Annotated in this window: 205 protein-coding genes, 3 rRNA genes, 1 pseudogene and 1 riboswitch (1 of these 210 cut by a window edge); of the genes and pseudogenes, 113 read left to right on the plus strand and 96 right to left on the minus strand. The window is 72.9% G+C overall.

From position 1 onward, the window contains the following. Positions 1-15: 15 nt before the first annotated feature. Together ptsP and SLAV_RS30725 are read right to left on the minus strand one after the other, a co-directional pair. Positions 16-1686, minus strand: a complete 1671-nt coding sequence (ptsP, locus tag SLAV_RS30720; RefSeq protein WP_030240597.1) for a phosphoenolpyruvate--protein phosphotransferase — start codon at positions 1684-1686, stop codon at positions 16-18. Between the two features lie 74 nt (positions 1687-1760). Then, positions 1761-2210 carry a PTS sugar transporter subunit IIA gene (locus SLAV_RS30725; RefSeq protein ID WP_030240595.1) on the minus strand — a complete coding sequence of 150 codons (450 nt, stop codon included), beginning with the start codon at positions 2208-2210 and terminating at the stop codon, positions 1761-1763. Positions 2211-2959: 749 nt separating this feature from the next. On the opposite strand from SLAV_RS30725, the gene SLAV_RS30730 reads away from it, so the two are divergent. From SLAV_RS30730 to SLAV_RS30790, 13 genes are all read left to right on the plus strand, one after another. After that, positions 2960-4484, plus strand: a 16S ribosomal RNA gene (locus tag SLAV_RS30730). Between the two features lie 283 nt (positions 4485-4767). Continuing rightward, positions 4768-7890 (plus strand): 23S ribosomal RNA (locus SLAV_RS30735). A 74-nt stretch (positions 7891-7964) separates the two neighbouring features. Then, positions 7965-8081, plus strand: a 5S ribosomal RNA gene (rrf, locus tag SLAV_RS30740). Together the 16S, 23S and 5S rRNA genes form the textbook arrangement of a ribosomal RNA operon. Before the next feature lie 137 nt (positions 8082-8218). Next, a complete protein-coding gene (gene clsA, locus SLAV_RS30745; protein ID WP_030236572.1) occupies positions 8219-8809 on the plus strand; it encodes a cardiolipin synthase ClsA in 591 nt (196 codons plus the stop codon). A gap of 102 nt (positions 8810-8911) precedes the next feature. Continuing rightward, complete coding sequence (locus SLAV_RS30750; RefSeq protein WP_030236575.1) at positions 8912-11410, plus strand: mannose-1-phosphate guanyltransferase; 2499 nt, start codon at positions 8912-8914, stop codon at positions 11408-11410. Positions 11411-11527: 117 nt separating this feature from the next. Next, complete coding sequence (locus SLAV_RS30755) at positions 11528-12433, plus strand: DUF881 domain-containing protein (RefSeq protein WP_030236579.1); 906 nt, start codon at positions 11528-11530, stop codon at positions 12431-12433. Beyond that, the gene (locus SLAV_RS30760; RefSeq protein WP_030158423.1) at positions 12430-12762 is read left to right on the plus strand and encodes a small basic family protein; all 333 of its coding nucleotides are present in this window, start codon (positions 12430-12432) and stop codon (positions 12760-12762) included. Before SLAV_RS30755 ends, SLAV_RS30760 begins: the two co-directional genes overlap by 4 nt. 5 nt (positions 12763-12767) lie before the next feature. After that, positions 12768-13598, plus strand: a complete 831-nt coding sequence (locus SLAV_RS30765) for a DUF881 domain-containing protein (RefSeq protein WP_030236582.1) — start codon at positions 12768-12770, stop codon at positions 13596-13598. A gap of 82 nt (positions 13599-13680) precedes the next feature. Beyond that, positions 13681-14625, plus strand: a complete 945-nt coding sequence (locus SLAV_RS30770; protein ID WP_199922211.1) for an FHA domain-containing protein — start codon at positions 13681-13683, stop codon at positions 14623-14625. Positions 14626-14669: 44 nt separating this feature from the next. Continuing rightward, a complete protein-coding gene (gene ftsR / locus SLAV_RS30775) occupies positions 14670-15434 on the plus strand; it encodes a transcriptional regulator FtsR (RefSeq protein WP_030236588.1) in 765 nt (254 codons plus the stop codon). Between the two features lie 63 nt (positions 15435-15497). After that, a complete protein-coding gene (locus SLAV_RS30780) occupies positions 15498-15971 on the plus strand; it encodes a bifunctional nuclease family protein (protein WP_007262890.1) in 474 nt (157 codons plus the stop codon). 213 nt (positions 15972-16184) lie between these two features. Beyond that, positions 16185-16823 carry a MerR family transcriptional regulator gene (locus tag SLAV_RS30785; RefSeq protein WP_030236591.1) on the plus strand — a complete coding sequence of 213 codons (639 nt, stop codon included), beginning with the start codon at positions 16185-16187 and terminating at the stop codon, positions 16821-16823. 56 nt (positions 16824-16879) lie between these two features. Continuing rightward, positions 16880-18352, plus strand: coding sequence for a DNA polymerase IV (locus SLAV_RS30790; RefSeq protein WP_078950540.1), 1473 nt, complete (start codon positions 16880-16882; stop codon positions 18350-18352). Here SLAV_RS30790 and SLAV_RS30795 read toward each other — a convergent pair. After that, positions 18349-18705, minus strand: a complete 357-nt coding sequence (locus SLAV_RS30795; RefSeq protein ID WP_030236594.1) for a PRC-barrel domain-containing protein — start codon at positions 18703-18705, stop codon at positions 18349-18351. The two genes, SLAV_RS30790 and SLAV_RS30795, sit on opposite strands and share 4 nt — an antisense overlap. Positions 18706-18825: 120 nt before the next feature. Then, positions 18826-18924, plus strand: a riboswitch (glycine riboswitch). A gap of 197 nt (positions 18925-19121) precedes the next feature. Between SLAV_RS30795 and gcvP the strand changes: the two genes are divergently transcribed. Then, positions 19122-22007: an aminomethyl-transferring glycine dehydrogenase gene (gene gcvP, locus SLAV_RS30800; protein WP_030236596.1), complete on the plus strand. Its 2886-nt coding sequence runs from the start codon at positions 19122-19124 to the stop codon at positions 22005-22007. Positions 22008-22104: 97 nt separating this feature from the next. Here the strand turns inward: gcvP and SLAV_RS30805 are convergent, their stop codons facing one another. Next, positions 22105-22293 carry a DUF5999 family protein gene (locus SLAV_RS30805; RefSeq protein ID WP_030236602.1) on the minus strand — a complete coding sequence of 63 codons (189 nt, stop codon included), beginning with the start codon at positions 22291-22293 and terminating at the stop codon, positions 22105-22107. Between the two features lie 294 nt (positions 22294-22587). After that, positions 22588-23208: a hypothetical protein gene (locus SLAV_RS30810; protein ID WP_030236604.1), complete on the minus strand. Its 621-nt coding sequence runs from the start codon at positions 23206-23208 to the stop codon at positions 22588-22590. Positions 23209-23701: 493 nt separating this feature from the next. Here SLAV_RS30810 and SLAV_RS30815 point away from each other — a divergent pair, with 493 nt between their 5' ends. Further along, positions 23702-25237: a glutamate-cysteine ligase family protein gene (locus tag SLAV_RS30815; protein WP_037688067.1), complete on the plus strand. Its 1536-nt coding sequence runs from the start codon at positions 23702-23704 to the stop codon at positions 25235-25237. A gap of 107 nt (positions 25238-25344) precedes the next feature. Continuing rightward, the gene (locus tag SLAV_RS30820) at positions 25345-26124 is read left to right on the plus strand and encodes a CPBP family intramembrane glutamic endopeptidase (RefSeq protein WP_030236608.1); all 780 of its coding nucleotides are present in this window, start codon (positions 25345-25347) and stop codon (positions 26122-26124) included. Positions 26125-26133: 9 nt separating this feature from the next. On the opposite strand, the gene SLAV_RS30825 is transcribed toward SLAV_RS30820, so the two are convergent. Continuing rightward, entirely contained in the window at positions 26134-26952 is an 819-nt protein-coding gene (locus SLAV_RS30825; RefSeq protein ID WP_030236609.1) for a PhzF family phenazine biosynthesis protein, read from the minus strand. Positions 26953-27185: 233 nt separating this feature from the next. Between SLAV_RS30825 and SLAV_RS30830 the strand changes: the two genes are divergently transcribed. Then, positions 27186-27800 (plus strand): PadR family transcriptional regulator, encoded by a 615-nt coding sequence (locus SLAV_RS30830; RefSeq protein ID WP_078950542.1) that lies wholly within the window; start codon positions 27186-27188, stop codon positions 27798-27800. Between the two features lie 92 nt (positions 27801-27892). Here SLAV_RS30830 and SLAV_RS30835 read toward each other — a convergent pair whose 3' ends face one another. Then, positions 27893-28321: a type II toxin-antitoxin system Rv0910 family toxin gene (locus tag SLAV_RS30835; protein ID WP_030236614.1), complete on the minus strand. Its 429-nt coding sequence runs from the start codon at positions 28319-28321 to the stop codon at positions 27893-27895. A gap of 171 nt (positions 28322-28492) precedes the next feature. On the opposite strand from SLAV_RS30835, the gene SLAV_RS30840 reads away from it, so the two are divergent. Next, entirely contained in the window at positions 28493-29449 is a 957-nt protein-coding gene (locus SLAV_RS30840) for an EamA family transporter (RefSeq protein ID WP_051841271.1), read from the plus strand. 202 nt (positions 29450-29651) lie between these two features. Further along, entirely contained in the window at positions 29652-30695 is a 1044-nt protein-coding gene (locus SLAV_RS30845; protein ID WP_078950543.1) for a DMT family transporter, read from the plus strand. Here the strand turns inward: SLAV_RS30845 and SLAV_RS30850 are convergent. Then, entirely contained in the window at positions 30677-31342 is a 666-nt protein-coding gene (locus tag SLAV_RS30850; protein WP_030236621.1) for a pyridoxamine 5'-phosphate oxidase family protein, read from the minus strand. The two genes, SLAV_RS30845 and SLAV_RS30850, sit on opposite strands and share 19 nt — an antisense overlap. A gap of 37 nt (positions 31343-31379) precedes the next feature. Between SLAV_RS30850 and SLAV_RS30855 the strand changes: the two genes are divergently transcribed. Further along, complete coding sequence (locus SLAV_RS30855) at positions 31380-32711, plus strand: aminotransferase class I/II-fold pyridoxal phosphate-dependent enzyme (protein ID WP_030236622.1); 1332 nt, start codon at positions 31380-31382, stop codon at positions 32709-32711. A gap of 100 nt (positions 32712-32811) precedes the next feature. Here the strand turns inward: SLAV_RS30855 and SLAV_RS30860 are convergent, their stop codons facing one another. Continuing rightward, complete coding sequence (locus SLAV_RS30860; protein WP_030236624.1) at positions 32812-33813, minus strand: DMT family transporter; 1002 nt, start codon at positions 33811-33813, stop codon at positions 32812-32814. Positions 33814-33886: 73 nt separating this feature from the next. On the opposite strand from SLAV_RS30860, the gene SLAV_RS30865 reads away from it, so the two are divergent. After that, positions 33887-34786: a LysR family transcriptional regulator gene (locus SLAV_RS30865; RefSeq protein WP_030236626.1), complete on the plus strand. Its 900-nt coding sequence runs from the start codon at positions 33887-33889 to the stop codon at positions 34784-34786. A 28-nt stretch (positions 34787-34814) separates the two neighbouring features. Here the strand turns inward: SLAV_RS30865 and SLAV_RS30870 are convergent, their stop codons facing one another. Next, positions 34815-35288: a pyridoxamine 5'-phosphate oxidase family protein gene (locus SLAV_RS30870; RefSeq protein ID WP_030236629.1), complete on the minus strand. Its 474-nt coding sequence runs from the start codon at positions 35286-35288 to the stop codon at positions 34815-34817. 76 nt (positions 35289-35364) lie between these two features. Between SLAV_RS30870 and SLAV_RS30875 the strand changes: the two genes are divergently transcribed. From SLAV_RS30875 to SLAV_RS30910, 8 genes are all read left to right on the plus strand, one after another. Continuing rightward, a complete protein-coding gene (locus SLAV_RS30875; protein ID WP_037688072.1) occupies positions 35365-35979 on the plus strand; it encodes a cysteine hydrolase family protein in 615 nt (204 codons plus the stop codon). Between the two features lie 75 nt (positions 35980-36054). Beyond that, positions 36055-36900, plus strand: coding sequence for a HipA family kinase (locus SLAV_RS30880; protein ID WP_030236633.1), 846 nt, complete (start codon positions 36055-36057; stop codon positions 36898-36900). Beyond that, on the plus strand, positions 36897-37280 hold the full coding sequence (locus SLAV_RS30885; protein ID WP_030236635.1) for a DUF3037 domain-containing protein: 384 nt from the start codon (positions 36897-36899) through the stop codon (positions 37278-37280). The genes SLAV_RS30880 and SLAV_RS30885 overlap by 4 nt, the downstream gene beginning before the upstream one ends. A gap of 133 nt (positions 37281-37413) precedes the next feature. Next, positions 37414-38175, plus strand: a complete 762-nt coding sequence (gene fabG, locus SLAV_RS30890; RefSeq protein WP_030236637.1) for a 3-oxoacyl-ACP reductase FabG — start codon at positions 37414-37416, stop codon at positions 38173-38175. A 28-nt stretch (positions 38176-38203) separates the two neighbouring features. Continuing rightward, positions 38204-38965 carry an SDR family oxidoreductase gene (locus SLAV_RS30895; RefSeq protein ID WP_030236640.1) on the plus strand — a complete coding sequence of 254 codons (762 nt, stop codon included), beginning with the start codon at positions 38204-38206 and terminating at the stop codon, positions 38963-38965. A 152-nt stretch (positions 38966-39117) separates the two neighbouring features. Then, the gene (locus SLAV_RS30900) at positions 39118-40701 is read left to right on the plus strand and encodes an ABC transporter substrate-binding protein (protein ID WP_030236643.1); all 1584 of its coding nucleotides are present in this window, start codon (positions 39118-39120) and stop codon (positions 40699-40701) included. A gap of 112 nt (positions 40702-40813) precedes the next feature. Next, positions 40814-41482 (plus strand): uracil-DNA glycosylase, encoded by a 669-nt coding sequence (locus SLAV_RS30905; RefSeq protein WP_030236645.1) that lies wholly within the window; start codon positions 40814-40816, stop codon positions 41480-41482. Between the two features lie 95 nt (positions 41483-41577). Next, positions 41578-42072 (plus strand): hypothetical protein, encoded by a 495-nt coding sequence (locus SLAV_RS30910; protein WP_063760347.1) that lies wholly within the window; start codon positions 41578-41580, stop codon positions 42070-42072. Positions 42073-42156: 84 nt separating this feature from the next. On the opposite strand, the gene SLAV_RS30915 is transcribed toward SLAV_RS30910, so the two are convergent. Next, positions 42157-42705 carry a hypothetical protein gene (locus SLAV_RS30915; RefSeq protein ID WP_063760348.1) on the minus strand — a complete coding sequence of 183 codons (549 nt, stop codon included), beginning with the start codon at positions 42703-42705 and terminating at the stop codon, positions 42157-42159. A gap of 96 nt (positions 42706-42801) precedes the next feature. Next, positions 42802-43323, minus strand: a complete 522-nt coding sequence (locus SLAV_RS30920; protein ID WP_030236652.1) for a DinB family protein — start codon at positions 43321-43323, stop codon at positions 42802-42804. 84 nt (positions 43324-43407) lie between these two features. On the opposite strand from SLAV_RS30920, the gene SLAV_RS30925 reads away from it, so the two are divergent. Further along, the gene (locus SLAV_RS30925) at positions 43408-44319 is read left to right on the plus strand and encodes a Gfo/Idh/MocA family protein (RefSeq protein WP_030236655.1); all 912 of its coding nucleotides are present in this window, start codon (positions 43408-43410) and stop codon (positions 44317-44319) included. On the opposite strand, the gene lnt is transcribed toward SLAV_RS30925, so the two are convergent. The 5 genes from lnt to SLAV_RS30945 form a co-directional block, all read right to left on the minus strand. Beyond that, the gene (lnt, locus tag SLAV_RS30930) at positions 44237-45898 is read right to left on the minus strand and encodes an apolipoprotein N-acyltransferase (RefSeq protein ID WP_030236657.1); all 1662 of its coding nucleotides are present in this window, start codon (positions 45896-45898) and stop codon (positions 44237-44239) included. The two genes, SLAV_RS30925 and lnt, sit on opposite strands and share 83 nt — an antisense overlap. A gap of 42 nt (positions 45899-45940) precedes the next feature. Continuing rightward, positions 45941-46408, minus strand: a complete 468-nt coding sequence (locus tag SLAV_RS30935; RefSeq protein WP_030236659.1) for a nuclear transport factor 2 family protein — start codon at positions 46406-46408, stop codon at positions 45941-45943. A 159-nt stretch (positions 46409-46567) separates the two neighbouring features. Then, a complete protein-coding gene (locus SLAV_RS41615; RefSeq protein ID WP_167456805.1) occupies positions 46568-46744 on the minus strand; it encodes a DUF8839 family protein in 177 nt (58 codons plus the stop codon). A gap of 110 nt (positions 46745-46854) precedes the next feature. Continuing rightward, positions 46855-47733, minus strand: a complete 879-nt coding sequence (locus SLAV_RS30940) for an undecaprenyl-diphosphate phosphatase (protein ID WP_030236662.1) — start codon at positions 47731-47733, stop codon at positions 46855-46857. 48 nt (positions 47734-47781) lie between these two features. Next, positions 47782-48510: a TVP38/TMEM64 family protein gene (locus tag SLAV_RS30945; RefSeq protein ID WP_030236663.1), complete on the minus strand. Its 729-nt coding sequence runs from the start codon at positions 48508-48510 to the stop codon at positions 47782-47784. Positions 48511-48559: 49 nt separating this feature from the next. Between SLAV_RS30945 and SLAV_RS30950 the strand changes: the two genes are divergently transcribed. From SLAV_RS30950 to SLAV_RS30965, 5 genes are all read left to right on the plus strand, one after another. Then, complete coding sequence (locus SLAV_RS30950) at positions 48560-49276, plus strand: DNA alkylation repair protein (protein ID WP_030236666.1); 717 nt, start codon at positions 48560-48562, stop codon at positions 49274-49276. An 87-nt stretch (positions 49277-49363) separates the two neighbouring features. Then, entirely contained in the window at positions 49364-49507 is a 144-nt protein-coding gene (locus SLAV_RS41620) for a hypothetical protein (RefSeq protein ID WP_167456806.1), read from the plus strand. A gap of 89 nt (positions 49508-49596) precedes the next feature. Further along, positions 49597-50775 carry an elongation factor Tu gene (gene tuf, locus SLAV_RS30955; protein WP_030236668.1) on the plus strand — a complete coding sequence of 393 codons (1179 nt, stop codon included), beginning with the start codon at positions 49597-49599 and terminating at the stop codon, positions 50773-50775. 119 nt (positions 50776-50894) lie between these two features. Continuing rightward, a complete protein-coding gene (locus SLAV_RS30960) occupies positions 50895-51752 on the plus strand; it encodes a patatin-like phospholipase family protein (RefSeq protein ID WP_030236670.1) in 858 nt (285 codons plus the stop codon). Between the two features lie 67 nt (positions 51753-51819). After that, positions 51820-52611: a spermidine synthase gene (locus tag SLAV_RS30965; RefSeq protein WP_051841274.1), complete on the plus strand. Its 792-nt coding sequence runs from the start codon at positions 51820-51822 to the stop codon at positions 52609-52611. Positions 52612-52625: 14 nt separating this feature from the next. Here SLAV_RS30965 and SLAV_RS30970 read toward each other — a convergent pair whose 3' ends face one another. Together SLAV_RS30970 and SLAV_RS30975 are read right to left on the minus strand one after the other, a co-directional pair. After that, complete coding sequence (locus SLAV_RS30970) at positions 52626-53960, minus strand: MFS transporter (RefSeq protein ID WP_030236675.1); 1335 nt, start codon at positions 53958-53960, stop codon at positions 52626-52628. A 79-nt stretch (positions 53961-54039) separates the two neighbouring features. After that, complete coding sequence (locus SLAV_RS30975; protein WP_030236678.1) at positions 54040-55089, minus strand: DUF8017 domain-containing protein; 1050 nt, start codon at positions 55087-55089, stop codon at positions 54040-54042. 96 nt (positions 55090-55185) lie between these two features. On the opposite strand from SLAV_RS30975, the gene SLAV_RS30980 reads away from it, so the two are divergent. Both SLAV_RS30980 and SLAV_RS30985 read left to right on the plus strand, forming a co-directional pair. After that, positions 55186-55638 (plus strand): DUF4442 domain-containing protein, encoded by a 453-nt coding sequence (locus tag SLAV_RS30980; RefSeq protein WP_078950544.1) that lies wholly within the window; start codon positions 55186-55188, stop codon positions 55636-55638. Between the two features lie 234 nt (positions 55639-55872). Then, complete coding sequence (locus SLAV_RS30985) at positions 55873-56532, plus strand: DedA family protein (RefSeq protein ID WP_030236683.1); 660 nt, start codon at positions 55873-55875, stop codon at positions 56530-56532. A 45-nt stretch (positions 56533-56577) separates the two neighbouring features. Here the strand turns inward: SLAV_RS30985 and SLAV_RS30990 are convergent, their stop codons facing one another. After that, positions 56578-57132 (minus strand): gamma carbonic anhydrase family protein, encoded by a 555-nt coding sequence (locus SLAV_RS30990; RefSeq protein WP_030236685.1) that lies wholly within the window; start codon positions 57130-57132, stop codon positions 56578-56580. Positions 57133-57264: 132 nt separating this feature from the next. On the opposite strand from SLAV_RS30990, the gene SLAV_RS30995 reads away from it, so the two are divergent. Beyond that, entirely contained in the window at positions 57265-58011 is a 747-nt protein-coding gene (locus SLAV_RS30995) for an acyltransferase (protein WP_030236688.1), read from the plus strand. A gap of 33 nt (positions 58012-58044) precedes the next feature. On the opposite strand, the gene SLAV_RS31000 is transcribed toward SLAV_RS30995, so the two are convergent. Then, complete coding sequence (locus SLAV_RS31000; protein ID WP_030236689.1) at positions 58045-58911, minus strand: DMT family transporter; 867 nt, start codon at positions 58909-58911, stop codon at positions 58045-58047. Between the two features lie 107 nt (positions 58912-59018). On the opposite strand from SLAV_RS31000, the gene SLAV_RS31005 reads away from it, so the two are divergent. After that, entirely contained in the window at positions 59019-59609 is a 591-nt protein-coding gene (locus tag SLAV_RS31005; protein ID WP_030236692.1) for a helix-turn-helix domain-containing protein, read from the plus strand. Positions 59610-59664: 55 nt separating this feature from the next. Here SLAV_RS31005 and SLAV_RS31010 read toward each other — a convergent pair whose 3' ends face one another. Next, positions 59665-60069: a CoA-binding protein gene (locus tag SLAV_RS31010; RefSeq protein ID WP_030236695.1), complete on the minus strand. Its 405-nt coding sequence runs from the start codon at positions 60067-60069 to the stop codon at positions 59665-59667. 88 nt (positions 60070-60157) lie between these two features. Between SLAV_RS31010 and SLAV_RS31015 the strand changes: the two genes are divergently transcribed. Next, positions 60158-60787, plus strand: a complete 630-nt coding sequence (locus tag SLAV_RS31015) for a YigZ family protein (RefSeq protein WP_030236704.1) — start codon at positions 60158-60160, stop codon at positions 60785-60787. A 43-nt stretch (positions 60788-60830) separates the two neighbouring features. Here the strand turns inward: SLAV_RS31015 and SLAV_RS31020 are convergent, their stop codons facing one another. Next, positions 60831-62099 (minus strand): vanadium-dependent haloperoxidase, encoded by a 1269-nt coding sequence (locus tag SLAV_RS31020; protein ID WP_030236707.1) that lies wholly within the window; start codon positions 62097-62099, stop codon positions 60831-60833. A 275-nt stretch (positions 62100-62374) separates the two neighbouring features. Between SLAV_RS31020 and SLAV_RS31025 the strand changes: the two genes are divergently transcribed. Together SLAV_RS31025 and SLAV_RS31030 are read left to right on the plus strand one after the other, a co-directional pair. Then, positions 62375-63559, plus strand: coding sequence for an exonuclease SbcCD subunit D (locus SLAV_RS31025; RefSeq protein WP_030236709.1), 1185 nt, complete (start codon positions 62375-62377; stop codon positions 63557-63559). Next, positions 63556-66567, plus strand: coding sequence for an AAA family ATPase (locus tag SLAV_RS31030; protein WP_030236712.1), 3012 nt, complete (start codon positions 63556-63558; stop codon positions 66565-66567). The genes SLAV_RS31025 and SLAV_RS31030 overlap by 4 nt, the downstream gene beginning before the upstream one ends. On the opposite strand, the gene SLAV_RS31035 is transcribed toward SLAV_RS31030, so the two are convergent. Continuing rightward, a complete protein-coding gene (locus SLAV_RS31035; RefSeq protein ID WP_030236714.1) occupies positions 66557-67003 on the minus strand; it encodes an Lrp/AsnC family transcriptional regulator in 447 nt (148 codons plus the stop codon). The genes SLAV_RS31030 and SLAV_RS31035 overlap by 11 nt on opposite strands. Positions 67004-67097: 94 nt before the next feature. On the opposite strand from SLAV_RS31035, the gene SLAV_RS31040 reads away from it, so the two are divergent. Continuing rightward, the gene (locus SLAV_RS31040) at positions 67098-67670 is read left to right on the plus strand and encodes a rhodanese-like domain-containing protein (RefSeq protein ID WP_030236717.1); all 573 of its coding nucleotides are present in this window, start codon (positions 67098-67100) and stop codon (positions 67668-67670) included. Positions 67671-67780: 110 nt separating this feature from the next. Here the strand turns inward: SLAV_RS31040 and SLAV_RS31045 are convergent, their stop codons facing one another. The 4 genes from SLAV_RS31045 to SLAV_RS31060 all read right to left on the minus strand — a co-directional run bounded on the left by SLAV_RS31045 (position 67781) and on the right by SLAV_RS31060 (position 73954). Then, positions 67781-69490 (minus strand): DUF885 domain-containing protein, encoded by a 1710-nt coding sequence (locus SLAV_RS31045; protein WP_030236720.1) that lies wholly within the window; start codon positions 69488-69490, stop codon positions 67781-67783. Positions 69491-69749: 259 nt separating this feature from the next. Next, complete coding sequence (locus tag SLAV_RS31050; RefSeq protein WP_030236722.1) at positions 69750-71183, minus strand: GNAT family N-acetyltransferase; 1434 nt, start codon at positions 71181-71183, stop codon at positions 69750-69752. A gap of 207 nt (positions 71184-71390) precedes the next feature. Then, positions 71391-72989 carry an alkaline phosphatase D family protein gene (locus SLAV_RS31055; RefSeq protein WP_394298628.1) on the minus strand — a complete coding sequence of 533 codons (1599 nt, stop codon included), beginning with the start codon at positions 72987-72989 and terminating at the stop codon, positions 71391-71393. A 107-nt stretch (positions 72990-73096) separates the two neighbouring features. Beyond that, the gene (locus SLAV_RS31060) at positions 73097-73954 is read right to left on the minus strand and encodes an alpha/beta fold hydrolase (RefSeq protein WP_030236727.1); all 858 of its coding nucleotides are present in this window, start codon (positions 73952-73954) and stop codon (positions 73097-73099) included. Positions 73955-74358: 404 nt separating this feature from the next. Here SLAV_RS31060 and SLAV_RS31065 point away from each other — a divergent pair, with 404 nt between their 5' ends. Next, complete coding sequence (locus tag SLAV_RS31065) at positions 74359-75111, plus strand: GntR family transcriptional regulator (protein ID WP_030236730.1); 753 nt, start codon at positions 74359-74361, stop codon at positions 75109-75111. 17 nt (positions 75112-75128) lie between these two features. Here the strand turns inward: SLAV_RS31065 and SLAV_RS31070 are convergent, their stop codons facing one another. From SLAV_RS31070 to SLAV_RS31085, 4 genes are all read right to left on the minus strand, one after another. Beyond that, positions 75129-76424 (minus strand): MFS transporter, encoded by a 1296-nt coding sequence (locus SLAV_RS31070; RefSeq protein ID WP_078950546.1) that lies wholly within the window; start codon positions 76422-76424, stop codon positions 75129-75131. A 580-nt stretch (positions 76425-77004) separates the two neighbouring features. Then, positions 77005-78159, minus strand: a complete 1155-nt coding sequence (locus SLAV_RS31075; RefSeq protein WP_030236736.1) for an ROK family transcriptional regulator — start codon at positions 78157-78159, stop codon at positions 77005-77007. Positions 78160-78259: 100 nt separating this feature from the next. Continuing rightward, complete coding sequence (locus SLAV_RS31080; RefSeq protein WP_030236739.1) at positions 78260-78910, minus strand: response regulator transcription factor; 651 nt, start codon at positions 78908-78910, stop codon at positions 78260-78262. A 4-nt stretch (positions 78911-78914) separates the two neighbouring features. Next, positions 78915-80090, minus strand: a complete 1176-nt coding sequence (locus SLAV_RS31085; protein ID WP_030236742.1) for a sensor histidine kinase — start codon at positions 80088-80090, stop codon at positions 78915-78917. A gap of 108 nt (positions 80091-80198) precedes the next feature. Between SLAV_RS31085 and SLAV_RS31090 the strand changes: the two genes are divergently transcribed. The 5 genes and pseudogenes from SLAV_RS31090 to cpt all read left to right on the plus strand — a co-directional run bounded on the left by SLAV_RS31090 (position 80199) and on the right by cpt (position 83771). Beyond that, complete coding sequence (locus tag SLAV_RS31090) at positions 80199-81113, plus strand: ATP-binding cassette domain-containing protein (RefSeq protein ID WP_030236745.1); 915 nt, start codon at positions 80199-80201, stop codon at positions 81111-81113. A 21-nt stretch (positions 81114-81134) separates the two neighbouring features. Further along, positions 81135-81887 carry an ABC transporter permease gene (locus tag SLAV_RS31095; RefSeq protein ID WP_030236746.1) on the plus strand — a complete coding sequence of 251 codons (753 nt, stop codon included), beginning with the start codon at positions 81135-81137 and terminating at the stop codon, positions 81885-81887. A gap of 40 nt (positions 81888-81927) precedes the next feature. Further along, the gene (locus SLAV_RS31100; RefSeq protein WP_030236749.1) at positions 81928-82365 is read left to right on the plus strand and encodes a hypothetical protein; all 438 of its coding nucleotides are present in this window, start codon (positions 81928-81930) and stop codon (positions 82363-82365) included. 45 nt (positions 82366-82410) lie between these two features. Beyond that, positions 82411-83165: pseudogene (locus SLAV_RS31105) on the plus strand (IS5 family transposase). A gap of 84 nt (positions 83166-83249) precedes the next feature. Beyond that, positions 83250-83771 carry a chloramphenicol phosphotransferase CPT gene (gene cpt, locus SLAV_RS31110; RefSeq protein ID WP_100660998.1) on the plus strand — a complete coding sequence of 174 codons (522 nt, stop codon included), beginning with the start codon at positions 83250-83252 and terminating at the stop codon, positions 83769-83771. 63 nt (positions 83772-83834) lie between these two features. On the opposite strand, the gene mug is transcribed toward cpt, so the two are convergent. The 5 genes from mug to SLAV_RS31135 all read right to left on the minus strand — a co-directional run bounded on the left by mug (position 83835) and on the right by SLAV_RS31135 (position 89083). Continuing rightward, the gene (mug, locus tag SLAV_RS31115; RefSeq protein WP_100660999.1) at positions 83835-84383 is read right to left on the minus strand and encodes a G/U mismatch-specific DNA glycosylase; all 549 of its coding nucleotides are present in this window, start codon (positions 84381-84383) and stop codon (positions 83835-83837) included. Then, positions 84380-85813 (minus strand): adenylosuccinate lyase, encoded by a 1434-nt coding sequence (gene purB, locus SLAV_RS31120; RefSeq protein WP_100661000.1) that lies wholly within the window; start codon positions 85811-85813, stop codon positions 84380-84382. The genes mug and purB overlap by 4 nt, the downstream gene beginning before the upstream one ends. A 71-nt stretch (positions 85814-85884) precedes the next feature. Next, positions 85885-86667 carry an SGNH/GDSL hydrolase family protein gene (locus tag SLAV_RS31125; protein ID WP_100661001.1) on the minus strand — a complete coding sequence of 261 codons (783 nt, stop codon included), beginning with the start codon at positions 86665-86667 and terminating at the stop codon, positions 85885-85887. A gap of 59 nt (positions 86668-86726) precedes the next feature. Continuing rightward, positions 86727-87746, minus strand: a complete 1020-nt coding sequence (locus SLAV_RS31130) for a hemolysin family protein (protein ID WP_100661002.1) — start codon at positions 87744-87746, stop codon at positions 86727-86729. Beyond that, the gene (locus SLAV_RS31135) at positions 87743-89083 is read right to left on the minus strand and encodes a hemolysin family protein (protein ID WP_100661003.1); all 1341 of its coding nucleotides are present in this window, start codon (positions 89081-89083) and stop codon (positions 87743-87745) included. Before SLAV_RS31135 ends, SLAV_RS31130 begins: the two co-directional genes overlap by 4 nt. A 278-nt stretch (positions 89084-89361) precedes the next feature. On the opposite strand from SLAV_RS31135, the gene SLAV_RS31140 reads away from it, so the two are divergent. Further along, on the plus strand, positions 89362-89790 hold the full coding sequence (locus SLAV_RS31140; RefSeq protein ID WP_100661004.1) for a GNAT family N-acetyltransferase: 429 nt from the start codon (positions 89362-89364) through the stop codon (positions 89788-89790). A gap of 347 nt (positions 89791-90137) precedes the next feature. Here SLAV_RS31140 and SLAV_RS31145 read toward each other — a convergent pair whose 3' ends face one another. Then, complete coding sequence (locus SLAV_RS31145; RefSeq protein ID WP_100661005.1) at positions 90138-91190, minus strand: YncE family protein; 1053 nt, start codon at positions 91188-91190, stop codon at positions 90138-90140. 153 nt (positions 91191-91343) lie between these two features. On the opposite strand from SLAV_RS31145, the gene SLAV_RS31150 reads away from it, so the two are divergent. Further along, the gene (locus SLAV_RS31150; RefSeq protein ID WP_100661006.1) at positions 91344-92276 is read left to right on the plus strand and encodes a LysR family transcriptional regulator; all 933 of its coding nucleotides are present in this window, start codon (positions 91344-91346) and stop codon (positions 92274-92276) included. Here SLAV_RS31150 and SLAV_RS31155 read toward each other — a convergent pair. The 4 genes from SLAV_RS31155 to bioB all read right to left on the minus strand — a co-directional run bounded on the left by SLAV_RS31155 (position 92245) and on the right by bioB (position 96547). Further along, positions 92245-92907, minus strand: coding sequence for a class I SAM-dependent methyltransferase (locus SLAV_RS31155; protein ID WP_244225246.1), 663 nt, complete (start codon positions 92905-92907; stop codon positions 92245-92247). The two genes, SLAV_RS31150 and SLAV_RS31155, sit on opposite strands and share 32 nt — an antisense overlap. A gap of 356 nt (positions 92908-93263) precedes the next feature. Further along, positions 93264-93983 (minus strand): dethiobiotin synthase, encoded by a 720-nt coding sequence (gene bioD / locus SLAV_RS31160; RefSeq protein ID WP_100661007.1) that lies wholly within the window; start codon positions 93981-93983, stop codon positions 93264-93266. 1 nt (position 93984) lies between these two features. After that, a complete protein-coding gene (locus SLAV_RS31165; RefSeq protein WP_100661008.1) occupies positions 93985-95319 on the minus strand; it encodes an adenosylmethionine--8-amino-7-oxononanoate transaminase in 1335 nt (444 codons plus the stop codon). Then, complete coding sequence (bioB, locus tag SLAV_RS31170) at positions 95312-96547, minus strand: biotin synthase BioB (RefSeq protein ID WP_100661009.1); 1236 nt, start codon at positions 96545-96547, stop codon at positions 95312-95314. The genes SLAV_RS31165 and bioB overlap by 8 nt, the downstream gene beginning before the upstream one ends. A 155-nt stretch (positions 96548-96702) precedes the next feature. Between bioB and SLAV_RS31175 the strand changes: the two genes are divergently transcribed. After that, positions 96703-97875, plus strand: a complete 1173-nt coding sequence (locus tag SLAV_RS31175; protein WP_100661010.1) for an 8-amino-7-oxononanoate synthase — start codon at positions 96703-96705, stop codon at positions 97873-97875. A gap of 3 nt (positions 97876-97878) precedes the next feature. Here SLAV_RS31175 and SLAV_RS31180 read toward each other — a convergent pair whose 3' ends face one another. Next, on the minus strand, positions 97879-98118 hold the full coding sequence (locus SLAV_RS31180) for a DUF397 domain-containing protein (protein ID WP_100661011.1): 240 nt from the start codon (positions 98116-98118) through the stop codon (positions 97879-97881). Between the two features lie 13 nt (positions 98119-98131). Next, the gene (locus tag SLAV_RS31185; RefSeq protein WP_100661012.1) at positions 98132-99016 is read right to left on the minus strand and encodes a helix-turn-helix domain-containing protein; all 885 of its coding nucleotides are present in this window, start codon (positions 99014-99016) and stop codon (positions 98132-98134) included. A gap of 197 nt (positions 99017-99213) precedes the next feature. Here SLAV_RS31185 and SLAV_RS31190 point away from each other — a divergent pair, with 197 nt between their 5' ends. The 8 genes from SLAV_RS31190 to SLAV_RS31225 all read left to right on the plus strand — a co-directional run bounded on the left by SLAV_RS31190 (position 99214) and on the right by SLAV_RS31225 (position 106414). Beyond that, positions 99214-99663 (plus strand): ATP-binding protein, encoded by a 450-nt coding sequence (locus SLAV_RS31190; protein ID WP_100661013.1) that lies wholly within the window; start codon positions 99214-99216, stop codon positions 99661-99663. 312 nt (positions 99664-99975) lie between these two features. Then, positions 99976-100278, plus strand: coding sequence for an urease subunit gamma (locus tag SLAV_RS31195; RefSeq protein WP_100661014.1), 303 nt, complete (start codon positions 99976-99978; stop codon positions 100276-100278). Positions 100279-100292: 14 nt separating this feature from the next. Continuing rightward, positions 100293-100604 (plus strand): urease subunit beta, encoded by a 312-nt coding sequence (locus SLAV_RS31200; RefSeq protein WP_100661015.1) that lies wholly within the window; start codon positions 100293-100295, stop codon positions 100602-100604. After that, positions 100597-102318 (plus strand): urease subunit alpha, encoded by a 1722-nt coding sequence (locus SLAV_RS31205; RefSeq protein ID WP_100661016.1) that lies wholly within the window; start codon positions 100597-100599, stop codon positions 102316-102318. The genes SLAV_RS31200 and SLAV_RS31205 overlap by 8 nt, the downstream gene beginning before the upstream one ends. A 43-nt stretch (positions 102319-102361) precedes the next feature. Continuing rightward, the gene (locus SLAV_RS31210; protein WP_100661017.1) at positions 102362-103036 is read left to right on the plus strand and encodes an urease accessory protein UreF; all 675 of its coding nucleotides are present in this window, start codon (positions 102362-102364) and stop codon (positions 103034-103036) included. A gap of 46 nt (positions 103037-103082) precedes the next feature. Beyond that, complete coding sequence (ureG, locus tag SLAV_RS31215) at positions 103083-103769, plus strand: urease accessory protein UreG (protein WP_100661018.1); 687 nt, start codon at positions 103083-103085, stop codon at positions 103767-103769. Next, a complete protein-coding gene (locus tag SLAV_RS31220) occupies positions 103766-104557 on the plus strand; it encodes an urease accessory protein UreD (protein WP_100661019.1) in 792 nt (263 codons plus the stop codon). The genes ureG and SLAV_RS31220 overlap by 4 nt, the downstream gene beginning before the upstream one ends. A gap of 192 nt (positions 104558-104749) precedes the next feature. Continuing rightward, on the plus strand, positions 104750-106414 hold the full coding sequence (locus SLAV_RS31225) for an alpha/beta hydrolase (protein WP_167456807.1): 1665 nt from the start codon (positions 104750-104752) through the stop codon (positions 106412-106414). 40 nt (positions 106415-106454) lie between these two features. Here the strand turns inward: SLAV_RS31225 and SLAV_RS31230 are convergent, their stop codons facing one another. From SLAV_RS31230 to SLAV_RS31250, 6 genes are all read right to left on the minus strand, one after another. Beyond that, positions 106455-107165, minus strand: a complete 711-nt coding sequence (locus tag SLAV_RS31230) for a lysophospholipid acyltransferase family protein (RefSeq protein ID WP_100661020.1) — start codon at positions 107163-107165, stop codon at positions 106455-106457. 65 nt (positions 107166-107230) lie between these two features. Continuing rightward, entirely contained in the window at positions 107231-107389 is a 159-nt protein-coding gene (locus SLAV_RS41625; protein WP_167456808.1) for a hypothetical protein, read from the minus strand. Positions 107390-107421: 32 nt separating this feature from the next. Further along, positions 107422-108396, minus strand: a complete 975-nt coding sequence (locus tag SLAV_RS31235) for a cytochrome c oxidase assembly protein (RefSeq protein ID WP_100661021.1) — start codon at positions 108394-108396, stop codon at positions 107422-107424. Between the two features lie 92 nt (positions 108397-108488). After that, positions 108489-109517 carry a 6-phosphofructokinase gene (locus SLAV_RS31240; protein ID WP_100661022.1) on the minus strand — a complete coding sequence of 343 codons (1029 nt, stop codon included), beginning with the start codon at positions 109515-109517 and terminating at the stop codon, positions 108489-108491. 197 nt (positions 109518-109714) lie between these two features. After that, positions 109715-110443: a type 1 glutamine amidotransferase gene (locus SLAV_RS31245; RefSeq protein ID WP_100661023.1), complete on the minus strand. Its 729-nt coding sequence runs from the start codon at positions 110441-110443 to the stop codon at positions 109715-109717. A 30-nt stretch (positions 110444-110473) separates the two neighbouring features. Beyond that, positions 110474-111712: a MurT ligase domain-containing protein gene (locus SLAV_RS31250; RefSeq protein ID WP_100661024.1), complete on the minus strand. Its 1239-nt coding sequence runs from the start codon at positions 111710-111712 to the stop codon at positions 110474-110476. A gap of 123 nt (positions 111713-111835) precedes the next feature. On the opposite strand from SLAV_RS31250, the gene def reads away from it, so the two are divergent. Then, a complete protein-coding gene (gene def / locus SLAV_RS31255; RefSeq protein WP_100661025.1) occupies positions 111836-112393 on the plus strand; it encodes a peptide deformylase in 558 nt (185 codons plus the stop codon). On the opposite strand, the gene SLAV_RS31260 is transcribed toward def, so the two are convergent. Continuing rightward, a complete protein-coding gene (locus SLAV_RS31260; RefSeq protein WP_100661026.1) occupies positions 112390-113034 on the minus strand; it encodes a TetR/AcrR family transcriptional regulator in 645 nt (214 codons plus the stop codon). The genes def and SLAV_RS31260 overlap by 4 nt on opposite strands. A 196-nt stretch (positions 113035-113230) precedes the next feature. Here SLAV_RS31260 and SLAV_RS31265 point away from each other — a divergent pair, with 196 nt between their 5' ends. Continuing rightward, positions 113231-114460 carry an acyl-CoA dehydrogenase family protein gene (locus SLAV_RS31265; RefSeq protein WP_100661027.1) on the plus strand — a complete coding sequence of 410 codons (1230 nt, stop codon included), beginning with the start codon at positions 113231-113233 and terminating at the stop codon, positions 114458-114460. Positions 114461-114684: 224 nt separating this feature from the next. Here the strand turns inward: SLAV_RS31265 and SLAV_RS31270 are convergent, their stop codons facing one another. Next, positions 114685-115107 (minus strand): SRPBCC family protein, encoded by a 423-nt coding sequence (locus tag SLAV_RS31270; RefSeq protein ID WP_100661325.1) that lies wholly within the window; start codon positions 115105-115107, stop codon positions 114685-114687. Between the two features lie 155 nt (positions 115108-115262). On the opposite strand from SLAV_RS31270, the gene SLAV_RS31275 reads away from it, so the two are divergent. Continuing rightward, entirely contained in the window at positions 115263-115448 is a 186-nt protein-coding gene (locus tag SLAV_RS31275) for a DUF5999 family protein (RefSeq protein ID WP_100661028.1), read from the plus strand. Positions 115449-115591: 143 nt separating this feature from the next. Here the strand turns inward: SLAV_RS31275 and SLAV_RS31280 are convergent, their stop codons facing one another. Then, positions 115592-117541: an ATP-binding protein gene (locus SLAV_RS31280; RefSeq protein WP_272493867.1), complete on the minus strand. Its 1950-nt coding sequence runs from the start codon at positions 117539-117541 to the stop codon at positions 115592-115594. Positions 117542-117785: 244 nt separating this feature from the next. Further along, complete coding sequence (locus SLAV_RS31285) at positions 117786-118754, minus strand: fibronectin type III domain-containing protein (protein WP_244225247.1); 969 nt, start codon at positions 118752-118754, stop codon at positions 117786-117788. A 230-nt stretch (positions 118755-118984) separates the two neighbouring features. On the opposite strand from SLAV_RS31285, the gene SLAV_RS31290 reads away from it, so the two are divergent. The 6 genes from SLAV_RS31290 (at position 118985) to SLAV_RS31315 (ending at position 125797) form a co-directional block, all read left to right on the plus strand. Then, the gene (locus SLAV_RS31290) at positions 118985-120574 is read left to right on the plus strand and encodes an ABC transporter substrate-binding protein (protein ID WP_100661030.1); all 1590 of its coding nucleotides are present in this window, start codon (positions 118985-118987) and stop codon (positions 120572-120574) included. Then, positions 120571-121563 carry an ABC transporter permease gene (locus SLAV_RS31295; RefSeq protein ID WP_100661031.1) on the plus strand — a complete coding sequence of 331 codons (993 nt, stop codon included), beginning with the start codon at positions 120571-120573 and terminating at the stop codon, positions 121561-121563. Before SLAV_RS31290 ends, SLAV_RS31295 begins: the two co-directional genes overlap by 4 nt. Continuing rightward, a complete protein-coding gene (locus tag SLAV_RS31300) occupies positions 121556-122473 on the plus strand; it encodes an ABC transporter permease (protein ID WP_100661032.1) in 918 nt (305 codons plus the stop codon). The genes SLAV_RS31295 and SLAV_RS31300 overlap by 8 nt, the downstream gene beginning before the upstream one ends. Before the next feature lie 77 nt (positions 122474-122550). After that, positions 122551-123447, plus strand: a complete 897-nt coding sequence (locus tag SLAV_RS31305) for an ABC transporter ATP-binding protein (RefSeq protein WP_100661327.1) — start codon at positions 122551-122553, stop codon at positions 123445-123447. Further along, a complete protein-coding gene (locus SLAV_RS31310; protein WP_100661033.1) occupies positions 123440-124099 on the plus strand; it encodes an ABC transporter ATP-binding protein in 660 nt (219 codons plus the stop codon). Before SLAV_RS31305 ends, SLAV_RS31310 begins: the two co-directional genes overlap by 8 nt. A 129-nt stretch (positions 124100-124228) precedes the next feature. After that, complete coding sequence (locus tag SLAV_RS31315) at positions 124229-125797, plus strand: hypothetical protein (RefSeq protein WP_100661034.1); 1569 nt, start codon at positions 124229-124231, stop codon at positions 125795-125797. 42 nt (positions 125798-125839) lie between these two features. On the opposite strand, the gene SLAV_RS31320 is transcribed toward SLAV_RS31315, so the two are convergent. From SLAV_RS31320 to SLAV_RS31330, 3 genes are all read right to left on the minus strand, one after another. Continuing rightward, a complete protein-coding gene (locus SLAV_RS31320; RefSeq protein ID WP_100661035.1) occupies positions 125840-126472 on the minus strand; it encodes a cytochrome b/b6 domain-containing protein in 633 nt (210 codons plus the stop codon). Beyond that, positions 126456-127193 carry a molybdopterin-dependent oxidoreductase gene (locus tag SLAV_RS31325; protein ID WP_208754740.1) on the minus strand — a complete coding sequence of 246 codons (738 nt, stop codon included), beginning with the start codon at positions 127191-127193 and terminating at the stop codon, positions 126456-126458. The genes SLAV_RS31320 and SLAV_RS31325 overlap by 17 nt, the downstream gene beginning before the upstream one ends. A 97-nt stretch (positions 127194-127290) precedes the next feature. Next, positions 127291-128208: an ion transporter gene (locus tag SLAV_RS31330; RefSeq protein WP_100661037.1), complete on the minus strand. Its 918-nt coding sequence runs from the start codon at positions 128206-128208 to the stop codon at positions 127291-127293. A gap of 187 nt (positions 128209-128395) precedes the next feature. On the opposite strand from SLAV_RS31330, the gene SLAV_RS31335 reads away from it, so the two are divergent. Next, positions 128396-129592, plus strand: coding sequence for a sensor histidine kinase (locus tag SLAV_RS31335; RefSeq protein ID WP_100661038.1), 1197 nt, complete (start codon positions 128396-128398; stop codon positions 129590-129592). Next, positions 129589-130272, plus strand: coding sequence for a response regulator (locus tag SLAV_RS31340; protein WP_100661039.1), 684 nt, complete (start codon positions 129589-129591; stop codon positions 130270-130272). Before SLAV_RS31335 ends, SLAV_RS31340 begins: the two co-directional genes overlap by 4 nt. A 22-nt stretch (positions 130273-130294) precedes the next feature. On the opposite strand, the gene SLAV_RS31345 is transcribed toward SLAV_RS31340, so the two are convergent. Further along, the gene (locus SLAV_RS31345; RefSeq protein ID WP_100661040.1) at positions 130295-130894 is read right to left on the minus strand and encodes a DinB family protein; all 600 of its coding nucleotides are present in this window, start codon (positions 130892-130894) and stop codon (positions 130295-130297) included. 94 nt (positions 130895-130988) lie between these two features. After that, positions 130989-131393, minus strand: coding sequence for a DUF5997 family protein (locus tag SLAV_RS31350; RefSeq protein ID WP_100661041.1), 405 nt, complete (start codon positions 131391-131393; stop codon positions 130989-130991). Between the two features lie 58 nt (positions 131394-131451). On the opposite strand from SLAV_RS31350, the gene SLAV_RS31355 reads away from it, so the two are divergent. After that, positions 131452-132270 (plus strand): LysR family substrate-binding domain-containing protein, encoded by an 819-nt coding sequence (locus SLAV_RS31355; RefSeq protein WP_100661042.1) that lies wholly within the window; start codon positions 131452-131454, stop codon positions 132268-132270. A gap of 32 nt (positions 132271-132302) precedes the next feature. Here SLAV_RS31355 and SLAV_RS31360 read toward each other — a convergent pair whose 3' ends face one another. Next, a complete protein-coding gene (locus SLAV_RS31360) occupies positions 132303-132893 on the minus strand; it encodes a hypothetical protein (RefSeq protein WP_100661043.1) in 591 nt (196 codons plus the stop codon). Positions 132894-133191: 298 nt separating this feature from the next. On the opposite strand from SLAV_RS31360, the gene SLAV_RS31365 reads away from it, so the two are divergent. The 6 genes from SLAV_RS31365 (at position 133192) to SLAV_RS31390 (ending at position 140590) form a co-directional block, all read left to right on the plus strand. Continuing rightward, positions 133192-134748: an ABC transporter substrate-binding protein gene (locus SLAV_RS31365; protein WP_100661044.1), complete on the plus strand. Its 1557-nt coding sequence runs from the start codon at positions 133192-133194 to the stop codon at positions 134746-134748. Continuing rightward, positions 134736-135755, plus strand: coding sequence for an ABC transporter permease (locus tag SLAV_RS31370; RefSeq protein WP_244225248.1), 1020 nt, complete (start codon positions 134736-134738; stop codon positions 135753-135755). The genes SLAV_RS31365 and SLAV_RS31370 overlap by 13 nt, the downstream gene beginning before the upstream one ends. Continuing rightward, entirely contained in the window at positions 135752-136663 is a 912-nt protein-coding gene (locus tag SLAV_RS31375; protein WP_391387565.1) for an ABC transporter permease, read from the plus strand. The genes SLAV_RS31370 and SLAV_RS31375 overlap by 4 nt, the downstream gene beginning before the upstream one ends. Then, positions 136660-138147, plus strand: a complete 1488-nt coding sequence (locus SLAV_RS31380) for an ABC transporter ATP-binding protein (protein WP_167456809.1) — start codon at positions 136660-136662, stop codon at positions 138145-138147. Before SLAV_RS31375 ends, SLAV_RS31380 begins: the two co-directional genes overlap by 4 nt. A 234-nt stretch (positions 138148-138381) precedes the next feature. Continuing rightward, a complete protein-coding gene (locus SLAV_RS31385; RefSeq protein ID WP_100661046.1) occupies positions 138382-139050 on the plus strand; it encodes a DedA family protein in 669 nt (222 codons plus the stop codon). A gap of 139 nt (positions 139051-139189) precedes the next feature. Next, positions 139190-140590 (plus strand): NADP-dependent succinic semialdehyde dehydrogenase, encoded by a 1401-nt coding sequence (locus SLAV_RS31390; protein WP_100661047.1) that lies wholly within the window; start codon positions 139190-139192, stop codon positions 140588-140590. On the opposite strand, the gene SLAV_RS31395 is transcribed toward SLAV_RS31390, so the two are convergent. Both SLAV_RS31395 and SLAV_RS31400 read right to left on the minus strand, forming a co-directional pair. Beyond that, on the minus strand, positions 140556-141215 hold the full coding sequence (locus SLAV_RS31395) for a TetR/AcrR family transcriptional regulator (protein WP_100661048.1): 660 nt from the start codon (positions 141213-141215) through the stop codon (positions 140556-140558). The genes SLAV_RS31390 and SLAV_RS31395 overlap by 35 nt on opposite strands. 141 nt (positions 141216-141356) lie before the next feature. Then, positions 141357-143348 (minus strand): galactose-binding domain-containing protein, encoded by a 1992-nt coding sequence (locus SLAV_RS31400; RefSeq protein ID WP_244225294.1) that lies wholly within the window; start codon positions 143346-143348, stop codon positions 141357-141359. Between the two features lie 351 nt (positions 143349-143699). Here SLAV_RS31400 and SLAV_RS31405 point away from each other — a divergent pair, with 351 nt between their 5' ends. Beyond that, the gene (locus SLAV_RS31405) at positions 143700-143963 is read left to right on the plus strand and encodes a hypothetical protein (protein WP_100661050.1); all 264 of its coding nucleotides are present in this window, start codon (positions 143700-143702) and stop codon (positions 143961-143963) included. A gap of 13 nt (positions 143964-143976) precedes the next feature. Here SLAV_RS31405 and SLAV_RS31410 read toward each other — a convergent pair whose 3' ends face one another. From SLAV_RS31410 to SLAV_RS31480, 16 genes are all read right to left on the minus strand, one after another. Then, on the minus strand, positions 143977-144432 hold the full coding sequence (locus SLAV_RS31410; protein WP_100661051.1) for a GNAT family N-acetyltransferase: 456 nt from the start codon (positions 144430-144432) through the stop codon (positions 143977-143979). Positions 144433-144626: 194 nt separating this feature from the next. Then, the gene (hypE, locus tag SLAV_RS31415) at positions 144627-145616 is read right to left on the minus strand and encodes a hydrogenase expression/formation protein HypE (RefSeq protein ID WP_100661329.1); all 990 of its coding nucleotides are present in this window, start codon (positions 145614-145616) and stop codon (positions 144627-144629) included. Positions 145617-145695: 79 nt separating this feature from the next. Next, on the minus strand, positions 145696-146916 hold the full coding sequence (hypD, locus tag SLAV_RS31420; protein WP_100661052.1) for a hydrogenase formation protein HypD: 1221 nt from the start codon (positions 146914-146916) through the stop codon (positions 145696-145698). Beyond that, on the minus strand, positions 146913-147281 hold the full coding sequence (locus SLAV_RS31425; protein ID WP_100661053.1) for a HypC/HybG/HupF family hydrogenase formation chaperone: 369 nt from the start codon (positions 147279-147281) through the stop codon (positions 146913-146915). Before SLAV_RS31425 ends, hypD begins: the two co-directional genes overlap by 4 nt. Then, entirely contained in the window at positions 147250-149613 is a 2364-nt protein-coding gene (gene hypF, locus SLAV_RS31430; RefSeq protein WP_100661054.1) for a carbamoyltransferase HypF, read from the minus strand. Before hypF ends, SLAV_RS31425 begins: the two co-directional genes overlap by 32 nt. Next, positions 149613-150464 (minus strand): hydrogenase nickel incorporation protein HypB, encoded by an 852-nt coding sequence (gene hypB / locus SLAV_RS31435; protein WP_100661055.1) that lies wholly within the window; start codon positions 150462-150464, stop codon positions 149613-149615. Before hypB ends, hypF begins: the two co-directional genes overlap by 1 nt. 3 nt (positions 150465-150467) lie before the next feature. Then, positions 150468-150863: a hydrogenase maturation nickel metallochaperone HypA/HybF gene (locus SLAV_RS31440; RefSeq protein WP_100661056.1), complete on the minus strand. Its 396-nt coding sequence runs from the start codon at positions 150861-150863 to the stop codon at positions 150468-150470. 113 nt (positions 150864-150976) lie between these two features. Further along, positions 150977-151081, minus strand: a complete 105-nt coding sequence (locus SLAV_RS43700) for a DUF6893 family small protein (protein WP_373916542.1) — start codon at positions 151079-151081, stop codon at positions 150977-150979. After that, the gene (locus SLAV_RS31445; RefSeq protein ID WP_100661057.1) at positions 151078-151677 is read right to left on the minus strand and encodes a hydrogenase maturation protease; all 600 of its coding nucleotides are present in this window, start codon (positions 151675-151677) and stop codon (positions 151078-151080) included. Before SLAV_RS31445 ends, SLAV_RS43700 begins: the two co-directional genes overlap by 4 nt. Then, positions 151674-153092: a hypothetical protein gene (locus SLAV_RS31450; RefSeq protein ID WP_100661058.1), complete on the minus strand. Its 1419-nt coding sequence runs from the start codon at positions 153090-153092 to the stop codon at positions 151674-151676. Before SLAV_RS31450 ends, SLAV_RS31445 begins: the two co-directional genes overlap by 4 nt. Then, on the minus strand, positions 153089-153805 hold the full coding sequence (locus SLAV_RS31455; protein WP_100661059.1) for a DUF6084 family protein: 717 nt from the start codon (positions 153803-153805) through the stop codon (positions 153089-153091). The genes SLAV_RS31450 and SLAV_RS31455 overlap by 4 nt, the downstream gene beginning before the upstream one ends. Then, a complete protein-coding gene (locus SLAV_RS31460; RefSeq protein ID WP_244225249.1) occupies positions 153802-154452 on the minus strand; it encodes a DUF5947 family protein in 651 nt (216 codons plus the stop codon). The genes SLAV_RS31455 and SLAV_RS31460 overlap by 4 nt, the downstream gene beginning before the upstream one ends. Then, positions 154449-154970 (minus strand): NifU-related iron-sulfur-binding protein, encoded by a 522-nt coding sequence (locus SLAV_RS31465; RefSeq protein ID WP_100661060.1) that lies wholly within the window; start codon positions 154968-154970, stop codon positions 154449-154451. Before SLAV_RS31465 ends, SLAV_RS31460 begins: the two co-directional genes overlap by 4 nt. Beyond that, positions 154967-156751 carry a nickel-dependent hydrogenase large subunit gene (locus SLAV_RS31470; RefSeq protein WP_100661061.1) on the minus strand — a complete coding sequence of 595 codons (1785 nt, stop codon included), beginning with the start codon at positions 156749-156751 and terminating at the stop codon, positions 154967-154969. Before SLAV_RS31470 ends, SLAV_RS31465 begins: the two co-directional genes overlap by 4 nt. Positions 156752-156818: 67 nt before the next feature. Further along, positions 156819-157877 (minus strand): NADH-quinone oxidoreductase subunit B family protein, encoded by a 1059-nt coding sequence (locus tag SLAV_RS31475; RefSeq protein ID WP_100661062.1) that lies wholly within the window; start codon positions 157875-157877, stop codon positions 156819-156821. A gap of 87 nt (positions 157878-157964) precedes the next feature. Continuing rightward, a complete protein-coding gene (locus SLAV_RS31480) occupies positions 157965-159722 on the minus strand; it encodes an enoyl-CoA hydratase-related protein (RefSeq protein WP_100661063.1) in 1758 nt (585 codons plus the stop codon). Positions 159723-160106: 384 nt separating this feature from the next. Here SLAV_RS31480 and SLAV_RS31485 point away from each other — a divergent pair, with 384 nt between their 5' ends. Beyond that, positions 160107-162038, plus strand: a complete 1932-nt coding sequence (locus tag SLAV_RS31485) for an APC family permease (protein ID WP_100661064.1) — start codon at positions 160107-160109, stop codon at positions 162036-162038. Positions 162039-162091: 53 nt separating this feature from the next. Here the strand turns inward: SLAV_RS31485 and lysA are convergent, their stop codons facing one another. Together lysA and SLAV_RS31495 are read right to left on the minus strand one after the other, a co-directional pair. Then, positions 162092-163459 (minus strand): diaminopimelate decarboxylase, encoded by a 1368-nt coding sequence (lysA, locus tag SLAV_RS31490; RefSeq protein WP_100661331.1) that lies wholly within the window; start codon positions 163457-163459, stop codon positions 162092-162094. 14 nt (positions 163460-163473) lie between these two features. Further along, positions 163474-163830, minus strand: a complete 357-nt coding sequence (locus SLAV_RS31495; protein WP_100661065.1) for an SAV_915 family protein — start codon at positions 163828-163830, stop codon at positions 163474-163476. Positions 163831-164297: 467 nt separating this feature from the next. Here SLAV_RS31495 and SLAV_RS31500 point away from each other — a divergent pair, with 467 nt between their 5' ends. The 10 genes from SLAV_RS31500 (at position 164298) to SLAV_RS41630 (ending at position 180510) form a co-directional block, all read left to right on the plus strand. Continuing rightward, positions 164298-164483: a thiazolylpeptide-type bacteriocin gene (locus tag SLAV_RS31500; protein ID WP_100661066.1), complete on the plus strand. Its 186-nt coding sequence runs from the start codon at positions 164298-164300 to the stop codon at positions 164481-164483. 101 nt (positions 164484-164584) lie between these two features. Further along, a complete protein-coding gene (locus SLAV_RS31505) occupies positions 164585-167326 on the plus strand; it encodes a lantibiotic dehydratase (RefSeq protein ID WP_100661067.1) in 2742 nt (913 codons plus the stop codon). A gap of 32 nt (positions 167327-167358) precedes the next feature. After that, on the plus strand, positions 167359-168552 hold the full coding sequence (locus tag SLAV_RS31510) for a lantibiotic dehydratase C-terminal domain-containing protein (RefSeq protein WP_159038067.1): 1194 nt from the start codon (positions 167359-167361) through the stop codon (positions 168550-168552). Next, positions 168549-170258, plus strand: a complete 1710-nt coding sequence (locus tag SLAV_RS31515; protein ID WP_100661069.1) for a hypothetical protein — start codon at positions 168549-168551, stop codon at positions 170256-170258. Before SLAV_RS31510 ends, SLAV_RS31515 begins: the two co-directional genes overlap by 4 nt. Beyond that, complete coding sequence (locus tag SLAV_RS31520) at positions 170255-172138, plus strand: TOMM precursor leader peptide-binding protein (RefSeq protein WP_167456810.1); 1884 nt, start codon at positions 170255-170257, stop codon at positions 172136-172138. Before SLAV_RS31515 ends, SLAV_RS31520 begins: the two co-directional genes overlap by 4 nt. A 16-nt stretch (positions 172139-172154) precedes the next feature. After that, the gene (locus tag SLAV_RS31525; protein ID WP_100661070.1) at positions 172155-173894 is read left to right on the plus strand and encodes a thiopeptide-type bacteriocin biosynthesis protein; all 1740 of its coding nucleotides are present in this window, start codon (positions 172155-172157) and stop codon (positions 173892-173894) included. Positions 173895-173948: 54 nt separating this feature from the next. Further along, complete coding sequence (locus tag SLAV_RS31530; RefSeq protein ID WP_100661071.1) at positions 173949-175394, plus strand: glyceraldehyde-3-phosphate dehydrogenase; 1446 nt, start codon at positions 173949-173951, stop codon at positions 175392-175394. A gap of 199 nt (positions 175395-175593) precedes the next feature. After that, positions 175594-177399 (plus strand): VanW family protein, encoded by a 1806-nt coding sequence (locus tag SLAV_RS31535; protein WP_100661072.1) that lies wholly within the window; start codon positions 175594-175596, stop codon positions 177397-177399. A gap of 141 nt (positions 177400-177540) precedes the next feature. Beyond that, positions 177541-180243, plus strand: a complete 2703-nt coding sequence (locus SLAV_RS31540; protein WP_244225250.1) for a SpoIIE family protein phosphatase — start codon at positions 177541-177543, stop codon at positions 180241-180243. Positions 180244-180354: 111 nt separating this feature from the next. Further along, positions 180355-180510 carry a DUF6131 family protein gene (locus tag SLAV_RS41630; protein ID WP_167456811.1) on the plus strand — a complete coding sequence of 52 codons (156 nt, stop codon included), beginning with the start codon at positions 180355-180357 and terminating at the stop codon, positions 180508-180510. Here SLAV_RS41630 and SLAV_RS31545 read toward each other — a convergent pair. Then, positions 180501-181256 carry a DUF4118 domain-containing protein gene (locus SLAV_RS31545; RefSeq protein ID WP_100661074.1) on the minus strand — a complete coding sequence of 252 codons (756 nt, stop codon included), beginning with the start codon at positions 181254-181256 and terminating at the stop codon, positions 180501-180503. The genes SLAV_RS41630 and SLAV_RS31545 overlap by 10 nt on opposite strands. 154 nt (positions 181257-181410) lie before the next feature. On the opposite strand from SLAV_RS31545, the gene recQ reads away from it, so the two are divergent. Next, on the plus strand, positions 181411-183408 hold the full coding sequence (gene recQ / locus SLAV_RS31550; RefSeq protein WP_100661075.1) for a DNA helicase RecQ: 1998 nt from the start codon (positions 181411-181413) through the stop codon (positions 183406-183408). Between the two features lie 12 nt (positions 183409-183420). On the opposite strand, the gene SLAV_RS31555 is transcribed toward recQ, so the two are convergent. The 5 genes from SLAV_RS31555 to SLAV_RS31575 form a co-directional block, all read right to left on the minus strand. After that, on the minus strand, positions 183421-184476 hold the full coding sequence (locus SLAV_RS31555; RefSeq protein WP_100661076.1) for an LLM class flavin-dependent oxidoreductase: 1056 nt from the start codon (positions 184474-184476) through the stop codon (positions 183421-183423). Positions 184477-184536: 60 nt separating this feature from the next. Continuing rightward, the gene (locus SLAV_RS31560) at positions 184537-185559 is read right to left on the minus strand and encodes a transporter substrate-binding domain-containing protein (RefSeq protein WP_100661077.1); all 1023 of its coding nucleotides are present in this window, start codon (positions 185557-185559) and stop codon (positions 184537-184539) included. 69 nt (positions 185560-185628) lie between these two features. After that, positions 185629-186420, minus strand: coding sequence for an amino acid ABC transporter ATP-binding protein (locus tag SLAV_RS31565; protein ID WP_100661078.1), 792 nt, complete (start codon positions 186418-186420; stop codon positions 185629-185631). After that, positions 186417-187367 carry an amino acid ABC transporter permease gene (locus SLAV_RS31570; protein WP_244225296.1) on the minus strand — a complete coding sequence of 317 codons (951 nt, stop codon included), beginning with the start codon at positions 187365-187367 and terminating at the stop codon, positions 186417-186419. Before SLAV_RS31570 ends, SLAV_RS31565 begins: the two co-directional genes overlap by 4 nt. A 266-nt stretch (positions 187368-187633) precedes the next feature. Continuing rightward, on the minus strand, positions 187634-188647 hold the full coding sequence (locus tag SLAV_RS31575; RefSeq protein ID WP_100661080.1) for an amino acid ABC transporter permease: 1014 nt from the start codon (positions 188645-188647) through the stop codon (positions 187634-187636). Between the two features lie 630 nt (positions 188648-189277). Here SLAV_RS31575 and SLAV_RS31580 point away from each other — a divergent pair. The 3 genes from SLAV_RS31580 to SLAV_RS31590 are packed head-to-tail and all read left to right on the plus strand — an operon-like array spanning position 189278 to position 192206. Continuing rightward, on the plus strand, positions 189278-190462 hold the full coding sequence (locus SLAV_RS31580; RefSeq protein WP_244225251.1) for an LLM class flavin-dependent oxidoreductase: 1185 nt from the start codon (positions 189278-189280) through the stop codon (positions 190460-190462). Continuing rightward, positions 190459-191430 carry an ABC transporter substrate-binding protein gene (locus SLAV_RS31585; protein ID WP_100661081.1) on the plus strand — a complete coding sequence of 324 codons (972 nt, stop codon included), beginning with the start codon at positions 190459-190461 and terminating at the stop codon, positions 191428-191430. Before SLAV_RS31580 ends, SLAV_RS31585 begins: the two co-directional genes overlap by 4 nt. An 11-nt stretch (positions 191431-191441) precedes the next feature. Continuing rightward, complete coding sequence (locus SLAV_RS31590) at positions 191442-192206, plus strand: amino acid ABC transporter ATP-binding protein (RefSeq protein ID WP_100661082.1); 765 nt, start codon at positions 191442-191444, stop codon at positions 192204-192206. Positions 192207-192234: 28 nt separating this feature from the next. Here SLAV_RS31590 and SLAV_RS31595 read toward each other — a convergent pair whose 3' ends face one another. Next, positions 192235-193149: a DUF5829 family protein gene (locus tag SLAV_RS31595; RefSeq protein WP_100661083.1), complete on the minus strand. Its 915-nt coding sequence runs from the start codon at positions 193147-193149 to the stop codon at positions 192235-192237. Positions 193150-193292: 143 nt separating this feature from the next. Here SLAV_RS31595 and SLAV_RS31600 point away from each other — a divergent pair, with 143 nt between their 5' ends. Beyond that, on the plus strand, positions 193293-194633 hold the full coding sequence (locus SLAV_RS31600; protein WP_100661084.1) for a diacylglycerol/lipid kinase family protein: 1341 nt from the start codon (positions 193293-193295) through the stop codon (positions 194631-194633). A 16-nt stretch (positions 194634-194649) separates the two neighbouring features. Here SLAV_RS31600 and SLAV_RS31605 read toward each other — a convergent pair whose 3' ends face one another. Genes SLAV_RS31605 through SLAV_RS31620 form a run of 4 tightly spaced genes read right to left on the minus strand, consistent with a single transcriptional unit; the run spans position 194650 to position 200471 of the window. Next, on the minus strand, positions 194650-196380 hold the full coding sequence (locus tag SLAV_RS31605) for a SulP family inorganic anion transporter (RefSeq protein ID WP_100661085.1): 1731 nt from the start codon (positions 196378-196380) through the stop codon (positions 194650-194652). Then, complete coding sequence (locus SLAV_RS31610) at positions 196380-199103, minus strand: cation-translocating P-type ATPase (protein WP_100661086.1); 2724 nt, start codon at positions 199101-199103, stop codon at positions 196380-196382. The genes SLAV_RS31605 and SLAV_RS31610 overlap by 1 nt, the downstream gene beginning before the upstream one ends. 45 nt (positions 199104-199148) lie before the next feature. Further along, positions 199149-200159 carry a polyphosphate kinase 2 family protein gene (locus SLAV_RS31615; protein WP_100661087.1) on the minus strand — a complete coding sequence of 337 codons (1011 nt, stop codon included), beginning with the start codon at positions 200157-200159 and terminating at the stop codon, positions 199149-199151. Between the two features lie 3 nt (positions 200160-200162). Then, positions 200163-200471: a three-helix bundle dimerization domain-containing protein gene (locus SLAV_RS31620; RefSeq protein WP_100661088.1), complete on the minus strand. Its 309-nt coding sequence runs from the start codon at positions 200469-200471 to the stop codon at positions 200163-200165. A 207-nt stretch (positions 200472-200678) separates the two neighbouring features. Here SLAV_RS31620 and tsaD point away from each other — a divergent pair, with 207 nt between their 5' ends. Further along, positions 200679-201779, plus strand: coding sequence for a tRNA (adenosine(37)-N6)-threonylcarbamoyltransferase complex transferase subunit TsaD (gene tsaD, locus SLAV_RS31625; RefSeq protein ID WP_100661333.1), 1101 nt, complete (start codon positions 200679-200681; stop codon positions 201777-201779). On the opposite strand, the gene SLAV_RS31630 is transcribed toward tsaD, so the two are convergent. From SLAV_RS31630 to SLAV_RS31640, 3 genes are all read right to left on the minus strand, one after another. Next, positions 201754-202305, minus strand: a complete 552-nt coding sequence (locus SLAV_RS31630; RefSeq protein ID WP_244225252.1) for a protealysin inhibitor emfourin — start codon at positions 202303-202305, stop codon at positions 201754-201756. The two genes, tsaD and SLAV_RS31630, sit on opposite strands and share 26 nt — an antisense overlap. A 241-nt stretch (positions 202306-202546) precedes the next feature. After that, the gene (locus SLAV_RS31635) at positions 202547-203710 is read right to left on the minus strand and encodes an agmatine deiminase family protein (RefSeq protein WP_100661089.1); all 1164 of its coding nucleotides are present in this window, start codon (positions 203708-203710) and stop codon (positions 202547-202549) included. A 177-nt stretch (positions 203711-203887) separates the two neighbouring features. Further along, positions 203888-204490, minus strand: coding sequence for a TetR/AcrR family transcriptional regulator (locus SLAV_RS31640; protein ID WP_244225253.1), 603 nt, complete (start codon positions 204488-204490; stop codon positions 203888-203890). 111 nt (positions 204491-204601) lie between these two features. Here SLAV_RS31640 and SLAV_RS41845 point away from each other — a divergent pair, with 111 nt between their 5' ends. The 9 genes from SLAV_RS41845 to SLAV_RS31685 all read left to right on the plus strand — a co-directional run bounded on the left by SLAV_RS41845 (position 204602) and on the right by SLAV_RS31685 (position 214879). Continuing rightward, positions 204602-206170 carry a serine/threonine-protein kinase gene (locus SLAV_RS41845; RefSeq protein WP_100661091.1) on the plus strand — a complete coding sequence of 523 codons (1569 nt, stop codon included), beginning with the start codon at positions 204602-204604 and terminating at the stop codon, positions 206168-206170. Positions 206171-206288: 118 nt separating this feature from the next. After that, positions 206289-207440 (plus strand): agmatine deiminase family protein, encoded by a 1152-nt coding sequence (locus tag SLAV_RS31650; protein ID WP_100661092.1) that lies wholly within the window; start codon positions 206289-206291, stop codon positions 207438-207440. Between the two features lie 131 nt (positions 207441-207571). Beyond that, complete coding sequence (locus tag SLAV_RS31655; protein WP_100661093.1) at positions 207572-208153, plus strand: TetR/AcrR family transcriptional regulator; 582 nt, start codon at positions 207572-207574, stop codon at positions 208151-208153. A 352-nt stretch (positions 208154-208505) separates the two neighbouring features. Beyond that, positions 208506-209543: an agmatine deiminase family protein gene (locus SLAV_RS31660; protein WP_100661094.1), complete on the plus strand. Its 1038-nt coding sequence runs from the start codon at positions 208506-208508 to the stop codon at positions 209541-209543. An 85-nt stretch (positions 209544-209628) separates the two neighbouring features. Continuing rightward, positions 209629-211299: an ABC transporter substrate-binding protein gene (locus SLAV_RS31665; RefSeq protein WP_100661334.1), complete on the plus strand. Its 1671-nt coding sequence runs from the start codon at positions 209629-209631 to the stop codon at positions 211297-211299. Further along, positions 211296-212255 (plus strand): ABC transporter permease, encoded by a 960-nt coding sequence (locus SLAV_RS31670; protein WP_100661335.1) that lies wholly within the window; start codon positions 211296-211298, stop codon positions 212253-212255. The genes SLAV_RS31665 and SLAV_RS31670 overlap by 4 nt, the downstream gene beginning before the upstream one ends. After that, entirely contained in the window at positions 212252-213106 is an 855-nt protein-coding gene (locus tag SLAV_RS31675) for an ABC transporter permease (protein WP_100661095.1), read from the plus strand. Before SLAV_RS31670 ends, SLAV_RS31675 begins: the two co-directional genes overlap by 4 nt. Then, a complete protein-coding gene (locus SLAV_RS31680) occupies positions 213103-214089 on the plus strand; it encodes an ABC transporter ATP-binding protein (protein WP_100661096.1) in 987 nt (328 codons plus the stop codon). Before SLAV_RS31675 ends, SLAV_RS31680 begins: the two co-directional genes overlap by 4 nt. Continuing rightward, on the plus strand, positions 214082-214879 hold the full coding sequence (locus SLAV_RS31685; protein WP_100661097.1) for an ABC transporter ATP-binding protein: 798 nt from the start codon (positions 214082-214084) through the stop codon (positions 214877-214879). Before SLAV_RS31680 ends, SLAV_RS31685 begins: the two co-directional genes overlap by 8 nt. A 79-nt stretch (positions 214880-214958) precedes the next feature. On the opposite strand, the gene SLAV_RS31690 is transcribed toward SLAV_RS31685, so the two are convergent. Beyond that, positions 214959-215594 (minus strand): TetR/AcrR family transcriptional regulator, encoded by a 636-nt coding sequence (locus tag SLAV_RS31690; protein WP_100661098.1) that lies wholly within the window; start codon positions 215592-215594, stop codon positions 214959-214961. Positions 215595-215752: 158 nt separating this feature from the next. Between SLAV_RS31690 and SLAV_RS31695 the strand changes: the two genes are divergently transcribed. From SLAV_RS31695 to SLAV_RS31710, 4 genes are all read left to right on the plus strand, one after another. After that, positions 215753-216910: an agmatine deiminase family protein gene (locus SLAV_RS31695; RefSeq protein ID WP_100661099.1), complete on the plus strand. Its 1158-nt coding sequence runs from the start codon at positions 215753-215755 to the stop codon at positions 216908-216910. 122 nt (positions 216911-217032) lie between these two features. Continuing rightward, positions 217033-218241, plus strand: a complete 1209-nt coding sequence (locus SLAV_RS31700) for a 4-hydroxybenzoate 3-monooxygenase (RefSeq protein ID WP_244225254.1) — start codon at positions 217033-217035, stop codon at positions 218239-218241. Between the two features lie 38 nt (positions 218242-218279). Further along, a complete protein-coding gene (locus tag SLAV_RS31705) occupies positions 218280-220046 on the plus strand; it encodes a methyltransferase (RefSeq protein ID WP_100661101.1) in 1767 nt (588 codons plus the stop codon). 102 nt (positions 220047-220148) lie between these two features. Further along, on the plus strand, positions 220149-220598 hold the full coding sequence (locus SLAV_RS31710; protein ID WP_244225255.1) for a hypothetical protein: 450 nt from the start codon (positions 220149-220151) through the stop codon (positions 220596-220598). 32 nt (positions 220599-220630) lie between these two features. Here the strand turns inward: SLAV_RS31710 and SLAV_RS31715 are convergent, their stop codons facing one another. Next, a complete protein-coding gene (locus SLAV_RS31715) occupies positions 220631-221647 on the minus strand; it encodes a translation initiation factor 2 (RefSeq protein WP_100661102.1) in 1017 nt (338 codons plus the stop codon). Between the two features lie 132 nt (positions 221648-221779). On the opposite strand from SLAV_RS31715, the gene SLAV_RS31720 reads away from it, so the two are divergent. From SLAV_RS31720 to SLAV_RS31735, 4 genes are all read left to right on the plus strand, one after another. Continuing rightward, positions 221780-226204 carry an NACHT domain-containing protein gene (locus SLAV_RS31720; protein ID WP_100661103.1) on the plus strand — a complete coding sequence of 1475 codons (4425 nt, stop codon included), beginning with the start codon at positions 221780-221782 and terminating at the stop codon, positions 226202-226204. Then, positions 226201-227577 carry an esterase/lipase family protein gene (locus SLAV_RS41180; RefSeq protein WP_100661104.1) on the plus strand — a complete coding sequence of 459 codons (1377 nt, stop codon included), beginning with the start codon at positions 226201-226203 and terminating at the stop codon, positions 227575-227577. Before SLAV_RS31720 ends, SLAV_RS41180 begins: the two co-directional genes overlap by 4 nt. 584 nt (positions 227578-228161) lie before the next feature. Beyond that, positions 228162-228680 carry a hypothetical protein gene (locus SLAV_RS31730; protein ID WP_167456812.1) on the plus strand — a complete coding sequence of 173 codons (519 nt, stop codon included), beginning with the start codon at positions 228162-228164 and terminating at the stop codon, positions 228678-228680. 138 nt (positions 228681-228818) lie between these two features. After that, a protein-coding gene (locus tag SLAV_RS31735) for an FG-GAP-like repeat-containing protein (protein ID WP_100661105.1) crosses the window boundary here: on the plus strand, positions 228819-230686 show its 5' portion. It continues 79 nt past the right edge of the window; 1868 of the gene's 1947 nt are visible here — the first part of the coding sequence; it begins with the start codon at positions 228819-228821; its stop codon lies off the right edge, out of view.

Consider the following 230686-nt stretch of genomic DNA (forward strand, 5'->3'; position numbering starts at 1 on the left):
TCACACACGCCACGGCTACTCGCCGGACAGCACCGCCTGGGCAGCCGCCCGGGCCTCCTCCGCGCTGTCCGTCGCCCGCGCGGCCGCAGCCGCGCGCTCGCACTGCGCGAGCGTGTACTTGGCCAGCGTCGCCCGCACGTAAGGAATGGATGCGGCACCCATGGAGAGGGAGGTGACACCCAGACCCGTCAGCACACAGGCCAGCAGCGGATCGGACGCGGCCTCACCACAGACACCACAGCTCTTGCCCTCCGCCTTGGCGGCCTCGGCCGACATGGCGATCAGGTCGAGCAGCGCCGGCTGCCACGGGTCCTGGAGCCGCGACACCGCACCCACCTGACGGTCGGCGGCGAAGGCGTACTGCGCGAGGTCGTTCGTACCCAGCGACAGGAACTCGACCTCCTGCAGGATCGAACGCGCCCGCAGCGCGGCGGAGGGGATCTCCACCATCGCACCGAACTTCGCCCGCAGACCCGCCTCGCGGCAGGCATCGGCGAAGGCCTTGGCGTCGCGCCGGTCGGCCACCATCGGGGCCATGACCTCCAGGTACACCGGAAGCCCCTCGGCGGCCTTGGCCAGCGCGGTCAGCTGCGTGCGCAGCACCTCCGGGTGGTCCAGCAGGGTGCGCAGACCACGCACGCCCAGCGCCGGGTTCGGCTCGTCGCCCGGCGTCAGGAAGTCCAGCGGCTTGTCGGCGCCGGCGTCCAGCACCCGCACCACCACACGGCCCTCGGGGAAGGCCTCCAGCACCTTGCGGTACGACTCGATCTGCTTCTCCTCGGACGGCGCCTTCTTGCTGTCGTCCAGGAACAGGAACTCGGTGCGGAACAGACCCACACCCTCGGCCCCGGCCTCCACGGCAGCCGGCACGTCCGCCGGACCGCCCACGTTGGCCAGCAGCGGCACCTTGTGACCGTCCGAGGTCGCACCCGGACCGGAGGACGCGGCGAGCGCCGCCTTCCGCTCGGCGGCCGCGGCCTCCAGCTCGGCCCGCTTCTCCGCGGTCGGCTCGACGAACAGGTCACCCGTGCTGCCGTCGACCGCGATGACCGTGCCCTCGGCGATCTCACCGGCACCGGGCAGCGCCACGATCGCCGGCACGCCCAGCGCCCGCGCCAGGATGGCGCTGTGGCTCGTCGGCCCGCCCTCCTCGGTCACGAAACCGAGGACCAGCGCCGGGTCGAGCAGAGCGGTGTCGGCGGGCGCCAGGTCCCGGGCGATCAGCACGTACGGCTCGTCGCTGTCCGGCACGCCCGGCATCGGAACGCCCAGCAGGCGCGCCACGATGCGGTTGCGCACGTCGTCCAGGTCGGCCACCCGCCCGGCCATGTACTCGCCGGCCCCCGCGAGCAGGTCGCGGTAGGAGGCGAACGCGTCGTAGATACCGCGTTCGGCCGTGCTGCCGACGGCGATGCGCCGGTCCACGTCCGCCATCAGCTCGGGGTCCGTGGCGATCATCGCCTGGGCCTCCAGCACGTGCTGAGCCTCGCCACCGGCCAGCTGGCCGCGCGCGATCAGGTCGGCCGACACGGCCTCCACGGCCTGACGGGCGCGCCCCTGTTCGCGCCCTGCCTCGTCCGCGGTGATCTGCTTGGCCGGCGGTTCGAGAACCGCCGTGCCCATGTGCCGCACCTCGCCGATCGCCACACCGTGGCTCACGCCGACGCCTCGCAGCGTTGTCTCCATTTCACCCGTCTCCGATTGAGCGGCGGGCCCAGCCGCCGCGGTGGATGTCCGACTCGCCCGTGCGGGCGGACGCGTCACTGCCAGCTGAAGAGGGCGTCGTCGGCCTTGACGTCCCCGGACTCGACGACGTCGGAGAGGGAGTCGGGGGTCGCTTCGAGCGCCACGACCGGGCAGACCGGAGACTTGCCGGCGGCCTCCACGGCGGCCGGGTTCCAGCGGATGACCGCCTGGCCGCGCGTCACGGTGTCGCCCTTGTTCACGAGCAGCTCGAAGCCCTCGCCGTTGAGCTGGACGGTGTCGATCCCGAGGTGCGTGAGCACACCGTGGCCCTCACCGTCGACCACCACGTACGCGTGCGGGTGCAGAGAGACGATCACACCGTCCACGGGGGCGACCGCCTCGGAGGGCTCGCGCACGGGATCGATAGCGGTGCCCGGTCCCACCATCGCGCCGGAGAACACCGGATCGGGCACTGCCGCGAGTCCGATGGCGTGTCCGGCAAGTGGGGACGTCACGCTGGTCATGGGGGCCTCCCAGGGGTGGAGCTTCGTCGTGTCGCCGTCACTACCTGTCGCGAACGGCGTACTGTCAGAAGGATATGTCACAGGATGTTCGGGTTCGCCCGATGTTGGTCCCGATCCGGCCTGCGTCCTTCGGCACGGAGACTAGTGGACTAGACCGGTGGACTAGACCATACGCGTGAATCGATTTGCCTGGGCACCACGGGGCCTGTACTGTCGTGACTCCCGCCAGGACGTGTCGTGTGAACTTCTCGCGAACAACCGATGGACGGGACTCCTCCTCCAGCAGTGCAACTCCCAATCTCCATCCTTTCCGCATGCCCTTTCGGCAAACGGACAGTGGTCGGAGAGACGGAAATCCACTGCTAGAGTTTGGACCGCCGGAAAGGGAAAGCGCGAAAGCGCAGAACCTCGAAAGCGCCGAGGAAATCGGACACGAAAGAGTCTGATAGAGTCGGAAACGCAAGAACACAGAACGAAAGCCCGGAGGAAAGCCCCAGTAAGTGTTACTGAGGGTGAGTACAAAGGAAGCGTCCGTTCCTTGAGAACTCAACAGCGTGCCAAAAATCAACGCCAGAAGTTGATACCCCGTCCACTTCGGTGGATGAGGTTCCTTTGAAAAAGACCTGTGAGGTCGCCTTCGGGTGATGCTTGCAGGCAACCAAACACAGCGAGGACGTTGTGGCGCGTCGGTCATATTCCGACATGACGTGCCCGCTCAACGTGTGTGTGCACCCGATTACGGGTAAACATTCATGGAGAGTTTGATCCTGGCTCAGGACGAACGCTGGCGGCGTGCTTAACACATGCAAGTCGAACGATGAAGCCCTTCGGGGTGGATTAGTGGCGAACGGGTGAGTAACACGTGGGCAATCTGCCCTTCACTCTGGGACAAGCCCTGGAAACGGGGTCTAATACCGGATACCACTCCTGCCCGCATGGGCGGGGGTTGAAAGCTCCGGCGGTGAAGGATGAGCCCGCGGCCTATCAGCTTGTTGGTGGGGTAATGGCCCACCAAGGCGACGACGGGTAGCCGGCCTGAGAGGGCGACCGGCCACACTGGGACTGAGACACGGCCCAGACTCCTACGGGAGGCAGCAGTGGGGAATATTGCACAATGGGCGAAAGCCTGATGCAGCGACGCCGCGTGAGGGATGACGGCCTTCGGGTTGTAAACCTCTTTCAGCAGGGAAGAAGCGAAAGTGACGGTACCTGCAGAAGAAGCGCCGGCTAACTACGTGCCAGCAGCCGCGGTAATACGTAGGGCGCAAGCGTTGTCCGGAATTATTGGGCGTAAAGAGCTCGTAGGCGGCTTGTCACGTCGGATGTGAAAGCCCGAGGCTTAACCTCGGGTCTGCATTCGATACGGGCTAGCTAGAGTGTGGTAGGGGAGATCGGAATTCCTGGTGTAGCGGTGAAATGCGCAGATATCAGGAGGAACACCGGTGGCGAAGGCGGATCTCTGGGCCATTACTGACGCTGAGGAGCGAAAGCGTGGGGAGCGAACAGGATTAGATACCCTGGTAGTCCACGCCGTAAACGTTGGGAACTAGGTGTTGGCGACATTCCACGTCGTCGGTGCCGCAGCTAACGCATTAAGTTCCCCGCCTGGGGAGTACGGCCGCAAGGCTAAAACTCAAAGGAATTGACGGGGGCCCGCACAAGCGGCGGAGCATGTGGCTTAATTCGACGCAACGCGAAGAACCTTACCAAGGCTTGACATATACCGGAAAGCATTAGAGATAGTGCCCCCCTTGTGGTCGGTATACAGGTGGTGCATGGCTGTCGTCAGCTCGTGTCGTGAGATGTTGGGTTAAGTCCCGCAACGAGCGCAACCCTTGTCCTGTGTTGCCAGCATGCCCTTCGGGGTGATGGGGACTCACAGGAGACCGCCGGGGTCAACTCGGAGGAAGGTGGGGACGACGTCAAGTCATCATGCCCCTTATGTCTTGGGCTGCACACGTGCTACAATGGCCGGTACAATGAGCTGCGATACCGTGAGGTGGAGCGAATCTCAAAAAGCCGGTCTCAGTTCGGATTGGGGTCTGCAACTCGACCCCATGAAGTCGGAGTCGCTAGTAATCGCAGATCAGCATTGCTGCGGTGAATACGTTCCCGGGCCTTGTACACACCGCCCGTCACGTCACGAAAGTCGGTAACACCCGAAGCCGGTGGCCCAACCCGTAAGGGAGGGAGCTGTCGAAGGTGGGACTGGCGATTGGGACGAAGTCGTAACAAGGTAGCCGTACCGGAAGGTGCGGCTGGATCACCTCCTTTCTAAGGAGCATATAGCCGACTGCGATCGAATGAATCGCACGGTTGCTCATGGGTGGAACGTTGATTATTTGGCACGGTTTCCGGATGGAATCACGAGTACTGCTTCGGCGTGGAAAGTGAGTCACTGACGGGGATCGTGCCTGGCACGTTGTTGGGTATCTGAGGGTACGGCCGTAAGGTCTTATCTTCGCGATGCCGGCCCCAGTGAACCTGGTCCTTAGGGATGAGGGTGATGGGTGGCTGGTCGTTGCTTGAGAACTACACAGTGGACGCGAGCATCTGTGGCCAAGTTTTTAAGGGCGCACGGTGGATGCCTTGGCACCAGGAACCGATGAAGGACGTGAGAGGCCGCGATAGGCCCCGGGGAGCTGCCAACTGAGCTTTGATCCGGGGGTGTCCGAATGGGGAAACCCGGCAGTCGTCATGGGCTGTCACCCATGCCTGAACACATAGGGCATGTGGAGGGAACGAGGGGAAGTGAAACATCTCAGTACCCTCAGGAAGAGAAAACAACCGTGATTCCGGGAGTAGTGGCGAGCGAAACCGGATGAGGCCAAACCGTATGCGTGTGATACCCGGCAGGGGTTGCGCATGCGGGGTTGTGGGAATGAGCTTGATCGGTCTGCCGGCCGGTCGGCGAGTCAGAAACCGTTGATGTAGTCGAAGGACATGCGAAAGGTCCGGCGTAGAGGGTAAGACCCCCGTAGACGAAACATCAGCGGCTTGCTTGCTCATCTCCCAAGTAGCACGGGGCCCGAGAAATCCCGTGTGAATCTGGCGGGACCACCCGCTAAGCCTAAATATTCCCTGGTGACCGATAGCGGATAGTACCGTGAGGGAATGGTGAAAAGTACCGCGGGAGCGGAGTGAAATAGTACCTGAAACCGTGTGCCTACAAGCCGTGGGAGCGTCGCTGTATGTGCTTGCACATACAGTCGTGACTGCGTGCCTTTTGAAGAATGAGCCTGCGAGTTAGCGGTGTGTAGCGAGGTTAACCCGTGTGGGGAAGCCGTAGCGAAAGCGAGTCCGAATAGGGCGATTGAGTTGCACGCTCTAGACCCGAAGCGGAGTGATCTAGCCATGGGCAGGTTGAAGCGGAGGTAAGACTTCGTGGAGGACCGAACCCACCAGGGTTGAAAACCTGGGGGATGACCTGTGGTTAGGGGTGAAAGGCCAATCAAACTCCGTGATAGCTGGTTCTCCCCGAAATGCATTTAGGTGCAGCGTCGTGTGTTTCTTGCCGGAGGTAGAGCACTGGATAGGCGATGGGCCCTACCGGGTTACTGACCTTAGCCAAACTCCGAATGCCGGTAAGTGAGAGCACGGCAGTGAGACTGTGGGGGATAAGCTCCATGGTCGAGAGGGAAACAGCCCAGAGCATCGACTAAGGCCCCTAAGCGTACGCTAAGTGGGAAAGGATGTGGAGTCGCAGAGACAACCAGGAGGTTGGCTTAGAAGCAGCCACCCTTGAAAGAGTGCGTAATAGCTCACTGGTCAAGTGATTCCGCGCCGACAATGTAGCGGGGCTCAAGCGTACCGCCGAAGTCGTGTCATTGCAGCAATAGGGCCAACGCCCGCTGTGATGGGTAGGGGAGCGTCGTGTGCCGGGTGAAGCAGCAGCGGAAGCTAGTTGTGGACGGTTCACGAGTGAGAATGCAGGCATGAGTAGCGATACACACGTGAGAAACGTGTGCGCCGATTGACTAAGGGTTCCTGGGTCAAGCTGATCTGCCCAGGGTAAGTCGGGACCTAAGGCGAGGCCGACAGGCGTAGTCGATGGACAACCGGTTGATATTCCGGTACCCGCTTTGAAACGCCCAATATCGAATCAGGCGATGCTAAGTCCGTGAAGCCGTTCCGGACCCTTCGGGGAAAGGAAAGTGGTGGAGCCGACGAACCAGACTTGTAGTAGGTAAGCGATGGGGTGACGCAGGAAGGTAGTCCAGCCCGGGCGGTGGTTGTCCCGGGGTAAGGGTGTAGGCCGAGGGGTAGGCAAATCCGTCCCTCATTAAGGCTGAGACCTGATGCCGAGCCGATTGTGGTGAAGTGGATGATCCTATGCTGTCGAGAAAAGCCTCTAGCGAGTTTCATGGCGGCCCGTACCCTAAACCGACTCAGGTGGTCAGGTAGAGAATACCGAGGCGTTCGGGTGAACTATGGTTAAGGAACTCGGCAAAATGCCCCCGTAACTTCGGGAGAAGGGGGGCCATCACTGGTGATCGGACTTGCTCCGTGAGCTGGGGGTGGCCGCAGAGACCAGCGAGAAGCGACTGTTTACTAAAAACACAGGTCCGTGCGAAGCCGTAAGGCGATGTATACGGACTGACGCCTGCCCGGTGCTGGAACGTTAAGGGGACCGGTTAGTGACCTTTCGGGGTTGCGAAGCTGAGAACTTAAGCGCCAGTAAACGGCGGTGGTAACTATAACCATCCTAAGGTAGCGAAATTCCTTGTCGGGTAAGTTCCGACCTGCACGAATGGCGTAACGACTTCTCGACTGTCTCAACCATAGGCCCGGTGAAATTGCACTACGAGTAAAGATGCTCGTTTCGCGCAGCAGGACGGAAAGACCCCGGGACCTTTACTACAGTTTGATATTGGTGTTCGGTTCGGCTTGTGTAGGATAGGTGGGAGACTTTGAAGCCGTGACGCCAGTCATGGTGGAGTCGCCGTTGAAATACCACTCTGGTCGTGCTGGATGTCTAACCTCGGTCCGTGATCCGGATCAGGGACAGTGTCTGATGGGTAGTTTAACTGGGGCGGTTGCCTCCCAAAGGGTAACGGAGGCGCCCAAAGGTTCCCTCAGCCTGGTTGGCAATCAGGTGTTGAGTGTAAGTGCACAAGGGAGCTTGACTGTGAGACCGACGGGTCGAGCAGGGACGAAAGTCGGGACTAGTGATCCGGCGGTGGCTTGTGGAAGCGCCGTCGCTCAACGGATAAAAGGTACCCCGGGGATAACAGGCTGATCTTCCCCAAGAGTCCATATCGACGGGATGGTTTGGCACCTCGATGTCGGCTCGTCGCATCCTGGGGCTGGAGTCGGTCCCAAGGGTTGGGCTGTTCGCCCATTAAAGCGGTACGCGAGCTGGGTTTAGAACGTCGTGAGACAGTTCGGTCCCTATCCGCTGTGCGCGTAGGAATATTGAGAAGGGCTGTCCCTAGTACGAGAGGACCGGGACGGACGAACCTCTGGTGTGCCAGTTGTCCTGCCAAGGGCATGGCTGGTTGGCTACGTTCGGGAGGGATAACCGCTGAAAGCATCTAAGCGGGAAGCCTGCTTCAAGATGAGTATTCCCACCTCCTTGAGAGGGTAAGGCTCCCAGTAGACGACTGGGTTGATAGGCCAGATGTGGAAGCCCGGTAACGGGTGGAGCTGACTGGTACTAATAGGCCGAGGGCTTGTCCTCAGTTGCTCGCGTCCACTGTGTTAGTTCTGAAGTAACGAACCGTGTCAATGCCCGGTTGGTCAACTTCATAGTGTTTCGGTGGTCATAGCGTTAGGGAAACGCCCGGTTACATTCCGAACCCGGAAGCTAAGCCTTTCAGCGCCGATGGTACTGCAGGGGGGACCCTGTGGGAGAGTAGGACGCCGCCGAACAATCATTGTGGGAAAGCCCCGCACCTTATGGTGCGGGGCTTTTCTGCGTTCAGGGGACGGTCGGTCCGCTCGTGGACTCCTGTAGGGTCAGGGGGCAGCGATTCGACCATTTCTAGCGTCACAGTGGAGGCCCCCGGGTGGAGGTCCAGGAGACTCGGGTTCAGACTGACCGAATTTTCACCATTCCGAACATCCTGAGCATGGCTCGCCTCGCCGGCGTACCCCTGTTCCTCTGGCTGATCCTGGAGGGCTACGACGGGTGGGCGCTGGCCGTCCTCATGTTCAGCGGGATCAGTGACTACCTCGACGGAAAACTCGCGCGGCGCTGGAACCAGATCAGCAATCTGGGGCGTCTGCTGGACCCCGCCGCGGACCGCCTCTACGTCCTGACCACGCTCTTCGGGCTGACCTGGCGCGGGATCCTGCCTCTGTGGCTGACCGGGCTGCTGCTCGCCCGCGAGGCAATGCTGCTGGTCATGGTGTGGATCCTGCGTCGGCACGGCTATCCGCCGCCCCAGGTGAACTTCCTCGGCAAGGCGGCCACCTTCAACCTGATGTACGCCTTCCCCCTGCTGCTGCTGAGCGACGGTACCGGCTGGTTGGCCTGGATGGCGTCCGTTTTCGGATGGGCGTTCGCGGGTTGGGGTACAACGCTCTATTGGTGGGCAGGAATCCTATACGTGGTGCAGGTCCGTCGGCTCGTGAAGGCGGATGCCACGGCCGATTGAGCTCACTCGGCGCCGGTTACTGACGCGGAGGAGTAGCGGAGTCACCGTCCGGGACGGGTGAGGTCGGCCAGACCGTCATCTCTCTAGGAGGACTCTTCCGACATGAAGGCCGTCGTGATGGCCGGTGGCGAAGGTACGCGGCTTCGCCCCATGACCTCAAGCATGCCCAAGCCGCTCCTGCCGGTGGCGAACCGGCCGATCATGGAGCACGTGCTGAGGCTGCTGAAGCGGCATGGACTCAGCGAGACCGTGGTCACCGTTCAGTTCCTGGCGTCACTCGTCAAGAACTATTTCGGTGACGGCGAGGAGCTCGGAATGGAGCTCACCTATGCCAATGAGGAGAAGCCACTCGGCACCGCCGGCAGCGTGAAGAACGCCGAGGAGGCCCTGAAGGACGACACCTTCCTGGTCATCTCCGGCGACGCGCTGACGGACTTCGACCTCACCGATCTCATCAACTTCCACAAGGAGAAGGGCGCACTGGTCACGGTGTGCCTGACCCGGGTGCCGAACCCGCTGGAATTCGGCATCACCATCGTGGACGAGGAGGGCAAGGTCGAGCGCTTCCTCGAAAAGCCGACATGGGGGCAGGTGTTCTCGGACACCATCAACACCGGCATCTACGTGATGGAGCCGGAGATCTTCGACTACGTCGACGCGGACGTCTCCGTCGACTGGTCCGGTGACGTCTTCCCGCAGCTGATGAAGGAAGGCCGGCCGATCTACGGCTACGTGGCCGAGGGCTACTGGGAGGACGTGGGCACGCACGAGAGCTACGTCAAGGCGCAGGCCGACGTACTCGAAGGCAAGGTCCAGGTCGACATGGACGGCTTCGAGATCTCCCCGGGCGTGTGGATCGCCGAAGGGGCCGAGGTGAGCCCGGACGCCGTCCTGCGCGGGCCGCTGTACATCGGGGACTACGCCAAGGTCGAGGCCGGCGTGGAGATCCGCGAGCACACCGTCGTCGGGTCGAACGTGGTCGTCAAGAGCGGGGCCTTCCTCCACAAGGCCGTCGTGCACGACAACGTGTACATCGGGCCGCACAGCAACCTGCGCGGCTGCGTCATCGGCAAGAACACCGACATCATGAGGGCCGCCCGGATCGAGGACGGGGCCGTCATCGGTGACGAGTGCCTGGTGGGCGAGGAATCGATCATCCAGGGCAACGTGCGCGTCTACCCGTTCAAGACCATCGAGGCCGGCGCGTTCGTCAACACCTCGGTGATCTGGGAGTCGCGTGGCCAGGCCCACCTCTTCGGTGCCCGCGGGGTCTCCGGGATCCTGAACGTCGAGATCACCCCGGAACTGGTGGTCAAGCTCGCCGGGGCCTACGCGACGACCCTGAAGAAGGGGGCGATCGTCACCACGGCCCGTGACCACTCCCGCGGCGCGAGGGCGCTCAAGAGGGCCGTGATCTCGGCCCTCCAGGCCAGCGCCATCGACGTGCGCGACCTGGAGAACGTACCGCTGCCGGTCGCCCGGCAGCAGACCGCACGAGGGGCCGCGGGCGGGATCATGATCCGGACCTCTCCCGGGGTGCCGGACTCGGTGGACATCATGTTCCTCGACGAGCGGGGCGCGGACCTCTCGCAGGCGCAGCAGCGCAAGCTGGACCGGGTCTACGCCCGCCAGGAGTACCGGCGAGCCTTCCCCGGCGAGATCGGTGACCTCCAGTTCCCGTCGAGCGTCTTCGACTCGTACACGGGCTCGCTGCTGCGCCGGGTGGACACCACCGGCATCGCGGATGCCGGGCTCAAGGTGGTCGTGGACGCCTCCAACGGCAGCGCCGGGCTCGTGCTGCCCAGCCTGCTGGGCCGGCTCGGGGTGGACGCGCTGACGATCAATCCCGGCCTCGACGAGTCGCGGCCGACCGAGACCGCGGAGTCCCGGCGGGCCGGACTGGTGCGGCTCGGGGAGATCGTGGCCTCGGCGCGGGCGGCCTTCGGCGTGCGCTTCGACCCGGTGGGCGAGCGGATCTCGCTGGTGGACGAGCGCGGACGGATCATCGAGGACGACCGGGCCCTGCTCGTCCTGCTCGACCTGGTGGCCGCCGAGAAGCGCAGCGGCAAGGTCGCGCTGCCGGTGACCACCACACGGGTCGCCGAGCAGGTGGCCGCGTACCACGGCACGCAGGTGGAGTGGACGACGACCTCGCCCGACGATCTGACGCGGGTGGGCCGTGAGGAGACCACGATCTTCGGCGGCGACGGCCGGGGCGGGTTCATCGTTCCGGAGTTCAGCAGCGTCTTCGACGGGTCGGCGGCGTTCGTACAGTTGATCGGACTGGTCGCGCGCACCCAGCTCACCCTGAGCCAGATCGACGCCCGCATCCCGCGGGCGCACGTGCTCAAGCGGGACGTGCCGACGCCGTGGGCGGCCAAGGGGCTCGTCATGCGCCGGGTCGTCGAGGCGGCCGGGGACCGGCAGGTGGACACCACGGACGGCGTGCGCGTCGTGGAGGCCGACGGGCGGTGGGCCCTGGTCCTGCCGGACCCGGCGGAGGCCGTCACCCACCTGTGGGCCGAGGGGCCCGACGACGCGTCCGCGCAGGCCCTGCTGGAGGAGTGGGGCGCGGTCGTGGACGGTGCCGGGGAGCACTGAGCGGCGAGCGGCCCCGTAGGGCGGCCGCGCACGATCGGGGGCGGGGCGGGCACGGGGAGTCACCCGGCCCGGCCCGCCGGACCGCGCATTGGATGTGGGCGGCGGCGACATGCGACGATGTGCGGCATGTCGCAGCCGCCCAACAACCGGAGTCCGGCCACGCCGCCCGCGCGCCCGGACGCGTCCATGTCGCTGCTGACGCACGTGATGGACCACAGCCTCGACGAGGGCTATGCGGAGGCGTCGGCGCGGCGCGAGGCGGACGGCACGGCAGGACTGCCGCGCACCCTCAAGGCCAAGATGGCGCTCGCCGCGGGGCTCGTGCTCGCCGCGATGGTCGTGACCCTCGGTGCGGCCCAGGCGCGGATAGCGGCGCCGGTGCTGGCCAAGGAGCGCCAGGAGCTGATCGACCGGGTCGAGCGGGCCGACGCGCACGCCAACGGCCTGGAGCGGGACATCGAGCGGCTGCGGACCGAGGTCGAGGACCGGCAGGGCGCGGTGCTCAAGCAGCCCGGCGGGGAGCAGGCCCGGTTGCTTGCCCTGCTGTCGGGTGCAACCGAAGTGCACGGTCCCGGCGTCAAGCTGGTGGTGGACGACGCGAAGGGATCTTCGTCGGGCGGCGGTGGCGGCCCGCGGGAGAGCGCCGGTTTCTCGGACACCGGCCGCGTTCGTGACCGGGACATGCAGCGGATCGTCAACGGGCTCTGGCAGGCCGGGGCGGAAGCCGTCTCGATCAACGGACAGCGGCTGACGGCTCTGTCGGCGATCCGGGCGGCCGGTGACGCGATACTGGTCGACAACAGGCCTCTGGTGCCGCCCTACGAGATCCTCGCGGTGGGGGACAAGAAGCGGCTCGGCACCACCTTCCAGGATTCCGTGGACGGCCAGTACCTGCACGTCCTTCAGGAGAGCTACGGGATCCGCTACACCCTGTCCGCCGTGGACGAGGTGAAGCTGCCGGCCGCGTCGAGCCTGACCGTCCGCACAGCCACAGCAGTAGAGCCGAAGAAGGGTGCATCGTGATCGCGGTACTGGGCCTCGTGGCCGGAGTGGTGGTCGGACTTCTGGTCCGGCCCGAAGTGCCGGCCGTGGTGGAGCCTTATCTGCCGATCGCCGTGGTGGCGGCGCTGGACGCGGTGTTCGGCGGCCTGCGCGCGATGCTGGACGGGATCTTCGTCGACAAGGTCTTCGTGGTGTCCTTCCTCTCGAACGTGGTGGTGGCCGCGCTGATCGTCTTCCTCGGCGACAAGCTGGGCGTCGGCTCGCAGCTGTCGACGGGCGTGGTCGTCGTCCTCGGCATCCGGATCTTCTCCAACGCCGCGGCCATCCGCCGGCACGTCTTCCGGGCGTGAGGCCGATGAGCAACGACAACACCCCGCCCGAGGAGCCCCAGGTTCCCGAGCGCCCCCTGGAGGGCGAGGCCGGCGCGCAGCCGCCGCCCGGGCCGGGGCCCGTGGAGCCGCAGCAGAGCGGGCGCCGGCGCCTGGCGGCCGGTCTGTGGCCGCCGCGGGTCACCCGGGCCCAACTGATCGTCGCGCTGCTGCTGTTCGTGCTGGGGCTCGGGCTCGCGATCCAGGTACGGTCCAACAGCGACTCCAGTGCGCCGCTGCGCGGTGCCCGTCAGGAGGACCTCGTACGGATCCTCGACGAGCTGGACGGGCGGACCAAGCGCCTGGAGGACGAGAAGCAGAAGCTGGAGGACCAGCGCAAGGAGCTGGAGAGCAGCTCCAACCAGGCCGAGGAGGCCCGGCGGCAGACGGTGGAGAAGGAGCGCCAACTGGGCATCCTGGCCGGTACCGTGGCTGCTCAGGGGCCGGGGATCACGTTGAAGATCACCGACACCAAGGGTCAGGTGCGCTCCGACCAGCTGCTGGACACCCTCCAGGAGCTGCGGGCGGCCGGGGCCGAGGCGATCCAGATCAACGGCGTGCGCGTCGTCGCGGGCTCGTACTTCTCGGACGAGGGCGGAGGGGTCTCGATCGACGGTAAGAAGATCACACAGCCCTACGAGTTCAGGGTGATCGGCAGACCGCAGGATCTGGAGCCGGCGCTCAACATTCCGGGTGGTGTCGTGCAGACCATGGAGAAGGAGCAGGCCACGGTCGCCGTCACACGGTCGGCGAAGATCGTTGTGGATGCCTTGCGGGCTGCGAAGCAGCCTGACTACGCTCGGTCGTCATCGTCGTGACGCGGGGCGGAACGTGGACAGGCTCACGTGGGCGGATGCCTGCGGGGGGTCGACGCACCGAAGTCGCGGTGCGTGGTGGAAACTGTCTGGTGGTTACGGACGTTGTGAGAATGTCCGGGTCGGCAGGTGTGTGCATGCAGAGTTCGTCCTGCCCCACGGGCGGGTCTGTTTCGGTCAAGGGGAATCGCCCGTGAAGTTGTTTGAGAAGTTGTTCGGCAAGAAGAACCGCGAGGAAAGCGGCGCGGCGCGTCACCGTGCGGGGCACGGTGACGGCGAAGGGCAGGGCGACCGCCCGCTCTTCCGCGACGAGGTGGCGGGCCCGGGTGACATTTCGGGCGCACAGGGTGCGTCGTCTGTTGACCCTGCCGGTTCCGGACGCATAGGTTTCGGTGACCCATCAACCTCAAGTGCGGGTGGAGGGTTTGCCCCCGACCCGTATGCCACCAATGCCTCCGCGGGGCAGCCGCGGCGCGAGGAGCCGTCCATGTCGGCCGAGCAGGTTTGCAGCAGGTGTGGCCACCGCAGCGATGCGGCGAGCCGTTTCTGCTCCAACTGCGGGGCGCCGCTGCGGGCGGGTCTGACGCCGGAGCGTGCTTCGGAGACCACGTCCACCATCTCGATCTCGGGCCTGGAGGCCTACGAGGCCGAGGTGTCGGGACAAGCGCACGTGTCGTCCTCGCTGTCCCCCGAGGCCCAGGCCGCGGTGGAGGCACTGCCCCCCGGTTCCGCCCTGCTGATCGTGCGGCGCGGCCCCAATTCGGGCAGCCGCTTCCTGCTGGACGGCGAACTGACCACGGCCGGCCGGCACCCGCAGAGCGACATCTTCCTGGACGACGTGACCGTCTCCCGGCTGCATGTCGAGTTCCGCAGGGGCCCGGAGGGCGGCTTCACCGTCGCCGACGTGGGCAGCCTGAACGGCACGTACGTCAACCGTGAGCCGATCGACTCGGTCGCCCTGCACAACGGCGACGAGGTCCAGATCGGCAAGTACCGGCTGGTCTTCTACGCGAGCCTGCGGGGCATCTGACCCTTCCCCCGGAGCCGCTCCGGGGGGACCCCAGGGAAGGTCCCATGCTGCGTACCCCGACCGGCGGTGCCCCCAAGAGCGGCACCGCCGGGTCCGCCGGGCGGCTGGTGAGCATCGGAACGGTGCTGACCATGCTGCGTGACGAGTTCCCCGACGTCACGATTTCGAAGATCCGCTTCCTGGAGGCGGAGGGGCTCGTCGAGCCCGAGCGCACACCTTCGGGATACCGCAAGTTCAGCACCGGTGACGTGGAACGGCTGGGCCGGATCCTGCGCCTGCAGCGGGACCACTACCTGCCGCTGAAGGTCATCCGGGAACAGCTCGACGCGCTCGACAGGGGTGAGCAGATCCGCATTCCCGGGCCCACGTCCCACGGAGAGGCGGTGGACCCGGCCGGTCCCGCCGCCCTGTACGGGGAGGTGGGCCGGGAGCGGCCCACCGTGGCCCGGGTGGGCCGGGCCGAGCTGATCGCCGCCGCCGAGGTGGACGAGGTGCAGCTCGTCGAATGGGAGTCGTACGGGCTCATCTCCGAGGTGCCGGACGGGGGGTTCGACGCCGAGACGGTCACCGTGGCCCGCCTGATCGCGGATCTCGGCCGTTTCGGGCTGGAACCCCGCCACCTGCGGGCCATGAAGGCCGCCGCGGACCGGGAGGCCGGTCTGGTGGAGCAGCTCGTGGCACCGTTGCGGCGGCACCGCAACCCACAGACCCGGGCGCACGCCGAGGCCACGATGAAGGAGCTCGCGGGGCTCTCCGTACGGCTCCACGAGGCCCTGGTGCAGACGGCTCTCGGGGTGCGGTTGCACTGATCGGACGGCCCCGGAAGGGGCCCCGACTACCCAAACCTGCCGAGCAGGTCCTAGGGTTGCTGTGTGAACGAGCTCGACGTTGTGGGTGTCCGGGTGGAAATGCCCTCCAACCAACCGATCGTGCTCCTGCGTGAAGTGGGAGGCGACCGGTACCTCCCCATCTGGATCGGTCCTGGGGAGGCGACGGCCATTGCCTTCGCGCAGCAGGGGATGGCCCCTGCCCGGCCGCTGACGCACGACCTGTTCAAGGACGTGCTGGAGGCGGTCGGTGAGGAGCTCACCGAGGTCCGGATCACGGATTTGCGGGAGGGCGTCTTCTACGCGGAACTGGTCTTCGCCAGCGGGGTCGAGGTGAGCGCGCGGCCTTCCGACGCCATAGCGCTGGCCCTGCGCACGGGAACGCCGATCTACGGCAGTGACGGCGTCCTGGACGACGCCGGAATCGCCATTCCCGACGAGCAGGAGGACGAGGTGGAGAAGTTCCGCGAGTTCCTCGACCAGATCTCGCCCGAGGACTTCGGTACCGGCCCGCAGTGAGGGCCGGGGTCGAGAGGGGCGCGGCCGCGGCGAAACGCGGGCCGCGTCGACCACCGGGAACTTTCAGCCCATTCGAGTAGCCTTTCCCCGCAATGGGGTACGGGAAACCACTCTCAGGGTGATTATCACTCGGCGTGCCGAGTGTGGCGATCGTTGACGCACCCCTGGTCACTGCCTACCTTCAAGGTGGCAGGTCAAGGACGGAGGGTCGGCGTGAGGATCACGGGCGACGGTACGACCGGGGGCACCCCCGCACGGAGTGACGGTGGGCCGTATCCGCTGCACGGCGGCGCGCAGGGTTCCGCGCACCGTCAGCCGGCTTCGACGCCGGTCGGACCGGTGAGCGACGCTCCGGCGCCCGAGCAGGTCGGCTACCGGGGACCGACGGCGTGCGCCGCCGCCGGGATCACGTACCGCCAGCTCGACTACTGGGCCCGTACCGGGCTCGTGGAGCCCAGCGTGCGGCCCGCGTACGGGTCGGGCACGCAGCGCCTCTACAGCTTCCGGGACGTGGTCGTCCTCAAGATCGTCAAGCGCTTCCTGGACACCGGGGTGGCGCTGCAGAACATCCGCACCGCCGTCCAGCACCTGCGCGACCGGGGTTTCCACGACCTGGAGCGCATGACGCTGATGAGCGACGGTGCCACCGTCTACGAGTGCACCTCCCCGGACCAGGTGGTGAGCCTGCTCCAGGGCGGGCAGGGCGTCTTCGGCATCGCCGTCGGCGTGGTGTGGCGCGACGTGGAGAACGCGCTGTCGCAGCTGCACGGGGAGCGCGTGGACACCGGGGAGACCCTGGTGGGCCACAACCCCGCCGACGAGCTGGCGGCACGCCGCAACCGGGCCGTCTGAGCGGCGCCGGGACGCCCGCGGCCGCATTGTCAGTGGCGTAGGGCAGCATCGGTGCCGTGAGAGCCGCGCCGACCATCCTGCACCTGGACATGGACGCCTTCTACGCCTCGGTCGAGCAGGCGTCGAAGCCGAGCCTGCGGGGCAAGGCCGTCATCGTCGGCGGGCTCGGGCCGCGCGGTGTGGTGGCCACCGCCTCCTACGAGGCCAGGCGGTTCGGGGTGCACTCGGCGATGCCGACCGCCCAGGCCCGTCGGCTCTGCCCGAACGGCGCCTACCTGATCCCGCGCTTCAGCCTCTACCGGGAGGTCAGCGACCTGGTCATGGGCCTGCTGCGGGAGCTGTCGCCGCTGGTGGAGCCGCTCAGCCTGGACGAGGCCTTCGTCGACCTGGAGGCGGGCGGCACGGCCTTCGACACGGCGAGCGCCCGGGCCACGGGGGAGCGGCTGCGGGCCGACATCGCGGCCGCCACGGGGCTCAGCGGCTCGGTGGGGCTGGCCGGGTCGAAGATGCTGGCCAAGGTGGCCTCCGAGGAGGCCAAGCCGGCCGGGCTGCTGGTGATCGAGCCCGGGACCGAGCGGGAGCTGCTCGCGCCCATGTCGGTGCGGACCCTGCCCGGGGTGGGGCCGGCCACCGGGGAGCACCTGCGGCGGGCCGGGATCACCACGGTGGGGGAGCTGGCCGAGGCCGGCGAGGACGAGCTGGTCCGGATGGTGGGGAAGGCGCACGGCGTCGGGCTGTACCGGATGGCGCTGGGGCTGGACGACCGCCCCGTGGTCGCCGAGCGGGACGCGAAGTCGGTCTCGGTGGAGGACACCTTCGACGTGGACCTGCACGACCGGGTCCGGATCCGCTTCGAGGTGCAGCGGCTCGCGGACCGGTGCGTGGGGCGCCTGCGGGCCTCCGGGCACTCGGGGCGGACCATCGTGCTGAAGGTGCGCCGCTACGACTTCTCCACACTGACCCGTTCGGAGACCCTGCGGGGGCCGACCGACGACCCCTCGGTGGTCCGGGAGGCCGCGGCGCGGCTGCTGGAGGGCGTGGACACCACCGGCGGGGTGCGGCTGCTCGGCGTGGGGGTGACGGGGCTCGCGGACTACACGCAGGAGGACCTCTTCGCCCAGGTGCTCGGCGCCGGGGCGGAGGAGGGCGGAGCGGTCGCGGAGGGCGTCGCGCCGGAGGGCATCGCGCCGGAGGGGGACGTGCCGGACGGGGAGGAAGGGGCGGGGGAGCCGGACGGGGCCGGTGCGGCCGCCGGGACCGCCGGCGTGGCCGCTGCCGCCGGGGGGCCCGTCGCCGAGGCGGGCGGGCCGGAGGCGGCGGCCGGGCGGCACTGGCCGGCGGGGAGCGACGTACGGCACGCCCTGTACGGGCCCGGATGGGTCCAGGGCAGCGGGGTCGGGCGGGTCACCGTACGGTTCGAGCAGCCCGGATCGCCACCCGGGCGGGTGCGCACCTTCCGGCTGGACGATCCCGAACTGGAGTCCTCCGATCCGCTGCCCCTCGTGGGGCCGGCGGAGGGGGCGGTCTAGACCCGCTCGTCGGGCGGCGGCCGGTGGAAGTCGGTCGGCAGGGAGATGTCCAGGCCGTAGTGGTGGTAGAGCTGGAGCTCCTGCTCGGGGGACAGGTGGCGCCCGACCCCGAAATCGGGTGCATCCCTGATCAAGGAACGCTCGAAGGGCACGCGCAGGGTGTCGTCCACCACTTCGCTGGGCTCCAGGGGGACGAAGGCGTCCCGTCCGAAGAGGCCGGTCCGGACGGCGGCCCATTCGGGCACGCCAGTGGCGTCGTCGAGGTAGACCTCGTCCACGGTGCCGATCTTGGCGCCGTTGCGGTCGAACGCCTTGCGGCCGATCAGGCTGCGCGGATCGATGTCGGTCTGCACGGTCCCTCCGTACGGTCGCAGTGGTACAACTCGTGTGTAATGACTACGAAAGTGCATATCTGAAGAGGGGGCCACTCGGGGAGCCTCCAGATCCTCGCTGGTAGGCTGGGTGATGGCTGTTGACCCTGTGCGGGAGAGTCCTCCGAGTGAGCACGACGGAGGCGCCGAAGGAGCAAATCCTCCCCGGAATCTCTCAGGCATACGTACCGCACGTGGTGAGGCCACTCTGGAAAGCAGGGGCGGGTACCGGGCACGCAGTACCGGTTCCTCTCCTCACCGACGGTGAAAGCCGGACCTCAGGGGCGATCCCCACGAGGCCCGGTGAAGCTCTCAGGTTGAGATGACAGAGGGGGAGGCCGTCCGGGTGCCCGCGCCGTGGTGCCCCTCGCAGGTCATACGACCAGGAGGCCTCCGTCATGACCGCCAACCGCATTCCGCTCTCCCAGCTGGAGCGAGGCATCCCCTTCGAGCAGCGTCACATCGGCCCGGATGCCGAGGCGCAGGCGAAGATGCTCGCCCAGGTGGGCTACGGCTCCCTGGACGAGCTCACCGCCGCCGCGGTACCGGATGTGATCAAGACCGCCGAGGCGCTGAACCTGCCCGAGGCGCGTACCGAGGCCGAGGTGCTGGCCGAGCTCCGCTCGCTGGCCGACCGCAACCAGGTGCTGTCGTCGATGATCGGCCTCGGTTACTACGGCACCTTCACGCCCCCGGTCATCCTGCGCAACGTCATGGAGAACCCGGCCTGGTACACGGCGTACACCCCGTACCAGCCCGAGATCTCCCAGGGCCGCCTCGAAGCGCTGCTGAACTTCCAGACCGTCGTCGCCGACCTGACCGGCCTGCCGACCTCCGGTGCCTCCTTGCTCGACGAGGGCACCGCCGCCGCCGAGGCCATGTCCCTGGCCCGCCGCGTGGGCAAGGTCAAGGGCGGTGTCTTCCTGATCGACGCCGACGCGCTGCCGCAGACCATCGCCGTGATCGAGACCCGCGCCGAGCCCATCGGGGTCGAGGTCGTCGTCGCCGACCTGTCCGACGGCATCCCGGCCGAGATCGCCGAGCGCGGCGTCTTCGGCGTGCTGCTCCAGTACCCGGGTGCCTCCGGCGCCGTCCGCGAGATCAAGCCGGTCATCGACCAGGCCCACGGGCTCGGTGCCATCGTCACCGTCTCCGCCGACCTGCTCGCCCTGACCCTGCTCACCTCCCCGGGCGAGCTGGGCGCCGACATCGCCGTCGGCACCACCCAGCGCTTCGGCGTCCCGATGGGCTTCGGCGGCCCGCACGCCGGTTACATGGCCGTCCAGCAGCAGCACGCCCGCTCGCTGCCCGGCCGCCTCGTCGGCGTCTCCGTGGACGCGGACGGCAACAAGGCGTACCGCCTGGCCCTGCAGACCCGCGAGCAGCACATCCGCCGCGAGAAGGCCACCAGCAACATCTGTACCGCCCAGGTGCTGCTCGCCGTCATGGCCGGCATGTACGCGGTCTACCACGGCCCGGACGGCCTGCGCACGATCGCGCGCCGGACCCACCGCTACGCCGCGCTCCTCGCCGCGGGCCTGACGGCCGGCGGGGTCGAGCTGGTGCACGGCTCCTTCTTCGACACCGTCACCGCCCGGGTCCCCGGCAAGGCCGCCGAGGTCGTCGCCGCCGCCCGTGAGGGCGGGGTCAACCTCTTCCAGGTGGACGCCGACCACGTCTCCGTCGCCTGCGACGAGACCACGCTGCGCGCCGACCTCGACGCCGTCTGGGCCGCCTTCGGCGTCAGCGCCGACATCGAGGCCCTGGACGCGACCACCGCCGACACGCTGCCCGAGGGCCTGCTGCGCTCGGACGACTACCTCGGCCACCCGGTCTTCCACCAGCACCGCTCCGAGACCGCGATGCTGCGCTACCTGCGCAAGCTCTCGGACAAGGACTACGCGCTGGACCGCGGCATGATCCCGCTGGGCTCCTGCACCATGAAGCTCAACGCGACCACCGAGATGGAGCCGGTGACCTGGCCCGAGTTCGGCCAGCTGCACCCGTTCGCCCCGGTGGAGCAGGCGGAGGGCTACCTCACGCTCATCACCGAGCTGGAGGAACGTCTCGCCGAGGTCACCGGATACGACAAGGTCTCGATCCAGCCGAACGCGGGCTCCCAGGGCGAGCTCGCCGGCCTGCTGGCCGTGCGCGCCTACCACCGCGCCAACGGCGACGAGGGCCGCACCATCTGCCTCATCCCGTCCTCCGCGCACGGCACCAACGCCGCCAGCGCCGTGATGGCCGGCATGAAGGTCGTCGTCGTCAAGACCGCCGACGACGGCGAGGTGGACGCGGACGACCTGCGCGCCAAGATCGAGCAGTACCGCGACCAGCTGGCGGTCCTGATGATCACCTACCCGTCCACCCACGGTGTGTTCGAGGAGCACGTCGCCGACATCTGCGCCCAGGTGCACGAGGCCGGTGGCCAGGTCTACGTCGACGGTGCCAACCTGAACGCCCTGGTGGGCCTCGCCAAGCCGGGTCACTTCGGCGGCGACGTCTCGCACCTGAACCTGCACAAGACCTTCTGCATCCCGCACGGCGGCGGCGGCCCGGGCGTCGGTCCGGTCGGTGTCCGGGCGCACCTGGCCCCGTTCCTGCCGAACCACCCGCTCCAGCCCAGCGCCGGCCCGGAGACGGGCGTCGGCCCGATCTCGGCCGCGCCGTGGGGTTCGGCCGGCATCCTGCCGATCTCCTGGTCCTACGTACGCCTGATGGGTGGCGAGGGCCTCAAGCGCGCCACCCAGGTGGCGGTGCTCGGCGCGAACTACATCGCCAAGCGCCTGGAGCCGCACTACCCGGTCCTCTACACCGGTCCGGGCAACCTGGTCGCCCACGAGTGCATCATCGACCTGCGCCCGCTGTCGAAGGCGACGGGCGTCAGCGTCGACGACATCGCCAAGCGTCTGATCGACTACGGCTTCCACGCGCCGACGATGTCCTTCCCGGTGGCCGGCACGCTGATGATCGAGCCGACGGAGTCCGAGGACCTGGCCGAGATCGACCGCTTCTGCGACGCGATGATCGCCATCCGCGCCGAGATCGAGCGGGTCGCGGGCGGCGAGTGGCCGGTCGAGGACAACCCGCTGGCCAACGCCCCGCACACCGCGGCGGCCCTGGGCGGCGAGTGGAACCACCCGTACAGCCGTGACGAGGCGGTCTTCCCGGGCGGCGTCACCGCCGCCGAGAAGTACTGGCCGCCGGTGCGCCGGATCGACGGTGCCTTCGGCGACCGCAACCTGGTCTGCTCGTGCCCGCCGCTGGACGAGTACGACAACTGAGTCCCGTGACACGGTGAAGGGGCCGGTCCCGGAGCGTGAGCTCCGGGACCGGCCCCTTCACGTGGTCCTTCCTCGTGCCGGCTCGGTGCAAGGTGGCCTAGGCCACCGCGAGCGGGCGGTGCGGAGCGATGATCTGGCCGTCCGGCAGCAGCTCACCGGTGTCCTCGAAGAGAAGGACCCCGTTGCACAGCAGGCTCCAGCCCTGTTCCGGGTGGTTGGCCACCGGGCGCGCGGCCTCCCGGTCGGCGGACTCTGATGACGGGCAGGCAGGCTGGTGCTGGCACATGGATGCGTTCTTTCGCTGCGGTGTGGTCTGTTCGCTACGGCTCGATGCGTGATTCATGGCCGTCCCCCTGGGTCGTCCCCGCGCATGCGGGGAGGATGTCCTCAGTCTTCCCCCACGACGGCTGCTTCGCAGGTATTTCCCGGCAGCTGTCCTCATGGATTGAGGACGCATCACTCGTGCGGGCGGTTCAAGCCAACTCCCCTGTCATTTCGGATGGTTCGCGGGTGGTCCGGGCGGACTAGGCCGAATGGGCAACCCGGGCCGCCCCGAACAGGCCAACGGCGTGACGGTGCCTCAGGCGGCCGGGGCGGCCAGTGAGGGCGGGACGGGCGGGGCCGACCGGGTGAGCCGGTGGGTCAGCACGGGCAGCAGTTCCGATACGGGGTGGGGCCGGAACGCGGCGATCCCGGGTGGCGCCGGGGCCAGGGGAACCAGCAGGTCCGCGGCGGCGGGCAGGCCGGCCGCGGCGTCGGCGCCGACCGCCCCGTGCAGCCACAGCGTCAGCATGTACAGCTCCGGTACGGACAGCAGCCGGGGCTGGTAGTTCTTGCCGAGCGACTCGGCCTGGCGCAGGGCGCGTTCGGTGGCGGCGACGTAGGGCCCCTCGAAGAAGTGGGAGAAGGCCCACCCGTCCGGGGTCAGCCGGGTGTCGGCCGCGGCGACGAAGCGGTCGCCGCTGCGGATCAGGAACCGCCATCCGGTCAGCCGGGTGCGCGGCGGCCGGCCGCCCGCCGGGCGGCCGGACCCGTCGAGCCGGTCGAGCACGTGCACCGGGAGCGGGAGTTCGGCGGTCACCGGCCCTTGGAGCTGGCGCAGGGACGGAGTGTGCGCCTCGTGGACGGCGGTGGGGGAACCGAGTGCCGCGAGGACGCTGCGCAGGGCGGGCGCGGGAGCCGGGGGAACATGCAGCGGCATGGTGGGTCGCCTCTCACTTGGGAGACCTGTGGTACGGGGGAAGGTGCGGACGGCGCTGTCGCATTCTGGGGTCAGAGGGGGGCTGAGGGGCAATGGCCGCGCGCCAACTCTCTGCCTCGTTTGCGGAGTTTATACGACATGTGTTCACGCGGTGTTTCGGCTACCTGTCCTGGCTATTGCCGACAAGGCGCTTACCGGCCCCGCTGTCATGCTATTCATGCCGGTTGCACGCGAACGGGTCGCGCTGACCTCGGAGGTTACCCGAAGGGCGCTCGGCTGGAAAGCGCCTGTTATCGGGAATCGGCACAGTCGACGCGGAATTTGCATACGGCGAGTTGCCAGGTGAATGTGCCGAAGCGCCCATCTGGCCATACCGGCGCGCGCTCCCCGGCGGACCGCCCGGCGCGGCGTTATCGATCACGGGGATGGGCATCATCGACCGTGACGCGCGCCCGGGTGCACCGTTCCGGGCCACACGAGGAGGGACGCTTCGATGGGGGAGAAGGTCGTGGCAGGAGGATTCGACCTGTCCGATCGGCATCGGTATCGGAGGAAGCTCCACGAGTGCCTGGAGGGACTGGAGCGTCTTCTGGCGGAGAAGAGGTTCGATCGGCCCAAGAACATGATGGGTCTGGAGATCGAGCTGAATCTCGCGGGTGCCGACGGTTTGCCGCGCATGGTGAATGCACAGGTACTGGAGCGGATTGCGAGCCCCGATTTCCAGACCGAACTCGGAATGTTCAATCTGGAGGTGAACGTACTCCCGCACCGTCTCGGCGGCCGGGTATTCGACCAGCTCGCGGAAGAGCTGAGCGCGGGGCTGCACTACGCCCACCGGCAGGCCGCGGAGATCGACGCGGGTGTCGTGATGATCGGCATCCTGCCCACGATCTCGCGGTCCGACCTCGCCCTGGCCAACCTCTCGGCCGTGGACCGCTACTCGCTGCTCAACGAGCAGATCCTGATGATGCGCGGCGAGGACTTCACCCTCGACATCGACGGGGTGGAGCGGCTGACCTGGAGCACCGGGTCGATCGTGCCGGAGGCCGCCTGCACCTCCGTACAGCTGCACCTCCAGGTGACCCCGGCGCGGTTCGCGCACGTGTGGAACGCGGCGCAGGCGGTGACCGCCGTGCAGATAGCCGTGGGCGCCAACTCGCCGTTCCTCTTCGGGCGGGAGCTGTGGCGCGAATCGCGTCCCCCGCTGTTCACCCAGGCCACCGACACCCGGCCCCCGGAGCTCCAGGCGCAGGGGGTGCGGCCGCGCACCTGGTTCGGGGAGCGGTGGGTGGACTCGGCGTACGAACTGTTCGCCGAGAACGTCCGCTTCTTCCCCTCCCTGCTGCCGATCTGCGACGAGGAGGAGCCGCTGCGGGTCCTCGCGGAGGGCGGCGTCCCGAGCCTGCAGGAGCTGGTGCTGCACAACGGCACGGTCTACCGCTGGAACCGCCCCGTCTACGGGGTCGCCGACGGGGTGCCGCACCTGCGCGTGGAGAACCGGGTGCTGCCGGCCGGGCCCACCGTGGCCGACGTCGTCGCCAACGCCGCCTTCTACTACGGGCTCGTACGGACCCTCGCGGACGAGCAGCGCCCCGTGTGGACCCGGATGCCGTTCGCGGAGGCGGAGGCCAACTTCGACGCGGCCTGCCGCTACGGGATCGACGCGCGGATCCGCTGGCCGCGCCGCGGCCGGGCCGGGGGACTGGTGAGCGTGCCCGCGGTGCGCCTGGTGCTGGACGAGCTGCTGCCGATGGCCGCGGCCGGACTGGACGCCTGGGGGATCGAGCCCGCCGACCGGGACCTGTACCTCGGGATCATCGAGGAGCGCTGCCGGCGCCGGGTGAACGGGGCGACCTGGCAGGTGGACACCTACCACCGGGCGCTCGCCGGCGGGCTGGAGCGGGACGCCGCCCTGGCGGCCACCACCCGCCGCTACAGCGAGCTGATGCACAAGGGCGACCCGGTCCACACCTGGCCCGTCGGCCTGGAGGAGCAGGAGGTGGACGCCGCCGGGGCCGTCCGGCGCTGACCGGTGATCCGCTCCGGCACCCGAGGAGGCAGTATGGGGTGGTCGGAACAGGATGACGCGGTGGGTTCGCGGGACGGGAGTCGGGCGTGCGGGCGGAGCCGGAGCCGATGGTCGGGGAACTGCGCGGGGACGGGCGGCGCGGCCTGCTGCGGACCGAGACGCTGCTCGTGCTCGCGCTGTCGCTGGGCGCGAGCGGGGTCTCGGCGCTGATCAGCTTCATCGGTTCGCTGACCAAGCCGGGCGGCCTCAAGGACCAGGCGGCCACGCTGAACGGCTCGTACGCGCCCGGGCGGCCCTGGCTGGACCTGGCCTGGCAGCTGTTCGGGATCGCCTCCGCGCTGGTCCCCGTCCTGCTGGTCGCGCACCTGCTGACCCGCGAGGGCGTGCCGGGGCTGCGCGTCCTGGGCTTCGACCGGACCCGGCCCGGGTGGGACCTGGCCCGGGGCGCGCTGGTCGCCGCCGGGATCGGGAGCGCCGGACTGGCCTTCTACCTGGCGGCGCGGGCCTCCGGCTTCAACCTGACGGTGGTGCCGGAGGCGCTGCCCGACGTGTGGTGGAAGTTCCCGGTGCTGATCCTCTCCGCGGTGCAGAACGCCGTGGTGGAGGAGGTCATCGTGCTGGCCTACCTGCTGCGCAGGCTCGGCCAGCTGGGCTGGTCGCCGATGGCCGCACTGCTCGCCAGCTCCGCCCTGCGCGGCTCGTACCACCTCTACCAGGGCATCGGCGGGTTCATCGGCAACATGGTGATGGGCGTCGTCTTCGTACTGGCCTACCGCCGCTGGGGCCGGGTGGGCCCCCTCGTCGTCGCCCACACGCTGCTCGACGTGGTGGCCTTCGCCGGGTACGCGCTGCTCGCGGGGAAGGTGGGCTGGCTGCCCACCCCGTAGCCGCCGGGCTCACGGGGCGGTGAGCAGCTCGCCGTCGATCACGGTTACCGCGCGGCCGGTCAGCAGGGTCCGCTCGCCCGCGAGGGTGACCCGGACCAGGCCCCGGCGGGCTCCGCCCTGCAGGCCGGTCATCTCGGTGCGGCCCAGCCGGGCCGACCAGAACGGGGCCAGGGCGGTGTGGGCGCTGCCCGTCACCGGGTCCTCGTCGATGCCGTGGACGGGGAAGAAGCCGCGGGAGACGAAGTCGTAGCCGCGGGAGGGGTCCTCGGCCGGGGCGGTGACGATCACGCCGCGGCGGGCGTAGGCGCGCAGCGCCGCGTGGTCGGGCGCGAGTTCCCGCACGGTCCGCTCGTCGGCCAGCTCCACCAGCAGGTCGCCGATGTGGGCGGCCGTGTCGTGGAGCGAGACGATCTCGGCGCCCAGGGCGCGGGCGACCTCGGGGACCGGATCGACCGGGGTCAGCGACGAGGTCGGGAAGTCCATCGTGACCGTGCCGTCCGGGCCCGCCTCGGCCGTGAGGACCCCGCAGCGCGCCTCGAACCGGATGAGGCCCTTGGCCAGGCCGTTCTCGTTCAGTAGGTGGGCGGTCGCGAGCGTGGCGTGCCCGCACATGTCGACCTCGCCGGCCGGGGTGAACCAGCGCAGCGCCCAGTCGGCGTCCCCGCCGGGCGGCAGGGGCCGGACGAACGCGGTCTCGGAGAGGTTGACCTCGGCCGCGACCTGCTGGAGCCAGTCGTCCGTGGGGAAGGGCCCGTCGAGGACGAGGACCCCGGCGGGGTTGCCGTGGAAGGGGCGGTCGGTGAAGGCGTCGACGATTCGGATGCGCATGGACCGACCGTAGGGGGCCCGCGACGGCGCGCACCAAGGCCAATCCGGGACGACTGGCCTTGGTGCGGTAGATCAGTCGGCCGCGCCCGTTCCGCTCGACTGTCGAAGATAGGTTCCGATATATCGTTGACGCATCGCGATGGGTCAGCGATAGTGAAGGAGTCGAAGCGATATCCGCTACGGCAACCGCTACGACAGCGGCTGCGACGAGCGATGACGAAAGGAGCGCAGTGATGCGTTCACGTGGACAGCAGGAGCACGGACACGAGCACGGACGGGGTCACGGCCACTGCGGGCCGGACCGTCGGGAGGAGTTCAGGGGGCTGCGGGCCGCCTTCGGGCCGTTCGGACCGCCCTTCGGCGGCGGGCCCTTCGGTGGCAGGGGCGGCCGGGGAGGGCCCCGGGGACGGGCGCGGCGCGGTGACGTGCGCGCCTCGATCCTGGCGCTCCTCGCCGACCGGCCGATGCACGGCTACGAGATGATCCAGGAGATCGGCGAGCGCAGCGGCGGGGCGTGGAAGCCCAGCCCCGGTTCGGTGTACCCGACCCTCCAACTGCTGGAGGACGAGGGCCTCATCACGAGCGCGAGCGAGGGCGGCAAGAAGCTGTTCACGCTCACCGACGCGGGTCGCACCGAGGCGGAATCGGGTCCGGACGCCCCCTGGGCGGATGCCGGACGCGGCTTCGACTTCGAGGCGATGCACGAGGTCCGCACCGCCGGCGTCGGCCTGATGGAAGCCTTCGGGCAGGTCTTCAAGACCGGCTCGCCCGAGCAGCGGGAGAAGGCCCTCGCGGTCGTCAACGACGCCCGCAAGAAGCTCTACCTGATCCTGGCCGACGAGCACTGAGCCGGACGCCGGATGCCGGACCTCCCGGCACACGCACGGCGCGCCCCGCGAGATCGCTCGCGGGGCGCGCCGTGCGTGTGCCGGGGGCGGGGTCAGGCGACCAGGCCGGCCAGCCTGCGCAGGGATTCGTTCAGGGCGGCGGTCGCGGAGTCCTTGAGCTTGCCCGCCATGAGCGACACGGCGGCGCCCGTGAACTCGCCGTCGATGCGGACCGTGGTGGCGTCGCCGTCCGGGACGAGGGTGTAGCGGGTCAGCACGGCCACGCCCATCGGGCCCTTGCCGGTGATCGCGAGGACGCGCTGGTCCTCCAGTTCCGAGACGGTCCACAGGACCTCGGCGGGGAAGCCCATCATCTTCATGTTCTCGGCGAAGGTGGACCCGATCGCGAGGGTCTCGGGACCGCCCTTCGGGAAGTCGGTGTGGGTCATGCTCCACTGCCCGTACGCGCCCCAGTCGGTGAGCTGGTCCCAGAGCTTCGCGGCGGGCGCCTCGATGCGTGATTCCGCGGTGACTTCAGCCATGCGTCCACCCCTTCTCGTCGGGTTCGTGCGGCGGAAGGTAGTCCCGGCGGACGGAACATTCAATACTGACGACCTGTCAGAAAAGGTGGGTGCCGGACCGGCCGGTACCGACTGCGTCTCAACAGGCGTCACCAGCGTGACGCTCCTGACCGGCCCTGCCATGATGGCCCGATGCAAGCGTCAGGGAAGAACGCCGGACTGGGCCTCGCCCTCGTCTCGGCGTGTGCGTTCGGTGGTTCGGGTGTGGCGGCGAAGCCGCTGATCGAGGCGGGTCTGGACCCGTTGCACGTGGTGTGGCTGAGGGTGGCCGGGGCGGCTCTGGTGCTGTCCCCGCTGGCCTGGCGGCACCGCGCTCTGGTGCGGCGCAAGCCCCTGCTGCTCGCGGGCTTCGGCCTGGTCGCCGTCGCGGGCGTGCAGGCCTTCTACTTCGCCTCCCTGTCGCGGATCCCGGTCGGCGTGGCCCTGCTGCTGGAGTACCTGGGCCCGGCCCTGCTGCTCGGCTGGATCCGGTTCGTCCAGCGCAAGCCGGTGACCCGGGCCGCCGCGGCCGGTGCGGCGGTGGCCGTCGTGGGGCTGGCGTGCGTGGTCCAGATCTGGTCGGGGCTGAGCCTGGACCCGCTCGGGGTGCTCCTGGGGCTGGCCGCCGCCTGCTGCCAGGCCTTCTACTTCGTCTTCGCCGACCAGGGCACCGACGGGGACGACGTGCCCGACCCGATGGGCGTGATCGCGTACGGGATGCTCGTCGGCGCCGTGGTCATGACGGTGCTGGCGCGGCCCTGGGAGATGGACTGGTCCGTGCTCGGCGGGAACGCGCTGCTCGGGGACACCGAGGTGCCCGCCCTGGCCCTGCTGGGCTGGGTGGTGCTGGTCGCCACCGTGTTCGCGTACCTGACCGGGGTGGTCTCGGTGCGCAAGCTCTCCCCGCAGGTGGCGGGTGTGGTGGCCTGCCTGGAGGCGGTCATCGCCACCGTGCTGGCCTGGGTACTGCTGGGCGAACACCTCTCGACCCCGCAGATCGTGGGCGGCGCGCTGGTGCTCGGCGGGGCCTTCATCGCGCAGTCCTCGCGGCCGGCGCCGCCCGTGGCGCCGGATCCGGCCGTGCCGGCCCCCGAGACCGCCAGGGCGTAGGGCCGGGGCCGACTGGCCGGGGGCGGGGAGCCCCCCGTAAGGTGCTGGGCATGCCGTCGACCGTGCTTCCGCCTCCCGCCGCCTAGCGCGGGCGGCCTCCACGCGAACGAGAGACCCGCCCGGGGAGTCCCCGGGCCGGTGAGCGCTGCCCGCGAAGCGATGACCTGCTTCCCTCATCCTTCACGCATGCGCGGAGACACACGTGTCGAACCATTCGCCCGCTGCCGGGCGCAGTCTGCTGTACCTCGTCGTCGCCGGAGTCGCCTGGGGCACCGCCGGGGCGGCGGCCTCCCTCCTCTTCCTGGCCAGTGACCTCGGCCCGGTCGCCCTGTCGTTCTGGCGGTGCGCGGGCGGTCTGGTGGTCCTGCTGGGCGTGCTGGCCGTACGCCGCGCGGTGCGGGCGCGGCGGGCTCCGCGCGCTTCCCGGGCTGCCCGGCCTTCACCCGCCGTGCGGGCCCCGCGCGTCCCGGTGGTCTCGCTGATCGGGACGGGGCTGATGTTCACCCTCTTCCAGGCGGCCTACTTCGCCGCCGTCCGCGACACCGGCCTCGCCGTCGGCACCGTGGTGACCCTAGGGGCGGGGCCCGTGCTGATCGCGCTGGGCGGCCGGTACTGGATGGGCGAGCGGCTGGGCCGGGGCGGAACGGCCGCCGTCGTCGGCGCGCTGACCGGTCTGGCGGTGCTGGTGCTGGGCTCCGGCGGCGGCGAGGTGCGGCCGCTCGGGGTCGGCTGGGCAGTGCTGTCGGCCGCCGGGTACGCGGGGATGACCCTGCGGGCACGGTGGCTGGGGCGGCGCGGGGCCTCCGGGGACCCCCTGGTCACCACCACGTGGTCGGTGGCGGTGGGCACGGTGTGCCTGCTGCCGCTCGCCCTGGTCGAGGGGCTGCTGCCGCACGCCGCCGACTGGGGCCGGGTGTGCTGGCTGCTGGTCTACGTGGCCACGGTGCCCACCGCCCTCGCCTACGCGCTGTACTTCACCGGCGCCGCGTCGGTGCGGGCCGCGACCGTGTCGGTGATCATGCTGATCGAGCCGGTCAGCGCGGCGGCGATCGCCGTCGGGGTGCTCGGCGAGCGGCTCACCGGGGCGGTGGTGCTGGGCACCGTACTGCTGCTCTCGGCGGTGGGCGCGCTGATCGCGGCCGAGGCGCGCGGCCCGCGGGCCGGGTCCGGGGGCGGACCGGTGGCCCGGGGCGGCCCCGGGCCGGTGGCCGGGACCGCCCCGGAGCCTCAGAGCGCGGCGAGGTAGTCAGGAGCCGCCAGGCCGGGGGTCAGGTCGGCGGCCGGGACCGGGGTGCCGTACACCGGCGAGACCGGGACCACGCCCGACCAGAACGGCAGGCCCAGGTCCTCCGCGTCGTCGTTCGGGCCGCCGGTGCGGACCTTCGCGGAGACCTCGGTCAGGTCCAGCCGGATCACCGCGGTCGCGGCGAGCTCCTTGGCGTTGGCCGGGCGGGAGTCGGCCGAGCGGCCCGGGACGACGTGGTCGACGAGGGCGTCCAGGGCCATCCGGCACTCGTCCTCGTCGGTGACCTGGTAGGCGATGCCGTGGACGACCACCGAGCGGTAGTTGACCGAGTGGTGGAAGGCGGACCGGGCCAGCACCAGGCCGTCCACGTGCGTCACCGTCAGGCAGACCGGCAGGCCCGGGTCGGCCTTCCCAGCGGCCAGCAGCGGGCGCGAACCGGTGGACCCGTGGACGTAGAGGGTCTCGCCCACCCGGCCGAAGAGGGTCGGCAGGACCACGGGCGCGCCGTCGCGGACGAACCCGAGGTGGCAGACGTAGGCCTGGTCGAGTATCGAGTGCACCGTCTCGCGGTCGTAGCGCGCCTTGGGGCGGCCGCGGGTCGGGACGGTGCGGTCGGTGGGTTCGTATGCGGTCGGGGCGGCGCTCATGGTGCGGACTCCGTTGTGCTAGTGCATAATGTCGTTTGTGCTAGGAGAGTATCGGATCACAGGCCGCCGCGCATCGGATATCGCGGCGAGCATCGAAACGGGCGTCGGCTCCGGCGCGCTCGTGCCCGGGGCGGTGCTGCCGCCGATGCGGGAACTGGCGGGGGAGCTGGGCGTCAACCCCAACACCGTGGCCGCCGCGTACCGCACCCTGCGCGAACGCGGGGTCATCGAGACGGACGGCCGGCGCGGCAGCCGGGTGCGGGCGCGGCCCGCCACGGCACCGCGCGACTCCCTGCGGACGGCCGTCCCCGAAGGCGTCCGGGACGTCGCGGAGGGCAACCCCGACGTGTCCCTGCTGCCCTCCCTCGACGCGGCGCTGGCCGCCGCCGCCCGCTGGTACGCGCGGACGCCGGCCCTCTACGGCCAGGACCCGGTGCTCCCGGACCTGGCCCGGATCGCGCGGGCCGACCTGGACGCCGACGGGGTCCCGGCCGGACCCGTGGCCGTGACCTCGGGGGCGCTGGACGGCATCGAGCGGGTGCTGGCCGCCCACCTGCGGCCGGGCGACGCGGTCGCGGTCGAGGACCCGGGCTGGGGGGCCATGCTCGACCTCGTCCCCGCGCTCGGGCTGCGGACGCTGCCGATCGCCGTCGACGACGAGGGGCCGGTCCCGGCGGCGGTGGAGCGGGCCCTGGCCGAGGGTGCGCGGGCCGTGGTGGTGACGGCCCGCGCGCAGAACCCGACCGGCGCCGCGGTCGGCGCGGATCGCGCCCGGGAACTGCGGGAGCTGCTGGCCCGGCATCCCGGGGTGCTCGTCATCGACGACGACCACGGGCACGGCATCGTGGACGTGCCCCTGCGCCCGCTGAGCGGGGTGACCCGGCACTGGGCGCTGATCCGCTCCACGGCCAAGGCGTACGGGCCGGACCTGCGGCTCGCGGTGCTCACCGGCGACGCGGTGACCCTCGACCGGGTCCGGGGCCGCCAGCGGCTGGGGCCGGGCTGGGTCAGCCGCCTCCTCCAGCGCACGGTCGTCGAGCTGTGGACCTCCGGCGCCCTCGACAAGGAGGCGGTGGCGCGCTCGTACGGGCTGCGCCGGGACGGGCTGATCGCGGCGCTGGCCGAGCGCGGCGTACGGGCGCACGGGCGCAGCGGGATGAACGTGTGGGTGCCGGTCGCCGACGAGACGGCGGTGGTCACCCGGCTGATGACGGCCGGGTGGGCGGTGACGGCCGGGGCCCGGTTCCGGGTCGAGGCGGGGCCCGGCGTGCGGATCACCGTCTCCGGGCTCTCCCCGGCGGAGGTGGGCCCGCTCGCCGACGCGGTGGCGGCGGCGGTCCGCCCGGCGGCCGGCGGCCGCTCCGACTGAACGGCCGGCCCGTGCCCTCGCGCGGGCGCCGGCGCAACGGATCCGCCCCCGCCGCGGAGTGCGACGGGGGCGGGCGGCCGGTGGCCGGGGTGCCGGGGGCTCAGACGGGCTTGGGCGTGCGGGCGCGGGCCTGGGTGAGCGCTGCGCCCGCCAGGACGACCACGGCGCCGACCGGGGTGTTCCAGTGCAACTGCTCGCCGAGGATCAGGACGCCGGCGGTGGTGGCGATCACCGGGATGAAGTAGGTGACCATCTGCGCGGTGGTCGGGCCGATCTCGGTCACCAGCCCGTACTGCATCTGCAGGGCCATGCCCGTGCCGAGGGCGCCCAGGGCGATCACCGAGAGGGTCGGCCAGAGCGGGAAGCCGGTGGGGGCGGAAGTGAACAGGGCGCTGACGGCGGCCAGTTGCACCGTCGACACCATGAGCTGCGCTCCGGTCAGCGCCACCGGAGAGCCCGGGGTCCCCGCCAGGGTGCGGCGGACGTAGATCCAGCCGATCGGGTAGCAGAGCGAGGCCAGCAGGGCCAGTGCGGTGCCCTTGGCGTCGATGCCCGCGAAGCCCTGCCAGGCGCCGAGGACCGTCAGGACGCCGAGGAAGCCGAGGCCCAGACCGGCGAAGCGGCGGCGGGTGGGGCGGTCCTCGGAGAGGGCGACCAGCGACAGCGCCATGCCCCACAGCGGCGAGGTGGCGTTGCAGATCCCGGCCAGGGTCGAGGAGATGCTCAGCTCGGCGTACGCGAACAGCGAGAAGGGGGCGGTGTTCAGCAGGAGCGCCGCCACCGTGAGGTGGCCCCAGGTGCGCGCTCCCCGCGGCAGTGCCTCGCGCCGTACGAGCAGCACGGCCAGCAGGGCGAGGGCGCCGAACAGGACGCGGCCGAAGGCGACCTGGAAGGGCGCGAACGCCTCGGTGCCCACCTTGACGAAGAGGAAGCTGAAGCCCCAGACGACCGAGAGGAAGGCGAAGCGCAGCCGCCAGTCGAGACCGCCGGTGCCGGTGGCGGCCGCCGTGCCGGACGCCGGGGTGGCCGCCGGGGCGGTGACGGGGGAGGGGGTGGGGGAGGGGCCGGAACGGGGCGGGCGGGAGGGGGCGGGTGCGCTCATGTGCTCACTCTGCTGCGCGGGACCTCGTAGGACAAGCGAGACTTCCTCCGGCTGACCGCGTAGCATCGCTTACATGTTGAACCTGGAGCGCCTGCGCACCCTGGACGCCCTGGCCCGCCACGGCTCGGTCAGCGGCGCGGCCGACGGCCTCCATGTGACCACGTCCGCCGTCTCCCAGCAGATGGCCAAACTGGAGCGGGAGGTCGGCCAGCCCCTGCTGGCCAAGAACGGCCGCGGGGTGCGCCTGACGGATGCCGGGCGGCTGCTCGCCGACCACGCCGCCCGGATCATCTCGCAGGTGGAGCTGGCCCAGGCCGATGTCGAGGCCCAGCGGGGCTGCGCGGTCGGGCAGTTGCGGATCGGGGCCTTCCCCACCGCGATGCGCGGGCTGCTGACCCGGGCGCTCACCGTGCTGCGCGCCGACCACCCGGACCTGCGGGCGATGGTGCGGGAGCGGGAGCCGGAGGAGGCCATGCTCGCCGTGGTGCGCGGGGACCTCGACATGGCGCTGGCCATCGACTGGCACAACAAGCGGATGCCGGTGCCGGCCGAACTGACCCGCATCCACCTGCTGGACGACGCCGTCGACATCGCGGTGCCGCAGTCCCACCCGCTGGCCGGCCGCACGGAGATCTCGCTGGCCGAGTTCGCGGACGACGACTGGATCTCCTGGAACGAGGGCCAGTTCTGCCACGAATGGCTGGTGTTCACCCTGCGCGGCACCGGAGTCGAACCGCGCATCGCGCACATCGCCGAGGAGCACCACACCCAGCTCGCCTTCGTGGAAGCCGGGCTGGGCGTGTGCGTGACGCCCCGGCTGGGCCGCGGGCCCGTGCCGCCGGGCGTGCGGCTGCTGCCGGTGTGCGACTCCGTGCGCCGTCACGTGTACGCGGTCTGGCGCGCGGACGCCGGCCGGCGTCCCTCCATCAGGGCGGCCGTCGCGGCGCTGCAGGAGGCGGCGGCCGCCGTGTAGGACCCCCGGGGGGCTCCGAGGCCGCGGGTCAGATCTTGCGGAAGTCCCAGGAGACGACGGAGTCCGGGGTGAGGCGGATCCACGCGTGGCGGCCGTCGTGCGGCATCTCCTCGATGCCGAAGTTCTTGACGGGGAAGATCCGTTCGGGCTCCGCCAGCTCGGGGCAGGGCTCACCGGTGCGCGGGACCTCGCCCACGAAGACGGCGCTGCCGGACAGTTCGACCCCGCGCAGCTCGTCGTACGACTCGCCGGAGTCCACCACCACCGAGATCCGCGGGTCCTTGCGCAGGTCGGCCCAGCGGCGGCTGCGCGTGATCGAGTACAGCCACAGCGAGGTGCCGTCCCAGGCGAACCACAGGGCCCCCACGTGCGGCCGGCCGTCGGGGGAGACGGTGGCCACCCGGCAGGTGCGCTGCTCGCGGAGGAAGGCGTCCACTTCCTCGTCGGTCATCATGATGCGGCGGCCCCGCCGCTGTGTTCCGGCCCCGAGCGTCTCGTCCATCGTGCCCCTGCCCCTTCACATCTGACTGTGTGTCAGGAATCATGCGGGCTCCGCCGCCACCACGCCAGGGGGAGCCATGCCGGAGTCCGATCCCGCCGCCACCGCGCTGCTCACCGTCGAGTGCCAGAACGGCGTCGTCGGCGAGGAGAGCGCCCTGCCGGAGCTGGCGAAGGAGGCGCGGGACTCCGGGACACTGGAACGGGTGGCCGCCCTCGCCGTCGCCGCGCGCGCGGCCGGCGTACAGGTGCTGCACGCCGTCGCCGAGCGGCGGCCGGACGGACTGGGGGCCAGTACCAACGCGCGGCTCTTCCGGGCCGCCGGGAGACTGCCGGTGCGCCAGCTGACCGGGAGCCGGGCCGTGGAGGTCGCGGCCCCGATCACCGTGACCGAAGGGGACCTGGTGGTCCGGCGGCTGCACGGCCTCTCCCCGATGGCCGGCACCGACCTGGACGCCCTCCTGCGCAACCTCGGCGTCCGCACCCTCGTCGTCACCGGGGTCTCCTCCAACATCGCGATCCCCAACACCGTCTTCGACGCGGTCAACCTCGGGTACCGGGTCGTGGTGCCCGCCGACGCGATCGCCGGGGTGCCCGCCTCCTGCACCGCCGAGGTGATCCGCAACTCCCTCGCACTGGTGGCGGAGATCACCACGACCGAGACCCTGCTCGCCCGGTGGACCCCGGCCCGCTGACGCCCTCCGGCGGCGCCCGGGCCGCCGGCCCGGGCCGTCCGGGTGCGGGGCCGGGCGAATGGATAGCCTGGGGCGATGCTTACAGAAGTGACGGCGACCCGCTATGTCACGCCCCTGCGTGAGGGCGGCTCGCTCCCGGGGATCGTCGAGGCCGACGATCTCGGCACCTACGTCATGAAGTTCACCGGAGCCGGCCAGGGCCGCAAGACCCTGGTCGCCGAAGTCGTGTGCGGGCGCCTCGCCCAGCGGCTGGGCCTGCGGGTCCCGCGGCTGGTGGGGATGCAGCTCGACCCCGTCATCGGGCTCGCCGAGCCCGATCCGGAGGTCCAGGAGCTGCTCAAGGCCAGCGGCGGGCTCAACCTCGGGATGGACTACCTGCCGGGCTCGATCGGCTTCGACCCGCTCGCGTACCAGGCCGACCCGGCCGAGGCGGGTCGCGTGGTCTGGTTCGACGCCCTGATCAACAACGTCGACCGGTCCTGGCGCAACCCCAACATGCTGGTCTGGCACGGCGACCTGTGGCTCATCGACCACGGCGCCACCATGATCTGGCACCACAACTGGCCCACCGCCCGGGCCGCCGCGGCCAAGCCGTACAACGCCTCCGACCACGTCCTGGCCCCCGTCGGCCCGGACATCGCCGCGGCCGCCGCCGAGCTGGCCCCGCTGGTGACCGAGGATTTGCTCACCGAGGTCACCGCCGACGTCCCCGACGAATGGCTGGTTGACGAGCCCGGTTTCGACTCCACCGACGCGGTGCGCCGCGCCTACGTGGAGGCGCTGCTGCCGCGCGCGGCGACGATCCACGAGAGGATCACCATGGAGGCCGAGGTCAGGCCGCGGTCCGGTCCGCCGGGCTGGCTCGCCGAGCGCCTGCCTCCCCAGTCCGACAAGAACGAGCGGAAGAGCGGCGACGAGTGACCGAGCGGGACGTGTTCGAGTACGCGCTGGTGCGCGTGGTGCCCCGGATGGAGCGCGGCGAGTGCTTCAACGCCGGGGTCGTCGTCTACTGCCGGGCGCACGCGTACGTCGCCGCGCGCACCCACCTCGACGAGGCCAAGCTCCTCGCGCTGGACCCGGGGGCCGACGTGGCCGGCGTCCGGGCCGCCCTGCGCGGGGTCGAGGGCCTGTGCGCGGGCGGCGAGCGGGCCGGACAGGCGGCCGGCGACGATCCGGGGCGGCGCTTCCGCTGGCTGATCGCCCCCCGCAGCACGGTGGTCCAGCCCGGTCCGGTCCACACCGGACTGACGGCCGACCCGGAGGCGGAGCTGGAACGCCTCCTCGACCTGCTGGTCCGCTGACGCCGGGATCGGCGGGACGCGCGCCGGGGTGCCGTTGACACGAGGTGTCACGGCTCCTAGCGTCTCCTCAGCTGAAGCTACTAAGCGGTTGCTCACCTTCGGGCGGCCGCTCTCAACGGCGAGGAGATCCAGCATGTCCACCACCGAGCAGCGCGTCGCGATCGTCACCGGGGCGGCCCGGGGCATCGGCGCGGCCACCGCCGTGCGCCTGGCCGCCGAGGGCCGTGCGGTCGCCGTACTCGACCTGGACGAGGCGGCCTGCAAGGACACCGTGGAGGCGATCACCTCCGCCGGCGGCCGGGCCCTGGCGGTCGGCTGCGACGTCTCCGACAGCGCCCAGGTGGAGGCGGCCGTGGAGCGGGTCGCGAGCACGCTCGGCGCCCCGACCATCCTGGTCAACAACGCCGGCGTGCTCCGCGACAACCTGCTCTTCAAGATGAGCGACACCGACTGGGACACCGTCATGAACGTGCACCTGCGGGGCGCTTTCCTGATGGCGCGGGCCTGTCAGAAGTACATGGTGGAGGCCAAGTTCGGCCGCGTCGTGAACCTCTCCAGCAGCTCCGCGCTGGGCAACCGGGGCCAGGCCAACTACGCCGCCGCCAAGGCCGGTCTGCAGGGCTTCACCAAGACCCTGGCCATCGAGCTGGGCAAGTTCGGCGTCACGGCCAACGCGGTCGCCCCCGGTTTCATCGTGACGGAGATGACCGCCCAGACGGCCGCTCGCGTGGGCATGGGCTTCGAGGAGTTCCAGGCCGCCGCCGCCACGCAGATCCCGGTGCAGCGCGTCGGCCGCCCGGACGACATCGCCAACGCCATCGCCTTCTTCACGGGCGAGGCCGCCGGCTTCGTCTCCGGCCAGGTCATGTACGTGGCCGGCGGCCCGCTCAACTGACCCGTCCACGAGAGGCAGGGCGTACGGCATGACGTACAACGGCATCGACAGCGGCAAGGTCGCTCTGATCACCGGCGCGAGCCGGGGCATCGGCTACGGGATCGCCGAGGCGCTGGTCGCCCGGGGCGACCGGGTCTGCATCACCGGGCGCAACGAGGAGTCCCTCAAGGAGGCCGTCGAGAAGCTCGGCGCGGACCGGGTGATCGGCGTGGCCGGGAAGGCCCACGACGAGGCCCACCAGGCCGTCGCCGTGGACCGCGCGATGGAGGCCTTCGGCCGCGTCGACTTCCTGGTGAACAACGCGGGGACCAACCCGGTCTTCGGGCCGATGGCGGACCTCGACCTCGGGGTCGCGCGCAAGGTCTTCGAGACCAACGTGATCTCGGCCCTCGGCTTCGCCCAGCGGACCTGGCACGCCTGGCAGAAGGACAACGGCGGGGCGATCGTGAACATCGCCTCCATCGCCGGCGTCTCCGCCTCGCCCTTCATCGGGGCGTACGGGATGAGCAAGGCGGCCATGATCAACCTCACCCTGCAACTGGCCCACGAGATGGCGCCGCGGGTGCGGGTGAACGCGATCGCCCCGGCGGTGGTCAAGACCAGGTTCGCTCAGGCGCTCTACGAGGGCCGTGAGCAGGAGGCCGCCGCGGCGTACCCGCTCGGCCGGCTGGGGGTCCCGGAGGACATCGGGGGCGCGGCGGCATTCCTCACATCTGCACAAGCGGAATGGGTAACTGGACAAACCCTCGTGGTCGACGGAGGCATGTTCCTCAATGCCGGAGTCCACTGACCGATAAACGGACGCATTTGCCTCCCCGAGGGAGGCAAATGCGTATCTAATATGCACGTAATCGGTCAAGTGCCTCACGAAACCTGCCCATTGGATTTGTGACGTACTGCGGTAGGGTCTGCCGCACCCCTGGCTGATCGAGGAGCGTGCACGTGTTCAACCGGACCAGATGCCTGCAGGTCTCTGCGGCCCTTGCGTCCATATCCCTGCTCGCCGGATGCGGTCTGTTCTCCGACGACAGCGGCGACAAGGCCAAGAGGATCGTCGTCGGCACGACGAGCGCCCCGAGCACCCTCGATCCGGCGGCGGCCTGGGACGGTTCCTGGGAGCTGTACCGGAACGTCTACCAGACCCTCCTGGCGTTCCCCACGGGCAGCACCAAGCCCCAGCCGGACGCCGCCCAGAACTGCGACTTCACCGACACGGCGAACACCGCCTACCGGTGCACGCTGCGCAAGGGGCTGAAGTTCTCCGACGGCGAGCCGCTCGACGCCAAGGCCGTCAAGTACTCCCTGGACCGGATCAGGAAGATCGACTCGAAGGTCGGCCCCAAGGGCCTCTTCAACTCCCTCGACAAGATCGAGACCCCGGACGCGCTGACCGTGGTCTTCCACCTGACCACCCCGGACGCCACCTTCCCCTTCGTCCTCGGCTCGCCGGCCGCCTCGCTGGTCGCGCCCAAGGAGTACCCGGCGGACAAGGTGCGCGAGGACGGCAAGGTCACCGGATCCGGCCCCTACGTCCTCACCTCGTACAAGGCGGGCTCCGAGGCGGTCCTGGGGAGCAACGAGACCTACCAGGGCTTCGCCAACCGCCACAACGACGGCGTCACGATCCGCTACTTCAAGAAGTCCGACGCGATGGTCGCGGCCCTGAAGGCCAAGGAGATCGACGCGACCTACCGAGGCCTCTCGGCCCCCGAGATCAAGGACCTGCAGAGCCCGGCCTCGCACAACGCGGGCGTCCAGGTCGTCGAGAACGTCGGCGCGGAGATCCGCTACCTGGTCCTGAACCCCAAGGACCCGCAGGTCGCCAAGCTCCCCGTGCGCCAGGCCATCGCCCAGATCGTCGACCGCGGCGCGCTGGTCACCAAGGTCTACCAGGGCACCGCCGAACCGCTGTACTCGATGGTCCCCAAGGGGGTCGTCGGCCACAAGACGCCGTTCTACGACCTCTACGGCCAGCCCAGCGTCGACAAGGCCAAGAAGATCCTCAAGGACGGCGGGGTCTCCACTCCGGTCGACCTGACCCTCTGGTACACCTCGGACCGCTACGGCGGCTCCACCGCGGACGAGTTCACCGAACTCAAGCGCCAGTTGGACGAGAGCGGCCTCTTCAAGATCACGCTGCGGAACAAGCCCTGGGTGGAATTCCAGGTCGGCTACAAGAACGGCGAGTACCCGGTCTTCGGCCGCGGCTGGTTCCCCGACTTCCCGGACCCGGACAACTTCATCGCGCCGTTCGTCGGCAAGGAGAACGCGGTCGGCACCCCCTACGAGCCCGCCACGATCGTGAACGAGCTCCTGCCCAATTCCCGCCGCGAGGGCGACCGCTCGGCCGGCGTCAAGGAGTTCGAGCAGGCCCAGCAGATCTTCGCCCAGGACGTCCGCCTGCTGCCCCTGTGGCAGGGCAAGCTCTACGTCGGCGCCCGCGAGGACATCGCCGGCGCGGAGCGGGCCCTGGACCCGCAGACCGCCATGCAGATGTGGGAGCTGTACCGCAAGACCAGCTGGTGACGTCCGCGGGCGGTGCCCGGGTCGCGGCGTTGTCAGTGGTCCCCGGTAGGTTCTGAGCAGTTGCACGAAGCAGTTGCACGAACTTGTACCGGAGGTTGTCGACGTGACCCAGATGCTGCCCGAGTCCTGGCTCCCCGTTCTCGGCGGGGAGCTGGAGCAGCCCTACTTCAAGGAGCTCACCGAGTTCGTCGAGAAGGAACGGGCGAACGGGCCGGTCTACCCGCCCCGCGAGCAGGTCTTCGCGGCCCTGGACGCCACGCCGTTCGACAAGGTGAAGGTCCTGGTCCTCGGACAGGACCCGTACCACGGCGCGGGCCAGGGGCACGGCCTGTGCTTCTCCGTGCAGCCCGGGGTCAAGACCCCGCCCTCGCTGCGCAACATCTACAAGGAGATGAAGGAGGAGCTCGGCCTGCCGGTCCCGGACAACGGGTACCTGATGCCGTGGGCCCGCCAGGGCGTCCTGCTGCTCAACGCGGTGCTCACCGTCCGCGAGGCCGAGCCGAACTCGCACAAGGGCAAGGGCTGGGAGAAGTTCACCGACGCCGTGATCCGCGCGGTGTCCGACCGCCCGGACCCGGTCGTCTTCGTCCTCTGGGGCGCCTACGCCCAGAAGAAGATCCCGCTGATCGACGAGGAGCGGCACGTCATCGTCAAGGGCGCCCACCCCTCGCCGCTGTCGGCGAAGAAGTTCTTCGGCTCCCACCCCTTCACCCAGATCAACGAGGCCGTCGCCGCCCAGGGCCATGAGCCGATCGACTGGCGGATCCCGGACCTGGGCTGACGCCACACCGCGCCTCGGCGCCAGGGGCGCCGCCTCCGGTTAGCTTCGTGACGACCGGACCGGAGCGGGTCCGGCGGAGTGAGCCGGAGGCCGCGTTGAGGGAGCAGCAGGAGGCGTCGGAGGACGCCGTCATGACCCGGATCGGCCAGGCGGTCATCCTGCTGCACGCCGGTGACCGCGAGGAGGCCCGCAACCGGCTCGGCGAGATCTGGTCCGAGATCGGCGAGGAGGGGGACGGCCTCCACCGCTGCACCCTCGCCCACTACCTGGCCGACGCCCAGGACGACCCCGGCGACGAACTGGCCTGGGACCTGAGGGCGCTGACCGCCGCCGAGGGACTCGCGGACCGGCCCCGGGAAGCGGTCCGCGCCTTCTACCCGCAGCTGCACCTCAGCCTCGCCGCCGACTACGTCAAACTCCGCAGGCCCGAGGCGGCCCGGGTACATCTGGCACGGGCCCGCGCGGCCACCGGGGGGCTCTCCGACGACGGGTACGGCAACGGCGTACGGGCCGCCATCGCCCGCCTGGAGCGGCGGCTCGCGACGGAGCCGGGGCAGGGTCCCCGGCCGTTCCCGGAGCAGTCCCCGTAGGCCCCGGGGGGGGCGGGCCGTGAGGCCGGGCCCCCGGGTCCCGCGGTCCCGCCCTGCGGCCCTGCGGCCCGCCCGGGCCGTTCCTCAGCTGTCGTGGACGCCCGCGCAGATGCGGGCCTCCGGGCTGTCCGGGTGCCACCGGCCGTGCCGCCTGCCCAGCGCGCACACGTCGGCCGGCCGGACCGGCAGCTCCCGCATCAGCTCCCGCGGTACCCGGGCGTCCTTCCGCAGGGGGTCCGGACGGCCCCCACGGCGACCCTCGGCGCCCCGGGCGGGCTTGCGGGGCTCCGGGATGTCCGGGACCGGGGGAGCGGCCTCAGCGCCCTCCGCGGCCCCCGATGGTGCCGGCGCGGCCGTGCGCGCCGTGCCCCGGGCCGCGGCCGTCGGGCCCGACGGCCGCCCCGCTCCGCCCGGCACCGCCCCCAGCGCCTCCAGCGCGGGCGCCTGGACGACCACCGGGAGCGCCCCCGGCCCCCCGCGCGGCTCGTACTGGGGCACCGCCCCGGCGGAGGGGGCCGTCGCCGGCCGCCCCGGACCGGGGCCCACGCTCACGCAGCCGGAGACGGTGGAGACGGCGGAGGCGGCACAGGCGGCCCCGAGGAGCAGTTTCGTCGAGGTTCGGGTTGGATGCACCCGCGCAACTCTGCTGTGCGAGGACCCCGTTGTGAAAACCCTGGACCGATATTCACCCCGCACGGGTGACGGGGAGGGGATGTCCGGAGGACAGGCCTACTCGCCCGTGACGCCGTCGATGTGCTCGCGCAGCAGGTCCGCGTGCCCGTTGTGGCGGGCGTACTCCTCGATCATGTGGGTGTAGATCCAGCGCAGGCTGAACACCTCGCCGCGGTGGTGGACGGCGGCGTCCGACACCTCGTCGAGGGAACGGCCCGCGGCCGCCTGGCGCGCCAGCTCCACCTCGGTCCGCCACACGCGCTCGGCGGAGGCCCAGGTGTCGGCAGCGGTGAAGTGGAAGTCGCCGTCCCGGTCCTCCCGGGTGCTGTACAGCTCGGGCAGGTCCTCGCCCAGCGAGATCTCGCGGAACCAGTACCGCTCCACCTCCGCCATGTGCCGTACGAGGCCCATCAGGCTGAGCCCGGAGGGCTTCAGCGGGGTCAGGCGCAACTGCTCCTCCGTCAGCCCGGAGCACTTCCAGGCGAGCGTCTCACGGTGGTAGTCGAGCCACCCGTCCAGCATGTCCCGCTCGCCGGCGGTGGTGGAGGGTTCGGTGCGGTGTGATCCATCGGATGTCATGGCCGTCATCCTGACCGAACACGCCCCCTCCCACCAGGGATTAAGCTGCCGCCATCCCATACGGCACATTTGAGGAGGCACCCGGTGAAGGTCGGCGTCATCGGACTCGGCGACATCGCCCGCAAGGCGTACCTGCCCGTCCTCACCACCCGCCCCGGAGTCGAACTGCACCTGCAGACGCGCACTCCCGCCACGCTGGAGCGGATCGGCGCGGTCCACCACGTCCCGCGCGAACGCCGCCACACCACCCTCGACGCCCTGCTCGCCGAGGGCCTCGACGCCGCGTTCGTGCACGCGCCGACCGCCGTCCACCCCGAGATCGTCGAGGGGCTGCTGCGGGCGGGCGTGCCGACGTACGTGGACAAGCCGCTGGCCTACGCCTACGAGGACTCGCGACGCCTGGTGGAACTGGCCGAGGAGCTCGGGGTCGGCCTCTTCGTCGGCTTCAACCGCCGCTACGCGCCCGGCTACACCCAGTGCGCCGACCACCCGCGCGAGCTGATCATCCTGCAGAAGAACCGGGTCGGGCTCCCCGAGGACCCGCGCACCCTGGTGCTCGACGACTTCATCCACGTCGTCGACACCCTGCGCTTCCTGCTGCCCGGCGAGGCCGACCACATCGACGTGCGGGCCGTGGTGCGCGAGGGGCTGATGCACCAGGTGGTGCTCCAGATGTCCGGCGAGGGCTTCACCGCCCTCGGCATCATGAACCGGCTCTCCGGATCCACCGAGGAGGTCCTGGAGGTCTCCGGACAGGACTCCAAGCGCCAGGTCCTCAACCTCGCCGAGGTCATCGACCACAGGGGCCAGCCCACGCTGCGTCGGCGCGGGGACTGGGTGTCCGTGGCCCGCCAGCGCGGCATCGAGCAGGCCGTGGACGCCTTCCTGGAGGCCGTGGAGGCCGGCAAGGTGCTCAGCGCCCGGGACGCGCTGCTGACCCACGAACTGTGCGAGCGGGTGGTGCTGACGGCTCTGGAGCAGGCCTCCCGGGCCTGACCGCCCGGGCGCCGCGGAGCGCGCAGTACGCCGCCAGCGCGAGGACCGCGGCGCCCCCGGGCCAGTTCCCGAAGCGCACGAAGAGGGTGGTGCCCCGGGCGAGCGGCAGCTCGTACACGGCCGCCGTGCTCGCCGACGTGGACAGGGCCGGGCCGATCCGCCCGCCCGAGGGGCCGTACACGGCGCTGACGCCGGTGAGGGTGGCGTGCACGAAGGGACGGCCGTTCTCGGCCGCGCGCAGCGCCCCCAGGGAGGCGTGCTGGGCCGGAGCCCAGCTGTGCTGGAAGGTGGAGGTGGAGGACTGTGCGACCAGGACCGCCGCACCCATCCGGGTCAGCTCCCGGCTCATGTCGGGGAAGGCCGACTCGAAGCACACCAGCGGGCCGATCCGGGTGCCGTCCGGCAGCCCCATGACCACCGGGGCGGCGCCGCGCACCCGGTCCTCGCCGGCCGCCTTGCCCACCGAGGTGGCCCACCCCAGCACCGCGCGGGCCGGCACGTACTCGCCGAAGGGCACCAGCCGCATCTTGTCGTACCGCTCACCCGTCGGTCCCTGCGGGCCCACCAGCACGGAGCTCTTGTAGATGCCGGGCCGGTCCGAGCGCCGGGCGTCCACATTGACCAGCAGCGGGGCCCCGACCCGCGCGGAGAGGGCGGCCAGCCGCCGGGACAGGTCCGGCCGGGCCGCCAGGTCCGCGCCGACGCTGCTTTCGCCCCACACCACCAGGTCCACCCGCCGCCCCACCAGCGTTCCGGTCAGCCGCTCCTGCGCGTCGAACCGCCGCTGGGCCGCATCGGCCGCCGCCGACGCCGCAGTCGCAGTCGCGGTCGTGCCGGTCGTCCCCGTCGTCCCCGTCGTCCCGGCCGTCGTCGGGCCGGAGGCCCCGTCCGGGCCGTCCCCCATCAGGCCCGGCTGCACCACGGCCACCCGCAGCACGCCGCCCGAGTCCTCCGGGCGCGGCAGCCACAGCCACACCACCCCCGTCAGCACCGCGCACCCCGCCACGGCGGCCACCGCGGGAACCCGCGCGCGGGGTACGGCGACCAGCAGTACCAGGGCGCAGTTCACCGCCACCACCAGCAGGCTCACCAGCCACACCCCGCCCACCGAAGCCAGCCGCAGCGCCGGCGGCACCTGCCACTGACTGGCCCCGAGCAGCCCCCACGGCCCGCCCAGCCCCTGCCAGGACCGGGCCAGCTCCGAGAGCAGCCACCCCGCCGGTACGAGGACCAGCGCGGCCGCCGCCCGCCACCCGTGCGGCGCCCCGCCGAGCAGCTCCCGCACCAGCAGCGCCCAGGGGATCCACAGCACCCCCAGCAGCAGCGCCACCGGCAGCAGGAACACGTGCAGGCTGGGCAGCAGCCAGTGGTGCACCGCCACGATGAACCCGGCGCCCCCGAGCCAGCCCTCCAGGGCGGCCCGCCGCCCGGTGGGAGCGGAGCGCAGCAGCAGCATCCAGGGCACGAGAGCCACGTAGGCGAACCACCAGAGCGCCGGGGCGGGGAAGGCGAGGCAGGGCAGTGCCCCGGCCGCCACCGCCCCGGCCGCACGCCACCACCGGGTCCGCTCCGTGACCAATGCGCACCTCCGCTTCCAGTGTGGGGCCCGGGGCCCCGGCCTTCATTCCGAGAGGCGGCGCCACTTCTCGTGCACGGTGACCCCGCTCAGGCGCCAGCCCTCGGCGGTGCGGGCCAGCTCGAAGGCGTAGCGGCCGGCGGCGACGAAGTTCGGGGCGGTGACCGTCCCGTCGAAGTCCTCGCCCGCCAGCCGCATCGGGTTCAGGAAGTCGGCCCGGACCCGCGCCGTGTCCCCGGGGGAGCCGCCCTCGTCCGCCAGGCGGACCAGCCGGTTGACGATCAGGTGCTGGCGCACCGGGAACAGGGGCATGGTCCGCCGCAGCCAGTCCGCGACCTCCCCGGCGGGCCCTTCGATGCCGCCCGCCGAGCGGTAGTCGGCCCGTCCATCCGGGGTGAACAGGGCGCGGTAGCCGGGCCAGTCCCCGTCGTCGACGGCCGCCGCGTACCCCGAGACCACCTCGTCGATGGCCAGCCGGTCCATTACCGTCGCCAGGTCCACACGCTGCGTCATCGGGACAGTGTGGGGCTGCGGGGCCGCCAGGCCAAGGGGCGTGCGGCCACCGGATGGCCGACGGACCACCGCCCGGGCGGGTTCCCGGAGTCGCTGCGCGCCGGTGATCGGACCCGCGACGTCCGCCGGGCGGTGTCCGGGCGGCTCGGGTGACGGCCGTCAGCGCCCGGGACGCGCCTCCCGCTGCCGGACCACCACCAGGAACGCGTCACTGGCCAGGTCCATCACCACCTCCGCCGGCACGCCCTCGCGCGTCCGCTGCGCGGCGTACTCCTCGGCCGGCCAGCTCCCCCTCGGACTTCCGGCCGGAAATCGTTCCAGTACCACACGGCTCATGGGACACCCCCTGATGCTGTTCCTGTCTCCGGGCACAACGACGCGGAGGCCGCCCGGGAACGTTCCCGGACGGCCTCCGATTCACCGCGAGGGGGTGAGCGGCGCCGGTGCTAGGAGCCCGACTCGCCGGCGTGGGGGCTGAGCACACCCGCGCCGATCAGGGCGAACAGCACGATGCCGAGCAGGATCCGGTAGATCACGAAGGGCATGAAGCTCTTGGTGGAGATGAACTTCATGAACCACGCGATGACGGCGTAGCCGACGAAGAAGGCGATGACCGTGGCGAAGATCGTCGGACCCCACGTGATGTGGCCGGGGCTCTCGATCACGTCCTTGATCTCGAAGGCACCCGAGGCCAGCACGGCCGGGATCGCGAGGAGGAAGGAGTAGCGGGCCGCGGCCTCGCGGGTGAAGCCCAGCAGCAGACCGCCGGAGATGGTCGCGCCGGAGCGGGAGACGCCCGGGATCAGGGCCATCGCCTGGCAGGCGCCGAAGATGAGGCCGTCCTTGACGCCCAGTTCCTTCAGCGTCTTGCGCTGGTGGACGACCCGGTGGCGGCCGCCCTGCTCGTCGCGCGAGGCGAGCCAGTCGGCGAAGCCGAGGATCAGACCCATCACGATCAGGGTGGTGGCGGTCAGCCGCAGGTCACGGGCGGGGCCCTCGATCTGGTCCTTGAACAGCAGGCCCAGCACGCCGATCGGGAGCGATCCGACGATGACCAGCCAGCCCATCTTGGCGTCCTGCTCGGAGCGCAGCGCCTTGGTGAACAGCGAGCGGAACCAGGTGGAGATGATCCGCGCGATGTCCTTGCGGAAGTAGATGAGGACGGCGGCCTCGGTGCCGATCTGGGTGATGGCCGTGAAGGCCGCACCGGGGTCGTGCCAGCCGGCGAACGCCGCGGTCAGCCGCAGATGGGCGCTGGAGGAGATCGGGAGGAACTCCGTAAGCCCCTGGACGAGACCGAGGATTAGGGATTCGAACCAGCTCATGTCGGGGTGCGCTCGTCCTTGTGATCGTCGGGCAGTTCGGGTCCGATGCTAGGGCCCGTGCGGAGCGGCCGTGACCACAGGGGGGTGAACAGCCCGCGGCCGGTGCGCGGGAGCCTCCGAGGCGGGGGGCGCGAGGCGGTGCCGCTTGCGCCAGGCGACCGCGCCGGCGACCACGGCGGACAGCGCGATGAACCCGGACGAGACGAGGAACGCGGGCGATCCGGGCGAGGCCGCACTGGCCCCCGCGATCACGTAGGCGGCGGTGTTGGGGACCGTGCCGAGCGCCGTGGCGAGGAGGAAGGGCAGCCAGCCGCAGCGGGACACCGCCGCGAGGTAGTTGGCCGCGGCGAACGGCACGCCGGGGAAGATCCGCACCGCGAGCACGGACCGGAAACCGTGCCGGTTCAGCTGGCCGTCGGCAGCCAGCAGCCAGCGTCCGCGCAAGTACGGGCGCAACGCCTCCTGCCCCAGGACCCGTCCCAGGCCGAAGGCGACCGCGGCGCCGAGCACCGTCCCGCCCACGGCCGCCACCAGCCCGAACGCGGAACCGAAGACCGCCCCCGCCGCGAGGTTCAGCAGCGGGCGGGGCACGAACGCCGCCGTGCACAGGCCGTACGCAGCCGCGAACAGCAGCACCCCCGCGCCGAGCGGCAGCTCCGGCGGCCAGCCCCGGGACAGCAACCGCTGGGGCTCGTAGAGGACCACGCACGCCCCGGCCGAGACCAGCAGCACGACGAGCAGCGACAGCCGGGTCCACGGCGCGAGGAGGAGGGACATTCCGGGAGACTAACCGAGCCCCGTGACACCGCGCCGTAATGTGGGCCTCATGCGGCCGAACACGCGAAGACCCCCCGGGATCCCGCACAGCCCACTCGCGGACCTCCTCCTGGAACGGCTCACCGCCGCGTACGGGGCCGCCGCGGATCCCGGCCGGGCCGCGCCGATGGCCGCGTACATGAAGGACGTCTCCCCCTTCCTCGGCATCCGGACCCCGGAGCGCCGCGCACTGTCCCGCAGCGTGACGAAGGACACTCCGCCGCCCACGGAGGCCGACTGCGCGGCGCTCGCGCTGCGTTGCTGGGAGCTCGCGCAGCGTGAGTACCGGTACTTCGCGGTGGACTACCTGCGCCGCCACGTCTCCCGCTGCTCCTCCGGCTTCCTGCCCGTGGTGCGGCACCTGCTCGTCACCGGGTCCTGGTGGGACACCGTCGACCTGCTCGCCGCCCACACGGTCGGCCCGCTGGTGGCGGCGGACCCGGCGCTGACCGCCGTGATGGACGCCTGGATCGAGGACGACGACATCTGGCTCGTGCGCACCGCCCTCCTGCACCAGCTCGCGTACAAGTCCGCCACCGACGCCGAGCGGCTGTTCGCGTACTGCCACCGCCGGGCCGGCCACCCGGAGTTCTTCGTCCGCAAGGCCATCGGCTGGGCCCTGCGCGAGTACGCCAAGACGGACCCGGAAGCCGTCCGGACCTTCGTCACGGACCAAAGGGCGCTGCTCGCACCGCTGTCGGTGCGCGAGGCCCTGAAGAACCTGTAGGCCCGGCGGGCCGCTCCGCCGCGAACGGGCGCCCGGCACAAGGAAATTCGTTCGACGCCCCCGGTCCGGTCCGGCAGGATCGGGGACATGTCCCGGTACGCCTTCCCCGCAGCGCCGTCCGCAGTCGCGGACGCGCCGAAGGCTGCCCAGGACTCCTTCCCCGCAGCGGGCTTCCTCGCCGAAGCCTTCGCGGCGGCACCCTTCGCCGCATTCGACGGCGCACGAAGCTGACCCTTCCCGGATCGTCCGGCGGACCCCGCAGGGGGAGGGTCGGCTCGCTCCAGGGGTCCCGTCCACGCTTCGAACACGGGAAAGAAACCATGGCCAAGACGGCCTTCACCCGCACCAAGCCGCACCTCAACATCGGCACCATGGGTCACGTCGACCACGGCAAGACCACCCTCACCGCCGCCATCACCAAGGTCCTCGCCGAGCGCGGCGGCGCCTCCTACGTCCCGTTCGACCGCATCGACCGGGCCCCGGAGGAGGCCCGGCGCGGCATCACCATCAACCTCACGCACGTCGAGTACGAGACCGACACCCGCCACTACGCCCACGTCGACATGCCCGGCCACGCCGACTACATCAAGAACATGGTCACGGGCGCGGCCCAGCTGGACGGGGCGATCCTCGTCGTCTCCGCCCTCGACGGGGTCATGCCGCAGACGGCCGAGCACGTCCTGCTCGCCCGCCAGGTCGGGGTCGACCACATCGTGGTCGCGCTCAACAAGGCCGACGCCGGGGACCCCGAGCTGACCGACCTGGTCGAGCTGGAGGTCCGCGACCTGCTCACCGCGCACGGCTACGGCGGAGACGCCGCTCCGGTCGTACGGGTCTCCGGGCTCGGGGCGCTGGAGGGCGACCCGCGGTGGACCGGCGCGGTGGAGGCGCTGCTCGACGCGGTGGACACGTACGTGCCGATGCCCGTGCGGTACACCGACGCGCCGTTCCTGCTGTCCGTGGAGAACGTCCTCACCATCACCGGCCGCGGCACCGTCGTCACCGGGGCCGTCGAGCGCGGCACCGTCCGCACCGGCGACCGGGTGAGCGTGCTCGGCGGCGACGGCGAGCCGGTCGAGACGGTGGTGACCGGGCTGGAGACCTTCGGGAAGCCGATGGAGTCCGCCGAGGCGGGGGACAACGTCGCCCTGCTGCTGCGCGGAGTGCACCGCGACGGCGTGCGCCGCGGCGACGTGGTCGCCGCGCCCGGCAGCGTGACGCCCGCCCGGCGCTTCACCGCGCAGGTCTACGTGCTCTCCGCCCGCGAGGGCGGACGCAGCACGCCGATCGCCTCCGGCTACCGGCCGCAGTTCTACGTCCGCACCGCCGACGTCGTCGGCGACGTGGACCTGGGCGCGTCCGGTGTGGCCCGGCCCGGGGAGACGGTCACCATGACCGTCGAACTGGGCCGGGACGTCCCACTGGAGTCCGGCCTCGGCTTCGCGATCCGCGAGGGCGGGCGCACGGTCGGCGCGGGCACGGTGACGGCGGTCGGCTGACCGGACCGCCCGGCCCGGTGTGGTGACGGCGCTCGCCCTGCGCCAGACTGCCGTCACCACACGGCGTGCGCACGCGTGCGCACGCGTGCGCACGCCGACGAGAGAGGGGCGGGGCGGCGATGGGCGGCGACACGGCACTGGTGCTCGGCGGCGGAGGGCTCACCGGCATCGGCTGGGAGACCGGGATCCTCTACGGGCTCGCCCGCGCCGGAGTGGACCTCTTCCGCGCCGACCTCGTCGTCGGCACCTCGGCCGGCTCGGTGGTCGGCGCCCAGGTCGCCTCGGGGCTGCTCACCCCGCAGGAGCTGTACGAGCGCCAGCTCGGCGACGCCTCCGGAGAGGCCGCCGCCCGGATCGGCGCGGGCGTCATCGCCCGCTACGCCCTGGCCATGGCCCGCTCGCGCGACGCGGCCGGCTACCGCAGGCGGGTCGGCGCGATGGCGCTCGCCGCCGACACCGCCGACGAGGCGGAACGGCGCGCGGTGCTGGAAGCCCGGCTGGTCTCCCACGAGTGGCCCGAGCGGCGCCTGGTCGTCACCGCCGTCGACGCGCTGAGCGGGGAGCTCGCCGCCTTCGAGCGGGACGGGGACGCGGGGCTGGTGGACGCGGTCTCGGCGAGCTGCGCCGTGCCCGGGGTGTGGCCCCCGGTCACCATCGGCGGGCGCCGGTTCGTCGACGGCGGGGTCCGCTCCGCCACCAACGCCGACCTCGCCGCCGGATACCGCCGCGTGGTGATCATCGCCCCGGTCGCCATGGGCTCCGGAAAGGTCCCCGCCCCGTCCGCACAGGCCGCGCGGCTGCGGGCCGGCGGAGCCCGGGTGCTGCTGATCACCCCGTCGCCCGGGGCCCGCAAGGTCTTCGGGCGCAACGTGCTCGACCCCGCCCGCCGGGACCCGGCCGCACGGGCCGGGCTGGCCCAGGCCGCCGCCCACGCGGAAGCGGCCCGGGAGGTCTGGGAGGGTCCGGCGGGGGCCTGACAATGAGGGGGTGAGCGACGAACAGATCCCGGTGATCCGGGAAGTGGGCCAGGGCACCGCCAAGCTGATGCCGGACGTGGACCGGGAGCGGGCCTGGCTGCTCACCGTGGACGGGGCCCCGCAGTCGTACGTCGACCTCGACGAGCCCGAGCACCTGGAGTTCGAGTACGTACGCCGCCTCGCGCACGTGCTCGACTGTGCGGCCGGGCCGGGGGCCGCCCTGGACCTGCTGCACCTGGGCGGCGGCGCCCTGACCCTGCCGCGCTACGCCGCCGCCTCCCGGCCCGGGTCCCGGCAGACGGTGGTGGAGTTCGACGGCGGCCTGGTGGAACTGGTCGCCGAACACCTGCCGCTGGCCGCCGGGGCGGACGTGAGCGTGCACACCGCCGACGCCCGGAGCTGGCTGGCCCGCGCCCCGGAGCGGAGCGCGGACGTGATCGTCGCCGACGTGTTCGGGGGCTCGCGGGTGCCCGCCCAGCTCACCTCGGTGGAGTACGCGCGGGAGGCGGCCCGGGTGCTGCGGCCCGGGGGGCTGTACGCGGCGAACCTGGCGGACGGGGCGCCCTTCGCCTTCCTGAGGTCCCAGCTGGCGAACTTCGGGGCCGTCTTCGGGGAACTGGCACTGATCGCGGAGCCGGGCGTGCTGCGCGGCCGGCGCTTCGGCAACGCGGTGCTGCTGGCCTCGGACGCCCCCCTTCCGGTGGCCGGCCTCGCCCGGCGGTGCGCCGGGGACGCCTTCCCGGCCCGCGTGGAGCACGGGGAGGCGCTGGCCCGCTTCGTGCGCGGGGCCAGGGCGGTGCCGGACGCCGACGCGGTGGCCTCGCCGGAGCCGCCGGAGGGGGCGTTCAGCCTGGGCTGAGCCCGGCCCGTTCCTCAGGCGACCCCGGCGGCGCTGCCGTGCGCGGCGTCCCGGGCGGTGTCCGGGGTGGCTTCCGGGGCCGCGGGTGCGGGGGAGCGTACCGGCGGGGGCTTGCGGGTCAGCCGGCGGACGTCGGGGACGAACAGCACCGCGGCGGTGCCCAGGACCACCAGTGCCGCGCAGCCCCACAGGGCGGTGGTGCGGCCGAAGGAGGTCTCGGCGGGTCCGGCCAGGGCGGTGGCCAGGGGGAGCATGGAGACCGAGCCGAACCAGTCGTAGGCCGAGACCCGGGAGAACTTCTCCTCCGGTATCTCCTGGTGCATGGTGGTCATCCAGTTCACGCCGAACACCTCGATGGCGGCGCCGCTGACGAACATCACCGCGCACAGCCCCCACACGGGCAGCGGTACGGCCAGCCCCGCCGAGGGCAGCGCCAGCGGGAACACGCACAGGGTGCCGACCAGGAGCAGGCGGCGCGGCTTCCACATCATCATCAGCAGGGCCCCGGCGATGGTGCCCGCGCCGAAGCAGGCCAGGGCCATGCCCCAGGGGGCCGGCCCGCCGAGGCGGTCCCGGGCCACGAGGGGTCCGTAGACCGCCTCGGCGGCACCGACGACGGCGACGACCACGGAGAACTGGAGCACGATGCTCCACAGCCAGGGGCGGGTCCGCACCTCCACCCAGCCCTCGCGCAGGTCGGCCAGCAGGCCGCCGCCCGGAGCCCGTTCGGCGACGTGGCCCACGTCGAGGAAGGCGCGCAGGATTCCGGCGAGCGCGAAGGCCGCCGCGTCCACGGCCAGCACCCAGCCCGGCCCGATCGCCGCGATCAGGGCGCCGCCGAGGGCCGCGCCGCCGATACCGGCGCCGTTCATCGCCATCCGGAAGAGCGCGAAGGCGCGGTTGGAGTGCTCGCCCGAGACGCTGGAGAGGAGCATCCCCTCGGCGGCCGGGTTGAAGAAGGCCGTTCCGGTGCCGCACAGCGCGGTGAGCAGCATCATCTGCCACAGCTGGGGGTCCCCGGTGAGCACGAGGACGGCGAAGGCGGCCTGCGAGAGGCAGTTGAGGGCGTTGGCGGCGACCATCACCCGGTGCCGCGGCAGCCGGTCGGCGAGCGCGCCGCCGACGAGCAGGAACAGGACGAGGGGCAGCGTACGGGCGGCGGCGACGAGGCCGACGTCCCCGCCGGAGCCCCCGGCTTCGAGGACCGCGAAGGCGGCGGCGATGAGCGCACCGTGGCTGCCGAGGTTGGTGATGACGGCGGCGCCGGTCAGCAGGCTGTAGTTGCGGCCGGCCCAGGCGGGGCGGCGGCGCGGCGGGCCGTGGGGGGTGGCGGTCGGCGAAGGGCTCACCCACGGACTATCCCCTGCCCGGGCCGGTACTCCAAACCGATTACGGCTGGAGCGCCGGCCCGGTGCCGGGCCGCGGGGATCAGCTCGCGGTGAGCCGGATGGAGCTGAGGATCTTGTCGTAGACGTCGGCCTGGACCTCGTCCTTCACGCCCGCCGGGCCGACCAGCACGAAGCTGGCGAAGTCACCGACCGCGTTCTTGAAGCCGAAGCCGACCGCCTTGCCGTCGGTGGAGCACTTGTGCTCCTTCTTCACGTTGGGCGCGGTGGCGATCACCATGTGGCCCTTGAGCCCGGAGGAGGTCGTGTACTCCTTGGGGTCGGTCACCTTGACCGTGCCCTTGGGTTCCTTCTGGGCGTAGGCCGCCCAGACCCACGAGCCGGTGTTGTCGGTCGCGACCTGGGCCGTGTCCTTGGCGCCCTGGGCGCCCTTGATGCCGGTGTCGGCCAGCGAGAACTTCTCCAGGCTGCCGTTCTTGTCCGTGTCGACCGTGCACCACTCCCGCTTGAGGCTGGAGGTGCCGGACATGGTGATGACGGGCGAACCGTCCTTCTTGACCTCGTCCTCGAAGAAGATGATCACGCCGGACTCGGGGACCTCCCAGTCCGGGGGCACGTCGTAGGCGGCTCCGTACTTCGTGTTGACGACCACCTTCCAGCCCGGGATCACCGGCTGGGGCGCGCCGCCCGCGCGGGGGTTGCCCGAAGGGGCGGCAGGGCTGGGCGCGACGGGGGCCGACGCGGAGACGGACGCGGCCGGCGGCTTGTCGTCGGCCCGGTCGTCCTTCTTGTCGTCCCGGGTCAGTACGAAGGCCGCGGTGCCGGCCGCCGCCACCACGACCGCCGAGGCCGCGACGATGGCCACGGTCCGGGTGGAGAACTTGCCGCCGCCGGAGGACGGGGGCGGCGGGGCAGCCTGCTGGCCCCACGGCTGGACCGGGGGCGGCGTCTGGTACCCGGCCTGCGGGTACCCGTAGCCGGGCTGCTGCTGTCCGAATCCCGGCTGCTGCTGTCCCGGCTGCTGCGGCTGCTGGTACGGGTTCGGCTGCCCCGGCTGCTGCTGGTACGGGTTCTGTTGCGCGTCCTGAGGGTTGTGTTCGCCCCCGGGCGGCTGCTGCTGTCCTGGCCACATGGCCGGTAACGATAGTGCGCGGGGGTGCGGGGAGCCACGGCCGCCCCCTGACCGGGTCTGGTCAAGCCTGTCTACTCGTGGGTAACATCGCGTTCCATGAGCGCAGACCAGATGAACGTGGGCGAACTGCTCGCCCAGACCGTGCCGATGGCGGGCACCCTCAACCTCGAATTCATCGAGACCACCCCGGAGCGCGCGGTCGTGCGGCTGCCCGACCAGCCGGCCTTCCACAACCACGTCGGCGGCCCGCACGCCGGTGCGATGTTCACCCTCGCCGAGTCCGCGAGCGGCGCCATCGTCCTCGCCGCCTTCGGCGACCAGCTCTCGCGCGCCGTGCCGCTGGCCGTCCGCGCGGAGATCGGCTACAAGAAGCTGGCCAAGGGCGTCGTGACCGCCACCGCCACCCTCGGCCGCCCGGCCGCCGACGTCGTGGCCGAACTCGACGCGGGCGGCCGCCCGGAGTTCCCCGTCACCATCGCCATCCAGCGCGAGGACGAGGCCGTCACCGGCGAGATGACCGTCGTCTGGACCCTGCGCCCCAACGCGTGACGGCCCGACGGGACGCGTGAGGCCCGACGGGCCGTCGGCGCCGGAGCCCCCGGGACGGATGCCGTCCGGCCCGAGGTCTCCCCCCGGCCGCCCGGTTCCGGCCGTCGCGCGGTGTTCGCCGGTCGTTCCTCCTCCGAACCTCCGTCGCGGCCCGGGGCTGTCACGGAGAGCGGATAGGCTGCCCGTTCGGCGTGTCACGGGGGCGCGCCGCCGAGGACTCGGGAGGACGTACCGGTGCACATCCAGGAATGGCTGGAGACGATTCCGGCGATCAGTGTCTACCTCCTGGTGGGCCTGGTCATCGGACTGGAGAGCCTCGGCATCCCGCTGCCCGGGGAGATCATCCTGGTCAGCGCGGCCCTGCTGGCCTCGCAGCACGGACACATCGACCCCGTGGTCCTCGGGGCCTGCGCGGTCGCCGGGGCGATCATCGGCGACTCCATCGGGTACGCGATCGGGCGCCGGGGCGGCAAGCCGCTGCTGGAACGGCTCGGACGGCGCTTCCCCAAGCACTTCGGGCCCGCTCACGTGGCCCTCGCGGAGCGCTCCTTCGACAAGTGGGGCATGTGGGCCGTCTTCTTCGGCCGGTTCGTCGCCCTGCTGCGGATCTTCGCCGGGCCCCTCGCGGGCGTCCTGCGCATGCCGTACTGGCGGTTCCTGATCGCCAACGTCCTCGGCGGCATCCTGTGGGCGGGCGGCACGACCGCCGTCATCTACACCGTAGGCATCGTCGCCGAGCCGTGGCTCAAGCGGTTCTCCTGGCTGGCGCTGGTGGTGGCCCTGCTGATCGGGCTCACCGTGACGCTGGTGCTGCGCTTGCGCATGAAGAAGGCCGCCGCCGAGGTCCACGAGGCGGAGCCGGCGACGGCCGCCGCCGCGACGGCCTCCGACTGAGGCCGGTCCGGGCCCCGCGGGGCCCGGAGCCGGTCAGGCCCGTGCTCAGGCGTCCGGCGTCACCGAGGCGCGGTGCTGCTTGGCCAGCTCCGTGTACATCGCGGCGTTGACCTTGATCCCCTCGCGTTCTTCCTCGGTGAGCTCCCGCCGCACCTTGGCCGGCACGCCCGCGACGAGCGAACCGGGCGGGACCACCATCCCCTGCGGGACCAGCGCCTGCGCCGCGACCAGCGAACCGGCGCCGATGACGGCCCCGTTCAGGACCGTCGCGCCCATCCCGATGAGGCAGTCGTCCTCCACGGTGCAGCCGTGCACGACGGCGTTGTGCCCGATCGAGACGCGCTCGCCGATGGACACCGGGAAGCCGGGGTCCACGTGGAGCGTGCAGTTGTCCTGCACGTTGCTGTCCGCGCCGAGCGTGATCGGGCCGCAGTCGGCGCGCAGCACCGCCGAGTACCAGACGCTCGCGCCGGCGGCCAGGGTGACGTCGCCGACCACGACGGAGGTCGGAGCGGTGAAGGCCGTCGGGTCCACGGACGGGTGCCGGTCGCCGACCCCCGCGATGAGTCCCGCCCGGTCCTGGTTCGGCTGTTGCGTCATGGTCGTTTCCCTCTGCTTCCGGATGCCGCGCTATCGGCACCGTAGGGCACGCGCCGCGGCGGCCCCGCGATGGGGTGAAGATCACAGGAACGTGGCCGGGCGGCGCGGCGCGGGGCGCACTACCGTGGCCGGGTGCCGAAGAACCAGAACACGTTCTCATCGCTGACGGCCCTGCGCCGACGGATCGCCGGCCGCGTGGTGCACGCCGGCTGGCGCTGGATGCAGCAGGCGGGCGCGGTCACCGCACAGCACCCCGGACGGCTGCGCTTCGGCGCGATCGGCGAAGGCACCCGGCTGGCCTTCCCCCAGGGCACCGTCTTCGGGGAGCGCTGGATCCGGCTCGGGGAGCACTGCATCATCGCCGAGCAGGTGACCCTGACCGCCGGGATGATGCCCGACCTCGACCTCGGGTCCGAACCGGTGCTGGTGCTGGGCAACGGCGTGGTGCTCGGACGCGGCAGCCACGTCATCGCCGACACCCGGATCAGCATCGGCGACGACACCTTCTGCGGGCCCGGGGTGTACATCACCTCCACCAACCACAGCTACGACGACCCGCACGAGCCCGTCGGCAAGCAGTGGCCCCGCAGCGCGCCGGTCGAGATCGGACCGGGCTGCTGGCTGGGCACCGGAGCGGTGATCCTCCCCGGGGCCCGGCTGGGCCGCAACGTGGTGGTGGCCGCGGGTTCGGTCGTACGGGGCGAGGTGCCCGACCACGCGGTGGTGGCGGGGGCGCCGGCCCGGATCGTGCGCCGGTGGGAACCCGATACGGGCTGGCAGCCGCCGCTGCGCACCCCGGCCCCGGTGCCGATCCCGGACGGGATGACGCCGGAGCAGCTGCGGGGGCTGGCGCTGCTGGCGGAGGCCGAGCAGGCCTGAGCCGGTCCCGCCCGCCGCGGCCCGGCCCCCCGCTCAGCCCGCGGCGAGCAGGACCGTGCCCGCGAGGGCCAGTCCGGCGCCGGCCGCCTGCACGCTGCGCAGCCGTTCCTTGAGCACGGCGAAGGCGGCGAACGCGGTGACCACCGGGTAGAGCGAGGACAGTACGGCGGCCACGGTGACCGGGCCGTTCTGGGCGGCGATGGAGTAGGTGCCGTTGGCCGCGACGTCCGCCAGGCCGACGAAGGCCAGGGCGGGCAGCAGGCTCCACAGCACGCGCGGTCCGGTGCCGGCCGGCAGGGCCGGGCTGCCGCGCCGGACCTGCGCCCACAGGGCGGCGCCGCCGACGGCCACGTTGGTGACCCGCTGGACGAAGAGGGCCAGGAACAGGCCGGTCAGGGTGGTGGAGGCGTGCGCGATCAGGGCCATGACGGCGCCGAAGCCGAAGGCGGCGAGCAGGGTGAGGACGACGGCCTGCCGCTGTACGGGGGCGCCGCGCAGCTCGGGGCCGCCCGCGAGGACGATGCCGACCACGGCCACGGCGATGCCCGCGAACTGCCCCGGTCCGGGCCGCTCGCCGAGGGCCAGACCCACCCCGACCGGGACCACCACGCCGACGGAGCCGAGCGGGGAGACCACGCCCATCGGGCCGAGGGCCAGCGCCTTGTAGAAGCTGAGCATGGCGGCCGGGCCGACGAGACCGGCGGCCACCGCGAACCACAGCTGCGGTCCGGCCTCCCGCCAGGCGCCGGTGCCGATCACGATCGCCCCGAGCACGGCGACGGCGGCGATCTGCGAGACCACGACCACCGTCAGCGCCGGTATCCGACGGGTCAGCAGCCCGCCGCCGAAGTCGGCGAGGCCCCACAGCACGGCTGTGGCCAGGGCGAACAGGGCGGTCATGGCAGGACCTCGCAGTACAGTGCGGTGAACGGTGGAGTGCAGCATCGAATACACCGCAGGTTAGTTCAGTCTGTTGGACTGTGTCATCCAAAATATTGGACGGAATGGTGTCGGACCTCGAACAGCTCACCCAGGCGCTCGCCCGGAACCTCAAGCGGTGGCGCGGTGAGCGCGGATTCACCCTGGACGCCCTCGCCGCCCGCGCGGGGGTGAGCCGCGGCATGATCATCCAGATCGAGCAGGCCCGTACGAACCCCAGCGTGGGCACCACGGTCAAACTGGCCGACGCCCTCGGGGTCAGCATCACCACCCTCCTCGACCACGAGCGCAGCCCTCAGGTGCGCGTGGTGCAGCCGGGGGAGGGGGTGCGGATGTGGTCCAGCGGGACGGGCAGCGAGGCGCGCATGCTGCTCGGCGACGACCGGCGCGGGCCCGTGGAGATGTGGATCTACCGCCTGGAGGCCGGGGACGGCACGGCCTCCGACCCCCACCCGGCGGGCACCTTCGAGATGCTCCACGTGACGGCCGGGGAACTGACCCTGGAGATCGCCGACGACCGTTACGTGGTCCCGGCGGGCGGGGCGGTCTCCTTCGAGGCGAACCTGCCGCACGCCTACCGCAACGACGGCCCCGGGCCGATGGAGATGACCATGGCCGTTTCGATCCCGCCGGTCCAGGGGGTGACGGGCGCCCACTGAGCACCCGCGGCGGGCCGGGGGGCCCACGCGGGCGCCGAAGGGGCCGACGGACCGGCTAGAGGGCCGGGATCTCGATCGCGGGGCAGCGGTCCATGACCATCTCCAGGCCCGCCCCGCGGGTCCGGGCGAAGGCCTCCTCGTCGACGACGCCCAGCTGGAACCAGACGGCCCCGGCGCCCACCGCCACCGCCTCGTCGGCGACCGCGCCGGCCAGCGCGCTGTTCACGAAGACGTCCACCACGTCCACCGGGAACGGGATCGCCGCCAGCGACGGGTACCCCGGCTCCCCGTGCACCGTCTCCGCCTTCGGGTGGACGGGAACGACCCGCTTCCCGAACCGCTGCAGCACGCGCGCCACCCCGTAGGCCGCCCGGTCCTGGTTGTTGGACAGGCCCACCACGGCCCATGTGTCACCGAGTTCGGTGAGGATCTTGCGAATGGTCGCCGGGTCGCCGTACACGCGCGCCGCCTCCTGCTTGCTCCGGACCGCTCTGCTCTCCCCGCCACAACGAAAGGGACGTCCGTCCGATTCCCCGTAGGGTGGAGCGGTGAAGGCAGACCAGTACGTGACCGTGGCCCGAGAGGGAACGCACGAGTCCGAGATCAACCGATCGCGGTTCCTGTGCTCGCTCGCGCCCGCGGCCACGGAGCAGGAGGCGCAGGAGTTCATCGCGCGCGTCCGCAAGGAGCACCCCGCCGCCACGCACAACTGCTACGCCTACGTGATCGGCGCCGACGCCTCCGTGCAGAAGGCCAGCGACGACGGGGAACCGGGCGGTACCGCCGGAGTGCCCATGCTGCAGATGCTGACCCGGCGCGACATCCGGTACGCGGTGGCCGTGGTCACCCGGTACTACGGCGGCGTGAAGCTCGGCGCCGGCGGGCTCATCCGGGCCTACGGAGGGGTCGTCGGGGAGGCCCTGGACGTCCTCGGGACCGTCACCCGGCACCGCTACCGGCTGGCCACCGTCACCGTCGACCACCAGCGGGCCGGGAAGACCCAGAACGACCTGCGCTCCACGGGGCGGGCGGTGCTGGACGTGCGCTACGGGGAGGCCGTCTCGATCGAGATCGGCCTCCCCGAGGCGGAGGTCGAGGGCTTCCGGGCATGGCTCGCCGACGTCACCGCCGGGACCGCGGGCTTCGAGCTCGGCGGAGAGGCCTACGCGGAGGGCTGACCGGATCCGCCGCGGGCCGGGCCCGGCCCGCGGCGGAGTGCCGTCAGAGCGTGCCGTACAGCCGGTCGGCGTGGCGCAGCGCGTACTGTCCGACGGCCTCGCCGAGGCGGACGCCCGCCTCGTCGGCGCTGCGGCTGTGGATCCCCGCGTACACCCGGGCGTCCACGTTGTCCCGGGTCAGCTGCCGCCACCCGGTGTAGGTGCGCCGCACGCCCGGCGCCGTCGGGCTGGTCAGCCCGAACGGGGCGGTCACCGGCCCGGCGAGGGCGTCCAGCACCGCCTGCGCGGCACCCGCGTACGTGGCGTGGCCGCTCGGGTAGTCGGGGTGGGCCGGGGTCTGGTGCAGCGGGGTCCACGCCGGGTCGGTGCCGATGTCCCCGGTCCGGATCGCGGTGACCGGCCGCCACCGCACGTACGTGTACTTGCTGTCGGAGGTGGCGATCTGGGTGTCGACGGACGCGGCGTGGAACAGCGCGAGCAGCTCCGCCCGCTGGGCGGTCGAGCCGTGCGAGCGGGCCACGGCCACCCGCAGCGGTTCGGTGTAGAGGACCTGCGAGGACGCGTACCAGAAGTTCGCCGTCTCGGTCTGGCGGGGCGTGCGCACGGCGCTGTCGGCGGCCCCGTACGCACGTACCTCGGCGAGGTCGGTCCGGTAGCGGCGGGAGTCCAGCGCGGGCGGCGGGCCCAGCCGGAACTGGTCGGCGCGCTCCAGCAGGAAGGGCTTCGCCAGGCGGTTGCCGTACTGCGCGGCGGGCGCGTACCCGTCGGGCGTCGGCTGCCAGACCCCCGGGGCGGCGGGCGGCACCGGGAACGGCGCGTTCACCGAGGCCGGGTCGAGGCCGTCGCCCGCGCGGGCGGCCAGCACGGCCGCGGCCTGCCGGGCACCCGCCGCCACGCCCCCCTCCTCGGCGGGGCCGTCCGGGATCCGGCCCAGGGTGGCGGCCAGCGCCGCGTCGAGGTCGGCCCGGCGGGACGGGGCGAGGCCGACCAGCACGTCGTGCACCGCGGAGGCGACGGCGGCGTCCTGGAAGCGGCCCCGGGCCGGGCCCGCGGGGGCCTCCCGGGTGGCCCGTGCGGCGGCGATCCAGCCGATCGCCCAGGTGCGGTTGTTGGTGATCTGGGTGGGAGCCGCCGCGGCCGCGACGGTCCGGGCGGTGGTGTCGTACCAGTCGAGCACCACCGATCCCGACCCGGCCTGGAGCGGGGGCGCGGGCGCGGCGGCCGAGGGGACGGCGGCGGTCAGGGCGAGGAGCGCGGCGGAGCCGGCGGCGAGCAGCGCGGGACGGACGCGGACGGGTCGGGTGAGCGGCATGCGGCGAAGCTAGCCAGCGGCCGCGGCGGCGGACAAGTGCGCAAGGCCGTAAGGGGAGTTCGGCCACAGACCTTTCGTGCCGCCGCCATGATCCCGTAACGGGCGGGGGAAGGGGGCGGGGACGGGTTAGCCTGGAGGGTCGGTGCGGGGTCCGTCGGCGAGGCCCCTGCCCGGCCGCGGGCGGGCCGGGTCGGACCGGGTCGGGAGCGGGTCCGGTGCGAACCGGTCGGGCGTGGAGACACGAGGAGAGCAAGCGTGCGGGTCGGAGCGGTCGAGTGAAGTTCCTGCACACCTCCGACTGGCACCTGGGCCGGTCCTTCCACCGCGTGAACCTGCTCGGAGCCCAGGCCGCCTTCGTCGACCACCTCGTCGAGACGGTCCGGGAGCACCGGGTCGACGCCGTCCTCGTCTCCGGGGACGTCTACGACCGGGCCGTGCCCCCGCTGCCCGCCGTCGAGCTCTACGACCGGGCGCTGCACCGGCTCGCCGACCTCGGCGTGCCCACGGTGATGATCTCCGGGAACCACGACTCGGCCCGCCGTCTCGGGGTCGGCGCCGGGCTGATCGGCCGGGCCGGGATCCACCTCAGGACCGACCCGGCCGGCTGCGCCGACCCCGTGGTGCTGGCCGACGTACACGGTGACGTGGCCCTCTACGGGCTGCCGTACCTGGAACCGGCTCTGGTCAAGGACGAGTTCGGCGCGCCGAAGGTGAGCCACGAGGCGGTGCTGGGCGCGGCCATGGACCGGATCCGGGCCGACCTGGCCGACCGGGCCCCCGGCACCCGCTCCGTGGTCCTCGCCCACGCCTTCGTCACCGGCGGGCAGGCCAGCGACAGCGAGCGCGACATCGCCGTCGGCGGGGTCGAGGCCGTGCCCGCGGCCGTCTTCGACGGGATCGACTACGCCGCCCTCGGCCACCTCCACGGCTGCCAGACGATCAACGAACGGGTCCGCTACTCCGGTTCCCCGCTCGCCTACTCCTTCTCCGAGGCCGACCACCGCAAGACCATGTGGCTGGTCGAGCTCGGCCCGGCCGGCGAGGTCACCGCCGAGCGGATCGACACCCCGGTGCCGCGCCCGCTCGCCCGGCTGCGCGGCCGCCTGGAGGACCTCCTGGCCGATCCCGCGCTGGCCGGCCGCGAGGACAGCTGGGTCGAGGCCACCCTCACCGACCCGGTCCGCCCCGAGGACCCCATGGCCCGGCTCGCCACCCGCTTCCCCCACACCCTCAGCCTCGCCTTCGACCCCGAAGGCCGCGAGGAGGACGGCACGGCCTCCTACGCCCAGCGCCTGAGGGGCCGCAGCGACCAGGAGATCGCCGAGGACTTCGTCGCCCACGTGCGCGGCGGGGGCGGCGCCGACGAGGCCGAGCGGGGCGTTCTGCGCGCCGCCTTCGACGAGGTGCGCGTCCAGAGCTCCCGCGAGGACCGGGAACACCGTCAGGAGAGCGCCCGATGAGGCTGCACCGGCTCGAAGTGACCGCCTTCGGGCCCTTCGCCGAACCCCAGCGGATCGACTTCGACGCCCTCTCCGGCGCCGGGATCTTCCTGCTGCACGGACCCACCGGCGCGGGCAAGACCTCCGTCCTGGACGCCGTCTGCTACGCCCTCTACGGATCCGTGCCCGGCTCCCGTCAGGCCCCCGGCACCACCCTGCGCAGCGACCACGCCGCCCCCGGCACCCCCACCGAGGTCACCCTCGAACTCACCGTGGGCGGGCGCCGCCTGGAGATCACCCGGCGCCCCGAGCAGGACCGCCCCAAGAAACGCGGCTCCGGCACCACCAAGGACAAGGCGCAGAGCCTGCTGCGCGAGCACACCGGGGAGGGCTGGACCGGACTCAGCAAGTCCCACCAGGAGATCGGCGAGGAGATCGAACAGCTCCTCGGCATGAGCCGCGAGCAGTTCTGCCAGGTGGTGCTGCTGCCGCAGGGGGAGTTCGCCCAGTTCCTGCGGGCCGGCGCCGAAGCGCGCGGCCGGCTCCTCGGGCGGCTCTTCGACACCCGCCGCTTCGCCGCCGTCGAGACCCTCCTCGCCGAGCGCCGCCGGGCCGCCGAGGCCAAGGTGCGGGCCGGCGACGAGAAGGTGCTCGCCGCCGCCCAGCGGCTCGCCCAGGCCGCCGGGGACTGCGCCGACCTGCGGGCCTGGCCGCTGCCCGCGCACCAGCCGGGCGACCCGGGCCTCGCCGGGGCCGTCCGGGCCTGGGCCGCCGTCGCCCGCTGCTCCGCCCGGGAACGGCTCACCGTCGCCGAGTACACGCTCGCCGCCGTCGAGGGGCGCCACCACGCGGCGCGGCGCGCCGCCGAGGAGGCCCGGGAGCTCGACCGGCTCCAGCGCCGCCACGCCGAGACCGACCGCCGGGCCGCCCTGCTCCGGGCCGCCGGGCCGGAGCGCGAGCGGGTACGGGACCTCCTGGACCGGGCCCGCCGGGGCGCCCTCGTGGCCCCCGCCCTGGAACTGCGCGGAGCCGCCGGCGCGGCCCACCTCACCGCCGCGCACGCCGAGGGCCTCGCCCGGGCCGCCCTCCCGCCGGCCCTCGCCGAAGCCGGCACCGAGCAGCTGGCCGCCGTCGAGCAGCGGCTGCGCGAGGACCTCGGCGCGGCCGGCGCCGCCCAGCGGGCGGAACAGCGCAGTGCCGAGATCGGCCGCGAGCGCGCCACCCTGGAGCGGGAGTCCCGGGACGCCGAGGAGCAGCACCAGGAGTCCGCCGAGTGGCTCGCCCGCTGGGAGGCCACCCGCGGCGCCCTCCAGGAGCGCGTCGACGCCGCGCAGCAGGCCGCCACGCTGGCCGAGCAGCTCGCGGGGCGGCTGGAGCCCGCCCGGATGCAGCTGACCGCCGCCCGGCGGCGGGACGCCCTCGCCGCCGACGCCGAAGCCGTCCGCGGGGAGCTGGTCTCCGTGCGCGAGGAGTCGTCGGCGGCCCGCGAGCGCTGGCTGGAGCTCAAGGAGGCCCGGCTGCGCGGCATCGCCGCCGAACTGGCCGCGGCCCTCACCACCGGGGAGCCCTGCGCCGTCTGCGGATCGGCGGAGCACCCCGCGCCCGCCAGGCCCGCCCCCGGGCACGTCGACCGGGCCGCCGAGGACGCCGCCCACGCCCGCTTCGAGGAGGCCGAGGAGCGCCGGGCCGCCGTCGAACGCCGGCTCGCCGCCGTCCGCGAGGCCGAGTCCGAGGCCGCCTCCGCGGCCGGAGCGTCCGGCACCGCCGAACTCCTCGCCCTCACCGCGGACCTGAGCTCCCGTCATGCCGCCGCCCACGCGGACGCCGCCGGACTCCACACCGCCCGCGAGCGCCTCGCCCGCGCCGAACGCGAGCACGAGGCGCGCAGCGCGGACCGGCTCGACGCCGAACGCCGGGCGGCCGCCAGGGCCTCCCGGCGCGAGGCCCTGGACCGGGAGCAGGCCTCTCTGGAGGCCGAACTGGTCCTCGTACGGGGAGATTCGCCCAGTGTCGCCGCCCGCGCCCGCACCCTGGAGGACCGGATCCGGATGGTCACCGGCGCCGCCGCCTCGCTGCGCCGGGCCGAGATCACCGCGGCACGGCTGAAGGAGGCCGACGACCAGCTGGCCGACGCCGCCTTCAAGGCCGGGTTCGACACCGTCGAGGCGGCGGCCGACGCGGTCCTGCCCGAGTACGAACGCACCGCCCTCCAGCGCCGCGCCGACGCCTGGCAGGCGGAGGAGGCGATGCTGGCCGAGCGGGCCGCCGAAGGGGACACCGCCGGGGCCGCCGCCCTGCCCCCGGCCGACCCGCACACCGCGGAGGCCGCCGAGGAACGCGCCGCGGCCCGGCTGCGGTCCGCCGCCTCGGCCGTCGACGCCGCCCGGGTGCGCTGCGCCGAACTGGACCGGCTCTCCCGCCGGGCCGAGCAGGAGCTGCGCGCCCTGGGCCCGCTGCGCGAGGCGTACGAGCGGGTGGCCCGCCTGGCCGGACTCACCGCGGGCACCTCCGCCGACAACGAGCGCAAGATGCGGCTGGAGGCGTACGTCCTGGCCGCGCGGCTGGAACAGGTCGCCGCCGCGGCGACGGTCCGCCTGCTGCGCATGTCCGGCGGGCGCTACACCCTCGTCCACTCCGACGCCCGCGCGAGCGGCCGCGGCCGCTCCGGACTGGGGCTGCACGTGGTGGACGCCTGGACCGGCAGCGAGCGCGACACCGCCACCCTCTCGGGCGGCGAGACCTTCTTCGCCTCCCTCGCCCTGGCCCTCGGCCTGGCCGACGTGGTGACCGACGAGGCCGGCGGGATGCGCCTGGACACCCTCTTCATCGACGAGGGCTTCGGCAGCCTCGACGACCAGGCCCTGGACGAGGTGCTGGACGTACTGGACTCGTTGCGCGAACGGGACCGCAGCGTCGGCATCGTCAGCCACGTCGGCGACCTGCGCACCCGGGTCCAGGCCCAGCTGGAGATCGTCAAGCAGCGCGGCGGCTCGGTGGTGCGCCACCGCACGGCGGGGGTCACGGACTGAGCGGACGCCGGGCCAGCGGGGAGGAGTAGACGACGCTGGTGGTCACGGCGCCGAGACCGGAGATCCGGCCCGTGACCTCTTCCAGGTGCGCCATGGAGCGGGCGGCGACCTTGAGGACGAAGCAGTCGTCGCCGGTGACGTGGTGGGCCTCCAGGATGTCCGGGGTGGCCTCCAGGAAGTCGTGGAACGGCTTGTAGTTCCCGTGCGGGTAGCGCAGCCGGACCAGCGCCAGGATGGTCTTGCCCAGTTTCTCGTGGTCGACGACGGCGGTGTAGCCGGTGATGATCCCGGCCTCCTCCAGCCGGCGGACCCGTTCGGTGACGGCGCTCGGGGACATGGAGACGGTCCGGGCCAGCTCGGTGAAGCTGGCGCGGCCGTCCTCCTGGAGGGCCGCGAGGATCCGCCAGTCGGTGGCGTCGGGGGAATAGTCGGTCATTCCGCAGGTCTAGCAGGGAAATACGCGCCGGAACAAGGGAAACGCCGGGGAAACTCGCTTCCGCAGATGATCAAGGCTTCGTAGATTTTGAGCCATGACGACGACGCAGAGCACCACCACCACCGCCCCCTCCGCCCCCGCCCCCGCCGCCTCCGCCACCGGTGCGTCCTCCACCGGTGCGTCCGCCCCGGCCAACCCCGTGCTCCGGGTCCCCCCGGCGAGCCCGGCCGCCGCCGCCGCGTACTTCGCCGCGAGCCTGGCCTTCCACGCGGACGTGTCCGATGTCGCCGCCGCCTTCAAGGCCCACCGCGAGCAGGGCGCCGAGCTGGGCTTCCAGCTGGTCGACTCCCGCTCCACCCCCTCCTGGGACCAGGCCCACGTGCCCGGCGCGGTCCACCTGCCCACCGCCCTGATCCCGGAGCAGGCCGAGCGGCTCCTCGACCGGAACGTGCCCGTGGTGACGTACTGCTGGGGCCCCGGCTGCAACGGCGGCGCCCGTTCCGCCCTCGCCCTGGCCGAACTGGGCTTCCAGGTCAAGGAGATGCTCGGCGGCATCGAGTACTGGATCCGCGAGGGCTTCGAGGTCGAGACCTGGCAGGGCACCGAGCAGCGCGCCGAGGCGGACCCGCTGACCGCCCCCACCGACTCGGACGACTGCGGCTGCTGAACCGCGGCGCGGACGCGGGCCGTCCGCGCCGGCGCGGCCGCCCGCACGGCGACGGGCCGCCCGGTCCCCCGGGGGAACGGGCGGCCCGTCGCCGTGCGCGGCCCGCGGGGTCAGAGCTTCGAGAGCTCGTCCACCAGGTCGTCCAGGCCCAGCGAGCCCTGCGACAGCGCGGCCATGTGCCACGCCTTCAGGTCGAAGGACTCCCCGTGCGCGGCACGGGCGTTGTCCCGGCCCAGCAGCCAGGCGCGCTCGCCCAGCTTGTAGCCGATCGCCTGTCCGGGCATCGACAGGTAGCGGGTCAGCTCGCTCTCGACGAACTCCGCCGGCCGGCCGCTGTGCAGGCCGAAGAACTCCTGCGCCAGCTCGACCGTCCACCGCTCGCCCGGGTGGAAGGGGGAGTCCGCCGGGATCTCCAGCCCGAGGTGCATGCCGATGTCCACGATCACCCGCGCGGCGCGCATCATCTGGCAGTCCAGGTAACCAAGGCGCTGCTCGGCGTCCTTGAGGTAGCCCAGCTCGTCCATCAGGCGCTCCGCGTACAGCGCCCAGCCCTCGGCGTTCGCGCTGACCAGGCCCACGCTCGCCTGGTAGCGCGACAGCTGGTCGGCCACGTGCGTCCACTGCGCGAGCTGGAGGTGGTGGCCCGGCACGCCCTCGTGGTACCAGGTGGAGACGAGGTCGTACACGGGGAAGCGGGTCTGCCCCATGGTCGGCAGCCAGGTGCGGCCCGGACGGGAGAAGTCCTCCGACGGGTTCGTGTAGTACGGCGCCGCCGCGCCGCCCGCCGGGGCAATCATCGACTCGACGCGCTTGACCCGCTCGGCGAGTTCGAAGTGGGTGCCGTCGAGGTTCTCGATCGCCTCGTCCATCAGGCCCTGCAGCCAGGCGCGGACCTCGTCGACACCGTCGATGTGCGTGCCGTGCTCGTCCAGGTGCCGCAGCGCGTCCCACGGGTTCGGGTCGCCGGGCAGGATCTTGGCGGCCTCCTCCTTCATCTCCGCGAGCAGGCGGTGGTACTCCGACCAGCCGTAGGCGTACGCCTCGTCCAGGTCCAGGTCGGTGCCGTTGAAGTACCGCGACCAGCGGGCGTAGCGCTCGCGGCCCACCGGGTCGGGGGCGTCCGCGACGGCCGGGGCGTACACGTCGCGCATCCAGTCGCGCAGTTCGACGACGGCCGCGGTCGCGGCGGCGGCCGCCCCGTCCAGCTCCGCGCGCAGGGACTGCGGTCCGGCGGCGGCGAACGTGCCGAAGAAGTCCCCGGTCCCGTCCGCGCCCTGGCCGGCCCAGGTGGTGAGCTGCTCGACGAAGGTGGCGGCGGGGCGCGGGCTGCCGAGCAGCCCGCGCTCCAGGCCGAGGGCGAGGCTCTCGCGGTAGCCGGCGAAGGCGGCCGGCACGGCGCGCAGCCGCTCGGTGATCGCGGCCCAGTCCTCCTCGGTGTCCGCCGGGGTGACGGTGAAGATCTCGCGGACGGAGTGCGCGGGGGAGTGGATGTTGCTGACGGCGCGCAGGTCCTCGTCGGCCTCGTGGACCGCGAGTTCGGCGTTGAGCCGCTCGCGCAGCAGGCGGGCGCAGCGGCGCTCGGCGTCCGTGTCGGCACCGGGCAGCCGCTCGGCGGCGTCCAGCCGGGCGAGGGTGGTGCGCGACAGCTCGGCGGCGGCGGCGCGGCCGGCGGGGGAGTAGTCCGGCAGCTTGCCGGAGCTGGCGGCGACACCGAGGTAGGTGCCCGTGATCGGGTCGATGGCGATGAGGTCGTCGACGTACGCGTCGGCGACCTGACGGGGCAGACGGGCTGCGCTGTCGCTGTGGAGGGTCTCTGACATGCGGCCATCTTCGTACGACGGACACCCCTACGTCATCACCGTACTTCCCCAGCCTCCTGTCGGGTGCCGTGCCCGCCGGGCCGGGACCGCCCTGCGCGCGGCCCGGTTCGGGCCGGTGGCGCGACCCGTCGGGCGGCGCGACGCCGGTGCGCCCCGGCGGGAACCGCCGCCTCCGCGCCCCAGCGCCGCGCGACCCGGGGTCGAGCGCGGCCCCAGCACGGCGGCCGGGCCCGGACGGTGCCCGTCCGGGCCCGGGACCTCAGCCCCGGTGCCGGGGCCGGGCCTCGTACGGGGCCTGCGCGCGCGGGAGTTCGTACGGCGGGCGGGTGGGGACGGGGGTCGCGCCCAGCCGGGCCGTGATCACCAGGGTGCCCTCCTCGATCTGGTAGTCGAGGGGGAGGCCGAGGCCGCGCATGGCGGCGACCATCCCGGTGTTGGAGGCCTGGGTCACCGCGTAGACGCTGTCGCAGCCGGTCTCGACGGCCATCGCCAGCAGCCGGCGCAGGAGTTCGGAACCGATGCCGCGGCGCTGCCAGTCGTCCTCGATGAGCAGAGCCACCTCGGTCTCGTCGCCGTCCCACAGCAGGTGGCCGAGGGCGACCAGCTTGCCGGAGGCGGTGGTGGCGGCGAGGGTACGGCCGAAGCGGGGGCTGAGCAGGTGGCCCAGGTAGCGGTCCGCGTCGGAGACCGGGCCGTGGTAGCGCAGGCCGAGCGTGCGCTCGGTGCAGCGGTCGTGCATCGCGCGGGCCGCCGCGAGGTCGTCGCCGTCGGCGCGGCGCACGGTGATCTCGTTGCCCTCGGGCAGCGTCAGGACGTCCTGGGCGCGCGGGACGCGGGGGCCGAGGCGGGCGTCGAGCTCGACGAGGGCCCGGGCGCGGGCGAACTCGGTCGGGGTGAAGGGAAGGTAGGGCCGCTCGACGGTGATCGCGCCGCCCGACGGGTCGCGCAGCCGCATCACGGTCGCCTCCAGGACCCCCTCGACGGGGGCGTCGGCGCCCGCGTTGGGGCGGCCGGAGAGGGTGGTCGCGGGGATCGAGTGGATGGTGCAGCGGCCGAGCAGCTGGCGCAGCGCGAGCGGGAGTTCGGCGGCGTCCAGGGCGGTGCGGGTGGCCAGGCCCAGCACCCGGGTGGGGGTGTCCACCAGGTCGTGGGCGTCGGCGCGCTCGATCCAGGTGTTGTGGCCGCCGGCCCGCGCGACGGCACGGGTGAGGTCGCCGGAGGGCAGGTCCTGCGGGGCGCGCAGCAGGAACTCGTCCACCGTGCCGCCCTCGGGGAGGGGGTGGGTCTGCAGGTTCAGGATGTCGACGCCCTTGCCGGCGAGCGCGGTGCACAGCGCCGCCAGGCTGCCGGGCTCGTCGCGGACGGTCGTCCGCATCCGCCACAGGGTGGTGCCGGCCCCGGTGGCCGCCGGTCCGGCCACCGCGGACGGCGCCGGATCGGAGGGCGCGGTGTCGGCCGGGGGCGGCGCATGGCTGTGCCGACGGGCCCACCAGGTGTGGAAGGCCGCCGTGACCAGGAGTGCGACGGCCGAGGCCACCAGCAGGACGGGGCCGCCGGGGCCGTGGGCGACGAGGTTGGCGATGCCGTCGGCGACCGCCACGGCGCAGAAGAGGGCGGCGAGTTCGACGAGGTCACGGCGCCAGTGGTGGCGGTGCGGACGCGGGGCTGCGGAGACGGGGGTACGGTCAGTCATGCACACCACTGTGGCTCAGGGGTGTTGCGTGATCACGAACGATCTGTGACCGACTGGTTAAGCGTCGATCTGGCCGGTTTCTCCCAGTTTTCAGGCGGATTTCCAATGGGGTCCCGCCGCGTCCCGCCGCGTTCCGCCGCGTTCCGCCGCGTCCCGCCGGGGCCGCCCCGCTCGTGCTCGTTTCGTGCCCGGCCCGCGGCACCGCGGTCACTCCTGTCCCACCCGGCCCGGCTGGAGGACCTGCGTGAAGAGTACGCCGCCCCCCTGGCGGCGCAAGCGGACCGTGAGCTCCCCGCTGCCGCCGTCGATCTCCACCTCGCCGTAGTACGGGGGGTTCTCGGCCGGGGACATGTTGGCCACCGGAGCCGACTGGACGTAGGCCGTCCGCGGGCCGAAGGTGGCGTCGAGCCGACCCGCCGGGAACCCGCCCGCGCCGATGGGGCCGGACACGAACTCCCAGAACGGCGCGAAGTCGGAGAAGGCGGCGCGCTCGGGGGCGTAGTGGTTGGCGGCCGTGTAGTGGACGTCGGCGGTGAGCCAGAGGGTGCCGGTGATGTGCTGGTGCTTGATGTGACGCAGGAGGTCGGCGATCTGGAGTTCGCGTCCGAGCGGGGCCCCCGGGTCGCCCTGGGCGACCGCCTCGAAGTTCACCGCCCCGTCCGGGACGACGATGCCCAGCGGCATGTCGGCCGCGATGACCTTCCAGGTGGCCCGGGAACGGGAGAGTTCCCGCTTGAGCCAAGCGAGTTGTTCGGCGCCCAGGATGCCGACCGCGTCCTCGGTCTGGCGGCCGGGGGAGTTGGCGTCGCGGTAGGTGCGCATGTCGAGCACGAAGACGTCCAGCAGCGGGCCGTGCCGCAGCACCCGGTACATCCGTCCCTCGGCGCGCCCGCCCCGCAGGTCGGTGACCGGGAAGTACTCGCCGAAGGCCTGGCGGGCCCGGCCGGCGAGGGTGTCGACGTCCCTGACGGTGTAGCGGGGATCGTCGATCAGCTGGCCGGGGTACCAGTTGTTGCGCACCTCGTGGTCGTCCCACTGGGCCAGGACGGGGACCTGCGCGTAGAAGTCGCGCAGATTGCGATCGAGCAGGTTGTAGCGGAAGTTCCCGCGGAACTCGGTGAGGGTCTCGGCGACCTTCGCCTTCTCCTCGGTGGTGACGTTGTGCCAGATGCGCCCGTCGGGCAGCGGAACGGCGGCCTGGATCGGCCCGTCGGCGTAGATCGTGTCGCCGCTGAAGAGGAAGAAGTCGGGGTCGCGCAGCCGCATCTCGTCGAAGACGCGGTAGCCCCCCAGTTCGGGGTTGATGCCCCAGCCCTGGCCCGCCAGGTCACCGGACCACAGGAAGCGCACGTCGCCCCGGCGGGAGACGGGCGTGGTGCGGAAGGTGCCGCGCACCGGCTCGCCGGAGCGGCGCGAGTCGTCCGGGTCGGTCAGCACGACCCGGTAGTGGATCTGCCGTCCGGGCGGCAGGTCGCGCAGGGTGGCCGTACCGGTGAAGTCGGTGGCCGGGCCGAGGAAGGGGCCGCCGTGGCGGCGCACCCCGTAGCGGAAGGACTCGCTGGGGGAGGTCTCCACGTACATCCGCGCGGGCCGGTCGGACCGGGTCCAGACGGTGGCGGAGTGGGAGGTGATCTCCCCGGACTGGACCCCCCAGAGCGCCGTCGGCCGGCCGGAGCGGGCGAAGGCGGGAGCCCCGGCCGGGGCGGCGAGGGCGGGTGCGGCGAACGCCGTGGACAGGGCGAGGCCCAGCGGGACGGCGAGCGAACCGCCGAGCAGGGACCGTCGGGTGTGCGGCATCGGTGCCATCGGTGTCGTCTCCAGGGGCCGGCGGGGGCGGGCCGGACCAGTGTGCCGCCGCACACCGGACCGGCCGCGTCGCCCACGCGAACCCCGGATGAACAGCCGTCAGCCGCTCATGACCGGGCGGCACCCGCGCCCACGGCCCGAGCGGTGTCGAGGATCACGCGCGCCACCAGCGCCGGGTCGTCGTTCATCGGCACGTGACCGCACCCCGGCAGCCGCACCAGCCGCGCCCCCGGGACGGCGGACTTGGCGCGCACGCCCTGCCGGGGCAGGAGCAGCCGGTCGCGGGAGCCCCAGGCGATCGTCACGGGGATGCCCGGCACGTCGTCCGTGAACCGTACGGAGGCCCCCGCGGCCAGCGTCTCCTCGAAGCCGGTGGCGTCCCGCAGGGCGAGGGTCTCGGCGACCACGGCCCCGGGGGAACGGTGGGCCGGACGGGCGTAGATGGTGCCGGTGAGCGCGGCCCGGCCGGGGCCGCTGCGCGACAGCCGCTCCAGGGCGGGCAGGGGCAGCGTCCGCGCGCCGACGCGCATGGCGCGCAGGGCCGTGAAGGCGTACCGGCGCTCGGCCTGCGACCAGAACCCGGCCGGCGAGAGCGCGGTGACCGAGCGGACCAGGCCGCTGCGGCCCATCTCCAGCGCGAGCAGCCCGCCGAGGGAGTTCCCGGCGACGTGCGGGCGCTCGACGTCGAGGGCGGCGCAGAGCGCGCCGAGCGCCGGGGCGACGGTGGCGAGGTCGTAGGGCACCCCCGGCGGCAGCGGGGCGGAGGTGCCGAAGCCGGGCAGGTCGACGGCGATCACGTCGTGGTCGGCGGCGAGGACGTCGCTCACCGGGTGCCAGGCCTGGAAGTGGTGGCCGATGCCGTGCAGCAGCAGGAGCGGTTCGCCCGCGCCCTTGCGTTCGTAGGCGACGGTGGCGGGGCGGGGGCCGAGCGGCGAATCGATCGTGAACGAGACCGTGGCGGTCATGCTGCTCCTCGTCGGGTGGACGCGTGTGAGACAGGCCGTCAGTAACGACTGTGCCCATGATTACCGCCCGGTAGCCCCCGCCTACAAGACTTCCGGCCGACGGGGAAGGTCGACGGGGAAGGCCGAGGTGGGAGGCCGGGGTGGACGTCGGGATGAAGAGCGGGATGAAGAGCGGGATGACGGGCTGGTGGGCCGCGGGTGGGCAGCGCGAACATCCTGTGAACGGCTTGCTACATATGCCCGATCTGCCCGGCAAAGCGGCGAGCATTGGTCTTGACCAAGGGGGTGCGCCGTCCTATCGTCGCAGGGATAGTGCAGGAACCTTTAATAAACAAAGGCACGGAACTGCGGCGCGGAACTGCCGCTCGAACACGGCGATAGCGGCGATTGCAGGAGGAGTCAGGGTGGGGACCACGCAGCTCGAATCGGTGCCGGAGCCGAAGTACTGGCACCTGAAGACCGTGCTCAGCGACGCGCTGGACCAGGACTTCGCGGTCGGCGAGATCCTGCCGAACGAGCGTGAACTCGCCGCGCGGTTCGGCGTCGCCCGCGCCACCCTGCGTCAGGCCCTGGAGCAGCTCGAACTCGAAGGCCGCCTGCAGCGCCGCCGTGGAGTCGGCACCACCGTCGCCCCGCCGCGGGTCGGAGTCGCCGTCGACAGCACGCAGCACGGCTGGCCCGGTGAGGGCTCCGACGGCTGGGAGGCCGTGGACGCCTCCGAGACCGTCCCCGCCGCCGCCGTCCTCAAGCTCCTCGGCACCGCCCCCGACCAGCCCGTGCACACCGTGCGCCGGACCCGGGTCACGGGGGGCCAGGCCGTCGCCGCCGAGCTGCTGTACGTGCCCGCCGCGTCCGTGCCCGGCCTCTCCGCCATCGACGCCCCCGCCGGACCCGCGCGGGCGCGCGCCGTCCTGCGGGAACTCCAGCGGCTCACCCTCGACGGGCAGGACCGCTCGGTCGAGCTGGGCTCCGCCCGCGCCGACGACGCCAAGGAACTGGACCGGCTGCCCGGCGCGCCCGTGCTGCTCGTGACCACCCGCTACTTCACCACGGAGGGCACCGCCGCCGTCTCCGTGGCCACGTACCGCGCCGACACCTGCCGCCTGACCTTCGGCGACTCGGGCGTGGAGATCACCGAGACCCGAGCGGCCTCCTGACCCGGCCTTCCCTCTGACTAGACGGTGTCGGGAAGCGGGGCCGGGGCCTCGTCGGGCCGGTCGCGTGCCGGGTCGGCCGTGTCGTGGTCCGGGCGGCGGGTGCGCTCCGCCCACGCGGCCACCGGAGGCCCTGCCGCGCCCAGCGCCGCGAAGAACACGCCGAGCAGCAGCCAGCCCGTGTGCCCCAGTCCCAGGACCACCGTCGTGAGCACCACCGGAGCCAGGGCCTGCCCCGCGTCGAAGCCGACGCCGAAGAACCCCTGGTACTGGCCCTGGGCGTGGTCGGGGGCCAGGCCGAAGCCGATCGCGAAGCCACCCGAGGACTCCCATACCTCGCCGAGGCTGTGGACGACGACGGCGAGGACGGCCAGCCCTGGGGCCACCCACACCGGCACGTCTGCGGTCAGCGCCATCAAGGGGCAGCTGACCAGGAAGAACAGCCCCGCGAGGCGGAACGCCCGGCCACCCTGGCGCGGCGTCTCCACCCGGGAGCCGATCCTGCTCTGGAGCAGTACGCACACCCCGCTGTTGACCGCGTAGACCGCCGCCACGGTCCAGCGGGGCGCGTCGGTGTGGGCGGAGAGCCAGATCGGCAGCAGCAGGGAGACGGTCTGGTACTGCAGGCCCATCGCGCTGTAGAGCGCCACGAAGGACACGAACGGCCGGTCCCGCAGCACGGCCGCGCGATGGTGCTCCTCGGGCCGGGGCAGGGGCCGGTAGTTCGGGACACCGCCCAGGGCGATCAGGCCCGCGCCGGCGAAGCTGGCGGCATTGGCGAGGATGAGCACGGTGTATGCCGTACGGGTGTCGACCGAGACGGCGAAGGCGGCACCGAGGGTGCCCAGGACCACGCCGAGGTTGACGAACGTGCGGAGCTTCGCCCTGAAGGCGGCCGGGCGCTCACCACCGGCCCGCGCGATGAGGGCGCCGCCCGCGGCGCCGCCCGCCGTTGCCGCCAGCCGGTCCAGGGTGGCGATGAGCGTGAACGTGACCCAGTCGTGGATGAAGACGAACGCCGCCATCGTCGCGGCCTGCATCGCGAGGGCCGTCAGCCAGACCGTGCGCGGCCCGTACCGGTCCGCCAGGTTTCCGGCCGGGATCCCGGCCAGCAACCCGACCAGACCGGCGATCGTGAGGCCGACACCGACCCGCGCGGCGGGCAGGTGCACCACCAGCGTGAAGTAGAGCACCGAAGCGGTGTTGAACAGCCCGTTGCCCACCCGGCTGACGAAGCTCGCGAGGATCAGGGCACGCTGCGGACGGTCCGGCGCCGACAAGCCGGATATCCGCCGCCCGGCGCTCTTCATGATCATGCCGATCAGGCTAACAGCGCACCGCCGGGCCACCCTCGGCATGTCCGGTTCACCCCCTGCCAGTTGCCCCCGCCGAGTCGCACCCCCTCCCCCCGAACGGTGACGGGTCCCCGCCCCCTCGGCCATCGGCCCCCGCGCAGGGAGCCCGCCCACCCCCTCTGGGTGCCGAGCGGGCTACGGCCCCGCACCGACACCGGCGGTGTCCGTCCGGTTGTCCTGCCTCACGGGCCCGGGACCGGCCCCTCAAGACCGTCGGCCTTCGGCTCACGCGGAGGGGCCCGCCCGCCGCCCCTCCGGGTACCCATCGGGCTGTGGCCTCCCGCACCGACGCCGAACGTGTCCGTCGCGCTGTCCTGCCCGGCAGGCCCGGGACCGCGGCTCCTCAGGACGGTTGCGTCCGAGCACGCCACCGGGCCACCGGGCCGCAGGCCAGGCCCAGACGTGTCGTGTGAGCCGCCCCGCACGAGGCGGGGAGTGTCGCGCGGGAACGGGCCGCCCTGCGCAGGCCTGGGGCCGCCTCGTGCGGGGACGGGCGGGGCAGCTCCCGACCCATCGCCACGGCAGTGGGCGGGCGGGGGAGTCAGCGGCGTGCGGTGACCGTCTTCTCCACCGCGAAGAGCTCCTCCTCCACGTGGTCCAGCGCCAGCCGCAACGCCCCCGTCGCCACCGCCGCTTCGCCGAGCAGCGACAGCGCCACCCGCGGCGGCCGCAGGCAGTACCGCTCCAGTTCTCGCCGCAGCGGTTCCAGGACCCCGTCCAGCCCGGCCGCCCAGCCGCCGACCACCACCAGCTCCGGATCCATCGCCAGCACCAGCGCCGCCACGTCGTGCACCAGGCGCTGGATGAACCGCTCCACCGCGGCGACCGCCCGCTCGTCACCCCGCTTGGCCATGGCGAAGACCTCCGCGACCGCCTGTTCGTCCAGTGGGTGCAGGGGTTCGCCTGTGGTGGACAGCAGCCGCTCCGGGGTGACCTCGCGGCCCAGCAGGTGCAGCGCGCCGATCTCGCCCGCCGCGCCGCCGAACCCGCGGTGCAGCCTGCCGCCGATCAGCGAGCCCGCACCGGGGCTCAGCCCGGCCATTACGAACACGATGTCGTCCGTGTCCCGGGCCGCGCCCTTCCAATGCTCGGCGACCGCCGCCGCGTTGGCGTCGTTCTCCACCTGGACCGGGCAGCGGAACGAGCGCCGCAGCCGATCCCCGAGCGGCAGCCCCGTCCAGCCGGGCAGTGCGGTGCCGAGGCGGACGGTGCCGTCCGCCTCCACGATTCCCGGACTGCCCACGCCGACCGCCCGCAGGGAGTCCCGCGGTACCCCGGCCCGGCGCAGCAGATCGGCCACCGCCGCCCTGACCCGCTCCAGGCGCTCGTCGGCCGAAGCGGTCTCGGCGACCTCCTTGGTTCCGGCGCCGATCACCCGGCCGTCGAGCCCGGACAGCAGCACCGCGATCCGGTGCGAGCCGATCTCTATGCCCAGCAGGTGCCCGGCCTCTGCACGGAAGCGGAACCTCCTCGCGGGCCGTCCCTGGCGGCGTGCGCCTTCCTGGGCCTCGGCCTCGACGACGAGCCCGGTGCCCATCAGGCCCTCCACGACCCCCTCGACCGTCGGCCGGGAGAGCCCGGTGACCCGGGTGAGGTCGGTGAGGGTCGGCGAACGGGCCGCGCGCAGTGCCCGGAGCACCACGGCCGAATTGATCCGCCGGAGCAGAGAGGGATCCCCGCCGGTCAGCTGCCCCAACGTGTGTCCTCCCAGCTAGCGGCCCTGTCAGCCGGATCGTACTGCGCCCCCGGCGCAGCTGCGAGGACCAGTCCCCCCATCAGCCGGATCCTCCCTCTCCTCAGGCCGGGGAGACGAACCCCGACTCGTACGCGGTGATCACCGCCTGGGTGCGGTCACGCGCCCCCAGCTTGCCCAGAATCGCGCTGACGTGTGACTTCACCGTCTCGGGGCCGACGATCAGTTCCCCCGCGATCTCCACATTGGTCAGGCCGCGTGCCATCAGCCTCAACACCGCCTCCTCACGGTCGGTGAGCGCGGCCCGCTTGAGCACCGCGCGGGCCTGCTGGTTGCCGTACTCCGCGGCCAGGGCACGGACGGCCGAGGGGAAGAGCAGGGTCTCTCCCTCCGCCACCAGCCGCACCGCGTGGACGATCTCCGAGGGCCGGGCCCGCTTGAGCAGGAAACCGTCCGCTCCGGCGCGCAGCGCCTGGTACACGTACTCGTCGTTCTCGAAGGTGGTGACCACGAGGATCTTCGGCGGTGAGTCCACCGACCGCAGGACCGCCCGGGTGGCTTCGATCCCGTCGAGCAGGGGCATCCGCACGTCCATCGCCACCACGTCCGGCCGCAGTTGGCGGACCAGTGGGATGACGGAGGCCCCGTCCGCGGCCTCGCCCACCACCTCGATGTCGGGCTGGGCGTCCAGGACGGCGCGCAGACCCGCGCGCACCAGGGGTTCGTCGTCGACGAGCAGTACGGTGACCGGCATCGGGTCAGCGTATTCGCTCCAGCGGAAGCCGGGCGCGCACTCTCCAACCGCCCTTGTGGGGACCGGTTTCGGCCTCTCCGCCGAGCAGTGCGGCCCGCTCTCGCATTCCGCGCAGCCCGCTCCCGCTCCCGGGCGTGACCCTCGGGCGTTCCGGCAGCGCGTTCGTGACCTCCAGCTCCAGCCGGTCCGCGGCCATCTCCACCCGGACCCGGACGGGAACGGGACCGCAGTGCCGCAGCACATTGGTGAGCGCTTCCTGCAGGATCCGGTACCCCTCACGGGTGACGGGGCCGGGCAACTTCTCCAGGGGGCCGGTCAGTCGGGCGTCCACCGCCGCTCCCGAGGCCCGGGCGGACTCCAGCAGCCGGTCCGCCTCGGCCAGCGTCGGCCGCTGCGAGGGCGGCTGCCCGGACTCGCGCAGGACCGTCAGTACCCGCTCCAGGTCCTCCAAGGCGGCCCGGGCCGTCTCCTCGATCGCGACGAGGGCGCGGTCGGTGAACTCCGGGTCGCCCGCCGCGCGGGCCGCGCCGGCCTGGACCACCGCCACCGTCAGGGCGTGCCCGATGGAGTCGTGCAGCTCGCGCGCGATGCGGGTCCGCTCCAGCAACTGTTCCGTGCGCGCTTCCAGTGCCGTCAGCCGCTCGGCCGCGGACGGCCCCAGCAGTCGCTTCGCGATCGCGGTGATCAGCTCGCCGAGCAGGACGACCACCACGATCAGCACGACCAGTGGCAACGGCGCGAGAAGGGCCGCGGCCCAGCGGGCCGGGGTGAACGGCACGGCCGGGTCGTCGTCGAGCGGGTGCCCGAGAGCGGTCGCGACGAGTTCGGCGGTCATGACCGGCAGCCATACGGTGGCGAACATGGCCGCACTGGAGACGACCAGCCGTATCTCCAGCCAGAGCACGGTCCGCCAGCGGTCCGCCCAACGGGCGGCGGGGGCGGCGGCGATGCCGCTCTCCTCGGTCTCGCGCTCCTGCGGGGTCAGCAGGAAACGCGCCTGGAGCCCTTCCGCCAGCCGTACCCACGGAACGAACCCGAACGGTATGACGATCAGCAGGGGCATCCAAGGCCACCGCGGGTTGATGAACATCCACACGGCGAGGAGCAGGAGCGGTACGCACAGGTGCAGCCAGCGCGTGTACGTGACGGACCTGAACGGGGAGTGGACGAGTCGGGACATGCGTTCATCCTGGCAGGGGGTGCGGCGGTGGCGTCTCCCCCACGTGGGGGAGACGCCACCCTCGCATGGGGGAGGGAAGGGGAGAGGCCCGACGGCGACGCTGGGGGCATGAACCGAATCGAGATCCGCGAACTCACCAAGGACCATGGCACCCAGCGGGTCGTGGACCACCTCACCTTCGACGTCCTGCCCGGCAGGGTCACCGGATTCCTGGGGCCCAACGGCGCCGGCAAGTCCACCACCCTGCGGCTGCTGTTGGGCCTGGACCGGCCGACCGCCGGCGCCGCCACCATCGGCGGGAACCGCTTCACCGACCTCGACCGCCCCCTGCACCGGGTGGGGGCCCTCCTCGACCCGCAGGCGGCCCCCGCGGGCCGCCGGGCCCGCGACCACCTCCTCGCGCTCGCCGTCAGCAACGGCATCCCACCCGCCCGGGTCGACAGGGTCCTGGAGCAGGCCGGTATCGCCTCCGTCGCGCGCCGCCGCATCGGGACCTTCTCACTGGGCATGCGCCAGCGCCTGGGCATAGCCGCCGCCCTGCTGGGCGATCCCGGAGTGCTGCTGCTGGACGAGCCGACCAACGGCCTCGACCCGGAGGGCATCATCTGGATCCGAGAGCTGATGCGGGGCCTCGCGGCCGAGGGGCGCACCGTCTTCGTCTCCAGCCACCTGATGGCCGAGTCCGCGGCGTTCGTCGACCACCTCGTGGTGCTGGGGCGGGGCAGGCTCCTCGCCGACACCTCGATGGAGGAGTTCATCAGCGCCCGCAGCGCCCGGAGGGTGCGGCTGCGCACCTCGGAGCCGGATCGGATGGGGGCGGCCCTGGCCCGGGAGGGCTTCGAGCTGGTCGCCGCCGATGAGGGGCACTGGACCATCGAGGGCATACGGGCCGAACGGATCGGCGCCCTAGCCGCCCGTGAGGGCATTCCCGTCCTGGAGCTGGCCGACGAGCGGGCCTCCCTGGAGCAGGCCTATCTCGATCTCACCGCCGAACGCGCGCAGTTCTCCGCGACCACCGCCTGAATCCCGAGGGGAGCCACCGTCATGAGCGCCGCAGCCCTGCCCACCGTCTCCGTCCTGCACTCGGAGTGGATCAAGATACGTTCGAGCCGTTCGATACTCGCATCGCTCCTGGCCGTCTTCGCCACCACGGCCGGCATCACCGTCCTCACCGCCGCCGCCATCGGTACGTCGCAACCGGGAGCACTGGGAGAGGACCGGCTGTTCGGGGCGTTCTTCGGCATCAACTTCGGGCAGATCGCGGCCGTCGCCTTCGGTGCCACGGCCTTCGCCGGTGAATTCCGCAACGGAGCGCTGCGCGTGTCGCTCACCGCCGTGCCCAACCGGACCCGGCTGTACCTGTCGAAGGCCGCCGCGGTGGCCGGACTGGCCTTCGTGGTCGGTCAGATCACCGGTCTGGTCACCTTCGTCGCGGGGCAGGCCCTGATGGGGGAGTACGCCCTCTCCCTGGGGGACCCGGGCACCGTGCGGGCCGTGTTCGGCAGCGGTGCGTACCTCACGTTGATCGCCCTGCTGTCGGCCGGTCTGACGGCTCTGGTGCGCAGTGGCACGCTGGTGATGAGCCTGCTCATACCCTTCCTGCTGATCGTGCCCTTCGTGGTCGGCCAGGTCGCCGATGGTGCGGGCCGGTTCATGCCGGACCGGGCCGGCCAGGCGGTGATGCGGCTGGAGGTGCAAGGGACGCTCGGTCCGTGGAGCGGGCTCGCGGTGACGGCGCTGTGGGCCCTCGTATCCCTGGCCGCGGGGTGGCTGGCCGTGCGGCGGCGCGACGCGTGACGCCGGACCAATTGTCAGTGGTCCCCGGAATACTGACGGTATGACCACGGCACAGCATCTCGACCTGATCGACCGGCTGCGGGCCCAGAGCTTCGTGGACATTCCGGTGCGCCTCGGCCGGCACAGCAGCGGCCCGGGTTACCACCTGGTCCGTCTGGCGGAGACCGGGGATTTCTGGGAGGACGACGGTTCCGGCCGCCGGGAGGCCGCCGATCAGATCAGCGCCGAGTACACGGCTCTCACCCAGGCCCTGACGGAGCGCTGGGGGACGCCTCTGGTCTTCACGCTGCGCTCGCCGGCCGCCCTGGTTGCCGAGGGGGAGGAGGTTCCGCAGCCCTGGGAGGAGCTGACGCACAGCACCGACCACGTGCACGTCTGGCGGGCGGAGGACCGGTGGCTGGTGGCCTGTGTGACGCAGTGGGGAGAGGAGGACCCCTACACGCTGATGGCGGGGATCACGGTGACGGACCCGCCCTAGGGTCTGTCGTCAAAGTGATCTTGCGTTGTGGATCATGGTCGGGTGATACGTCGCCATGAACTGTCGGACGCTGAGTGGGAACTCGTGCAGCCGTTGCTGCCGCAGCCTGCGCTGGGGCGGCCGCGGCTGGACGACCGGACGGTCCTGAACGGGATCGTGTGGAAGTTCCGGACCGGGGTCGCCTGGCGGGACGTGCCCGACCGGTACGGGTCGTGGGCCAGCCTCCACACCCGTTTCCGCCGGTGGGCGGCGGACGGAACATTCGAGCGGATGCTCCAGGCCGCGCAGGCGCAAGCGGACGCGGCAGGCGACATCGAGTGGCTGGTGTCGGTGGACTCCACCGTTGTCCGTGCCCACCAGCACGCGTCCGGGGCCCGAAAAGGGGGCTCCGCAGCCCGGCCCTCGGCCGGTCCCGCGGCGGGCTGACCAGCAAGATTCACCTGGCCTGCGACGGGACGGGCCGACCCCTCGCGTTCGTCCTGACCGGCGGGAACATCAACGACTGTACCCAGTTCACCGCCGTGATGGACGCGATACGGGTGCCCCGGATCGGGCCGGGCAGACCGCGCATCAGGCCCGACCACGTCATAGGCGACAAGGGCTACAGCTCGAAGGCCATCCGTTCTTGGCTGCGACGCCGCGGCATCACGCCCACGATCCCGGAACGATCCGACCAGGTCCGCAACCGAACCCGGCGCAACCGCCTCAAGCAATGGCGCGGCATCGCGACCAGGTACGACAAGACCGCCCAGTCCTACCAAGCAGCCGTCACCCTCGCGTCGCTCCTGATGTGGGCGTGACACTTTGACGACAACTCCTAGGGCCGCGAAATGTGTTGTCGCCCGCCGGTGCGGTGGTCCTACTGTGGCGCGGTGCAGACTCAGGTGATCGTTCTCAATGGCGGCTCCAGCTCCGGCAAGTCGGGCATCGCCCGGTGCCTGCAGGCGGTCCTGCCGGATCCGTGGCTGGTCTTCGGGGTCGACACCCTGGTCGACGCGATGCCGGCGTCGATGCGGGCGATGGACGGGGGCATCGAGTTCGCCCCGGACGGCGAGGTGGTCGTCGGGTCCGCGTTCCGGGCGCTGGAGGAGGCCTGGATCGAGGGGATCGCCGCGATGGCGCGGGCCGGGGCCCGGGTCGTGGTCGACGAGGTGTTCCTCGGTGGGGCGGCGTCCCAGAAGCGCTGGCAGCAGGCTCTGGGAGGGCTGCGGGTGCTGTGGGTCGGCGTCAGGTGCGAGGCTGCGGTGGCCGCGGGCCGGGAGGTCGCGCGGGGCGACCGGACCGTCGGGATGGCCGTCTCACAGGCGGAGGCCGTCCACCGGGGCGTGGTCTATGACCTGGAGATCGACACCACCCGCGCCGAGTCGATGGAGTGCGCGCGGGCCATCGCGGGCCGCGCCGAGTGATCGACGCCAGGGCGGCCGACGCGTGAATGACCCGCTGGGCGGGGCCGTCCCGGGACCTTCCGGTCAGGGGGCGGGTGGCGCTTCCGCGGCCTCGCGGAGGCGGGCGTACTCCTGGGCCATGGACTCCGCGGTCCAGTGGGCGTTGAGGCCGCTGGGGTTGGGCAGTGCCCAGATGCGGGTGGTACCGATGGTCCGGTCCTGGGGGCCGATCCGGGCCCGGCGGTCGCCGAAGGCGGTGCGGTAGGCGGTGACGCCGACCACGGCGAGCCAGTCGGGCCGCAACCGTTCGACCTTCGCCGTCAGGATCCGGCCGCCCTCACGGAACTCCTCCGCGGTCAGCTCGTCGGCGCGGGCGGTCGCCCGGGCCACGACGTTCGTGATGCCGAGGCGGTAGGTGAGCAGTTCCTCCTGCTCCTCCGGGGCCAGCCGGCGGGGCGTGAAGCCGGACAGGTGCAGGACCGGCCAGAAACGGTTGCCGGGCCGGGCGAAGTGGTGGCCCGTCGCGGCGGAGAGGAGCCCCGGGTTGATCCCGCAGAAGAGCACGCGCAGACCGCCCGCGACCACGTCCGGCAGGACGCGGTCACGGGCGGCTTCGAGCTCGTCGGGGGTCAGAGGATCGACCCCGGCGCGTACCCGGCGGCCTCCGGGCGCTCCTTGGCGATGGCCTCGATCCGGGAGACCACGGTCGCGACCTGGTCGCCCGCGGCGCCGGTGAACGACAGCTTGTCCGCCATCAGGGCGTCCAGCTGCGCACGGTCCAGCGGCATCCGCTCGTCGGCGGCCAGCTTGTCCAGCAGCTCGTTGCGCTCGGCACCCTGCTCGCGCATGGCGAGCGCGGAGGCCACCGCGTGCTCCTTGATGACCTCGTGGGCGGCCTCACGGCCCACCCCGGCCCGCACCGCGCCCATCAGCACCTTGGTGGTGGCGAGGAAGGGCAGGTAGCGGTCCAGCTCACGGGCCACGACGGCCGGGAAGGCGCCGAACTCGTCGAGGACGGTCAGGAAGGTCTCCAGCAGGCCGTCGAAGGCGAAGAAGGCGTCGGGCAGGGCCACGCGGCGGACCACGGAGCAGGAGACGTCGCCCTCGTTCCACTGGTCGCCGGCCAGCTCGCCGGTCATCGAGGCGTAGCCGCGCAGGATGACCATCAGGCCGTTCACACGCTCGCAGGAGCGGGTGTTCATCTTGTGCGGCATCGCGGAGGAGCCGACCTGGCCGGGCTTGAAGCCCTCGGTGACCAGCTCGTGGCCCGCCATCAGGCGGATGGTCTTCGCGATCGAGGAAGGGGCGGCGGCGAGCTGCACCAGCGCGGTGACCACGTCGTAGTCGAGCGAGCGCGGGTAGACCTGGCCGACCGAGGTGAAGGCCTGGGAGAAGCCGAGGTGGGCGGCGATGCGCTGCTCCAGGTCGGCGAGCTTGGCGGCGTCGCCGCCCAGCAGGTCGAGCATGTCCTGGGCGGTGCCGACCGGGCCCTTGATGCCGCGCAGCGGGTAGCGGTCGAGGAGGTTCTCCAGGCGGTCGTAGGCGACCAGGAGCTCGTCGGCGGCGGTCGCGAAACGCTTGCCCAGGGTCGTCGCCTGTGCGGCGACGTTGTGGGAGCGGCCGGCCATGACCAGCTCGGCGTGCTCGCCGGCCAGCTTGCCGAGACGGGCCAGGACGGCGACCGTGCGGTCCCGGGCCAGCTCCAGCGACAGCCGGATCTGCAGCTGCTCGACGTTCTCGGTCAGGTCACGGGAGGTCATGCCCTTGTGCACGTGCTCGTGGCCGGCGAGGGCGTTGAACTCCTCGATCCGGGCCTTCACGTCGTGCCGGGTGACCTTCTCGCGCTCGGCGATGGAGGCGAGGTCGACCGTCTCCAGGACGCGCTCGTAGTCGGCGAGGGCAGCGTCCGGGACGTCGATGCCGAGGTCCTTCTGGGCGCGCAGCACGGCGAGCCACAGCCGCCGCTCCAGCGTCACCTTGTACTCGGGGGACCACAGGACGGCGAGCTCCGCGGAGGCGTAGCGGCCGGCCAGGACATTGGGGATGCGGGGCTTGGCTGTCACGTGTAGGGATTCTACTTGGGCCGCGGCTGTGCGTTTACGCAGGTGGGGGCACCACCCGTGATTGTGTGTTGCTACGAGGGCGGCGAGGCCCCGTAGGGCAGCAGCTCGGGCCTCTTGGAGGGGCGGCCGTCCCCCGAGGAGCGGCCCGTCAGACGGCGGCCTATCCAGGGGAGCAGGTGCTGCCGGGCGAAGCGCAGGTCCTCGGTCCTGCGCACCTGCCAGCCGGGGGCCGCGGCGGGCGGCAGGGCGGCCCGCCAGTCCTCCTCCGGGGGCAGGCCCAGGCTCTGCCAGACGGCCTCCGCCACCCGGCGGTGGCCTTCGGCGGTCAGGTGCAGCCGGTCGACGTCCCACATGCGCGGATCGCCGAGCACCGGGGCCCCGTACAGGTCCACCAGCAGCGCCCCGTGGCGGGCGGCGAGCTCTTCGAGGATGCCGAACAGCTCCTCCATGCGCGGCCGGAAGCGTTCCATGACCGGGCCGTTGCGGCCCGGGGAGCGCATCAGCACCAGCCGCCCGCAGGACGGGGCCAGCAGGGCCACCGCTTCTTCCAGGTGGCCGCGGACCCTGCCCATGTCGACCTTCGGCCGCAGGGCGTCGTTGAGCCCGCCCACCAGCGTCACCACGTCGGCGCCCATCGCGGCGGCGGCCGGCGCCTGGTCCTCGGCTATCTGCCCGATCAGCTTTCCGCGCACCGCGAGGTTCGCGTAGCGGAAGCCCGGCTCGCGCGCCGCGAGCCGGGCGGCCAGCAGATCGGCCCAGCCCCGGTAGGAGCCGTCCGGGAGCAGGTCGGACATGCCCTCGGTGAAGGAGTCGCCGATCGCGACGAAACTGGTGTAAGACGCATTCATCTCCATGGCGGAGCGATGCTACCGCGCGGTACCCCGGCCCCGCAGGGCCGGGGACCACACGGCTGTCAGGCGGACGCGGGCCGGCCGAACAGCTCGCGCAGCACGTCCTCCATCGTCACCAGGCCCGTCATGGCCCCGTCCGTCCCGAGGACGGCCGCCAGGTGCGTACGGCTGCGCCGCATGGCGGTCAGCACGTCGTCCAGCGGGGTGTCCGCCCGCACCTGCGCGATGGACCGCAGCTCGGACCGCGGGAACGGCTCGTCCCGATCCACCGCGTCGAGGGCGTCCTTGACGTGCAGGTAGCCCAGGATCCGGCGCTGCTCGTCGACCACGGGGAAACGCGAGTACCCCGACTCGGCCGACAGCAGTTCCAGCCCGTCCGCCGTGATGCCCAGCCGCGCCGTGACCACCCGGTCCACCGGCAGCACCACATCGGTGACCGGGCGCCGGCCCAGCTCCAGCGCGTCGTGGAGCCGCTCGCTCGCCCGGTCGTCGATGAGCCCCGCGGCACTGGAGTCCTTGACGATCCGGGCCAGCTCGTCGTCCGAGAACGTCGCCGCGACCTCGTCCTTGACCTCCACCCGCAGCAGCCGCAGCAGCGCGTTGGCGAAGGCGTTGATCGCGAAGATCACCGGCTTCAGCGCACGGGTCACGGTCACCAGCGGCGGGCCCAGCACCAGCGCGGTGCGCACCGGCTCGGACAGTGCCACGTTCTTCGGCAGCATCTCCCCGAACAGCATGTGCAGGTACGTCGCCAGTGCCAGCGCGATCACGAAGGAGATCGCGTGCGTCACCCCGGAGGGCACGCCGACGAGGTCGAAGAGCGGGGTCAGCAGGTGCGCGATGGCGGGCTCGGCCACCACGCCCAGCACCAGGGTGCACAGGGTGATGCCCAGCTGGGCCGCGGCCATCAGCGCCGACACGTGTTCCAGGCCCCACAGGACGGCGCGGGCGCGCCGGTCGCCCTGCTCGGCGTAGGGCTCGATCTGGCTGCGCCGGACCGAGATCAGCGCGAACTCCGCGCCGACGAAGACGGCGTTGACGACCAGGGTCGCCAGGCCGATCAGCAGCTGTACGACGGTCATCGGGCCCCCTCCGTAGGCTCGTCACCGGCGGGTTCGGCCGGTGCGTGCAGCAGCACGCGGGCGGCTCGGCGCCCGCCGGCGTCCACCACGTCCAGGCGCCAGCCGTCCAGTTCCAGGCTGTCGCCGACGGCCGGGATCCGGCCGAGTTCGGTGGCTATCAGTCCGGCCAGGGTCTCGTACGGGCCGTCCGGGACGCGCAGGCCGATCAGCCGGAGCTGATCGGTGCGTGCGGCGCCGTCGGCGGAGTACAGGGACCTGCCGGACTCGTCCGTACCGGCCGGGGCCAGGTCGGAGGTCTCGTGCGGGTCGTGTTCGTCGCGGACCTCGCCGACGACCTCCTCGACGATGTCCTCCAGCGTGGCCACCCCGGCCGTGCCCCCGTACTCGTCGATCACGACGGCCATGGTCTGCTTGCCGGAGAGCCGGTCCAGCAGCCGGTCCACCGTCAGGGATTCCGGTACGAGGAGGGGCTCGCGCAGCAGCTGCGAGACGGGATGGCGGTGCCGCTCCGCGGCGGGCAGGGCGAGCACGTCCTTGATGTGGACGGTGCCGACGACGGTGTCCAGGCTGCCCCGGTAGACGGGGAAGCGCGACAGGCCGGTGGCCATGGTCGCGTTGGCCACGTCCTCGGCGGTGGTCTGCACGTCGAGGGCGGTCACCTGCACGCGCGGGGTCATCACGTTCTCCGCGGTGAGGTCGGCCAGGTTCAGGGTCCGCACGAACAGCTCGGCGGTGTCCTTCTCCAGTGCGCCGGCCTTCGCGGAGTGCCGGGCCAGGGCCACCAGCTCCTGGGGGCTGCGCGCGGAGGCCAGCTCCTCGGTGGGTTCCATGCCGAACCGTCGGACCATGTGGTTGGCGGTGCTGTTGAGGTGGCTGATCAGGGGGCTGAAGGTACGGCTGAAGACGCGCTGCGCGGTGGCGACGCGCTTGGCGATGGCCAGGGGGGAGGAGATGGCCCAGTTCTTGGGCACCAGCTCGCCGACGACCATCAGCACCACGGTCGACAGGGCGGTGCCCAGCACCAGGGCGGTGGAGGAGGCGGCGGTGGGCGAGAGCCCCATGGCCTCGAAGGGCCCCTGGAGCAGGGCGGCGATCGAGGGCTTGGAGATCATGCCGATGACCAGGCCGGTCGCCGTGATGCCGAGCTGGGCGCCGGAGAGCTGGAAGGTCAGGCTGCGGACGGCCGCCAGGGCGCTGTCGGCGCCCCTCTCGCCGCGCTCGACGGCACGTTCGAGCTCGCTGCGCTCGACCGTGGTCAGCGAGAACTCGGCCGCGACGAAGACTCCGCAGGCAAGGCAGAGCAGCAGGGCCACGATGAGCAGGAGCACTTCGGTCATCGGTCGTTCACCTCCGTCCCATGATCAGCCAGGAGGAGGGGGGCCGCGCGATGTCGCGCACGGGGATGTCGGGGACTGGGAGGCTCGCCCATGGGCGGACGCTCACACCTTTCGTCTTTCGTCGGAGAGGACCGTTCCCCACATGGTAAAGGAAGGGCAAAGCCTATGGGGCGTCCTTTTGGTCGAGCGGGCGCCGGGAAGCCGTCCGTACCCGGCCGGTGTCTCGCGGGACGGAAGTCGGTGGCGGGCCGGTGGTGGGGCGTGCTTGGCTCCCGGCCATGACCGACCTACTGATACGTACCGCCGTCCCGGCCGACGCCGAGAACGTGCTCGCCTTCTGGAAGGAAGCGGCCGAGGGGACCTCGATCACGGATGACGTGAACGGCGTTACCCGGCTCATCGCCCGCGACCCCGACGCCCTGATCCTCGCGGAGTCCGACGGGGTCCTCGTCGGCTCCGTGATCGCCGGCTGGGACGGCTGGCGGGCCTCCCTGTACCGGCTCGCCGTGCTGCCCGCCCGCCGCCGACAGGGGGTCGCCTCGGCGCTGCTGGAGGCGGCCGAGCGGCGCTTCGCCGAGGTCGGCGGGCGACGCGGTGACGCGATGGTCCTGGAGGCGAACGAGCGGGCGCACCGGATGTGGACGGCGGCCGGCTACGAACGCCAGGACCGCTGGCGGCGCTGGGTGAAGTCGTTCGCGCAGGCGTGACGGGTGAAGCGGACCCGGATCCGCCGGGCGGGTGAACGCGCGGGTATGAGGCCGTAAGTAGGGGGTGACCTGCTACTTCAGGCCGATTGACGCGTGCCGACATGGCGGGCGACGCGACGGACCTGGCCCCGGCGCTCCGGAGCGCGACGGTGCTCCGGGTCGCCGACTCGATACGTCGCCGGGCACCTCCCGGCCCTGCGCGCCCGCGCCGGGCTCCAGGAGGATCTCCACTCGATGACGGGCCACCTCATATCCCTGGAACCCGACTGGCGCGTCCTGCCGGCCCCGGCGGTCACCGTGGGCTGACTTCTCCGGAGGCGGCGGGCCGTCCGGCCAGTGCGGGTGGCTCAGGAGGGGCGCGGGATGTACGCCAGGCCGTGGGCGCCGGGTTCGGCGAGCTTGGCGATGTCCAGCCGGGCCAGGGTCCGCAGCGTCTCCAGGTCGACGATGTCGACGGTGGACGAGATCACGCAGGCCACGTAGGCGATCCTGCCGTCCGGCGAGGAGGTGATGGTCAGCGGGAAGCGCCCGACCTCCACCTCGCCGAGCCGCTGGCGGGTCTCGGCGGAGAACACCGTGAGGCGGCCGGGGGCGTGGCTGCCGAGGCGGGAGTCCGGGTCGGGACTCACGCACAGCTCTCCCGCGAGCAGTTTGCCCGTCGACGTCAGGTGGACCGGGAGGACCAGGTCGCGCGTGGGAAGGGTGTCCACGACGGACGCCGTCCGGGCGTCGATCACCCGGATGCCCGGGGTCGGCCGCTCCGCAGCGGTGGAGAAGGAGCCGGCGTAGGGCGCGGCGACGAAGGCGTGGGTGCCGTCGGCGGAGACGGCCAGTCCCTCGCTGCCGGGCACTTCCGCCTTGCCGGTGAGCACGCCCCGTTCCAGGTCGACGATCGACACGAACGGCGCCTCCTTGTTGGTGGCGTAACCCGTCCTGCCCGCCGGGTCGATGGCGAACCAGTGCGGACCGGGTGCGTCGGTGTCGATCCTGCCCACGGGCCGGCGGGTCCGGGTGTCGACGACGACCACGCCGCCGGGCCGGTCCGCCGAGCCCTCGACGCTGACGTAGAGGAGCCGGCGGGCGGGGTCCAGCGCCAGGCCGTGCGGACCGTGTTCCGGGGCGAGGTCGACGACCTCGACGATCCGGCGGGTGTCGGGGTCGATGACGGTCAGTTCGGTGCGCCGGCCGCCGTTCGCGTGGTAGTAGCCCGAGCGGTACGCCGTGGTGCACCACAGCAGGCGCTCCGTGGGGTCGAAGCACAACTCGTGCGGCTCGGCGAGGACTTCCACCGAGCCGAGGTGCCGGTCGGAGGCGGCGTCGAAGAAGGAGACCGTCGGTCCGCTCTGGCTGACGACGGCGAGGGCGTCGCCGGCACGGCCGGCGCGCGAGAACTGCTGCATGGAGGATCCCTGAGGAAGGAGGAGAAGGAGAAAGGAGAACCGCCGCGTGTTCCCGCGGCTCCGCCCACTCTGGGCGCCGAACGCTTTCACAGCCATGCAAAGATCGGCATCCCATAGTTGCCTCAGGCGTAAAAATGCAGGTCAGGAGTGGATGTGGATCTCAACTTGCTGCGGGTGCTGGACGCCTTGCTCCAGGAGAACAGCGTGACCCGCGCGGCGGAGCGGCTCGGTACCTCCCCCGCCGCGGTCAGCCGCACCCTCGCCCGGCTCCGTCGTACCGTGGGCGATCCCCTGCTGGTCCGGGCGGGCCAGGGACTGGTCCCGACCCCGCGCGCCCTGGAACTCCGCGAAGACGTACGGGCGTTGCTGCGCGGATGTGACAACGTCCTGCGCCCCGGGGCCGGCTTCGACCCCGCGCACCTCCACCGCACCTTCACCGTGCAGGCCACCGACCTGCTCCTCGTGGGGCTGGCCGGGACGCTGACCGACCGCATCCACGCGGAGGCCCCGGACGTGGACGTGGTCTTCCTGCCGGAGGCGGTGGAAGGCGGTCCCGGGCTGCGTCAGGGCTGGGTGGACGTCGAACTCGGCGTCCTCGGGCACCTGGACCCCGAGATCCTGACCCGGCCCCTCACCCGGATGCGCCTGGTCGGGGTCGCCCGCAGCGGTCACCCGCTCTTCGACCGGCGGATCGACGCCCGAAGTTTCGCCGCTGCCGAACACATCGGCATCTCCCGGCTCGGCAAGCGCGTCGGACCCATCGACGGCGCCCTCGCGGAACTGGGGCTGCGGCGCCGGACCGCGGTGATCGTGCCCAGCCACACGAGCGCGATGCTGCTCGCCCGGGACAGCGACCTCGTCGCGCTCATGCTCGCGGACTGGCTCCCCGACACGATCGCCGCGCTGGGCCTGCGGACCTTCCCCGTCCCGCTCGACCTGGCCCCGCTCGACATCGGGATGGCCTGGCACCCCCGCAACGCGGCCGACCCGGGACACCGGTGGCTCCGCGACCTGCTGGCGGACGGGTTCCCGGACCCGCCGGGGGAGCGGCCGGTCAGTCGGGGGAGCGGCGGGCCGTGCCGATGACGCAGTAGGAGGTGGGCAGGGCGGGGCCGCGTTCGGGCAGGCGGAAGGAGCGGTGCGAGACGATCCGGAAGCCGGCCGCCTCGATCGAGGCGAGCGGGTCGCGGGCGGTGTGGCAGCCGCCGAAGAGGCGGGGCCACACGGTCCGGTCGAGCGTCCGCTGGACGGCGGCCATACCGGGACCGGGGGCCAGTCCGTGCTCCAGGAACCGCAGCTCCGCTCCGGGCCGCAGCACCCGGTGCAGTTCGGCGAGGGCGCGGGGGAGGTTGCGTACGGTGCACAGCACCAGGGAGGCCACGGCGGCGTCGAAAGCCTCGCTCTTCACCGGAAGGGCCTCCGCGAGCCCCGGTACGAGGTCGACCGGCACCTCGGCGCGCAGCGCCGCGGCGGCCGCGAGGCGGCGCAGGGTGCGCTCCGGTTCGACGGCGACGACCTCGGAGACGGCGCGGGGGTAGTGCGCGAAGTTCAGGCCGTTGCCCGCGCCTATCTCGATGACGCGGCCGGAGACCCCGTGCAGGAGCTCCCGGCGCAGGACGCCCATGCCCATGCGGGTCTCGGCGGCGGTGCTGGCGCGGGCGTAGAACCGGGCGAAGTGCGGGTGGTGGACCGGATCGGGGGGAGGTGCGGGCGGCACGGCGGACCTCCTGGCGCGGTTCGGGGGTGGACACGGGCGCGCGTGCCCTGCCGGGCAGATTCCCCGTCCCGGCGCGCGGTGAAACCGGAATGTCGCAAACCGCTGGGGGTGGCCGGATGGTGGGGGGCAGGGCACGCCTGCCGGGCAGCGCACTTGGGGGCGGTGCCCGCGGGGAAGGGGAGACCGCGTGACCACCCGCACGACCCGCGTCCCGCTCACGGCCGCCGGATCGCCGGCCGCCGTCGTGCTGCTGCTCACCGGCTGCGGCGCGGCTCCGGCGGAGCGCCCGAAAGCGGCTGCCCCGCCCGGCCCCGAGGCGGCAACTCGCTGCGCCGGGGCCGGGTCGAGGCCAGGTCTCAGGCCTGCCAGTCCGCCAGGAAGGACTCCGCCGACCACGTGCCGTGCAGGCGGGGAGCCAGCCAGCCGGGTGCGGCCGTACGGAACGCGGCGGGTTCCAGGGCGCCGGACCCCTCCGGGACGGCCCCCAGCAGCGGGATCCCCGACACGTCGGGCAGGTCGGCGAGGTTGCAGCGGGCCGCCAGGTCGGGCGTGGCGGGCCAGCTGCCGACCACCACCCCGAACGGGCTCAGGTCCCGGGCGCGCAGGGCCTCCGCCGTCAGGGCGGTGGAGTTCAGCGTGCCGAGTCCGGCCGGAGCGACGACCAGCACCGGGGCCGCGAGCAGCCGCGCCGCGTCGGCCAGGGTGTGGCCCTTCTCGTCGAAGCGCACGAGCAGCCCGCCCGCGCCCTCCACGAGGACCAGGTCGTGGTCGGCGGCCAGCCGCGAGGCCGCCTCCGCGATGGCGGCGGGGGCGAGCGTCGCCAGCCCGGAGCGCCGCGCGGCGGTGTCCGGCGCCAGCGGCTCGGGATAGCGGACCAGCTCCAGCGTGGTGACGGACGGGCCGGCCAGACGGGCGGCCTCGGCGGCGTCCCCCGGCTCCCCGGGACCGACCCCGGTCTGCGCCGGCTTGAGGACCGCGACCGAACGCCCGGCGGCCACGGCGGCCGCCGCGATCGCCGAGGTGACCACGGTCTTGCCGATTTCCGTGCCCGTTCCGGACACGACGAGTACGGGCATGTCAGCCTTCCTGGGCGGCCGCGAGGACGGCCCGGCAGATCCGTGCGACATCGCCGTCGCCGGTGACGAAGGGGGGCATCACGTAGATCAGGTCGCGGAACGGCCGCAGCCAGACGCCCTCCCGGACGGCCGCCCGCGTCGCGGCCCACACGTCGACGTCGTGGTCGAGCTGGACCACGCCGATCGCGCCCAGCACCCGCACGTCCCGGACCCCCGGGAGCGCGCGCGCCCCGTCGAGCCCTTCGCGCAGGCCCGCTTCGATCCGCTTGACCTCGCTCGTCCAGTCCTGCCCGAGCAGCAGCTCGACGGAGGCGAGCGCCACCGCCGTGGCGAGGGGGTTGCCCATGAAGGTCGGACCGTGCGCGAGCACGGGGACCTCGCCGCGGGAGATGCCGTCGGCGACCCGCTCGGTGCACAGGGTGGCCGCGAGGGTGAGGTAGCCGCCGGTCAGCGACTTGCCGAGGCACATCACGTCCGGGGTGATCCCCGCGTGGTCGGCCGCGAACAGCGCGCCGGTGCGCCCGAACCCGGTGGCGATCTCGTCCAGGATCAGCAGGACCCCGTACTCGTCGCACAGTTCGCGCAGCACCCGCAGGTAGTCCGGGTTGTGGAAGCGCATGCCGCCCGCGCCCTGCACCACCGGCTCGACGATCACCGCGGCCAGCTCGTCCGCGTGGGCGGCGACCAAGGCGCGCAGGTGCTCGGCGTACGCCGGGTCCACGGGGCTGTCGAAGTCCCCGGGCGGGGCGTCGGCGAAGACCTGCCGGGGCAGGTGGCCCTGCCACAGGTCGTGCATGCCGCCGTCGGGGTCGCAGACGGCCATCGGCTGCCAGGTGTCCCCGTGGTAGCCGCCGCGCCAGGTCAGCAGCCGGGTCTTGCCGGTGCGGCCGAGCGAACGCCAGTACTGCAGGCACATCTTGACGGCGACCTCGACGGACACGGAGCCCGAGTCGGCGAGGAAGACGTGCTCCAGTCCCGGCGGGGTGATCTCGACGAGCTTCGTCGCCAGCCGGACGGCGGGCTCGTGGGTGAGCCCGCCGAACATCACGTGCGACATGCGGCCCAGCTGCGCGGTCGCGGCCTCGTTCAGCACCGGGTGGTTGTAGCCGTGGATCGCCGACCACCAGGAGGACATGCCGTCGACCAGCTCCTCCTGCCCCTGCGCGGGGGAGGCGAGCCGCAGTCTGACCCCCGAGGCGGAGGAGACCACGAGGGCCTCCTGCCGCCCGGGCATCGGACCGTACGGGTGCCAGACGTGCCGGCGGTCCAGTTCGAGCAACCGCGCCGTGTCCGACGCCCGGTCGAGCGGGTCGTGCAGGGGGTACGGGTTACGCATTGGGGGCGAGGTCCGTTCCCGCGCCGCGGCGGCGCACCGCCACCAGGTCCGGGCGCACCTCGCCGGCCTCGGCCTGGACGGGCGCGGGGGCCTCCTCGGCGTGACCGGAGCAGCCGCCGCACGCGGAACCGCAGCCCGCCTCGACGGAATCACCCTGTCCGCCCGAACCGCAGACCGACGCGCCGCCCGCGTGAGAGCCGCAGCCCCCGCCGGCGGCGACCTCGGAGCGGTGCGCGGGCAGGGTCGTCGTACCGGTGCCCTCCACCTCGAAACCGGCGTCCGCGATCATGTCGAGGTCGGCCTGGCCGGCCTGGCCCTCGCTGGTGAGGTAGTCACCGAGGAAGATCGAGTTGGCGATGTTCAGCGCGAGCGGCTGCATCGAGCGCAGGTGCACCTCGCGGCCGCCCGCGATGCGGACCTCCACGTCGGGGCAGACGAACCGGACCATCGCCAGGATCCGCAGGCAGCGCTGCGGGGTGAGGTTCCACTCCTTGGCCAGCGGGGTGCCCTCGAAGGGGATCAGGAAGTTGACCGGCACCGAGTCCGAGTCGAGCTCGCGCAGCGAGTAGACGACGTCGACCAGGTCCTCGTCGCTCTCGCCCATGCCGGCGATCAGACCCGAGCAGGCCGACAGGCCCGCCGCGTGCGCCTTCTGGACGGTGTCGACCCGGTCCGCGTAGGTGTGCGTCTTGGTGATCGCGCCGTACGTGGCCTCGGAGGTGTTGAGGTTGTGGTTGTAGGCATCCGCACCCGCGTCGCGCAGCTTCTCGGCCTGCCCGTCGGCGAGCAGACCCAGACAGGCGCACACCTCGACGCCCTCGTTCTGCTCCTTGATGGCCGCGATGGTCTTGCCGACCCGCTCCACGTCCCGGTCCGTCGGACCGCGTCCGCTGGCCACCAGGCAGACCCGCTTGGCGCCGCCGGCGACACCCGCGGCGGCCGCCTGGGAGGCCTCCTCGGGCTTCAGCCACGTGTACTTGAGGATCTCGGCCTTCGAGCCGAGCCGCTGCGAGCAGTACGAGCAGTCCTCGGGGCAGAGGCCCGACTTCAGGTTGACCAGGTAATTCAGCTTGACACGGCGCCCGAACCACTGGCGGCGCACCTTGCCGGCAGCGGCCACCACGTCGAGCAGTTCGTCGTCGGAGGTCGCCAGTACGGCGAGCGCCTCTTCGCGGGTCGGCAGCTCGCGCCGCAGTCCCTTTTCCACCAGGGTGTTCAGCAGGTCCATGGGCCCGATCCTGGACCACGCGAGCACTCCCGGCCAAGGAGAGAACGGACAACATGGCCGGAAGGGAGTGTGTGGATCGCCACACCAGTCCCACGGGCCCCGGCGGCTAGGGTCGAGCAGATCTGTCGACTGCCGACAAAACACGAGGACCGCCGATGACGCAGCACACCCCGCAACCCGAGGACGTCTTCGCCTGGATCGACGCCGCGGAGCGGGCCCGAGAGCAGGCGGGGCTGGTACGGACGCTGCGCCCGAGGCCCGCCTCCTCGCCGCTGCTGGACCTGGCGAGCAACGACTACCTGGGGCTGTCCCGGCATCCCGAGACCGTGCGGGGCGCGTGCGCGGCCGCCGAGCGCTGGGGCGCGGGGGCCACCGGATCCCGCCTGGTCACGGGGACGACGGAGCTGCACACCGAACTCGAACGGGAACTCGCCGATTTCGCCGGTTTCGAGGCGGCCCTGGTGCTTTCGTCCGGATATGCGGCCAACCTCGCCGCCGTGACGGCCCTCGGAGGCCGGGGCACGCTGGTGGTCTCCGACGCCGGGAACCACGCGTCGATCGTCGACGGCTGCCGGCTCTCGCGCGCCGAGGTCGCGGTCACCCCGCACGGCGATCCGGAATCCGTCCGCAAGACCCTCGCCGGCCACGCGGGACGCGCCCTGCTGGTGACCGACTCGGTCTTCTCGGTGGACGGGGACGCGGCCCCGCTCGCGGCCTACGCCGAGGCCTGCCGGGACGCGGGCGCCGCCCTGGTCGTGGACGACGCGCATGGTCTGGGGGTGCTGGGCGAGGGGGGCCGGGGCGCCCTGCACGCCGCGGGGCTGGCGGGCGCGCCGGGGGTGATCGCGACGATGACCCTCTCGAAGTCGCTGGGCAGTCAGGGCGGGGCGGTGCTGGGCCCGGCCAAGGTCATCCGGCACCTGGTCAACACCGCGCGCGCCTTCATCTTCGACACCGGGCTGGCTCCGGCCGCCGCGGGCGCCGCACTGGCGAGCCTGCGCCTGCTCCGGCGCGAACCGGAGCGCGCGGCCCGGGTCCGGGAGGTGGCCGCCGATCTGTACGGGCGGCTCACCGCGTCCGGCCTGACCGCGGCCCGGCCGGACGCGGCCGTGGTGTCGGTGCGGGCCCCGTCGGCCTCGGCGGCACTGCGCTGGGCCGCCGACTGCCGCGAGGCAGGTCTGTCCGTGGGGTGCTTCCGTCCGCCGTCGGTGCCGGACGGCATTTCCCGGCTGCGGCTGACCGCTCGGGCCGATCTCACGGGGGACGAGATCGTCCGGGCTGTCGGTACGGTCCTGCGGACCGCTCCGGCCGGAGCCACGGACCGATAGGCGTCAGCGGCCCGGTGCGACCGGGTGGTGCAGGTCCGCCCGTACCGAGGCGAGGAAGCCGTCCCAGGCCGGCCCGGTGAAGAGCACGGCCGGGCCGTCCGTCCGCTTGGAGTCGCGGACGGCCAGCAGACCGCCGGTGAGGGCGGCCGCTTCCACGCAGTTGTTCATTCCGGTGCTGCGGCTGCTCCGCCGCCACCGCGCGCTGTTCAGAAGTCCGCTGGTGGATAAGGGGGTTGCGGACACGGGGGGTGCCTCCTTACGCGTCGTCAGCGAGTGAGCTGATGAGATCCGACGAGTCACGGGGCGGGAGGGCGTGCGCCTGGATGGTGCGGAACGCGGCGCCGTAGGCCTCAAGGTCTTCCTTCCGCTCCAGATAGAGGCTACTCGTCAAATGGTCGAGTACCACCACATCCAGATCGGCGATGTTCGGAAATGAGAAAATGACGAACGGGCCCGTCAGGCCGAGATGACCCCCCACCGTGAACGGCAGTACCTGTAGCCGCACTTGGGGCAGCCGGGCCACCTCCACCAGATGCCTCAGCTGCTCCCGCATCACCCCCGGCCCTCCGATCTGCCGCCGCAGCACCGCCTCGTCCAGGACGGCGCTCAGCTCCAGGGGCGGGTCCGACCGCAGCACGGCCTGCCGGGCCAGCCGTACGTCGACCAGCGCGTCCACCTTCGGCTCCGGCAGCCCGCCCAGCGCGGCCCGGGTCACGGCCCGCGCGTATTCCGGGGTCTGCAACAGGCCCGGCACGACGGAGAGTTCCACCGTCCGCGCCGCGCGGGCCCCCGCCTCCAGGCTGATGAAGTCGCGGTACTCCTGCGGGAGCAGGCCCCGGTAGTCGTGCCACCACTGCCGCCCGCGCGCGGCGTCGCCGTGGGCCGCGGGGCCGGCCGCCGAGGCGCCCAGGGCCTCCAGCAGGGCGCGCTGCTGCGGACTCACCACCTCCCCGTAGGCGTCGAGCAGCAGCCTGATGTCCGCCGACTTCACGCCGCTGCGGCCCGTCTCGATGCGGCTGACTTTCGACTGGTGCCATCCGACGATCCGGGCGACCTCACCACTGGTGAGCCCGGAGCGGTCACGGAGGGCGCGCAGCTCCTCGCCGAGCTTGCGCCGACGCACCGCGGGACCGTGCTGCATACCCGCTCTCCTTCCACCGGCGCGGCTCGCACCGGTCTGCCGTCCAAATACGCTCTTCCGTAGCAGAGTTCACCGCATTGAGCGACAGATATATGCATATCTTGGGGGATCGGCGGAAACGGCGGCACGATGGGTGGCACTCTGGCGCTCAGCGTAGATCCGGGGCGGTTCCGTCCCGGTGGGAAAGGGACGTCGCCATGGCAGATCAGCTGGAAGCATCCGTCACTCTGCCGAGCGATCCGGTCTCGGTCGCCGCCGCCCGCCGGTACGTCGCGCAGGTGCTCGGCGAATGGGGGCTTCCCGAGGACGCGGAGACCGCCGACACCGTCCGGCTGATCGTCTCGGAGCTCGCGACCAACTCGGTCCAGCACACCTTCGGCCAGTCCCCGACCTTCACCGTCGACCTCCGCCTGGAGCGCGAGGAGTGGCTGCGCGTCGGCGTCACCGACAGCCACCCGCGCTGGCCCCGGAGGCTCCCCGCGGCCGTGCAGCAGGACAACGGCCGCGGGATGGTCATCATCCGCTGGCTCGCGGCGGAGGCGGGCGGCAGGCTCTCGGTCAGCCCGACCGCGGACGGGGGCAAGACCGTGTGGATCGCCCTCCCCTGGCCGGCCGGAGCCCCCGCGCGGACCGCCCGCGGCTGCTGAGCCCGGCCCCTTCCCGGCCCGCCGTCGTATACGGCGGCCGCGCCGCCGCGGGCCCGGACAGGTGAACCGGGAGCCTTCCCGAAACGTGGGTTAACTCGGCGGAAAAGTGCGGGCCCTAACGTGAGGGGCCGGGCTCCTCCGCCAACGATCAGCCATGGGCCGGTAAAGGGCCGGTGATCGGTACGGAAAGCCTCTCCCTGCGTTGGGCAAGACATGCTTGGCATGGATATGCACAGGTCAACAGAGTGTTGAAGGCCGGTACGGTCACTGCGGCGCGATGTTGATCATGTCCCGGAAGCTTGGTGATATCAGGTGCAATTGACACCGCACGAACAAGAAAGACTCATGATCCACGTGGCGGCGGACGTGGCCGAGAAGCGCAGGTCGCGGGGGGTCCTGCTGAACCACCCCGAAGCCGTCGCGCTCATCACCTCGCACATCCTCGAAGGCGCCCGTGACGGGCGGACCGTGGCCGAGCTGATGGCCTCCGGCCGCACCGTGCTCACCCGCGCCCAGGTCATGGAGGGCATCCCCGAGATGATCCACGACGTCCAGGTCGAGGCCACGTTCCCGGACGGCACCAAGCTCGTCACCGTCCACGACCCCATCGTCTGAACGGGAGCGACCAGATGATCCCCGGCGAAATCGCCTTCGGGGACGGTCCGGTGCGCCTCAACGAGGGCCGCCCCGTCACCCGCCTCACCGTGCTCAACTCCGCCGACCGGCCCGTCCAGGTCGGCTCCCACTACCACTTCGCCGAGGCCAACCCCGGCCTCGACTTCGACCGCCGGGCGGCCCGCGGCCTGCGCCTGAACATCGCCGCCGGGACCGCCGTCCGCTTCGAGCCCGGCATCCCCGTCGCCGTCGAGCTCGTCCCGCTGGGCGGGCTGCGCACCGTACCGGGACTGCGCGGGGAGACCGGAGGGCCGCTCGATGGCTGAGATCTCGCGCCGGCAGTACGCCGACCTGTTCGGACCGACGAAGGGCGACCGGATCCGGCTCGCCGACACCGACCTCTTCGTCGAGATCGAGCAGGACCTCAGCGGCGGACCCGGGAACTCCGGTGACGAGGCCGTCTTCGGCGGTGGCAAGGTCATCCGCGAATCCATGGGACAGGCCCGCACGACCCGCGCCGAAGGCGCCCCCGACACGGTGATCACCGGTGTCGTGATCCTCGACCACTGGGGGATCGTCAAGGCCGACGTCGGCATCCGCGACGGCCGGATCTGCGGCATCGGCAAGGCGGGCAACCCCGACACCATGGACGGGGTGGAGCCGGCGCTCGTCATCGGCCCCGAGACCGAGATCATCGCCGGCAACGGGAAGATCGTCACCGCGGGCGCCATCGACACCCACATCCACTTCATCTCGCCGACCGTGATCGACGAGGCCCTCGCCTCCGGCATCACCACCCTCGTCGGCGGCGGCACCGGCCCGGCGGAGGGCTCCAAGGCCACCACCGTCACCCCCGGCCCCTGGCACCTGGCCCGCATGTTCGCGGCCCTGGAGGCCTACCCGGTCAACATCGGCCTGCTCGGCAAGGGCAACACCATGTCCCGCGAGGGCATGCACTCCCAGCTGCGCGGCGGCGCCCTCGGCTTCAAGATCCACGAGGACTGGGGGGCCACCCCCGCCGTCATCGACGCCTGCCTGAGCGTCGCCGACGAGACCGGTGCCCAGGTCGCCATCCACACCGACACCCTCAACGAGGCCGGGTTCGTGGGCGACACCCTCGCGGCCATCGCCGGGCGGACGATCCACTCGTACCACACCGAGGGTGCGGGCGGCGGGCACGCGCCCGACATCATCACCGTGGTCTCCGAGCCGAACATCCTGCCCAGCTCGACCAACCCGACCCGGCCGCACACCGTCAACACCGTCGAGGAACACCTCGACATGCTGATGGTCTGCCACCACCTCAACCCGGCCGTCCCCGAGGACCTCGCCTTCGCCGAGTCCCGGATCCGGCCCTCCACCATCGCCGCCGAGGACGTGCTCCACGACCTCGGAGCCATCTCCATCATCTCCTCCGACTCCCAGGCCATGGGCCGGGTCGGCGAGGTCGTGATGCGGACCTGGCAGACCGCGCACGTGATGAAGAAGCGGCGCGGCTTCCTGCCCGGCGACGGCCCCGCCGACAACCAGCGGGCCCGCCGCTACGTCGCCAAGTACACGATCAACCCCGCCGTGGCCCAGGGCCTCTCCCGCGAGGTCGGATCGGTGGAGGTGGGCAAGCTCGCCGACCTGGTGCTGTGGACGCCGGCCTTCTTCGGCGTCAAGCCCGAGGTGGTCGTCAAGGGCGGCCAGATCGCCTACGCGCAGATGGGCGACGCCAACGCCTCCATCCCCACCCCGCAGCCGATCCTGCCCCGGCCCATGTTCGGCAGCATCGGCAGGGCACCCGCGCTGAACTCGCTCAACTTCACCGCGCAGGCCGCGCTCGACAACGGGCTGCCCGAACGGCTGGGTCTCGGCAAGCAGTTCACGGCGATCGAGAACACGCGCAAGGTGGGCAAGGCGGACATGCGCAACAACGACGCCATGCCGCGGGTCGAGGTCGACGCCGACACCTTCACCGTCACCATCGACGGGGAGGCCGTGGAACCGGCGCCCGCGACGGAACTGCCCATGGCACAGAGATACTTCCTCTTCTGATGCGGCCCACCCCGATGCGGCCCACCCTGACGGAGCCCGGCCGATGAGCCTCGCCACGCTGCTCGTGCTCGCGGACGGCCGCTTCCCCGCCGGAGGCCACGCGCACTCCGGCGGGGCGGAGGCCGCCTGCAAGGCGGGCCGGATCCACGACGCCGCGACCCTGGCCGACTTCTGCCGGGGCCGCCTCCACACCGCCGGGGTCACCGCCGCCGCCCTCGCGGCGGCGGCGGCCCTCGGCCTCGACCCGGTGGAGCTCGACGCCGCCGCCGACGCCCGTACGCCCTCGCCCGCCCTGCGCGCCGCCGCGCGCCGCCTGGGCCGCCAGCTCATGCGGGCCGCCCGCGCCACCTGGCCCGACCCCGGGCTCGACGCGCTGGCCGCGGCCTTCCCGCGCGGGGCGCACCAGCCCGTGGTGCTCGGGACCGCCGCCCGGGCGGCCGGGCTCGGGGCGCTCGACGCCGCCCACGTGGCGGCGTACGAGAGCGTCAGCGGCCCGGCGACCGCGACGGTCCGGCTGCTCGGCCTGGACCCGTTCGAGGCGAGCGGGGTGCTGGCGCGGCTGGCACCCGAGCTCGACGGCGTGGCCGCCGGGGCCGCCGAGGCCGCCCTGCTGGCCCGCACCGAGGGTCCGGACGCGTTGCCCGCCCCCTCCTCGCCCCTGCTGGAGATCGCGGCGCAGGTCCACGCCGACTGGCCGGTCCGCCTCTTCGCCTCCTGAGCGGACCGGGCCCCGGCCACCCACACCACTTGCCAAGGAGAATCCCGTGCACCTCGACCACGACGTGACCTACCCCCAGCGCCACACCCACAGCGCGGACCCGCACCGCGCCGACGGCACGCGCCGCGCCCTGCGCATCGGACTCGGCGGACCCGTCGGCTCGGGCAAGACCGCGACCGTCGCGGCGCTCTGCCGGGCCCTGCGCGCCGAACTGTCCATGGCCGTCGTCACCAACGACATCTACACCCGTGAGGACGCCGAGTTCCTGCTCCGCGAGGCGGTCCTGCCGCCCGAGCGGATCAGTGCCGTCGAGACCGGGGCCTGCCCGCACACCGCCATCCGCGACGACATCTCCGCGAACCTGGAGGCCGTCGAGGAGCTGGAGGACAGCGTGGGACCCCTCGACCTGATCCTCGTCGAGTCCGGCGGCGACAACCTCACCGCCACCTTCTCCCGCGGGCTGGTCGACGCCCAGATCTTCGTCATCGACGTGGCCGGCGGCGACGACATCCCGCGCAAGGGCGGCCCCGGCGTCACCACCGCCGACCTGCTGGTCGTCAACAAGACCGACCTCGCCCCGCACGTCGGCTCCGACCTGGAGCGGATGGCCCGCGACGCGGCCGCCCAGCGCGGGGAACTGCCCGTCGCCTTCCAGTCCCTGCGCGGCGGCGAGGGAGTGGCCCCGGTGGCCGCCTGGGTGCGCGAGCGGATCGCCGCCTGGGTCGTACGGTGACCCCCGCGGCCCCCGCCACCACCCCGGCGCCCCCGGCCGGACTGCGGGCCACCGCCCGGATCGGCGCCGTCCGTGACGGGCGCGGCGGCACCGCCCTGCCCCTGCTGGCCGGGGAGGGGCCGCTGGCCCTGCGCCGCACCCGGGACGAGGGCGCCGAGGCCGGGGTGATGCTGGTCGGCGCGATGAGCGCCCCCCTCGGCGGCGACCACCTCACGGTGGAGGCCGACGCGGGGCCGGGCGCCCGGCTCGCGATGCGCTCGGCGGCCGCCACCCTGGCCCTGCCCGGCCGGGGCGGCGAGCCCGCACGGTACGACGTACGCCTCTCGCTCGCCGAGGACGCGCAGGTGCGCTGGCTCCCGGAGCAGCTGGTCTCCGTGCGCGGCAGCGACCTGCGCGTGCGCACCCGGGCCGAACTGGCCCCCACCGCCCGGCTGATGCTCCGTGAGGAACAGGTGCTGGGGCGTACCGGCGAGGCCCCCGGCACGCTGCGCGCCCGGCTCACGGTCATCCGGGGCGGCCGCCCCCTGCTGGACCAGGAACTGTCCTGCGGCCCCGGCGCCCCCGGCGGCTGGGACGGCCCGGCGGGGATCGCGGGCCACCGGGCGCTCGGTCAGCTGCTGGTGGTGGACCCGCGGTTCGACGCGGACCCGCCCGCCGCGCGGGTGCTCGGGGAGTTCGCGGCGGTCACCCCGCTGGCGGGTCCCGCCGTGCTCGTGACGGCCCTGGCCCCGGACGCGCTGCGGCTGCGCGAGCTGCTGGACGAGGCGGCGCGCGCGTACGGGTGGTGACGGGCGGTCACGTCGGGGCGAAAGGGACACCGCTCAGCGGTACACCCGTTTCCGGTTATCGGGTTGGCAAAGAACTCGACCTTGCTCTGTTGTTGGGTATCGGTCAGGCGAAAGGATCCCCCTGCACGCCGACGACCGAACTCGACCGAATCCGGCCGCCCACGGCGGCACATGAGCAGGGGGAACAACCACGTGATACGTACTGCGGCGCTGGGGAGCGCTGCCACTCTGATCACCGGCGCACTTGCGGCAGGCCTGCTGCTCGCGCCGTCCGCCTCGGCGGCTTCGGCCGGCCGGGACAACGGGGCCGCGGAAGCGGTCGGCGCCCAGATCGCCGCCGCCCGCGCCGCGCGCGCCGGCATCGACTGGAAGGACTGTCCTGCCGACTGGGGCTTCGCGAAGCCGGTCCAGTGCGGCTGGGTGAAGGTCCCGCTCGACTACACCAAGCCCTTCGGCAAGACCATCGACCTCGCGGTCGACCGCGCCGTGAGCACCGGTACCAAGGAGGAGCGCCAGGGCGCGCTCGTCTACAACCCGGGCGGCCCGGGCGGCTCCGGCATGCGCTTCCCGCTCCGGATCACCAACAAGAGCCCGCTGTGGGTCAACACCTCGAAGGCCTACGACTTCGTGGGCTTCGACCCCCGCGGCGTCGGCCACTCCGCGCCGATCTCCTGCATCGACCCGCAGGAGTTCGTCAAGGCCCCCAAGGCCGACCCGGTCCCCTCCAACGAGGCCGACAAGCGCGCCCAGCGCAAGCTCGCCGCCGAGTACGCGGACGGCTGCAAGGAGCGCAGCGGCGAGATGCTGCCGCACATGACCACCACCAACACCGCGCGCGACCTGGACGTGATCCGGGCCGCCCTCGGTGAGCAGAAGCTGAACTACCTCGGCGTCTCCTACGGCACCTACCTGGGCGGGGTCTACGCGACCCTCTTCCCGTCCCACGTGCGCCGCATGATCGTCGACAGCGTGGTCAACCCCAAGCAGGACAACATCTGGTACCAGGCCAACCTGGAGCAGGACGTCGCCTTCCAGATGCGCTGGAACGACTGGGAGGACTGGGTCGCCAAGAACGACGCCTCCTTCCACCTCGGTGACACCCGCGCCAAGGTCGAGGCCAAGTGGCTGGAGCTGCGCGGCAAGGCCAAGGCCAACCCGCTCGGCGGCGTGGCCGGTCCGAACGAGCTGCTCGGCTTCTTCCAGAAGGCGCCGTACTACGACTCCTCCTGGGTGCCGGTCGCGCAGGCGTTCAGCGCCTGGGCCGCCGGTGACGAGAAGCCGCTGATCGACGCCGTCGCCCCCGACATGTCCGACACCGCGGGCAACATCTCCGCGGAGAACGGCAACGCCGTCTACACCGCGGTCGAGTGCGCCGACGCCAAGTGGCCGACCAGCTGGGCCAAGTGGGACCGCGACAACACCGCGCTCCACAAGAAGTACCCGTTCCTGACCTGGTCGAACGCCTGGATGAACCTGCCCTGCGCGACCTGGAAGTCCAAGCAGAGCACCCCGATCGAGGTCGGTGCCAAGCGCGGCATCGCGCCGGTCCTGATCGTCCAGTCCGAGCGTGACGCGGCCACCCCGTACGAGGGTGGTGTCGAGCTGCACCGCCGCCTGGCCGGTTCGCGCCTGATCACCGAGCAGAACGCCGGCTCGCACGGTGTGACCAGCCTGGTCAACCCCTGCATCAACACCCGCGTGGACGCCTACCTGCTCACCGGCAAGGTCGACGCGCAGGACGTCAAGTGCGGTCCGCACGCCACCCCGGTGGCGCCGGCCCCGGCCGCCGCCAAGTCGCTCGCCCAGGCCCCGGCCGACGCGCTCGTGGCGCGTGAGGAGCTCCCGGCCGTCCGTTGAGGACCCGGTGAAGTGACGGAGAAGTGACCAGGGAGAAGGCTCAGCGCGGTCCGCGCCGGGCCTTCTTCCGCTTCTCCTCCTCCTCGGCCTTGACCTCGGCGGCGTACCGGTCCACGTACTCCTGGCCCGAGAGGCCCAGGATCGCGTACATGATCTCGTCCGTGACGGCGCGCAGGACGGCCCGCTCCCGCTCCATGCCCGCGTAGCGGGAGAACTCCATCGGGGCGCCGAAGCGGATCGTCACCCGCCGGATCTTCGGGATCCTCCGTCCGGGCGGCTGGATCTCGAAGGTGCCGACCATCGCGCACGGCACCACCGGCACCCCGGCGCCGAGCGCCATCGCCGCCACCCCGACCTTGCCCTTGTAGAGCCGCCCGTCGTGCGAGCGCGTGCCCTCCGGGTAGATCCCGAGCAGCTCGCCCCGGGCGAGCACCCCGAGCCCCTCGCGCAGGGCCGCCTGACCGGCGTCCTTGCCGGAGCGGTCCACCGGGATCTGGCCGGCGCTGCGGAAGAACGCGGCGGTCAGCCTGCCCTTGAGGCCCGGCCCGGTGAAGTACTCGGCCTTCGCCAGGAAGGTGATCCTGCGCTTCAGGATCGCGGGCATCAGGAAATGGTCGGAGAAGGACAGGTGGTTGCCCGCGACGATCGCCGCCCCCTCCGCGGGGATGTTCTCCAGCCCCTCGATCCGCGGCCGGAACAGCATCCGCAGCAGCGGTCCGAGCAGCACGTGCTTGAGCAAGTGGTAGAACACCCGGTGCTTCCCTTCGCCCGACGGTCGCCCCGCGGCCGGCCGGGAGCGAGGCGTACGCGGCCCGCTCAGGCGCTGCCGGCGGCGGCCATCCCCAGGGTCAGCAGGCCCAGCACCACCCAGCCGAACCACAGCCAGCCGTTGCTGCCGAGCGCCACGGAGTACGCGGAGACGGCCACCAGGGCGGCGAAGGTCGTCACCGCCATCGCCTTAACGGATCCGGTCATGCCCCATGGTGGCGCCTGGGACGGCCCGAGCGCTACTGGCCGCGCCCTTGGAGCGAGGCGAGGTACGCGTTGTACGCCTCCAGCTCCTGGTCGCCGTTGCGCTCCTCGGCCCGGTCCGAGCGCTTCGCCGCCCGCTGCTCCGAGTGGTACCACTGGTAGACCAGCGCGATCAGCACCAGCACCGAGGGGATCTCGCTGAACGCCCAGGCGATGCCGCCGCCCCACTGCTGGTCGAGCAGGGCGTCGACGCCGAGGGAGGCCGGCGGGTTCCGGTACGTCCCGATCATCGGCTCGCTCGCCATCATCAGGGCGATCCCGAAGAAGGCGTGGAAGGGCATGCCCGCGAAGAGCTCCAGCATCCGCATCACGTAGCCGGGGCGGTGCGGGCCCGGGTCCACGCCCATGATCGGCCAGAAGAAGATCAGGCCGACCGCGAGGAAGTGGACCATCATCGCGATGTGGCCGGTTTTCGACTCCATCAGGAAGTCGAAGAGCGGGGTGAAGTACAGGCCGTAGAGGCTGGCGATGAACATCGGGATGGTGAAGGCCGGGTGCGTGACGATCCGCATGTACCGGCTGTGCAGCAGCATCAGGAGCAGCTCGCGCGGGCCCTTGGTGCCGCGGGCGGCGGGCGGCAGCGCGCGCAGCGCCAGCGTGACCGGCGCGCCCAGCAGCAGCAGGATCGGGCTGATCATGCTGATCACCATGTGCTGGACCATGTGGACGCTGAACATGACCATGCCGTAGTCGTTCAGCTTGGTGCACATCACCAGCGCCACGCTCAGCACGCCCGTCACGAAGCCGATCGTCCGGCCCACCGGCCAGGCGTCCCCGCGCCGGCGCAGGCGCAGCACGCCCCACCCGTACAGGGCGAGCCCGATCAGGGAGCCGAACAGGAAGAAGGCGTCGAAGGAGAACTCCAGCCCCCGCCCCAGGGTGAACGGCGGCAGGTCCATGTTCATGTCCATATCCATGTCCATGCTCATGCCGTGACCGCTGTGATCCATCTGTTCACTCCCTTGACTGTGGCGCTCCACCACAGTAGTGCCGCCCCCGGACGCGATCGCGTCCGGGGGCGGCACTCAGCAGGGGGGAAACATCACAGGACGTTCTGTGCCTCTTCGTACCGGTCCGCCGGGACCGTCTTCAGGGTCGACGTGGCCTCCGCCAGCGGCACCATCACGATGTCGGTGCCGCGCAGCGCCGTCAGCATCCCGAACTGGCCCCGGTGCGCCGCCTCCACCGCGTGCCAGCCGAAGCGGGTGGCGAGGACGCGGTCGTAGGCGGTGGGGGTGCCGCCGCGCTGGACGTGGCCGAGGATGACCGGGCGGGCCTCCTTGCCGAGCCGGGCCTCCAGCTCGACGGCGAGCCGGTTGCCGATGCCGGCGAACCGCTCGTGGCCGTACATGTCCGTACCGCCCTCCTCGACGGCCATCGAGGAGCCCGGAGCGGGCTTGGCGCCCTCGGCGACCACGACGATCGCGAACCGCTTGCCCGCCGAGAAGCGCTCGCCGACGATCGCCGTCAGCTCCTCGATGTCGAAGGGGCGCTCCGGCACGACGATCGCGTGCGCGCCCGCCGCCATGCCCGAGTGCAGGGCGATCCAGCCGGTGTGGCGGCCCATGACCTCCACGACCATCACGCGCTGGTGGGACTCGGCGGTGGTCTTCAGCCGGTCCAGGGCCTCGGTGGCGACGCCCACGGCCGTGTCGAAGCCGAAGGTGACGTCCGTCGAGGCGATGTCGTTGTCGATGGTCTTCGGCACGCCGACGATCGGCAGCCCGCCCTGCGCGAGCAGGTTGGCGGCCTTCAGGGTGCCCTCGCCGCCGATCGGGATGATCGCGTCCAGGCCGAGGTCCGCGACGTGCCCGCGGGCCCGCTCCACGCCGTCGCGCAGGTGCGCGGGCTGGACGCGGGAGGAGCCGAGGATGGTGCCGCCGCGGGCCAGGATGCCGCCCACGGCGTCGAGGTCGAGCTTGCGGTAGTCGCACTCCAGCAGGCCGCGCCAGCCGTCGTGGAAGCCGATGACCTCGTCGCCGTGGTCGACCACGGCGCGGTGCACGACGGAACGGATGACGGCATTGAGGCCGGGGCAGTCGCCGCCGGAAGTGAGCACACCAATGCGCATGGCAGGAAGAACCTTTGCAACGTGGGCCGACGACCGGACCACGTCGTCCGGTTGGAACTACCCGCCAGCCTACAAGCGGATTCCCGGTGGACTGAACCATCCTCCACATGCTGGTCAGAACAATCGTACGAACGGACGTCGGCCCGGACCCCCTGGGGGATCCGGGCCGACGGACGGTGCGGGAGGCGCCGGGCGGGCTACGCGGGCTGCGTGGCCGCCGCGATCCGCTCGTTGCGCAGGGCCTCGTACCAGCGGTCGTCCAGGGGCGGCAGCGCGTTCACGTCGAGGGCCAGCTTCAGCAGCAGGTCCGCGATCAGCGGGTTGCGCGCCATCACGGGGCCGTGCATGTACGTGCCGAAGACGGTGTCGCTGTACGCGCCCTCGGTGCCGTCGCCCGTACCGTTGCCGCGGCCCAGCCGGGTCCGGGCGAAGGGCTTGGCCGTCGGCCCCAGGTGCGTGACGCCCTGGTGGTTCTCGAAGCCCGTCAGCGGCGGCAGGTTCAGCCGCGGGTCGATGTCCGCCAGCACGTCGCCGACGCACCGCTCGCCCTCGCCGCGCACGGTCACGACGTCCAGCAGGCCCAGCCCCTCCTGGCGCTGGCCCATGTCGTTGACGAACTCCTTGCCGAGGATCTGGTACCCGGCGCACACGGAGAAGACGATCGCCCCGTTCGAGACGGCGCGCTCCAGGCCGCCGTCGCGCAGCAGCCGCTCCGCGGCCAGCCGCTGCGGCCGGTCCTCGCCGCCGCCGATCAGGTAGATGTCGCCCGAGGTGGGGATCGGCTGGTCGCTGCGCACGTCCACGCGCTGGACGTCCAGGCCGCGCTGGCGTGCCCGGCGCTCCACCACGAGGGCGTTGCCCTGGTCTCCGTACGTGCTGAGCAGGTCCGGGTAGACCCACACCAGACGCAGGCTGTTGTCGCTCATGCTCTTGTCCTCTGCGGTTCTGACGGGGTGCTAGTTGCCGACGCGGCGGCGCACGTCCTGGAAGGCGGTGTAGTTGGCGATCAGCTCGATCTGACCGGGCGGCGCCAGCTGCACGGCCTCGTCGAGGGTCTCGCAGACCCGGAAGTCCAGACCGGCCACTTCCAGGCGGACCGCGAGGTCCAGCTTGCGGTCGCCGATCACGAAGATCGGGTGCCCCGCGAGGCGCGGGTAGTCCACGTCCCACAGCCAGGACGTGTCCGTGCCGTCGGCGCCGCGCGCGTTCACCGAAAGGATCACCGGCGTGGGCGGCGGGTCGATCAGCGAAAACGTTTCGAGCCAGCCCGCCGGGTTCTTCGCCAGCAGCAGCCGCAGCTCGCGGCCCATGAAGTTCACCACGTCGTACCGTCCGGCCACGGCCTGGACCTGGTACATCCGCTCCAGCGCGACCTGCGGGGGCACGCCGAACACGGCGGCCACGGCGGCCGAGGTGGCGGCGTTGGCCTTGTTCGCGCGGCCCGGCAGCTGGAGGTGGATCGGCCAGGCGCTGCCGTGCGGGTCGAGCACGTGGTCGCCCGAGAGCACCCAGCTCGGGGTGGGGCGGCGGAAGCCGCACTCGCCGCAGAACCAGTCGTCGCCCGGCCGCTGCATGACGCCACCGCAGGAGGGGCACGACCAGGCGTCGTCCTTCCACTCCTGGCCGGCCGCCACCCACACCACGTTCTGCGAGGACGACGCCGACCACACGATCAGCGGGTCGTCGCAGTTCGCCACGATGACGGCCTTGGAGCCCTGGAGGCCCTCGCGCCACTTCTCGGCGAGCATGCGGGTCTCGGCCGCGCGGTCCAGCTGGTCGCGGGAGAGGTTCAGCAGGGCGATCACCTTGGGGGTGACGTCCCGGGCCACCCCGGCCAGGTACTTCTCATCGACTTCGATGACGCCGTACTTGGCGTCCGAGCCGCCGGCCAGGGCGGAGGTGATGCCCGCCGGCATGTTGGCGCCCAGCGCGTTCGAGACGACCGGACCGCTGGCCCGCAGGGCCTCCGCGATCAGCCGGGTCGTCGTGGTCTTGCCGTTCGTCGCGGAGACGAGGACGACATCGAGATGCTGCGCCAGCGCGCCGAGAAGATCGGGGTCCAGCCTGAGTGCGACCTTGCCACCGATCACCGATCCGCTTCCGCGTCCCGCGGCCCGCGACACCGCCGCCGCGGCCTTGCCCGCCGTCACGGCCAGCTTGGCCCGCGGCGAAAGCGGCTCCGTGTTGCCTGCCATCGTCCCTTGTCCTCCTTGCGTCGGTCGGCCCCAGCCTATCCAGTACCGGCCGGAGCCTTGACCGCGGCGCCCCCGGGCCGCCGCGGATCTCCTCATATATTCGCCCGTCGTACCCTTACGGCCATGCGACAGCGCCTCATCCCCGGTACCACCGGACTCGTCCGCACCATGAGCCTGCTGGGTGATCCGGTGCTCCGTTCCGCCTGCGCGGAGGTCACCGCCTTCGGCCCCGAACTCGACCGTCTCATCGAGGACATGTTCGCCACGATGTACGCCGCCCAGGGCGTCGGCCTCGCCGCGAACCAGGTCGGCGTGGGGCAGCGGGTCTTCGTCTACGACTGCCCCGACGACGATGACGTCCGCCACGTCGGCCACGTCGTCAATCCGCGTCTGGTCCTCGCCGACGGGGACGAGTTCCGCGGACCGGAGGGCTGTCTGTCCCTGCCGGGCCTGGAGGCGGGCACCGTACGCTTCGACCGGGCGGTCGTCGAGGGCGTGACCTCGGACGGGTCCCCGGTACGGATCGAGGGCACCGGGTTCTTCGCCCGGTGCCTCCAGCACGAGTGCGACCACCTCGACGGCACCGTGTACGCGGACCGGGTGACAGGGCTGCGCGCCCGCCGGCTGCGCCGGGCCATCCGCAAGGCGCCGTGGGGCCCCGCCGGCGACGACAGGGACTAGAACCCGGGGCCGTCCACGCGGTTGCCCGCGGTGGCGAGACGGCCCCAGAGCAGGTCCGTGAGCCCGGCCACGAGCTCGGCCCGGCCGCAGGGGCGCTCGCCGAGCCACCAGTCCCCGGCCGCGTGCATCATGCCGACGATGCCGTGGCCCCAGATCCGGGCCGTGCGCTCGCCGCCCGGTCCGAGGTCGACCCGCTCGCCGATGACCTGGGCCAGTTCCTCGCCGAGGCGGCGCAGCAGCGGGGCCGAGTGCAGGCCGACGTCGAAGCCGCGCTCGGTGCTCTGCGAGTCCTCGGCCGGGTGCATCAGGAAGCGGTAGACCTGGGGCCGGGCCTCGATGGCGGCGAGATAGGTGTCCAGGGTGGCCTCGACCCGGCGGCGCCGCTCGGCGGGGGCGTCGAGGGCGGCCCGCAGCGAGTCCAGCAGGGCGTCGGTGTGCCGGACCGCGAGGGCCTGGTAGAGCCCTGCCTTGTCACCGAAGTGCCGGTAGAGGATGGGCTTCGTGATGCCCGCCTCGGCGGCGATGGCGTTCATCGAGGCCTTGGGGCCGTCCCTCAGCACGACGCGGTCCGCCGCCTCCAGAAGCTCCCGCCGACGGCGTTCGGCCGCTCCCGGCTCACCGGCCTGCGCAGTGGTGTGCATGACGTGTTTCTCTCCCCGCCCTTGCGATGGTGCGTGACGCCCACGCAACGTAACACCCCGCACACCCTCGCGATCGAATCGGCGTCGCTTGACAGTGCTTACCGGCCGGTAACAGACTGTGGCCATTGTTCGGGTTACCCGCAGTAACTCACGTGTGTGGGTCTGCCGGTTGCGGTGTGAGACAGCTGGAGGGGACATGGCGGAGTTCACCATGGAGCTCAACGACGACCAGAAGCAGGTCCGGGACTGGATCCACGGCTTCGCCGCGGACGTGATCAGGCCCGCGGCCGCGGAATGGGACGAGCGCGAAGAGACTCCGTGGCCCGTCATCCAGGAGGCCGCCAAGGTCGGCATCTACTCCCTGGACTTCTACGCCCAGCAGTTCTTCGACCCCACCGGCCTCGGCGTCCCGATGGCCATGGAGGAGCTCTTCTGGGGCGACGCGGGCATCGCCCTGTCGATCGTGGGCACCGGACTCGCGGCCATCGGCGTCGTCGCCAACGGCACCGAGGAGCAGATCGGCACCTGGATCCCGCAGATGTACGGCACCCCGGACGACGTGAAGGTCGCCGCCTTCTGCTCCTCCGAGCCGGACGCCGGATCCGACGTCGGCGCCATGCGCACCCGGGCCGTGTACGACCAGGCCAAGGACGAGTGGGTGCTCAACGGCACCAAGACCTGGGCGACCAACGGCGGCATAGCCAACGTCCACATCGTCGTCGCCGTGGTCGACCCGGAGCTCGGCACCAAGGGGCACGCCTCCTTCATCGTGCCGCCGGGCACGCCCGGCCTCTCGCAGGGCCAGAAGTTCAAGAAGCACGGCATCCGCGCCTCGCACACCGCGGAAGTGGTCCTGGAGGACGTACGGGTGCCCGGGTCCTGCCTGCTCGGCGGCAAGGAGAAGCTCGACGAGCGCCTCGCGCGGGCCCGCGAGCGGGCGGCGGCGGGCGGCGGCGAGCGGGTGAAGAACGCCGCGATGGCCACCTTCGAGGCCTCCCGTCCCGCGGTCGGGGCGATGGCGGTCGGCACGGCCCGCGCCGCCTACGAGGTCGCCCTCGACTACGCCAGGACCCGCACCCAGTTCGGCCGCCCGATCATCGACAACCAGGGCGTGGCCTTCCAGCTCGCGGACATGCGCACGCAGATCGACGCGGCCAGGCTGCTGGTGTGGCGCGCCTCGTGGATGGCGGTCGCGGGCAAGCCGTTCACCGCGGCGGAGGGCTCGATGTCGAAGCTGTACGCGAGCGAGGTGGCCAAGAAGGTCACCGCGCAGGCGGTGCAGATCCTCGGCGGCAACGGCTTCACCCGGGAGTACCCGGTGGAGCGGATGCACCGCGACGCGGCCATCTACACGATCTTCGAGGGGACGAGCGAGATCCAGCGCCTGGTGATCGCGCGGACGATCTCCGGCATGCCGATCCGCTAGCCGCGGCGGTACGGGGCCGCAGGGCGGCACCCGTGCGCCCGTGGCGCGGTGGTGTGCGGGCCCCCGTGGGCGCCCCCGCCGAGGGTGGCGTGAGGGCCCTTGGGGCCGGGCCCGCCGCGTGCGGGCCCCGGGCCCCGGGCGGGGCTCAGCTGCGGGCCCCAGGCCCCGGGCGGGGCTCAGCCGCGCCCGCTCGCGTCTGACGCGGGCGAGCGCGCGGCCGGGGTTCAGTCGTGCAGGAGGCGGGTGAGGGCGCGGGCGAACAGGGCGTGGCCGACGCGGGCCGTCAGGGGGTCCAGGAGCCGGGGCAGGCCCCGCACCCGGACCTCCTCCCGCCAGAGGACCTCCGAGCCCCCGCCGGGGCCCGGGCGGACCTCGATCTCGGCCCAGCCCGTCACCGCCCGGCCGCGCTTTTCGAGCCGGACCAGCCGGGGCGGCTCCCAGCGCACGACCTCCATCGGGTCGTCGAAGGTGATTCCGGCCACTCCGGTGCGCGCCGTGAAGCGGGTTCCGGCGCGCGTCGGCGGCGGCGTCCGGATGATCGTCCGGGTCAGCGGGACCTGCGCGCCGTGGCGTTCCCAGTCCGTCACCCGCCTCCAGGCCTCGGCCGGTGAGAGCGGACTGCTGCGAATGATCCGGATGACGGGCATGAGCGCATGGTAAGCGGGCATACACACCCTGAACTGGACCTCGAATATGGGTTCCGTCCGGGGGTGGCGATCAGTAATACTCACCGCCACCGTGGATCGCGGATTCGACCGGGTGACCACCGGCCCTCCCGCCCCACACTGCGAGGAGGTGCGCCATGTGCTCCCACCAGCCCCCCTGCCCGCCCGCCGACAGCGCCGACCACGAGGCCGCGCGCGTCGTGGCCTCCCATCCCGAACAGGGCTGGAGCCTGCTCTGCAACGGCGTGGTGGTGTTCGACGACACCGGTGAACTGCTCCCCGAAGGCCGGACGGTGGAACCCCGTCGGCCGGCCCTGGTCTGAGCGAGGAGGCAGCATGCGCCAGCAGCTGATCCGCAAGCCCGTCCCCAAGCCCGCCCCCCGAGACCTGGATCTGCGCACCCCGTCGGGCAGACCCCTCCCGTACTGACGGGAGCCCCGGCATTACGGCGTCCACCGGAAGAGCATCAGCCGGTGGACGCCTCCGTACCGCCCAGGAACGCGGTCTCGTACGCCGCGTCGCCGATCGCGGCCCGCGCCTGCCGTTCGCCCCGGTCCCGCAGGGCCGTCAGCGAGGGCGAGCCCATCTGGGGCCGGCCGACCGTGCGCCACCAGGCGTGGCCGGTGCCGAGCAGCCGCGCGGCCAGCTCCCCGTCGCCCAGGGCCGCCACCGCGGCCGCGAGCACGTCCAGGCCCAGTGCGATGCCGAAGCGGTCGCCGAGCAGCCGCTTCCCGGAGAGCATCGCCCGCACGTGCCGGGCCGCCTCCCCGTGCTGGCCCAGCCCCAGCGCCGCGACGGCCAGGATGTAGTCCGCGTAGGCCCGCAGCCAGCGCTCGCCCAGCTCCGCGCAGGACTCCCGCAGCCCGCGGGCCTCCTCGGCGGCCTCCTCGTAGCGCCCGAGGTCGCACAGGGCGTATCCGGTGGCCAGCCGGCACAGCAGCCAGCCCGTGCCGCTGGTGTGGCCGCCGTGGCCCGCCCGTGCCCGGGGTCCGGCCAGCGCGATCGCCGTCGTCGGGTCGCCCGGCATCAGGACCGACACGGCCCGCAGGTAGGCGGCGCGCAGCTCCGGCTCCGGGTCGTCGAGCGGGGCGGCCGCGCGGGCGCACCGCAGGCCGGTCTCCCTGGCGGGGCCCATGTCGCCCTGGAGCAGCATCGTCAGGCCGAGGGCCCACAGCCCCTGGGCCCGGGCGGCGTCCCCGGGCGGGGCCCCGTCCAGGGCCCGTTCCAGGAAGCGGCGGCCCTCGTGGACGTGGCCGCAGGCGAACCAGAAGAACCACAGGGCGCCGGCCATCTCCAGGGCCGCGGCCGGGTCGGCGGCGAGCAGGTGCTCCAGGGCGGTGCGCAGCTGCGCGTGCTCGGCGGTCATCCTGCGGTACCAGTCCACCTGGCCCGGCCCCATCCAGCCCTCGTCGGCGGCCAGGGACAGCGCGGCGTACCAGTGGGCGTGCCGGTCGGCGACGGCCCGCACCTCGCCCAGCTCCGCCAGCCAGTCGTGGCCGAACTCGCGGATCGTGTCCAGCATCAGGTAGCGGGCGCCCGCACCCCGTTCCTGGGAACGGCGCACGACGGACTTGGCGACCAGCCCCTCCAGCACCCGTTCCACCCGCCCCGGGGCCAGCGGCCCGCCGGAGCACACGGCCCGGGCGGCGGCCACGTCGAAGTCCCCGGTGAACACCGACAGCCGGGACCACAGCAGCCGCTCCACGGGCTTGCACAGCTCGTGGCTCCACCCGATCGCGGTGCGCATGGTCTGGTGGCGGGGCAGGTGCGCGGCCCGGGTGTCGGCGAGCACCTCGAAGCGGGCGCCCAGACGCTGCGCCACCTGTTCCAGGGTCCAGAGCCGCAGCCGGGCGCCCGCCAGTTCCAGGGCGAGCGGGATGCCGTCCAGGCGGCGGCAGACCTCGGCCGCGGTACGGGTACGGTCCGGGTCGGCGAAGACGGCGGCGGCGGCCTCCGGGGCGGCGGCCAGGGCGCGGGCCCGGAAGAGGGCCAGGGCGTCGCTGTCGGGGCCCTCGGAGGGCAGCGGGCGGACCTCGACGACCCGTTCGCCGGGGGATCCCAGCCGCTCCCGGGAGGTGGTCAGCACCGTCAGGCCCGGTGCGGACTGCAGGAGTTCGCCCGCCAGGTGCCGGACCTCGGAGACGAGGTGTTCGCACGTGTCGAGGACGAGGAGGATCTCCTTGTCGGCCATCCACGCGCACAGTTCCTCGTCGAGGGGCTGGGACGAGTGGTCGGCGAGACCGACGGCGTGGGCCACGGTGGTGGTGAGCAGCCGGGGGTCGCGCAGCGGCGAGAGCTGCACCCACCAGACCCCGTCGCGGCGGGCCGCGGCCCGGCCGACGGCGCGCCGGGCGAGGCGGGACTTGCCCACGCCGCCCACCCCTGTCAGGGTGATCAGTCTTCGTTCGCTCAACACGCGGTCGAGCAGGGTTAGTTCACCCTCCCGACCGATGAAGCTCGCCACGTCAGGCGGCAGATTTCCCGGCACGGCGCCAGAGTCTGGCGCAGGGCCCGCGCCCGCGGAGTCTGCCTGATTGTCGTTGACCGAGTACTCACCGAACACGGATGTATTGTGCGCGATCTTCTTTCGCGGCACGGCCGTTCGCTTCGGATCGCCGTGCGCCGTGCGGGTGACGGCGGGCCCGCCGCCGGCGGCCGCCTCAGCCCGCGAGGGTGATCCGGCGCTCCTCGCAGAAGGCCCCCCAGTTGCCGTCGGGCAGACGGGCCCGGAGTTTCAGGGTCCAGGCCGTCCCGGCCGGTTCGGCCGTGCTCAGCCGGTAGGAGGCCCGGCCCACCGGTACGGCTCCGGCCCCGAACTGGATGACGGTGACGGGCCGGTCGTTGACGTAGAGCTCGTACTCGGCCGTCGGGCGGCCCGTGTCCGGAGGGTTCCAGCCCAGGTCGACCGAGCCGGGGGAGGGGGTCGCGGTGAAGGCGCCGGGCGCGGTGTCCGGGGCCTGGCCGGGGTCGGCCGGGGTGGTCACGGCGACGGCGGGGCCGTCGGGCGAGGAGTTGTCGGCCCCGTCGCGGGCCCGGACGGTGAAGGAGTAGGCGGTGCCCGGCTGCAGGCCGGTCAGCGCGGTGCCCCGCTCGGCGGCGCCGGCCGTGTGGATGCGGACGCCGCCCTGGTAGACGTCGTACGCCGTCACGCCCGTGTCGTCCGTGGCCGGGGTCCAGTCGAGCCGGACGGTCCGGGGGCCCTCGGCGCGGCCGGTGGTGGCGGGCGGGGCGGTGGGGGGCACGCGGTCCTCGGGCCGTGCCTCGGGAGTGGTGGCCCGTACGGGCGCGCTGGGGGCGGAGCGGTTCCCGGCGGCGTCCCGGGCGCGGACGGTGAAGTCGTAGGCCGTCCGCGGGGCGAGCCCCGTCACGTCCACCATCGTCCGGTCGGCCGGCAGCTCCTTGACCAGCTGTCCGGCCTGGAAGACCTGGTAGCCGGTGACCCCGTCGGCGGGCGGGGCCGACTCCCACATCACGTGGACCGAAGTGGCGCTGCCCGCCCGTGCGGTGAGCCCGGCGGGCGCGTGCGGGGGGCGGGTGTCGCCGGAGCCGCCGCACCCGGCCAGCGCGCCGGCCGCGAGGCAGAGCGCGAGGGCCAGGGGGAGGGGGTGCGGGGGAGCGGTGCGTCGCACGGGGGGCCTTCCTGCGCTTCCTTGCCACGGTGACCTCGTAAAGGTCTAGACATATATGGCACGCGCGGCGCCGGCCGGGCAAGACCCGCGCTGCGGGCGGGTGGTGGCCGGGTGTGGCACAGGGTGCCGGAGGCGGGTGGTGTGGCCGGATTCGTCTTCTTCTGAACCCGTCTGACATTATTGCGATCTCTTTGCAATAACAGATGACCGTAAACAGGGATGTGCACAGCATGACGGCCCGGACAGTACGGGGAGCGGCCGGAGCCGCGCTCGCCACCGCACTCATCACGGGCGTGACGGCCTGCGCGAACCCCTCGGGGCCGGCCCGGCCGGCCGATTCCGCCGTGGTCGGCATCGCGACCGAGCCGCAGACCCTCAGCCCGCTGCTGGGCTACGGCAAGGACGGCAACTCCAAGATCTTCGACGGGCTGCTCACCCACGACGCGGACATGAAGCTCAGGCCCGCCCTCGCCGAGGCCCTGCCCGAGGTCTCCGCCGACGGCCGCACGTACACGTACCGGCTGCGCCAGGGCGTGAAGTTCAGCGACGGGGAGCCCTTCACGGCCGCCGACGTCGAGTTCACCTACCGGACCATCCTGGACCCGGCGACGAACAACGCCTCCAAGACCGAACTCGACGCGATCGAGAGCGTCACCGCCCAGGGCCCGGACCGGGTCGTCTTCACCCTGAAGTACCCCTACGCCCCCTTCGCCGAACGCACCGTCCTGCCCATCGCCCCGCAGCACGTCGCCGGGAAGCAGGACGTCAACGGCGGCGGGTTCGGCACCCGGCCCGTCGGCACCGGACCGTACGTGCTCACCGGCTGGTCCAAGGGCGAGAAGATCTCCTTCAGGGCCAACCCGTCCTACTGGGGCGGCGAGCCCGCCGTGAAGAAGTTCACGATGGCCGTGATCAAGGACGACGACGTGCGCGCCACCCGGCTGCGCTCGGGCGAACTGGACGCCGCGGTCCTGCCCCCGAACCTGGCCGAGGGCTTCGCCGGGGACCGCACGCGCAGGACGTTCGCCGCGAAGACCTTCGACTACCGCAACGTCACCCTCCCGACGCAGCACCCCGTCACCGGCGACCCGGCCGTCCGGCAGGCCCTGGACGTCGCCGTCGACCGCGCGACCATGGTCGACAAGCTCCTGGACGGCGCGGGCAAGGCCGCCTACGGCCCGGTGCCCACGGACAGCCCCTGGTTCACGCCCGGCACGGAACGCGCGTACGACCTCGGCCGGGCGAAGCGGATCCTCGACGACGCCGGCTGGAAGCCCGGCGAGGACGGCGTCCGCGTCAAGGACGGGGTCCGCGCATCCTTCCCGCTCTGGTACACCACCGGCGACAAGATCCGCCAGGACCACGCGCTGGCCTTCGCCTCCGACGCCCGCAAGGCGGGCGTCGAGGTCACGACCGAGGCCGGGACCTGGGAGGTCATCGAACCCCGGATGAAGACCGACGCCGTCCTCGCCGGCGGCGGATCCCCGGCCGACCCCGACTTCGACCAGTACCTGCTGCTGACCTCCTCCCTCGCGGGCGACGGCTTCAACAACATGGCCCGGTACGACAACCCGGTGGTCGACCGGGCGCTGACCGACGCCCGCAGGAGCGGCGACCCGGCCGTCCGCAAGGCCGCGTACGACACCGTGCAGCGCGAGCTGGTCAAGAACCCCGGCTACGTCTTCCTCACCCACATCGACCACCTCTACGTCGTGAACGACCGGTGGGACGGCCCCGGCACGCAGGTCGAACCGCACGACCACGGCCTCGGCTCCGGCCCCTGGTGGAACGTCGAGCACTGGAAGCCCAAGCAGAAGTGACCCGCCGCCTCCCCTGGGGGCCGATGGCGCGCATGGCGGGGCGGCGGACCCTGTTCGCCGCCCCCGTCCTGCTCCTCGTCACCTTCGGCGTCTTCGCCGTCGCCGCCCTGTCCCCCTTCGACCCCGTCAAGGCCTACGCCGGCACCGCGGGCCTGACCGCATCCCAGGCCGAACTCGACCAGCTGCGCGCCAACCTCGGCGTGGACCGGCCGTTCACCGCGCGCTGGTGGGACTGGCTCACCTCGGCGCTCACCGGAGACCTCGGCATCTCCGCCGTCCTGCGCCAGCCCGTCGCCGACGTCATCGCCGGACGCGTGGGCTGGTCGGCCATGCTCGCCTGTTGCGCCTTCGTCGCGGCCCTGCTGCCGGCCACGGTCCTCGGCGTGCTCGCCGCCCGCCGCCGGGGCGGCCTCCTCGACCGCGCCGCCACCGCCCTCGCCTACGTCCTGGAGGCGGCCCCCGCCTTCTGGCTCGGACTGCTGGCCGTCTGGCTGTTCGCGGTCCGCCTCGGCGCACTGCCGTCCGGCGGACTCACCGACGCCGCCGCCGACACGGTCACCGCCGGGCAGGTCGCCCCGCACCTGGTGCTGCCCGTACTGGTCCTCGCCCTCTCCCAACTGCCGTGGTTCTACCTCTACGTGCGCCAGGGCGTGGCCGACGCGCTGGAGGAGGACCCCGTACGCGGGGCCCGCGCGCGGGGCCTGTCCGAGCGACGGGTCCTGCTGGGCCACGCTCTGCGCTCCGGGATGCTCCCCGTGCTCACCCTCATCGGCTCCCGGGTGCCGGAGCTGATCACCGGAGCCCTGCTGGTGGAGACCGTGTTCAGCTGGCCCGGCATCGCCGCCGCCACCGTTCAGGCGGCCACCTCGGTGGACTTCCCGCTGCTGGCCGCCCTGACCGTGCTGGCCACCGCCGCGGTGCTGGCCGGGAACCTGCTGTCCGACCTGCTGTACGGACTGGCGGACCCGAGGGTGGGCTTCGATGGCTGACCTCCCTGACCGGTCTGAGACCACCGGCCTTCCCGACGCCCCGGCGGCTCCCGTGCGGTGGCGCCGCCACGGGCCCGACCGCCGCTCCACACACGCCCTGCGGCTGCGCGCCTCGGCCGCCGTACTGGCCCTGCTCGCCCTGGCCGTCCTGCTGGTGCCCCCGCTGGCCCACCTCGACCAGCAGGCCGTCGACCTCTCCGCCAAGCTGCTGCCGCCATCCTGGCAGCACCCCTTCGGCACCGACGACGTGGGCCGCGACCTGCTGCTGCGCTGCGTCTACGGGCTGCGCGTCTCCCTGCTGGTCGGCCTGGTGGCGGCGCTCGCCGCGACCGTGGTCGGCACGGCGGTGGGCGCGGCCGCCGGGGCGCTGGGCGGCTGGACCGACCGGCTCGTCATGCGCGGCGTCGACGCGCTCTCCTCGGTCCCGCACCTGCTGCTCGGCATCTTCGTCGTGGCCCTGTTCCGGCCCGGCGTCTGGCCCGTGGTGGTGTCCGTGGCGCTGACCCACTGGCTGTCCACCGCCCGGATCGTGCGCGCCGAGGTGCTCTCCCTGCGCGGGCGCCCGTACGTGGACGCGGCCGTCTCCGGCGGCGCCTCGCGGTGGCGGGTCGCCGTACGCCACCTGGTGCCCGGGGTGCTGCCCCGGGCCGGGCTGGCCGCGGTGCTGATGATCCCGCACGCCATGTGGCACGAGTCCGCCCTCTCCTTCCTCGGCCTCGGCCTGCCCGCCCGCCAGGCCAGCCTCGGCACCCTCGTCCAGGACGCGCGCGGCTCCCTCCTGGCCGGCGACTGGTGGCCCACCCTCTTCCCCGGGCTGCTGCTCATCGTCCCCACCCTGGCCCTCGCCGGGCTCGCCGGCGCCTGGCGCGACCGGCTCGACCCCCGGCGCCGTTCGGAGCTGACCCTGTGACCCCGCACCCCGCACCGCCGCCCGCCGGGCAGGCACCCCCCGTCCTGCGCGTCGCGGGACTCCACGTCCGCTTCCGGATGCGCGGCGGCCGCCACGTCGAGGCCGTCACCGACGCGGCCTTCGAACTGGGCTCCGGCAGCTGCCTCGCCCTCGTCGGCGAGAGCGGCTGCGGCAAGTCCGTCCTCGCCTCCGCGCTCCTCGGCCTGCTCCCCGGCAACGCCGAGACCGCCGGATCGGCCCTGCTCGCCGACGGCCTCGACCTGCTCGCCGCCGACGAGCGGACCCTGGCCCGCACCGTCCGCGGCCGACGCGTGGGCCTGGTCCCGCAGAGCCCCGCCGCGCACCTCACCCCGGTGCGCACCGTCCGCTCCCAGCTCCAGGAGACCGTCCGGGAACTGCTCGCCCCGAAGGGCGGGAAGGCGCGGCTGCGCGCGGCCGGCGAGAGCGCCGCCGCGCGGGCCGCCTTCCCCGCCGACCACCTCGACCACCACCCCCACGAACTCTCCGGCGGCCTCGCCCAGCGCGCCGCCACCGCGCTCGCGCTCGTCGGGGACGCCCCCCTGCTCCTCGCCGACGAGCCGACCACCGGCCTCGACCGCGACCTCGTCGACCGCACCGTCGACGAACTGCGCGCCCACACCAGGGACGCCGGCCGGGCCCTGCTGATGATCACCCACGACCTGGCCGCGGCACGCCGCGTCGCCGACACCGTCGCCGTCATGTACGCGGGCCGGATCGTGGAGATCGCCCCCGCCGACGCCTTCTTCGGCGCACCCGGCCCCCGCCACCCCTACGCCCGCGGCCTGCTCGACGCCCTCCCCGAACGCGCCTTCACCCCGATCCCCGGAGCCCCGCCCGAACTCGGCGACCTGCCGCCCGGCTGCGCCTTCGCCGCCCGCTGCGCCCTCGCCGACGCCACCTGCCGGGCCGTGCGGCCCCCGCTGACCGAAGGGGTGGCCTGCCACCGTGCTTGAGCTCCAGGGCATCACCGCCGGCTACGACCCCCGCCGCCCCGTCGTGCGCGACGCGCACCTCGCGCTGCGACCCGGCGAGGCCCTCGGCCTGGTCGGGCCCAGCGGCTGCGGCAAGTCCACCCTGGCCCGGGTCGCCGCCCTGCTGCACCGGCCCGACCGGGGGACGGTGGTCCTCGGCGGCCGCACCGTCACCGGCTTCCGGCACCGGGCCCCGCGTTCCCTGCGCACCGAGGTCGGCGTCGTCTTCCAGCAGCCCAGGCTCTCCGCGGACCCCCGCCTGAGGCTGCGCGACCTCATCGCGGAGCCACTGCGGGCCACGGGTCGCCGGCGTGGGGCGCAGGAGGCCGTCGCCGAGCCGGCCGAGCGGGTCGGCCTCGGCCCGGACCTGCTCGCCCGGCGCCCCCACGAGGTCAGCGACGGCCAGCTGCAACGCGCCTGCCTGGCCCGCGCGCTGGTGCTGCGGCCGCGCTGGCTGGTCTGCGACGAGATGACCGCGATGCTCGACGCCTCCACCACGGCGGCCCTGGTGGCGGTGGTGGAGGAGTACCGGAGGGAGACGGGGGCCGGTCTGCTCGCGGTGGGACACGATCCGGTGCTGCTCGGCCGGTGGTGCGACCGTACGGTCCACTGGGGCGACATCGCGGACAGTTGATCAACTGTTGCGCCTTCGTGAATCATCCGGTTCTTCCATGGACTCCTCGGACAGTGCGATCTAGCGTCTGGCGGCGGCGCGATGTCAGACGCAATGTCAACAACACTGTGGAACAAGGAGGATGACCGGATGTTCCGAAGAGCGCTGAACTGCGCCGTGGTCCCCGCCATCGCCGCCCTGACGGTGATCGGCGGGATCTCCCCGGCCCAGGCCGACGAGATCCCCCAGGCCCCCGGCCACCGCCTGGTCAGCCACTACGAGGGAGCACCCGCCACCGCGGCCCCGCTGCCGGGCGAAGCCCCGCCGCAGCACCCCTTCCTCGCGCCCAACGGCCGCAGCGGCATGCACTCCGACGCGGCCGGCAGCGCCACCTCTCCCTGGTCCGGCCCGCTCGGCAAGAACCCGCAGGTCACCAGCGAGAAGATCGCCGCGCTCGGCGGTGAGTGCGCCACCGCCACCTTCGACGCGGGCGGCCGGCTCGTCACCGTCTGCGGCACCTTCTCCGGCTTCAAGGTCAAGCTCCTGGAGCCCCGTACGCTCGCCACGCTCGCGGAGTACCAGCTCCCGCAGCGTTCTTCCACGGTCGAGGCGATCACCTCCCTCGACTTCGCGAAGATCTTCAAGGACACCTCCGGCGGCGCCTACTTCTACCTGGACAACCAGGACCGCGCCGTGCTGGCCGACTCCCGCCAGCACGTCCTGCGCCTCGCGCACAGCCAGAACCCCGACGGCAGCTGGAAGTTCACCGTCGAGAACGACTGGGACCTCACCGGCCGGGTGCCCCACGACTGCGTCAGCTGGACCAACCTGTGGCCCAGCGGCACCTGTGACCCGGTCACCTCCGTCATGCCCGACTGGAACGGCCGCATCTGGTGGGTCACCCGCCAGGGCCGCGTCGGCACCGTCGACCCGGGCACGGGCACGATCCGGTCGATCCGCCTGGAGGGCGAGGAGATCCAGAACTCCTTCTCGGTCGCCGAGGACGGGGTCTCCATCGTCACCGACCACGCGCTCTACAGCTTCCGCGCCACCGCCGACGGCACCCCCGAGGCGCAGTGGCGCCAGACGTACGACCGCGGGACCGGCACCAAGCCCGGCTCCGTGAACCAGGGTTCGGGCACCACCCCGGACCTCTTCGGCAACGGCTACGTCGCCATCACCGACAACGCCGACGACCGGATGAACGTCCTGGTCTACAAGCGGGGCGCGGACGTCCCCGCGGACCAGCGGCTGGTCTGCAAGGTGCCCGTCTTCGGCTCCGGCGCCTCGACCACCGACAACTCCCTGATCACCTGGGGCAACAGCATCGTCGTCGAGAACAACTACGGCTACGAGAACCCCACCTCCCTGCTCCTCGGCAAGTCGGTCACCGGCGGCGTCAGCCGCATCGACGTCCGCGCCGACGGCAGCGGCTGCGACACGGTGTGGCAGAGCGCGATCCGCTCGCCCTCCGTCGTCCCCAAGCTCTCCACCGGCAACGGGCTGCTCTACTTCTACGAGAAGGAGCCCAACTTCTGGGGCATCGACGCCTGGTACCTCACCGCGGTGGACTTCCGCACCGGTGAGCGCCGCTGGCGGCAGCTGACCGGAACCGGTCCGCTGTACGACAACAACTGGGCGCCGATCACCCTCGGCCCCGACGGCACCGCCTACGTCGGCGTGTTCAACGGCATCGTCGCCGTCCGCGACGGCGGCTGACCGCAGGCCGCCCGGACCGGCCCCCGCCCGACCGGCGGGGGCTCAGTCCCCGGGCCGCCACAGCGGATGCGCGGAGTCGGCCCACCACCGCCCGACGAAACCGGTGCGCATCCCGCGCCGGGCCTCCGGGTCGCCCAGGGCCTTGCCGATGTGCCCGGCCAGTACGACCCCCAGCGCCAGGGCCAGCCAGTCGTGGACGAAGGTGGCTCCGGTCCGCCACAGCAGCGGCGCGAGCCGGGTGAACCACATCAGCAGCCCGGTGCCCAGCATCACCAGCACCGCCCCGGTGAGCCAGGCCGCCCAGAGCTTCTGCCCGGCGTTGAACTTCCCGGCCGGGCGCGGTCCCCGGCGGCGCAGCGCGGAGCGCAGCCAGACCCCGTCGTGCGGGCCGAAGCGGTTCAGCACCCGCAGGTCGGCCCGGAAGGCGCGTGAGGCGAGCCCCAGCAGGACGGGTACGGGCAGCGCCAGACCGGCCCACTCGTGCACCGTGACCACCAGGCGCCGGCGCCCGACCAGCTCGGCGAGCGGCGGCAGGTACAGGCAGCCGGCGGTGACCAGGCAGACCCCCATCAGGGCTGCCGTGGCCCGGTGCACCCAGCGTTCGGCCGGGGTGAACCGCCGCACCTGCGCGGAGGGCCGGGCCCCGGACGGCCGGGCCTCAGACGGTCGGGGCATCGTCGCGTCCGTTCGACCGGCCGACCCAGGCGTCCACGTCATAGCCGAGCTCCTCCCAGTAGCCGGGTTCGGCCTCGCGGGTCACGGTGATGCCCGAGAGCCACTTCGCCGACTTGTAGAAGTACATCGGCGCCACGTACAGCCGGGCCGGCCCGCCGTGGCCGTGCTCCAGCGGCCGGTCCTGCATGCTCAGCGCCACCATGACGTCGTCGCGCCGTGCCTGCGGGAGGGTGAGGCTCTCCGTGTACGTCCCGTCGAAGCAGGTGAACCGGATGGCCCGGCCCTCGGGCCGCACCCCCGCCGCGTCGAGCAGCCGCATCACCGGGACGCCCTCGAAGGAGGTGCCGGGGACCCGCCAGCCGGTCACGCACTGCACGTCGCGGACCACCCGGGTCTGCGGCATCCCGCGCAGCGCGGCCAGGTCGTACGTCATCGGCCGCTCCACCAGGCCGTCGACGCGCAGCCGGTAGTCGGCCGGTCCGCGCTCCGGCACGGACGCGGCCACCGAGTAGTACCGGAACCCGCCGCCGTTCGGCAGCAGCCCGGTCAGGCCGGTCGGATCCCGGTCGGCCGCCGCCCCCAGCCCGGCCTCCAGGCCCCGGCGCAGGACGGGCGCGGCGACCAGTGCGGCGGCGCCGGCCGCGACGGTGCCGAGGAGGAGCCGCCGCCCGACGGGGGCACCGTGCCCGTCGGGGTCCTGCGTACGCGTGTCCGTGCTCACCCGGTGATTCGACCACCGCCGGGGGCTCGGACGCCAGGCCGGGCGGCCGTCCGTCAGACTTCCGTCACATCCCGTCGGGCCCCGGCGGCGGGAGCGGCTAGCGGGCCGATTCGAGCTGGCGCTCCTGCTCCCGGTCCGGGAGGGCCTTAGCCGTGGCGGGGATCAGGGACAGGCTCGCCTCCAGGTCGTCCAGGGCGAGGCGGGCCGCCACGATCCGGTCCCGGACCTCGTCGGCCGGATCCATGTCGTTCGCCGCGCGCTCCCGGGCCCGGGCTTCGGCCTCCTCCATCTCGCGCGCCTCGTCGAGCGAGTTGAGCACCACGCCGATCAGGACGTTGACCAGCACGAAGGAGGCGAGCAGCGCGTAGGAGGCGTAGTAGACGATGCTGAACCGGGAGATCTCCAGACCGGCGCGGACGGCATCGGTCAGGCCGTCCAGGGTGGTCAGCAGGAACAGGGTGAGCATGGCCCGCCCGATCGAACCGTAGTGGCCCGGGTCGGACTGCGCGAAGCAGACCCAGCCGACCATCGCGTACACGTACAGCACCAGCGCCCCGACGAACAGGAAGCTGGCCGTGCCCGGCAGGCTCCGCCCGACGGCCAGCAGCAGGATCCGCAGGTGGGGCAGGAACCGGGCGGTGCGCAGCACGCGGGCCAGCCGCAGCAGCCGCAGCACGGTGGTGTTCTCGCGCAGGAACGGCAGGAAGGCCGAGGCGACGATCAGCAGGTCGAAGATGTTCCAGGGGTCCCGGAAGAATGCTTTCGGCCGGTCCGCGTACGCCCCCAGGCGCAGCAGCATCTCCAGGGTGAACAGGGTGAGGCAGCCGTTCTCCGCCAGCTGCAGGACCTGGCGGTGCGCGTCGGCCAGCCCGCTGTAGGTCTCGGCTCCCATCAGTCCCGCGTTGAGCAGGATCACGACGAAGACGGCCATCCCGAAGGACGGGTCCTCGGCGATCCTGCGGCAGTGGACCGCCAGTCTCCTGCGGCCCGGTCCGGCCTGCGTGGGCTGGTTCATCTCGCTCCTCGTACTCGTTCGTGGCGCTCGTATGGGCAGGGGCCCGACCGGCGCGGGGCCCGTGCGCCCACGCCGCTCCGCCCTTCTAACGCCGCACGGCCGAACGGGTTTCAGCAGGCCGGGCCCGCCCCGGGGCGTACGTCCGGGGGCCGATGCCCGGGCGGGAGGCCCCCGTTACTGTCGCGGCATGGACAGAACAACGCAGAGCGCGCCCCCGACGACGGGCCGCACACCCGGATCGGCCCTCCTGGACTGGGGCGGGGCGCTCCTCTACGCGTTCACCGCGCTGCTGCTCATCGGCGGGACCCCCTTCGCCTCCGGACTGCTGAGGGCGAGCGTCCTGACCCTGGCGCTGAGCCTGCTCGTGGGCCTGCTGCGGCGCCGGCCCCTCGCGGCCCTGGGCCTCACCCTGACCGCCGCCACGGTCGTGGCCTACGGGGCCCAGTGGGGCAACCTGACGCCCGACCGCCACCTCGTCTTCGTTCCCGTGGCCATCGTCTTCGGGGTCGTCGTGGCCACCCGCACCCGCCGGGCCGTGGCCGTCGCCGGAACCGTCGTGGCCCTCCTCGAACCGGCCGCCGTCGCGGGCCTCGCCCACGGCCCGTACGAGTTGACCGGCAACCTGCTCGTCACCGTCCTGACGCTGGGCGCCTGCGCCATGGCCGGCCTGCTGTTGCGCCAGCGCCGCGAACACCGCGCGGAGCTGCGCGAGTCGGCGGTGGCGGAGGCGCTGACCGCCGAACGGCTGCGCATAGCCCGGGAGCTGCACGACATGGTCGCCCACAGCATCGGCGTGATCGCCATCCAGGCGGGGGTCGGCAGCCGGGTCATCGAGACCCAGCCGGCCGAGGCGCGGAAGGCCCTCGACGCCATCGAGGCCACCAGCCGGGAGACCCTGGCGGGCCTGCGCCGGACCCTGGTCGCCCTGCGCCGGGCCCAGCCCGACGAGGGCGCCGGCCACGTCCCGACGGGGCCCGCGCCCGGCCTGGCCGACCTCGGCGCCCTCGCGGCCTCGCTGGCCGACTCCGGGGTGCGGGTCGAGGTACGCACCACGGGCGAGCGGCGCGACCTCCCGCCGGACATCGACCTGTCGGTGTACCGCATCGTGCAGGAGGCGCTGACGAACGTGGTCCGGCACGCGGGCGGCGGTGTCCGGGCCCGGGTGGGCCTCGACTTCTCGGCGGAGGAACTGCGCGTGGAGGTCCTCGACGACGGCCGGGGGATGTCCGCGGGCGCCGGGAAGACCGGCTTCGGCATCACCGGCATGTACGAACGGGTCAGCCTGCTCCACGGCCGCTTCAGCGCCGGCCCCCGCCCCGAGGGCGGATTCCGCGTGGCGGCCGAACTGCCGCTGCCCGCCCCGCGGACGGAGGCGGCCCGATGACCGCTCCCGTACGCGTGCTGCTCGTCGACGACCAGCCGCTGGTGCGCTCCGGGCTGCGCGTGCTCATCGCCGACACCGCCGATCTGGAGGTGGTGGCCGAGGCCGGCACCGGCGCGGACGCCGTCGTGCTCGCGGCCGAACACGCCCCCGACGTGGTGGTGATGGACATCAGGATGCCCGGCATGGACGGCATCGAGGCCACCCGGCGGATCACCGCGCAGCCGGGCGCGCCCAGGATCCTCGTCCTGACCACCTTCGACGAGGACGAGCACGTCTACGGGGCGCTGCGCGCCGGTGCGAGCGGGTTCGCGGTCAAGGACATGGCCCTGGACGACATCCTCGCCGCCATCCGGGTCGTGGCCGCCGGGGACTCCCTGATCGCCCCCGGGGTCACGCGCCGGCTGATCGCGGACTTCGTCCGGAGCCCGCAGCCGGGGGCGGGGGCCGGGGCGGTGGCGCGGCCGGTGCGCCCGCTCCCGGGGGTCACCGACCGGGAGCGGGAGGTGCTCGTCCTGGTCGGGCGGGGTCTGTCGAACACCGAGATAGCCGAGGAGCTGTTCATCTCCGTGGCCACGGCCAAGGCGCACGTGGCGCGGCTGTTCAGCAAACTGGCCGCCCGGGACCGGGTCCAGCTGGTGATCACGGCCTACGAGGCGGGGCTGGTCGCACCGCCCGGCTGAGCCGCCGCGCGGCGGGCCGTGCTCAGGGCGCCGAGCCGTCGAGGCGGCCGGCCTCCCGGGCCGCCCGCTCCACCCGGGCCCGGTGGGCCGCCCACCAGGCCGCGTCGCGCGACGGCAGGCTCTCGCTCCCGGTCCGCAGACCGGTGGTCCCGTCGATGAGCTCCCGTACGACGTCCGCGTGCCCGGCGTGCCGGTCGGTCTCGGCGATCATGTGGACGAGGCTGTGGTGGAGGGTCACCTCGTTGCGGGCCCCCCAGGGCACCCGGCCCACGGCGTCGAGGTCGAGCGCGGCGATCGTCTCGTCCGCGTGCGCGCAGGCCGCGCGGTAGAGGCCGGTGATCTGCTCGCGGGTCTCGTCGGCCGTGGCCCACAGGTCCGCGTTGGGTTCTGCGTCGCCGGTGATCCACAGAGCCGTCGCCGCGAAGGGCCGCCCGAAGGCGGCGCCGAAGTACAGGGCCTCGGCGCCGGCCGCGTGCTTGACCAGGCCCAGCAGATTGGTGCCCGTCGGGGTCACGGGCCGGCGGACGTCGTACTCGGACAGTCCGTCGAGCTTCCACAGGAGGACCTCGCGGGCGTCCTGGAGGTAGGTCCGCAGGTCCTTCTTGGCATCTGATGTGATCATCGGGCCAGTCTTGCGGCGGGAGCTCCGCCAGGCACCGGATTTTCGGCGGGCGCCGCCGGGGTCCCGCGCCCCGGGGCTCCCGGGGCCGCGGGGCCTACTGGGAGTCGCCCGCCTGCTTCTGCGCCTTCTGGGCGTTCTTCTCCTTGATGCGCACGGCTTCCTTGCGCACGTCGGCCTGGGTGGCGCGCTCCTTCTGCAGCCACTCGGGGTCGTCCTGCTTGATGGCCTCGATCTGCTCGGTGGTCAGGGCCTCGGTGACCCCGCCGCGCGCGAGACCGGCGATGGACACGCCGAGCTTGGCCGCGACGACGGGCCGCGGGTGCGGGCCGTTGCGGCGCAGCTCCACCAGCCACGCGGGCGGCTCGGACTGGAGTGCGTTCAGCTCGGAGCGGGAAACCACACCCTCCTGGAACTCGGCGGGGGTGGCTTCGAGGTACACACCCAGCTTCTTGGCCGCGGTCGCGGGCTTCATCGTCTGGGTGTTCTGGTGGGACGTCATGGTGTCAAGGGTATCGAGCGTGTGCGCCACCTCCGACCACGACCGGTAACCTGGCGGAGTGACAGGCTCGGATGTACCCCCTTCGTTCCGGCTCGCCTATGTCCCGGGAGTGACGCCCACGAAGTGGGTGCGGATCTGGAACGAGCGGCTGCCCGACGTCCCGCTGACCCTCGTGGGCGTGTCCGCCGCCGAGGCGTTCGACACGCTGCGCGGCAGCGGCGCCGACGCGGGCTTCGTCCGGCTGCCCGTGGACCGGGCGGACCTCAGCGCGATCCCCCTCTACACGGAGACGACCGTGGTGGTGATCCCTAAGGACCACCTGGTGGCCGCCGTGGAAGAGGTGTCGACCGCCGACCTGGCCGACGAGATCGTGCTGCACCCCCTCGACGACGTCCTCGGCTGGGAGACCCTCCCGGGCCGTCCCGCCTTCGAACGCCCGGCCACGACGGCGGACGCGATCGAGCTGGTGGCCGCGGGCATCGGCGTCCTCGTCGTCCCGCAGTCCCTCGCCCGGCTGCACCACCGCAAGGACCTCACCTACCGGACGGTCACCGACGCCCCCGAGTCGCGCATCGCGCTGTCCTGGCCCGAGGAGCGGACCACCGATCTGGTGGAGGAGTTCATCGGCATCGTCCGGGGACGCACCGTGAACAGCACCCGCGGCCGTCCGCCGACGCCGCCCCAGCCCAAGCAGCGCAAGGCCGGTGCGGCCAAGTCGGGCGCGGGCAAGTCCTCGGGCGCGGGCAAGCAGGGCACGGGCCGGACCGGCGGGAAGCCGGGCGGCGCGGCGGGCAAGCCGACCGGGAAGACGTCCGGCAAGAACCCCCGTGGCGGATCCGCCGCCCCCAAGCGCGGCAAGCCGCGCCGCCGTCCCTGACGCCGGGCCGTCCCTGACGCCGGGCCGTCCCCTCAGCGCTGCGCCGTCTCCTCCGGGGGCACGGCGTCGCTGACGTGCACCAGCCGGTAGGCGTGGCCGCGCCGGGGCCGGCGGTCGTTCCCGCGCAGGCCCCGGGCCTGCTGGACGGCCGCGTCGAGGAGCGCCGAGACCTGCGGGTTGGCCCGCCGCAGCCGCAGCAGCTGGTCGGAGCGCAGGCCGACGATCGCCGCGGCGGTCCCGGCGTGCACCCCCTTGGCCACGGACTGGAGCAGCAGGCGCAGGCCGAAACCGCCGACCTTGCCGGGCGGCGCGACCCGGTGCGCCTCGGCCAGGGCGGAGGCCGAGGCGAGCGCCGCGTCGAAGGCCGGGTCCTGGGCGCGCCAGCCGGCCAGCATCGGCTCAGGGATCCCGGCCGCGGCCGCGCACCCGGCGGGCCCCAGGCCCAGGGCCGCCGCGTGGACGGCGCGGGCCCGGCGGACGCTGTTCTCGGCGCCCAGGTCAGGGTGCGGGTCGAGCGCCGTGGTGAGCGCGCGGTCGACGTCCTCGGCCGCGCCCAGGCCCGCCAGCACCGTCGCCGCCCATTGCCCGCGGTCGCCCGCCGGGTCCTGTTCCCGCTCGTCCACTGACTGCGCGCCTCCCGCCGTGTCCGTCCGGCCCGGTCCCCTGCTCCCATTGTGCGGCCGGGAGGGGGCCGGGGGGATGCCGGTCTCAGCAGGTGGCCGGTGCGGGGTGGGCCGACGCGCGATGGTGATCCGCAGCAGGCACAGGGCCTGTGAGGTAGGGCAGACCCTGTTCGCCGGTCGACTGGGGTCGGTATTCGGACATGCGTCCCATCACGTTCGGTAACTTGCGGGGGTGGTTGTTATTAGGGTAGGCAAACCTAAGCACCCACCTCATTGCTTCAGCGGAACGAGGGCGTACGTGGACATCAACAGGCGTCAAGTGCTGTGGGCCGGCGGGGCGATGGGTGCGGCGGCCCTGCTCGCCGCCTGCTCCTCGGGGGACGGCGGCACCACCGACGGGAAGGCCGGCGGGGACGGCGCGCCCAAGAACGGCGGCACGCTCCGTATCGGCGCGCTCGGCCGCGCCGGAGCCATCACCCGCGACCCCCACGGCACCCAGGCCAACGAGAGCGACTACCTCGTCATCGCCCTCGTCTTCGACACCCTCGCCATGCCGGGCGCCAAGACCAACACGGTGCCCCGCCTGGCCGCCTCCTGGGAGCCCTCCGCCGACCTGAGGACCTGGCGCTTCAAGCTCGCCGAGGGCGCCGCCTTCCACGACGGCACCCCGGTCACCGCCGAGGACGTCGTCTGGTCGCTGCGCCGGCTGCGCGCCACCCCCTCCGGCGCGGCCCGCCTGCCCGGGGTCAAGGCGCCCGAGAGCATCACGGCCGACGGCGCGGGCACGGTCGTCATCGTCTCCGACTACGCCAACGCCGACTTCCCGCTCCTGACGCGCCTGGCCACCTTCGTGATGAAGAAGGACACCCCGGACAACGCCCTCGACAAGGCCCCCGGCACCGGCCCGTTCATGCTCGACTGGTACCGGGGCGGCAACGCCCGCCTGGTCCGCAACGACAAGTGGTACGGCGGGACCGTGCGCCTCGACGCCATCGAGGTCACCATGTTCGAGACCCCACAGGCCATGGCCAACGCCCTGCTGGCCGGCCAGATCGACGTGGCCTCCAACGCCGGCGCCGTCGCCGCCCGCACGGCCGCGACCCGCAAGGACATCCAGGTCCTGCGCCGCCCCGACGACATGGCGATGCCGATCGTCATGCGCACCGCCGCCGGCAGCCCCTTCGCCGACCCGCGCGTGCGCGAGGCGATGCGCCTGGTCGTCGACCGCGACGCCATGGTCAAGCAGGTCCTCTCCGGCTACGGCACGGTCGCCAACGACATCATGGGCACCGGCGACCCCGCCTACGCCAAGGATGTCCCGCAGCGCGAGCGGGACCTGGAGAAGGCCCGGAAGCTCCTCGCCGAGGCCAATTTCGACCTGTCGAGGACCTACTCCCTCGTCACGACCGAGGACGTCTCCGGACTCGCCGAGTCCGCGACCCTCTTCGCCAACCAGGCCCGTGAGGCCGGGATCAAGGTCGAGGTCGTCAAGCAGGAGTCCGGAGCCTTCTGGGACAAGACCTGGAAGACCGGCGACCTCTACACGACCTACTGGGGCACCAACGACTCCGTGGTCTTCTTCGCCTCCAAGACCATGGTCTCCGAGGCCGGGCAGAACGAGGCCGGCTGGAACGACCCCGCCTTCGACGCCGCCTACCGCAAGGCCACCGCCACCGCCGACGAGAAGGAGCGGGCCGCCGCCCTCAAGGAGCTCCAGCAGATCGAGCACGAGCGCTCCGGCTACCTCCTGTGGGGCATGGCCGACGGCATCGACCTCGCCGTCGCCAAGGTCAGGGGCCTGCCCACGCTGCCCGGTTACGGCCGCGTCCAACTGGAGCACGCGTGGCTGGCCTGAGCCGCACGGCCCGGGAGCCCGCGCCGGCCGCCCCCGCCGCGACGGGGGCGGCCGCCGCGGCGCGCCGCGTCCGCCCCCTGCGGCGCCTCGCGGCCGCCGTGGCCCGCCGGGCCCTCATGCTGGTCCTCCTGCTGGCCCTGGTGTTCGCCGCGGTCGAGCTGCTGCCCGGGGACGCGGCGAGCGCGAGCTCCGAGCGCGGGGACAGCGCCGCCGACGTCGAGGCCCGCCGGCACCTGCTCGGCCTCGACCGCCCGGTCTGGGAGCGCTTCGCCGACTGGATGACCGCCCTGCCCACCGGGGACCTCGGCACCGGCGCGCGCGGCCAGAAGGTCACCGACCTCCTCGCCGATCCGCTCCCCAACACCCTGCTGCTCGGCGGCACCGCCTTCCTCCTCACCGTCCTCGCCTCGCTCGCCCTGGGCTGCTGGGCCGCCTGCCGCCCCGGCCGGCTCGCCGACCGGATCGTCTCGCACACCGCCACGGCGGCCTTCGCCGTACCCGAGTTCGTCGTCTCCGTCGGGCTGCTCCTGGTCCTCGCCCTGTGGAGCGGCCTGCTGCCCGCCGTCACCCTCACCGGCCCCGACGGCGCGCCCGACTCCTGGACCATGCTGGTGATGCCGGTCCTGGCCCTGGTGATCCCGCAGACCGGCTGGAACACCCGGATCGTCCGCGGAGCCCTCGCCGACCAGGCCCGCACCCCGCACGTGGAGGCGGCCCACCTCGACGGGCTGCCCGCGCGCCGGATCGTCCTGCGCCACGCGCTGCCCGGCGCCGTCCCCGCGATCGCCACCGGCATCGCCACCTCCACCGGCATGCTGCTCGGCGGCGCCGTCGTGGTCGAGACCCTCTTCAACTACCCCGGCATCGGCAGTGTCCTCGCCTCGGCGGTCAGCGGCCGCGACACCCCGCTCATCGCGGGCGTCGTCGCCTGCGCGGGCGCCGCCATCAGCCTCGTCCTGCTGGCCGCCGACCTGCTGCGGGACGGCATCCTGGGAGACCACCCGTGAGCGCGGCCGACGTGCCTGCCGGCACCCCCGCCGACGCCCCCGCCGAGGTGTCGGCCGGTCCGGCCGGGCGCCCGGCCGCCGGGTCCCGAGTCCGGACCCTGCGCCGGATCGCGCCGGGCCTGCTCCTGGTGCTGCTGGCCCTCACCGGCCCCTGGCTCGCCGCGCACCCCCTCGACACCCCGGTCACGGCCCCCTACGCCGCCGCCGGGGACGGAGCCGTCCTGGGCGGCGACCAGCTCGGGCGCGACGTACTGAGCCGTCTGCTCCACGGGGGCGGCGCCCTGATCGGCGGCGCCCTCCTGATCGCCGTCGCCGTGACCCTGCTCGCCACCGTGCTGGGCTGCTTCGCGGTGCTGCACCCCACGCTCGGCCGCGCCGTGGAACGCGCCGCCGACGTCCTCATCCTGCTCCCGCCGGTCCTCGGCATCATGCTCGTCGCCCTGGCCTGGCCGGGCGGCGGCCGGTGGGCCGTCATGGCGGCCGCCGTGGTCCTCGGCACCCCGTACGCCGTGCGCATCGTCGCCTCCGCCGCGGCGCCCCTGGCCCGCGCCGGCTACGTGGAGGCCGCCACCGCCCGGGGCGAGCGGCTCTCCTCCATCGCCCTTCGCGAGCTGCTGCCCAACCTGCGCTCCACCGTGCTCGCCCTGTTCGGCCTGCGGTTCGTGGAGGCCGTGTACGTGATCTCGATGGCCGGGTTCCTCCAGATCGGCCCGCAGCCGCCCGCCGCGGACTGGGCCCTGATGGTCCGTGAGAACGCGCCCGGCATCCTGCTCAACCCCTGGGCCGTCCTCGCCCCCAGCCTGGCCATCGCCGTCCTGGCCATCAGCTTCAACCTCGCCTCCGCCTCCCTCTCCTCCCGTCCTTCCCACTCCATCCGTCCCTCCCGCAAGGCGGTCACCACCCCGTGAGCGACCTCGACCAGAGCCCTGACGCGTCCGACGCCCCCGTCGCCGAGGTACGCGGCCTGGAGATCCGCGTCCCCGGCGGCCCGGTCCTGCTGCGGCCGGTCTCCCTGACCGTCCCCGCGGGCCGGATCACCGCCCTGACCGGCCCCTCCGGATCCGGGAAGACCACCCTGCTGCGCGCGCTGACCGGCCACCTCCCCGAGGGCGCCGCCGTCACCGCGGGAACCCTGGAGGTCCTGGGCACCGAGCCAGGCTCCCTGGGCGCCGAGGAGCTCCGCCTGCTGCGCCGCAACCGGGTCGCCTACGTCGGCCAGGACCCCGGCTCCGCCCTCAACCCCCGCATGCGGATCCGCAGGATCGTCGCGGAGACCGCCACCGACCCGGGCGCGGCCGCCGTCCTCGCCCTGCTGCGCGAATGCCTGCTCCCGGTCGACGACGGCCTGCCCGATCGCCGGCCCACCGCCGTCTCCGGCGGCCAGCAACGGCGCGTGGCCCTGGCCAGGGCGCTGGCCCGCGAGCCGGAGCTGCTGCTGCTGGACGAGCCCACCGCCGGGCTGGACCCCGCCCTGCGCGACGAGATCGGCGTGCTGCTGCGGCACCTGGCCGCCGCCCGCGGGCTGACCGTCGTGATGGCCTGCCACGACCCCGAACTGGTCGAGGCCTGCGCCGACCGGGTGGTCCGGCTCCCGGGTCCGCCCGTACCGGTGCCGGAGTCCCCCTCGGTGCCCCGGCCGCCCGGCCCGCCCGCCGCACCGGGGCCCGCCGGGTCCGGGAGCGGGCTCCGCGCCCGAGGGGTCGGCGTGGCCTTCGCGCACCGGGCCGGGCGCCACCGGGCCCTGGACTCGGTGGACTTCGACGCGGAACCCGGCACGGCCACCGCCGTCGTCGGCCCCTCCGGCTCCGGCAAGACCACCCTGCTGCGGGTACTGGCCGGGCTCCACCCCGCCGACTCCGGCACGCTCACCCTGGACGGCGTCCCGCTCGCCGCCACGGCCCGCCGGCGCACCCGGGAGCACCGCCGCAGGGTGCAGCTGGTCCCGCAGAACCCGCTGGACGCGCTGAACCCGGCCCGTACGGTGGGCTCCGCCCTGGCGCGGCCCCTGCGGCTGCACGGGGGCCTGCGGGGTCCGCGTAGCGCGGCCGAGGTCGCCCGGCTGCTCGAACAGGTGGAGCTGCCCGCCGGGTTCGCGGGCCGCTACCCGGCCGAGCTGTCCGGCGGGCAGCGCCAGCGCGTCTCCCTCGCCCGCGCCCTGGCCACCGCCCCGGACGTGCTGCTGTGCGACGAGATCACCTCGGCCCTGGACCCGGACACCTCCGTCGCGGTCATGGAGCTGCTGCGCCGCCTGCGCACCGAACGGCGGATGACCGTGGTGCTGGTCAGCCACGAGCCGCACCTGGTCGCCGCCTACACGCGGACCGCGCACCTGCTGGAGGCGGGCAGGCTCTCCGCGTCCGGTCCCACGGAGAAGGTTCTGACCGGGCTGTGACGGGGTGTCCGGAGTCACCGGTCTGGGTGTGGACCCCGGCCGCATCCGGACGGCCGCGGTGCTGCTGTCCATCGTGCTGTCCGCCGGGGCGGTCGCCGTCCCCGACCGCGATCGTCTACAGTGCGGTAGACCGTCTACGTGATGGTAGTCGCCGGGTGCTCCCCACCCGGGCCGCCCCCTGCCCGGCCGCGCCCCGCCGCGCGGCGACGGACAGCCAGTGAGAGGCCGACCGCCATGGCCCTGCCAGCCCTCGCCGCAGCCCCGCTCGCGGTGAACCTCCTCGACGCCCAGTCCCTGCTGTCGACCTTCGGCGTCCTCGGCATCGCGGTGGTGATGTTCGCCGAAACCGGTCTGCTGATCGGGTTCTTCCTGCCCGGCGACTCGCTGCTGTTCACCGCCGGACTGCTCTGCGCGGGCGCCTCCGGGCAGGGCCCGTCGCTGTCCCTGCCCGCGGTCCTGGCCGCCGCCGCGGCCGGCGCGCTCGCCGGCGCCCAGTGCGGCTACCTGATCGGCCGCCGCGCCGGAGCCTCCCTGCTGGACCGCAGCCGCTCCCGGCGCCTGCACGAGGGCGCCGAGCGCGCCGGGGAACTGCTGGAGCGCTACGGGCACGCCAAGGCCATCGTGCTGGCCCGCTTCGTCCCCGTGGTGCGCACCGTCCTCAACCCGCTGGCCGGAGCCCTGGAGGTGCCGGTCCGGGTCTTCACCCTCTGGCAGGTCGCGGGCGGCCTGGTCTGGACGGTGGGCCTGGTGCTCGCCGGGTACGGCCTCGGCTCCTCCATCCCGAACGTCGACCGCTACCTGCTGCCGATCATCGCCGTGATCGTGGCCGTCTCGCTGCTGCCCCTGGCGGTCGAACTGCTCCGCTCCCGGCGGGCCGCCGCCCAGCGGGACGGATCCCTGTGACGGTGGGCGCCCTGGCGGCCCTGCCCGCTGCGGCCCCTGCTGAGTCCCGCGGCCCGAGCCGGCCGGCCGGTCCACGCGTTGCGCGGCGGCGGCCGGCGGGGGAGGGTCGGTGGGGGTTCCCTCGCAGGAAGGCCGGACCATGCCCATCGCCACCGTCAACCCCACCACCGGCACCACGCTGCTGACCTTCGACGAGCTCGACGCCGACGGCATCGAGCTCGCCCTGGCGGAGGCCGCGCGGACCGCCGCCTCCTACCGCCTCACCACCTTCGCCGAACGCTCCGCGCTGCTCCTCCGCGCCGCCGACCTCCTGGAGGCCGAGGCGGAGGACATCGCCAGCACCATGACCGTCGAGATGGGCAAGCCCCTCGCCGCGGCCCGCGCCGAGGCCCTGAAGTGCGTGAAGGCGATGCGCTGGTACGCCGACCGCGCCGAGTCCCTCCTCGCCGACGAGCGGCCCGCCGACGCCGACGTGGCCGACGCGGGAGCCGCGGCCGTCCGGGTGAGCTACCGGCCGATCGGCGTCGTCCTCGCCGTGATGCCCTGGAACTTCCCGCTCTGGCAGGTCGTGCGGTTCGCCGCGCCCGCCCTGATGGCAGGCAACGTCGGTCTGCTGAAACACTCCTCGAACGTCCCCCAGACGGCCCTGTACCTCGGGGACCTCTTCGAACGGGCCGGTTTCCCGCGCGGCTGCTTCCAGACCCTGCTGATCGGCTCGGCCGCGGTCGAGGCGGTCCTGCGCGACCCGCGGGTGGCCGCCGCCACGCTGACCGGCAGCGAACCGGCCGGCCGCGCGGTCGCCTCCGTCGCCGGGGACGAGGTGAAGAAGACCGTCCTGGAACTCGGCGGCAGCGACCCCTACATCGTGATGCCCTCGGCCGACGTGGCCCGCGCGGCCCGCACCGCCGTGACCGCCCGGGTGCAGAACAACGGCCAGTCCTGCATCGCCGCCAAGCGGTTCATCGTCCACACCGACGTCTACGACGAGTTCGCCCGGCTCTTCACCGAGGGCATGGCCGCCCTGACCGTCGGCGACCCGATGCTCGCGTCCACCGACGTCGGCCCGCTGGCCACCGAGGCCGGGCGCGCGGACGTGGAGGAGCTCGTGGAGGACGCCGTCCGGCACGGGGCCGCGGTGCTGTGCGGTGGCCGGCGCCCGCCCGCCCTGCCGGACGGCTGGTTCTACGAGCCCACGGTCCTGGCCGACGTCACCCCGGGCATGCGGATCGACCTGGAGGAGACCTTCGGCCCCGTGGCCACCCTGTACCGGGTGGGCAGCCTCGACGAGGCGGTCGAACGGGCCAACCACACGCCCTTCGGCCTGAGTTCCAACGTCTGGACCCGCGACGAGGCCGAGCTCGAACGCTTCGCCCGCGACCTGGAGGCCGGCGGTGTCTTCGTCAACGGCATGACCGCCTCCCACCCCGCGCTGCCCTTCGGCGGGGTCAAGCGCTCCGGGTACGGGCGGGAGCTGTCCGGGCACGGCATCCGGGAGTTCTGCAACATCACCACCGTGTGGCGGGCAGCGGATCCGCACTGAGCGGGCCGTCGGCGCCGCCCGGCCGCGCGTCCGCCGGTTCCATCAGGCCGACGACGTGGTCGGTGACCAGGTCGAGGAGGTCGGCCGTGGCCCTGGCGTCCCCGAGGACGAGGGCGTTCAGGGTCATGCCGTCGGTCATGGCGGCCAGGTAGCGGGCCAGCACGGCGACCGGCACGCGCGGTTCGAGCCGCATGTCGCGGCCCAGCTGCCCGAGGAGCTCCGCGTACGTCTCGCAGTACAGCTCGTACTGGCGGCGCGCCAGGTGCTCGAACCCGGGCCGGCGCAGGGCGTACTGGGTGAGCTCGTAGGTCAGCATGTGCTCGCCGGGCCGCTCGCAGACGTGGTCCCAGTACGCCTGGAAGCCGGCCCGGACCGTCTCGCGCAGGGTGGGCCTCGGGCGGATCGCCTCCCGCACCACGGTGATGTAGTGGGCGGTGATCGCCTCGATGACGGATTCGAGGAGGGCCTGCTTGGACGCGAAGCAGTAGTGGAAGACGCTCAGGGACACCCCCGCCTCGGCGGCGATGGAGCGGGTCGTGGTCCGGGCGACGCCGTCGCGGGTCATCGCGCGGATCGCCGCTTCGGTCAGCTGGCGCCGCCGCTCGGCCGAGGGCATCCGGGCCATGGGGATCCTTTCGGTGCAGGTGCAGGTGCAGGTGCAGGTGCAGGTGCAGGTGCAGGTGCGGTAGTGGTTCCGGGTTGCGGGTGGGGGAACGCGGCGGGGCCGGACGGCCGGGAGGTCCCGGCCGTCCGGCCCCGCCGGGCGTCAGCCGCCGTAGACGCCCACCTCGTGGAGGGAGTAGCCCCACTGGGTGCCGCGCTGCACGCCGTGGACGCGCACGTAGCGGGCCGGGGTGGCGGCGAACCGGGCGGTGTCCACCCCGCCGTCGCCGGTCGTCGTGGACCAGGCCGTCTGCCAGTTGCTGCCGTCGGACGAGACCTCGATGCGGTACGACTTCGCGTACGCGGCCTCCCAGTCGAGGGTGACGCGCCGGATCGTGTGCGCCGACCCGAGGTCGAACTGCACCCACTGGTCGTCGTTCCACTCACTGGCCCAGCGGGTGCCGGTGTCCCCGTCGACGGCCTTGCCCGGCGAGTAGTCGACGAAGGGGTTCCACCACTCGGTGGTGCTGGCCGAGGCCGGGGTCCGGGAGGCGAGGTTGACCTCGGCCCGGTGGCTCTCGGTGGCCCCCCAGGTGTGCAGGTAGGACTCGGCGCCCCGCATCAGGTCGTCGACCACGCCCTGGCCGCCGACCTGCTTGATGTCCTCGATCCAGTCGGGGACCATGCCGTAGTGCGCGGCCCCGTCGGTGTTGAGGTCCCAGGTCCGCGAGCCGGTGGTCTGCCGGTCGACCACCGAACCGCCGTCGGCGGTGCGGAAGGGGTAGCGGACCGGGTTGGGGGTGTTCGCGCCGCGGGGACCCGGCCAGCCGCCGACCCCGTTCATGTCGGTGCCGTACCCGTAGCCCACGTCGTACTTGTCGCGCAGGGCCTTGGTCCGGGCCGCCTCGGCGGTGAAGCCCTCGGAGCCGTTCATGTACTGGGCGGCGAACCCGCCGAGCTTGTACAGCCGCTCGGTCCAGCCCAGGTCCATCCAGCTGTGCGAGGAGATCACACCGGGGTAGGACTCGGACTCCATGATGTCGAAGGCCTGACCCGCGGCCTTGACGCCCATGTGGTCGATCTCCAGCATCATGTTGCGCTTCATCATGCCGCGCACCGCGTAGGCGCCGAGGTCGGTCAGCCCGCGCGCGTTGCACTGCGCGCCCGCGGCGTAGGAGGGCACCGTGACGCCCGCCGGGAGTTCCTTCTGGGCCTGCGGAGCCGGTGCGAGGCCGATGGGGTTGTCGTGCTGGGGGCCGGTGCACTGCTCGGTCTTCCAGAAGGTGCCGGTGGACAGGAACTGGCCCACGTTGATCGCCGTGCCGAGCGCGCCCTCGTCGAAGCGGACGCCGCACAGGGCGTTGTCGAACTTGTGGCACAGGAACATGCTGCGCACGCCGAGCCCGTAGAGCTCGTCCAGGCCGCGGTCGATGTCCGCCTTGCTGCACTGGGCGACGTCCAGGATCTGCTTGCAGCCGAAGGGCTCGGAGGTCTCCACGCCGAGGACGACGGCCAGCTTGCCCTGCTTGATCACCTCACGGGCCTGCGCGGAGTCGGTGACGATCCGGAACCAGCCCTTTCCGGGACCGCCGTACATCTTGTCGATGTAGGCCTGCATGTCGTACGTCTTCTGCGCCTCCAGGCGGATGGCGGTCATCTCGTCGCAGCCGCGGTCCTTGAAGAAGTAGACCGAGCAGATCACGCCGTTGGTGACGAGGTCGTTGACGAGGACGCGCTCGCCGCCGCGCCAGGCACGTTCGATCCAGGCGTAGTAGTTCTGCTGGTGGGTGAGCGAGTCGTGGGCGGGCCAGTCCTTGAAGGTGGGCCAGCCGACGGGGTCGTGCTTGCCGTCACCGCCCTTGGTGATCATGTCGAACACCGCGAGGGAGCCGTCGGGGTAGTGCTCGGGACAGTCCTTGAGCGCGTCGGCGACCCCGAGGTCGGAGAAGGCCTTGCCGCAGATCAGGCGGCCGCCGAAGCCCTCGTTGGACATGATGTGGTCGTGGGCGTCGACGAAGCCGCGGACCCGTCCCTTGTCGTCGGTGCCCTTGAAGGGCTCGCCGGTGACGTTGATGTCGGAGTCGGGCTGAGGGCGTGCGGTCGGGGTCCACCAGCCGGCGTCGGCGGAGGAACTGGGCACGGGCCCCAGCACCATGGCCAGTACGGCGGCGAGGAGCAGCGACAGGAGTGCGAGGGGCCGGTGCCTGCGGCGGGGCCGCGGCGGGCGTGGGGAGCGAGGGTGAGGGGTCAAGGTCATCACTCGTGTCTTCGGTCGGCGGTGGGGCGCGGTCGAATCCGGGCATGAATTGTCATGCCCCGCACAAACGGTGCGTCGAGAATCGCGAGTGGCGCGGTAGGAGTCAAGGGTCCGGGACGGATGACCTGATGGGCCGTCGGATTTCCCGCCCCGGCGCGACCGGCTCTCAAGCGGGTGCGGCCGCCCCCGGGGGAACCCGGGCCCTCCCCGGCGGGTGCCGGGCCGCCCGTCCCCGCCTATCGTCGAGGTATGAGCGAGACGGTCGTGGTGTACGAGTACCCCGCCGCACACTCCCCCTCCGAGGGCGAGCGGCCGCCGCTGCGGGTGCACGCGGCGCCCGCGGCCCCGGGCCGGACCTCCGTACGGGGGCCGAGGACCCTGTGCGGCAGGGACACCTTCGCGATGGAGACGGCCCCCTGGCGGCCCGCCGAACACCCGGACGCCCCCTGGTACCCGCCGCGGTACGCCGACCGGGTCTGCCCCACCTGCGACGAGGCGGCCGGGGAGGGCTGACCGCGGGGGCGGGTCAGCGACCGGGGGCCATGTCGTAGGTGACCCACATGGTGCGCGTCGCCACCTGGTCGTACTTCGCGCGCGCCCGGTGGTTGTCGTCGGCGGTGATCCAGCGCACCACGCTCCACCCGCGCTCCCCGGCCAGCTCGCGCAGCGCCCCCAGCAGCAGGTCGGCGGCGCCCGAACCCCGGTGTTCCGGGGCCACGAACAGGTCGTCCAGGAAGCAGCCCACCGTCGCGGACAGCGGCCGGGCGAAGGGACGGTAGTGGGCCAGCCCGAGGAGGCGGCCCGACGCGTCCTCGGCGACCAGCGCGCCGACCTCGTGCCCGGGGTCGTTCACCCACGCCCACACCGTCGTGGCCGCCTCCTCGGTCTGCTCCACGCGGTAGAAGTCGGCGTAGCCGCGGTAGAGGGCGCGCCACTGGTCGAAGTCCCCGGGACGGGCGGCGCGGACGGTGATGTCGGACATGGCGGTGCGGCTCCTGTGATCGGGGGCGGGTGAGCGGGCGGAGGGATCCTCCTCCGAGGCCACCGATCATGCTGGAGCCGGGCGCCGCGCGGCCCTGCCGCCGTGTCGAAACGCCGGCCGCGAGCCCGCCGCCGTGGACAGGTCGGCGGGCCTCGCGGAGGTGCACCGGCGGTGCACCCGGGGTGCCGGGTCCCTCAGCAGATCCGCGGCAGCTGCTCCCCGACCGGCAGGTCGACCACCCGGGTGCCGCCGAGTCCGGTCCGCGCCACGACCATGCCCGGGTGATCGGCGACGACCTCGCCGATCACCGCCGCATGCCGGCCCAGGGGGTGGGCGCGCAGGGCGTCGAGGACGGCGTCGGCGTGCTCGCGGGGCACGAAGGCGACGAGCTTGCCCTCGTTGGCCACGTAGAGCGGGTCGAGTCCGAGGATCGCGCAGGCGTTCGCGACGGCCTCCGGGACCGGGACGCGGCCCTCGTGCAGGACGACCCCGGTGCCGGAGGCGGCGGCGATCTCGTTGAGGGAGGCCGCCAGCCCGCCCCGGGTGGGGTCGCGCAGGACGTGCAGGTCCGGGGTGACCGCGAGCATGCTCTGCACGAGCCCGCCCAGGGCCGCGCAGTCGCTCTCGATGTCGACGCCGAACTCCAGTCCCTCGCGGACGCTCATGATCGCCACGCCGTGGAGGCCGATCTCGCCGCTGACGATCACCACGTCGCCGGGGACCACCCGCTGCGGGCGCAGGTCCACCCCCTGCGGGATCAGCCCGATCCCGGCCGTGTTGACGTAGATCCCGTCCCCGTGGCCCGCCTCGACGACCTTGGTGTCCCCGGTCGCGATCTCCACGCCCGCGGTCCGGGCGGCGGCCCCCATGGCCTCGGCCACGCGCGCCACCACGGACATCTCGACGCCCTCCTCCAGGATGAACCCGCAGGACAGGTAGGCCGCGCGGGCTCCGCTCATGGCCAGGTCGTTGACCGTGCCGTTGACCGCCAGGTCCCCGATGCTCCCGCCGGGGAAGAACAGCGGCCGCACGACGTAGGAGTCGGTGGAGAAGGCCAGGCGTACGCCACCCAGCGAGACGGCCGCCGAGTCCCCGAGCTGGGCCAGTGCCTCACCGCCGAAGGCGGGGGCGAACAGGTGCTGGACCAGTTCGGCGGAGAGCGCGCCGCCCCCGCCGTGGCCCATCACCACCCGGGGGTGGTCGCGCAGGGGGGCGGGACAGGTCCAGCCGGTGACGTCGAGGACGGCCTCGGACGGTGCGGTCTCAGGCAACGGGGCTCGCCTCCAGCGAGGTCGTCGAAGCGGCGGCCGGCACGGCCTGCGGCGCGGGGTCGGGCACCGGGTCCGGAGCCGGGTCCGGCTCGGCGCCGGAGGCCGCCCGCGGTACGGCGGCGGGCAGGTCGAGGCGGCGGTAGAGGTAGTACGCCGCGCAGGCGCCCTCACTGGACACCATGGTGGCGCCCAGCGGGTTGCGCGGGGTGCACGGACCGCCGAAGGCCTCGCACTCGTGCGGCTTCAGCAGCCCCTGGAGCACCTCCCCGCTGCGGCACTCGGCCGGCTCCCGGGTGGTGATGCCGGTGACCGAGAAGCGGTGTTCGGCGTCGAACTCCCGGTAGCGCGGCGACAGCCGCCAGCCGCTGCGCGGGATGACCCCGATGCCCCGCCAGGCCCGGTCGGTGACCTCGAAGACGTCCTCCAGCATGGCGAGCGCGGCCGGGTTGCCCTCCGGGCGCACGGCCCGCGCGTAGGCGTTGTCGACGGTGTGCTCGCCGCGCTCCAGCTGCAGCACGGTCCTGCGCACGCCTTCGAGGATGTCCAGCGGCTCGAAGCCGGTGACCACGATCGGCACCCGGTGACGGGCCGCCAGCTCCGGGTACTCGCCCGTCCCCATCACGCTGCACACGTGCCCGGCGGCCAGGAAGCCCTGCACCCGGCAGCTCGGCGACCGCATGATCGCCTCGATCGCGGGGGGCACCCGCACGTGGGAGACCAGCAGGCTGAAGTTGCGGATGCCGAGCCTGCGCGCCTGGTACACGGTCATGGCGTTGGGCGGGGCGGTGGTCTCGAAGCCGATGCCGAAGAAGACCACCTCCCGCCCCGGGTTCTCCCGCGCGATCCGCAGGGCGTCCAGCGGCGAGTAGACGACCCGTACGTCACCGCCCTCGCCGCGCACCCGGAACAGGTCGCGGCCGGTGCCGGGGACGCGGAGCATGTCCCCGAAGGAACAGAAGATCACCTCGGGGCGGGAGGCGATCTCCAGCGCCTTGTCGATGACCTCCAGCGGAGTGACGCACACCGGACAGCCGGGCCCGTGGATCAACTCGACCTGATCGGGCAGGAGCTGGTCGATGCCGTGCCGGATGATGGTGTGGGTCTGGCCGCCGCAGACCTCCATCAGCGCCCAGGGCCGGGTCACCGTGGAGCGGATCTCGTCGAGGAGCCGGCGGGCCAGTGCCGGGTCCTGGAACTCGTCGAGGTACTTCACCGCGGTGCTTCCTCCTGCCGGACCTCGGTCCCGTGGGTTGTGGCGGCCCGAGCGGCGGGTGCCGCCGGGTCGTCGGCGAAGGGCCAGTCGCCGTCGCCGGCCTGGGCCGCCTGCTCCCAGGGGTCGCCGAACTCCTCCTGGAGCATGCCGAGCTGAGCGAACAGTTCCAGGGTCTGGAGGGCCGATTCCTCGTCCAGCCGCTGGAGGGCGAAGCCCACGTGGACGATGGCGTACTCGCCGACCCGCAGGTCGGGCAGGTACTCCAGGCACACCTCCTTGTGGACGCCTCCGAAGTCGACGGTCGCCATGCGCGTGCCGTCCCTCTCCCCGATCTCAAGCACTTTGCCGGGTACCGCCAGGCACATGGGCTCCTCCTCGATGTGGGTGTTCCGAGACGTGTCCGGCCGCCGCGACCATGAGCTGGCCGAGCGCCAGCCCGCCGTCGCCCGGCGGCACCGTGCGGTGCCGCAGGACGGTGAACCCCCGTTCGCGCAGCAGGCGGGCGCAGGCGGAGGAGAGCAGGGTGTTGGCGAAGACCCCGCCGGTGAGGGCGACCGTGTCCAGGCCGTGCCGCTCGCGGGCGAGTCCGCAGAGCGTGCCGACGAGGTCCGCGACGCCGGCGTGGAAGCGGGCGGCGATGACCGGCCGGCCGGTCCCCGCCCGTACGTCGGCCACCACGCCCGCCAGTACGGGCGCCGGATCGGCGACGACCGGGCCGGCCGCGGGCACCCGTACGGCGAAGGTGTAGCCGGGACCGGCGGCGGGCGCCCCGAACGCGGCGCCCTCCAGCTCGATGGCGGCCTGCGCCTCGTACCCGGCGTGCTGGCAGACGCCCGCCAGGGAGGAGACGGCGTCGAAGAGCCGGCCCATGCTGGAGGTGGGGACGCAGTTCAGCCCGCGCTCCAACTGGGTTTCCAGCACCCGCAGTTCGGTGGGCGGGCAGGCTGCGGTGCAGGGCAGGTCCGGTGCCCGGTCCAGCCCGGCGGCCCGCAGGTGGGACAGGGCCATCCGGTAGGGCCGGTGCACGGCCGCGTCGCCGCCGGGCAGCGGTACGTAGGCCAGGTGCGCGAAGCGCGTGTAGCCGGCGTAGTCGGCGAGGAGGACCTCCCCGCCCCAGACGGCGCCGTCGTCCCCGTACCCGGTGCCGTCGAAGGCGACGCCGATCACCCGCCGGGAGCCGTCGAGGCCGTGTTCGGCGAGCGCGGAGGCGACGTGCGCGTGGTGGTGCTGTACGCCGGCCCGCGGGCGGTCTCCCGCCCGCTCGCGGGCCCAGCGGCCGGAACGGTAGCCGGGGTGCAGGTCGGCGGCGAGGAGCACCGGGGTGACGCCGGTGAGGGACTCCAGCTGCCGCTCCGCCCGCTCGAAGGCGTACCGGGTGGCCAGGTCGTCCATGTCGCCGGTGTGGGCCGACAGCCAGGCCCGGCGTCCCTCGCCGAGGCAGAAGGCGTTCTTGAGGTCGCCGCCCACGGCGAGGGTGGCGGGGACCGGCAGCGGCAGGGTCAGGGGCAGCGGCGCGTATCCGCGCGAGCGGCGCAGGACCAGGGGCTCGCCGTCGCAGACCCGGACGACGGAGTCGTCGCAGGGCACGTGGATCGGCCGGTCGTGCGTCAGCCAGGCGTCGGCGAGTCCGGAGAGCCGCTCCAGTGCCTCGGCGTCGTCGGTGACGATGGGCTCGCCCGAGAGGTTCCCGCTGGTCATCACCAGCAGGCGCGGGCCCTGCGGATCCCCGTCCAGGCCGAGCAGCAGGTGGTGCAGGGGGGTGTACGGCAGCATCACGCCCAGGTCGGGGCTGCCGGGGGCGACCCCCGGCAGCGGGGGGCCGTCGGGGCGGCGGCGCAGCAGCACGATGGGCCGCACCCCGCCGGTGAGCAGCTCCCGCTCCTCGGGGCCGAGGCGGGCGAGGGCCTCGACGTCGGTGAGGTCCCGGGCCATCAGCGCGAAGGGCTTGTCCCCGCGGTCCTTGCGGCGGCGCAGTTCGGCGACGGCCCCGGGCAGGGTGGCGTCGCAGGCCAGGTGGTACCCGCCGAGCCCCTTGACGGCCAGGACCGCCCCCGAGGCCAGCAGCGCCCGGGCCTCCGCGACGGGATCGGCGCAGGCCTCCCCGCCGGGCGGGCGGCCGGTCAGCAGCCGCAGCCGCGGCCCGCAGGCCGGGCAGGCCACGGGCTGCGCGTGGAAGCGGCGGTCGGCCGGGTCGGCGTACTCGCGGGCGCAGTCGGCGCACATCGGGAAGCGGGCCATCGTGGTGTGGGCCCGGTCGTAGGGCAGCCCGGTGACGATGGTGAAGCGCGGCCCGCAGTGCGTGCAGGTGATGAAGGGGTGGCGGTGGCGGCGGTCGGCCGGGTCCGCGAGCTCGGCGAGGCAGTCCGCGCAGGTGGCGACGTCGGGGGAGACCAGCGTCCGGGCCGGGCCGCCGGACCGGGAGGCGACGATGGTGAAGCCGGCGCCGCCCCGGAGGGGGACCGGCCGGTGGTCGACGGTGTCCACCACGGCCAGCGGCGGGGCGTCCGCCGCGAGGCGTGCGCAGAACTCCGAGACGGCGGCGGCGGAGCCCTCCACCTCGGCGACCACGCCCTCCGGGGTGTTGGTGACGTGCCCGGCGAGGCCGAGGCCGGTGGCGCGGGTGTAGACGTAGGGCCGGAAGCCGACGCCCTGCACCACGCCCCGTACGGTGACCCGCCGGCGTTCCGGGGACTCCATCAGCGGGTCTGGGCCACGGCGGGGTCGGGCCGGCCGTGGCCGGGCCCGTGATCCTGGCCGTGGTGATCGTGATCGTCGTGGTCGTGGTCGTGGTCGTGGTCGTGGGTGTGGCCCGGCCCGTGCTCGTGTCCGTGGCCGTGGCCGTGGTGGTCGCCCTCGTGCCGCTGGTGGGCCATCACGGGGGCGTGCGCACGCGTCCCCGACCCGACCGCCAGGGCCCGGTCCAGCAGGAGGCCCACCCCCTGGTCCGCGCGGACCGAGGTGAGCAGCACCTCCACCCCCGGGTTGACCCGCTGGACGTTCGCGCGGAAGGCCGCCTCGTCGAACTCGACGGCCTCGGCGATGTCGGTCTTGGTGACCACCACCAGCTGGGCCAGCCCGAAGGCCGTCGGGTACTTCAGCGGCTTGTCCTCGCCCTCGGTCACCGACGCGAGCACCACCCGCAGCGCCTCCCCGAGGTCGTACGAGGCCGGGCAGACCAGGTTGCCCACGTTCTCGACGAACAGCAGCCGCGTCCCCTCGGGCAGCCACCCGTCCAGGTGGCGCCCCAGCATCGGGGCCTCCAGGTGGCAGAGCCCGTCCGTGAGCACCTGCTTGACGGGTACGCCCGAACGGGCCAGGCGCCGCGCGTCGTTCTCGGTGGCGAGATCGGCCGTCAGGGCCGCCACCGGCACGCCCCGCTCCCGGGCCAGCGACAGCTCCCGCTCCAGCAGCGCCGTCTTCCCGCTGCCGGGGCTGGAGAGGAGGTTGACGACCGTCGTCCCCCGGGAGGCGAGCTCGGCGCGCAGGGCGCGCGCCGCCCCGTCGTTCTTGGCGAGCACCGCCTGCTGCAGGTCGACCACTCGGCACATGGTTCAGGCCTCCTCGGAGATCGGTTCGCGGCAGGAGTCCGCGGCCGGGGCGTCCTCCCAGGTCACGTTGAGGATGCGCAGTTCGCGCCCGGTGAGCAGCTCGACCTCCGTGGCCCGTCCGCAGACGGGGCAGCACAGGTCGGGCGGCATGCCCACCGCCCACGCGCCGGCGCAGTCCGCGCAGCGGGCGCTGGCCGTCACGGACCGCGTGACGAGTTCGGCGCCTTCGAGGACCGTTCCGGCACAGGCCAGTTCGAAACAGAAGGCCAGGGAGTCCGGCACCACCCCGGCCAACTCCCCGACCTGGAGCTCCACACGGCGCACGGCGCTCGCCGCACCCGCCCGCGCCGCCTCTTCCACCTGGCCCACGACGGCCATGGCGATCGACATCTCGTGCATCGGACTCCGTCCTGCCGGGGCTCATTACACCGGCAGGACACGGGCGGCGCGGGCGGGCACGCCGGTGCGCCGCACCCCCCGTACGCCATTCGGGCGCCGGGGCGGGGCGGGGCTCACATGCAGCGCATGCGCAGGTAGCGCTTGAGGTCGGGGAGGACCTGCGCGAGTACGGCGACCAGGGCCACGGCGGCGGCTGTGCCGATGACGGCCTTCTTCATGGGGTTCTCCTCGGTTCGCTGAGGTTCGGGTGGGCGGTGGCGGTGGCGGTGGCGACTGCTACGGCTACGGCGTTCTCGGCGGCCCCCTGCGGTTCCTCCTCCCGGAGCAGGTCCAGGAGCATCCGGACGGCCTCCGGCACCGCGGCGGCCACCGGGCCGCTCAGCCCGATGCCCTCCTCGACGCAGGCGGGTTCGCAGCCGACGACGAGGATCCGCCGGGGCGGGGTGGCGCCGGTGCCCGCGCACAGGGTGCCCAGCAGGGCCAGGACGGTGTCGGGGGACATGTGGTGGCCGTCGAGGACGGCGGCGCCGGGGGAGGCGGGACCCGGGGACAGGGGTCCCGCCTCCCCGGTGGACGCGTCGATCAGGTACAGCGTGCCGGGGGCGCCGCCGCGCGCGGTGGCGTCGACCAGGACGAGGGTGTCGTAGCCGTCCAGGAGCTGGTAGGCCAGGTGGACCCCGCGCACCCCGAAGTCCACCGCCTCCACGTGCCCCGGCAGCGGGTGCGCCGCCAGGGCGCGCACCGCCTCGACGCCGAAGCCGTCGTCGCCGAGGAAGACGTTGCCGATGCCGGCGACCAGGACCGCGCCGCTCACGCGTCCTCCAGCGGGGCGACCTCGTCGGGCTGGAAGTACAGGAACCGGCCCTGCTCCCGGCGGATGTCGGCGCCCGGGTCCCCCTCCACCGTGACGGCGAGGTGCACCCCGCCGTCCACGTCGTGCAGGACGGTCTCGACCAGGGCGGTGCGGTCCCGCAGGAAGAGGTCCTGGGCGTCGGTGCGCCGCAGGCCCGGCCGCAGCAGCACCCGGCTGCCGGGTCCCACGCTGACCCCGTCGACCAGGATCCGCTCGGGCGCCGGATCCGCTCCCGCCGGGTCCCACCAGGGGGCCTCCGGCCGGAACACGGCTTCCCCGTCCGGGACCTCCGTCAGGGTGGACGGCCCGTCGAAGGAGTCCGGGCCGGTGACCTCCCGCAGTCCGCGCACCGCGCCGTGCAGCCGCTCCAGGACCTCGGGCGGCATCGAGTCGGCGAGCTCGATCACGGCGGCCGCGCGGGCGTCCGTCCCGCGCGCCTCGCGCTTCTCCTCCTCGGTCAGGGTCGCGGTGCGCAGCGCGAGGATCTCGTCGATCTCCAGGGCGTCGTACATCGCCCCGGCGCTCTCCGGCGCGATCGCGGGGTGGTCCTCCAGGATGATCGGGGAGGACAGGACCACGTCGGCGCGGCCTTCGCCGCCCGCCAGCACCGGCCAGGTGTGCCGGTTGTCGCATGCGGCGACGGCGTCCCGGGCCCACTCCGGCGGGTCGGTCATCGACAGGAAGGAGCCGGCGTCCAGCCCCATCAGGAGGTGGGCGGCGACGAGCGAACGCGGCAGGGCCGCCTCGCGGGTGGCCCCGTCGCCGTCGGCGGGGGTCCAGGCGCTGGTGTTCTCCACGACCGCGGTCAGCTTCAGCACCCGGTAGGGGCCGTCGAGTTCGGCCGCCGAGACCCGTACCCGGCCCTCGGCCTCCTCGGTGCGCAGCAGCAGGCGGCCGATGGCGCGCCCCGAGCCGTCCAGCACCGGTTCGCTCTCCTCGCGGGCCGGCCGGGTGAAGGGGAGCACCACCCCCTCACCGGCCAGGGCGGCCACGGGGACGGCCAGTGCGACCCGTTCCTCGGTGCCCTCGTCCCAGGGGACCAGGATCCGGTCGGGCAGGTGCAGTTCGCCGACGTCGGCGTACCTGCCGTCCTCGTACAGCCGCTGGACGGTGCGGCGCCGGCCGTGCAGGAAGCGCAGCTCCAGGTGGAGCGTCGCCTCGCCGCGGGGTTCCATCAGGACCTCGGTCCGCTGGTAGGCGTGCTCGCCGTGTTCGGGCGCCCAGGCGGGCGGCACCAGGACCCCGAACTGCCAGCGCAGCCGGTTCTTGGCCGCCGAGGCCCGGTACGGGTAGAGCACGTAGCCCTCGAAGAGGACGGCGTCCGCCACGTGCCGGGCGGTGTCGAAGCGGGAGTCCCGCTCGGTGGTGGTGGTCACGGAGCGGTCCTCTCGGTGACGCGCGGCAGTACGGCCCCCAGCCGCAGCGGCGGGGGCGGGGCGGCGGCCGGGACGGCCCCGGCGGCCGAGTCGAGCAGCGCCCGTACCGTCGCCTCCCAGGAGGCGAGCGCGTGCCGGGAGCGGTAGGCGAGCAGCTCCGCCATCGTGTCGCGGGGCAGCCGCAGCCACCCGCAGCCCGGGAAGTGCTGCTCGACCATCTCCCGCCACACCGCGGCGGGCATCCGGTACGAGGCCTCCCGGTCCCAGGGCACCGGCTCGACCCGGAACCCGCCCTCGCCGGTGAAGGCCGTGCCGGAGAAGAGCATCAGCAGCGGTGCCTCGCCGTCCTCCAGGGCGCCGAAGTAGCGGGAGGCCGCGATGTCCATGTCGTAGGTGCAGGGGACGACCAGATCGGTCTCGGTCTCCCCGGTGAAGCTCGGCACCATCACCGACACCTGGGCGAACTGCACCGGCTGGAGGGTGTTGCCCCAGCGGGAACGCTCCCCGAACAGGTCGGCCAGGCCCTCGGCCTCGGCGTCCGAGTAGCCCCGCCGGGCGGGCTCGATCCGCAGCTGGACCCGCAGGGCCAGCGCGTGCACCCGCACCCCCGCCCCCGCGGCGACGCGCAGCCGGAAGACGAGGGTGGGGCCCGCGGCGTACGGGTCGGCGCGCACCCCCGTGCAGGTGAAGGCGAACTCCGTGGCGGCCGTCATGACACCGGCCCCGGAGCGAGCACCCGGGCACGCCGCCCGACCTCGGCGAAGAACGCGTCCAGCGCGGCCCGGGCCTCGGCGCCGCCGTCGAAGCCCTGCCACAGCAGCCGCATCCGCCCCACCAGCTCATAGCAGACGTCGATCGGCACCAGGTGACAGCTGGTGCGGCCCTCCGAGCGGCGCAACAGCAGCGCCTCCACGTCGGGTTCCAGCAGCTCGGACAGCCGGCCGGAGCCCAGTACGTCCTGCCAGGTCTGCGGGTCGAGCTCGCTCTCGGTGGCCCCCGCCGGGCTCGGGTAGAGGGCGACCAGCCGGTCGAGCGCGGCGTTGCGGAAGAAGAACGCCACGCCGACCGGGATCTGGAGCCGCTCCCACGCCCCGTCGTCGAGCCGGTGCGCGGGATCGGCCAGGTACCGCTGGGGGACGGCGCGGAACCGGCCCGTCACGATGCCCGGCCGGTCGAACAGCAGGGCGCAGCCGGTGCAGGCGCACACCAGGCTCCGCTTCTCGGTCTCCACGAGGTGGCGGTGGCCGTCCCCGGCCACCGCGGTCCCGCACAGCTCGCAGCTCTCGGGACGGGGCGGACGGGGGCCCGTGAACCGGCGCAGGCCGCGCGGGCCGCCCGCCAGGAGGCCGGGCCCCGTCACGGCACCCGCACCGGTGCGGGCGGCCGGACGGAGATCTGCAGCAGGGGCTGCTGCGGGGCCGGGGCGGCCTCCGCCTCCACCGCCGTCACCTCGGGGGCGAAGCAGGCCAGGGCCTCCTCCAGGACCCGGGCGGAGTCCGCCGGGGAACCGCACCCGCAACCGGAGGCGGCCGCGCGGGGGCGTACCCGCAGCACCCCGGTGGCCTCGTCGAAGGCGACCCGCTCCACCGTGTCCCCGGCGGCGCCGAGGGCCCGCCCGATCCGGGTGCCGACGTCCTCGGGGTGCAGGTCGTGCAGCGAGAGCAGGCTCGCGACGAGCTCGTCGTCCAGCACCGGCGAGAGCGTCTCCCCGCCGAGCCGCTCCACGATCCGGGCGAGCCCGGCCCCGTAGAAGTCCATGAGGACGCGCACCAGTTCCTCGGCGGCCGCGCACGCCCGCCGGTCCCCGCCGGAGGCCAGGCCCTCCAGGACCTCCTCCACCCGTGCGCCCGCCTGCCGGGCGTCCAGGGCGGCGCTCATCCGCCCAGTCCGCTCAGGCCGGTGGGCACGTGCATCGTCTTGACCGTCTTGCCGCCGCCCACGTACATGTGCACGCCGCAGGGCAGGCACGGGTCGAAGCTGCGGACCGCGCGCATGATGTCGATGCCCTTGAAGTTCTCCGGGGAGTTCTCCTCGAAGATCGGGGTGTTCTGCACCGCGTCCTCGTACGGGCCGGGGGTGCCGAAGGTGTCCCGGGTGCTGGCGTTCCACGGGGTCGGCGGGTACGGGTGGTAGTTGGCGATCTTGCCGTCGCGGATCACCATGTGGTGCGAGAGCACCCCGCGCACGGCCTCGGTGAAGCCGACGCCCAGGCCCTCGTCCGGGACCTCGAACTTCTCCCAGGTCTGGGTGCGTCCGGCGCGGACCTCCGCCAGGCCCTTCTCGGCGCAGTGCAGCGCGATCGCGGCGGCGTACGCCTGGAAGTACGTGCGGGCGCGGTTGCGCTCCAGCGCGTTGGACCACTTCGGGATCTTCCATTCGAAGCGGGTCTCGGGCTTGGTCATCGTGCGCGGCAGGGTGATGACCACGCTGTGGCCGGTGGCCTGCACGTAGTCGGTCTGCACCAGCCCGGACAGGGCGGTGGACCACAGGCGCGCGATGGGGCCGCCGCCGGTGTCCAGCGCGAGGTGGTCCTTGCCGTCGAACCAGCGCGGAGACATCACCCAGCTGTACTTGTCGTCGAAGTTCCGCTTCTGCGGGGCCGGGATGGTGTGCTGGTTCCACGGGTGGCGCGGGTCGACCGGGTTGCCGAGCGGGTCGTGCGTGACGAACTGCTCCCGGCCCTCCCAGTCGTCGTAGTACGAGCTGCCCAGCAGGATGCGGATGCCGAGGTTGATCTCGGTGAGGTCGTTGGTGACCAGCTTGCCGTCCACGATCACGCCCGGGGTGACGAACATCTTCCGTCCCCAGTCGGTCATGTTGGCGTACGTGAAGTCGCAGTGCTCGGGGTCGTTGAGCGCGCCCCAGCAGCCGAGCAGCACGCGCCGGCGGCCGACCTCCTCGTACCCGGGCAGGGCCTCGTAGAAGAAGTCGAAGAGGTCGTCGTGGAGCGGCACGACCCGCTTCATGAACTCGCAGTACCGCATCAGGCGGCTCATGTAGTCCGTGAAGAGCTGCACGGAGGCGATGGTGCCGACGCCGCCCGGGTAGAGGGTGGAGGGGTGCACGTGGCGCCCCTCCATCAGACAGAACATCTCGCGCGTGTACCGGCTGACCTGGAGGGCCTCGCGGTAGAACTCGCCCTCGATGGGGTTGAGGGAGCGCATGATGTCGGCGATGGTCTTGAAGCCGTGCTCACCGGCGTGCGGGGCGGGGGTGCGCTCGGCCTTCTCCAGGACGCCCGGGTTGGTCTCGCGGACCATCTTCTCGCAGTAGTCGACCCCGACCAGGTTCTCCTGGAAGATGTTGTGGTCGAACATGTACTCCGCCGACTCGCCGAGGTTGATGATCCACTCGGCGAGGTGCGGCGGCTTCACCCCGTAGGCCATGTTCTGCGCGTACACGGAGCACGTGGCGTGGTTGTCACCGCAGATCCCGCAGATCCGGCTGGTGATGAAGTGCGCGTCGCGGGGGTCCTTGCCGCGCATGAAGACGCTGTAGCCGCGGAAGACCGACGAGGTGCTGTAGCACTCCGCGACCCGCTTCTGCTTGAAGTCGATCTTCGTGTGGATGCCGAGGCTGCCCACGATCCGGGTGATCGGATCCCAGGCCATCTCGACCAGGCCGCTGCCGTCTCCGGCCGCCTTCGTCTTCGGTGTCATCGTTTCTGCCGTGACCCTTCTTCGGTGCGGGGGTTGGTGCGCTGGGTGCGGGGGAAGACGGCGGTGCTCACCAGGGCGGGCGGTAGCCCGTGGTCAGCGTCCGGCCGCTCTGGCGCCACTTCGGCTCCTGGTCGACGGTGTGTTCCGTGATCGAGCGGAGCCGGCGGACCACCGCTCCGTACACGCCGCTGGCCTTGCTGGAGACCTTGGCGCCGGGCGGTTCGTCCATGAACGGCATGAACTTGTCGGGGAAGCCGGGCATCGTGCAGGCGATGCAGATGCCGCCGACGTTGGGGCAGCCGCCGATGCCGTTCATCCAGCCGCGCTTGGGCACGTTGCACTTGACGACCGGACCCCAGCAGCCCAGCTTGACCAGGCACTGGGGGGAGTCGTAGGTCTGCGCGAACTGGCCCTGCTCGTAGTAGCCGGCGCGGTCGCAGCCCTCGTGGACGGTGGCGCCGAACAGCCAGGTCGGGCGCAGCTTGTCGTCCAGCGGGATCATCGGGGCCGAGCCCGCCGCCTGGTACAGCAGGTAGGTGAGGGTCTCGGAGAAGTTGTCGGGCTGGATCGGACAGCCCGGCACGCACACGATCGGGATCCCGGCCTTCGAGGTCCAGTTCCAGCCGAGGTAGTCCGGCACGCCCATCGCGCCCGTCGGGTTGCCCTCCATGGCGTGGATGCCGCCGTACGTGGCGCACGTGCCGATGGCCACGACCGCGAGGGCCTTGGGGGCCAGCCGGTCGATCCACTCGCTGGTGGTGATGGGCTGGCCGGTCTCCGGGTCGTCGCCGAACCCGCACCAGTAGCCCTCGGGCTTGATCTTCTCGTTGGGGATCGAGCCCTCGACCACCAGCACGAACGGGTCGATCTCGCCCCGCTCGCCCTTGAAGAACCACTCGATGAACGTGTCCGCGCCCCCGACGGGGCCGCATTCGAAGTCGATCAGGGGCCAGTGCACGGCGATCTTGGGGAGTCCCGGCAGGACCCCCATGACGATCTCCTCGATGCTGGGCTGCATCGCTGCCGTGAGGGACACGGAATCGCCGTCGCAGCTCAGCCCCGCGTTGATCCAGAGGATGTGGATCGGGGGGTCCTCTGCCGGGGCGGCGGTCGGTGCTGCATCCATGCGGATGCCTCCTTGGGGAAGGGGGGCGGAGCGGTGTTCAGGGCGGGGTGCGCGGCGGGCCGGACTGCCCCGGCCACACCTTTCTTGCTAACAGCCCTCCGCCCCCGGTGCTCCGTCATGTACGGCCAGTGAGGTGATGGCGGCTCCGGGCCGCCCGGGCACGGGACGGGTCAGGTGCGGCGGGGTTGCGGCCGCCGCCTCCTTGCGCACGAAGGCGCGGCGCAGGGCGTGGTACGGGGCCGCGGGGTCGAAGAAGGTGCGGTGCATCAGCGCCAGCTCCGCCTCCCGGTAGGAGGCCAGCGGCCGGACGGCCTCGTCGCGCTCGCGCAGGGCCTTCTTCGCGGCGATCCGGGACTGGGCGGCGGGCAGCGCCGCCAGGTGCGCCGCCAGCCGCGCGGTCTCGCCGGCGAAGGCCTGCGGCGCGCAGGGCACCGTACGGTCGACCAGCCCGAGCCGGAGCGCGCCGGCCGCGCTCACCGGCAGGGCCTCGGTGGTCAGGCGGTCCGCGGCGGCGGCCCCGACGCGGCGCGGCAGCGTGTACGTCCAGTACTCGGAGCCGTACAGCCCCATCAGGCGGTAGTGCGGGTTCAGCACCACGCCCGCGCGGCACCAGACCTCGTCGGCGGCGAGCGCCAGCATGGCCCCGCCCGCGGCGGCGTTCCCGCCGAGGGCGGCGACGACGAGCCGGTCGGTGGTGGTGAGGACCGCCTCGACCAGGTCGTCCATGGCGTTGATGTTGTCCCAGGACTCCCGCGCCGGGTCGGCGGCCGCCTCGATGATTCCCAGGTGGATGCCGTTGGAGAAGAAGTCGCGGCCACCGCCCAGGACGAGCACCGAGGTGGGGCGGGCGCAGGCGGCCCGGTACGCCTCCAGCAGCCGGCGGCACTGCGCGGTGCCCATCGCACCGCCGGGGAAGGCGAAGGACAGGAAACCGACCGGCCCCTCCTCCCGGTAGCGGACGTCGGCCCACGTACGGCCGCGGGCGTCCGCGTGCGGGGGCGGGGCCGGGTGCTCGCGCAGCGGCGGCAGCCGGTCGCCGAGCGCCAGGGCGGCGGGCAGCTTCACCGGGGCGGGCTCCCCGGGCACCCGGCGGGCCCGCAGCTCCGGGATCCACACGGCGCCGTCGGCGGTGGCCCGGCACACGGCCCCCGCCCGGGTCGCGAGCAGTTCGCCGGGGCGGCCGCGCAGGCGGTGTTCGGGGTGGCCGCCGTGCAGGTACCACTCGCCGCCCAGCAGCTCGTCCAGGACGCCCGGCCGGGAGTCGGCCGCGCGCAGCGTGCGCAGGACCCGGTCGGTGGAGTCGGCCTCCCAGTCGATGCGGCGGGCCTCCTGGCGCAGGTAGGGGCGGGTGCGGACGGCGGCCGGGTCCTGGGGGACGGGGGTGTGGGTGCCCGACGCGACCCGCTCGACGGCGAGCAGCACCGCCCGCAGGGCCGCGTCGGCGATCTCGCCCCGGTACAGGTCGCTCTTGCCGACCGGCGGGACCGGGCACTCCGCGGTGGCCCACACGTCGCCGGCGTCCATCTCGGCCCCGGCCTGGAGCACGGTCACGCCCCAGCGGGTCACCTGCTCCTGCACGGCCCGGTCGAGGGAGGAGGGACCCCGGTCGCCGACGGGCCCCGGGTGGACGATCAGACAGGTGCGGGCGGACCACACCTCCTCGGGGATGGCCGTCGTCAGCATCGGGGCGAGGACCAGGTCGGGATCGTGCCGGAGCACGGCGTCGGCCAGGGGGACGCCGGGCAGGGCGAGTTCCACCGCCACGCGGTGGCCGTGGTCGCGCAGTTCGGCGTGGACTCGCTGCGTGAGGCTGTTGAAGGCGCTCGCGACGAGCAGGACGTACACGTGATCTCCCAGCGGCGGCCCGGTGCCACGACGGCGTGGATCCCGGCCTGATCGGCAGCCCGTGACCGGAGCATGACCGGCCGCCTGAGATGGTCGGGCACCCGGCGGGGACCACGCCCGGAGCCGGGCTGCGGTGTCACTCGAAAGCGCCCCCGCGGAGGGCCGCTCGGCCGCACCGCCGCCGGGCTTCGACCGCTCCGGGCCGGGCCGCCGCCGCCCCGGGGCCGGACGGTTCGCGCCGGGCCGCCCCGGCCGGGCACCCGCGTTAAGGTCGCGTCAGGATTGGCCCGATTACGTGCACAAACGATCGAACTGCGTACGCTGGCTCAGCCGTCGTGTCCACGCCGACGGCTTTTCCATGCCGTACGACAGGAGCCCCCCACGATGGCCACCCCTGCCCGCACACCACGCCTGCGCGCGTGGATGCTGGAAGGCCTGACCGACCGCCCCGGGCAGCACGCGCAGACCGGGACCGCGCACGAGGGCCGCCCCTGGTGGCGCGTCATGTGCCTGACCGGCCTGGACTACTTCTCCACCCTCGGCTACCAGCCCGGCATCGCCGCGCTCGCCGCCGGGCTGCTCTCGCCGCTCGCCACCATCGTGCTGGTCGTCCTCACCCTGTTCGGCGCCCTGCCCGTCTACCGGCGGGTGGCCGAGGAGAGTCCGCACGGCGAGGGCTCCATCGCCATGCTGGAGCGGCTGCTGTCCTTCTGGAAGGGCAAGCTGTTCGTCCTGACCCTGCTCGGGTTCGCGGCGACCGACTTCCTGATCACCATCACCCTCTCGGCCGCCGACGCGACCGCGCACCTGGTGGAGAACCCGCACCTCACCAGCACCCTGCACGGCCACGAGGTACCGATCACCCTGCTCATGATCGCCCTGCTGGGCGCGGTGTTCCTCAAGGGGTTCAGCGAGGCCATCGGGGTGGCCGTGGTGCTCGTCGCCACCTATCTCGGGCTGAACGTCGTGGTCGTGGCGGTCGGTCTGTGGCAGGTCGCCACCGAACCGCACGTGGTCGCGGACTGGACCCAGGCCCTCACCGCCGAGCACGGCAACCCGTTCATGATGATCGCCATCGCGCTGGTCGTCTTCCCCAAGCTGGCCCTCGGCCTGTCCGGTTTCGAGACCGGCGTCGCGGTCATGCCGCACGTGCACGGCGACCCCGACGACACCGGGGCCCGGCCCGCCGGCCGGATCCGCGGCACGAAGAAGCTGCTGACCACGGCCGCCGTGATCATGAGCGTCTTCCTGATCTGCTCCAGCTTCGTCACCACGCTGCTGATCCCCGCCGACGAGTTCAAGGCGGGCGGCGAGGCCAACGGCCGCGCGCTCGCCTACCTCGCGCACGAGCACCTCGGCTCCGCCTTCGGCACGGTCTACGACGTCTCGACCATCCTCATCCTCTGGTTCGCGGGCTCCTCCGCGATGGCCGGCCTGCTCAACCTCATGCCGCGCTACCTGCCCCGCTACGGCATGGCCCCGCACTGGGCCCGAGCCCTGCGCCCGATGGTCATCGTCTTCACGCTCGTCGCCTTCCTGGTGACCTGGCTGTTCGACGCCGACGTCGACGCGCAGGGCGGCGCGTACGCGACCGGCGTGCTGGTGCTGATCACCTCGGCCGCCGTGGCCGTGACCATCGCCGCCAAACGGGCGGGCGAGCGCGGCTGGACCATCGGCTTCGGGATCATCTCGGCCGTCTTCGTCTACACCACGGCGGTGAACGTGGTGGAGCGGCCCGACGGCGTGAAGATCGGAGCCTGTTTCATCGCGGGCATCATGGCGCTCTCGCTGCTCTCCCGCCTGGCCCGGGTCTTCGAACTGCGCGTCACGCACGTGGAGCTCGACGACATGGCGCAGCGGTTCGTCCGCGACACCGCCAACCGGACGATACGTTTCATAGCCAACGAGCCCGACCGGCGGGACAAGGCCGAGTACCGGGACAAGGTCGAGCAGATCCGCGAGGACAACGACATCCCCCCGGGCGACGACGTGCTGTTCGTCGAGGTCACCGTCCTGGACCCGTCCGAGTTCGAATCCGGCCTGAAGGTCAGCGGCGAGGTGCTCCACGACCGCTACCGGGTCCTCACCCTGGAGAGCTCCACCGTCCCCAACGCCCTGGCCGCACTGCTCCTGCACGTGCGCGACGGGACGGGACAGCGCCCGCACATCTACTTCGAGTGGACCGAGGGCAATCCGATGACCAACTTCCTGCGCTTCTTCCTCTTCGGGCAGGGCGAGGTGGCCCCCGTCACCCGTGAGGTCATCCGCGCGGCCGAACCCGACCGGGCCCGCCGCCCCCACGTCCACGCCGGCTGACGTACGGCGCTCCCGCCGGGCGGGGCGACGCGGGGGCCGCGGTACGGCTTTGCTCAGGCCCCGACGTCCCGGCCGCGGAAGTCCTCCAGCGTCTCGCGCCGCACCAGCAGGCGGGCCGCGCCCCCGTGGACCCCGACGACCGCCGGCCGGCCGACGAGGTTGTACCCGGAGGCCATCGACAACTGGTAGGCGCCCGCCACCGGGACGGCCAGCAGGTCCCCGGGGTGGACGTCGCCGGGCAGTTCCACACCGGCGGCCAGCACGTCCCCCGCCTCGCAGTGCCGGCCGACGACGGTCGCCGCGCACGGGGCCGCCGTCGAGCGCCGGCCGATCAGGCGGGGGGCGTAGCGCACCCCGTACAGGGCGGGCCGGGGGTTGTCGCTCATGCCCCCGTCCACCGCGACGAACACCGTCGTGCCGGTGCGCTTGACGGCGAGCACCCGGTACAGGGCCACCCCGGCCGGACCGACGAGGGCCCGGCCGGGTTCGACGAGGAGGCGGGGCACGGCCAGCCTGGCGGCCGCGCAGGCCTCGGCGAGCTCGGCGCGCAGCCGCGCGGCCAGGGCGGCTACGTCGAGGACGGCCTCGCCGGGCCGGTAGGCGATGCCGTGGCCGCCGCCCATGTCCAGCTCGGGCAGGACGACCCCGTGCAGGTCCCGGATCTGGGCCAGCAGCCCCACCATCCGCCGCAGGGCCGTCACGTACGGCTTCACCCCGGTGATCTGGGACCCGATGTGGCAGTGCAGGCCGGTGAGTTCGAGCCGCGGCTGCCCGAGTATCCGGGCCACTGCGTGCCCCGCGGACCCGTCGGTGAGCGACAGCCCGAACTTCTGGTCGTCCGTGCCGGTGCGGATCTTGTCGTGGCCGCCGGCCGAGACGCCGGGCACCACCCGCACCATCACCCGCTGGCGCTCCCCGGGGCCGACGGCGGCGGCGATCCGGGCCGTCTCGGAGGCGCTGTCGATGACGATCCGCCCCACGCCGAGCCGCAGCGCCGCCTCCAGGTCGCGGGGGGACTTCGCGTTGCCGTGCAGCACGATCCGCTCGGGCGGGAACCCGGAGGTCACGGCCAGCTCCAGTTCCCCGGCCGAGCAGACGTCCAGGCCCAGGCCCTCCTCCCGGACCCAGCGCACCATCGCCCGGGACAGGAACGCCTTCGCGGCGTACAGCACGTCGGCGTCGGGGAAGGCGTCGAGGTAGCTCCGGCAGCGGGTGCGGACCTCGCCCTCGTCCAGGACGTAGAGCGGGGTGTCGAAGCGGTCGGCCAGCTCGGCCAGGGGCACCCCGCCGACGGCCACGCCGCCGTGCGGGAGGGGGGCGGTGGAAGCGGGCCAGACGGACAGGTCGTCGGCGGGGTCCGGGGCCGGGCCCGGGGCCGGGTTCGTGGCCGGGTTCGGTACGGGGAGGACGTCCGCGGTCATGGTCCGGTCTCCCATCAGGCGGTCCGGCTGAGCGGACCGGCGCCGGGGCCCGCGACCGGGGTCACCGCGGCCGGGGTCGTCGCGACCGGGGGAGCCGTCAGCGACGGATCGACCGTCAGCAGGGTCACCCCGAGGGGCGCGGCCAGCGCCCGCAGGGCCGACTCGGAGAGCCTGATCCAGGTCTGCGCGGCGCCGAGCGTGGCGGACAGCCGCTCCGGGGCGGTGAAGCCGACGGCGGTGCGCTCGCCCAGCGGGGTCCGGAACAGCCGCAGCACCGCGCTCTCGCCTCCCGGCCGGGCCGGCACGTACAGGGGCCCGGCCGGGACCCGTTCCTCGGGCTCGGGGTCGTCGTCGTACAGGAACAGACACATGGGGCCCTCCTCGGGGAACCACGGGTGGCGGGTGGCGCCCCGGACGCGGGGAGGCGGTCCGGAGCTCGCCCTCGAAGTTATCCCCGAATTCCCTCCGGCTTCTCCCGCCCCTGACGGAGCCTTGACGGCGCAGGCCCGATTCCTGACGCGTTGCTGATGCACCGCTGACGCACCCCTGACGGAATTCCGTTGAATTTTCTCCAAGGGTGCGGGAAATCTGCAAGTGGCCGAAATCAATGGGCTCCTGAACAGCTAAAACCTATGTTTTCGGCCGCGCGGAAGGGGTGGTGTGGAGGCATTTTCCGGAGGTGCTGGCATATTTCTCCGATGCTTGCCGTGGCGCGTTCTGGCTTGTAATACTTTTCCTGCGAAAGGCGGTTCCGGGCATCGGGAAAATGCCGCCCCGGAACTGCCGGTCTCGCTCCGTGCACATTCGGCCTATCGCTTCCAGATTTCGGGAGACACCCATGTCCGACACCGCACCCGACGCCGCCTTCGACCTCCAGGACCTGGAGCTCGACCTCGGCGACCTCAGCGTCACCTCGATGCGCGACACCGCCGCACTGCCCGAAGGCGGAGCCTCCTGGGGTTCGTGTTCCTGCCAGGGCTCCTCCTCCTGCGCCCAGCCCCAGACGGACACCCCGACCGCCTGACCCCCCACCACCCACCCACCCCGAGCGCCCAGCCCGCCTCCCGCCGCACCCCGGTGCGGCGGGAGGCCGTACGCCACCACCGACAGGAACGGGGGAGCGCCATGCCGCAGGAACCGTCACGGTCACCGGAGCCCCGGCTCGCGGCGGCGCCCGCCGGCCCCGGCCGCCCGGCCGGCTACCGGGTGCGGTCCGCGCCGTACGCGCTGGTCCGCACCACCGTGCTCACCCACCCGCCGCAGGGGCCCGAAGCGGAGCGCTTCCGCGCCCTGCTCGCCCGCCTGCACCGGACCGAGACGCGGCTGCTGCGCACCACCGCACCCCTGTGCGACGACCTGTACGCCAGCCGCGACGGGCACCCGGCCGACTTCCACCGCGACGTGGTCCTTCCCCTGCGCCGCGCCCTGCACAACGGGCGCGAACCCCGCCCCGCGCTGCTGGCCCGACTCGGCGACCTGCCCGAGCGGGTGCCCCGCCTCGCCGACTGGACCGCCCTGCGGGCACGCCGCCGGACCCTTCTCGCCGAGCTCGGCGCCACCGCCGGGCCCGCCCTCGCCGCCGAACGCGAGGCCCTGGCCGCCCTGTGCCGCGAACCCGCCCTCGCCAAGGCCGTCGCCCTCACCAGCGCCGACCTCCTGCGCGCCGTACGACGGGCGGCCGGCGGGGCGGACGACCGCAAGACCCGCAAGGAAGAGGCCACCGTGCTGCGCCACGCGCTGCGGGCCTGCACCAAGACCAGCCCGCTGTCCTGGTTCACCGCCGTCGGCTGGGGCGCCCTGCCCTCCGTACGGACCGGCACCCGGCTGTCCTGGGGCGAACCGGGCCTCCTGGACGGCCCCCTGCACGCCGTGGTCAAGCCCAACCGCACCCTGACGACCGCCCTCACCCTCGCCCTCCTGGACGCCCCGCACCGCCGCGCCGGCCTTCCGCACCGCATCACCAGCTCCGCGCGCACCACCGACGGCCGGGCCGCCTACTCCCGCGACCGGACCGCCTTCGCGGGAGGCCGCTACCTGGTGGCGCGCGAGGACGAGGCGGAGCTGCCGGCCGGCGGCCCCCTGGGCCTGGTCACCGAGCACGCCGCCGACCCGGTGCCCCTGGGGGAACTGGCCGAACGGCTGACCGCCGCCCTGCGGGAGACGGGAGCCGCCGCCGGCCCGGCCGCCGAGACCTTCCTCGCCCGCCTGACGGAGGCCGGCCTGCTGGTGCCCGCCGACCCCGTCCCGCCCCAGAGCGCCGACCCGCTCCACGACATCGAGACCTGGCTGCGCCCCGCCGGCCCGGCGCGGCACGCCGGGGACACGGAGCGGGCCGCCGGGGACACGGAGCGGGCCGGGGACGCGGAGCGGGCCGGGCGGGTCGCCGGGATAGGGCGGCTGACCGAAGCGTTCGGCGCCGCCGCCGCCGAGGAACGGCCCGCCCTGCTCGCCGGCCTCGCCGACCGCTGGGCCGCGGAACTGGCCGAGGCCGGACGCCCCGTCCCGGCCGGCTCCGCCCCGCTCACCGTGCTGTCCGAGGACGTCGTCGCCCCGCTCCCGCTGCCGCTCGACGGCTTCCTCGACACCGCCGACCACACCGCGCTCGCCGAGGTCACCGCCCTGGCCGAACTCTTCGATCTCGGACACCTCCTGCGCCGCGTCGTCCGCGACCGCTTCGTCGCCCGCTACGGCCCCGGCGGCACCTGCCGGCACCCCTGGGAATTCGGCGCCGAGGTCACCGAGGCCTGGGAAACGGCCGGCCGGCTCGCGGACCTCGACCCCGCCGACCGGGCCGCCCTCCCCACCGGGACGGAGGAACTCGCCGCGCTGCGGGACGGGTTCACGGCCGCCGTACGCGACGCCCGCGCGCAGGACCCCGCCGACGCCGCCGAGGTCGTCCTGCCGCCCGGCCCGGTCCGCGCCCTCGGCGGGCACCTGCCGGGCTGGGCGCTCGAACGCCCCCTCAGCTACGCGTACTTCCTCCAGCGGGACCCGGACCGCGGCCTGCTCGCCGTCAACCACGTGTACGGCGGATGGGGCCGCTTCAGCAGCCGGTTCCTGGACGCCCTGGACCCGCGTGCCACCGCCGAGACGGCCCGGCAGATCCGGCGCGGTCTCGCCCCCGGCGCCAGGGCGGCCCAGATCAGGCCCGTCGGCGGGTTCAACGCCAACCTCCACCCCCTGCTGGTCCCCGACGAGATAGGCCCCGACCACCGCCGCGCCTCGATCGCCGAAGGCGACCTGGAACTCGTCCACGACGAACCCACCGACCAGGTGCGCCTGCGGCTGCGGAGCACCGGCGAACACCTCGACGTGCTCTACCCCGGATTCCTCGCCCCCGTCCTGCTGCCCCGCCGCATCGCGGCGCACCTGTGCGACCACCCCCACGGCGTGGTCGACTTCCGGTCCCTCGTGCCCCGCCGCGTCCTCACCGCCCCGGGCGGCCGCGTCGTCCACAGCCCCCGCCTCCTCCACCGCCATGTCGTGCTCCGCCGCCGCCGCTGGCAGCTGACGCCCGGCGTCGTACGCGAGCTGCGCGCCGAACTCGCCGCCGCCCCCGCACCGGCGGAGGCGGCCGCCCGCTGGCGCGCCCTGCTGGACCTGCCCGAACAGCTCTTCCTGCACCCTGCCGCGACCGCCCCCACCGGCCGCCCCGCCGAGGACTTCCTGAGCCGGCTGAGCCGTCCGAAGCCGCACTTCGTGGACCTCGGCAGCGCACTGCACCTGCGCTGCCTGCCCAAGTGGCTGTCCCGGCACGGCGACGGAGCCGTCCTGGAGGAGGCGCTGCCCGCACCCGGCGGCCCGGCCGCCCCGGCCCGCGCCGTCGAACTCGTCCTGGAGGTCTACCGGTCCGGACGGCCGCGATGAGGGCCGCCACGGCGGAAAGGGAGGAAGGGCCCGTGCCGCAGTCACCGCACGCCGCCGCCGAAGCCAACACCGCCGACAGCGCCGCCGACGACCTCGGCGCGCGTGACGTCGTCGCCTTCCACCACCACCCCGTCAAAGCACCCCTGCTGCGCGCAGCATTGCTGCCGCTCGCCGCCTCCTGCGCCGCCGACGGCCTGGCCGCGCACGTCGAGCGGCACTGGCTGCACGGCCCCCACCTGCGGCTGCGCATCCAGGGCCCGCCCGCCCGGGTGGAGGCCGCCGCCGAGGCCGCCGCCCGGCGCGTCCGCGCCTGGCTCCACGCGCACCCCTCGCACACCGACCTGACGGAGTCCGAACTGCTGCGCCGGGCGGCCGAGGCCGGACGCGCCGAACTCGTCCCCCCGCCCTACGGGCCCATCGCCCCCGACAACACGGTCCGCGTCGAGACCGTCGACCGCACCCCGCTGCGCACCCTCCTCGGTGAGGACGGCGCCGCCCTGCGCGAGGACCTGCTGCGGGCGGGCCTCGGCGCGCTGCGGGCGGGCGCCGCCTTCCTCGGGGAAGGCGGCGACGGCTCCGGGGCACGGCTGCGGCTCGCGGTGACCGGCCTCGCCGCGCACGCCGCCGCCCACCCAGGGGGCCTGGCCGGCGGCCACTACTCGTACGTCTCCCACCTGGAGGACTTCTTCGTCCACGACGACCCGGACGGCCGCGTACGCGCCCGCTTCGAGCAGCACGCCGAGCGGGCGGGCGACGCCGTGACCGCCCTCGTCGGGAGGATCGCCGACGGCGGCGCGCAGGGCTGGGAACGGGAGTGGGCGGACTTCTCGGCCGGAGCCTGGCGGCTGGCCCGGAGCCGCCACGACGCCGGCGCCGACCTGCACGGCGACCCGCACGCCTACCGGGACCGGGCCGCCGCCACCGGGGACGCGGCGGCACGGGAGCGCTGGAACCATGACCTCCGCACCCGCTACAGCGAGTTCCACCGGCTGCTGAGCCGCTCCGACCCCCGGGGCACGATGTGGCACCGCCCCGACTACCTCGTCTACCGGGCCTGCACCAACGCCCTGTACCGGCTGTTCGCCCTCTGCGACGTCCGCCCGCTGGAGCGGTACCTGGCGGCCCACCTGGTCGTCCGCGCTGTGCCCGCCCTGACCGGCTGCGACTGGCGCGCCGAGGTCGGCGCGGCCGTCGAGGCCGCCGAGGCCGTGGAGCGCGGGGCATGACGGGCACCGGGCGACGGCTGCGGCCCGGCACCGCCGTGACCCCGCTGCGCGACGGACTGCACCTGCGGGGCCGCCGGGGGAGCGTCACCCTGGAGGGCAGCGCCGCGCTGCCCGTGCTGTGGCGCTCGCTGGAGCGGCCCCTGCGCACGGGCGGACTCGACGTGCTCCTCGACGGCCTGGAGCCCGGCTCCCCGGTACGGGCGGCGGTGGACGCGGTCCTCGCCCAACTGGAGGCGCACGACCTGCTCGTCACCGGGCCGCCGCCGCCCGTGCGCGATCCGGGTCCGGTCGGGCCGTGGCTCGCCGTGAGCGCCGGGCGGCCCGCCGACGCGGCGGCCGCGCTCGCCGCGACACGGGCCGAGGTGGTGTCCGCCGCCGTCGACGGCCCCCTGGCCAGGGCCGCGGGCCGGGCGCTCGAACAGGGCGGACTGCCCGTCACGTACACCCGCGACGCGGGCCTGCCCGAGGGCCGGATCCACCTCCGCGCCCACGGCCCCGCCGGCGTCACCCACGCCCTCGCGGCCGCCCTGCCCGCCCCGACCGGCTACGTCACCTCCCCGGACACCGCCGCCGGCACAGCCGCCACGGCGACGGCCCTGGAAACCCGCCTGGCAGCCCGCCCGACCCCCGCCGCGCCGGCCGCGGACCACGCCTGCGGCGGGGGAGGGGCGACCGCAGCCCTGCTCGGCGGCGCCGCCGCGCACCGGCTGCTGTGCGCGGTGGCCGGTCTGCCCGACCCGGCGGGCGAGGGGGACGACGACCGGCTGCTGCCCGGGCTCCCCGCGGTGCTCCTGGTGGACGCCCGCCCGCCGCGCGCCGAGTACCGCACCTGGGTCGGGCCCCGCCCCTCCGGTGCGCCCCTCGCACCCGCCGCCACCCTGCGCGAGGCCCTGCGCCGGGTGGCGGCCCTCGGCGACGGACGGTGCGGGGTGCTGCCCGACCCCGGCCCGGCGGACCTGCCGCAGCTGCCGGTCCCGCTCGCCTCCTGCGCCGCCCCCGGCCGGCCGGGGGAGACCCTGACCGGCGGCGCGCCGCGGCTGGACCTGGCCCGCCTGGAGGTGTTCTGCCGCGCGGCCGGACTGGCCCTGGGCGCGGCCGGTTCCACCGTGGGCGCGAGTCCCGGGCACGCCCTCGGGCGGGCCCTGCGGGCGGAGGTCGCCCGCAGGGCCGGGACGGGCACCGGGCGGCAGCCGGTGGCGCCGCGGCGGTGGTTCGGACATCCGCAGGCCCGCCACTGGTGGACCGCCCTGACGGCCCGTCTGGCCGTGCCCGCGCGCCTGCACGTGTTCCGGGTCGCCCCCGGCGAGGAGGTGTACCGGGCCGTCGTCCACCGGACCGGCCCGGACGGACCCGTGCCGCTCGGCGACGCCGTCGAGGCGACCCCCGGCGACGCGGCGGCCTGCGCCGCACTGGCCGCCGTCGCCGCCGTATCGGCCGGCGCCGTCCCTGCCGTCAGCGCCCCCGCGGGCGCGGCCGGTGCCGGACTGGCCGTCGCGGGTGCCCCGGGCGTCGGCTGGGAGGAGCCGGGGTGGACCGGACGGTGGCTCGCCGACACGGCCGGGCGCGAGGGCGCCTTCCAGGAGGCCATGGGCCGGCTGGCGGGCCCGCCCCGCCCCGCGCCCCGGGACGCCCCCGGCGGGGAACTCGCCGCCCTGCTGCGGGCGTTCGGATTCACCGTCCTGCACGTCCCGGAGGAGGCACCGTGACCGCCGCACCACCGCTCGACGCCGACTCCGCCCTCGCGGCCACCGCCGGAACGGCCGTGGTGCTGCTGACCCGGTGGACCCTCGGCCTCGCCGAGGAGCTGAGCCGGCACGCCCTGCGCCACCCGGTGGCCCTGGCGCCGGTGCGCTTCGACGGGGCGGTGGCCGTCGTCGGCCCGGTGCTGCGTCCCGGCGCGGCCGCCTGCCTGTGCTGCGCCGAGTACCAGCGGCTGGCCACCGCCGGCGGCCGGGTCCCCTGGCGGAGCACGGAACTCGCGCTGGCCGGCGTACCGTCACCGGCCCTCGCCGAGGCGGCCGTGGCCCTCGCGCGGGAGCTGCTCGACGCGCCGGCGGACGGAGCGGACGAGGACACCGCCGTCGTGCACCTGCTCCACCAGGGCCGCGCCACCTGGTCCACCCACCGCGTCCGCCCGGTGGGCGGCTGTGCGGTCTGCCACCCGCTGCCCGCCGACTCCCCGGCCGCGGTGGCCCCGCTGCCCGCGCAGCCCCGCCCGCTCCCCGACCCGTACCTCCTGCGCGCCCCCAACCCCCGCACCGCCGCGGGCCCGTTGCGGGCGGCCCTGTACGACGAGCGCTTCGGCCCGGTCCGCCGCCTGCTGCGCGCCGAGGACTCCGCCTTCTCCCTGACCGGCGCCTTCGTGACGGACGGCCGGCCCGTCGAGGACGGCGGCTACGGCCGGGCCCGGGACTTCCCCGGCAGCGAACGCATCGCGCTGTTCGAGAGCGTCGAGCGCTACGCGGGGATGCGCCCCACCGCCCGGCGCACCGCCCTGCGGGCCTCCTTCGCCGCCCTCGGCCCCGACCGGGCCGTGGACCCGCGGCGGCTCGGCCTGCCCGACCCCGCCCACCACGGGCACCCGGCCTCGCCGACGGTCCCGTACGTGCCCGGCCTCGTCCTCGACTGGGTGCACGGCTGGTCGCTCACCCGGCGGCGGGCCACGGCCGTCCCTGAACACGTCGCGTACTGGGACGTCCCCGGCGGCGCCGACCGCGGCCCGCGCGTGGTGTACGAGTCCTCCAACGGCTGCGGACTCGGCAACAGCCCCGAAGAGGCCGCCCTCTACGGCCTCTTCGAAGTCGCCGAACGCGACGCGTTCCTGATGGCCTGGTACGCGGCCACCCCGCTGCGCCGCGTCGAACCGCCGCCGGACGACCTCGACACCCTCCTGCTCGCGGACCGGGCGGCCGTCGCCGGCTACCGCCTCGTCCTGCTCGACGCCACGAACGACTTCGGCATCCCCGCCGTCGTCGCCGTCTGCCGCTACACCGGCTCCCACCCGGACGCCCCCCGGGTGTTCCTGGCGGCGGGAGCGCACCACGATCCCCGCGCGGCGATCCGGTCGGCGGTGGCCGAGGTCGTCACCAACGTCCTGGAGGCGCCCCAGCGGGCCTCCGCCGAAGGCGGCCCGCGCGATCCGGAGCGGCTGCGGCCCATGCTGGACCGGCCCGAGCTGGTCGTCACCCTCGACGACCACGTCGGCCTCAACACGCTCCCCGAGGCGGCCCCCCGCCTGGAGTTCCTCTTCGCCGACACACCGTGCGCGACCGTCGCCGAGGCCTGGCCGGGGGCGCCCGAGCCGGTCGGTGACCTCTCCGCGCTGCTCGGCGCCACCGTGGACCGGCTGGGGCGGGCCGGACTGGAGGTGATCGCGGTCGACCAGAGCGAGCCGGGCCTGCGCGCCGGGCTGGGCCTGCACTGCGTGAAGGTCGTCGTCCCCGGCTCGCTGCCGATGACCTTCGGACACGTCAACCGCCGCACCCGGGGCCTGCCCCGGCTGCTGGAGGTGCCGTACCGGCTGGGCCGCACCCCGCGCCCGCTGCGCCACGAGGACCTCGCGGTCCATCCCCATCCCTTCCCCTGACACCCGAGGACCGCACGTGACGACCACCGGCACCTGGCACAGCCACCACCTCTTCCTGCACTCCGGGACGTCCGACACCGACGCCTTCCTCCTCCGGTCCGCGGCCCCGCTCCTCGACGGCCTCGTCGCCTCGGGGGAGGCCGCCCGGTGGTTCTTCATCCGGTACGGGGAGGACGGCCCCCACGTAAGGATCCGGGTGCGCGGCCTGAGCGAGCGGGCCGCCGCGACCCTCCCGGGGGACCTGGCCGGCGCGGCCCGGGAGGTGCCCGCGGTGCCCGGGCCGTGGCCGTCACGCCACGGGGAGGTCCGCGCCGTGCCGTACGTGCCCGAGACCGACCGCTACGGTGGCCCGCGCGCGCTGCCCGTCGCCGAGGAGGTCTTCGCGGACTCCACCCGCGTCGTGCTGGACGCCCTGCGTGACCTCCCCGGCGAGGGTGCGGACGCGGCCCGGCTGACCCTCGCGGCCGACCTGGCCCACGCGACGGCGTACGCGCTCGGCATGGACCGCCGGACGGCGGCGCGCTGGCTGCGCCGGCACGCCGCGGGCTGGCGCTGGGTCACGCAGACGCCCCTGCTGCCCGGCGCCTCCGTGCACGCCCGGGTCAACTCCGTGCACGCCGCCCAGCGCACCGGCCTGGCCCGGCGCGCCGAGGCCCTGCGGAAGCGGCTCGGGGCGGGCACGGCGCAGCCCTGGCTCACCCACTGGACGGACCGGGTCCGCGAGGCCGACGCCCGGCTGCGCGCCGACGCGGCGCCGGGCGCCGGGGCGGGCCTCTCCGAGGACACCGCGGCCTGGGTCTGGGGCTCACAGCTGCACATGCTGTTCAACCGGCTCGGGGTCACCCCCGACGAGGAACGGGCCGTGTGCCGGCTGGCGGGCCGGACCCTGCTGGAGACGGACGGGGCGCCCGACTACTTCCCGGCCGGGCACACCGCCGCCGACCTGCAGTACCTGGAGCGCAGCAAGGTCCACATCGGCCGCAACGAGGACGCCGCGCTGCGGCAGGCCCCCGCCCCGGCGCCCCCGCCGGTGTCCCTGCCCGAGACGGCCCTGCCCGCGGCCCCCCTGCCGGAGGTCTCGCTGCGTTCGGTACTGGCCGGCCGGGCCTCCCGGCGCGGGCGCCTCACCGGGCCGCTGGACGCCCCCACCCTGGGCTCCCTGCTGTGGCACGCCCTGGCCGAGAGCAGCCGCAGCGCGCAGACCCTGGCGGACGGCACCGAGCGCCTCTTCGCCCACCGGCCCTACCCGAGCGCGGGAGCCCTGTACACGGCCGGGGTGCGGCTGCTGGTGCTGGACGTGGCGGGCGTCGAGCCCGGGACGTACGCGTGCGTGCCGGAGCGCCGGACCCTGCGCCGGATCGGGCCCGCGCCGACGGCGGACGAGCTCAGGCCGCTGTCGACGTACACCTCCCGTCCGGCGACGGATCCGGACTGGGTCGGCGTCGAGGAGGTGCCCGTGGTCCTCGGCCTCTACGCGGACCTCGGCGTGCTGCGGCGGCGCTACGGCCTGCGCGCCCTGCGCCTGGCCCTGCTGGAGACGGGCCACCTGGCCCAGACCCTGCTCCTGACGGCCTCCGCCCTGGGCCTGGGCGGTACCACGCTGGGCGGTTTCCACGACGACCTGGCCCACGAACTCCTCGGCCTGGACGACCTGGACCAGCCCCTGCAGTACCTGCTGCCCCTGGGCCGTCCGGCGCCGTCGGCCAAAACCGATCAGATCCGGTCAACAGGCGCATGGACGGGACCGCAGAAATGATCAAATTTCCTAGGGGTTAGCATATGAGCGCTGCCTAGCTCGAAAGATGGATCTGTGACTGTCAACGAGGACTCGTTCACCAACTGGAAGAACCGCGAAGAGATCGCGGAGTCGATGATCCCGATCATCGGGAAGCTGCACCGCGAGCGGGACGTGACGATCCTGCTGCACAGCCGCTCCCTGGTGAACAAGTCGGTGGTCAGCATCCTCAAGACCCACCGCTTCGCCCGGCAGATCGCCGGTGGGGAGCTCTCGGTCACCGAGACCCTGCCCTTCCTCCTCGCGCTCACCACGCTGGACCTGGGCCCCTCCCAGATCGACATCGGCATGCTCGCCTCGGAGTACAAGGCCGACGACCGCGGCCTGTCGGTCGAGGCCTTCACCGCCGAGGCCGTCGCCGGTGCCACCGGTGAGAACAAGATCGAGCGCGGCGCCGGCCGCGACGTCGTCCTCTACGGCTTCGGCCGCATCGGCCGCCTCGTCGCCCGCCTGCTGATCGAGAAGGCCGGCTCCGGCAACGGCCTGCGCCTGCGCGCCATCGTCGTGCGCGGCGGTGGCGAGGCGGACCTCGTCAAGCGCGCCTCGCTGCTGCGCCGCGACTCCATCCACGGCCAGTTCCAGGGCACCATCACCGTGGACGAGGCGACCAGCACGATCGTCGCCAACGGCAACACCATCAAGGTGATCTACGCCAACGACCCGTCCGAGGTCGACTACACGGCGTACGGCATCAAGGACGCCATCCTCATCGACAACACCGGCAAGTGGCGCGACCGCGAGGGGCTCTCCAAGCACCTGCGCCCCGGTATCGACAAGGTCGTCCTGACCGCTCCGGGCAAGGGCGACGTCCCGAACATCGTCCACGGCGTCAACCACGACACCATCAAGCCGGACGAGCAGATCCTGTCCTGCGCCTCCTGCACCACCAACGCGATCGTCCCGCCGCTGAAGGCCATGGACGACGAGTACGGCGTGCTGCGCGGTCACGTGGAGACCGTCCACTCGTTCACCAACGACCAGAACCTCCTGGACAACTACCACAAGGCCGACCGCCGTGGCCGCTCCGCGCCGCTGAACATGGTCATCACCGAGACCGGTGCCGCCTCGGCCGTCGCCAAGGCGCTGCCGGACCTCAAGGCGCCGATCACCGGCAGCTCGATCCGCGTCCCCGTCCCGGACGTCTCGATCGCGATCCTCAGCCTGCGCCTGGGCCGCGAGACCACCCGCGAGGAGGTCCTGGACTACCTCCGCGACGTCTCGCTGCACTCGCCGCTCAAGCGCCAGATCGACTTCACCACGGCCCCCGACGCCGTCTCCATGGACTTCGTCGGCTCGCGCCACTCCTCGATCGTCGACGCCGGCGCCACCAAGGTCGACGGCGACAACGCGATCCTCTACCTCTGGTACGACAACGAGTTCGGCTACTCCTGCCAGGTCATCCGGGTCGTCCAGCACGTCTCGGGCGTCGAGTACCCGACCTACCCGGTTCCGGTCGCCTGATCCGGTCCGCCCCGCACGAAAGGCGCCCGCCCCGAGCTCCGGCTCGGGGCGGGCGCCTTTTCCGTGTGCGTGAGAACCATTACATGTTTGCCCTAAATCACCCATTTCGGTCAATCATGAGGGTTCGGAAATCGTCATCTACGGGCTGCTGCCGCGGCCCAGCGCCGACCGCCTGCCGGTCGGCGCCCCAGGGAGTGACATGGCACGCGCGGGCAACAGGACGGGCAACTGGCGGATCGCTCTGCCGCTGGTGGGCGGGGCCGCCGTACTCGGTTTGGGCGGCCTCTACGTCACCGGACTCGTGACCGGCGGCGACATCGAGCAGGGGACCCGGGTGCGGGGCGTGGACATCGGCGGCATGAGCCGCGCCGAGGCCCGCCAGGCGCTGGACCGGGCGCTCGGACCCGGCGCGGCGGCGCCCGTGGCCATGAAGATCGGCGACCGCGTCGAGAAGGCGGCCCCGGCCGCGCTCGGCCTCTCCCTCGACACCGGGGCCACCGTCGACCTCGCCGCCCGCACCGGCCACGACCCGGTCACCGTCATCGGCCGGCTCTTCACCTCGGCCGACCGCGACATCGAGCCCGTGACCAGGGTCGACGAGCCCACCGCCCGGGCCGCCCTCGCACGTCTCGACGACAGCACCCGCCAGCAGGTCCGCGACGGCTCGATCACCTTCGACAAGGGCGCCGCCAAGGCCGTCGATGCCCGGCCGGGCATCGACCTGGCCGAGGACCGCGCCCTCGACACCCTCCGCGCCGCCTACCAGAACGGCTCCACAGGCCCGGTCGTGCTGCCGGTCGAGCGCCGGGAGCCGCAGGTCGGGGCCGAGGAGACGAACCGGGCCCTGGAGGCCTTCGCGCGGCCCGCGATGTCCGGGCCGGTGACGGTCGACGTCGCCGGGAAGCGGATACCCATCACCCCCGCCGTCCTCGGCGAGCACCTCACGATGAAACCCGACGCCCAGGGCCGCCTCGTACCCGCCCTCGACTCCAAGGGCCTGCTCGCCGACCCCGCCGTCGCCCGGCCCGTGGAGCAGGCCGTACAGGCCCCGCGCGACGCCGTGCTCGGCCTCGACGCCGCCGGCCGCGTGGCCGTGGACACCGACAGCCGCCCCGGCCACCAGGTCACCCAGGCGGCCCTCGGACGCGCCGTGATGCCCCTGCTCACCGGCACGGGCGCGGGCCGCAGCGGCGCGGTCGCCACCGAGGAGGTCCAGCCCGACCTCACGAGTGCCGAGGCCGCGCGGCTCGGGATCAAGGAGAAGGTCTCCTCCTTCACCGTCCAGTTCCCCGCCGCCCCCTACCGCACCACCAACATCGGCCGCGCCGTGGAGCTCATCAACGGCTCCGTCGTCCTGCCGGGCGAGGAGTGGAGCTTCAACCGCACCGTCGGCGAGCGCACCAAGGAGAACGGCTTCGTCGACGGCATCATGATCAACGACGGCCGGTACGTGAAGTCACCCGGCGGCGGGGTCTCGGCTGTCGCCACCACCATGTACAACGCGGCCTTCTTCGGCGGCGTCAAGCTCGTCGAACACGGCGCGCACTCGTTCTACATCGAGCGCTACCCCGAGGGCCGCGAGGCCACCGTCGCCTGGGGCACCCTCGACCTGCGCTGGGTCAACGACACCGGGCACGCCCTCTACGTACAGGCGCAGTCCACCGACACCTCGCTGACCATCACCCTGCTCGGCACGAAGAAGTACGACGAGATCAAGGCGACCAAGGGGCCGCGCACCCAGGTCACCCCGCCCGCCAAGATCAAGGGCAGCGGGCCGGCCTGCGAGGTCCAGACCCCGCTGGAGGGCTTCGACGTCTCGGTCGGACGCGACTTCGTCCAGGGCGGCCGCACCGTCCGCCACGAGGACTACAAGACCCACTACACCCCGCGCGACGAGGTCACCTGCGACCCGCAGACCCCGCAGACCGCCCCCACCACCCCGGCCCCGCAGACGGCGCAGGCGCAGTCCGCCCAGGCCCTCGCCGCCGCCCCGGCCCGGCGGTAGGGACCCGCACGCCCGTGCGCGCCGCGACACGGCGCGTGACCGGCGGGACGCATTTCGCGCCCGCCGGGGGCCGCGGGCATCCGGAAGTGCTACAACTGGGTGCGTGACCCTTCCTCGCCGCCACCCGCGCCGGGCACGTCGGTGCGGTCACCCGTAGGCAAGCGCTTCCGGAGCGTCGCCGGACAGGTATTCGTCCTTCAGGTGGCGATCGTGGTGTTGCTCGCTACCGGTGCGCTCATCGCCCTGCTGCTCCAGTCGCGCCACGACGTCGACCGGGAGGCGCGCAACCGGTCGGTGGCCGTCGCGGAAACCTTTGCCCACTCCCTCGGGCTCCAGGGGGCCCTGAAGACCCCCCACCCGTCCACGATCCTGCAGCCCCTCGCGGAGTCGACGCGCAAGGACGCCGGCGTCGACTTCATCGTGGTGATGGACACCAACGGCATCCGCTACTCCCACCCCAAACCGGACCGCATCGGCAAACGCTTCGTCGGCACCATCGCCCCCTCCCTCGCCGGCCACACGTACACCGAGAGCGTCAACGGCCCGCTCGGCCGGGAGATCCAGGCGGTGGTCCCGGTCAAGGCCGCCGACGGCAAGGTCGTCGGCCTGGTCTCGGCGGGCCTGACCGTCAAGAACGTGAGCGGGGTCGTCGACCGCCAGCTCCCCGTCATCCTCCTCGCCATCGCGACCGGCCTGGCCCTGGCCACCGCCGGCACGGCCCTGATCAGCAGACGCCTGCGCCGCCAGACCCACGGCCTCGGCACGCACGAGATGACCCGGATGTACGAACACCACGACGCGGTGCTCCACGCCGTCCGCGAGGGCGTCGTGATCACCGACGGCGACGGGCGGCTGCTGCTCGCCAACGACGAGGCCAAACGGCTCCTCGGACTGCCCGAGGGCACCGAGGGACGCTACATCGGAGACGTCCCCGGACTGGACCGCCGGATGTCCGACCTGCTGCTGTCCGGCCGGGTGGCCACCGACGAGGTACTGGAGGCCGGGGACCGGCTGCTCGTCGTCAACCAGCGCCCCACCCACACCCGCGGCCGGGCCGAGGGCAGCGCGGTCACCATCCGCGACTCCACCGAGATGCGGATCCTCACCAGCCGGGCCGAGACCGCCCGCAGGCGCCTCAAGCTGCTGTACGACGCGGGCGTCGACATCGGCACCACCCTCGACGTGGTCCGCACGGCCGAGGAACTCGCCGCCGTCGCCGTCCCCCGGTTCGCGGACTACGTCACGGTCGACCTCGCCGACTCCGTGCTCGACGGGGACGAACCCGGCCCGGGCGCCGACATGCGGCGCACCGCGGTCAGCGGCATCCGCTCCGACCACCCCCTCTACCCCCGCGGCCGACTGATCGACTTCCTGCCCTCCACCCCCCAGGCACGCGGCTACGGCACCGGTGAGGCGGAACTCGTGCCGGACCTCTCCGAGGCGCCCGGCTGGCAGGCCCAGGACCCGCCGCGCGCCCGGGAGATCATCGATTTCGGGATCCACTCGCTGATCGCCGCCCCCCTCACCGCCCGGGGCGTCGTCCTGGGCGTGGTCAACTTCTGGCGCTCCCAGAAGCCCGAGCCCTTCGACGAGGACGAACTGTCCCTGGCCGAGGAACTCGTCGCGCGCGCCGCCGTCAGCATGGACAACGCCCGCCGCTACACCCGCGAACACGCCCTCGCCGTGACCCTCCAGACCAGCCTGCTGCCCCGCGCCCTGCCCGAGCAGAGCGCCGTCGACGTGGCGCACTTCTACCTGCCCGCGCAGTCGGGGGTGGGCGGGGACTGGTTCGACGTGATCCCGCTCTCCGGCAGCCGGGTCGCCCTCGTCGTCGGGGACGTCGTCGGCCACGGCCTGCACGCCGCGGCCACCATGGGCCGCCTGCGCACCGCGGTCCACAACTTCTCCTCCCTCGACCTGCCCCCCGACGAGATCCTCGCCCGCCTCGACGACCTCGTGCAGCGCATCGACCACGACGCCGACGACGCCGCCGACCCGGGCGGCGGCGTACTCGGCGCGACCTGCCTGTACGCCGTCTACGACCCGGTCTCGCAGATGTGCACGCTGGCGCGGGCCGGGCACCTGCCTCCCCTCCTGGTCGCCCCCGACGGCCGGACCGAGTTCGTGGAGCTGCCGGCCGGACCCCCGCTCGGACTCGGCGGGATGCCCTTCGAGACCGCCGAGCTGCACCTCGCCGAGGGCAGCCAGCTGGTCCTGTACACCGACGGGCTGGTCGAGGAGCGGACCAGGGACATCGGCGAGGGGCTGGAACTGCTGCGCGCCGCCCTCAGCCACCCGGACCGGGACCCGCAGGAGAGCTGCCGGGCCGTCCTCGACCGGCTGCTGCCGGCCCGCCCGACCGACGACGTGGCGCTGCTCATCGCCCGCACGCGCACCCTCGGCGTCGACCGCGTCGCCCAGTGGGAGGTGCCGTTCGAGCCGAGCGAGGTCGCCACCGTACGCAACGCCGCCGCCCGCCAGCTCGACGCGTGGGGCCTGTCCGAACTGGGCTTCGCCACGGAACTGATCCTCAGCGAATTGATCACCAACGCCCTGCGGCACGGCTCCGGGCCGGTGCGCGTCAGGCTCCTGTACGACCACGCCCTGACCTGCGAGGTGTGGGACGGCAGCAGCACCGCCCCGCACCTGCGCTACGCCGCCACCACCGACGAGGGCGGCCGCGGACTCTTCCTCGTGGCCCAGCTCAGCGAGCACTGGGGCACCCGCTACACCCCGGAGGGCAAGGTCATCTGGGCGGAACAGTCCCTCCCCGGAGCCCCCGGGACCCCACCCGCCACCGAGGAATCCGCACTCGCCGCCTTCCTCGACGTGGAACCCCTCTGAAACTCGACGGGTCCCCAGGCGGTGAGAGCGGGATCGGCGGGTAGACGCCCGGAGTCACACCCGGCGGATCCCATCGTTCCGCCGCCTCCCTACCGGAAGACGAGGGACACCATGATCGTCATCGGACTGATTCTCCTGCTCATCGGCTTCCTGACCGGCATCTCCATCCTGTGGACCATCGGGATCATCCTGCTCGTGGTGGGTGCGGTGCTGTGGATCCTCGGTTCGGTCGGACACGCCGTCGGCGGCCGTCGCCACTACTGGTGACCGGCCGAAAGGCCCGCCGTGTCCAGGGCCGCCCCGGCCTGCGCGGCCAGCGCCACGGCCACCAGGCGGTCCTGTTCCGCGGGCAGCCGGCGGCCGGGCCGCGGGTCGAGGAGGTAGCGCCCGTAGTAGTGGCCACCGCCGACCACCAGCAGCTCGGTCTCGCCGTCCGGCCAGTCCGCGTACTCCGTCACCCGGTCCCCCCGGCGCCACCACACGCCGCCGTCGTGCTCCAGGCGCGGCAGGTGCCCCATCAGGGTCCCGTACTGGAAGCGGCAGCCCCGCAGCCCCAGCAGGCCGGTCAGCTCCCGGCCCACGTGCGCGACCACCGTGTCCGGATAGCCGCCGAACTCGGCCAGCCGGGCGGATCCCCGCAGGCTCGACAGCTGCGCGGCGTCCGTCGCCACGGCCGAGCGCATTCGGCGCCCGCGCACCGCGGACTGCCCGACGATCAGGCCGACGACCAGCAGCAGCGCCGCCGTCACCACGTCGTCGTCGCCGGTGATGACGAACCGCCCGTAGGGCGCGGTGAGGAAGAAGTCGAACCAGGCGGCCGCCGAGAGGGCGGCCACCGCCCCCGCGGCCCGCGTCCCGGCGGCGGCGACCGCGACCACCGAGACGACGAGGACCAGGGCCGCGTTCGTCGCCGACAGGTCGGTGCGCAGCGGGGTGAGCGCCAGTGCCGTGAGGAAGGGGACCACGAGCGCCGCGAGCAGGGCGGCGGGGTCGCGGAGTCGGTACCCGGACATGTCGTGCCTCCTGTCGCCCGTCCGCCCGTCCCCCCTTCCTTCCATCCTGCCCCGGGCGGCGGAGCGGGCCACCCGCGCCGCCGCCCGGGGCGGGTTGTCCACAGGCTCCGCGGGACGGTGCCGGGGTGTCGGCCGCTGCCGATAGGCTTCACGGATGGCCCTTACGGACGCTTCCCCCGAGACCTCCCCTGCGCTGGAGGTGCTGCACCGCGTCTTCGGATACGGCTCCTTCCGCGGTGAGCAGCAGGAGATCATCGAGCAGGTCGTCGGCGGCGGTGACGCACTCGTGCTGATGCCGACCGGCGGCGGCAAGTCGCTCTGCTACCAGATCCCGGCGCTCGTCAGAGAGGGCACGGGCGTGGTGATCTCGCCGCTCATCGCCCTGATGCAGGACCAGGTGAACGCGCTCACCGCACTCGGGGTGCGGGCCGGATTCCTCAATTCGACGCAGGACCCGTACGAGCGGCAGGCGGTCGAGCAGGCCTTCCTCGCCGACGAGCTGGACCTGCTGTACCTGGCTCCGGAGCGGCTGCGCACCGAGGGCACCCAGCGGCTCCTCGACCGGGGCAGGGTCTCCCTCTTCGCGATCGACGAGGCCCACTGCGTCGCCCAGTGGGGCCACGACTTCCGGCCCGACTACCTCGCGCTGTCGATGCTGCACGAGCGGTGGCCGAAGGTGCCGCGGATCGCGCTCACCGCGACGGCCACCCGGGCCACCCACGCCGAGATCGTGGCCCGGCTCGGCCTGGACGAGGCCCGGCACTTCGTCGCCAGCTTCGACCGGCCGAACATCCAGTACCGCATCGCCCCGAAGAACAACCCGCTCAAGCAGCTGCTGGAGCTGATCAGGACCGAGCACGAGGGGGACGCGGGGGTCGTCTACTGCCTCTCCCGGGCGTCGGTGGAGAAGACCGCGGCCTTCCTGGTGGAGCAGGGCGTCGAGGCCGTCGCCTACCACGCGGGCATGGACTCCCGGACACGCGCCGCGAACCAGGCCCGCTTCCTGCGGGAGGACGGGATCGTGGTCGTGGCCACGATCGCCTTCGGCATGGGCATCGACAAGCCCGACGTGCGCTTCGTGGCCCACCTCGACCTGCCGAAGTCCGTCGAGGGCTACTACCAGGAGACCGGCCGGGCCGGCCGTGACGGGGAACCGGCCACGGCGTGGCTGGCGTACGGCCTGCAGGACGTGGTCCAGCAGCGCAAGCTGATCGAGGGCTCCGAGGGCGACGAGGCCCACCGCCGGTCGCTCGGCATGCACCTGGACGCCATGCTCGCCCTCTGCGAGACGGTCGACTGCCGGCGGGTGCGGCTGCTGGAGTACTTCGGGCAGTCGGGCGAGCCCTGCGGCAACTGCGACACCTGCCTGACGCCCGCCGAGTCCTGGGACGGGACGGTCGCGGCGCAGAAACTGCTGTCCACGGTGTGGCGGCTGGCGAAGGAACGGCGCCAGAAGTTCGGCGCCGGGCAGATCATCGACATCCTCCAGGGCAAGAAGACGGCCAAGGTCATCCAGTTCGACCACGACGGGCTGTCGGTGTTCGGCGTCGGGGCCGACCTGAGCACCGCCGAGTGGCGCGGCGTGGTCCGCCAGCTCCTGGCGCAGCGCCTGCTGGCGGTCGAGGGCGACTACGGCACGCTGGTCCTCACGGACGAGAGCGGCGAGGTCCTGGGAGGCCGCCGCAGCGTCCCGCTGCGGAAGGAGAAGGCGGTCGCCGCGCCTTCCCGCAAGGAGTCCGGCTCCCGCTCCGGGAAGGGCGCCCGCGTACCGGTCGACCTGCCGGCCGCGGCCGAACCGGTGTTCCTGGCGCTGCGGGCCTGGCGGGCCGCGACGGCGCGCGAGCAGGGCGTTCCGGCGTACGTGGTCTTCCACGACGCGACCCTGCGCGAGATCGCGACGCGGCTGCCCGGCACGGTGGAGGAACTGGGCACCGTCGGCGGAGTCGGCGAGGCCAAGCTCACCAAGTACGCCGAGGGGGTCCTCGCGACCCTCGCGGAATGCGCCGGTGCCGACACCGCAGCCGGCACCGCTGCCGCCGTCCCGGCCCCGGCCGGCCCGGCACCCGCGCCGCGGCCGTCCGCACCCGACGCCGACGAGCCCCCCTTCGACCTGGACGAGATGGACCCGCCCTGGGACGAGGACTGGCAGTAGGCGCCGGGCTCCCTACGCCCCGGGCGGGGGAGGGAAGGCGGGGTCCGGGATCGACCGGCGCAGCACCGGCGCCACCTGCGACTGGAACAGTTCGAGGGAGGCCCGGTGCTCCGCCTCGCCGAGCCCGCCGGGCTCGGCCTGGAGGTGCAGGACCGTGTGGCCGAACTCCTCGTGGTAGCGGTGCACCTTCTCGATCACCTGCTGGGGGCTGCCGATCAGGGCCGAGCTCCGCTCGACGAAGTCCTCCAGCGTCGGGAAGACCGGCTCCAGCCCCTGCGCCCGGTGGAGCGCCAGGTACCGGGCGAACGCCGGCCGGTACGCGGCCACCGCCCCCTGGGAGGTGGCCGCGGTGTGGAACCCCGCCGTGCCCGCCCCCACGACGGCGTGCGCCGGGTCGTGCCCGTAGTGCGCCCAGCGGTCCCGGTAGTGGCGGATCAACTCGGCGTAGGGACCGATCGGGTGGGTGACGTTCGCCGAGAAGAGCGGGTCGCCGTGACGCGCCGCGAGGTCGACCGAGTCCCGGCTCGTGGCACTGCCGTGCCAGACCCGCAGCGTCGGCCGGTACGGCCTGGGCAGCACCTCGGCACCGGTCAGCGCGGGCCGGAAGCGCGGCCGCGCGGTCACCTTGTCCTCGTGCCAGATCCGCCGGAACAGCTCGTACCCCTCGGCGTTGCGCTCCCACTGGTCCTCGGGACCCACGTCGAACAGCTCGCGCTGCGCCGTGCCGTTCCCCTTGCCGATCATCAGCTCCAGGCGGCCGTCGCTGAGGTGGTCGAGCGTCGCGTAGTCCTCGTACGCCCGCACCGGGTCCAGCAGGCTCAGGGTGGTGACGGCGGTGTAGAGCCGGATGCGCCGGGTCAGCGCGGCGATGTGCGCGAGCACCACGGGCGGGGACGACGACAGGAACGGCCGCTCGTGGCGCTCGCCGACGCCGAAGCCGTCGAAGCCGAGCTCCTCGGCCAGCAGCGCGGCGGACACGACCTGCCGGAACCGCTCGCGCGTGGGGGTCGGGGCTCCCGTCACCGGGTCCGCGGTATCCGATATCAAGGTGATGGTCAGGAACTTCACGCACGCGCCTTCCTGTGGGAAAAGGCCCCGGTGCGAAGGGAATCCGGGGAAGGGGATCGCTCAGGAATTGGTCGTGGGCAGACCGGGCGGGTTGACCTGCGAGACGGTCACGGCCTCGTTGGAGAGGTTCCAGGTGGCGAGGAGCTTTCCGTACTGCCCGTTGCCGATCAGGTGGTTGACGGCCTCCGCCACCGGCCCGGCCAGGCCGCTGTCCTTCTTCGCCGTCGCCGCGATCAGCCCCTGGAGGGTCTCGCCGGCTCCGGAGAACGAACCGGCGTTGCGGGTCGGTGCGTTGCCGCCCGCGGTCTGGGTGACGTGGTACGCGATCGCCGGGTTCGGGCCGAAGTTGAGGTCGATCTTCCCGCCGCTCAGCGCCAGGTTGACGCTGTTGGCGTCCGGGAAGTACTTGACCGTGAGGTCCTTGCCCTCCGCCCGGAGCTTCGTCTGCCACTCCAGGAGGATCTTCTCCTGGTTGGTGCCGGAGCTGACCGCCACCGTCCTGCCCGCGAGGTGGCGGTAGTCGCCGCCGAACTCCCAGGTGTTCGTCTTCAGTGCCTCGAAGGCCAGGTTGTCCTGCCGGTAGGAGGCGAAGTCGTACTTCTTCTTGCGCTCCTCGGTGACCGTGACGTTGGTGAAGGCCACGTCGACCCGGCCGCTGTCGATGCCGACGAAGAGGTTCTCCCAGGTGGAGTTCTTCACCACCGGTTTCAGCCCCAGGGTCGCGGCGACCAGCCGGCCGAGGTCCGGCTCAGCGCCCGTGAGGGTCTTCTGGTCGGTGCCGACGTAGGCGAGGGGCGGGAAGCCGGCGGGCAGGGCGCCGACCCCGATGACCAGCTCGCCGCGCTCGCGCACGGCCTGCGGGAGCCGGGCCCGCAGGGACTCCACGACCGGGACGGACAGCTCGGACTGCCGGGCGGCGCCGTTGGATACGGCGCCGATGGTCACGGTGCCGGGAGCGGCGGCGGTGGCCGTGGCCTCCGCATCGCCCCCGCACGCGGTGAGTCCGCAGGCGAGGGCGGCGGTGGCGGCCGCCGCGCCGAAGCGGCGGACGAGTCGGGTGCGCAGGGGGGACCGGCGTCTCATGGGCTTCCTTTTCGGGTCTTCGCGGGAAGGGGGGAGGAGGCGGGGCGGGGGCGGGGCGGGGGCGTGCCCTCAGAGCACCCTGCTGAGGAACTCCCGCGTCCGTGGGTGTTCGGGACGGTCCAGGACCCGTGCGGGCGGGCCCTGTTCGACGATGCGGCCCTCGTGGAGGAAGACGATCTCGTCGGCCACCTCGCGGGCGAAACCGATCTCGTGGGTCACGATCACGAGGGTGGTCCCCCCGGTGGCCAGGTCCCTGATCACGGACAGCACCTCGCCGACCAGCTCGGGGTCGAGGGCCGAGGTGGGTTCGTCGAAGAGGATGACGCCCGGCCTCAGCGCCAGGGCCCGGGCGATGGCCACCCGCTGCTGCTGGCCGCCGGACAGCTGCCTCGGGTAGGCGCCGGTACGGTCCCCGAGCCCGACCCGTGTCAGCAGCTCCCGCGCCAGCGTCTGGGCCTGCTGCCGGGACAGCCGGCCCGTGGCCACGGGGGCGGCGGCCACGTTGTCCAGCAGGGTCAGGTGCGGGAAGAGGTTGAAGTTCTGGAAGACGAAGCCGATCCGGCTCCGCTGGGCGAGGATCGCGGACTCCCGCAGCTCCCTGAGCCGGTTCCCCTGCCGCCGGACGCCGATCGGCTCGCCGCCGATGCTGACGTGGCCGGCCTCCGGTTTCTCCAGGTGGTTCAGGACCCGCAGCAGGGTGGACTTGCCCGAGCCGGACCGCCCCAGGATCACGGTGACCGTGCCCGGGGCGACCGTCAGGCTCACCCCGTCGAGGACCCGTCGGCCGCCGAACCACTTGTGCACGCCGTGCACTTCGACGGCGGGGGGCCGCGCCGCGGCGGCGATGCCGGTCGTGGTCATCGTGCCGTCTCCTTCCGGAACCGGATCCGCAGGTCGCGCAAACCCGCCCGGGCCCGCTGGAGCGGCGTGGGCGCCACGGTGCGCAGCGCCCCGCGGGCGTAGTACCGCTCGACGTAGAACTGCGCGACGGAGACCAGGCTGGTGAGGACCACGTACCAGACGGTCGCCACGAGCAGCAGCGGCACCACGTCGCCGGGGTAGGTGCCGGCCAGGTTCTGCACCGTGCCGAACAGGTCGAGCAGCGACACGTAGAAGACCAGCGAGGTGGCCTTGAGCAGGCCGATCAGCTGGTTGACGTAGGAGGGGACGATCGAGCGGAGCGCCTGGGGGAAGACGATCCGGGCGAACCGGTACCGCCTGGGCAGGCCCAGGGCCGCCGCCGCCTCGTGCTGCCCCTGGTCGACCGACAGCACACCGGCCCGGACGACCTCGGCCGCGTACGCCGCCTCGCACAGGCTCAGGCCGGCCACGGCGACGACGATGTCGGTGGCGAGCCGCGACTCGTCGAAGGTGAGGAAGGCGGGCCCGAACGGAATGCCGATGCCGAGGGTCGGATAGAGGGCGCCGAGGTTGTAGAGGAAGAGCAGGACGACGATCAGCGGCACGGAGCGGAACAGCCAGACGTACGTCCAGCTCACCGAGCGCAGCACCGGGCTGCCCGACAGCCTGCAGAGGGCGAGCAGGACCCCGCCGGCGAGGCCCAGGACCGCGCTGTACGCCGTCACCTGGAGGGTGATGAGCAGCCCGTCCAGCACGACCGGGCGGGCGAACCAGTAGGCGAAGCGGGCCCATTGGTAGAAGGGGTTGGTGATCAGGCCGTGGGCGGCCTGAGAGACCAGCACCAGCACGACGAAGCCGGCGGCCCACCGCCCGGGCCGGCGGAGCGGGAGGACCCGCCCGTCCGGCCCGGGCGGCCCGGACGGGCGGGCGGGCGCGGAAAGGAGCAGCGATTCGGTCAAGGGGGAAACTCCAGCGGCTTCGACACGGCGCGGAATCGAAAAGCGGAAGAAGGGAGGTGAAGGGAACAAAGGCGGGACGGCGGAAATCGGGCGCCGGAATTCCCGTGGTCTGCGCCGTAAGCTAGGCAGCCCCGCGAAGGGGTGTCAACGGTCCCGATATCGGGACGGGCACGAGCGCGTCACCTTTTCATCCGCCGTACACACAATGCCTGTTGGTGAAATGAAACCGCCGCCGTGCAGGGTGCCCGAAGCGGTCAGCGGCCGCCCGGGGCGGTCACCGCGTGCAGCCGGGCCCGCAGGCCGGTGAGGCGTACGCGCAACCGCTGGAGCGGGGTGGGCGGCAGGCCGCGGGAGGTGCCGCGGGCGTAGTACCGCTCCACGTGGTACTGGCCCGCGCTCAGCACGGTGGTGACGGCGATGTACCAGAGGGTGGCCACCATCAGCAGCGGGATGACCCGGTAGTTCTGGTTGTAGACGAGCTGCACCGAGTACAGCAGGTCGTGCACGGCCAGCACGCTGACGATGCTGGTGCCCTTGAGCGTGCCGATCAGCATGTTCCCCGCGGTCGGCACGATCGAGCGCATCGCCTGCGGGACGACGATCCGGCGCAGGGTGCGGCTCCGGCTCAGGCCGAGCGCCTGCGCGGCCTCGGTCTGGCCGGGATCCACGGAGAGGATGCCGCCGCGCACCACCTCCGCCGCGTACGCCGACTCGTGCAGGGTCAGGCCGATGACGGCGGTGAGGGTCGGGCCGAGCAGGTTCACCGTCTGCACGGTGAAGAGCCGGGGTCCGTACGGCAGGCCCAGGGCGAGCGTGGGGTACAGGGCGCCGATGTTGAACCAGAAGAGCAGCTGCACCAGCAGCGGCGTGGACCGGAAGATCCACACGTAGCCCCAGCTCAGTGTCCGCAGGACCGGGTTGGCGGAGAGCCGCATCACCGCGAGCAGGGTGCCGAGGAGGAAGCCGAGCACCATCACCGCACCGGTGAGCCACAGGGTCAGCAGCAGTCCGTCGAGCACGGCGGAGGTGGTGAAGTACTGCCCCACCACCTCCCATTGGAAGGCTTCGTTGCGGACGACGGAGACCAGCACCATCGCGAGGACCAGCAGCGCGGCGGCAGCGGACAGCAGGCGGCCGACGTGCCGGCGCGGCACGACCGGCGGCGCGTCGGCGCCGGGGGCGCCGGGTGGTCCGGGACGCTTCGGCGGGGATCCCGCGGGAGCGGCGGGGGTGGCGGGCACGTCGGAGACGTCGGAAGGGGTGGCCATGGGGGCACTCCGGGGAAGGGAGGGGGCGCGGACAGGGACGGCCGTCCGGCGGCAGGGCTCGCGAAAGCGCGGTATCTACTGGGGAGCCGCCTGCCGGGGGCCGGTGCTCGTGTCGTCACGCCCGCCCGCGTCCCTCAACGCGGGCGGAGGGGCTTGCACGCACGGCGCGGCCCCTCCGCCGTCGATCGTATGCGCCGCCGGCCCGGCCGTGTCAACCACGCGCGGCCGGGCCGGGCGCGGGCGTCCACCGGCCGGTCCGTTGCTTGACGAAGGGCGGTCCGTGCTGTTCAAGTAGGCGCATGAACGCCCATCAGCGTCGCCTCGTCTCGCGCGACTACATCGACTTCGGTCGGGTGTGGTCCGCGGCGTGTTGCGCCTGATGCGGCAGCGGGCCGTCTGACCGGCCCTTCCCTTCCCCACCCCTCCCTCGGCGGCCCGTCGCGCGCCCCGGTGGCGCGTTGCCGCCTCCCGGCGTTCCCGGCGCCCGTGTCGTCATGCCCGTGTCGTCCGCCGTCCGTTCCGTCCCGCGTTCTCACGACGTTCTCGTGACGCTCCCTCATGCGCCGCCGTGGCAACGGCCGTTCCGTCCTGCCCGCGCGCCCCGCTCCACCGCCCACGAAAGGCCTTCCCATGCCCGTGGAATTCCTCGGCATCGCCGCCACCAACGACGGCTCCGAAACCACCGCGCGTTCCGGCGCGGCCTTCGACAAGGAGTACACGCTCCGGCTCGGCCGGGCGCACGAGGACCACGGCTGGGACCGTGTGCTCCTCGCCTACGGTTCCGGCTCCCCGGACCCGGCACCGGCGGCCGCGTACCTCGCGAGCAGACTGGACCGCCTCCAGATCCTGCTCGCCCACCGGCCCAACGTCTCCTACCCCACCTACGCCGCCAAGACCTTCGCGACCCTCGACCAGATCAGCGAGGGCCGCCTGACCGTGCACTTCATCACCGGCGGCAACGACCACGAGCAGGGACGCGAGGGAGACACGCTCACCAAGGACGAGCGCTACGCCCGGACCCGCGAGTACATCCGGATCGTCAAGAAGATCTGGACCACCCGGGAGCCCTTCGACCACGAGGGCGAGCACTACCGCTTCCACGACTTCGTCAGCGACGTCTTCCCGGTCAGGCAGCCGCGCCCGGACGTCTCTTTCGGCGGTTCCTCGCCCGCCGCGTACGCGGCGGGAGGCGCCGAGGCCGACATCTACTGCCTCTGGGGGGAGCCGCTGGAGCAGACCGCCCGGCAGATCGAGGCCGTGAAGGCCGCCGCCGAGGCCGCGGGACGCACCGAAGCGCCGCGCATCCAGGTCGCGTTCCGCCCGATCATCGCCCCGACCGAGGAACTGGCCTGGGAGAAGGCCCACCGCACCCTGGGCGCCATCCGGCAGCGCCGGCGGGCGGGCAGCCGCCCGGGCCCCCACCGCGACGGGGTCGCGCAGGCACCGGCACCCCAGAACGCCGGTTCCCAGCGGCTGCTCGCCATCGCCGAGGCGGGGGAGCGCTACGACCGGGCGCTGTGGACCCCGACCGCCGCCGCCACCGGCGGCGCCGGGAACTCCAACGCGCTGGTCGGCACCCCGGAGACGGTCGCCAGCGCGCTCCTTGACTACTACGACCTCGGGGTCGACATCCTGTCGGCCCGTGGCTACGACCTGCTGGGTGACGCGATCGACTTCGGCCGGTACGTGATCCCGCTCGTCCGTGAGGAGGTCGCCAAGCGCGACGCCGCACGCGCGGCGGACCGTACCGCCGCCGCCGCGACCGCCACCGCCGCCCCGGACCTCGACCGGCCCCGTACGGCGGTGCGCGGATGACCGCCGCAGTGCCCGCGCAGCGCAAGGGGACGGGCGCCCTGCTGCGCGCCGCCGTGGCCCTCGCCCTGCTGCCCCTGCTGGCGCTGACCGCCTGCGGCTCGGGCGGGGAGGCACCGCGGACGGCGGGCGCCCAGGCCGCCCCCGCACCGGACGACGACCCGGTCGCGGGCGTACGGACCGTGGACTCGATCGCCGCCCTGCTCCCCGCGGACGTCCGCGCGGCGGGCAGCCTGCGCGTCGGCAGCTCCGTCGGATCCCCGCCCGCGGCCTACTACCCGAACGGGCAGGACAAGCCGCCCGCCGGCCAGGACATCGAGATCGCCGACGCGGTGGCCAAGGTCCTCGGAGTGAGGCTGGAACGGCAGGAGGCCTCCTTCGAAACGATCCTGCCCGCACTCGGCAGCGGCAAGTACGACGTCGGCACAGGCAACTTCGGGGTCACCGCCGAACGCCTGAAGACCATCGACTTCGTCACCTACATCAACGACGGCCAGGGCTTCGCGGTCAGGACGGGCAGCACCGCGCTGACGGGACGGGTCACCGAACTGACCCGGCTGTGCGGACTGACCATCGGCACCGGGGCCGGCACGACCTTCGAGAAGACCCTCACCGAGCAGCGGGGCGTGTGCGCGGCGGCCGGCCGGAAGCCGTACGAGGTGAAGGTCTTCTCCGAGACCGGGGCCGTCACCACCGCGCTGCAGCAGGGCCGGATCGACGTCGTCATGTCGACGATCAACGGGCTGCGGCACCAGGCCGCGCAGCCCGCCGCGCAGACCACCTTCCTCGGCGAGTACCACCGGCTCGACGTCGGCTTCGCCCTCAAGAAGGGCTCCCCGCTGGCACCGGCGCTCCAGGCCGCCGTCAACGAGCTGATCGGCAACGGGACCTACGCGCGGATCCTGAAGAAGTGGGGCACCACCGCCTCCGCGATCGACACCTCGCGGATCAACCCGCCCGAGCAGCGATGAGGGGCGAACCGGTGGGCGACGTCGTGGTCGACGTCCACGGAGTCCACAAGAGCTTCGGCCCGCTGCAGGTGCTGCGCGGCGTCGACCTGTCGGTCCGCGCCGGCGAGGTCACCGTGATCCTCGGCCCCTCCGGTTCGGGGAAGTCCACGCTCCTGCGCACGATCAACCACCTGGAGAAGGTCAACCGCGGCTGGATCCGCATCGACGGCGAGCTGATCGGCTACCGCGGCTCCCGCGGCAAGCTGTACGAACTGAAGGAGAAGGAGGTACGGGCCCAGCGCACCCGCATCGGATTCGTCTTCCAGAACTTCAACCTGTTCCCGCACCTGACCGTGCTCGACAACCTCGTCGAGGCGCCCGTCGCGGCCCTGCGCCGCCCGCGCGCCGAGGCGGAGGCGACCGCCCGCCGGCTCCTGGAGCGCGTCGGGCTCTCCGACAAGGCCGGCGCCTACCCGCGTCAGCTGTCCGGCGGACAGCAGCAGCGGGTGGCCATCGCCCGCGCGCTCGCCCTCGAACCCAAGGTGCTGCTCCTCGACGAGCCCACCTCCGCGCTGGACCCGGAGCTCGTGGGCGAGGTCCTCGACGTCATCAAGGACCTCGCCCACACCGGCACGACCATGATCGTCGTCACCCACGAGATCGGATTCGCCCGTGAGGTGGCCGACACCGTCGTGTTCATGGACGGCGGGGTCGTCGTGGAGCAGGGGCCGCCCGCGGCCGTGCTGGACGCGCCGCGGCACGCCCGTACCCGCGCCTTCCTCGGCAAGGTGCTCTGAGGACGACGACGGCGCCCGCAGCCCCTGCCTACCCGACGTCGCCGAACGTCCACACGGCACGCGTGCCGGGGCCGACGACGAGGGTGGAGCGACCGATGCGTTCCACGTGGCGCTGCGCCACCGGATGGTTGAGGGACATCTCCACCTGGCGCAGTCCCGCCCGCTCGCGCGCGACGGGGTCCAGCCGGACGGTGGTGCCGCCGCCCTGCGCCACGACGCCTCCGTCCGCGAGGTCCCGTACGGCGAATCCGCCCGCCCGGAGCAGGGGCACCGTGTTGGCCAGGTCGCCGGCGGTGACCGCGATGCGGATCGAGGTCACGTCCCGCATCAGGTGGTCGCGGTAGCCGTCGGACAGGTAGCGCTCCCGGCCGACGTCACCCGGACGGGCCGCCGGCTCGGTGTTCGCGCGCGGGTCGGCGAAGTACTCCGGCAGGTACTCCATGCCCCAGGCCCCGAAGGCGTCGTAGCGGTCGGTGGTGAAGACCGCGTCGAACCACGGGACGGGGACGCCGTCGCCGAAGTCGCGGGTCTGGCGGAAGGTGACGGGGGCGGGGACGCCCTGGTCGCGCAGCCGCTGCGTGACGGTGGCGAGGTCACCGGCGGTCTCGGCCGAGATCCCCGTCCCGGCGGCGCCCAGCGTCCCGTCCTGGCCGGGGACGTCACCGACCCCGAACAGTTCGAGGTAGGTCTCGCGCCCCGTCAGGTAGCGGCCGGTCCAGGTCTGCCCGCCCGTACCGGTGGTGGTGCGGACCTGGAAGTTCGCGAAGTCCCGCAGGTAGGCCGAGTGCTCGATGGCATCGGCGGTCTCCCGGTCGAGGACCCCGTAGGCGTGGTTGAAGAAGAGCAGTTGCCGGCCCGTCGGCGACCCGTCGTCCCGGGCCGGCGCGGCGCCGGAGGCACCGGCCGCCAGGCCGGTCAGGGTCAGGGTCAGGGCGAGGACCATGAGCGTGCGTAACGTACGGCGAAGCGACATGGGGCAGATCGTAGGTCGTGGAACGTTTGTTCGCCCGCCTTTACGGGCGCGCGCGGACGTGCCGCGCACGGTGACCGCTCGTACGCTGAAGTGGAACGCTGGGAGGTAGGCCCATGAACAGGCGCTGGGCGGCGCGTCTGGCCCTGGTGGCGGGCGTGGGGGCGGTCGCTGTGCTGGTCGTCTTCGCCGGGCTCGCGAGCCTCGTGCTCATGGCGGCCGCGTGGGCGGGCCTGGTGCTCACGGCCGCCGGTGCCTGGTGGATGCTCACCCACACCGGCTGGATCAGGGCGCTGGCCGTGCTGCTCATGGTCGCCGCGCCGCTCACCGTGCTGTACCTGTACTCCTCCGCCGGGCTGCTGTGGGTCGTGCTGGCCTCGCTCGGCCTGTGGGCGCTGGCCGTCCTCGCCGGCCGGGCCGCGCTGACCGAGGACTCCCCGCCGGGCATGCCGGAGCGGTCCGTCGGCCTGGCCGGGCGACCGTTCCTCATCATGAATCCGCGCTCGGGCGGCGGGAAGGTCGAGAAGTTCCGGCTCGCGGAGCGGGCCAGGGCCCTGGGCGCCGAGGTCGTCGTCCTGGACCCGGACCGGCACGAGGACGTGGCAGAACTCGCCCGGCGGGCCGTCGCGCGCGGGGCCGACCTCCTCGGCGTCGCGGGCGGCGACGGTACGCAGGCCCTGGTCGCCGACGTGGCCGCGGAGCACGACCTCCCCTTCGTGGTGATCAGCGCCGGGACCCGCAACCACTTCGCCATGGACCTCGGCCTGGACCGGCAGGACCCCTCCACCTGCCTGGAGGCGCTGACCGACCCGGTGGAACTGCGCATCGACCTCGGGCGCATCCACGCCGGAGAGCCGGCGGACGGGCGTCCGGGGCGCGTCTTCATCAACAACGCCTCGTTCGGCGTGTACGCGGAAGTCGTCCAGAGCCCCGCCTACCGCGACGACAAGGCCCGCACCATCCTGGAGATGCTGCCCGATCTGCTGACCCGCCAGAGCGGCGCCCGGCTGAGCGTCCGGGCCGGCCCGCTGACCACGGACGGCCCCCAGGCCGTACTGGTGAGCAACAACCCCTACCAGCGCGGCGACTCGGCGGGTCTGGGGCGCAGGGAGCGGCTGGACACCGGCGCACTCGGCGTGCTGTGCGTGGGTGTCGGCAACACCGCCGAGGCCACGGAACTCCTGCTGCGCGGCGGCCAGGGCCGCGGGCTGACCGAGGCCACCGCCCGCGAGGTCGTCGTGGACTGCGACGCCCCCGTCGTCGCGGTGGGCGTCGACGGCGAGGCCCTCTCGTTGCCCACCCCCGTGCGCTGCCGCATCGAACCCGGCGCCCTGCGCGTGCGGGTGCCCCGCGGCCGGCCCGGTGTGCCGCGCGCCGCGCCGCCGATGGACTGGCGGCGGGTGCGGCGGCTGGCCCTGACGATGGGGCGCTTCGCGGCGGGACGCGATCGCGCCTGATCCGCCCGGGAGGCGGTCACCCCCCGTCGCCGGGGGGTCCCCACTCGGCTCCGGTCTGCCGGCGGAAGGCCTCGACGGCGGCCTCCACGGTGGGGAAGAAGTGCGCGGGGTCGATGGTGCGGGTGAGCTCGTACCGTTCGATCTTGCGCCGTACGGGGTCCTTGAGCTCGGCGAAGACGAGGTGCACGCGGTCCGCGTTGAGCGTCTCGTCGAGCTCCTCCAGCACGTCGGCGGCGGTGGTGTCCACATCGGTCATGGGCTCCGCCGCGACCACGATCCAGCTCGGCCGCGGATCGGTCTCGGCCAGCCGCCTGATCTCGTCGCGGAAGGCCTTGGCGTTGGCGAAGAGCAGCGGCGCGTCGAACCGGTAGATCACCAGGCCCGGCAACCGGGAGGCCCCGGGGTAGGAGCGGACGTCGTGGAAGCCCTCCAGGTCCGGCACCCGCCCCAGCACGGTGTGGTACGGCCACCAGGTCTGCCGGAAGACGTTGAGGACGGACAGGGCCACGGCGATCGCGATGCCGGGCAGCACACCGAGCAGCGCAACGCCGAGGAACGCCGCGCAGCACAGCAGGAAGTCCGTCCGGCGCTGCCGCCACAGCCGTACGGCCCCCGGCACGTCGGCCAGGGACAGCGACGCGGTGATGACCACGGCGGCGAGGGCCGGCTGGGGGAGGTTGCGGAACAGGCCCGGGGCCAGCACCAGCATGAGCACGATGAGCGCCGCCCCGACGACCCCGGTGAGCTGGCTCCTGGCCCCCGCCCGCTCCGCCACCGCCGTACGGGAGCCGCTCGTGCTGACCGGGAAGCCCTGGAACAGACCGGCCGCGAGGTTGGCGACCCCGATCCCCGCCATCTCCTGGTTGCCGCGGACCTCCTGGCCCGTGCGGGCGGCGAAGGCCGACGCGTTGGAGATCGTGTCGGCCAGGGACACCAGGGCGATCCCCAGCGCACCGCCGAGCAGCAGCGTCAGGTCACCGAGCCGCACCTGCGGGACGGTGAACGGGGGGAAGCCCTCGGGCAGTACCCCGACCAGACCGACGCCGCGCCCGCCCAGGTCGAAGGCGGTGGCCGCGGCGATCGCCAGGACCACCATCACGAGCACCGCGGGGACCTTCGGCAGCAGCCGCTGCAGGACCAGGATCAGGGCGATCCCGCCGCAGCCGACCGCCGCGGCGGCCGGCACCACGTCCCCGCCGAGGACTCCCTGCACGAAGCCGGCGAACTCGCCGAGGAGGTCGTCCGCATCGACCGAGAAGCCGAGCAGCTTGGGCAGCTGGCCGATCAGGATGGTCAGCGCCAGCCCGTTCATGTAGCCGATCATCGTCGGCTTGGAGATCAGGTCGGCGATGAAACCGAGCTTCGCCACCGAGGCCAGGATCATGACGGCCGCCACCATGAGCGCGAGCACCGACGCCAGGGCGACGGCCCGCGCGGGATCCCCGTCGGCCGCCACCAGGGGCAGCACGGTCGCCGCGATCATCGGCCCCAGCGAGGAGTCCGGGCCCAGCACCAGGATCCGGGACGGCCCGCACACCGCGTACCCGAGCAGACACAGCACCGTCGTGTACAGGCCGGTGATCGGCGGCAGGCCCGCCAGCTCCGCGTACGCCATGCCCTGCGGCACCAGCAGCGTGGTCAGGACGACCCCGGCCACCAGGTCCCTGCCCAGCCACTCCCGTCGGTAGGACGAGGCCGCGCGCACCCCGGGAACGGCCCGCAACCGGGTGGCGAGCCGCCCGCGCATCAGGTGCCCCGGGGCGCCCGGCGGGCCAGGAGCTTGCCCAGCTCCCACAGGAGCAGGAGCGCGAGGGCGGCCAGCAGCGCGGCGCCGAACTGCCGGGCGTCGATCTCCGTCGTACCGAGCAGGCGCCGGAAGCCGTCCATCTGGGTCACCAGTACCGCGAGCACGAACTGGGCCAGTGCCACCCAGTTCATCTGCCTGCTGTCGAAGGTGGACGGGGTCAGTACCGATTCCGTCTCGCTGCGGCACTCGAACGCCGCCACGATCAGGCACAGCGCGAAGGCGGTGAACGCGACGGACTGCCCGGTCCCGGCGCCCTCGGCGGAGGACCCGCCGAGGCGGATCAGGCCGAGCAGGACGATGGTGATCGCCAGGCCGGCCAGCCCCACCGTGACCAGTACGGGCCGGGTCAGCACCGACTCCCCGCGCGGGCGCGGCCTGCGGAGCATCAGTCCGGGGCTCTCCCGGTCGAAGCCCAGCGCGAAGCCGAAGGAGGCGTTGACCACGAAGTGGATCCACAGCACCTGCGGGGGAGTGAAGGGCTCACCGGCGGCGATGTTGAAGACGGTGGCCCCGAGGAAGGTCAGCACGAAGGTGACCAGCAGGAGCAGCACGAACCGGATGTACTTGGTGAGGTTGTCGTAGATCCTGCGGCCCTGCTCCACGGCGTAGACGATCGTGGCGAAGTTGTCGTCGGACAGGACCATGCGTCCGGCGTTCTTCGCCACGTCCGTACCGCTGCCCATGGCGATGCCGATGTCGGCGGCCTTGATGGCGGGGGCGTCGTTGACCCCGTCCCCGGTCATCGCCACGACCTCGCCCTTCTTCTTGAGCGTGTCGGCGAGCAGCACCTTGTGCTCCGGGGCGACGCGCCCCACCACACCGATGCCGTCGATCCGGGCGAGCTGCTCCTCCTCGCTCATGGCCGCGAAGTCCGCTCCGAGGATCGCCTCACCGGGGATGCCGAGCTGCCGGGCGATCGCCGCACCGGTGGTGACGTCGTCACCGGTCACCATGCGCACCCGGATGTGTCCGGCCTGGGCGCCGGCCACGGCCGCCTTGGCCTCATCACGGGGCGGGTCGACCATGGCGACGAGGCTGGTCATCCGCAGCCCGGTGACGTACGCGAGCAGGTCGCCCTCCGGGTCGAAGGCGGCCGGGTCCAGATCACGGGTGGCCCCGGCCATCACCCGGTACCCCTCGGCGCCCATCCGCTCGGTCTGCGCCTCGGCGCGCGCCGCCAGTTCGGCGTCCCAGGGTCTGGTCCCGTCCGCCGCGAGCGCGGTGGCGGCCCGTTCCACCATCGCCGGGACGGCACCCTTGACGAAGCACCGCACGACCTCCCGCCCGGAGTCGTCGACCGCCGCGTTGAAGGTGGCCATCAGCTTGTAGCCGGGGTCGAACGGCAGCGTGGCCAGCCTGGGGAGCGACTCCCTGGTGCCCTCGATGTCCAGTCCTGCCTTGTGCGCGAGCACCAGCAGCGCGCCCTCGGTGGGGTCGCCCACGACCCGGCCGTCCACCAGCTTCGCGTCGCTGGCCACCAGGTACGGCAGGATCGCGTCCTCGATGTCGGTGGCGGAGCCCGCGGAGTGGTGGATCTTCCCGGCGAGCTCGTAGCCCGTGCCCGAGACCGTGTACCTGTCGGTGGGGGTCACCACCTCGACGGCGGTCATCTGGTTCATCGTCAGGGTGCCGGTCTTGTCCGAGTTGATCGCCGACGTGAACGCCAGGGTCTCCACCGACGGCAGTTCCTTGACGATGGCGTTCCGCTCCGCCAGGTTGAGGCTGCCGACCGACAGGATGGCCTGGGTGACGGTGGGCAGGGCCTCGGGGATGGCGGCGATGGCCAGCGAGACGGCGCTGACGAACAGCGCGTCCCAGGCCTGGTCCCGCTGCCGTCCCAGGGCGAACATCACGATCATGGTCAGGCCCGCGGCGGCCGTGATCCACAGGGTCAGGGTGTCGAGCTCCCTGGTGAGCGGCGGCACCTCCTTCTCGGTGGCGGACAGCATCCCGGAGATCTTGCCGAGCTCGGTGCCGGCGCCGGTCGCCGTGACCACGACCACGCCGCTGCCGTGCGTGACCGGGGTGTTCATGAACGCCATGTTGGTCTGGTCGCCGGGCGCCGGAAGGGGGCCCGCCAGCGTACCGGTGTCCTTCGCGGCGGGAACGCTCTCGCCGGTCAGCGCCGATTCGTCGATCTGCAGGGCGCTGGCCCTGATGATGCGTCCGTCCGCCGCCACCTGGTCCCCTGCGGCGATGAGCACGACGTCGCCGACGACCAGCTCCTCGGCGGGGATCTCGGCCTCCGTCCCGTCCCTGCGTACCCGCGCCGTCGCCTTCATCATCGACTGCAGCGCGTTCATCGCGCTCTCGGCCTTGCCCTCCTGGCGCAGTCCGATGACCGCGTTCAGCAGGGTCAGGACGAGCAGCAGGACGGCGGTGGTCCACTCCTGGATGAGGAGCGAGACGACCGCGGCGGCCACGAGGACGATCTGCATGTAACTGCGGTACTGCCGCAGGAACCGGAGCCAGGCGGGGGTGCGCTTCTCCTCGGGCAGCGCGTTCGGGCCGTGGGCGGCCAGCAGGTCCGCCGCCCGTGCGCCGGAGAGACCGACCGTGGGATCGACGTCGAACGCCGCCGCCACCTCATCGGGCGACCGCGTGTACCAGAGGTCCTGCGGAGCGCGGGGCTGTCGTCCCGCGGAATCCGACCGCACTGTCATCGTCGCCTCCGGTTCGTGGCCGCGATTCCCCTTCCAGACCTTCCTCTAGACCTTCCTCCCCTTCTTTCCCTTCCGCCCCTTCTTCCCCTTCTTCCGCCGCCCGCCGCTGTGGGCGGCGGGCGGGTGCCCGGCGGCGTAGGGATCGGCCGGGACGCCGGCGGGAGCCTCCCGCTCCAGCTCCCCCCGGGCGACGAGCAGGTCTCTGCGCGCATCTTCCCCGACATCGGGGAACTGCGGGTCGATGTCCATCAGGGTGTGGGCGAGGACCGCCGCCGCGCAGATCCGCGCGAACCACTTGCGGTCCGCGGGCACGACGTACCACGGCGCCCACGTGGTGCTCGTGGCCGACAGCATCTCCGAGAACGCGTCCTGGTAGTCGTCCCAGTGGCGGCGCTCCCGGACGTCCGCCGCGGAGAACTTCCAGTTCTTCTCCGGCAGGTCGATCCGTTTCAGGAAGCGGGTGCGCTGCTCCTCCTTGGACAGGTTCAGGAAGATCTTGACCACTTTGAACCCGTTGTCGGTGAGGTAGTGCTCCCAGCGGTTGATCTCCCGGTAGCGCCGGTCCCACAGGTCCGGGCCGCCCCCTTCGTCCGGAAGTTTCTGCCGGGCGAGGACCTCGGGGTGGACCCGCACGACGAGGACCTCCTCGTAGTGCGAACGGTTGAAGATGGCGATCTCGCCCCGGCCGGGCAACCGCTGCGCGTAGCGCCACAGGTAGTCGTGGTCGAGTTCCTCGCTGGAGGGCACCTTGAAGCTGCTGACCCGTACGCCCTGGGGGTTGACGCCGCTCATCACGTGGCGGATGGTTCCGTCCTTGCCGCCGGCGTCCAGCGCCTGGAGACAGAGCAGTACGCCGAACGTGTCCTGGGCGGCCAGCCGCTCCTGGTACTCGGACAGCAGGGACACCCCGGTCCGCAGCAGCTCGATCCCGTCCTGCTTCTTCATGCCGGCCTTGTAACGGGGATCGAAGTCCCGGTCCAGGCGTACCTTCGACCCCGGCTCCACCCGCAGGGCCTCGATGAAATCGGCGATGCGTTCGGCTCTGTCGTCGGCCATCGGCTACCACCCCTTCGCTGGTCCCGGGGCGATCGCCCCTCCGTCGCCGGTGGCCTCGTCGGGGGCGGCGCGGCATGCGGCGTCGAGTGTCCTGCGGCACCGGCGTTCGGCCAGGATCGGGATGTAGGCCCTGACCCTGGCCCGGTGGAACGAGTCGTACGCGGCCCGGACCGCGGCCTCGACGGTGACCGCGTCCACGGTTGGGTAGGCGGCCTTCAGACGCGCCACCAGGTCCCGCACGGCCACCGGTTCGTCCGGCGGTCCGGCCCGGGGGAGGCCCGGCGGGGCGGGAGCCCGTTCCCCGACCGTCATGGCCGCTGCACCGATTCCATGACCCACGACCTCCCGACCGCGGAAGCACGTGTCCCGCCCTCGACGCGAGGAGGATCCTCAGCGCTCATTGTCTGCTCGCCCCGACAAGATCGCCCCCCGGGCCGGGCGCCCCGCGGACCGGGTACCTTATTGCACATCATGTGCAACTGGAACTGAGTAGCAAAAGAGGTCGGTGTGGGCGCTCCGGTGGTACTGGGCATCGAATCGTCGTGCGACGAGACGGGCGCGGGGATCGTGTCCGGCGGGCGGCTCCTCGCCCACGTCGTGGCGTCGAGCATGGACGAGCACGCCCGATTCGGCGGGGTGGTGCCGGAGATCGCCGCCCGGGCGCACCTCCAGTCGTTCGACCCGGTCGTCCGCGAGGCGCTCGACCGGGCGGGACTGGGGCTGCGCGAGATCGACGCCGTCGCGGTGACGACCGGCCCCGGCCTGTCGGGCGCGCTCCAGGTCGGTCTGGCCGGCGCCAAGGCACTGGCCTTCGCGGCCGACGTGCCGCTGTACGGGGTGCACCACCTGGCCGGGCACGTGGCCGCCGACACCCTGGAGCACGGTCCCCTGCCCGACCCGTGCGTGGTGCTGATCGTGTCCGGCGGGCACACGTCCCTGCTGCTGGTACGTGACCTGGTCCGTGATCCGATCCTGCACCTGGGCGACACCGTCGACGACGCGGCCGGCGAGTGCTTCGACAAGGTGGCCCGGGTGTTCGGGCTGCCCTACCCGGGCGGACCGGCGATCGACCGGGCCGCCCGTGCGGGGGACGGGCACGCCGTGGCCTTCCCCCGCCCGCTGACCGGACCGCGCGACGCCCCCTACGCCTTCTCCTTCTCCGGGCTGAAGACGGCCGCCGCCCGGTGGGCGGAGCGGCACCGCCTGCGGGGGGAGCCGATCCCGCTGGCCGACGGCGCGGCCTCCCTCCAGGAGGCCGTCGCGGACGTCCTCACCCGCAAGGCGCTGGCCGCCTGCCGGGAGTACGACGTGCGCACGCTCGTCGTGGTCGGGGGCGTGGCGGCCAACTCCCGCGTCCGGGCACTGGCGGAGGAACGGTGCGCGGCGGCCGGGGTCGAACTGCGGGTCCCGCCGCTGACGTTGTGCACCGACAACGGGGCGATGATCGCGGCCGTCGGCGACCTGCTCGTCCGGGCGGGCGCGGACCCGGCGCGGCTGGACGTGTCGATCGACCCGTCCGCACCGCTGGAGTACGCCGCCCTGCACCCGACGGTCCACCGGCCCGCCGGCCCCGGCGCCCCGTCGGAGGCGCGGGTCACTGCTGCGCGAAGTGCTTCCTGAGCCAGGTGAGCAGGGCCGCGTAGGCAGGGGGCATGGCGCCGTCCGACTGCTCAAGGGCGGTCGTGCGGTCGCCGTCCTCCACCGTGATCGAGTAGCTCATGGCGTCGCGGGCCCGGTCGTCCTGCTCCTGCCCGGACATCGAGACGGCCGCCGCCACCAGCCGGGCCGGCTCGGCCGCGGCGTCCTCGGGCAGGGTGGCCGTCTCCAGCACCTGGGGCGGGCGGGGGACGCCCCTGATCGGGACTTCCACTTCCTGCCAGGCCGACAGCACCGCCGACTGCTTGGTGCCGCCGGTGCCGAACAGTTCCCCGGCCTTCTGGAACGTCGTGCTCGCGAAGTCCTCGAACTGGTCATGTGCGCCGGTGGCCTTGAGTGATGCGTACCAGATGCTGCCGGAGGCCTCCCATGCGAATCCGCCGATGTGCGAGGCCGTCAGGAAGAACGCCTTGTCGGGAATTCCGGAGTTGAAGTGCACCCCGGCGAAGTCTCCGGGCTTGGTGTCGGGCAGGTGGATGAACTTGCTCACGCGGTCGGGTTGGGGGCTTCCCGAACTGGGGATTGTTGTACGCGTGCCCCGGGTTCTTCATGGACCGCAGGGCGTCGTCGGCGATTCCCGGGGTCCATATGTCGGCCCCGATCCGGTTTCCGGCGGCGCAGTCACGCTGACATCACCTGTCTCCTGCGGTCCGTAGCGAGCGGCAAACGCAACACGAGGGACGACCGTTGCTCCGGAGGGCCGTCGGGACGGGGGCCCAGCGGTCGGACGGTCAGGCCGCGGGCTTGCCGGGCTGGTCGTGGGTGGAGCAGTGGATGCCGCCGCCGCCCGAGGCGATGGTGTCGATCGGGACCTGAACGACGTCCCGCTTGGGGAAGTGCTCCCGCAGGATGCCGCGGGCCCGGTCGTCGGCCTGGCGGTCGCCGAACCTGGGCATGAACACCGCGTCGTTGGCGATGTAGAAGTTGGCGTAGGTGGAGACGAAGTCGTCGCCCCGGCCCGTGATCCTGTCGAGGTCGGGCTGGGGGAGGTCGATGACCTCGAAGCGCCGGCCCCGGGCGTCGGTCGCCCCGGACAGGACGGACTTCGCCTGGTCGGCGGAGCGGGACCAGGAGTCCGGCGGGGTGGAGGGGTGCGCGCGGTCCAGCAGGACCACACCGGGCGCGGTGAAGCGCACGAGGCTGTCCACGTGGGCGTCCGTGATGTCCTCACCCCGCACACCGGCCAGCCAGATCACCTTTTCCAGGCCCAGGGTCTGCTTGAGCTCGGCCTCGATGGTGTCCCGTGACTTCCCCTTGTTGCGGTTGTCGTTGACGATCGAACTCTCGGTGATCAGCAGGGTGCCCTCGCCGTCCGGCTCGAAGGAGCCGCCTTCGGCGACCAGGGGCGCCTGGGCGCGGGGGATCCCGTACTTGGCGAGCAGGTTGCGGCCGACCGCCCCGTCGTTCTTGTGCTCCTGCTTGTTGCCCCAGCCGTTGAAGTTGAAATCGACCCCGACGACCTTCCCGCCCTGTTCGACGAAGACGGGGACGATGTCGCGGGCCCAGAGGTCGTCGACCGCCAGCGGGATCACCTCGACGTCCTTGCCGCAGGCGCGCTGCGCCGCGTCCACCTGCTCGGGGCGGGCCATCATGACGACGGCCTCGTGCTGTCCGACGGCGCGGGCGATCCGCGCGATGTCCTCGCGTACGTAGGGCAGGTCCTGCCCCCACATCGAGGACAGCGCGGGCCAGGACATGAAGGTACGGGTGTGGCTCTCCCATTCGGCGCCGAGACGGCGCCCGCCGCCCGCGGAGGGGGAAGGGGAGGAAGCACCGGCGGCGCCGGCCTGGGATCCGGCCGCCGTGGGACCGCAGGCCGAGGCGCCGGCGATCGCCGCACCGATGCCGGCGAGGGTGCGAAGGGCGGTCCGGCGGGTGGGCGGCTGGAGGGGCACGGGGAACTCCGATCATGGGCCGGCGGATGCGCGGCATCGGCCGGGGGCGGGCGCAGTCGTCACCTGGACCGACAAAAAGGGCCTCAAGGACAAGGGTGAGCCATCCGCCTTGCGAACGGCCGGTCGACGCGAAGAGCGACGCGGCCTCGTACCGTCACTGTGGCACTGACTGGAAATTCAGTCAATTCTTTCCCCAAGGGAACCCAGGCGGCCGATTTCCACTCGGATCGCCTCGCGCAGCAGTCCGCGGGCGTGCTCCAGCGGGAGCAGGCCGCTGAGCCAGCGGGCGCTCAGCCCCTCCAGGAGGGCGGTCAGCCGCTCCGCCGCGGCCGTGACGGCGCCGGCCGGCGCGTCCGGGCACAGGGCGGCGAGGTGGCCGGCGACCTCCGCCACCCAGGCCGCGCCGGCCGCCGCGAGTTCCTCGCGCAACTCCGGATCGAAGACGGAGTGGGCTCGCAGCTCTCCCCAGGCGGTGCTGTTCTCCCGCACCTCGGGCACGTCCTGGAACTCCAGCAGCAGGGTCTGTTCCAGGAGCGTCCGTCGGTCGGGCGGGTGGGCCGCGGTCGGACCCTGCGCGGTGGCGGTGTAACGGTCCGCGCGGTCCCCGATGAACGCCAGGGCGTGCCGCAGGATGCCGGGCCGGTCCTTGAAGTGGTAGTACACCAGGCCGGTGGAGACCCCGGCCTCGGCCGCCAGGTCGGCCACCCGCAGCCCCCGGACGCCCTGGCGTGCGATGACCCGCGCGGCGCCCGTGAGGATGGCCCTCTTGTTGTCGGTCACTGCCCGATCCCTCCCTGTCGTGTTCGTGATCGTATGGGCGTACATTGACTGAAAGTTTAGTCAGCAGGCACGATGCGTGCAGTGTCATCCCCGCATCGAAAGAGCCCCCGCATGCTTGAGCGCCACCCCGACGCCCCATCCGGCACGGGCCCCCTGCCCGAGGCACTGGCCGCCGACGACCCCCGGCACATCGGCGGCTACCGCCTCCACGCCCGGCTCGGGTCCGGCGGCATGGGCGTGGTCTACCTGGCCTACACGCCCGGCGGCCGCCCCATCGCCCTGAAGGCCGTCCGCAGGGAGTTCGCGGCGGACCCCGAGTTCCGTGAACGGTTCGCCCGGGAAGTCGCCAGCGCCCGCCGCATCCACGGCCTCTTCACGGCCCAGGTGGTCGACTCCGGCGTCGACGACCACACGCCGTGGCTCGCCACGACCTACGTCGCGGGCCCCTCCCTGCAGGAGGTGGTGCGCCGGCACGGACCACTGCCGGTGCGCACGGTCCTCCTGCTCGTCGCGGGCATCGCCGAGGCGCTCCAGGTCATCCACGGGGCGGGCGTCGTCCACCGGGACCTCAAGCCCGCCAACGTGCTGATCGCGGGGGACGGTCCCCGGGTGATCGACTTCGGCATCGCGCGCGCGGCCGACGCCGTCGCCCTCACCGGCGCGGGCCTGCGGATCGGCACCGCCGCCTTCATGGCGCCCGAGCAGGCCCTGGGGCTGCCGGTGACCCCGGCCACCGATGTCTTCGCCCTCGGGGCGCTGGCGGCGTACGTGGCCGGCGGCAGCCCGCCCTTCGGCGAAGGGCCGGAGTCCGGGGCCCTGTACCGGGTGGTCCACGAGCATCCCGACCTCACGCGCATCCCCCGTGACCTGCACGACCTGGTCGCGTGGTGCCTGGCCAAGCGCCCCGAGGACCGCCCGGGCACCGCCGCGCTGATCGCCGCGGTGCACGCCCACCCCTCGGTGGGGCCGCGGCCGGAGTTCACCGACGGCTGGCTGCCCCGGCCCGTCCTGGACGAGGTCGGGGGGAGTGGAGCGGTGCGTCACGCCCCGACGGTCCTGGCCGCGCCCGCGCCCGGCGCCCCGGCGGTCGCGCCGCCCGCGCCGCCCGCCGCGTCACCGGCTCCGGGACCCGCTCCCGCGCCGGCGCCGACGCCCGGATCCGGCCGACGGGCCCGGGCGGGCGGGCGGCGGCGCGTACGTACGGTGCTGCCGGCGGTGGCCGCCACCCTCCTGGTCTGCGCCGGCGCCGTGTACTGCCTGGACGGCCCCGCCCGCGAGGGCGCGGACGGCTCCGCGGCCGCCGAGGCCCCCGCCTACCGCCCCGGCTACGCCAGGACGGAGCTCACCTCCCCGGACGCGGGCTACGAGTTCGACCTGACCTCGGGCAAGGTCGCGGCGGCGACGACGGTGGACTGGTACCTCGCGCGGGAGGGCCGGGGGTTCGTGCCGTCGGAGGAGTCGGACTCCTTCGTGTCCGCCAGCGGGGAGCTGACGGCCGAGGACTGCGTCCACGGCATCGAGGCGAAGCCGGCCGCCGCACTGCCCTTCGAAGCCCTCACCGACCAGCGCCCCTTCTGCGTGAGCAGTCCGGACCGGAGCAAGGTCGCGATCGTGCGGCTGGTCGCGGCGGCCGCGGACGGCGCCGTCACGATCGTCGTGGACCAGTACCTGAGGAACTGACATCCGTGCCGAACCGGGCCGGAGGGCCCGAGCGGCCCCGCGACAGGGCTTGACTGAATTTTCAGTCAAGGTCAGGATGTCGCCACATCCCACTCCTTCCCCTCAGGGAGAGCCGCCCATGGACATGTCCCGAACCACCCGCCGCCAGGTGCTCCGGCTCGGAGCGGCGGCCCTGCCGCTCGCCGCCCTCGCGTCGGGCCTGCCCTCCGTCGCACGGGCGGCCACCGCCCCCGCCGGAGCCCTCCGGATGCCGGAGGAGACCGACCGCCACGTCCGCACCTACATGGCCTGGCCCGCGCTCTCCTCGGTCTGGGGCGGCAAGCTCGACGCGGTACGGGGCGACATCGCGGAGGTGGCGTACGCGATCTCGCGCTTCGAACCGGTCGTGATGCTGGCCCGCCCCGCTCAGGCCGCGGACGCCCGCTACCGCTGCGGACGCGGTGCCCAGTACGCCATCGACGTCATCGAGATCGCCGTCGACGACCTGTGGATCCGCGACTTCGGCCCCACCTTCGTCGTGGGCCCCGGCGCGATCGCGGGGGTGGACACCAATTTCAACGGCTGGGGCAAGACCGGCACCAAGTACGCCCAGCCGTTCGCCAACGACGCGGCGGCGGCCGGAATCCTCCTCAACGAGTACGGGGTGCCCCGGATCGCGGCCGGGTTCGTCGGCGAGGGCGGCTCGCTGGAGGCCGACGGCGAGGGGACCCTGCTGGCCACCGTCAGCTCGCTGGTGAACGCCAACCGGAACCCGGGCATGGACCAGGACCAGGTCGAACAGGCCCTGAAACCGGCACTCGGCATCGACAAGGTCATCTGGGTGCCCGGACTGGCCGGGCAGGACATCACCGACTGCCACATCGACTGCCTCGCCCGTTTCGCGGGCCCGGGGCGGGTCGTCCTGGACAAGCCGGGAGCCGGTACGGACCCCAGGTGGATCGCCGTCTACGAGGAGACCCGGCGGATCCTGGAGGGCGCCACCGACGCCCGCGGCCGCCGCCTCGCGATCACGGAGCTCCCGGGGCCCGCCCGCATCCCGGGCAAGGGTGACGAGTTCCTGTCCAGCTACACCAACTACTACACCGCGAACGGCGCGGTCATCGCCCCGCGGTTCGGCGACGCCGCCGCCGACGGTCTCGCGTACTCCATCCTGCAGGCCGCCTACCCCGACCGGCAGGTGGTCCAGGTCCGCATCGACAACATCGCCTCCGGCGGCGGTGGCATCCACTGCGCCACGCAGTCGCACCCGGCCGTGCCCCCGGCCGTCTGATGGCCGCCGGGCCCCGGGGGCGGGGCGGCGGGGCCCCGGCCGCCGTGCGGGCGCCGTCCGCCCCCGAGGCCCGTACGCCGGGTGACGGGGCGCCTACGGCCGGCCCCGAACGCCCCGGTAAAGTTCCGGCCATGGCGTCTCGCAGCACTCAGATCCTCGAAGCGGCCGCACGGGTGATCGCCCGGCGCGGGGTCCGCGGGCTGCGCGTGGAGGAACTCGCCGCGGAGGCCGGTGTCTCCACCGCGCTGATCTACTACCACTTCAAGGACCGCACCGGGGTCCTGCGCCAGACCCTCGAATTCATCAACGACCGTGCGGAGCGCTACACCACCGACCGCGATCCGGACGCCCCGCGGCTCTCCCCCCGGGAAGAGCTGGAGGAAACCCTGCTGCTGGAGCTCCAGGACACCGTGGAGGTCCGGGAGAACAGCTCGGTCTGGGGTGAACTGCGGGCCAGCGCCGTCTTCGACGAGGTACTGCGCGAGGACCTCGCCCGCGCCACCCTCGTGTGGGTCCAGGAGGTCGCCGCGCTGCTGGGCCAGGTCCAGCCGATGGCGCCCGCCTCGTCGCTCGCCGCCGCGGCCGAACGGCTCACCGCCCTGCTCGAAGGGCTCAGCATGCGCTGGCTCTCCGGTGGCGTGCGGATCGACCACGCGCAGGAGCTCCTGCGCTCCTCCATCGACGCCGAACTCGACGGCCTCCGGCAGAACTGACGTACCCGCCTCCGCCCTGCGGAAGGCCGGGAGTTTGCGTCGCCCTGTCCATTGACTGAATTTTCAGTCAATGGAAGAGTGGAGGCATCGAGCCGCCGGCCCACGAGGCCGCCGCGACCCTCGGCCTCCTCGTCTCGTCACTCCAAGATCCCGACTCTCCGCAGGCGTGCACCCCTGGGCGGTGCACCCGCGGCCCGGTCGGTCCCGGTGGCCGCCGCATCCGTCTTCCGGGAGCAGGAACGTTCATGAAGGTCTGCCCGCAGGCCCCGGTCGGAACCCTCGTCCCTGCCACCGCTTGACTGAATTTTCAGTCGGGTGGAACACTCCGTCAACGAAAGAAATGAGCCGCCAGATGTCTGGATACCGTATGCCTGCCGAGTGGTCCGAGCACGAGGGCTGCCTGATGGCCTGGCCGGTCCGCGAGGACCTGTGGGGGAGCGTGCTGGACGAGGTGAAGGAGGAGTACGCCAACGTCGCCCGTGCCATCGCGGCCTTCGAGCCCGTCACGATGGTCGCCCCGCCCGGCCACGGCGACGACGCCCGCGCCCACTGCGGGGACGCCGCCGACGTCACCGTCATCGAGCTGCCGGTCGACGACTCCTGGTTCCGCGACTCCGCCCCGCTCTTCGTGCTCGACGACGACGGCAACCGCGCCGGCGTGGACTTCCGCTTCAACGCCTGGGGCCGCAAGCACCACCCGTTCGACGCCGACGACCGGATCAGCGCCCTGCTGCTGGAGCGCCTCGGGGCCGACCGCCACGCCTCCGACATGATCCTCGAAGGCGGAGCGATCACCGTGGACGGGGAGGGCACGCTGATCACCACCGAACAGTGCCTGCTGCACCCCAACCGCAACCCCGGCATGACCCGCGACGGGATCGAGGCCGAACTGAAGGCCAGGCTCGGGGTCACCAAGGTCATCTGGCTGCCGTACGGCGGCCTGCTCGACACCGAGACGGACGGCCACGTCGACGGCGTCTGCGCCTTCGCCGCGCCCGGCACGGTCGTCGTCTCCCTGCCCTCCGACCCCACCCACCCCGACTACGCCCGGATGCGCGCCAACCGCGCGGTGCTGGAAGCCTCCACCGACGCCCGCGGCCGCCGGCTGGAGATCGTCGACGTGCCCCAGACGGCCTTCGCCGACCTCGCCGACCTCGCCGACGGCGAGATCGAGGTCTCCTACCTGAACTACTACGTCGCCAACGGCGGCGTGGTCGTCCCCGTGGCCGGACTGCAGCAGGACGAGGACGCCCTCGCGGTCATCGCCTCCGCCCACCCCGGCCGCAAGGTCGTCGGTGTACGGGCGCTCGCCATCGCCTTCGGCGGCGGCGGGGTGCACTGCATCACCCAGCAGATCCCCGCGCCCCGACGCCCGGCCGCCGCTTCCTGACCAGGCGCCGAACGCTCCCGGCGGACCGCCCCGGCGGTCCGCCCACTCCTCCCCCCGCCCCCCTCACGGACCAGAGAGCGTGACGATGACCAGCTCCCCACCCCGCGCGAGCAGACGGCCGTACCGTCTGTCCTCCCGCCTCGCGGCCCTCCCCGCCGCGACCGCCGTCCTGGCCTCCCTCGCCCTGCTCGCGGCCTGTGCGGGGCCGCCCAAGGGAGGGGGTGGCGCCGTCTCGGACACCCACCTCTCCGCGTCCACCCCGCCGGCCCGGGGCGAGATCGACTCGTTCAGCTGGGCCGTGTACGCGGAGCCGCCCACCCTCGACTACACGGTGGCCTTCGACTACCCGCAGAACACCATCCTGTCCAACGTGTGCGAGAGCCTGATGCGCTGGACCCCGGCCCTCACCACCGAGCCCGGTCTCGCCGAGAAGGCGTCCAACCCGGACCCCACCACCTGGGTGTACGACCTGCGCCCCGGCGTGCGCTTCCACGACGGCAAGGAGATGACCGCCGACGACGTGGTGTTCAGCCTCGGCCGTCAGATGGACCCCGACAACGCCGCCGCCTGGGCCCAGGTCTTCCAGAACGTCTCCGCGGTCACCAAGACCGGCCCGCTCCAGGTCACCGTCACCCTCAAGAAGCCCGACTCCCAGTTCCCCCAGTACATGGCCTCGGCCGCCGGAGTGGTCGCCTCCAAGGCCGGCGTCGAGGCGGCGGGCAAGGACTACGGCACCACCGGCGGCCTCGCCTGCACCGGCCCCTTCCAGCTCGGCACCTGGAACAAGGGCCAGTCGATCGAACTCGACCGCTTCGACGACTACTGGGGCACGAAGGCCAAGGCGAAGAAGGCCGTATTCCGCATCCTCACCGACCCCTCCGCCCGCACCAACGCCATGCTCAGCGGCGAGGTCGACGGCGGCTACCTGATCCCCACCGAGAGCTACGCCCGGCTGCGCGCCGGCGGCGCCGGCACCCTCTACTTCGGCGAGGGCCTCAGCACCGTCAACGTCAACATCACCAACATGCAGGGCCCCCTCGGAGACGTCCGCGTACGCCAGGCGCTGTCCCTGGCCCTGGACCGCAGCGGATTCGTCAGGGCCGGACTCGCCGGCGCCGGCACGGTCACCGGCTCCCTCACCACCCGGGCCGCCTGGGCCGCCGCCCCCGAGGCCACCCGGAAGACCGCCTTCGACGGACTGCCGCCCACCGGCCAGGACATCGAGCGGGCCAAGGCCCTGGTCAAGGAGGCCGGAGCCACCGGCAGGACCCTGACCATGGCCACCAGCTCCATAGGCCAGGACGTCTCCCTCCTCGCCACCGCGGTCCAGGCGGCGGGCAACCGCATCGGCCTCGACGTCCGCCTCAAGACCATCGCGCCCAACGCCTTCACCGCGCTGTTCACCGACCCCGGGGCGCGCGAGGGCATCGACATGTTCCCGCTCACCTACTACGACTCCATCACCGACCCCCTCGACCTGCTGTCGAACTTCAAGACCGGCGCCTACATGAACTTCGCCGGCTACAGCGACCCCGAGTACGACAAGCTCGTCGAGCAGGCCGCCGCCACCTACCCCGTCGAGGAACGGACGGCCGTCGAGGCCAAGCTCCAGAAGCACGCCGCCGGGCAACTGCTGTGGATCCCCGTCGCCGAATGGCCGACCGCGATGTTCCAGGGCAAGCGCATCACCGGAGCGCCCACGACGATCTCGTACATGTACCACCCGTGGGCCGCCGCCGTGGGGGCCGCACAGTGAACTTCGTCCGATTCGCCGCACGCCGGGTGGCGGAGATGGCCGCCACCCTGCTCGTCGCCTCGTTCGTGGTCTTCGGGGCCATGTACCTGGCGCCGGGCAGCCCGGCGAGCTTCCTGCTCGCCGGCCGGTCGGCCTCACCCGAGGCCCTCGCCTCCATCAACGCCCAGTACCACCTGGACGACCCCTTCCTCGTACGCTACTTCCGCTGGCTCGGCGACGTGCTGCAGGGCGACTTCGGGCGCTCGATCACCTACCGCACCGACGTCTCGCGCCTCCTGGCGGACCGGCTCCCCGTGACGCTGTTCCTGATCGCCATGGCCCTCGCCGTGGTCGTCGTGGTCGGCCTGCTGCTCGGCCGGATCGCCGCCGTCCGGGGCGGCACCACCGACTCCGCCATCCTCGTCACCACCACGTTCGCCGTCGGCACCCCGTCCTTCGTCGCGGCGGTCCTGCTCCAGGGCCTCTTCGCCGTACGCCTCGGCTGGTTCCCCAGCAGCGGCGGCGGCGACGGCCTCGGCGACATGCTCTGGCACCTCACGCTCCCCGCGATCGCCCTGGCCCTCTACCTCGTCGGCATGCTCGCCCGGGTCACCCGCTCGGCGATGCTCGAAGCCCTCGACAGCGAACACGTCACCGTGGCCCGCAGCCGGGGGGTCCCCGAACGCCAGGTCATCCGCCGGCACGTCTTCCGCAACTCCCTCGGCACGGTCCTGACCACCGGCGGACTGATCGTCTCCACCCTGCTGGTGTGCACCATCCTGGTCGAGACCGCCTTCAGCATCGGCGGGATCGGCCAGCTCCTCGAACTGTCCACCACCACCAAGGACTTCCCGACCGTCCAGGCGATCTCCCTGATCATCGTCGCCCTCTTCATGATCGTGAACCTGATCGTGGACCTGCTGCTGCCCCTGGTCGACCCCCGGGTCACCCTCGGATCCCGGGAGGCCGCCGTATGACCGCCGTCCTGACGCGCCGGCCGGGACTCTCCCGGATCCGCGCCACCGGTTCCCCGCTCCACCTCGTCTGCCTCGCCCTCGCCGCCCTCGTCGCGGTGGCCGCCGTACTCGCGCCCTGGGTGGTGCCCCACGACCCCAACGCCGTCGACCTGGGCAACGCCCTCGCCGGACCCTCCGCCGAGCACCCGCTCGGCATGGACGCCGCGGGCCGCGACACCCTCTCCCGGCTGCTGCTCGGCGCGCGCACCTCCCTCCTCGGCCCCCTGGGAGTCGTCGTCTTCTCCACCGTCGCCGGCATCGCCGTCGGCATGGCCGCCGCCTGGCGGGGCGGCTGGCTCGACTCCGTCCTGTCCCGCAGCACGGAGCTGGTCTTCGCCTTCCCCGGCATGCTGCTGGCCATCCTGATCATCTCGGTCCACGGCGAGGGCCTGCTCGCTCCGGTCATCGCGCTCGCCCTCGCCTACCTGCCCTACGTCAGCCGGCTGACCCGCTCGCTGGTGCTGGCCGAGCGCGCCCGCCCGTACGTCAGCGCCTACCGGGTCCAGGGCCACTCCGCCCTGCAGATCTGCCTGCGGCACGTCCTGCCCAACATCGCCCCCGTCGTCCTCGCCCAGTCCACCATCAACTTCGGCTACGCCCTGATGGACCTCGCGGGCCTGTCCTTCCTCGGACTCGGCGTCCCCGCCCTCACCCCCGACTGGGGCCGCATGGTCTTCGACGGGCAGACCGCCATCCAGGCCGGCTACCCGCTCTCGGCCGTACTGCCCTGTGTCTTCATCGTGCTGACCGTCGTCGCCTTCAACGTGGTGGGCGAGCGGTGGGCCGACCGTGTCTCCAGGAGGGCCCGATGAGGCCGACGCCCGCACTCGACGTCCGGGGTCTGAGGGTCACCCTGCCCGGCACCGCCCGACCCGTCCTCGACGGGGTCGACCTCACCGTCGGCGCCGGGGAGACCGTGGCCCTCGTGGGCGAGTCCGGTTCCGGCAAGAGCATCGCCTCCCGCAGCGCGCTGCGCCTGCTGCCGACGGGCGGGGTCGCCGAGGGCGAGGTACGGGTGGCGGGCGAGGACGTCCTCACCATGGACGCCGCCCGGCTGCGACAGGTCCGCGCCGGCACGGTGGCCATGGTCTTCCAGGACCCGTGCGCCGCCGTCAACCCGCTGCGCCGCATCGGTGACTTCCTGACCGAGGGCGTCACCCTCGCCGGGACCATGAGCCCCGCACGGGCCGCGGCCCGAGCGGTCGAACTCCTGGGCGCCGTAGGACTGGACGGGTCCGTCCTGCGCAAGTACCCCGGCCAGGTCTCCGGCGGCATGCTCCAGCGCGTCGTCATCGCGGCCGCCCTCATGGGCGACCCCGTGCTCCTGATGGCCGACGAGCCCACGACGGCCCTGGACGTCACCAGCCAGGCCGAGGTCATCGCCGTCCTGGCCACGCTCCGCGAACGCTTCGGCACCGGCTTGCTGTTCGTCACCCACGACCTGGACCTCGCCGCCGCCATCAGCGACCGCGTCTACGTCATGTACGCGGGACGGATCGCCGAGAGCGGCCCGGCCGAAGCCCTCTTCGCCCGCCCGAGGCACCCCTACACGGCGGCCCTGCTCGCCTCCACCCCGAGGATGGAGGGCCCCCGGGGCCGGCTCGCCGCCATCGACGGCCAACCGCCCGACCTGCGCGAGCCGTTGCGGGGCTGCGCGTTCGCCGCCCGCTGCCCCCTCGCCACGGAGGTCTGCGACGAGCGGGCCCCGCTGCCGTCCCCGGCCCCCGGCCGCCCGGACCACACCGCCGCCTGCCACCACAGCGACCTGCTCGAAGGGAGCGCCGTCGATGCCTGAGAACGTACTGGAGGTGACCGGACTGCGCCGCTCCTTCGGAGCCGTCCGCGCTGTGGACGAGGTGTCCTTCACCCTCCCCCAGGGGGGATCGCTGGGCATCGTCGGCGAGTCCGGCTCCGGCAAGACGACCACCGCCCGGATCGTCGTCGGCCTGGAGCGCGCCGACGAGGGCGAGATCCTGGTCCGGGGGCGGCCCCGGGGCGGGCCGCCGCGCGGCCGGACGGCGCGGCTGGCCCGCGCCCGTGAGATCCAGATGGTGTTCCAGGACCCGTACCTCTCCCTGGACCCGCGCACCAGCGTCGAGGCGGTCCTGCGCGAGACCCTGGGCCTGCACTTCCCCGGCCGCGACCACACCCCGCGGGTACGGGAACTGCTAGACCAGGTGGGCCTGGGCACCCGAGCCGCCGACGCGCTCCCGCGCCACCTCTCCGGCGGCCAGCGCCAGCGCGTCGCCATCGCCCGGGCCCTCGCCGTCGAACCGGCCGTGCTCATCCTGGACGAGGCGGTCGCCGCGCTCGACGTCTCCGTCCAGGCGCAGATCCTCAACCTGCTGGCCGACATCCGGGAACAGACGGGGATCGGCTTCCTCTTCATCACCCACGACCTCGGGGTCGTCCGGTGCGTCACCGACGAGATCGTCGTGATGCGGCACGGGGCCGTCGTCGAACAGGGGGCCACCGACGAGGTGCTCTCCTCACCGAGGCACCCCTACACCCGGCTGCTCCTGGAGTCCGTGCCCCGCCCGGGGTGGGATCCGCAGGCCATCGCCGCGGCCCGGCGGGCGCTGTAGGAGGCGCACCGGGGGAGCGGGCCCGCTCCCGGGCCGGGCCGCGCGTCCGGCCCGGTCGGACGCCGGGGTAGACGGCGGGTCAGACGCCGGCGGCGAGCGTACGGATCAGCGCGCGCAGCACCGGACCGGGGTCCACCTCGGAGCCGAGCGACTCCGCGGCGGCCAGGCCGTCCACGGCGGCGGCCACCGCCTCGCCCAGCGGGCGGGGGTCGACGCCCCCGCCCCGCTCGTCGGCCAGCACCGCGAACAGCGTGACGAAACAGGCCCGCCACCGGGAGTACTCGGCCTCCAGGCACTCCCGCACGCGCGCGTCGTTGAGGGCGTGCCAGTGCAACGCCGAATGGAGGTGGGAGAGTTCCGCGCCCTCGGGCCGGGTCAGCAGCTCCAGTACCCGCTCGGAACGCTGCGCGAACGAGCCCTCCCCGGAGACGGCCGCCTCCAGGGGGTGGATCCACTCCGGGCGGATGTCCGCGATGACCGCCAGGACGAGGTCGGTCCGGTCCTGGAAGTGGTAGTGGCACATCCCGTGCGACACGCCGCACAGCGCCGCCACGTTGCGGGTGGTGAAGCGTTCGCTCATGCCCCCGGCCAGGAGGGTCCGCGCGGCGGCGATCAGCCGCGCCCGGGTCTGCTCGCCCTTCGCGGAGACCCGGGGGCGTCCCGCGCGGACGGGGGGCGTGGTCGGGGCCGGGGAGCCCGGTGCGGAAGGTGCCATGGCGTCACTCTAACGAGGCTCCGGCACCCGACCTGGGGCTTTTCCCGATCCTCCGGAACGACCTTGTCCAAACTATTGACCGAGCGCTTGGCCAGTTTTACGTTTCCGGTCAACCCCGCTGCCAGGCGGGGGAGTTGGCACCCCCCAAGGAGACCCCCATGAGCGAACACGCCTTCCGCCCGCCCGCCCGGGGCATGGACCGGCGCCGGTTCCTGGCCGCCGCCGGTCTCACCGCCGCGGCCGGTGCGGCCGCCGCGCTGACCGCGGCCGACGGGCGGGCCTCGGCGGCCCCCCGCCCCGCCGCCGCGGGCGCGTTCAGCGTGCCGATCGAGGACGTCCGCCACACCCGCACCTGGATGGCCTGGCCGGACAGCACCTCCATCTGGGGCAGCAGCCTCAGCGGGGTCCAGTCGGACATCGCCCTGATCGCCCGCACCATCGCCAAGTACGAGCCGGTGTACATGTGCGCCAACTCCGGCAGCGCGGCCCGGGCCCGCTCGCTGTGCGGCTCGACGGTCACCGTCGTCACCACCGTCCCCGTGGACGACTGCTGGATGCGCGACAGCGGCCCGGTCTTCCGTACCGACGGGGCGGGCGGCCTGGACGCGGTCGGCCTGAACTTCAACGGCTGGGGCAACAAACAGACCCACTCCAAGGACGCCCTGGTCGCCGGGCGGATCGCCTCCTGCGTCGGCGTCCCGTTCACCGCCGCCGGCCTGGTGGGGGAGGGTGGCGCGGTCGAGCAGGACGGCGCCGGCACCCTGATGGCGACCCGCAGCAGCCTGGTGAACCGCAACCGCAACCCCAACAAGTCGCAGGCGCAGATCGAGGCCGCGCTGTGCGCCGCCTACGGCGCCTCCAACGTGATCTGGTTCGACGGGGTGACCGGCCAGGACATCACGGACGACCACGTCGACGCGACCTCGCGCTTCCTCGCTCCCGGCAAGGCCCTCGTCCAGATGCCGTTGGCCTCGGACAAGGACGTCTACGCCAAGGACGCGCGCCAGCAGTTCCAGATCCTGTCCGGGGCGACGACCGCGGGCGGTGCCCCGATCACCGCCGAGAAGCTCCAGGGCCCCGACTACAACCTGATCCGCTCCACCAACCGGGACTTCCTCGCCTCCTACGCCAACTACTACGTGTGCAACGGCGCCGTCATCAGCGGCCAGTTCGGCGACACCCAGGCCGACGCGGCCGCGCGGGCCACGCTGACGCGCCTGTTCCCCGGCCGCGTCGTCGAACGGCTCAACATCGACCGCCTCGGCACCGGCGGCGGCGGCATCCACTGCGTCACCCAGCAGCAGCCCGTGCCGTAACGGTCCCGCCGTCGAGCTGCTCGGCAGCCATATGACGGTGGCAGAATCCTTTTCTCACCCTCCGGGGCATACGGGTGATCTTGGTGGGTCCCTGCATTTTTCGGTGCCTATGATCCACCGTTGTGACAGAGAGTCAATACGCCCGGGTCGTCCAGGACTCGGCTGATGTGGTGATCCTCGGGGCCGGCCCGGCGGGCCTGGTGCTCGCCAACCTCTTACTCCGCAGCGGCATCGACTGCGTCGTCCTCGAACGCACCGGCCGTGACGACGTCCGGAACAGGGCGCGGGCCGGATTCCTCGCCGCGAACACCGTGCGGATCCTGGAGCGCAACGGTCTGGACGAGGGCCTGCGCCGACACGGACAGGAGCACGGCGTCTGCGAGTTCCGCACCGGGGACGGACGCTTCCGCCTCGACTACCGACGGCTCGGCCGGGGCGAGCCGCACACCGTCTATCCCCAGCACGAGCTGGTCGCCGACCTGCTGGCGCGGTTCCTGGACGCAGGAGGGCGGATCCGTTTCGCCACCGAAGCGGTCGCCGTCCACGACGCCGACGGCCCGACGCCCTCGGTGACCGTACGCGAGGAGGACGGGCGCCCCGGACGGTGGCGTGCCCGGTACGTCGCCGCCTGCGACGGCCGCCACGGCGCGGGGCGGCGCTCGCTCCCGCCCGGCGCGGTCCACCACCACCGCGACCACGGAGTGTCCTGGCTTGGCCTGCTCGCCGAGGCCCCGCCCAGCCTGGACGCCGTGGGCTACGCGCTCCACCCGCGCGGATTCGCCGGGCACATGGCCCGCTCGGCCGAGATCACCCGCTACTACCTGCAGTGCGCACCCGGGACCCGGGCCGACGCGTGGAGCGAGGAGCGGATCTGGGACGAACTCGACCTGCGCATGCGCGCGACCGAGTACGGACCCCTGCTGCGCGGCCCCGTCGTCCGGCGCACCGTCGTCGACCTGTGGTCCGACGTACTCGAACCGCTGCGGCACGGTTCGTTGTTCCTGGTGGGCGACGCCGCTGCCCTGATCAGCCCGTCCGCCGCCAAAGGCGCGAACCTCGCGGTGCTGGAAGCGGAGATCCTGGCCCACGCGCTGACCCGCGCCCTGGCGCACGGCGACCCCGACGCCCTCGACGGCTACTCGCAGCAGTGCCTGGTCCACATCTGGCGCGCGCAGGAGTTCTCGCACTGGATGATCGGCCTGCTGCACCAGACCCCGGACTCCGAGGACGCCCACCGCTTCCGGGAAGGGCTGCGCCACGCCAGGATCGCCGCGCTGCGCACCTCTGCCACCCAGCAGCACTGGTTCGCGGAGAACTACGTCGGCGTCTGACCGGCCCCTCCCCCCTCCTCCCCACATACGGACAGGGAATGCACTCCGAACATCCCTTCACGACGCCCACGCCCACCGTGACGGCGCACGCCGTCGACGACGCCGCGCGGCTCGGCGCGACGGCCGGATTCGTGCGCGAGCAGGAGACCTCCGTCCTGCTCTCGCGCGTGCTGCCCGGCCTCGACGGGCCCGAACTGCGGGCGCTGACGGACCGGTGCCGCTTCGCGCACGCCGCCGTGCTCGTGTTCCCGCCCGACGAGCACGCGCTGCGGGCCGAACTGGCCGCGTGCGGACTGCCCGCCGACGCGAAGGCGCAGCCCAGCGTCGTCGTCCGACGGCGCCTCGCCGCACGCCACCACCGGGACCCCGCCGATCTTGAGGTAAGGATTCTCCGCCCCGAGGTCCGGGGCCCCGCGGGGGAGCAGCGGGCCGTCGAGGTGTTCGCGCTGACCGTGCCACCCGGATCCGGGCTCTGCGGGATCGCCGCCGAAGAGCGGCGCGCGGACCACGAGGCGCACCTCGCCTTCGACGTCGCCCGGCCCGACCCGCTGGTGCTGCGCGGGCTGCTGGCGAGCTTCGCGCGGCACGGCGCGGCCGCCGACGGAGGCGGCTACAACCCCCACGAGGACGGCACGGTGTTCTACTTCGGGGCCCCGGCCGACACGAAGACGGAGTACCGGCGCGTGGAGCTGTACGCGAGCGGCGACCACCGGGACGTACTGGCCGATCACCTCGCCGGCCTCCCCGCCGCGCGGCCCGAACGGGCCCCGGACGCAACCCCGTCGGCGCAGGAACAGCCGGCGGAAACGCTCCTGCGGCTGCTGACCGGCGCCTGGACCACCCAGGCCCTGGCGACGTGCGCACGACTCCGGCTGGTGGAGGCCATGGACCGCCCCACCGGGACCGGTGTCCCGGAACTGGCCCGGTCCGTCGGCGCCCACCCGCAGAGCCTGGCGACACTGCTGCGCTACCTGGCCATGCTGGGCGTGGTCTCCGAGGACCCGGACGGCTTCCGCCCCACCGCCCTCGGCGCGCTCCTCGACGCCCGGGCCCCGGGCTCGATGCGCCCCCTGGCCCTGATGTACGGCGGCCCCTTCTACCAGTCCTTCGCCCACCTGACCCACACCGTACGCAGCGGGCGGCCCGGCTTCGAGCACCTCTACGGCGAGAACCACTTCGACCACTTCGCCCGCGACCCCGAACTCGCCGCCCTCTTCGACCAGTCCATGGCGTCGAGCGCCCCCATGTTCGATCCCCTCCCCTCCCACCCGGTCGTCACCGCGGCCGCGGCGGCCCCCGGCCGCCCCCGCACCGTCGTCGACATCGCCGGCGGCACCGGGGAACTCCTCGACCGCATCCTGACCGCCCACCCCACCCTGCGCGGCATCCTCCTCGAACGCCCCCAGGTCGTCGAAGCGGCACGTACGCGCCTGTCCGCCGGCGACGCCGGCGAACGTTGCGACTACCGGGCGGGCGACTTCGCGGACGTACCCGCCGACGGCGACGTCTATGTCCTGTCCCGCGTCCTGCACGACTGGGACGACGACCGGTGCCGCGCCATCCTGCGCCACTGCGCCGACGCCATGCCCCGGCACGCCGACCTCCTCGTCGTCGAACGCCTCCTGCCGGCCGACGGCGCCCCCTCGCTCGCCACCGCGTGGGACCTCCACATGATGTGCAACACCGGGGGCCGCGAGCGCACGGCCGACCACTACGCCCGGCTGCTCGGGGACTGCGGCCTCACCCTCGTCGGCAACACCCCGCTCGCCCTCGGCGCCCACACCCTCCACGCCCGCAGACCCTGACGCCCCGGCACGGGCCGACCGATCCGTTCCCCGTGCGCGTACATGCTGCCTGCGCCAGAATGGCGCGGGCAGTGCAGGCGGTCGGCGATCGTTGGGGGATGCATGGCGGAGAACGCGGTGGAGACGGTTGCCGGGGGGACCGGGGGCGCGGGCACCGGCGATGCGACCGGACGGCTGCCGGCGGTGCTGGCCGACGAGATGACGCGGGAACTGCGGCGCTGGCGCGTGGCCACGTTCAACTACGGGGTGACCTACTACCTCAGCAGGATCCTGCTGATCGCCGCGAGCGCGATCGTGGCGGCCGACCAGAACCTGGGCGGGGGCAAGGCGGCGTCGCTCATCGCCTGGGTGCCCATGCTGGCCCTCGTGGTCGCGGTGCTGACCGCCGTCGACACCTGGCTGAAACCGCAGCAGAAATGGCGGGGGTTCATGGAATCCCGCGACGCCCTGGCCGACTTGATGATCCAGGCCGGTGACGGCATGGCCCCGCGGGAAGTCCGTGAGAAGTTCCTCGAACTGCGCAAGCAGCACCGGGAACGGAACGTCTTCTGACGGTGGCGGTGCCGCGTCGCGGCCGCGTCGGTTCAGGCCGTCTGCCGCGAGGCGCGCCGTGCCATGGCGCGCCGCTCGGCGGCCTCGACGTCGAGCAGGCCCGACCGGTTGCCACCGCGTGCCAGGACGGCTTCGCGCACCAGGGCCAGGTAGAAGAGTGCCGGACCACAGGGCGTCCAGACCCGCCCCTCCTCCAGGAGGAAGTCGAGGACGCTGTCCGGGTCGGCGGGAACGAACCTGAACTGGTCGTGTTCCCACTTGTCTTCGACGCCCCTGCTGCGCCGCCGGGCCAGGTCGTCGGCCGTCAGCTCCGGGAGCACGGCGCGGTAGAAGGCCGCCCACTGGTGATTGCGCAGGTCCAGGGCGAAGGCGAGCAGTTCCAGTTCGACGGCGTCCTCGTCCTGGACGGACAGTTCCTCGCGCAGTGCGCGGCGGGCCACGGCATGGAGGCTGATCGGCGAACCGTCTTCCGGAACGTCGTGGATGGCCGCGAGCCCTTCGTTCACCGAGGAGTTCCAGCGCTCGGTGTTGTGACCGGCCACCGTGGCGCTGCGCCGGGCGAAGACCATCTGCCGGTCGGGTCCGGTCGTCACGGCCACGTTGACGCCGAAGCTGCAGGACAGGAAGGCGGGGGCCGTCACCGGGTCGGTGTTCTCCAGGTACTGCGTGCGCAGCGTGGCCGGTTCGCCCTCGCGCAACGGCGTGTCGAGGTTGACCGAGGTGGCCAGGAAGTCGAAGTAGTCGGCGTCGCACAGGCTCAGCTGGACCACCGGCGCCTCGTCCTCGTCGGTACGGGAGAGCACGATGTTCTCCAGCGCGAAGCGGGGGTTGTTCCACCGGTAGGGCTCACCCGCAGCCTGCCTGCGCTCCTCCTCCGCCTGGATCGCCTGGCGCCATCGCTGCACCTCCAGGGGCAGGGACACGCGACGGAGCCCGGGCTCGTACAGGACCTTCACGTTCTCCTCGAGGATCGGACGGGTGCCGTCCCCCTCGAAGACGTAACAGTCCGTGAGGAGATCCCCGACGAAGAATCCTTCTCGCTCCGACACCGAACCCCCTTGTTGCGAAGACCAGTTGCGTGCACCGGCTCACGCGTCGCATGGTGAGACGCCAGGTTGCCACATATCGCTCCGTCACGTACGCGGGGTTGCCGATCGGGCTTCGGGGAAAGAAGGTTGCGGATGGCGGACGTTCCGCACGACGGCGTCGTGGCCACCGTGGTCGTCGACCGGTACGAGGGTGACGCCCACCGTCGGCGCGACCGATCCCACCTCCGCCGCAGTGCGGACGAGTTCACCGAGCAGGCCAAGCGGCTCGGCTTCAACGCGCCGCCCGTACGGCTGGCCAGCGCGGAGGCCGCCGACGCCACCGGCCTGCCGCTGGAGCGCGGACGCGTCAGAGAGCTGGTGGCAAGACTGCGCGAGCAGCCGGCGGGACGCAAGATCCTCTACTGGACCGGTCACGGGGAGCGGATCGGGGGCACCTTCTACCTCGCCTGCCAGGACACCTATGCCGGTGGGTCCTTCGATCCCGCCCGGGCCGTCTCCACGTCCGACCTCGTCTCCTGGCTGGCCGAGGACGCGACGGACACGCTCTTGGTCCTGGACGCCTGCTTCGCCGGAACAGCGCTGGACGATGTGAACGCCCAGGTCAAGGCGGCCCGAGGGTGGGCGGGGGGTGGGGACGGCGGCGAAGCCGGATTCGCCGTGATCGCCACGGCCGAAGCGGACGAGGAGGCGACCGAGGGGCGGTGGGTCGGCTGCCTGGCGCGGGTGCTGGACACGCCCGACGCGCAGACGCGCGCGGTCCCGCTCTTCCACCGGGAGAACCCCGTGGTCACGTTCACGCATCTCATGCTGGCCGTGCGGGCCTCGATGGAGGGGCAGGTCCCCCAGTGGAACGAGGTGCGGGCCCTGCGCCCGGACTTCCTGCTGAATCCCTACTGTTCCGAGCGCGTGAAGCCGGCCCTGCGCTCCTTCGACGACGAGTCCTGGATCGGCGATGAATTCAGCGACGACGTGCTGCCGGTCTTCTCCGGAGCCGGAGAGGGGTGGCACCTGCGCGACTTCGCCGCCCGCGACCGCGTCCTCGGCGCCCTGGTCACGTGGATGGCGACCAGGAGCACGGGCCTGTTCGCCATCACCGGGTCCTCGGGCGCCGGCAAGTCCACGTTGCTGACGTATCTGGCCCACCTGACCACGCGCAGGTTCTCGGCCTCGCTGCCCGCCGACCGGCGGCCGCGGATCCAGCCCGAACTCTACTGCGTGCACGCCGCGCTGCACTGCCGCGGCAAGACCCTGGCGTCCCTCTGTGAGGAACTCGGCGAGCGGCTGGCCGGCTTGGGCCTGGAACGGGCCGGGCTCGTGCACGGAGCGCCGCACACCTACGTGGAGCAGATCGCCGCCCTCGCGCAGCGCAAGGGAAGCCTGACGCTGCTGTTCGACGGACTGGACGAGGCCGCCGCCGGACACGCGTTCGACATCGCCCGCGGTCTCATCAACCCGCTCGCCGGCTCCGAACTGGTGAAGGTGGTGGCCGCCACCCGCCCCAGCGCGCGCAGGAACCTGCCCGACGCCCTGCCGGCCGAAACCCTGCTGGAGGTCCTGCACTGCGAGGATCCGGTCGAGCTGGACCGGCTGGCAGAGACCGAAGGCGAGATCGCACTGCACGTCGAACACCTCCTCGGGCAGGCCAATTCCCCCTACCGGCTGGCCGAGGCCGAGGAGACGCGGCGTACCGTGGCCCGCCACATCGCCTCCCGCAGCAACGGCCTCTTCCTGGTCGCCACCCTGTGGGCACGCCGGCTCGCCCGGCTGACGACGCTGCCCCCGCCCGAGCAGCTGGACGACGAGTTACGTCACGGCATGGCAGCCCTCGACTCGCTGCTCAGCGACGAGCTCGCCCGGCTGGACCCGGCCGAACCCACACGCGTACGCGATCTGTTGCGCCCGCTGGCACTGGCCCAGGGCAACGGACTGCCCCAGCCCCGTGTCTGGCTGGCCATGGCCAACGCCGTGCGCTCCCCCGGCAGCAGGACGTACACCGAGGACGACCTCAGGCACGTGATCACCGTCGCCAGGGGCGTCGCCATCGCCCGGGACCACGAGTTCGGCACGGAGGTCCACCGGCTGCACCACGCCGGCTTCGGAGCCCACCTGCTCGGCGACGAGGCCCGGCAGCGCGGGCTCCACCGGAGTGTCGTCCTGGCAGTGCGGCCCGCTCACAGTGAGGGCTGGGCCACGGCCGACCCCTACGTGACGCACTACATCGCCGCGCACGCCGCACTCGCCGGCGACGCCACTCTGGAAGAGCTGACGAACGACTACCACTTCGCGGTCCACGCCTCGCCGGACATCCTGGAACCACTGGTCGCGGGCCGCCCGGCGATCGCGCCCCGGCCCGCGCTCTACCTGCAGGTCGCGGATCATTTCCGTACCCGTCCGACGGCCGTCGCACGGTGGGCCGTGCTGCGGGCGACCGCTGTGGCGACGTTTCCCGCCGACGTGCTGGACGGCATACCGCACCCTCCCGAGGTCTTCTGGGACGACGTGTGGAGCAGCGCGGACAGGCTTCCGCTGCAACGGACGTGGCCCGCCCCACCGGGCGGGGCGCTGGCGGTGCACTGGGAGGGGCACGGCAACGGGGTCATCCACGCGGCGGGCGTCGGAGTGGTCCGGTCCTGGACCGCTGACGGCCGGGAGATCCGGGGCCGCGACACCGGACCGGCGGGCTGGTCCGCGGCCGGCCGGCAACGAGGCCTGGCGGTGGCGGAAGGCGGCGCCAACCGGGTGATCGCGACCCACGACGGGCGGGCGCTGCGGCTCTGGCGCGGCGAGGAACGACAGCCCTTCGAGGAGTTGTACTGGGGAGGGTCACCCGATGCCGTCACCGCCATTTGGTGGAACGGCTCGGTGCACCTGGCAGCCGTGGAGGGCGGGCGGCTGTGGCTGTGGAAATGGGCCGGCCAGGGGCCGTACACCCGCGACCTGCTGCACGTGCGGGTGCTTCCCGCCGGGGTGACCTCCGTGGCGCTGCTCCCGCTGACCGAGGCCGTCGTGGTGGTCGCCGGGGGGCCGAGGGGACTGACCCTGCGCGCCGTTCCTTCGCGGGGCACCGTCACCACCGAGCCCCTGCACGGCGCGGCACCGCTGCTCGGCACCGGCCGGCCCGTGCACGCGGTGTCCGTGCTCGCCTCGGGAGACGGCCGGGGCGCCGTCCTCGCCGCTCTGGACGGCCGGGCGCTCTCCGTCTGGCGGATGCCGGACCCGCTGTTCGACGACGGGCGGGAACTCCTGCTCCACACGGACAGCGGGGGACAGGCGGTCAGCCTGGGCGAAAGCCCCTCGGGACTGCTCGTGGCGGTACGCGAGGGCTCCGAGGTACGGGTCTGGTCCGGCTCGGGAACCGAGTACGCACCCCTGCCGGGCACCAGCCACCACAAGTCGCTGGCGTACGACCCTTCGGGCACCGGCCGGCTGGCCGTGGCCGACGAGACCCGCGTCAGGGTGTGGGAGCCGCACGCCCCGCAGGAGCAGGGCACGCCCGCCGCCGTCCGCAGATGGCGCCGCGACCCCCGGGCGCAACCCCGGATGGAGGTGGCCGCGAACGCGGCCGGTGCGTTCCTGTTGTGCCGGAGCCAGGACTCGGACGTCCTGGTGAGCCTGCACGACGCGGCCGGCCCCCGGCTGACCGGCCCCGTGCTGAGCCATCCCCAGCCCATCACCGCGCTCGCCGCCCTGTCGTTCGGGGAGCAGTGGGTGGTGGCCGCCGTCGGACGCAGGATCGCCGTGGTGTGGACCCTCGGCCCGGGCCTGGGCGCCGTGACCGGAGAACGCCTCGATCTCGAGGGCGCCTGGGACGTCTCCGTACCCTCGATCGCCCTGCGCGCGGTGCCCGGTCAGCGCCTCGAACTGTTCTGGCCCTCAGGACAGGGCGTGGCGTGCTGGGAACGCGCCGCGGAGCCCGGGGCCGGCTGGAGCCGCGGGCCCACGCGGCCCATGGGCGCCTCGGGCAGCGTGCAGCGCGTCGCCGTGACCGGGACCCGGGAGGGGCGGTCCTGGCTCTCGGCCTGGGGCGGCGACGTGGTGCGGGTGTGGGACCTGGCCGCCGTCGGGGCCACACCCTTCACGGTGGACTCCGTCAAGGTCCGCGCGGTCGCCGCCGGCGTACTGCGCACCGGTCGGCGCACCGTCCCGCTCGTCGCCATCGCATCGGGCAACCAGGTGGAACTCGCCGAGTGCGAGGGCCGGTTCGTGACCACCACGCTCCTGCCGCCGCCCGGCGGCCCCCTCGACGGTCTCGCGCTGGTGGGCCCGGCGCACCGGCCCCTCCTGGCCGGCTGGCAGAACACCTCGGGCCGCCTCCACCTGTGGGACGTCAGCACGGAGCGGGCGCTTCCCGACCTCGAACACCGCGGATACGACACGTCGCAGGTGGCCTCCGTCTGCGGCGACGCGGGAATCACCCTCATGGTCAGGGGCGGGCCGGAGGTCGGGCTGCGCTGCGACCAGCTGCTGCTGGGCCGGCCGGGCCTGATCCGCCTCGGCGTGCCGGTCACCGAACCGAACTCTCCGTCCCCTTCACCCACCGAGGAGCACCTTTCGTGATAGACGACCTTGTCGTCGTCGTACCGGGCATCATGGGCACCGCACTCACCCGGGACGGCGTGGACGTCTGGAACCTGAGCCCGCAGACCATCGCCGGAATCCGGCGGCCCGGCAGGTTCCTGGAGCGGCTCCGCCTCCAGGAGGGGATCGGGAACGGGGACCCCGAGCCCCGGCACGCCTTGTCCCTCGGACCCCTGATCGAACGCCCGCGCGTGCTGCCGGGTCTCGTGTCGCACCTCGGCTACGGGGGACTGGCCGGGCGGCTGGGGATCGCACCGGAACAACTGGCGGTGTTCCGCTACGACTGGCGGCTCAGCAACCGCAATTCGGCGGAGAGGCTCAAGCGCTTCGTCGGAGACCGCCTGGACAGGTGGAGGTCCGGAGCGGATCCCCGGCGGTTCCCGGGGGCCCGGGACGCGAAGGCCGTCTTCGTCTGCCGCTCCATGGGCGGTCTGGTGGTGCAGTACTACGTGGAGGCGCTCGGGGGCCGTGAGGTGACGCGTGCCGTGGCTTCCCTCGGCACGCCGTATCTGGGCAGCGTGAAGACCCTGCGGTTCCTGCTGGGGGAGGGGCTGGGACCGCTGCCGGGCTCATGGCGGGACGCGCTGCGCGAGGTGTGCGCGACGTACCCGTCGCTGGGGCAGCTCCTGCCGGTCTACAAGGCGGTCGTGCTCGAAGACGAGCAGGGGGTCACCCACCTCGGTGGGGGCCCGCCGGTCGAGGGGATCGACACCGCCGTGGTGGACGACGCCTTCAGGTTCCGCCGGGACATCCAGACGGCCACCGTCGTGAACGAGGCCGAAGGGGCCCCGGCCTATGAGCTCGTTCCCCTGGGGGGTGCCACGCACCCCACCGCGCACAGCGTCTCCTTCGACGCCGCGGGCCGCCCGTGCTTCCACGACGACCTCCCCGGCGGACGTGGCCCGTGGCTGGGCGACGGCACCGTCCCCCAGCTCTCGGCCACCCCTCCCGAGCACCGCAGCACGGCGTCGACCATGTGGTTCCCGTACCGTCACGCCTCCCTCCTCGACGCCAAACCCGTGCAGTACCAGTTGCGGAACATCTGCAACGGCCTCGAACGCAGCCAATACCTGGCTCCGGAAGGGGAGATCGGGATCGAGCTCCCGGACACGGCCCTGGCCGGCGAGGCGATCGAGGTCTGGGCCGCGAACGCGGACAGCGCGATGGAACTGAGGGTCCGGCGGTTCGCGGACGACGGCCGGTGCGTCTCCGTCGACCCGATGCGGCCCACCGGTGACGGACGCTTCCGGGCGCAAGTGCGGGCGGAACCGGGGACGTGGATCCTGGAGGTGTCCTCACCCACGACGGGCTACGCGTGCCGGGACGCGGTACTGGTGATGGAGCGGACGTAGCCGACGCGGACGTAGCCGACGCGGTCGGGCGCCCGCGCTCGCGCTGTGGTGCGGCGGCCGGTCCGCCGCGCCGGGAATGCGTCCTTGCGTGCGGAGGAGTTCTCGTACCCGGCCCGCACCGGTGGCGCAAATGAATTACGGCGTGCGTGTCATGGTCGAATACCTTCGGGTGGCGCCCGTCTTGAATTGGTCATTCCGAATTGACCATTCCGCCAGAACGGTGGCTTGAACCCGGTAGGGGAGAGACCGAAAAGTGCGAGTGGCGATGCTCCGGCTCGGGATGCAGTCTCGTATATATGGGACTTTTCGGGGTGAATCATACGGTCTGGCGCCGAGATCGCCTCCGAGCGCTGTGAATTGAGTCACTCGCCTTCGGGGTCTCGTGGTCCGTCGCGCCAGCGGTTCTGGGGCTTGAATTAACCCTCGATGGATCGGCTAGGATGCGGCCCGGAAGTGGGGGACTTTCATATTTCGAGGCGGGAGAACTCGCGGAGCGAGTGCTCCCCGCTATTCGGAATGCAGCCTTCACATCCGTGTTCGAGAGTCATTCCGGGTGTCATCCGGAACCGATGACGGGGGTATTGATGAAGGCACGTACAGCATGGGTCCGCGCCGTCGGCGCGGCCCTGGGCGCGGGTGCTCTGGCCTGGATCGCGGTGGCGGGCGGAACCACCGGCGGGGCCGGCGCCGCGGACACCGCGGCGATGAAGGCGGTCGCCGAGGACGGCCCGGGGTACGCGATCGAGGACTTCGCCTACCCGAACGCGGACAAGGTCCTGGCCGAGCAGGGCATCACCCTCAAGCGGGGTGACGGACACATCGTCCTGGCGGACTGTGCGAGCGCGTCGGACCTGATGGAGGTCTGGTCGCGGGCCAAGGAGAAGGTCTGCTTCAAGGTCACCGGGGCCAAGGGCTACCTGGCCCTGGAGATTCCGGCGGTCTTCGCGGTGAAGGGCAACAACTACGCGGCCAAGGTCGACATGACGGTCGGCAGCGACGAGAAGACCTTCGAGGTCAACAAGAACGCCTGGACCCCGGTCGGCGAGAGCGCCGACGAGCAGGGTCGCGACTTCATGCTCATGGAGATCCGCACCACCAAGTGACCGGCGGCGCCCGTGGCGGGCGCCCGGCACCGCTTCCTCACACCGCCGGCCACCTGACCGGCCCACAGCCCGGGCGGGCGGACTCCGCACACGCGTAGAGGCCCCGCGAGCCCGAGCCCTAGCTCCGAAGGAACACGCATGTCCGCATCCCGTCCGCGCCCCGCGCGGATATCCGGCCTCCTGGCCGCCTCGGCCCTGATGTCGGTGGGTCTCTTCCCGGCCGCGTCCGCGCTGGCCACGACCGGCCCCGAGGCCACCGCCGGCCAGGCCCCGGCCCTGGTGAAACTGAACATCGGCGACGAGGAACACTCCCGCGCCTGTACCGGATCGCTGGTCGACCGCTTCTGGGTCATGACCGCCGCCAGCTGTTTCGCCGCCACTCCCGGCACCCCGGTCCCGGCCGGCAAGCCGGCCCTCAAGGCGAGCGCGGCCTTCGGCGACGGCCGGACCGTCGAGATCACCGAGATCGCCCCGCGGGACGACCGGGACCTGGCCCTGGTGCGCCTCGGCACCGCCGTCACGGGTGTCAAGCCCGCCGCCCTCGCCACCGCCGCCCCGACCACGGGAACCGAACTGACGGCGGCCGGATTCGGCCGGACGAAGACGGAGTGGGTGCCCGACAAGGCCCACACCGGAACCTTCACCGTCGGGACCGTCGCCGCCGGTACCGTGGCCCTCACCGGCAAGGGCACCGACGTCCTCTGCAAGGGCGACACCGGTGGCCCGCTCCTTGACGCCGCAGGCCGACTCGTCGCCGTCAACTCCCGCTCCTGGCAGGGTGGTTGCCTCGGCGTCGCGCCTTCCGAGACCCGCACGGGTGCCATCAGCAGCCGCGCCGACGACCTCGGGGACTGGGTCGCCTCCCGGACCCGTACGCCGAAGGAGTTCACCGACTTCAACGGCGACGGAAAGACCGACATGGCCCTGACGGGCGGCAACGGCTGGGACTGCCTGCCCGTGGCCGCGTCGAAGGGCGACGGCAAGGTCGATGTCACCTGCAACGGGGCCGGCTCCTGGGGCCACTGGGCCGCCACGCCCAACGCGAAGGTCGTCAAGGGCGACTTCAACGGTGACGGTAAGACGGACATGGCGCTGACGGGTGGTTCCGGTTGGGACTGCCTGCCGGTGGCGATGTCGAAGGGTGACGGTACTTTTGACGTCTCCTGCAATGCTCCGGGTGGTGCGTGGGGTTTCTGGGCTGCCACGGACAACGTGAAGGTCGTGACCGGTGACCTGAACGGTGACGGCAAGACGGACTTGGCCCTGACCGGCGGCAACAACTGGGACTGCCTGCCGGTGGCGATGTCGAAGGGTGACGGCACCTTCAACGTCACCTGCAACGCTCCGGGTGGCTCCTGGGGTCACTGGGCTGCCACGGCGAATGTGAAGGTCGTCAAGGGCGACTTCAACGCTGATGGCAAGACGGACATGGCGCTGACGGGTGGTTCCGGTTGGGACTGCCTGCCGGTGGCGATGTCGAAGGGTGACGGTACTTTTGACGTCTCCTGCAATGCTCCGGGTGGTGCGTGGGGTTTCTGGGCTGCCACGGACAACGTGAAGGTCGTGACCGGTGACCTGAACGGTGACGGCAAGACGGACTTGGCCCTGACCGGCGGCAACAACTGGGACTGCCTGCCGGTGGCGATGTCGAAGGGTGACGGCACCTTCAACGTCACCTGCAACGCTCCGGGTGGCTCCTGGGGTTACTGGGCTGCCACGGCGAATGTGAAGGTCGTGACGGGTGACCTGAACGGCGATGGCAAGGCCGACCTGGCGCTGACGGGTGGCAACGGCTGGGACTGCCTGCCGGTGGCGATGTCGAAGGGTGACGGTACTTTCGACGTCTCCTGCAAGGCTCCCGGTGGTGCGTGGGGTTCCTGGGCTGCCACGGACAACGTGAAGGTCGTGACCGGTGACCTCAACGGCGACGGCAAGGCCGACATGGCGCTCACGGGCGGCAACGAGTGGGACTGCCTGCCGGTGGCGACGTCGAAGGGTGACGGCAC

Source organism: Streptomyces lavendulae subsp. lavendulae (assembly GCF_002803845.1).
Taxonomy (GTDB): domain Bacteria; phylum Actinomycetota; class Actinomycetes; order Streptomycetales; family Streptomycetaceae; genus Streptomyces; species Streptomyces lavendulae.

Coding starts and splice junctions, on each gene's coding strand:
- ptsP (WP_030240597.1), bottom strand. CDS start 1,686: ATGGAGACAACGCTGCGAGGCGTCGGCGTGAGCCACGGTGTGGCGATC.
- SLAV_RS30725 (WP_030240595.1), bottom strand. CDS start 2,210: ATGACCAGCGTGACGTCCCCACTTGCCGGACACGCCATCGGACTCGCG.
- SLAV_RS30750 (WP_030236575.1), top strand. CDS start 8,912: ATGAAGGCCGTCGTGATGGCCGGTGGCGAAGGTACGCGGCTTCGCCCC.
- SLAV_RS30755 (WP_030236579.1), top strand. CDS start 11,528: ATGTGCGGCATGTCGCAGCCGCCCAACAACCGGAGTCCGGCCACGCCG.
- SLAV_RS30765 (WP_030236582.1), top strand. CDS start 12,768: ATGAGCAACGACAACACCCCGCCCGAGGAGCCCCAGGTTCCCGAGCGC.
- ftsR (WP_030236588.1), top strand. CDS start 14,670: ATGCTGCGTACCCCGACCGGCGGTGCCCCCAAGAGCGGCACCGCCGGG.
- gcvP (WP_030236596.1), top strand. CDS start 19,122: ATGACCGCCAACCGCATTCCGCTCTCCCAGCTGGAGCGAGGCATCCCC.
- SLAV_RS30805 (WP_030236602.1), bottom strand. CDS start 22,293: ATGTGCCAGCACCAGCCTGCCTGCCCGTCATCAGAGTCCGCCGACCGG.
- SLAV_RS30810 (WP_030236604.1), bottom strand. CDS start 23,208: ATGCCGCTGCATGTTCCCCCGGCTCCCGCGCCCGCCCTGCGCAGCGTC.
- SLAV_RS30815 (WP_037688067.1), top strand. CDS start 23,702: ATGGGGGAGAAGGTCGTGGCAGGAGGATTCGACCTGTCCGATCGGCAT.
- SLAV_RS30820 (WP_030236608.1), top strand. CDS start 25,345: ATGGTCGGGGAACTGCGCGGGGACGGGCGGCGCGGCCTGCTGCGGACC.
- SLAV_RS30825 (WP_030236609.1), bottom strand. CDS start 26,952: ATGCGCATCCGAATCGTCGACGCCTTCACCGACCGCCCCTTCCACGGC.
- SLAV_RS30830 (WP_078950542.1), top strand. CDS start 27,186: ATGCGTTCACGTGGACAGCAGGAGCACGGACACGAGCACGGACGGGGT.
- SLAV_RS30835 (WP_030236614.1), bottom strand. CDS start 28,321: ATGGCTGAAGTCACCGCGGAATCACGCATCGAGGCGCCCGCCGCGAAG.
- SLAV_RS30840 (WP_051841271.1), top strand. CDS start 28,493: ATGCAAGCGTCAGGGAAGAACGCCGGACTGGGCCTCGCCCTCGTCTCG.
- SLAV_RS30850 (WP_030236621.1), bottom strand. CDS start 31,342: ATGAGCGCCGCCCCGACCGCATACGAACCCACCGACCGCACCGTCCCG.
- SLAV_RS30860 (WP_030236624.1), bottom strand. CDS start 33,813: ATGAGCGCACCCGCCCCCTCCCGCCCGCCCCGTTCCGGCCCCTCCCCC.
- SLAV_RS30865 (WP_030236626.1), top strand. CDS start 33,887: ATGTTGAACCTGGAGCGCCTGCGCACCCTGGACGCCCTGGCCCGCCAC.
- SLAV_RS30870 (WP_030236629.1), bottom strand. CDS start 35,288: ATGGACGAGACGCTCGGGGCCGGAACACAGCGGCGGGGCCGCCGCATC.
- SLAV_RS30875 (WP_037688072.1), top strand. CDS start 35,365: ATGCCGGAGTCCGATCCCGCCGCCACCGCGCTGCTCACCGTCGAGTGC.
- SLAV_RS30880 (WP_030236633.1), top strand. CDS start 36,055: ATGCTTACAGAAGTGACGGCGACCCGCTATGTCACGCCCCTGCGTGAG.
- fabG (WP_030236637.1), top strand. CDS start 37,414: ATGTCCACCACCGAGCAGCGCGTCGCGATCGTCACCGGGGCGGCCCGG.
- SLAV_RS30895 (WP_030236640.1), top strand. CDS start 38,204: ATGACGTACAACGGCATCGACAGCGGCAAGGTCGCTCTGATCACCGGC.
- SLAV_RS30905 (WP_030236645.1), top strand. CDS start 40,814: ATGCTGCCCGAGTCCTGGCTCCCCGTTCTCGGCGGGGAGCTGGAGCAG.
- SLAV_RS30920 (WP_030236652.1), bottom strand. CDS start 43,323: ATGACATCCGATGGATCACACCGCACCGAACCCTCCACCACCGCCGGC.
- SLAV_RS30935 (WP_030236659.1), bottom strand. CDS start 46,408: ATGACGCAGCGTGTGGACCTGGCGACGGTAATGGACCGGCTGGCCATC.
- SLAV_RS41615 (WP_167456805.1), bottom strand. CDS start 46,744: ATGAGCCGTGTGGTACTGGAACGATTTCCGGCCGGAAGTCCGAGGGGG.
- SLAV_RS30940 (WP_030236662.1), bottom strand. CDS start 47,733: ATGAGCTGGTTCGAATCCCTAATCCTCGGTCTCGTCCAGGGGCTTACG.
- SLAV_RS30945 (WP_030236663.1), bottom strand. CDS start 48,510: ATGTCCCTCCTCCTCGCGCCGTGGACCCGGCTGTCGCTGCTCGTCGTG.
- SLAV_RS30950 (WP_030236666.1), top strand. CDS start 48,560: ATGCGGCCGAACACGCGAAGACCCCCCGGGATCCCGCACAGCCCACTC.
- SLAV_RS41620 (WP_167456806.1), top strand. CDS start 49,364: ATGTCCCGGTACGCCTTCCCCGCAGCGCCGTCCGCAGTCGCGGACGCG.
- tuf (WP_030236668.1), top strand. CDS start 49,597: ATGGCCAAGACGGCCTTCACCCGCACCAAGCCGCACCTCAACATCGGC.
- SLAV_RS30960 (WP_030236670.1), top strand. CDS start 50,895: ATGGGCGGCGACACGGCACTGGTGCTCGGCGGCGGAGGGCTCACCGGC.
- SLAV_RS30965 (WP_051841274.1), top strand. CDS start 51,820: ATGCCGGACGTGGACCGGGAGCGGGCCTGGCTGCTCACCGTGGACGGG.
- SLAV_RS30975 (WP_030236678.1), bottom strand. CDS start 55,089: ATGTGGCCAGGACAGCAGCAGCCGCCCGGGGGCGAACACAACCCTCAG.
- SLAV_RS30980 (WP_078950544.1), top strand. CDS start 55,186: ATGAGCGCAGACCAGATGAACGTGGGCGAACTGCTCGCCCAGACCGTG.
- SLAV_RS30990 (WP_030236685.1), bottom strand. CDS start 57,132: ATGACGCAACAGCCGAACCAGGACCGGGCGGGACTCATCGCGGGGGTC.
- SLAV_RS31000 (WP_030236689.1), bottom strand. CDS start 58,911: ATGACCGCCCTGTTCGCCCTGGCCACAGCCGTGCTGTGGGGCCTCGCC.
- SLAV_RS31020 (WP_030236707.1), bottom strand. CDS start 62,099: ATGCCGCTCACCCGACCCGTCCGCGTCCGTCCCGCGCTGCTCGCCGCC.
- SLAV_RS31030 (WP_030236712.1), top strand. CDS start 63,556: ATGAGGCTGCACCGGCTCGAAGTGACCGCCTTCGGGCCCTTCGCCGAA.
- SLAV_RS31035 (WP_030236714.1), bottom strand. CDS start 67,003: ATGACCGACTATTCCCCCGACGCCACCGACTGGCGGATCCTCGCGGCC.
- SLAV_RS31040 (WP_030236717.1), top strand. CDS start 67,098: ATGACGACGACGCAGAGCACCACCACCACCGCCCCCTCCGCCCCCGCC.
- SLAV_RS31045 (WP_030236720.1), bottom strand. CDS start 69,490: ATGTCAGAGACCCTCCACAGCGACAGCGCAGCCCGTCTGCCCCGTCAG.
- SLAV_RS31050 (WP_030236722.1), bottom strand. CDS start 71,183: ATGACTGACCGTACCCCCGTCTCCGCAGCCCCGCGTCCGCACCGCCAC.
- SLAV_RS31055 (WP_394298628.1), bottom strand. CDS start 72,989: ATGGCACCGATGCCGCACACCCGACGGTCCCTGCTCGGCGGTTCGCTC.
- SLAV_RS31060 (WP_030236727.1), bottom strand. CDS start 73,954: ATGACCGCCACGGTCTCGTTCACGATCGATTCGCCGCTCGGCCCCCGC.
- SLAV_RS31070 (WP_078950546.1), bottom strand. CDS start 76,424: ATGATCATGAAGAGCGCCGGGCGGCGGATATCCGGCTTGTCGGCGCCG.
- SLAV_RS31080 (WP_030236739.1), bottom strand. CDS start 78,910: ATGCCGGTCACCGTACTGCTCGTCGACGACGAACCCCTGGTGCGCGCG.
- SLAV_RS31085 (WP_030236742.1), bottom strand. CDS start 80,090: ATGTCCCGACTCGTCCACTCCCCGTTCAGGTCCGTCACGTACACGCGC.
- SLAV_RS31090 (WP_030236745.1), top strand. CDS start 80,199: ATGAACCGAATCGAGATCCGCGAACTCACCAAGGACCATGGCACCCAG.
- SLAV_RS31095 (WP_030236746.1), top strand. CDS start 81,135: ATGAGCGCCGCAGCCCTGCCCACCGTCTCCGTCCTGCACTCGGAGTGG.
- SLAV_RS31100 (WP_030236749.1), top strand. CDS start 81,928: ATGACCACGGCACAGCATCTCGACCTGATCGACCGGCTGCGGGCCCAG.
- SLAV_RS31125 (WP_100661001.1), bottom strand. CDS start 86,667: ATGGAGATGAATGCGTCTTACACCAGTTTCGTCGCGATCGGCGACTCC.
- SLAV_RS31130 (WP_100661002.1), bottom strand. CDS start 87,746: ATGACCGTCGTACAGCTGCTGATCGGCCTGGCGACCCTGGTCGTCAAC.
- SLAV_RS31135 (WP_100661003.1), bottom strand. CDS start 89,083: ATGACCGAAGTGCTCCTGCTCATCGTGGCCCTGCTGCTCTGCCTTGCC.
- SLAV_RS31140 (WP_100661004.1), top strand. CDS start 89,362: ATGACCGACCTACTGATACGTACCGCCGTCCCGGCCGACGCCGAGAAC.
- SLAV_RS31145 (WP_100661005.1), bottom strand. CDS start 91,190: ATGCAGCAGTTCTCGCGCGCCGGCCGTGCCGGCGACGCCCTCGCCGTC.
- bioD (WP_100661007.1), bottom strand. CDS start 93,983: ATGCCCGTACTCGTCGTGTCCGGAACGGGCACGGAAATCGGCAAGACC.
- SLAV_RS31165 (WP_100661008.1), bottom strand. CDS start 95,319: ATGCGTAACCCGTACCCCCTGCACGACCCGCTCGACCGGGCGTCGGAC.
- bioB (WP_100661009.1), bottom strand. CDS start 96,547: ATGGACCTGCTGAACACCCTGGTGGAAAAGGGACTGCGGCGCGAGCTG.
- SLAV_RS31175 (WP_100661010.1), top strand. CDS start 96,703: ATGACGCAGCACACCCCGCAACCCGAGGACGTCTTCGCCTGGATCGAC.
- SLAV_RS31185 (WP_100661012.1), bottom strand. CDS start 99,016: ATGCAGCACGGTCCCGCGGTGCGTCGGCGCAAGCTCGGCGAGGAGCTG.
- SLAV_RS31190 (WP_100661013.1), top strand. CDS start 99,214: ATGGCAGATCAGCTGGAAGCATCCGTCACTCTGCCGAGCGATCCGGTC.
- SLAV_RS31200 (WP_100661015.1), top strand. CDS start 100,293: ATGATCCCCGGCGAAATCGCCTTCGGGGACGGTCCGGTGCGCCTCAAC.
- SLAV_RS31205 (WP_100661016.1), top strand. CDS start 100,597: ATGGCTGAGATCTCGCGCCGGCAGTACGCCGACCTGTTCGGACCGACG.
- SLAV_RS31210 (WP_100661017.1), top strand. CDS start 102,362: ATGAGCCTCGCCACGCTGCTCGTGCTCGCGGACGGCCGCTTCCCCGCC.
- SLAV_RS41625 (WP_167456808.1), bottom strand. CDS start 107,389: ATGACCGGATCCGTTAAGGCGATGGCGGTGACGACCTTCGCCGCCCTG.
- SLAV_RS31235 (WP_100661021.1), bottom strand. CDS start 108,396: ATGGATCACAGCGGTCACGGCATGAGCATGGACATGGATATGGACATG.
- SLAV_RS31240 (WP_100661022.1), bottom strand. CDS start 109,517: ATGCGCATTGGTGTGCTCACTTCCGGCGGCGACTGCCCCGGCCTCAAT.
- SLAV_RS31245 (WP_100661023.1), bottom strand. CDS start 110,443: ATGAGCGACAACAGCCTGCGTCTGGTGTGGGTCTACCCGGACCTGCTC.
- SLAV_RS31250 (WP_100661024.1), bottom strand. CDS start 111,712: ATGGCAGGCAACACGGAGCCGCTTTCGCCGCGGGCCAAGCTGGCCGTG.
- def (WP_100661025.1), top strand. CDS start 111,836: ATGCGACAGCGCCTCATCCCCGGTACCACCGGACTCGTCCGCACCATG.
- SLAV_RS31260 (WP_100661026.1), bottom strand. CDS start 113,034: ATGCACACCACTGCGCAGGCCGGTGAGCCGGGAGCGGCCGAACGCCGT.
- SLAV_RS31265 (WP_100661027.1), top strand. CDS start 113,231: ATGGCGGAGTTCACCATGGAGCTCAACGACGACCAGAAGCAGGTCCGG.
- SLAV_RS31270 (WP_100661325.1), bottom strand. CDS start 115,107: ATGCCCGTCATCCGGATCATTCGCAGCAGTCCGCTCTCACCGGCCGAG.
- SLAV_RS31275 (WP_100661028.1), top strand. CDS start 115,263: ATGTGCTCCCACCAGCCCCCCTGCCCGCCCGCCGACAGCGCCGACCAC.
- SLAV_RS31290 (WP_100661030.1), top strand. CDS start 118,985: ATGACGGCCCGGACAGTACGGGGAGCGGCCGGAGCCGCGCTCGCCACC.
- SLAV_RS31300 (WP_100661032.1), top strand. CDS start 121,556: ATGGCTGACCTCCCTGACCGGTCTGAGACCACCGGCCTTCCCGACGCC.
- SLAV_RS31305 (WP_100661327.1), top strand. CDS start 122,551: ATGCGCGGCGGCCGCCACGTCGAGGCCGTCACCGACGCGGCCTTCGAA.
- SLAV_RS31315 (WP_100661034.1), top strand. CDS start 124,229: ATGTTCCGAAGAGCGCTGAACTGCGCCGTGGTCCCCGCCATCGCCGCC.
- SLAV_RS31320 (WP_100661035.1), bottom strand. CDS start 126,472: ATGCCCCGACCGTCTGAGGCCCGGCCGTCCGGGGCCCGGCCCTCCGCG.
- SLAV_RS31330 (WP_100661037.1), bottom strand. CDS start 128,208: ATGAACCAGCCCACGCAGGCCGGACCGGGCCGCAGGAGACTGGCGGTC.
- SLAV_RS31335 (WP_100661038.1), top strand. CDS start 128,396: ATGGACAGAACAACGCAGAGCGCGCCCCCGACGACGGGCCGCACACCC.
- SLAV_RS31340 (WP_100661039.1), top strand. CDS start 129,589: ATGACCGCTCCCGTACGCGTGCTGCTCGTCGACGACCAGCCGCTGGTG.
- SLAV_RS31345 (WP_100661040.1), bottom strand. CDS start 130,894: ATGATCACATCAGATGCCAAGAAGGACCTGCGGACCTACCTCCAGGAC.
- SLAV_RS31350 (WP_100661041.1), bottom strand. CDS start 131,393: ATGACGTCCCACCAGAACACCCAGACGATGAAGCCCGCGACCGCGGCC.
- SLAV_RS31385 (WP_100661046.1), top strand. CDS start 138,382: ATGGCCCTGCCAGCCCTCGCCGCAGCCCCGCTCGCGGTGAACCTCCTC.
- SLAV_RS31390 (WP_100661047.1), top strand. CDS start 139,190: ATGCCCATCGCCACCGTCAACCCCACCACCGGCACCACGCTGCTGACC.
- SLAV_RS31395 (WP_100661048.1), bottom strand. CDS start 141,215: ATGGCCCGGATGCCCTCGGCCGAGCGGCGGCGCCAGCTGACCGAAGCG.
- SLAV_RS31400 (WP_244225294.1), bottom strand. CDS start 143,348: ATGGTGCTGGGGCCCGTGCCCAGTTCCTCCGCCGACGCCGGCTGGTGG.
- SLAV_RS31405 (WP_100661050.1), top strand. CDS start 143,700: ATGAGCGAGACGGTCGTGGTGTACGAGTACCCCGCCGCACACTCCCCC.
- SLAV_RS31410 (WP_100661051.1), bottom strand. CDS start 144,432: ATGTCCGACATCACCGTCCGCGCCGCCCGTCCCGGGGACTTCGACCAG.
- hypE (WP_100661329.1), bottom strand. CDS start 145,616: ATGGGCCACGGCGGGGGCGGCGCGCTCTCCGCCGAACTGGTCCAGCAC.
- SLAV_RS31425 (WP_100661053.1), bottom strand. CDS start 147,281: ATGTGCCTGGCGGTACCCGGCAAAGTGCTTGAGATCGGGGAGAGGGAC.
- hypF (WP_100661054.1), bottom strand. CDS start 149,613: ATGGAGTCCCCGGAACGCCGGCGGGTCACCGTACGGGGCGTGGTGCAG.
- hypB (WP_100661055.1), bottom strand. CDS start 150,464: ATGTGCCGAGTGGTCGACCTGCAGCAGGCGGTGCTCGCCAAGAACGAC.
- SLAV_RS31440 (WP_100661056.1), bottom strand. CDS start 150,863: ATGCACGAGATGTCGATCGCCATGGCCGTCGTGGGCCAGGTGGAAGAG.
- SLAV_RS43700 (WP_373916542.1), bottom strand. CDS start 151,081: ATGAAGAAGGCCGTCATCGGCACAGCCGCCGCCGTGGCCCTGGTCGCC.
- SLAV_RS31455 (WP_100661059.1), bottom strand. CDS start 153,805: ATGACGGCCGCCACGGAGTTCGCCTTCACCTGCACGGGGGTGCGCGCC.
- SLAV_RS31465 (WP_100661060.1), bottom strand. CDS start 154,970: ATGAGCGCCGCCCTGGACGCCCGGCAGGCGGGCGCACGGGTGGAGGAG.
- SLAV_RS31470 (WP_100661061.1), bottom strand. CDS start 156,751: ATGACACCGAAGACGAAGGCGGCCGGAGACGGCAGCGGCCTGGTCGAG.
- SLAV_RS31475 (WP_100661062.1), bottom strand. CDS start 157,877: ATGGATGCAGCACCGACCGCCGCCCCGGCAGAGGACCCCCCGATCCAC.
- SLAV_RS31485 (WP_100661064.1), top strand. CDS start 160,107: ATGGCCACCCCTGCCCGCACACCACGCCTGCGCGCGTGGATGCTGGAA.
- lysA (WP_100661331.1), bottom strand. CDS start 163,459: ATGACCGCGGACGTCCTCCCCGTACCGAACCCGGCCACGAACCCGGCC.
- SLAV_RS31495 (WP_100661065.1), bottom strand. CDS start 163,830: ATGTGTCTGTTCCTGTACGACGACGACCCCGAGCCCGAGGAACGGGTC.
- SLAV_RS31500 (WP_100661066.1), top strand. CDS start 164,298: ATGTCCGACACCGCACCCGACGCCGCCTTCGACCTCCAGGACCTGGAG.
- SLAV_RS31505 (WP_100661067.1), top strand. CDS start 164,585: ATGCCGCAGGAACCGTCACGGTCACCGGAGCCCCGGCTCGCGGCGGCG.
- SLAV_RS31515 (WP_100661069.1), top strand. CDS start 168,549: ATGACGGGCACCGGGCGACGGCTGCGGCCCGGCACCGCCGTGACCCCG.
- SLAV_RS31535 (WP_100661072.1), top strand. CDS start 175,594: ATGGCACGCGCGGGCAACAGGACGGGCAACTGGCGGATCGCTCTGCCG.
- SLAV_RS41630 (WP_167456811.1), top strand. CDS start 180,355: ATGATCGTCATCGGACTGATTCTCCTGCTCATCGGCTTCCTGACCGGC.
- SLAV_RS31545 (WP_100661074.1), bottom strand. CDS start 181,256: ATGTCCGGGTACCGACTCCGCGACCCCGCCGCCCTGCTCGCGGCGCTC.
- recQ (WP_100661075.1), top strand. CDS start 181,411: ATGGCCCTTACGGACGCTTCCCCCGAGACCTCCCCTGCGCTGGAGGTG.
- SLAV_RS31560 (WP_100661077.1), bottom strand. CDS start 185,559: ATGAGACGCCGGTCCCCCCTGCGCACCCGACTCGTCCGCCGCTTCGGC.
- SLAV_RS31565 (WP_100661078.1), bottom strand. CDS start 186,420: ATGACCACGACCGGCATCGCCGCCGCGGCGCGGCCCCCCGCCGTCGAA.
- SLAV_RS31575 (WP_100661080.1), bottom strand. CDS start 188,647: ATGGCCACCCCTTCCGACGTCTCCGACGTGCCCGCCACCCCCGCCGCT.
- SLAV_RS31580 (WP_244225251.1), top strand. CDS start 189,278: ATGCCCGTGGAATTCCTCGGCATCGCCGCCACCAACGACGGCTCCGAA.
- SLAV_RS31585 (WP_100661081.1), top strand. CDS start 190,459: ATGACCGCCGCAGTGCCCGCGCAGCGCAAGGGGACGGGCGCCCTGCTG.
- SLAV_RS31595 (WP_100661083.1), bottom strand. CDS start 193,149: ATGGTCCTCGCCCTGACCCTGACCCTGACCGGCCTGGCGGCCGGTGCC.
- SLAV_RS31600 (WP_100661084.1), top strand. CDS start 193,293: ATGAACAGGCGCTGGGCGGCGCGTCTGGCCCTGGTGGCGGGCGTGGGG.
- SLAV_RS31605 (WP_100661085.1), bottom strand. CDS start 196,380: ATGCGCGGGCGGCTCGCCACCCGGTTGCGGGCCGTTCCCGGGGTGCGC.
- SLAV_RS31610 (WP_100661086.1), bottom strand. CDS start 199,103: ATGACAGTGCGGTCGGATTCCGCGGGACGACAGCCCCGCGCTCCGCAG.
- SLAV_RS31615 (WP_100661087.1), bottom strand. CDS start 200,159: ATGGCCGACGACAGAGCCGAACGCATCGCCGATTTCATCGAGGCCCTG.
- SLAV_RS31620 (WP_100661088.1), bottom strand. CDS start 200,471: ATGACGGTCGGGGAACGGGCTCCCGCCCCGCCGGGCCTCCCCCGGGCC.
- SLAV_RS41845 (WP_100661091.1), top strand. CDS start 204,602: ATGCTTGAGCGCCACCCCGACGCCCCATCCGGCACGGGCCCCCTGCCC.
- SLAV_RS31650 (WP_100661092.1), top strand. CDS start 206,289: ATGGACATGTCCCGAACCACCCGCCGCCAGGTGCTCCGGCTCGGAGCG.
- SLAV_RS31655 (WP_100661093.1), top strand. CDS start 207,572: ATGGCGTCTCGCAGCACTCAGATCCTCGAAGCGGCCGCACGGGTGATC.
- SLAV_RS31660 (WP_100661094.1), top strand. CDS start 208,506: ATGTCTGGATACCGTATGCCTGCCGAGTGGTCCGAGCACGAGGGCTGC.
- SLAV_RS31665 (WP_100661334.1), top strand. CDS start 209,629: ATGACCAGCTCCCCACCCCGCGCGAGCAGACGGCCGTACCGTCTGTCC.
- SLAV_RS31675 (WP_100661095.1), top strand. CDS start 212,252: ATGACCGCCGTCCTGACGCGCCGGCCGGGACTCTCCCGGATCCGCGCC.
- SLAV_RS31680 (WP_100661096.1), top strand. CDS start 213,103: ATGAGGCCGACGCCCGCACTCGACGTCCGGGGTCTGAGGGTCACCCTG.
- SLAV_RS31685 (WP_100661097.1), top strand. CDS start 214,082: ATGCCTGAGAACGTACTGGAGGTGACCGGACTGCGCCGCTCCTTCGGA.
- SLAV_RS31690 (WP_100661098.1), bottom strand. CDS start 215,594: ATGGCACCTTCCGCACCGGGCTCCCCGGCCCCGACCACGCCCCCCGTC.
- SLAV_RS31695 (WP_100661099.1), top strand. CDS start 215,753: ATGAGCGAACACGCCTTCCGCCCGCCCGCCCGGGGCATGGACCGGCGC.
- SLAV_RS31705 (WP_100661101.1), top strand. CDS start 218,280: ATGCACTCCGAACATCCCTTCACGACGCCCACGCCCACCGTGACGGCG.
- SLAV_RS31710 (WP_244225255.1), top strand. CDS start 220,149: ATGGCGGAGAACGCGGTGGAGACGGTTGCCGGGGGGACCGGGGGCGCG.
- SLAV_RS31720 (WP_100661103.1), top strand. CDS start 221,780: ATGGCGGACGTTCCGCACGACGGCGTCGTGGCCACCGTGGTCGTCGAC.
- SLAV_RS31730 (WP_167456812.1), top strand. CDS start 228,162: ATGAAGGCACGTACAGCATGGGTCCGCGCCGTCGGCGCGGCCCTGGGC.